Source organism: Flavobacterium piscisymbiosum (genome assembly GCF_020905295.1).
Taxonomy (GTDB): domain Bacteria; phylum Bacteroidota; class Bacteroidia; order Flavobacteriales; family Flavobacteriaceae; genus Flavobacterium; species Flavobacterium piscisymbiosum.
This window is the reverse complement of the sequence record NZ_JAJJMM010000001.1, coordinates 3,459,682-3,690,367: the sequence shown is the minus strand read 5'-3', so window position 1 is coordinate 3,690,367 and position 230,686 is coordinate 3,459,682. Positions and strand designations below refer to the sequence as shown.

Genomic DNA, 230,686 nt, shown 5'->3' with positions numbered 1-230,686 from the left:
CTAATAACTTCAGAAATATTCATTTGCGAAATTCTTTTAATCTCATTAATTTGTCTTGCTGCTAAATTTACAATAGGATCAAACGTACTCATGTAATTGTAACTATGTTGGGCTATCTCCATCTCGATAATCTCTTTCAGAATTAGTTTTTTAAGCAAGTTTCTAACAATTCCCTGTTGAGGAAGTGTTTTTAATTCCTGCCATTTTTGAGCGATTTTCAAATTCCCGGGTCCTACATAAATATAATTTCCTGACTCGTTCATAAACCTTTTCTTCAATTGTGTCATCATTCCAAAATTCTGATCTTCAGCAGAAACCGTTGTCGGAATTCCGATTAGAGAAAACACAATGTGTTTATGGCTTTCAAAATACAAAACACTATTTATAACTGATGTATTGCTTAAAACCCCGGTTTGGTTCTTTTTAAGGCTTTTTTTATCACCATTAGCACCAAAACTATGTGCTAAATTCCCGTTCTCGCAATAAGCAAAAAGTACCGGAGCAGATTCAAAAGCTTCTACACTTAAAGAAACATCTTCATTAAATACAAGGTCAAAATGCATGTGAGATATTTTATTTTCAAAACAAACACCACTAATAGTTCCTTTTGCCCATTTTGACTTAAAAGTCAGGCTGTATTCGTTATTATTGGCTATTAATTCACCGTTAAAACTATCTTTAAGATCGTTAAAAATAGCATTAAATCCTCCTGTATTTAAGTAAAGTTTTTTCATAATGACTTGATTTTAATAAACTGGTTCGTACTTATTTACGTACAAAACATAACTTTGGTTTTTTATCTTATTTTGATAATTCAAATTTCAGAAATATTGTTAATCAAAGCTTTATACAATTTCAGTCAGATATTTCATAATTATTACAAGGGCTGTTTTTTACCTCGAAGACATTTTGTTTTTTGCCACGAAGGCGCTAAGGCACAAAGTTTATTTTGAATAGGATTGTCAAAATTTCTCGCAAGTTTTTTTTGAATTTGGATTGTAAAAATCTCTCGCAAAGGCGCGAAGTCGCAAAGAAAAAAACGAAAAGAAAAATCAAAGCTTTGCGACTTCGCGCCCGGCCACTATCGCAGTTTCATTAAGTTAAGCTTTTAGAAAATAAAATTATTGCAAATCAAATCCGTTTCTATCCGCGTTTTTACGAAGTAAATCTGTTTTATCCGCGTCAAAATTAGACGCTGATTTCACTGATTCGATAAAGCGAAAACGCGGATAAAAACGGATTTTTATAATTACTTTCTTGATTAAACGGTTAAGTAATTTTATAGATTTTTCCTTAACTTAATGACATTGGCCACTATCGGGATTGCGAGATTAATTACAACGTATAGCAATTAAATTCTTTGCGCCTTAGCGCCTTAGCGGCAAGAAAAAAACTTAGATCCTTAGCCCCTCAGCAACTCAGAACCTTAAAAAAAAACAAAAGCAGCTGCCCCGGATAAATCCGGAACAACTGCTCCCCAGCAAAATAAAAAAATACTAATCTATTTTCTTTTCTTATGTAAGTTCATTGATATCGGCGTTTTTGGCATAATTTGCCTTTGGGATATCTTTAAAAAATTCGGCTTCTTCAAGGTCTGCCGTTGGGCCATAACCTATTAAATGTGTTCCTTTTATCTGATCTTTTGTCTCGATTACATACAAAATTGACATATCATCCGGATCACTCATTCCTTCGTAACGGTGATGCGCTACAATAAAAATTTCATTGGGCTGATAAGCATATTTTGTTTCGGAGTCTAACAAGGTCCCTGCATCGAATAAAAAATTAGAAGTATAACCTTCGTCCTGATATTTTTTGATATAGTCGGTTTCGTGTTTTTGCTCTTTTTTCATGACTTTATTGTATTAAGATTTTTTCAAATCTATTGTTAATTCAAATTTCATGATTGATTACAAATAAAATTAACTCAATAGATTTAAAAATTACCTCATTCAAAAAATCAAAAACAAATCAATAATTATTTTACTAATTTTAACAATTCTCTAAAAAACCAATATTAGAATTATTACATTTATTATCTATACTTTCTTGTTTTAACCAGAGACAAAAAATAACTTAATGAGTACTAAAAATCACGATTTTCTTGCCAAAGGAGGCGAAATGGGCGCGCTAACACGTGCTAAAAACTGGAGCAAATCTTCGATTGGTCCTGTTGAATCATGGCCGCAAAGTTTGCGTACTACTTTAGGAATACTTTTAAACTCAAAGTTCCCAATGTTCTTGTTTTGGGGACAGGATCATATTTGTTTTTATAATGATGCCTATCGTCCAAGTCTTGGAAACGATGGAAAACATCCTGCTATATTGGGGCAAAAAGGCGCCGAATATTGGCCGGAAATATGGGATTTTATAAAACCATTAATCGATCAGGTGCTTATCGAAGGCGAAGCAACCTGGCACGAAGACCAACTTTTGCCTATTTACAGAAACGGAAAAATGGAAGATGTTTACTGGACCTTTAGTTACAGTCCTGTAAACGATGATGAAGGAAAAATAAATGGCGTTCTGGTTATTTGCGATGAAACCACCAGCAAAGTTAACATTCGTAAAAAACTGGAAAACAGTAATGAACGTTATCGCAATAATATTTTGCAAACTCCTAATGCCATGTGCATTTTTAGTGGAAAAGATTATGTTGTAGAAATTGCAAACGAACTGATGCTCGAAATTTGGGAGCGAAAAATTGAAGAAGTCATCAACAGGCCAATTTTTGAAGCATTGCCGGAAGTGACCGGTCAGGGATTAGAAGATGTTTTACTGAACGTTTATAACACAGGAGAACGATTTACTGCTTATGAACTTCCGGTGAAACTAACCAGAAAAGGCAAGATTGTAAACACGTTTATTAATGTGGTTTATGAAGCACTAAAAGAGTCAGACGGAACTATATCAGGAATTGTTGCCATTGCAAATGATGTTACGATACAGGTAATCGCCAGAACGGCCGTTGAGGAAAGCGAAAAGCGATTTAGAAATACCGTAAAACAGCTTCCGCTTGGGATTGCCATTCTTAAAGGCGCTGATCTGATTGTCGAAATGGCTAATGCTACTTATCTTCAGATAATCGATAAAACAGAAGAAGACATTCTGGACAAACCCGTTTTCACTACTGTTCCTGAAAGTAGAGATACGGTCTATCCATTGCTTTCAAAAGTTTATGAAGACGGAATTCCTTACTATTCAGATGAACTAGAGGTTACTTTAAATCGTTATGGCAAACAGGAAGTTTGTTATTTTAATCTTGTTTTTCATCCTTTAAAAGAGGAAAATAATATTGTGGGGGTTATTATTGTGACCCACGAAGTTACTAAAGCCGTAAAAGCGCGTTATCTATTGACACAAAGCGAAAAAGCTTTTCGTAATTTAGTTATGGATTCTCCTATTGCAATGGCCATTTTTAGAGGAAAAGACCATATTATCGAAATGGCCAATAATACCATGATGAAAACCATCTGGCAGAAAAAGAAAAAAGAAACTATTGGAAAACCCATCATTGAGGTATTCCCCGAATTATTAGAACAAAAATATCCTGAATTACTGGATCAGGTTATATTAAACAAGAAAATTGTTCGCGAAAATGAAGCTGTTGCTTATGTAAATATTAAAGGAAAACTTAAGAAGTTTTATCTTGATTATCAATATACTCCGTTACTGGAAAAAGAAGGAGAAGCGTCTGGAGTTATGGTTACGGTAAATGATGTAACCTCAAAAGTTGAAGCCCGAAAAAAGGTCGAAGATGCCGAAGAACGCGCCAGATTAGCGGTTGAAATTGCCGAAATTGCAACTTGGGATGTCAATCTTGCGACTCAGGATTTAATATACTCAGAAAACCTTGGTCCTATTTTTGGGCATGATAAAACGGTAAAAATAACACGAGCAGAAATTCGAAGTCAGATTTATCCTGATGATCAGCCTATTTTAGAAGAAGCGTATAAGGTGGCTCTTAAAACCAGTATTTACAAATATGAGGCACGAGTTATTAAACCTGATGATTCTATTAGCTGGATAAAAGCTCACGGTAAGATATTTTTTGACGAAGATAATAATCCAGTAAAAATGCTGGGTACCATAATGGATATTACTGACGAAAAAAACAGCCAGGAAACTTTGATTAAAAGCGAAGAAAAATTCAGATTGCTTGCTGATTCTATGCCACAGCATATCTGGACAAGTGATGCGCTGGGAAATTTGAATTATTTTAATGAATCTGTTTATACCTATTCCGGAATTCCTGTTGATGAAATTGAAAAAAAAGGCTGGCTGCAAATTGTACATCCAGAAGATCGCGAAGCCAATGTTAATGGTTGGATGGAAGCCATAAAAACCGGAAATGACTTTTTATTAGAGCATCGTTTTCGTCGTTATGATGGCGAATACAGGTGGCAATTAAGCAGGGCGATGGCTCAGAAAGATGCTGAAGGAAAAATTCAAATGTGGGTTGGTACGAGCACGGATATTCAGGACCAAAAAGATTTTACCTCGAAACTTGAAAAAGAAGTTCAGGAACGTACAGCACAACTTGAACTTAAAAATAAGGATCTGATTAATATGAATATCGAGCTGCAGTCTTTCGCTTATATTTCGAGCCACGATTTGCAGGAACCGTTACGTAAAATTCAAACTTTTGCCAGTCGATTATCTGATTTAGACGAGCAGAATATTTCGGCGAAAGCCAAAACTTATTTAAGCCGTATTGAAGTTTCCGCCAAAAGAATGCAGACTTTAATTCAGGATTTATTAGAATATTCCAGAACCAACTCTGCCGAAAGAATCTTTGTAAAAACGAACTTAGATGATATTGCAGAGGAAATACTAAGTGATTTCTCTGACCGTATCGAGGAAAAAAACGCTCGCGTTAATTTTCATCCTTTGGGTGAAGTCACAATTATTCCGTTTCAGTTTAGGCAATTGCTGCATAATCTGGTGGGAAATGCTCTTAAATTTTCTAAGAAGAATGTTACTCCGGTAATTGAGATTAGTGCGGAAAGAATCAAAGGAAAAAGTATTAAACAGGATGTAAACTATCCTGAAAGAATTTACTATCATCTTAAAATTTCAGATAACGGAATTGGTTTTGAAGCCGAATACAAAGAACGTATTTTCGAAGTTTTTAAACGTCTGAATACAGAAACTGAATTTGCAGGAACCGGAATTGGCCTTGCAATTGTAAAAAAGATTGTAGAAAACCATAAAGGAATTATCACGGCAAGTGGCGAAAAAGGCCAAGGCGCCACTTTTGATATTTATATTCCTGAATTATAACATTTTACTAAGTTTTATAAACAAAGTTTTTATCGGTTGGATTGAATTTTTCCCAATCGATTTCCAGCGCATGTTCGATAGATTTTACAATATCTTTCATTAAAACAGGCTTTGTTATGAAGTAATTAGCCCCTAATGCACGACATCTTTCGATTATACTTGGTTCATTTGAAGTCGAGAAAATAATTACCGGAATGTCATTTTTCATTTCTGAACTTCTCAATTCAGTCAATACATCAAATCCGTTTTTACCCGGCATATTCAAATCTAAAAAAACTATATGTGGTGTTGGCGGCGGATTGTAGATAGCATTCAGTAACTTTTCGCCTCCAGAATAGGTCTGAAGTTGTATTTTTTTTGGTAATGATTCTACTGCATCGGTAAAAATGCTCAAATCATCTTCGTCATCATCAGTATAAAATATAGTAAAATCAGTCATTTGGTATTTTGGGTATTTATCTTCTTCAAAGATAACCAAATTTATAGATAAATCAATGGCTTTTAGATTATCGTCTAAAAAATTAGTAATTGAAATCTCATAATTTTTAAATCTAATTGTGTAAGCCCAAAAGCCATAAAATCAGCAACTTTACTATTATGAAGTTCTAATTTAAAACTTTATTATAGTGCTCAGGAAATGAGAACTTTAATCGAAAAACTATTTAATAAATCATAAAAAATAAAGTCATGGGAGATCATAAAGACCTTACGAACGAATTTGCTGTAGATAAAATAAAAGATCTGGCAGAAAACATTAAAACGTGTATGTTTTGCACTTATAACGAATACAGATTACAATCAAGACCAATGTCTGTTCAAAAAATTGATGATTTAGGTCAGCTTTGGTTTTTATCCGACAGAAACAGCAGTCATAACGCTGAGATTAGCCTTAATCCTCAGGTAGAGTTATTTTTCTCTGAACCACACGATAAATTTCTAACCTTACACGGAACCGCAAGTATCTCGTACGACAGGGAAACAATCAAAGAATTATACGATCCTATTGTGAAAGTTTGGATGCCGGAAGGCGAAGATGATCCGAATTTAAGTGTTATAAAAGTAGTTCCGGAAGACGGTTATTACTGGAATAACAAAAACGGAAAAATGGTCGCAATTGCTAAAATGGCCACTGCTTTTGTAACCGGAAAAACAATGGATGACGGTATTGAAGGTACCTTGAAATTGTAGTTTTTTTTAAAAGAATTTAACCGCAAAGAGCGCAATCCCGATAGCTATCGGGATACGCAAAGCCCGCTAAGATTTATTTCTTGGCGGGCTTTGTTTTTTGGCCGCAAAATTCGATAAGAATTTAAAAAAGTTAGCCACAGATAAAAATGATTATACAGATTTTAAAAATCCTTTTAATCTTTTAATCTGTGGCTAAAAAACTTTGCGAACTTTGCGTATATCCTGGCGCTCTTTGCGGTTAAACCCAAAAATCTCATTCCAACATATGTTTCAGCTCCAAAGCATTCAAGATTCCTGCTTCGCTTGCAGTATTATTAAAATACAAAAATGCTGATTTTGAAATAATTGCATCTTTTATATAAAGTAATTCTTCAGGTGAATAACTCGAGTAAAACATCTTGGGTGTTCCGTGCAGTCTGATGAAAATAAGCGGGAAATCTGTAAAAATAGTACTTGGTAATTGCGGATGACTTACGCTGCAGAACGTAATATTATGGTTGCGAAAAGCTTTCCAAACTTCTTCGTTCCACCAACTTTCGTGACGAAATTCGACTACGTTTTTGAAGCTTAAATCTAGATTATTGATTATATTTTGGAGCTTTTCGGCAGTAAAATGGTAACTCGGCGGAAATTGAAACAAAATACAGCCTAATTTCTCTTTTAAACCCGTTTCGCAGACGTTATAAAACTCTTTTATTCGGTCTTCGCAGTCTGAAAATTTCTTAAGATGAGTGATTTCTTTTGGTGCTTTTACCGAAAAAATAAAATTTTCAGGGGTTTTATTGTACCAATTTTGAAAAATTCTGACCGTAGGAAACTTGTAAAAGCTTCCATTGAACTCATACGTGTTAAAATGCTGGTAATAAAACTCAAACCACTTAGACTGTGACAAGTTGTCAGGATAGAAAACACCCTTCCAAAACCGATTATTGAAACTTGAGCAGCCAATTAAAACCTGATTTTTCATATGTGTAGTTTTTGACAGTTAGTACAAAAAAAACTTCTTCGGCTTCTCTTCCCTGTTTGCTTTTTATGAATGGGAAGATTACATCGCTTACATTCTTTTTTGGTGTAAGCGAGCCAATGCTTTTTTAATTCATTTTTTTTCTTCCAGTCCAAAAATTCAAAACTATAAATCGAACATTCGTTGATGATATTTTTTAAATCTTTTGGCGGAATTTTTCCAACCAGAGATTCCGGATGAATTCGACATCGGTACAAAACTTCGTTCTTGATAATATTCCCTACTCCTGAAAAAATGTTCTGATCGAGAATTGCATCACAAATCATTTCGTCCGGTTTTTTATCCAGACTTTGTTTTGCTTTTTTCGAATCCCATTTTTCGTTCATTACATCCTCTCTCCAATCGTAATATTGATTAATATCGCCTTCAAGGATTTTGACCGAGCAGGTATAAAAATTCAGTTCTCCGTTTGAAAAAATCATACTCAATCTTGGTTTGATTTCTTTGCGTTCGTTTATGCGATACGTTCCAAACATGAGCAAATGAATTTTTACGGTAAAATCATCAAAACAAATTAAAAAATGCTTTCCCCATGTTTTAAAATCCACAATGATTTTATCCTGGAGACGCTCAATATCAATCGCACTATTTCCGGAAACTTCAATTATTTTTTTTCCTGAAAATTGCTGCACTTCTTCTTTTAAAATCATTAGCGACGGACCTTCTGGCATAATCTTAATTTTTAAATTATAAACTAAAAAAAGTGCAACGTAAAGCTGCACTTTTTAGAATCATGATTTCTTGCCATTAATCTGCTTCTGCAGCTTCAAGGTTTACAGCATTTACCGCAACCTCTGTTAATTTTTTATCGGCTCCTTTTTCTTCGTCTAACGTCAGTTCCAGAATACCGGCTGCCTCTGTTAGACCAAGAGTCTCTGCAAATTGACGTAAAGTACCGTAAGTGGCAATTTCGTAATGCTCTATTTTTTGCGTCGCTGCGATAATACCTGCATCACGTACAACCCCAACTTCAGTTTCTTCAATAATCCCTTTTCCTTCTTCGATTAAGCCCGCCATTGCATCGCATTTTTTTGCCGAAGCTTTTTGGCCAATTAGTTTAAAAACCTGCTCTAATCGTGTTACATGTTCTTCAGTTTCGGTCAAGTGACTGTTTAAAGCCTCTATTAAGTCCGCTGACGTTGCATTTTTGGTCATGGTAGGTATTGCCTTAGTCAGCGCTTTTTCTGCCCAGTAAATGTCTTTTAATCCATCTTCAAACAATTCTGTCAATCCTGATGCTGCATCAGATTTTGCTTTTGTTACTCCCTTTTTTGCTTCCGGTTTAGAAGCTGTCTCTTTTTTACTATCTGTACTTTTCATGGTAATAATTTTTGTTAATTAATATTTGATAAAATTACCATCTTGATTATCAGACAAGTTATATCATTAATTCCTAAAGTTGCATTCTGAACACCTGCATATTATGCAATTAGATTTAAGAATTCTGTAAGATATTTTTTTGGTTTGAGAGATAGATTTGTAGTACTACAATTTTAAAAAAACTTATAATGGAAACACATATAGATCTTACGTATCAGGAAGCCGAACTTTATTTTCAACAAAAATATCAAAGAGGCCATTTAGATATTGACACTGCAATATTGATTGATAATGCTATTGATAAATTGCTTAAAAAGGATAACATCATTAGAAATGAAAATATCCCAAACGAGGAACAAGTTGTAAACGAAGACGATCACATCACTAATAATGAAGAGGAGGAATTTGAGATTATCGACGCTGATGATTTTGACGAGGAAGAGCATATCGAAGACGAAGATCATTTTGATGATGACGATTTAGAAAGAAACGATAATTAATATTTCTGAAAATCTGAAAAGCGAAATGCAAAAAAAGACTATTACCGGGTAATGGTCTTTTTTTTTGTTTTGAACTCAACCTCAACATAACCATCTGTTAATTATACAATTACCCGTTATAATTCTATAATACAATTACTTGCCTTCGTTATTAGATTTGTATATAGTAATATTAAAAACGAAACGTCATGAATACTACAGATCAAAAAAACAGCATGATAAAAGGGAATCGAGTTCCTGGAAATCAGAATCCAAATACAGCAGACAGAAATACTTTGATGAACGAAGAATTGTATGATATCGACGACATGAAAGAAAGCGATACTGATAATCGTGAAATAGCCGAACGTGGTTATACGGTTAGAAACGGTCATAATCCTGACAATCCTAATCCGGACGAACTTACAGACGATGAAGATGATCTAACGGATGATTTTCATAGCGAAGACGACCTAAACTCTAATACTGATGATTTGTATGAAGAGGAACTGGATCAAAACGGTAACAATATCGATGATGTAAACGACCAATTGGATAATCCGTCCGACGCTTCTCTGGAAAGAGAAGAAGAAGATTTTAACGAAACCGAAGATGTCCTGGAAGATATCGATGATGAAGAAGAGGAAGAGGAAACTGAATATATCGAAGATGATGTTCAGGAAGAAGAAGATGTAGAATATCCTGATAATGACCCAAGGAAATTTTAGGAGGAGAGAATATAGAAGAAAGAGTAAAGAGAAAAGACTCGAACGATTTTAATAAAGTGACAAAGGTTCAAAGAAATAAAGATTCAAAGTTTAAAAACTTTGTTGTTTTATTTCTTTGAACCTTTATTTTTACAGTATATTTTTTGCCCTATATTCTTTGTGCTATACTCTATATTCTTTCTTCTTTCTTCTTTCTTCTTTCTTCTTTCTAAACCTTAATCTCCAATAATTTCCAAAACCGGAATATCATCCATTTTTTCGAGGCGTTCTGCCAGTCCTGCCCTTGCCTCTTTCAATTCTTCTTCGGCTTTAATAAGCTCTTCAAGTAATTTATCTTTTCCTGTTGTAACTTTATCGATTTTGCGCATGATTTCGTAAATCTCGCCTTCGGCTTCCATTACTTTCAATCTTTTGTAATAGGTCAAACTTTCGGTCATGTGTGCCAATGCAATCATCGCGGTCAAAAACGGATGATTATTGGTTACATTAACATCTTTTATTTTCCCGTGTTCGAGTTCAACTTTCAAGGCAAATGCAAATTCTTCCATATTAAAAGCTTCGTATTTGCTTTTTGGATTTAAATAGGCTTTAATCGACTCAACATTGTTCATTGTAGACAAATCTACATCTGTCTCTTTTTTATCGTTTAAATCGTTAAAAACCACGTTTCCTATCGCTCTTGCTTCTGCAACTGTAGGATCATTGTCCGGATTTTCGAAATCGCGTGTCGACCAATCCCAATTTTCAGGATGTACAGGTTTTATATATTTTTCACAGAAATCTGTCACATCGTTTTTTAAGCTTACCATTTCATCTTCTCTTTTGATATAAACATCCTGATAAGCACCGCTTTTGGTTCCCATAATTCTTTTTTTTAATTTTTTTAAAAATGCAAACGACACATTTACCGAGATATATGTGTCGTTTTTTAATTGTTATTTATTTGCTGACTAAATACTTTTTCTTCCGCTAATTAGAGATATAACGAATAAGACTAAAAATATGAAGAATAAAACTTTAGCGATACTTGCTGCTCCGGCGGCAATTCCACCAAAACCAAATATTCCGGCTATGATAGCAAGAATAATAAAAATGACTGTATAACGTAACATAAGCTTGTGATTTTAGTTAATAATGATTTTGTTTGTTACTCAAATTTCATACTTTTTAAAGAGATGTATTAACTCTAAACATTATTTTGTTAGCACGATCAAACCTGATTTACAATAAGTTGACCTGATAGTTTTGTATTAATTCTGAAAAAGCAATTTCGCTGTGCGAAAAATGTTCTCTGTTGCTTCGGCATTTTTTTGCTCTTTCAAAATATTGCTCAATCGAACCATCTTCATAAGTCGAAACCAATAAAGGATGAACGTAATAATTCTTGCATACATTTCTGGTATTTCCCAAAGCTTGCGCAGTGGTATCAAAGGCGGATAAAATATTCTTTTTGATTTCTTTTTCGTCGGTTGTTGTGCCTATATCCATTAAGGTTTCAAAAAACACGATTGATGCTGCCCAGGTTCTAAAATCTTTTGCACTAAAATATTCTCCCGAAATTTCATGCAAATATTCATTTACCATATGGCTGTCCAGCACTTTTCGTTCGCCGTTTTTATCATAGTATTTAAAAACTTCCCAACCCGGAATTTCTTCACAACGACTGACCAATTTTATCAATTTTTTATTTCGGGTTGTAATCGTATGCTGTACTCCTTTTTTTCCTGTAAATTCAAATCGGAGCGAATTTTTATTAATGTTAATGTGGCGTTTTCTTAAAGTCGAAAGTCCGTATGATTTATTGTCCTTGGCATATTTTTCATTTCCAATTCTAATGTGGGTTTCCTCCATTAAACGGATTACTAATGCTACCACTTTTTCTTTCGACCATTCTTTTTTCTCTAAATCTTCATCGACTTGTTTTCGAATCGAAGGCAATTTTGTTCCAAACTCGGCTATTTTATAAAACTTAGTTTGATTTCGAATCAAATTCCATTTTGGATGATATCGATATTGTTTTCGATTTTTAATATCCAGACCCACCGCTTGTAAATGTCCGTTTGGCAAGTCTGAAATCTGAACGTTTACCCAAGCCGGCGGAAGCACCAGACTGCTAAAGCGTTTCAATTCGCTTTTTTGCTTAATGCAACGACCATTTTTTTTATAAACAAAACCATCTTCTCCTTCGCATCGTTCTATTGGCAGCCTTTGATTATTGATGTAAACTAAATCTAATTTCTCAATTACCAAATGCGGTGTTTTGATCAATTGATTCATTAGTTTTTCGGTTTTTGCAGCTGCATTCATGATCGTTTCGTGTTTATTAAGCCACTCCCGATAATTATCGGGATCAGGATTTAAAAGATTCTATTTCCGATATATTCTGTTTATCCTCTGTGGCTTTATTATTTTTCAAATACTTTTTAATTATTTCGTAATGCCTTAACGAGATTCTTTTTGTTCATATAAGAACGTCCCGGAATCCCCACTTTTATAGCCTGCTGGTACAATTCCGCTTTCGACCATTCATCATAAGGTTTTGCCCTTCCTCCTTTTTCACCTGCATCTGGCGTATTCGCAATTCGCGCTGCTTTTTCTTTGCTATAGCCTATTTCTAAAAGAGCCTGGTATTGTTTTTCGTTTTGAATTCTTGCATCTGGCATGACTAAAAAATTTTAAGGTTAATGATTTAGAAATCTTATACCAAAATTCTTCAAAAAGCAGGAATTCTCTGTTATATAATTCTTGGTTTTATTTTCATAATTAACTCTATGAGAGATTTTTTTTCAATAACCATTACATTTTTCAGGAGCTGTTTCCTGCTGTCCTTCCAAATCTTTTCCTTGCTAAAGGAGCAAGAAAAAGGATTTTCCCTCCCATCAGGGCTAGGGCATTCGTTTTCATAAGAAAGTCATTATAAAGAAGAGATTACTCTTTTACTATACAGTAAACTTTCAAAAGGACTTTGACGCCGTGAAGAAGTCTGAGACTGCTAACACATGAGTTTTTTTTATTAATTAGATAAATAGCAAAACAGCCTTGATTATAATAATCAAGGCTTTTTGTTTGTTTTTTCTTAATGATGGTGCGACGTAAATTCGGTTATTTAGATTTCTTAATTTTTGCTATTAATTGTTTTTTAATTAAATCAAATTCAAAATCTCTTTCTGATGTATATAAATACAATATTAATCTCGCATTACTGTCTACAATACTCGTAATGTCTGGAAAACTATTATTGATGAATTGCGTACTTTGAGAACTATAACCATTATAGGACCTGTCTATAAATAATTCTTTAGATTTTAAAGTCCAGTCATCAATATTAATCACGTCAATTTCATTTTGATAATCGGCTAAAGCTTTATTTATTATTTCATCAATTTTACCTTTCTCTTTTTTAAAATCTATATTAATCATTCCCGGTCATTTTGGTTATCTGTTTTTAGTCTTTATAAATATATAATATTGAACAAAACTTTTGATATAAACTTTATAAATTTATAGTCACTAGGCTTTCGCCCTTACAGGGCTAAAACAACAATTGTCTCTCATTCATAGTGCTTCGCACCATGCTATTGCTAGAGCTCTTTCAGAGCAACAGGTTTTCAACACCTATTTTTGGAAACAATGTGAATTGCAAATTTATTGTAGGACAAAGTGTAAATATGTAAAAAATTTTGGGCTGAGACAATGAGAAAATTGCTTAAAAGCTCAAAAAGGGCTGAAGGCCCAAAAGAATCAGCGTAGTGCAACGCACTACGAACTGCGTTAAGCGGGATTATCGCCCTGAAAGGGCAAAAGCAAATCTATTTTACATTTATCAAAAAACTGTTTACTTTATTACACAAATAATATAATGTAATAATGAACTTTTACTTCGCAAATAAGCTTTCGCCCTTTCAGGGCTTAAAAACAAAAATTATGTGGTCATAGTGCTTCGCACCATGCTAGTGGTAAAGCTCTTTCAGAGCAACGTTTGCAAACATTAGCTTTCTGCGCAAGCGTCCCGATCGTGCCCACAAAAATTGAGAACAAACCTATATTTTTTTTTAGTACAATCATGAAACCGAAGTGTTATCAATTTTATCAATCATCCATTTATCATTTACTTTTTTGATATAAATCCTCACGCCCATTCCGCAATGCCTGCCGCAAGAAAAACCACCGTCTAAGACTCCAAATTTTCTCTCTTTGTCAAATTGAATTCCTGTAAAATAAACTGAACCCGAAAAAACAAAATCATACTTTTTTCTCCAAAATTCATATCTGTCTTTTGGAAACTCAGACATGTCTCTAATTTCAAATTTTCCTTTAAGTGGGATATTTTTAAAATCTATAGTATAGGTAGAATCTCCTTCTATTTTTGGATCAAAAACTTCCGTAACTTTAAAGTGCTGCTCCAAATATTCTTTTAAATCTTTACTACTTCTCTTTATTTTAGGATTGAATGCTACAATTAATTTTGAAGTATCTTTTTCAATTTCTTCTACAATTATTTCTTGATTACGCTTCCAATTTACTATTTCTTGTTTTTGTTTTTCAGTTCCTTTTGTAGAATCAATACCAATATTATTACCTTCTTTATCATAAATAAATTGACCATAAATAGGAGGCGGAACAGGAACTATTCTGTAATCAATACAAATAGAATCAATCAAGTCCGGAAAAATTTCCGTCATTACAGTTTTTTCAAATTCCAAATCGCTAATTTTTTTTTGACAACTCATAAAGAGAAGTATCATAAAAAGTAAAGGCAATTGTAATGGTTTTATCATGATCCGTAATAAGTAATTGGTTCAAAAAGAGGTTTTCTTGTGCTAATATAAAACTATTTCCATTACAAAATAACCCGCTATGCGAAGTCTCCTGACTTTGCATTTTTATTTATTAGTTCTCATAAAAAACTTAAACATCTATAAGTCTCCTGACTTTTTATAAAATCGTCTTTAGAATATTAATCTTTTTCTATGCAAAACTTAATCTCTTTGCCGGTGCGAAGTCAGAGACATTCGCAGGGACTAAGATGAAGACTTCGAAGAGCGGGGACTCGCACTAACAAATACCTTCTACTTAATATTTATTTCAATTAAACTTTTAAATAGGGTTCCTTTTACATTTTCATCCAAAATAGTATTGATCGCTTTTTTTGATTTATAAATAGTCTTAATATCCCTTGTTTCAATTTCAATTACTTTTATGGAGTTTGCGGCTTCCTGAATTTCTTTTTTGGACCAATTTCCAATTCCAAAAGAAATACACCCTACTGAGTCTTTCTTTAAATCAAATACAATCGAATCACCAACTGCAATTCTTTTTAGATTATAGTTGTCTGTTTTTGGATCAAGATTAATTTTTACCTTAACAGAAGTATTCATTTTATTGATGAATAAAATATCATGCGCAGGATCGCAACTTGCAAAAAGAATAAGAAATAAAAAAGGCAAAAGTTTAATGTTAGCGTTCATTTATAATTTTTAAGGTTTTTATAATCAAGTAGAAAGTTGATATTCAAAATCAACCATAACATCCAAAATTTAAGCTTTCCATTCTTCCGTCTTTTGCTTTTCCGACTAAGATAATTGTCTTATCCTGCAAAATTTTGTTTTTACTTTTAATAAATTCTTTCAGATTTAAAGTTTTACAATCTTTCGAATAAATAAGTGTTTTGAAGTCAACCTTATAAGTTCTTATTTTTGGATTTTCATTTACAACAACTCTTTCATCAACATTTTCAAATTTTATCTGCACAAGATCAATATCAATAAATACTTCGCCGTTTACGTCATAAATTCCTTTTACTAACGCATTTATTTCGTCTTTGTCTTCTCCTAAAACAATTTGTTTTGAAGATACTAAACTCTTGTTTTTTGATGAATCTGTTTTTGTCTTATGATTTGCAGAAGCGTCTTTAACTTCTTTACTTTGACAGGAAAATAATGTAGCCGCAATAAAACAACATAGTATATTTCTTTTCATAACTTTTCTTGGGTTTATTTTACACTTAAAACTAAACTTAATCACATTTTACCTTTTTTAATTCGCCGGATTTAATGTCTAATTTAAGACAGGTTTTCTTGATTAGAACCATCTTATTGTTTACAACTTTATACTCTGCATTCATTTGACTTGTTCCTGCGCAGCATTGATTGTGTTCACTAATTCTTTTCGTTTTACTGTCGAACTCTAATGAGGTCCCGCTGAAACCACTTTCAAAATATTTTCCTGTGATGGGATTATATAAAAAATACAAGCTTGTAGTGTCGGGTCCGGCAGTACCTCCCTCAAAAACAGAAAAATCTTCAATTCCGTCAAAATTATAATCGTCGGTACTTATATTGTTTAAACCCAAAAGCTGACAATCCATATCAATTTGCTGAAGCAGCTTGTCCGTTTTTTTCTCCAGAATTTTAACTCCGGTTACTTTTGCATCAAAATCACCTCTCATTTTTGAAACAATCAACTTAAAGTATTTCCCTTTTAAAGAAACAGACTGTAAAATTTCCCTGTTTTTCCATTCAATATTATCTCCATATTCGACTTCAAATGTTTTTGATAAACTAATGTTAAGTTCTTTTTTTGTGTTTAAGTCTGTCCATTTTCCTTCTAGCTTCTTGCTTTTGGAATTAAAATATTCAAAAGTTATTTTCGCTGTATCATTGCCTGTTTTATCTTTTTCATAAAAAGTTAGTATTCCCTTTTTAAGTGTTCCGCTTATTACGATAGGAGTATCATAATTAGTATAAGCATAAATGGCATTTCCAGAACCCTCTGAATTAAGATCTGTAATAAATTCTATAGGATACTTATCTATAAATCCCACATAAGTTGCTTGAGCAGCTAGACGAATTGAAACTAAAAAAAGTAACACTATTAAAATTTTGTGTTGAATTGCAGAGTTTGCTATAGCATTCATAAAATATTTAGTTCGATTGATATATGCTTTTTTAGTTTTGCGAATATAATACTATTTGTATTACATATTATTTCTAAGAAAATTCAAATCCTGTAACATTATCAAAAAATACTGTAAGGCATTCTTCACACAGTCTTAATAATTTTACATTATAACATTTAAACTTATAAATCATGAAAAAAATACTATTAGCCGGAAAAGTAATTTTAGGAGCAGGATTATTAATCGTTTCCCTGAATTCTTGTAAAAACGAAACAAAACAAGAAGATCCAAAAGAAGTTGCTGAAGATAGTAACGAAGCCAAATTTGACTCAATTGATGATAAAAAAGATGATTCGGAATTTTTAGTAGATATAGCAGAAGTGAATCTTGCTGAAATCGAAATCGGAAAACTGGCTCAAACTAAAAGTACCAATCCTGAGGTTAAAAAATTTGGAAAAATGCTTGTTGATGAGCATACCAAATCGGCTTCTGAAGTAAGTGCTTTGGCTAAAGCTAAAAACTTCACCTTACCTACTTCGCTTACCGAAGATGGTCAGGAGGAATATAAAAAACTGAATGAAAAATCAGGTCTTGATTTTGATAAAAAGTTCGCTGATATGATGATCGACGGACACGAAAAAGCGATCGATAAGTTGCAAAAAGCAACTAAAGATGCAAAAGATGAAGATGTTAAGCTTTGGGCATCAAATAATATAGCACCGCTTACTGCTCATTTGGAGCATGCGAAATTGCTAAAACAAGACTTAGACAAAAAGAAATAAATTTAATTGGTTATTATTTATTTTCAAAAACCCCTCAAGAGTTGAATTGCTTGAGGGGTTTTCTTTTTTTTTTTAAGGTACTGAGATTCTAAGGTTCTGAGGTTCTAAGTTTTTCTTTTTAAGGTTCTAAGGTTTTGTAGAGACGCACTGCCGTGCATCTTTTTTATATGATCTAAATTATTTGACTGCACAAGATGGATTAAAAATCCATCTTGTGCAATATTTTACGTTCCTTCGGAACTGCTTATATAACTTCGTAAGAATGATTTAATCGTTGAAATATTAGAGGTTAAAAACTTAGAACCTAAGAACCTTAGAATCTTACCGACTTAGAACAGAACCTTAAGAAAGATCCCCAGCTATCTTTTTTCCTTTATAAAAAACTCCTTCTCTTTTTGGCAAACGCGCTACGGCTTCGGCGGAACAGCTTGCTTTTACTAAGATAAAATTGGCTTCGTTATCGACTGCTGGCCAAACTCTTGTTCCTGAATCGTTAAGCGGTAATATTTCATCTTTTGTTGCGATGTGTAAGGCTCTGCTTAAATTATACTCGTCTGTCCAGCCGTAAAGCTGAACACATAATTTTGCTTTTTCCATCATATCGCAAGTCCCGAAAGGCTGCCAGTGATCGACAATACTATCGGTTCCGGTCATTAGTTTTACGCCGTATTTTTTTAAAGTTGGAATTGGCATTATCGTTTTCCCAATCGGAATTCCTGACACTACTCCTATTCCCAGATTACCCATTTGCTCGGCAATTTTCTCCAGATCTTTTGGATCCATTTTCGCAAGCGCGAAACCGTGACTTATATAGGTTTTTCCTTGTAGCTGTTTGTTTTCTTCGGTTTTTTTAATCATGTATTCAATCGCAGCTTTTCCAGATGGTATCGATTCATGCAAGTGTATGTCGACACCTTTATTATTATCAATTGCAATTTGAAACATTACATCAAGCGATTTCTCCATATTGCCATCGACATTTGTTGGGTCAAGTCCGCCTATGAAATCAATTCCCATCGAAGCCGCTTCTCTTAATAAAGGTTCACATTTTGAATATAAAATTCCGTGTTGCGGAAACGCTACAATTTCAGAACCAAAATTCTCTTTATTTTTATCTAAAGCTGTCTGCAAATGTTCCAGACTTTTTAGTCCGCTTACAGGATCGATATTACATTGGCAACGCGCAAAATAACTTCCCTGACTTTGCATTAGTTTAATCGCTTCTTCGGCTTTATGCTGAGAATCCGGTAATAATTGCGGAATCAACTTTTGTTCCAGCGTAATCATATCTTTTACCGTATATCCTTTTCTGGGCGCTGCATTCCAGATTCCGCTGCCGTAGTACGTTTTATCAATATGAATGTGCATATCGCGTAATCCCGGAAGCATCAAAAGTCCTTTGGCATCAATTGTTTTCAACTTCAAAGCCGACTTTCCTGTCGTGATGCTTTTTATTTTACCATTAGCAATATGAATAGTATAAAGTGCTGTTTTGGTAGCAATTACTTCATTTTTATCGTTGTATTCAAAACCATCTTCTAATCGTACATTAATTAAAAGATATTCGTTTAAAGCTGTTTTGTTTTCTTCGGGTAAAACCTGCGCAACGACATTTCCTCCAATTCCTGAAAACAAAGCGGCTCCGGTTGCTGCGGCTCCCAATCCTAAGAATTTTTTTCGGCTTATTTTATGATCTTCCATAAATTATATTTTATCTTCTTTGAGTTTGTTATACGATTTCACAATAACACTCTAATAATCAACAGTATTATTACATTGCAAAAATCGTTATAAACTTAAAATGATAACGGTAATATTACGGAGAAAGATGGTAAAAATTATAATTTTTTAAAATCTCCCGGAGTTTTTCCTGCATATTTTTTAAAGACTTTGGTAAAATAAGTATTGTCATTAAAACCAAGTTGGTAACCAATTTCTTTAATAGACAAATCGGTACTGGTTAGCAAACGTTTAGCTTCAAGAATGGTTCTTTGTCTTATCACATCACTTGCCGGAACCTTTAAATATTTCTGCGAGAGGATGTTGAGATAATTAGAGGTAATATTTAATTTATCGGCATAAAAATTCACCGAAGGTTCTTTACTGAAATAATCATCAATTAAAATAGTAAACCCTTTTATTATTTTCTCAGGTTTGGTCGATGAATCGTGTTCAGGAAACTGATTCAAATATTCTTTTTGCAATAATTTGAGCAGTAAATGCAAACGCAGTAAAACTATTTCTTTGGTAAGTGTATCGTTATCAGACAATAGTAATTCTATTTGATGTAAATGATTTTTAAATTCCTCAAATTCTTTTTTGTTTAAAGAAAGACAAGAAGGAACACTTTGCTCAAAAAACGGAAATTTCCCTAAATTCGAAAAAATACTAATCACATCGGCAGAAAGCATCAGCTGAAACCCCGAAGTATCTACATCAAGCGACCAGTTGTGTACCTGCCCCGGCCTGATAAAATAAACCTGATAATCGTTTACTGTATATTGAGTAAAATCGACATTGTGAAACCCGGAACCATTCTCAACAAAAAATACCAGATAAAAGTCATGCTTATGTGGCTGCTCGAATTCATTTCTTCCTTTTACGCTATGGCGAAATAAGGTAATACCCAAAGTTTCTTCTCCAAGTATATTGCCAACGGATAAAACAGGAATTGATTTTTTTTGCAAGAGAAAAAGTGTTTAGTTGTTCAATTTCAAAATTAATAATTAAATAGCATAAGTTTTTAAAAGAATAAAAAAAGGTCTGACTTTATAAAAGCCAGACCTTTTAAGATATTTATTATAACCAATATTGTCTTTAAACTTTGCGTCTTAGCGCCTTTGCGAGATTATTTTTTTAAGCTTAAATTAATGAAATTGAGCAGCAAAGGCAAAAAGTTTAAACTTAGAATCTCAGAACCTTAGTTACTTAGTTACTTCAACGAAGCCATATCAATTACAAAACGGTATTTAATATCCCCTTTTAATAATCTTTCGTAAGCATCGTTTACTTCATCAACACCAATAATTTCGATGTCTGCCGTAATGTTATGTTCTGCACAGAAGTCAAGCATTTCCTGAGTTTCGGCAATTCCGCCAATGTTTGAACCTGCAAAACTTCTTCTGCCTAATAAAAGACTAAATGATGTTACCGGAAGTGGTTCCATTGGAGCACCAACTAATGTAAGAGTTCCGTCTACTTTTAGTAAATTCAAATAAGAATCTATATTATGTTCCGCCGATACGCAATCTAAAATAAAGTTAAGTGATTTTGCATGTTTCGCCATTTGTTCCGGATCTGTAGATAAAACAACTTCATCTGCACCTAAACGTTTTGCATCTTCGGTTTTAGATAATGAGGTGGTAAAAACAACGACATGAGCGCCCATTGCTTTTGCAAGTTTAATTCCCATATGTCCTAAACCACCGATCCCAACGATCCCAACTTTTTGTCCAGGGCCCACTTTCCAGTGTTTTAATGGAGAATAAGTCGTGATTCCGGCACATAATAAAGGAGCAACTCCGGCAAGATCTAATTTGTCTGAAACATGCAATACATAATTTTCATCGACTACGATGCTTTGAGAATATCCTCCAAAAGTTTGTCCGCCCAAATGAACATCAGGAGAATTGAATGTTAATGTATTTCCGGGATCACAAAATTGCTCTAATCCGTCTTTACAATGTTCACATTCTCTACATGAATCGACCATACATCCTACTCCGGCCAAATCTCCAACTTTAAAACCTTTTACGTGATCGCCCACTTTTGTTATACGACCCACAATTTCATGTCCCGGAACTATTGGGTAAATCGTTCCGTGCCACTCGTTTCTCGCCGAGTGTAAATCGGAATGGCAGATTCCGCAATATAAAATTTCGATTTCTACGTCATGCGCTAATACCGCTCTACGCTGAATGTCTAATGTTTGTAAAGGTGCTTCGGCAGCTTCTGTACCAAAGGCTTTTATGTTTTTTGTTTCCATTTTTTTTGTTTTTTATTTTTTAAGGTACTGAGATACTAAGTTGCTAAGGTTCTAAGTTTTTTTTGCTTTAGAGTTGGTATAGTTTCACGTAGGTTTAAGAGGATTTAAGCAAATTTGACTGAAATAATATCAGCTAAAAATCTTTTAAAATCTGCATGAAAAAATATTATTTCGCGCAAAGTCGCAAAATTTTCTTTTAAAATATGTTCTAAAGATTCTCCGTTTTTTACTTAGTAACTTAGAGCCTTAGCAACTCAGAAACTTAGTTTATTTTCCAAAACTAAAATATTCTTCATCGGTTACGCTTTCTAACCAGATTCCTTTTCCTTTGTCGATTTCTGTGATAATGCTAATGTGCGAAAATTTACTAAAAGGTGTTGCACCATACCAATGTTCTACGCCCGGTAAAATGGTAACTACCTCATCTTTATGAAGCAAACGAATGGCAGAACCTTTTTCCTGAAAATAGCCAATTCCGTCTGTTGCGATAAATAATTGCAAACTTGCATTAATATGCCATTTGCATCTTGATCCCGGTTCAAAAGAGATTTCTTTAATCATCGTATTATCCGGATGAATATTGCTGGTTTGTTTTTTATAAGAAACATTACCAGTCATGAAAGTATTCGGGATTTTTCCCTCTTCAATAGCGGAAGTATAAAGTGTTGACATAAAATAGATTTTTTGAGATTGATTTTATTTAAATAAGAGCTAACAAAAACCGTTAATTAATCGTTAGATCTCGCCAAACAACACTTTTACTTAATTTATTTAAAGCTATTGTATTGTTCGTCGGTTACTGGTTCAAGCCAGTCTACAATACCTTTTTCGGTATTGGTACTAATTGCGATATGGGTAAATTCACTATCCGGAGAAGCTCCGTGCCAATGTTTTAATTCGGGTTGAATGTTTACAACATCGCCTGCCTGAAGTAACTGAATTGGTTTTCCTTCTTCCTGATAATATCCTGTTCCTTGTGTTACAATTAGAATTTGCCCGCTGGGATGTGTATGCCAATTGTTTCTCGCACCTGCTTCGAAAACTACATTACCAACGGCAGTATTTAAAACCGGATCATTTGGAACCAACATTTTCACCCATGCTTTTCCTGTAAAATAATCCGCTGAAGCCAGATCTCCTTGTGGAAAAATAGTTTCATTTAATTGATTTTCTGGTTCTTTCATAATTATTTTGTTTTGTATATCAGTGCTGGAAACTAAATTAGAAAGCTAGAATGCGCTTTGTAGAAGTTATATTTAGTCAGCGAAAAACCGATAGAGGTTAATACTAATTATTTCAGGGCAAAAGTACTTTAGCAACGATAATCAGAAATAACAATATTCAAACAAAAAATTAAGAATATGAAACAATTTACGATCGCAGCGATTTTGGGATCGTTCCTGTAAGTCTTTTAAAGTAATTATTAAAATAACTCGGATATTCAAATCCTAAGGAATATCCAATGTCTGATATACTCCAATCTGTGTGTTGCAGTAATGCTTTGGCTTCGCCAATAATTCTTTCGGTAATATGTGCCGTTGTTGGTTTTCCCGTTACTTCTTTTACAGAACGATTCAGGTGATTTACGTGTACGGCTAAACTTTGTGCATAATCCTGAGGTGTTTTTAATGCCAAAGGTTCATTTTTTGTTTCTATAGGAAATTGTCTTTCTAATAATTCTAAAAATAATGAAGTAATTCTCGAAGAAGCATTTTTATGTTTAAAGAAATTTTCTGTAGGCTGCATTTTCATCGATTCATGAATAATCAGGTTGACATAGCTGCGCATTAAATCGTCTTTAAAAACATAATCGGTTTCATATTCTTTAATCATTTTCTCAAACAACGAATCGATAAACAACTTCTGTTCAGCATTTAAAGAAAAAATTGGCGTTCCTCCTATTTTAAATAAAGGAGATTCGTGAAGCGTTTCTGAACGGTCTTTTACCTTTAAAAATTCTTCTGTAAAAACGCAGGCATATCCTTCATAACCTTCAGAAATAGTTTCCCATGAATATGGAATAATCGGATTACCAAAAAACAGAATTGTTCCGTCGGTTTCTATTCCGCGGTCAGCATATTGTATAATGCTTTTACTGGTATTAATGCAAATTTTATAAAAATCCCTGCGGCTGTAGACTGGTATTTTACTTTGATCTCCATTTATCTGATATACTTTAAAACCTTTCAGCTTTAATTCTGAAGTAAAATCGCAATTCTGAGTTTCTGTCTGATTATTCATTTTGCAAAGTTATGAAAATCAAATAAAAAAAATAGTTTCAGGTTTTATTTTGTTTCTGGTTTCAGGTTTGAAATGAGAATAAAAAAAAATAACCACAGAGCTGCACAAAGTTTTTCGCAAAGTTTCGCAAAGTTTTTTTAGCCACAGATTAAAAAGATTAGCACAGATTTTCGAAATCTTTTTTAATCTGTGGCTATTCTTTTTATTCTCATTCTCTGTGAATCTTTGTGAAAAACTTTGTGTCACTCTGTGGTAAAAAATAATCTGCTTTAAGTTTCAATACAATACAGAGAAAACCTGAAACAAAATAAACAACTAAAAAATTGCAAAATTATACCAATCGGTATATATTTGCATTTAAATTTTACCAATCATGAGTAAAGCCGAAAAAACCAAGCAATTTATTATCGAGAAAACTGCACCACTTTTTAATATGAAAGGATACAGCGGTACTTCTATGAGTGATATTACCGAAGCGACCGGACTTACAAAAGGAAGTATCTACGGTAATTTCGAAAATAAAGATGAAGTCGCAATTGCTGCTTTTAAATTTAATGTAAAAAAACTTCAGGATACTTTTGCAAGGGAAATTGAAAAGCAAACTACTTATAAAGACAAATTATTGGTATACCCGAGATTGTATTCTGATTATTACGAGTTAAGAGTTACAAAAGGCGGTTGTCCTATTATTAATACCGCAACAGAAGCTGACGACACACATCCTGTTTTGAGAAAAAAAGTCGAAAACACCATTCTTGCCTGGAAAGATAAACTAGTCTACTTTATCGAACAGGGAATCCTCGCAGGAGAATTTAAAGCCAAAAATATTGATCCTGAAAAAACTGCCTTGACTATCATTGCCATTATTGAAGGGGCTGTAATGATTACCAAAATTACAGGAAATCTTTCGAATTTATCTGACATCATGCTTTCGCTAAATAAAATTATAAACGACTTAGAATAAAAGTAATAACCGAAATTACTTTTTTTTGAATAAAAATATACCGATCAGTATTAAATATAAACTAAAACCTAATGGAAAAATTAACGAGATTACAAGTATTGCAAAATCATATCGACAGAGAATTTATAGCGTCGCCATCGCCTTTTATGCTTTGGATGAAACCCATAGTGGTCGCTGCAGAGCAAGGCTCAGTTACCTTTAAATATACGGTTCGTGAAGAAATGTCGAATCCGGTGAAGAGTTTACACGGAGGCGTAACCGCTGCCATTGCCGATGATTGCATTGGCGCGACGATGTTTTCTCTTGATGAAGAAACTTTTTATACGACTATAAATCTTGTTGTAGACTACTTTGCTCCTGCTTTTGTTGGCGATACGATTCTGGCAAAAACAGCTATTATTAGAAAAGGAAAACAAATTGTAAACGCACAATGCGAAATCTGGAACAAAGATCAAACCCGATTAATTGCAAGAGCAACTTCTAATCTTCTTAAAACTAATATTGTTAAGAAAGAATTGTAAATGTTTTTTCTCTCAGATTTTTCAGATTAAGCAGTTTTTTTTTATCTTTTTAATCAGTGGCTGTAATTTTTAAACACATAAAAACATAGGATTTACAAACTTAAAAAAGGCGTTCCACTTTACATCAATTCATCCCAATACATCGGGACTATGTGAAAGAAACGTGTTTCTTTTTACCATCTTTCTATCTATAAATCCTATGTTTTTATGTGTTTAATATTTTGCGCATTGCAGACTAATATCAATAAATTGAACATTTTTTTTAATTAAAAATATACCAATCGGTATAAAATAATTTTATGACTCCATTACACCGAAAACTGCTCATTTTTACAGTCATTCTGGCTGCTATTATGGAACTGATTGATATCTCGATCGTAAACGTTGCACTTTCTCACATGAGCGGAAATCTTGGTGCAACACTCGAAGATACTTCGTGGGTTATTACAGCTTACGCCATTGCAAACGTGATTATTATACCTATTACAAGCTTTTTGAGCGCCAATTTAGGCCGACGCAATTATTATATTGGTTCTGTTATTTTGTTTACGTTTTGTTCGTTTATGTGCGGACATTCTTCTAACATTTGGATGCTGGTCTTTTTCAGGTTTTTTCAGGGAATTGGCGGAGGTGCTTTACTCTCTATTTCTCAGGTGGTGGTTTTCGAACTTTTCCCAAAAGACAAACAATCAACCGCAGGAGCTTTGTTTGGTGCAGGAATATTTATTGGACCAACAATTGGACCGACACTTGGTGGTTATATCACCGAAAATTACGATTGGCCCTGGATTTTTTTAATTAATGTTCCAATCGGAATTTTGGTTATGATTTCTTGTTATTTCCTGTTACGAGAACCTTCCGTTAAGCCCGAAATTACAAAAGTTGATTGGACAGGAATTGCTTTATTAGCCATTGGGGTTGGCGCTTTACAAACCGTTCTGGAAAGAGGTGAAGTCGAAGATTGGTTCGAAACACGATATATTATTGTCTTAACTGTTATCGCTTTCAGCACCTTACTGTTTTTTATTTATTGGGAATTATCGATAGATAAACCCGTTGTAAATCTTCGGGTATTAAAAAGTAAATCTTTGAGTATTGCTGCCATTCTGACTTTTGTAACCGGATTCGGAATGTTTATTTCTATTTATATTACGCCGGTTGTGGCGCAACGCCTTTTGAGTTTCTCTCCTTATCAAACCGGATTGCTTTTACTTCCCGGAGCATTATTTGCTTTGCTCGCCCTCAAAACTTGCGGAACATTATTGCAAAAAGGAGTTTCTCCCGTGATCATAATCGCAACAGGATTTTTGTTATTCATTTATTTTAATTGGCGAATGTCCGGAATGACCTTAAACACCAGCGCTTCTGATGTTGCCACTTCTCTTATTTTTCGTGCTTTGGGCATGGCTTTATTAACAGTTCCGCTTACAATGCTGGCCGTTTCTTCTCTGGATGATAAAGATGTTGGTCAGGGAGCGGCGCTTAATAATATGATGCGACAATTGGGTGGTTCTTTTGGGGTTTCTATTATCAATACCTATGTTGCACACCGATTTTCAGCACATCGAAATGAATTGGTATCGAATGTCAATCAATACAATATTCAGGCGATGGATCGATTAAATGCTTATACAAAATATTTTCAGAGCAAAGGTTTTGCTTATAATGAAGCAAAATTGAAAGCTCTTAAATTGATGGAAAATATTGTATTGAAACAATCTTCTTTATTAAGTTATCGGGACGCTTTTTTTCTTGTCGGATTGTTTTTTGTTGTGACATTACCGCTTCTTTTATTTGTAATGAACAAATCGAAGAAACCAAAAACGAATATGATTATTTCAGATCATTGAAATTTTTATTTAAACACATAGAAACATAGATTTTATAGTTAAAAAAAGGGAATGAAAAGAAACTCGTTTCTTCACATAGTCCCGATCCCGAAACTTTGGGCAATGTCATTAAGTTAAGCTTTTTAGAAAATAAAATTAATCTCGCAAAGGCGCTAAGACGCAAAGTTTAAACACAATATTGTCATCTCGACGCAGGAGAGATCACACTAGAAACTCGACAAAAATTGGATTTGCATTGCGGAACTACTACGGAGATTTCTCCTGCGTCGAAATTGACAGACCTTTTCTCCCGACGCCTCAGGATCACAACTCAGAAGAGAGCTTTATTTTTTTCTTCTGATTAACACTCAAAACGCCCGCCTTTAGTCCTTTGGCGAAAGCCGATAAAACAACATCATTTCCACCTTCTTCTTTCTGAATAATAATTTGCGCATAACCATTAAACAATTTACGTTTCCACGGTTCTGATGGTGTTATTACTCTAATGATTCCCGGATCAGTATTCATAACATCCCAGTCTTTTACTTTTTGCAAAGGCGAAGTTCTTATCGTGATGACATTGCTTCCTTCTTTTAAAACAGCTTTGTTAAGATGGTATTTTTGAGGATCATCTGCATTGGCATTAACTAAATTTCCGTTTATAAAAACAGATTCGTTTACACCAATTTTTTTATAAAAGAAATCAACACTATTCGATTGCAAATTATTTTTCAGCTCAAATTTTCCTCTGTAAATATATGCCGATGCCTGATTTTTATAATCTCTGTCCTTAAAAGCTTCTTTCCAGGCATTCGATTCATCCAAAGCAGATTGATTGGTATTATCAACATACGCCTGCTTTTTTTCTTCAAAATTAGTAATAGGAACAAGAGTAACATCATCAATAAACTGATCTTTTTCTAATGATGTTGGATCTCCGTTTCCTACGCCTAAGATTTTTCCACCTTTTATCGAAAATGAAATTTCGTTATTTGCTGTTGGAATGTGTAAACCATTTTTATCTGTGACTTCAACTGTAATCACAGAAACATTTGCATTTGATGGATTTTCTTTATCTACAGAAAGTTTAATGTTTTCAGCATTTCCGGTTGTTTTCTGAATTTCGGTCAATATCTTTTTGCCGTTTTTGTATCCAATGGCTTCCAGCGTTCCGGGCGTATATTTTACTTTCCATTCTAAATGGCCGTATTGTTCCATTTTCTTTTTTCCGAGGCTCTTTTTATTCAGGAAAAGTTCTACTTCATCACAATTAGAATGAACCCAGACATCAATTTCCTTTCCTTCCATTCCACTCCAGTTCCAGTGAGGCATGATATGCAAAACCGGCGCAGTTCCCCACCAAGATTTTAGATAAAAAACATTGTCTTTTGGGAAACCGCAAACATCCATCATCCCGAAATAAGACGTTACCGACGGCCAACCATAAGGAGTTGGTTCGCCGCGATAATCAAAACCGGTCCAGATAAACATTCCTGCCAGATAAGGACGCGCTGCATAAAACTTCCAGCCTTCTTCGATACTATAAAAAGTCGGGCGTGGCTTTTTGTCATACGCACTTTGATAATGTTTAGCATCATCTGTAAAATAAATTCCACGAGTTGCAAAAGTCGAACCTTCCTCTGTTCCCATTCCGGGTTGGTTTTTAAACTCATTTCTATGAGCATCAATATCTCCGTTACCCATATAATTATAGCCCATTATTTCGACTACAGACGATATTCCGCTTTTAAAACCACTGCTGATTCCAACTGTTACAGGTCTTGTCGCATCTAAACTTTTTGCAAATCCCTGCATTATATTGGTAATGCGTTCGCCCACGATTCCGCCTTCGATATTCCATTCTTCATTTCCTACCGACCAGCAAAAAATACTTGGATGATTGCGATCACGCTCGATTAAACGTTTTAAATCATTAAGATGATAATCATTTATTCCCATTAAACGGGTTTCATCAATTACCAGTATTCCTAACTTATCGCAGGCATCCAATAATTCAGGAGTTGGCGGATGGTGTGAGCATCGATACGCATTCGAACCCATTTCTTTGAGCTTTTTTATGCGGTAATATTGCAATTCATCCGGCAAAGCAGTTCCTATTCCGGCATGATCCTGATGATTGTTGGTTCCTTTTAGTTTTATAGATTTTCCGTTAAGGAAAAATCCTTTTTCAGGATCGAATTTGATTGTTCTGATTCCGAAAGTTGTTTCATAACTATCGACAATTTTCCCTTCTTGTTTTATCTGCGTAAGCAAACGATATAAGTTTGGCGTATCTATATCCCATAATAAAGGATTATTGACTTTTATTTTTGAAGTAATTTTTGCTGTTTTATAAAAATCCGGAGCTGATGCATTTTCAGTAATAGTTGCTACTTCTTTACCCGAAGCATCGATAATTGTTTGTGAAATTTCAATTTTGCCTTTAAAATTTCCCTTGTTTTCAATAGTAACTTCGGCCTTAACCTCAGCATTATCATTCTGAATTTCAGAAGTTACATAAGTTCCGTTTCGAGCAATATGAATTGGATTTGTTTTTAGCAGATAAACATGTCTGTAAATTTCTGCACCTTCATAAAACCAGCCTTCTTCCATCGAAGCATCGGCACGAACGACAATTGTATTTTCGCCACCATAATTTACATAAGCTGTAACATCATATTCAAAACCGTTGTAGCCGCTTTCTTCTGTCCCAAGGAAATGACCGTTGAAAAACACTTTCGAATTTCTAAAAACACCATCAAATTTTAAGGATATAATTTTTCCCTGATCGCTTTGCGGAATACTGATTTTTTTTCGATACCAGCCTATACTTTTTTCAGGAAAATCTTTTCCGGAAGTTTTAAAACCATGACTGTAACTTGCCTTTTCGCTAAAATCCTGCTCGACTGCCCAATCGTGCGGAAGATCAAGTTTTCGCCAGGCACGGTCGTCAAAATCTTTGGCGGCCGGACCATCTCCAAATCCAGTTTTGGTTAGGTATGAAAAATAACCTTCGGCATGACCAAAATCCTTTTGAGTATCATACAAATGACCTAAAGAAAAACGCCAGTCTTTATCGATTAAAATTAATTCCCGATCTGATTTGTTTTGAGCGAATGAACTAATCGAAATTAAAACAATAAAATACAGGAGAATTTCTTTGAAGGAAATAGTTTTCATAAAAATGTGGTTAGCTAGTAGCAATAAAAATATTGCTTTTAAGCCTGCTAAAATAATAGTATTTTATCAAAACCTGATCATATTTACTTTCGTACGTATAACTGAAAATTAGACGATAAAAAATTTAGAATGATTCTACGGGCTATACATTGTTAAATTATTCTCTTTTAATGTAATTTTATCTTGAATTTCAACTAAAAAAAGTATTATCATGAGTGTTATTAAAGACGAAAATACGCTTCTTAATACTATTAAGCGCATTGACCAAAAAATCGATAAACTAAATGATCAAAAAATAATTGCTTTTTTTGAATCACTTGGCTTAACAGAAAGAGAAGATATCCCGCCAGCAACAGATTTCCTGAAATGGGAAACAATTCTTGTTGTTGTGCCCAACAGACATATATCGCACGAATTAAAATATTATAAATATTCGATTGCAAGGCTTTCATTTGTTACTAATCCGAATGCGAAAACAATACACATTTTTGATTTTAAAGAATGGCAAAACATCACCCGAAACAAAACCCAGTTTCAGGTTAGAGAATTGTTGAAGAATAGTTTTGGTGGAGTCAGAGATCATTCTGACAGATTGAATTGATATTTTGATTCATAATATTTAATACATAATATCGATGAAATGGATTACCAGAGAACGACCTAAAATTGACAGAATAGCAAGTCCCTGGTTAATCAAAAAGTTTGTTGATCCTGAAGCCGAATTTATTTACGTTGCGTTTGATGAAGTTTTAAGTAAAGCTGCAACTTTAGATGCTATTCCATTTGATATTCCTGATGTCGAATTTACGCATTATAACGACGAATGCACTTTTGATTACATCATTAAAAAATATCAAATTAAAGATCCGGCTGTTTTAATAATGTCTAAAATTGTCCGCGGTGCCGATACAGACCAACATGATATTGCCAAAGAATCTGCGGGGCTCTGGGCCATTTCTGCCGGACTTTCGCATAATATTACAGATGATTCTGAATTATTAAAAAACGGAATGATTCTTTACGATGCACTTTATAGCTGGGCGACGCATCTTTACAAACAAAATCATTTACAAAATAGCCCTTTCGAAAGTTTACTTCATGAGGTTTATAACAAATTTTTAAACGAAAAAAAGTCAAACAAAAAAACACCTTCGTGGGTCAAAGATTTAAAAGAGATTATTCAGGATCAAATAGATGCTCAGTTTACTTTTGATTTAAAGAAAATCTCCAGCGATTTAGAACTAAACCCTTCTTATTTATCACGTGAATTTTCGAAATATTTTGAAGATTTAAATTTTGGTGAATATGTTCGAAAATTACGAATTGAAAAAGCTATAAACCTGATTCAAAATTCGACTTATACACTTACCGAAATTGCTTACATGACGGGCTTTTCAGACCAAAGTCACTTTACCAGAATTTTCAAATTGCATACCGGTAAAAATCCGTCTTCGTATCGAAAAAATGCCTTAAAAAGTAATCCAGATACAAAAGGTAAATAGCATTCTATTTATCATTATAAAGTCGTGATAGTTTTGTTTTTTATAAAACCAAACTATCATGAATTCGTTGAAACATCTTTTTATTTTACTTCTGATTGCGTCAAAATCAACTGGATTTGCTCAAACTACTTATCCAAAAATTACCGGCTATTTTGGTATTCTTCATCCTATTGTAACGATTAGTAATGAACAAACCAACCTTAATTTCAGGGATTATTACGCTGTAGGTTTCCCAACTGGAATAAACATCTGGAAAAGCTCTAAAATAGGATTTTCTTTTGAAATTGTTCCCAATATAAAAGCCGAAGACGGTCATGATAAAGTCACTAATATTTTATTTCATCCCGGAGTATTAATCGCTTTAGGAAAAGGCTACACTTTTGCAGGAAGAGCTGCTTTTGAAAGCGGCGGAAGATATGGTTTCACACCCGTTATTAATAAAACGGTTATAAAAAATGAAAATTGCAGCTATTTTGTTGCCGTTCCTTTTCCAGTTCGATTTGGAAACGATCATCCTGCGACTTTTACAGTTGGCTTTCAATTTGGAATTGCTTTTTAAACGCCACTAAGTCAACAAATTAATCATCAAAAAAAGATAAACTCCCTTCCGTAATAAAATATAATTCCTTATATTTCAAACACTTAAAACAAGACTGACAATTACTTATAATACAGGAGTAATTGCGAAGTCTGCATAGTTCTTTTGAAACATAACTAATTTTTTATTCTATGGAAACAAAGTTTGATATCATTGTTATTGGTTCCGGACCTGGTGGTTACGCATCGGCCATCAGATGTTCGCAATTGGGTTATAAAACGGCTATTGTCGAAAAGTATAAAGCCTTAGGCGGCACTTGCACCAATGTAGGATGCATACCCACAAAAGCGCTTCTTGACAGTACAGAACATTATCATGAAGCAGCCACCAAATTTGCTACTCACGGAATCATAACAGGAAAATTAAGTCTGGACTTTCCGCAATTCATCAAAAGAAAATCTGAAGTTGTCGAGCAAAATATTGCCGGACTGAACTTTTTGATGAAGAAAAATAAGATCGAGGTTTTTGAAGGATTTGCTTCTTTTTTGAATGATAAAGAAATCAGCGTAAAAGCAACAGACGGTTCTTCATCTACTATTTCTGCCACTCATTACATTATTGCAACAGGCTCTAAACCCGCTACAATTCCCGGAGTTGAAATTGATAAAAAACGAATCATAACTTCTACCGAAGCTCTTTCGCTTCCGGACAAACCCAAAACAATGGTCATTATTGGCGGTGGCGTAATTGGTGTAGAAATGGCTTCGATTTATGCCCGAATTGGCGTTGAAGTTACTATAATCGAATATTTTGACAGCCTGATCCCAACAATGGATAAAGAACTGGGAAAAGAACTCAAAAAAATATTCACCAAGCAAAATATCAAAATTTTACTAAGCCATAAAGTACAATCGGCAAAAAATAATGGCAAAAATGCAACCGTTACTTTTCTTGATACTGCAAACGCCACACAAGAAATCACTGCCGATTATTGCCTGGTTGCTGTAGGACGAAAACCATATACTGAAGGCTTAGGGTTAGAAAACACCAAAGTAGAAGTAGATTCGAAAGGCCGAATCGTAACGAATGAAAAACTGCAAACCAAATCCGAAAATATTTATGCTATTGGCGATGTGGTTGCCGGAGCCATGCTCGCTCATAAAGCTGAGGAAGAAGGAATATTTGTTGCAGAAACCATCAACGGACAAAAACCGCACATTAATTACAAATTAATTCCAGGAGTGGTTTATACCTGGCCGGAAGTTGCTTCTGTAGGCTATACCGAAGAAGAACTGAAAGAAAAAGGGATTGAATATCGTGTAGGGAAATTTCCGTTTTCGGCAAGTGCAAGAGCAAGAGCTGCATTAGAAAAAGATGGTTTCTCGAAAGTACTTTCAGATCCTAAATACGGAGAACTTTTAGGCATGCACATCATTGGCCCGCGAGCCGCAGATCTCATTGCACAAGGCGTTATAGGTATGGAATATGAAGTGACCGACGAAGATATGTTTAGAATTTCATACGCGCATCCTACCTACTCTGAAACCCTGAAGGAAGCCTATATGATTGCATCGGGACAAGGGGCTATAAATATTTAAATTACAATTTTAAAATTCCAAATTCCAATAGGATTCTCAAATGAAAATTATGATTTGAATTAGGAGCTATTTCCTGCTATCCACTTGTATCTTTTGTGGCGAACACCGCCACAAAAGGATACCGCTTCTATCAGGGCTAGGGTTCTCATTTTCAAAATAAATTTTAAGTAAAAACATTTTATATTTCACAAAACACCTCTTACGAAAAATGAAAACTTCAAATAACACTATTCTAATTACTGGCGGAGGATCAGGAATTGGATACGAAATTGCAAAACTCTTTTCTGTTGATAATAAAGTAATTATTACAGGAAGAAATGCCGAAAAACTGGAAAAAGCGGTTTTGAGTTTAAAAAATGTAACAGGAATCGTTTCTGATATTAACAATGAAGCCGATGTGAGTAAACTGACCAAACAATTATACGAAGATTTCCCGAACCTTAATATCGTGATCAACAATGCCGGTTTAGCCCATTATTTTAAGTTAACAGATGAAAATGCGAATGCATTCGAAAAAGCCAGCGAAGAAATCCTGACCAATTATCTTTCGATTGTAAGACTGACTGAAAAATTGCTGCCTTTGTTGCAAAAACAACCCGAAGCCGCTTTTGTAAACGTTTCGTCTATTGCTGCCTTTTCTCCCGGATATACACTTCCGGGTTATGCGGTAAGTAAAGCGGCGCTTCACTCCTATTCTCAGGTACTAAGAGTTTCACTTGAAAAACAGGAGAAACGACCACTTGTAAAGGTTTTTGAATTGATGCCTCCCTTAGTAAATACCGAATTTTCGAAATCGATTGGCGGCGAAAATGGTATAAGCCCGGAACAAGTCGCTTTAGACCTCAAAAAAGGATTCGAAAATGAAACCTATGAAATTCACGTTGGCGCAACAGCTGATTTTTATAAATTATATTTGTCTTCTCCGGAAGATGCCTTGCAGGCGATGAACGCGAATAGGAAATAAAAGGTTTCAGGTTTCAGGTTTTCCCAACCTTTGTCAAAGTTTTAAACTTTGACAAAGGTAACAATGTGAGAGATTGAGAATACAGGCAACTTGAAACATGGCCCTAAGAAAACCTGACAATCCAAACCTTTTACATCTTAATCTCAAAAATCCTGAGAAAATTACGCTCTAGCTTTTTCCTCTTTCTTTCTTCTTTCCATCTTGAATAAAAAATGAGAATAAGAAGAAACAAACTCACAATTGTAGTGGCTCTTCTAAGACCTCTTCCAAAAAAAAGAAAAAATACATTAATAATTATTAAAAAGACTACCGGAGAAAATCTTGTCCAGATTAACTGAAATTTACTGTTGGGCTCAACAATATAACTTACGTTAACCCTATTATTACTATTCTTGTAATTTCCTCTTATAATAAAATAAGTGGGAGAAGTTCTCGAATTTAGAGTCAATCGAAAACTTTTCTCATCAAAAAGTCCGTAAAAAGGTTTTGTACCTCCAAATCTGGGAAATATTCTAAAGAGACTTAAGTTTGCTTTTAGAGAACCAATTTCTGTATTACTTTGTAATCTTGTTCTAAATTCAGCCAGACTGAGTTTTGATTCCATTTAAGCTATTTATTTAAAAGCAACTATTCCTTTTTATAAGTTCTTTGACTCTTGCGAAAACGTAATTTGCTTTTTCATCAAAAACTACCATATCAAAATCACTGCTTCCTTCTGTAAAATGACCTTCTTTTTTGGTGTCAGAATATACTTTCTCAAAATACAGATCGCGTTTCTTTATCCAGTCTAGTTGCTCTTTTTTTAATCGTGATTGCTCTTTAGAACTTAACTTTAGTTTTAAATTCTTGTACGCAACGTTCATCAAACTATCCGATTGATTGTAATATTCAATCGCACAATTTTTCATTCCGCTACCACTATCTACACATTTTTGATAAGAAGTTTTCGCTTTATTAACGGTCTCCATTGTTTGTGCATTACACTGAAATGCAACCAAAATAAAGAATAGTAATGCTGATTTTTGAATCATGATTATATCGTCATTTATTGTTATCACTTTTTTGAAATAGCAATATACTCAAAGTTTTGATTAATTTCAGTTTTTTACTGTGGAGTCAACAAACTTTTAACCATTTCTTCCAAAGCTTTTCCGTGAATATTTTTGGCCAGAATAATTCCGTTTTTATCTATTAAAAAGTTTAAAGGCACAGATTGAAGCTTATAATCGCCAACAACAGGAGATTGCCAATATTTCAAATCACTTACTTGTGTCCATGTCAATTTTTGCCTTGCGATAGCGCCCAGCCAAAGCGGCTTTTTAGTATCCATAGAAACGCTGTAAATAGAAAACTTGCCTGCGTAGGTACTGTTCAGTTTTATTAATTGCGGCTGTTCTTTTATACAAGGTCCGCACCATGATGCCCAAAAGTCGACTAAGACTAAATCTCCTCTTAAAGACGAAAGTGCCACATTATTTCCTTTTGCATCCGGAAGATCGATTTCAGGAGCAATATCTCCAACATCGGTTCCTACTACCTGAGCTTTTGAACTGGTTATTACACAACATAAGAATCCTAAAATAAGTAAAGTTTTTTTCATAGTTTGATTAAGTTATTTATTTGGGGGCTTGTTTTTTTGAATCTCGCAAAGGCGCAGAGCCGCAAAGTTTTATTCATTATAAGCTTTTATTCTTCACGTCTTCGCGCCTTTGCGAGATTATTTTTCACAAGCAAATATAATTTTTCTTTATTAAAATCCTCCACTGTTTCATACAACTTCCTTATTCTACATCTTAATTTTTTGCTAAATAATTATCTCCTTAATTGGTATATCGGGAAAAGTCGATATATTTGCGCCATGGAACCAATAGAAATCTTTAAAGCGCTCTCTAACAAATCCAGATTGCAAATGCTGGAATGGTTAAAAGAGCCTGAAATCAATTTTCCGGATCAGCTCCAGCATGCTGGATTTGAGCACGGAGTTTGCGTTGGACAAATACAAGCCAAAGCTGGCCTGACACAATCGACTGTTTCTGAATATCTTTCTATTTTACAACGCGCCGGATTTATAGAATCTAAACGTGTTGGACAATGGACTTACTATAAACGCAACGAAGGTGCCTTTGAAGCACTCAGTAACTTAATTCAATCTAATTTGTAAATTACTATGAGTACAAACAACCTGTTTTCGCCATTTAACTTAAAAACGTTAAATCTTAAAAATAGAATCGTAATGGCGCCAATGACGCGCTCATTTTCTCCAAACGGAGTTCCAACTGATGAAGTAGCTTCTTACTACCAAAAAAGAGCTGAAGGTGAAGTTGGTTTAATATTATCTGAAGGGACTGTTATCAACAGAGCTTCATCATCTAATGATGCTAATGTCCCACATTTTCATGGGGATTTAGCTTTAAACGGATGGAAAAAAGTGATCGACGAAGTTCACGCTGCCGGAGGTGCTATGGGACCACAAATCTGGCATATGGGAATTATGGACAATCACCACTCTGGATGGGTTCCACCGGTTCCTTTTGAAGGTCCGTCGGGATTAAACCGTCCTGATTTTAGAAATGGTGTTTCTATGACCGAAAAAGATATTGAAGATACCATTCTTGCTTTTGGTCAGGCTGCCGCCGATGCTAAAAGATTAGGTTTTGATACAATCGAAATTCACGGAGCGCACGGTTATTTGATTGACCAGTTCTTTAGAGCCGAAACTAACTTACGTGAGGATATTTACGGAGGAAAAACACTTCCGGAACGTAATCGTTTTGCTATTGAAGTGGTAAAGGAAATCAGAAAACAAGTTGGTAATGATTTCGCTGTTATCATGCGTTTTTCTCAATTTAAACCTTCTGATTACAATTATAAACTGGCTAAAAATCCACAGGAATTAGAAGCATGGTTAACACCTCTTGTTGATGCAGGAGTTGATATTTTACACTGTTCTCAACGTCGTTTCTGGGAACCTGAATTCGAAGAATCTGACTTAAACTTTGCAGGCTGGGCTAAAAAAGTAACCGGAGCACCAACTATTACAGTAGGTTCTGTTGGTCTTTCAGGTGATTTCTTTGGTGCATTTGCAGGAGAAAGTTCTCAACCAACTTCATTAGAGGAATTAAACAGACGTTTCGACAGAGGCGATTTTGATTTGGTTGCAGTAGGAAGACCTCTTTTATCTGACCCGAATTGGGTAGCAAAAATTAAAGCAGGTAAAACTGATGAATTGAAAGGCTTTAGTAAAGAAGCTTTGGGAGCATTGGTTTTAGAATAATTTTTTAAAGGTACTAAGGCTCTAAGATTCTGAGGTACTAAGTTTTGTTATTGAACTAAAATATAAAAGGGATAAACTTCATTGTTTATCCCTTTTATATTTACCAATCTTTTCGGAATCTATATCCAAAATCTTTTTAATCTTAAAATCTGTGGCAAAAGAAATGTTCTAAATCTCTAAGTTTTGTTTTTCTTCTTTGTCGATATACTTTGCGTAGATGCACTGCTGTGCATCTCTACAATTATACAAATTTAAAATGATGCGTTTCTATAAATACAAAAGTTTACCAATCTTTTCGGCATCTATATCGTAGAGGCGCACTGCTGTTCGTCTACACAATGTATTTAAAATTAAATTGCCCACAGATAAAACGGATTTTACTGATTTACACGGATTCAAAATTATTTTATGCTGTGGCAAAAAAAGTACTCTGAATCTCTAAGTTTTGTTTTTTTCTTTGTCGATATACTTTGCGTAGATGCACTGCTGTGCATCTCTACAATTATGCTTATGTACAATTATACGTTCTAAATTGGCATTTTACAATTGTTTGCTTTTTTTACTTATTTATTTCTACATGAAATTATAAATACAAAAAGTATAAAGATTGAAATCACCAAATTTCCCTTTGAACCTTTATTGCTTTGAACCTTTGTCCTTTTCAGAAAAAAAACAAAGGGATGAAAACATGAAATTTCATCCCTTTTTTGAATATCTATAACTAACAAAATTAAGAAATTCAATATCTTTATTAAGATTCAAAGGCTCAGAGGTTCATAGTAGCAAAGTTTTTCCCTTTGTCCCTCTGAACCTTTGCCTCTTTGTCCCTCTCTTAAGAAATTTTTCTTTTTTGAAATTTATTCTGAAGCCAATTGCGTACAGGCTCATCGTAAAATTTCAAACATAAATAAGCTATTGTAATACTGGCCACTAAAACTCCTATTCCTATCATATAACCGTCTTTTATAGAAACTTTATTATCGATTACCCAAGCTGTGTACCAATAAATTAGCGGATAATGTATAATATAAATTGGATATGAAATATCTCCTAAAGCTTTGCATATTTTAACCGAAAGTGCATTTTTGATCTCTCCTCCTGCTCCAATAGCAACAATTAATGGGAAGAAAAGAATAATAACAACTGATTCGTATAAACCATTCATCCATAAAGTGTTTTCATCGCCAATTCTTGGAATCGAAAAAATAACTACAATTAGAATACTGCAAATCCAGAAAGCGCCTTTTAAGTGGATTAGTTTTCCTAATCTTGAAAGTAAAACTCCGGCAAAAAACGGATATAATAATCGCGTGAAACCCACATTCATTTGTTGCAGGTTTAGAGACCAACCGCCAATAACATCTCCATTTGGTCCAAAAACTGTATAATTTACGAGCATTGCTGCGAATATAAAAACAAAGATTGCTAATACTTTGTTCGAAAACTTACGAAACAATACAGCGTATAAAATATTGGCAATATATTCGAAAAATAGTGACCATGCAGGTCCATTAAGCGGATGCATTTCGCCCCAGCCTCTAATTTCTAATGATGGCGGAATTGGAAGTAATGTAAACCCTATTACCATTGTTAGAATCACTTTCCAAGCTTCCATTCCTGCAATTAAAGGAAAAAGATTGGATGCCTGAAAATAGTAAAAAATCGCTCCAATGATCATTCCCATAATAACCATGGGCTGTAAACGAATTAAGCGTCGTTTATAAAACTCCCACTGAGTCAATTTCCCCCAACGATCGTCGTACGCATAAGCTACTACAAATCCTGATAAAAGGAAAAAGAAATCAACCGCCAGATAACCGTGATTGATAATTTGGTTAAATCGGCTGCCCCCGTTATGGGCTTCCAGAATATGAAAAATCACTACTAAAATCGCAGCGACTCCTCGAAGTCCGTCCAGAATTTCATAATGTTTTTTAGGTTTAATATCAATAGAAGGTGAACTCATAAAAATATTTTTTGATGGTTAAAGGTTAGTTTTTATTTTTTGGTGTGAGCTAAAATAAGATTTTTTCTAAACAGTCATAGTTTTCTTTAAATAGATAACCGAAAAGTTCCCAAAGTTTTTCGCAGAGCAAACAAAGAAGAGTTTAACTCCACAATACATATTAAACACAATACTTAATTTCCTTACGAATAAAATTTTCAAGTACAGCAAACACAAAGCTTAATTTCCTTAATATCTTAATGGTAAATTTTTAAATGGTAAAATCATTTTAAAAGTAAAGCTGCAAATTTTTACACTTGCAGCTTTACAACCAACCAATTTAGAAATAATGAAATTATTGAAGTGAGAATCCCACTTTTGATTTTATATCTGTCGAAGATGCTCCAACGATTGCTTCAAAAGCTCCCGGTTCAGCAACCCAGTCGTGTTTTTTATCATCAAAAAAGCTTAAAGCTGTTTTATCTACTGTAAAAGTTACTGTTTTTTCTTCTCCCGCTTTAAGCGAAATTTTCTCAAATCCTTTTAATTCTTTAATCGGACGTGGTAATGAAGATTTTAAATCGCTGATATAAAGCTGAACAACCTCAGACCCTTCTCTTGATCCTGTGTTTTTTACATTAACAGAGAATGTAATTTTATCGCTGCTTGACATTTGTTTTTTATCTGCCGTTACTTTTCCGTAAGCAAAAGTTGTATAGCTTAAACCGTGACCAAAAGAGAATAATGGTTTTGCTTTTTGCTTGTCGGCCCAACGGTAACCTACAAAAATTCCTTCGTTATATTTTACCTCATCTCCACCAGGAAATTCTCCTAAAGCATGAGCTCCGTTATCAGCTAATTTTACTGGGAAAGTAAAAGATAATTTTCCTGAAGGGTTTACATCTCCAACCAAAACATTAGCCAAAGCATTTCCTGCTTCTGTACCTAAAAACCATCCTTGTACAATTCCCGGAACTTCTTTTACCCACGGCATTGCCACAGCGTTTCCTGAAATATTTACAAAAACCACATTTTTATTTACTTTAACCAATTCGGTAATTAATTTATCCTGACCGTATGGCAAGCCCAATTCTTTACGATCATGTCCTTCTGCATCCTGATTATCACTTTTGTTTAATCCTCCAATAAAAAGAACAACATCCGCATCTTTAGCAACTTTAAGAGCCTCGGCAGTCAATTCTGCAGGAGAACGTTTGTCCTCTAAACTTACTTTTGCTACTACTCCGTTATATTCACTTTTTGGATCTCCTACATAACCACGGGCATAAACGATTTCTGCCTGGTTACCAATTCTTTTCTTTAATCCTTCAAGAGGTGTAATTTCGTATCTTGCTTTAAGCGAAGAACTTCCTCCACCTACAGTCATCATTTTGATCGCATTTTCACCAATAACAACGATTTTCTTAGTTTTAGAAAGGTTGATTGGTAAAATATTATTGTTGTTTTGAAGCAATACAATTCCTTCTTCGGCAATTTTGCGGCCTGCGTCTGCGTGTTCTTGTGTTCCAAAAGATCCAAACGGACGGTTTCTATCCATTGTAGTTAAGAAAGATAAACGTAAAATACGACGTACTTTTTCGTCTAATTCTTTAGTTCCAACTTCACCTTTTCTAATCATTTCAGAATATGGTTTTGCCAGATAATAATTATCATACGCATTGCTGGTTCCCCATGAAAGTCCATTAGTCCATGAACCAAATTCCATATCAAGACCATTAAAGATAGATTGTTTTGTATCGCTAACGCCACCCCAATCTGAAACTACAACACCTTTGAAACCCCATTCTCCGCGAAGAATATCATTTAATAAAAATTCATTATGACAACATTGCTGTCCTTTGTATCTGTTGTATGAACCCATAATTGCCCAGGCATCACCTTCCTGAACTGCAGCTTTAAAAGCAGGTAAATAGATTTCGTATAAAGCACGATCATCAACGATTACGTTTACTGAGTTACGTTTTGTTTCCTGATTGTTTAAGGCAAAATGTTTTACACAGGCAGCCACTCCGTTTGCTTGTACACCTTTTATATAAGGAACAACCATCTTGGCAGCAAGAAAAGGATCTTCTCCCATATATTCGAAGTTACGACCGTTTAATGGTGTTCTGTAGATATTTACTCCAGGTCCTAACAATACATTTTTATTACGGTAGCGCGCTTCTTCCCCAATTGATTTACCATATAAAGAAGATAACTCTTTGTTCCAGGTTGCAGAAAGTGCTGTAAGAGCCGGAAATGCAATACAAGAATCATTTGTCCAGCCTGCCTGATCCCATTCGTCCCATTTTACTTCGGTACGAATTCCGTGTGGCCCGTCAGTCATCCAGTTTTCCGGAATCCCTAAACGTGGTACACCCGGTGAACTGAATTTGGATTGCGCATGAATCATGGCAATTTTTTCTGCTGTGGTCATTCTTTTAAGAGCATCTTCTACACGCTCATTAATTGGCTTTTTATCATCTAGATAAACCGGAACTTTACTCTGTGCATTTACACCGATAGAGCTCAACAAAAGTAAAACAACAATTGTTTTAACGTTTTTAAACATAACTATTAATTTATTAAAGCATTTAATGGATAATATAAAAGGCAGCAATAAGGTCATTATTACCTTTTAATAATATTGTAAAGCTAAAACGTTATAGTTCGTTTTTAATTTTTAAACGAAAAAAAGTAGTGAAACAGAAAAATAATCTACTGAATTACAAAGACTTGTACAAAAATACCCCCTAAAAAAAGTAGTGGTTTTAAAATAAATAATTACACTTTCAATGAAATTAAACCAATTTTCATGACCATTTCTTCAAAATCATTTCGCGAAACTGCGGCTTTATTTCGAGCTCGGGTGCGATAATTATAAATTGTGCTTAAAGAGTAACGAAGGAACGCTGCAATTTTTACACTGTCGGTAATTCCTAAACGGATTAAAGCAAAAATACGAAGTTCAGTATTTAGCAATTCTCCTTGTTTTAAAACTATTTGCTCTTCCTTAATCAAAAGTGCGTTGAAATCTTTCACGAAAGTGGGATATAAATTCAGGAATATAATGTCGAAATTCTTGTACAATTCCTCGAGTTCGTTATCGACCAAGGTTGTTGATTTAAGCATTTTATAAATCTCATCAAACTGTTTTGCCGTTGCTTTTTTGTTTAGAATAATGCGGTAATTTTCTAATTTATTGATGTAAGTCGAGCACAAACTAAAGAAATGTGCAATGTATTCCTCTTTAATATGATTCGATTCTGACAACTGTGCGTTACGTTCCTGCAGTTGATTGTTGGTTTCTGTAATATCTTTATTTAATTCGGCTAATTTTTGACTGGTTTCATAAAGTTCTCCGCGTATTCTGGACACTTTTTTCATTTGTTTGTAAACATAAATAACAGCTACGATCAAAAATGCCGAAAGTAAACTGATGCATAACAAATACAGCTGCAACTCTGTTTTTCTTTTGGCTTCTTTTTCTAAATAAACGGTATTGATAATCGAATAAACTTCTGACATTAAAAGCGTACGAAACTGAACATTGCAATAAAGCGCATCTTCAATAGCCGATTGTGTTAATTTGTATGCCATATCGACATCGCCTATTTCATAAAAAACCAAGGCCAGTTCCTGAAGTGATGCATTGTCTTTATTCGCATTTTTTAAATCTGAAGTAGATGATAATGCGTAGTATTTTTTTCTTGGTTCTAATTGATGTCTTGCCTCGTAAATACTGCCCAAAAGATAGGTAACCATCGCGTACTGAGAGTTATCTTCCTTGATATTATCAAATATTGCTAATAATTGCTTTTCGGCAATATCATAGTTTTTTTTTGACATCAATTGCTGAATTTTATTGATCTGATAATTTAGCGTATTAGGATCTAAAACAGCGACCAGAGAATCACGGTACTCGCGTATTTTCTGAATATATTTTATATCATAACTATTGGCCGCATAATGCTCAAAAAATTCACGATAAGCAATATAGTAGGTTTGAAGTAACGATTTTGAAAGTGTTTTTTTGTCAATGCTTTTTAAAATAGCTTCAGATTCGCGGTATTTTCCTGAGGAAGAATAAAGGGTAACCAACTGTAAATTTGCCAGATTCAGCAATTCATTATTTTGAAGTCCGGTAGCGATCTTGAGGTTCTTTTTGACATAAAAAATGGCCGAATCTGAGTTGAACTTTTGGTATTCTGTATATAAAGTTTTGTTGTAATTGTATTCTTGTTCCTGAGTTAAATCATCAGATTTGATTTTTTTAAAGTTCAGAATACGCTCTTCTTTAAGCCTGACATAGTGTGCTTTATTTTTTAAAGCATCATTGAGCTTTGCTAAAATAGTATTAGTGCTGTCTGATGAATAAACAGGACTGCCTACAAGAACGAATAAACAAAACAATAAATAATTTTTCAAAACAATTATGATATAATGAGACCTACAAATATAAGAAAGTGCAGGTACAAAAATGAATTATTTAGTAAGTCGAAAATTTTGACTTTTGTAACAGAAAATCAAGTGCAAAAGAAATTTGTTTGGTCTTTATATCATCAGGATTTTTGTAAATTTGGTTCAGGTCTAATGCTATAATCTAAAACCAACACAAATGCCTCATTTTATTATTGATTGCTCAGAAAATGTTATTCGGTTAAAATCTGCAGATGATATTATGCAGGACGTTTTTAATGCCGCATTATCAACCGGTCTTTTTGATGAGTCTGAGATTAAGGTGCGTATTAATCTGTATTCGTATTACAACAACGGAAATTCCTTAAAAGACTTTATTCACGTTTTTACCTATATTATGGAGGGCAGAAATACAGAACAAAAAGCGAATCTTTCGAAAGTAATTGTTTCTAAACTGAATAGAGTACTTCCTGAAGTTCCTGTGATTTCTATCAATATAAAAGATTTCGAAAAGGCTAGTTATTTCAATAAAACGATGTTAGAGCTATAATTTATTTTATTAATGATATAAAAATAATTATATCATTTTTCTCTTTGATTTATTTTTTTGCCACAGATTAAAAGGATTAGAAAGTTTTTTTTCTTATTTAAAAATCACATAACAGCTCTAATACAATGAGTAACCACAATCTTGTCATCCCGAGGAACGAGGGATCTCCGCAAGTAGCTCCTCTTGCAGAATCACCAATCTTTGTAGAGCTTCTTGTGGAGATCCCTCGTTAGGGATGACAAAAAAATGACTCCATAAACTTTGTCAAAGTTTAAAACTTTGACAAAGTTCCCACAAGATCTATTCTCTTTACTCTTTACTCTTTACTCTTTACTCTTTACTCTTTACTCTTTACTCTTTACTCTTTTATCGGACAGCAATTGGTGCTGCAAGACAACTCTCCGGAATATCAAAAGCATTGACCAATGAAACGGCATCCGGGCGAATATCCCAACACAATTGATTGACTATTTTACGAATTGCTTTGGTTTTTACAGCTTCCATATAACCGTCTTCAAGATACCAGCCTTTGTTTTTTTCTATTTGCGAAAGTGCGTATAACTGGTTCAGTTTTGTTAGTATTTCTTTTGTTTTAATGTCTTCTACTTCTTTTATAGCCAATTGAAATTGTTCTAAAACTACTCTTTCCAGATACGCCTGAGCGACATCGATCATTTGATGTTGCACAACATTAAAAGCATCATAAGGTTCTAAACCTCCATCGCCCAATTTTTTGATGCGTCGCGCTGCCGAAGCTAAAATTGTTTTTTCTCTGTGAATAAAAGCCTGTAAATGAAATTCAGGATCCAGTAAATGTTCATCATCTGTTCTTCTGGTAGCAATTGGATTTTTCTCTGTGAATGCCGTTTTTGCATTTTCATACACATAATTAATAATTCCCAAAGAACCCATTTCACCAAACGATTTTCTGAATTCAGACAAACGATTTTTAGCCACCAATTGCATCAAAACGGTATTATCACCTTCAAAAGTCGTGTATATTTCGGTATCATTTTTTAAGGCATCAATTCGGTTTTCAGACAAATATCCTTTTCCTCCAATAGCTTCGCGGCATTCCTGCAGAATATCTCTTGTACTCCAGGTAGAATAGGATTTCATTCCTGCTGCCAAAGCTTCGATTTCCTGCATTTCGGCTTCGGTTTTATTTAAAAAGCGATTGGTAAGATATTGCAAAGCAAAATGTACAGCATAAGTTTTCGCCAAAGGCGGAATTAATCTTCGCTGATGCATTCTGTAATTTAAAATCGGAACTTCAGATCCTCCTTCTGGTCCAAATTGTCGGCGTTGATCGCTGTAGCGAATGGCAATTGTTAATCCGGATTTGGCTGCAGCCAAAGCAGAACGCGGAATCCCGATTCGTCCTCCAACCAAAGTACCTAACATCGTAAAAAATCGTCTGTTGTCACTCGGGATTGGGCTTTCGAATTCCCCCTTATCATTTACAGAAGCAAATCGATCCAGCATATTTTCTTTCGGAATCACCACATTGTCAAAACTAATTGTTCCGTTATCTACTCCGTTTAATCCCATTTTATGTCCGCAATCGCCTATCGTAATTCCGTTTAAAGTATTTCCGTTGGTGTCTCTTAGCGGAACCACAAAAGCATTTACGCCATAATCATGACCATCGATAACTAGTTTAGCAAAAACAGTCGCCATTTGTCCGTGAACAGCTGCGTTGCCAATATATTCTTTTTGCGCATTTTTAGTGGGCGTATGAATCGTAAATGTTTGATCGTTATGATTGTAAGTGGCTGTGGTTTCCAGTCCTTTTACGTTTGATCCGTGATGAGTTTCGGTCATGGCAAAACACCCGGGAATTTTTAAAGTTCCAATATCTTTTAGGTATTTGGCATAATGTTTCTCTGTACCTAACGACTGAACGCTCATTCCCCACAATCCAAACTGAACTCCAAATTTAATTACCAGACTCAAATCGTGATAACTTAGCGTTTCCATAATCGCAAAATAATCGGCTATGTTTTCTCCTCCTCCATATTGCTTTGGATAAGCCATATTTCCGAGATTTTCATCAGCAAGGATTTTACACCAATTGTATACTGTTTGGCGGTATACATTGATATCTGTAGAAGTTTCATAAGCAAATTCAGGTCTCGAAATCACTGATTTTACTTTATTGATAATAGCCGCTTCTTTACCGTTTAAAATGTCCGTTATTTTCTGAATATCAAAATCGGCATTGGTTTGAGAATTGGCTGTAAAAGAACTTGCTTTTGTTTTAAAGTTTTGAAGCGCTTCTTCGCCCAGAATTCCGAGATCGTTCTCTAATTTTATAAAATCAGATTGCAATTTCGAAATATCTACATCTTTTTCTGAAAGCGCTACTGCAATATCAAAAATGGACTTTATATCTGATTTATTTTGGATGCTGTTTTCGATATCCAATTTCCATTGGGTGAGTTCATTTCGCGAAGGCGGATTTGAAATATCTAATCTTGATACTAATTGTTGTTTTTCTTCGGGCGAAAGCCAACTTAAGTCATTAATAAATTTCTGAATGGTGGTAAACTCTTTTTGAGTCAGTAAATCATCAGACCACACTAAATAAAATAACGGGATAAAGGCTTGGAGTTTGGTATTTTTCATATAAATAGTTGTTCAGTTTGTATCTTTTTTTTGCCACAGATTAAAGTTTTTCGCCACTCCCGATAGCTATCGGGATTCACGAATTTTTACTAATTAATTAGGCTCTTTACTGTCGATTATTACGGCGTAAAAAAGTTCACGCAGATTGAGCAGATTGAGCAGATTAAAAAAATCGCGAAAATTCGTGAAATTCGTGGCTATTTTTTTAGCACAGAAATTAATCCTTTTAATCGTATAATCTGTGGCATTCTTTTTCATACGTTTTATTACCACTCCCGATAGCTATCGGGAGTGGCGAAAAAATGTCGCATAAAAAAACAGGAATGAAAATAGTCATTCCTGTTTAAACATCCTGTTAAGATTCTGGTAATTTATATTTTAAACCAATAAAAAACACAAAAAAACCTCACGTTATTTTAGAATCTTTGGATATTGCGATAAACTTTTGCTTCATGGCAAAAATATGATGAGAATTGAAAACCAAAACAGCCAGAAAAACAATTCCGTAAGCTATAATCTGTATGAGTCCGAACTGTTCTTTATACAGAAACATAGCCAATAGAAAAGCAATCATTGGGTTAATATTTAAAAGCATCCCAACTGTTGAAGAATTTATTCCTGACAAAGCATAGAGATTAAGAAACAAAGGAAAAATCGTAAACAAAATCGCAATGGTTTCTATACAGAAATAAAACTTAAACTCCGTTGGAACCGGACCGCTGTATATAGGATAAAAAGGCAACAAGAACAACGCGGCCAAAGTAATATGAAATGTTAGAATTATAAATTTGTCGAAACCTTTATTGACTCTCTGACTTACAAGATAAGATGCATAAGTAGAACCTATAATGATGCTAAAAAACATATCCATAATATTGGCATACGATAAAAGTACACAACCGGAAATGCTCAAACCAACTGCGATCCATTGGGTTTTGCTGAGTTTTTCGTGCAAAATAAAATAAGCCAGTAAAGTGGTTAAAATTGGACAAACCAAATAAGCCAATGATGTTGCTTTTACGCTAACGTGGTTCATTACATAAATAAATGTAAACCAGTTGGCCATTAGAAACACGCTTCCGCCAATATTTAATAAAATGGTTTTGCGTTTCTCAAAAGTGGGCAACGATTTGAAGTTTTGAATTGCTTCTTTTATTCTTTTTCTTTTGAAAGTAAAAGCAATAATCAACATTAGAATACTACAGCTAAAAACGCGATAGAACAAAATATCCAGAGAAGCATAGTCGTGTATGGGTTTTAAAACCAGACTAAAAAATCCCCAGATTACAAAACAAGTAATGGCAGCTATGTAGTATTTTGTTGTTTTCACGAATGTTGTTTTTGTTTAGTTTTCTACTAAAACAAATTTCTAAAAAATAAAACAGCAATACAGATACAGTTTTTGTAAATTGCACCATAACAGTTTTTTTTTATGAAAAATCCAAATTACTTGTATCTTCAGTTTGCTGACCGAATCGAAAAACAAATAAAATCCGGTGTTTTGAATGTGGGTGACAAACTGCCATCGATACGTGAAGTCTGTGCCGAAACGGGTTACAGCATGAGCACGGTAAGTAAAGCATATTATGAAATCGAAAGCAGATCACTGATCGAGTCAAGACCGCAATCCGGTTATTATGTGAGTAATATTTCGGCCAGAACGATTCCTGAGCCTTCGCCAAGCAGTCCTATTTTAAAATGTGCCAATGTTGACCGGGAAGATTTGATCGATCAGGTGTATGGTAATATGACTGATCCTGATATCACGATGCTTTCTTTGGGTTTTCCGTCGAATGAATTGCTGCCTATTGCGAAATTAAATAAAGGAATGGTTCAGGCAATGCGACAACTTCCTAATAGCGGAACGAGTTATGAGCAAGTAAAAGGGAATCCGAATTTAAGAAGAGAAATTGCCAGATGGTCTTTTACCTGGGGAGGTTCACTGACCGAAGAGGATATTATTACAACGCCCGGCTGTACTAGCGCAATATCACATTGTTTAATGACTCTAACTCAACCCGGAGATACTATCATTACAGAAAGTCCCGCTTATTTTGGGATTCTCCAATTGGCAAAATCATTAGGATTGTACATCATGGAATTGCCAACCAACATGACAACAGGAATAGAACTGGAAGCGCTAAAAAAAGCACTTTCATCTAAAAAAGTAAAGCTTTGTTTGCTAATGAGTAATTTTAGTAATCCGTCAGGAAGTATGATGCCGGCTGAACATAAAATGGAAGTCGTTAGGTTGATGGAATTCTACAATATTCCGTTAATCGAAGATGATATTCACGGCGATTTGTACTTTGGCGCAAGCCGACCAACGAATTGTAAAACCTATGACGAAAGCGGTATTGTGCTTTGCTGCAGTTCGGTTTCTAAAACTCTGGCTCCAGGTTATCGCGTAGGCTGGGTTTCGCCGGGAAAATTTAAAAAAGAAATATTACGCAACAAAATTTACCATTCACTTTCCTCTCCTACTATTACGCATCAGGTTGTGGGAGATTTTCTAAAAAATGGCCGATACGAAAACCACCTTAGAAAAATACGTCAGATCCTAAATCATAACTGCAACAATTATATCAATACGGTTTTGGAATATTTTCCGAAAGGAACAAAAGTGAGTCAGCCGCAAGGGGGATTTTTTCTTTGGATAGAACTGGATAAAAGTGTTGATACTGCTGCTTTTTATCATTTGGCGATGCAACACAAGATTAGTATCGCGCCCGGAAGAATTTTCTCTTTTCAGGATCAATTTTCGAATTGTATGCGATTGAGTTTTGGATTGGTATGGACGAATGAATTAAGAGAATCTATACAAATTTTGGGTAGATTGCTTCATCGATGATGATAAACTCTGCGCAATCTTGCCATCCTGATGCAGGAAGGATCACACAAGAAACTCGACAATCTTTGTCATGGCACGCGGATGACACGGATTTGCTTCGCAAAAAAACGGATATTCGCGGATTTTTTGTTTGCCATCCGGAACGAAGAATCAAGAAGCGCGACAATCTTTGTCATGGCACGCGGATGACGCGGATTTGCTTTGCAAAAACACGGATCTACACAGATTTTTTGTTTGTCATCCGGAACGAAGTCCTGAAAAAAAAACATGAAAATATTTATAAAAAAAACCGGACAATGCTGTAAATAGCGTTGTCCGGCAACAAATTGAGAAACCAAAATCAATTTTAATTATAAAACAAAATAAGCGTTGTTTTCCGCTTTTTTAGGCTCAGGCTGAAGATGAAATTCATTGATAATATCAAATTCGCTTTGGTATTCATTCATCATCTGAGTGATATTTCTTTCGATAGTATTGGCAATAGTGGTTACAGGTGTATCTGTAGGCCTATTTTCAAATGGATCCTGCAAGTGAATTGCCATTCTTTCGATTAAAAAGAAAGCGGCTGCAATAGCTGTAATTAATGGAATTGCGAACCAGCTCAATACACTAATTAATCCAAAAGGCAATAGTAAAATAAACAAACACAATGTCAATCTGATGTACATACTGTAAGTCGTTGGAAAAATAGTGTTTTTAATTCTCTCACATTTACCCATTTCATCACATAATCTTGACAAAGTATTATCGATTTCTACCTGCTGATACATATTAATACGTTTGTCATTTTTAGCATTTCGAAGATCTCTCGCATGCAATAATAAAATGGCATTAGGTATGTTTTGATGATTTTTTACAAAACGTAATTCTTCGTCGCTTATCAAACCTTCAAGTGGTTTTAAGGCGTCTCTATTTCGTAAAGATTCTCCTAAACTATAACACCATGCAATTTGTCGCTTGGCAAAATTTTCTTTGAATTCATTTGCTTCTACAGAAAAATTAGGGTCTTTATAAAACGTCAGTACTTGTCTGATCAATGTTCTGGAATCATTTACAATTGCACCCCAAACGATTCGGGCTTCCCACCATCTGTCATAAGCCTGATTCGACTTAAAAGCCAATAATAGAGATATAATGGTTCCAATCATTGTTGGAATTGCAATTGGGATATCTACAGGAAGGTTGATAAAATAATTGTGAAAAACTTCAAAAACTATTGTATACGCCAGTACTAATGTAATTTCTACTTTAATTTTCCCGAGAACGTACTTCATTGGTATTCTTTTCTTTAATAACATATTTTCGGTTTTAAATTAAACTTATATTTTTTTTAGAGAGCAATTGAGTATTATGCCATTTCCTCATAAAGAGACAAAACCGGAAGTCCTAATCTCTCGTTCATATCTGCTTTTTTTGCTTTTTTGAATTTGATTTTTTCTCCTTTACGGGTTTCTACCAACAAATCGATATCGTATTTTGAAATCGCTTCGGATAAATAAGGAGCAAATTTTTCGTAGTTGTCGTCGAAATTGGCGGTCTGACTTACAATTTCAAATGAAAAGTTTTCATTCAAGAATTGCTGAACGTCCTTTACATGCATGTTTGCACGAGCGTTTTCGATATAAAGTGCTTTGTTGAAGTCTTCTTTGTATTGCTCTACTCCTAAATGCAATATTGGGCATTTTTGGTTTCCTGCTAATTGAATCAAATACTGATGAATTCGTTTTGTTTCTTGTTTATAGGACTGTGTAAGAATGACTAATTTTACAGAGAAAACATCAATAATACGTTTGAAGATTGGAGAAGAAAGACCGTACTGGTTTTGTACTTTTATTTTACAGTTTGGAGTATGCTCGATAATATAGCGACAAGTATCAAGCACTGTTTCCTGACTAGCTGTAAGTCCGGTACGCATTTCGCGCAAATAACCTGATGAAGAAAAAGTATCCGGGGCATCAGCAACCATCATTAAAATGATTTCGCAACCTGATGATTTTGCCTGACTTACTGCTGATTTTACAGCGCAAATAGTATCATCTTTTAAAGTCGTAGGTATAAGGAAATTTTTCATATGTATAATCTTTTAGTTTATACATACAAAATAACTCTCTCGAAATTAGAAGGGGCTTAATATAAAATTAGAACTTTCTAAGATTCAACATTAGAATTTTTAATGTTGTTCTTTTTGATTTTCGATTTATTAAAAACGATCGTTACAATAGTTCCTTTATTTTGTTCTGATTGTACTTGTATTTCACCATCGTGCATGCGAATGATTTTTGAGGCCAAAGGAAGCCCTAAACCATACCCTATATATTTGGTGGCAATTTTTCCTCTAAAGAATGGTTCGTACAAATGCGGAATATCTTCTGGCGGAATACCAATACCAATATCGTTGATAGCGATTTTAATCATTTCCTGATTTGCAGAAAGCGTAACAAAAACCTCATTATTATCTGAGTACTTTACACCATTGGTAACAATATTGTTTATTGCTAATTCTAAAAGTGGTTTGTTGCACGGAATTAGTAATAGATTAGAATCGTTTGGAGCAAAATTAAATTTCATACTCACACGATTATCAGGATAAATTTTATCTAAATCTGATTTTACATCCATCAACAATTCGTCGATTCTTGCAATATCCAGTACTTGTTTTTTACCGTCGTAACCCGTTTGAGTAAGTTTTAGCAGGCTTTCGGTAAGGTTTCCTAATTTTGAAGCCTGACTGTAGATATTTTCTAATGACTGAATATACTCGGGAACCTGACGTTCTTTAAGCAGCATGATTTCAGACTCGGCAATAATGGTGGTAATTGGCGTTTTTAATTCGTGCGAAGCATTGTTAATGAAATTGGCCTGAATCTCAAAAGAGGTTTCTAAACGATCCAGCATATCATTAAATGTCTCGGTAAGATCTGAGATTTCGTCTGAGTTTTTTACTTCGGGTAATCGGTTATGAAGATTAGAAGCACTAATTCTATTTACTTCTTTGGTAATTCTCGCTACGGGATTAATAACACGTTTTGCGAGAAAGCGCCCTAAGAAAAAAGCCAGAAATATAAATCCGATACCGCCAAAAAGCATGATTTTTACAATATAAATCGTCGTAGTAGGGCCTTTTTGATCCCTTGCTCCCACAATTACAATGTATCTTTGACTTCTTTCTGTAAAAACTTGTCCTAAATAGTATTTGTTATCTTTTTCGAAATAATCTTCTCCTGTTTTTAGAACATTAGTATAGAATTCATTGGGCAAATTTAAGTTCGTATTATAATCAAAACTGTTGGCGCTGTTTATTTTTAGAACAAATTCTTCTTCTTCTATAAGTTCTTCAAGTCCGTCTTTTTTGAGGTTTTTATAATACTTTATTTTTTCAGGATCGTTTTGAAAATGAATTGAAGCGACAATTTTGGCCCTGTCTTCTAATCGTTTTAAGAAATGATATCGATTATTTTCCTGAAACAAGACAAAGACAATAATACACAACAATAGTGTACTAAAGCTGGAAAGCGCTACATAAGTAAAAGTAATTTTTTTTCTTATATCCATTTTATGGTTTTATAACATAACCTAAACCTTTCATGGTATGAATAAGTTTGGTTGCAAAAGGTTTATCTATTTTTTTGCGCAGATAGGTAATATACACGTCTACAACATTTGTATTCATATCAAAATTAATATCCCAAACATTATCTAAGATTTGATCACGGGAAACAATCTGACCGCTATTTTTAGCTAAATAATAGAGTAATTTAAACTCTTTGGCCGTTAAAATGATGGATTCTCCTTCTCTTTTTACGGTTTTAGCACGGGCATTTATCTCTAAATCGCCTACTGTAATGCTGTCTATTCTTTCTGTTTCCTGATGCGCTCTTCTGTGTAATGCATTTACCCTTGCGTCAAGTTCCCCAAATTTAAAGGGCTTAACCAAATAATCATCGGCACCGGCATTAAGTCCGGTTACGATATTTTCTGAAGTTCCAAGAGCTGTTAAAAGCAAAACAGGTACAAAATTCTTGCTGGCACGCAGGCGTCTGCAAATTTCGATTCCGTTAATATCAGGTAACATTACGTCTAAGATTACAACATCAAAATTATAATTATGAAGCATTTCCAGGGCTGTTTTACCATCCATTGCTACACTAACTTCGTTGTTGTTTTCGGCAAATCCTTTACGTAAAATAGATAAAAGGTTTGGTTCGTCTTCGACTATTAATAATTTCATAAATAAGTGGTCTGAATAACAAAAATAGGGATTGAGTTTAAAAATATAAATCACAATAGTTATAAATTATGATTTAATTATGAACAATAGCTTTTAGTAACCACAAAAAAAGCATTCACCAGAAGTGAATGCTTTTATATTTTTTAAGAATGATTTACGGGGGTAAATACTAATTTTTAAAGTTAAAACTCAATACAGCGCCAAGTCCAAACTGGTAAGTAGAAACATAATCATCAACCGCAACTGGTCCGTACCAATATGTCCAATAATAACTCTCACCAACTGCTGCCGACATCGATTGTAAATAGGCATTAATATTTACAGAAACTACTGAAGCTGTTTTAATCTTTACTCCGGCTTTTAAATCCCAGGCAAAATAAGTTCCACTTCCCCCCTGAGGTGTTTCTACAATCCCAACTCCGGCTCCTGCCCCTAAATAAGGCAGTAAATTTGAGCCTGTATCAAAATAATGGGTAAAATCTGCTAAAATAAAATTAAAGGCTCCCTTGTCATTTCCAGCATTAATCTGGTTTCCTAGCGGGCCGTAAAAAGGTATTTTTAAATCTTGTCTTAAATACTTTACCTCAACTGAGTTATTTGTCGAAAAGAAATATTCAAATCCTGCACCGTATTGAAAACCATCGTCAATAGTGGCAGAATAACCATCATAATCAATCTTGTCCTGAAAATTGTAACCGCCATACAAATTAAGAGAAAAAGACCTTGCATCTTGTGCGTTCGCTCCTATCACCGACAGGAAAAGAACCAATAGTAAACCGTACTGTTTCATAATGTTTGTTTTTAGAAAGTTAATTGAATCTCAAATTTAAGTTTTTTCTTTCTAAAATTTAAATATTTTTTAAGATAAAATTCGTACATAAAAAACACAACTACCTAACAAACATTAAATTACAAATCAAAATGTTTCGCCGGCATTTAGATAAAATCCTTTAGAATTATTTCCCCAGGCATAGTCTACAATTAAATTGGTCCGTGTTTTTTTATCGATCAAAATACGCAAACCAAGACCTGCCGCGGGTTGAATGGACCTGAATAATGAAACATTATCATCGACATTGCTTGCTGTTACGAAGTTGGTAAAAACGGTACCGCTTATCATCTGGTCGCAAGTAATTGGAAATCTAAATTCTGTTGAAAGATAAACTAAACCATCTCCTCTAAATAGTCCTTGTGTATAACCTTCTCCGCTTCGGCTTCGCTGATCCCAGCCTATTGCAGGCAAATTCAGGTACGGAACTTTTCCTCTGGTTATAAATTGTCCGTAAGCCCAAAGTGCTAAAATGTATCTTTCGTTTTTGTTCGAAAGGGGTATAAAATGACGGTACTCTGCATATAAAACATTACTATATTCCTGATTATGAAACAAAACGGGATTAAAACGATAATTGATATTAGCAAACCATCCCCGAGTCGAATTTACCTGATTGTCTCTGGAATCGTATACTAAATTGAGGCTCATACCACTTAAAAAATATTCTAAATCATTAAACCCGTGTTTTTGGCTGTAATTATAATGATAGGTATATTTTCCGTTTTCTACATCAAGATCTTTGTCTTTGATACTGGAATACCAATCGAGATTTATTCCTCCGCCTACATAAAAGTTTTTACGAACTTCAAAAGAAACGGTTTGGTGAAACTTAAAATAATCATAGTCCATAGGCTGTGCAATAGAATCAATACTAAAATGGTTCTTCTTGCTGTGATGCGGAACTATATCTGTTCCTAAACCATAATTAGGCTGAGAAAAAATATACAAGCGATAATCTCCGCTCAAAAAAATCTTATTGTTATTGAGTAAGATATTATTCTTAACATTTACCAACCATTGTTTCTTTGTAGTATAGGTTATCCCCAGATTTGCAATCGAATATTTATCTGATTCAAGTTTTCCTTTGAAAGTATATTGCGCTACCGCACCAAAAAAAAATCCGGTTGCTGGCTGAGAACCTATTGCCGGAATAATAAGGAAAAAGTTATTTTTTGAAGGTTTTACCATAGCTGCAGAATCCTTCTTTTTAAAGATTTCTAAAATCGTTCTTGGAGGACATATTTCCGGATTAACATTTTCTGTTTGCGCTATTGAACTGAATGAAATAAAAAAGAGTAACCCTAAGATTTTATAATGATGAAAATAATTATTTTTTAAAAATTTTACCATCTGAAAGTTTTAATTTTTCGAAATAACATTCAATCCTCACGTAAATATACATCTTATTTTCAAGGTTTTATAATTCAACTTTAATAAAAAACAGCATTTTAGAACATAAAAAAAGCCGTCAATATAATTTGACGGCTCTATAAACTTATAAGTATTTTTTCTTATTTCGTGATAAATTTTGGATTGATCAGATTATCTAATGAGTAAATTTCATCCCATTTTTCCTGAGTGATTAGTTTTCTTTCGACCACCACAATGTCATGAACACTTTTGTTCATTTTTAAAGCTTCACCAGCGATACTGGCACTTACTTCGTAACCTAAAATTGGGTTTAATTGCGTTACAATCCCAATGCTGTTCATTACCATATTATAGCAATGATCTACATTTGCCGTAATCCCAATAATACATTTATCGATCAAAGTCTGAATGGCGTTTGATAAGTAATCTAAAGATGTAAACATAGCGAAAGCAATTACTGGCTCCATTACATTCAATTGCAATTGTCCTGCTTCAGCCGCCATGGTAACCGTTAAATCCTGACCAATTACATAAAAACAAGTCTGGTTTACTACTTCCGGAATTACCGGATTTACTTTTCCTGGCATAATAGAAGATCCTGGCTGACGTGCCGGTAAATTGATTTCGTTGAAACCAGTTCTTGGTCCTGAACTCAATAATCTTAAATCATTACAAATTTTAGAAATTTTAACCGCTGTTCTTTTTAATGTTCCCATAATCTGAACATAAGCGCCTGTATCAACAGTAGCTTCAATTAAATCCGGAGAAAGCGTTAAAGGAATTCCAACTTCTTTGGCCAAATAATTTACACAAATTTCAGGATATCCTTCTGGTGCGTTTACTCTTGTGCCAATTGCGGTTGCTCCCATATTGATTTCTAAAACCAAACTCTGAGCTTCTTTTAATCTGCGAACATCTTCGCCTATTGTAGTGGCATAGGATTTAAATTCTTGTCCTAAAGTCATCGGAACCGCATCTTGCAATTGGGTTCTTCCCATTTTAAGAACACTTTTAAATTCTTCTCCTTTTGCAGCAAAAGCAACTTCTAAGCCTTCTAATGTTTTAATAAAGCTTTCCATTTTCATGTAAAGCGCTATTCTAAATGCCGATGGATAAGCATCGTTTGTAGATTGAGAACAATTGACATGATTATTTGGATGCAGGAAGTTGTAATCTCCTTTTTTATGTCCCAGATATTCCAAACCAATATTGGCAATTACCTCATTTGCATTCATATTTACCGAAGTTCCTGCTCCTCCCTGAATCAAATCGCTTACAAATTCCTGATCGAATTTACCGGCAATAACCTGATCACTTCCGTAACAAATAGCTTCGGCAATTTTAGGATCAAGTGCTCCGCAATCTTTATTGGCTAAAGCTGCTGCTTTTTTTACATAACCTAAAGCTTTAATAAATAAAGGTTCTTTTGAAATTGGAATTCCTGTAATATTAAAATTCTCTACAGCCCTGAAAGTTTGGATACCATAATACAAATGATTCGGAATATCTAATTCTCCTAAAAAATCATGTTCTTTTCTTGTTGATCCCATATAATATAAGTGTTACGTTTTAACTTAAAAAATCACTGTAAAGCTACTGCGAAATACTATTATAATAAAATATTTAAAATTAAAAATTAATAATATTTTACAAAAATAAAGCCTCAAAATTAAACACTTATCATTTTAAGGCTTTAAAAATATCATATTCATAAAAAATGATTCAAATAAAAGATCTTAATTTCAATTAAAAACAATCCTAATCCGTTTATTTTCCTGAGAAAAATCACACTTTAAAACTAAAAAATTAATACCATTTTATACATAATTAATGCAACGTAATTATTATCTTTTCACTCTTAAATAATCATTAAAAATTACCTTGAAAAAAGAGTCTGAATATTTCCTTGATAAAGAATACGATACCATTACTTATGGTAGAGATGATGTAAATTTTAAGGATTTTGAATGTTGTGTTTTCAATAATTGTAATTTTTCGGCCTGTACTTTTCTAGCCGTTACTTTTATCGATTGTGTTTTTAACGATTGTATTTTTAGTGAAGCCAAAATCAATTATGTAGCTTTTAGAACGGCTACTTTTAACCGATGCGAAATCAAGGAAGTGAATTTTGCCATGTGCGACAAACTCATTTTTGAAGTTCATTTTTATGATTGTATTCTGGACTTTTCGAAGTTTTATACCTTAAAGATTAAAGGAACAACGTTTAACAATTGTAGTTTAATTGCCGTCGATTTTATGGCAACAGATCTTACCAGCGTTCTTTTTGATAATTGCGACTTATATCGTTCAGAATTTGACAAAGCCATCGCCAACAAAGCCGATTTTAAAACAAGTTATAACTATACTATTGATCCATCAAAAACCAAACTGAAGAAAGCTGTTTTTTCTTTGAAAGAAGTGAAAGGATTGCTGTTTAAGCATGATGTGATTGTGAGTTAAAACAATAATTCAACACTAATTTACTTCGTCTGTTCGCTATCGCTCGGGTCACTAATTACCACGAATTTTAACTCTGAGTTTAGTTTGTGGAATTATTTCACAAACTAATTCGTGGTAATTAGTGAAATTAGTGTTTTAAATCTTTTTCTCCATTACATAATCTTCCATCAAATAACCATTTCCGATTTCAATATTCACTTCTTCTTTAACTTCAAAACCTATTTTTTTGTAGAATCCCAAAGCTGTATTAAATCGGTTTACGTTTAATAATAAAGCAGTTGAATTATTTTCTGAAGCCAATTTTCCAATTTCGTCAATCACTTTTTTACCAATTCCTTTTCCCTGGGTTTCCGGCAAAAGATAGATTTTATGAATTTTGGTCAGGGCTTTTTCGTTGTAATGATGTTCGATTCCGATAAAACCTATATTAGTTTCATCTTCATCAATCATATAAAATAACTGTACTTTTTTATCGTATTGTTCGGTTAGAGCTTCAGTAGAATAAAAAAGCCCCAACATATACTCCAGTTGTTCTTTTGATAGAATTTCACCGTAGGTAATGGGCCAAGTAATATTTACTATATTCTGAATTTGCTTAATATCGTTTATTGTTGCTGCTGTAATCGTAATCATAATGCTATTTAAAATACTTTTATTATTTAGTAAAAACTTGATTTTCCTGTTCGCTTACGCGGATGAAAGTTGTGCGTTTTGTCAATTCTTTTAATCTCGATGCGCCTACATAGGTACAAGTACTTCGTAAACCGCCCAAAATATCCAAAACTGTATTGATGGCTTGTCCTTTATAAGGAACCTGAACTGTTTTTCCTTCGCTGGCTCTGTATTCTGCAACTCCGCCAACATATTTATCCATTGCTGTTGTAGAACTCATTCCGTAAAATTGTTTGAATTTTTCGCCGTTTATTTCGATTAGCTCTCCTCCGCTTTCAGCATGTCCTGCGAGCATTCCGCCCAACATAACAAAATCTGATCCTGCGCCAAAAGCTTTGGCTACATCTCCCGGAGTTTTACAACCGCCATCGCTTATAATGTGTCCGCCTAAACCATGCGCAGCATCGGCACATTCTATAATGGCTGAAAGTTGTGGATATCCAACGCCGGTTTTTACACGTGTAGTACAAACAGATCCAGGGCCAATTCCGACTTTTACGATATCGGCTCCAGCTAATAATAGTTCTTCAACCATTTCGCCTGTTACAACATTTCCGGCAATAATAACTTTATCAGGATATTGTTTTCGGGTTTGTTTTAAAAACTGAACAAAATGTTCTGAATAACCGTTTGCGACATCAATACAAATGAATTTCAGTAAAGGATTTGCAGTAATTATTTGACCAATTTTAGCAAAATCTTCCTTTCCGGTTCCGGTGCTAATAGCGATATAATCATAGAAATCCGGTGTAACATTTTTCAGGAAATCATTCCATTCTTCTAATGAATAATGTTTATGAATTGCTGTAAAAAGTTTTTCTTTCGCCAAAACCTGAGCCATTTCAAAAGTTCCTACCGTATCCATATTTGCCGCCATAATTGGAACTCCTGTCCAGTTTGTGGTGGAATGCAAAAATTTAAAATTTCGTTCTAAAGAAACTTCCGATCTGCTTTTTAGCGTTGATCTCTTTGGGCGAATCATTACATCCTTAAATCCTAATTTCAGATCGGTTTCTATTCTCATGAGTTTGAAGTTTTGGTTACTTTCAAATATAGGAATTTTAGATTTTAGATTGTTGATTTTAGACTTTAGATTATTGAAAACTTTATGGTTAATTTGGAACGAGGATGGCACACGGATGACGCGGATTCGCTAAAGCGAAGACGCGGATTAAAACGGATTTTTCATCTCCTTTATTTTTTTATTTCGCAGAGATTCACAAAATTTGCACAAAGATTCACAAAGTTTGCACACTAGTATTTTGGAATTTGGAATTTATAAAATTGGAATTTTAATAAATTTATCCATGAATCGTTTCGCCTTTTCCGTAATTAGAAATTATAGATTCTTCGTAGGCCAGCCATTCTCTCCAGCGTTTTTCAACGTCGATTCCAACTCCGTATTTACGGGCGTAGGTAATGAAAGTAGTGTAATGACCTGCTTCGCTTTCCATTAATTCTCTGTAGAAAACAGCCAATTCTTCGTCCTGAATATTTTCGGATAAAACTTTGAAACGTTCGCAGCTTCTGGCTTCGATCATGGCGGAGAATAATAATCTTTCTACAAGACCAGAAACACGGCTTCCGTCGCCGCTTTTCTTCATATATAAATACAATTCATTTACATAATCATCTTTGCGTTCGCGTCCTAGTTTTAATCCTCTTTTGATGATGATATTGTGAACCTGCTCAAAATGATCGATTTCTTCTTTGGCTAAAGCCAATAAATCTTTTACCAAATCCTGATGTTCAGAGTTATTGGTAATAATCGTTATCGCATTTGTTGCTGCTTTTTGCTCGCACCAAGCGTGATCTGTCAAGATTTCTTCAATATTTTTTTCTACAATATTTACCCATCTTGGATCTGTTGGTAATTGTAATCTTAGTACGCCCATTTCTAAAGTTATCAGTTAAAAGTTATGAGTTATAAAAGCAAAAATCGAAAGTCAAAATAAGACTTTTGACTTTCGATTTTAAAACTTTAAGACTTATCTTAAATTAATATACGAAAATTGGTCTTTCGCTCATCATTTCGTTTACTTCGTTTGCTACTTCTTCGATAACTGCTTCGTTTGTATGATCAGCTAATACTTTATCGATAAGTGCTACGATAGTTTCCATGTCTTCTTCAACTAAACCACGAGTTGTGATTGCAGCTGTTCCTACACGAATTCCTGAAGTTACAAATGGTGATTTATCATCAAATGGAACCATATTTTTATTTACAGTGATTTCTGCTTTTACTAATGCATTTTCAGCATCTTTACCAGAAATGTTTTTATTTCTTAAGTCAATAAGCATCATGTGGTTATCAGTTCCGCCAGAAATAATTTTATATCCTCTTTTTACAAAAGCATCAGCCATAGCATTTGCATTTTTTTGCAATTGCATAGCATAAGTAAAGAACTCATCTTTTAATGCTTCACCAAAAGCAACCGCTTTAGCAGCAATAATATGCATTAAAGGTCCACCTTGATTTCCTGGGAAAACAGCAAGATCTAATAATGAAGACATCATTCTGATTTCTCCTTTTGGAGTTTTCAATCCTTGTGGATTTTCAAAATCTTTGCCCATCAAGATCAAACCTCCACGTGGTCCACGTAAAGTTTTGTGAGTTGTTGTAGAAACAATATGACAATGAGGAATTGGGTCATTCATCAATCCTTTTGCAATAAGTCCTGCAGGGTGAGAAATATCAGCGAATAAGATTGCTCCTACGCTATCTGCAATTACTCTAAAACGCTCAAAATCCATATCACGAGAATAAGCAGAAGCTCCTGCAATGATTAATTTTGGTTGTTCTTTAGTTGCAATTTCCTGAATTTTATCATAATCTAAACGACCTGTTTCAGCATCTACACCGTAAAAAACCGGACGGTATAAACGTCCTGAAAAGTTTACCGGAGAACCGTGAGTCAAGTGACCACCGTGAGATAAGTCGAAACCTAAGATAGTATCACCAGGATTTAAACATGCATGGTAAACTGATGTATTCGCCTGAGATCCTGAGTGAGGCTGAACGTTTGCATATTCAGCACCAAACAATTCTTTAGCTCTGTCTATTGCAATTTGCTCAATAACGTCAACTACTTCACAACCTCCGTAGTATCTTTTGCCAGGATATCCTTCGGCATATTTGTTAGTTAAAACAGAACCAGCTGCTTCCATTACTTCATCACTTACAAAATTCTCTGAAGCGATAAGTTCTAATCCGTGAATTTGTCTGTCTTGTTCCTCTAGTATAAGGTCAAAAATTTGTTCGTCGCGTTGCATTTTTTCGTTTTTCGTTAATTTCCTGCAAAAATACAAAAAAACGTTTGTCAAACTGCTAGATTATGATATATTTGACATAGAATTTTTCAACAAATAATTAACATTCACATGCCAATAACCGCTAACGATACCAAAAGAAAATCATGGTTAGAAGTGCCAGAAAATAGCGACTTCCCTATTCAAAATATTCCTTTCGGTGTATTTCTTACCAAAGAAAATGTCGTTACAGTAGGAACACGAATTGGCGACTACGCTATAGATTTAGGGGCTCTACAACAATTAAACTATTTTTCAGGAATAGATTTAACTGATGATATGTTCATGCAGGATACGCTTAATGATTTTATTTCTGACGGAAAAAAGACATGGCGTTTAGTTCGAAATCGCATTGCCGATATTTTCGACGAAACCAATCAACAGCTAAGAGATTCAACAAAAGATCGCGATATTGTTATTTTTAAAATCGATGATGTCGAGATGCAACTACCTGTGTTAATAGGTGATTATACGGATTTTTACTCTAGTAAAGAGCACGCTACGAACGTTGGAAAAATGTTCCGCGATCCTGAAAATGCTTTATTACCAAACTGGTTGCATATACCGGTAGGATATCATGGTAGAAGTTCTACTATTGTTCCGTCTGGAATTCCAGTTCACAGACCAATGGGGCAAACTTTACCGGCTGGCGAGAAATATCCTGTTTTTGGACCGTCTCGTTTGGTAGATTTTGAATTGGAAACTGCCTTTATTACGACTGACGTAAATATAATGGGAGAAAATATCCCAACATATGAAGCCGAAGATTATATTTTCGGGATGGTTTTATTAAATGACTGGAGCGCGCGTGATATCCAAAAATGGGAATATGTACCACTAGGGCCTTTCTTAGCTAAAAACTTTGCAACATCAATTTCTCCGTGGATTGTAACTATGGATGCTTTGGAGCCTTTTAGAACTAAAGGACCTAAACAAGATCCGTCTCCGCTTCCTTATTTACAAACTAAAGGAAAAAAAGCTTTTGATATTCATCTGGAAGTTTCGATACAACCTGAAAATCAAGAAGAAACACTAGTTTCTCAATCAAATTTCAAATATTTATACTGGTCAATGGCACAGCAATTAGCACATCATACTTCTAATGGTTGTCGTGTAAATTCTGGCGATATGATGGGTTCAGGAACTATTTCTGGTCCAACTCCGGATAGTTTTGGTTCGATGCTGGAATTGACTTGGGGAGGAAAAAACCCTTTGAAATTAAAAGATGGCAGTGAACGTAAATTTATCGAAGATAACGATACTGTAATTATTAGAGGTTTCTGCGAAAATGCTGAAGTGAGACTTGGTTTTGGAGAAGTTGCCAGCCAATTGTTACCGCCTTTTATCAGACCATGAAGAGCAGATAAATTATCTGAAGAGATATAAAAATACAAAACCTTGGTTCTCACCAAGGTTTTTTTTATGCTTTAATTTTGAGCAAATACTTTTATGTTTGAATCTCGCAATCCCGATAGTTATCGGGAGCAAAGTCTCAAAATTTTATTAAAAAAAATAAGATTAATAGCGTCCAGCTTTAGCTGGATGGAAATATTTAACGCAAACAAAAAGGCTTTAGCCAAACTAGATTAGTTTGGCTAAAGCCTTTTTTATATTCAAATCGTTTTCCCCTAGCTGAAGCTAGGGGCTATGCAAAAAAAACTTTGCGACTTCGCTCCCGATAACTATCGGGATTGCGAGATTAAATATTACACAAAACACAAAAAAACTTAGTGACTTTGTGCCTTCGCGGCTAAAATTAAGCAGGAATCTGTTGACTCAAACAATGCAAAGTTCCAAATCCCCAGATAAAATCGATACAGCTTATTCCGATTACTTCTCTGTCAGGGAAACATTCTGACAAAATATTCAAAGCTACACGATCATTACTATCATTAAAAGTAGGAACCAAAACACAATTATTCAGGATTAAGAAATTAGCATAACTTGCCGGTAATCTTAAATCTTCAAAATCTACACGTTTTGGCATTGGCAATACTACAATTGTTGGAGATTTTCCGTCTTCTAATTTTGCGTTTTGTAATCGTTTCAGATTATCTTGTAATGGTTTGTAATTAGCATCATTTTTATCTGTTTCAACAATTGTTACAATCGTATCTTCATTTACAAATCGGCATAAATCGTCGATGTGTCCGTGTGTGTCGTCGCCTTCTATTCCGTCTCCAAGCCAGATTACGTTGGTAACTCCAAGATATTCCTTAAAAACGGCTTCGTAATCTTCTTTGGTAAAGTTTTTATTTCGAACCTGAATTGATGGATGCATCAAACATTCTTCAGAAGTCAATAAAGTTCCTCTTCCGTTTACATCAATCGCACCGCCTTCTACAATTACCGGTTTTCCTTTATAGATAACCTGAGTTAAAGGAACATCGATAAAATCAGCTATTTTAGAAGGAACAAATTTATCTAGTTGATAATTTTTGTATTTTGCCCAACCATTAAAATTGAAATTCAGCGCTTCTCTTTTCGAACCATTTTTTACTACAATTGGTCCGGAATCACGCATCCAGCTTCTGTTTGTTTTATGAATAATGAAAGATACATTGGCAATATTTACGCGCGCTCTTTCTAACATTTCCGCTACTTTTTCTTTTAGTTTTTCATCGGCTACGACCAAAAAAACAGTTTCAAAAGTGGCTACTTTTTTAATAAATTCTACAAAAGCCCATTGAACAGCTTCGTATTTTCCTGGCCAGTCGTTACCATTATGTGGAAAACACAATACGATTCCCTGTTGTTTTTCCCATTCTGCTGGAAATCTTCTATTATTTGTTGACATAAAGAGGTTCTAATTTTGAAAGTGTACAAAGATAAGCATTCAGAAGGATTATAAAATAGCAGAGGCAAAATGATATTGGTTTTAGATAAATTATCTGATAAAAATTAAGTTAAAGATTAAATAATACAGCCTTAATATACGAGCAAAATCTGCTAATTACATTTGGCAAAACTAAAAAACACAAAAATGAAGAAACTAAGTATTACGTTATTAGCCGCTTTATCTATAATGGTAAGCTGTAATAATGATGATGAAAATTCAAGCAAACCAGAACCTGAAGTTGTTGTAAGCGAAAACCCGGGAACCTTTAAAGAAATAGGTTCTATCACTATTGGCGGCGAAGGTGCTGCTGAGATCACGGCCTACGATGAAAAAACAAAAAGACTTTTTACTGTAAATAATAGCGGAACAAACCAAATAGATGTAATTGATTTATCTGATCCAACAAAACCAACTAAAATTGCTAAAATAGACTTGACTCCTTACGAAGGCGCTTCTAATAGTGTTGCTGTATTTGACGGCAAACTAGCCGTTGCCTTAGAATCTACAGTAAACAAACAAGGAAACGGAAAAGTTGTTGTTTTTAATACTACTGATTATAGCTTAATCAAACAAATTACGGTTGGTGCATTGCCGGATATGATTACTTTTTCGCCTGACGGAAAATATATTATGACTGCTAATGAAGGGGAACCAAGCACAGATTATTTGCAAGATCCTAACGGAACTATCTCTATTATCGAAGTTGCTAATAATTATGCGGTTACTACTTTAGATTTCGCTTCTTTCGCCAGCCAGTCTGCTGCTTTGCAAAAAGAAGGCTTTAGAGTTTCTAAATTCGCTAAAAGCTTCGCTCAGGATATCGAACCTGAATATGTAACTATTTCTGATGATTCTAAAACTGCCTGGGTAACATTGCAGGAAAACAATGGTGTTGCAAAAGTAGATTTAACTTCTAAAACCATTACAGCTATTTATCCTTTAGGTTTTAAAGACTTTAATACTGCCGAAAATGCTATTGCTGTAAGTGATAAAACTGAAACAGCTGTTTTTAGTCCATGGAAAGTGAAAGGTATGTTTATGCCAGACGCAATTAGTCATTTTTCTGCCAATAATGTTCCTTATTTTGTTACAGCAAACGAAGGTGATGCCAGAGAATATGCTGCGTATAGCGATATTAAAAGAATGAAAGATATGAAGCTTGATGCAACTGTTTTTCCTGATGCTGCAACTTTAAAACTAGAAACCAATTTAGGAAGATTAAATCTAATTACTGATATGGGCGATACTGATGGTGATGGCGATCTTGATGAAATGGTCGCTTTTGGAGCGCGATCTTTCTCGATCTGGAACGGAAATACCGGAAAAATTGTTTACGATAGTAAAAATGACCTTGATAAAAAATCAAATGATTTTGGATCTTATGACAACAAACGCAGTGATGATAAAGGCTCAGAACCTGAAGCTGTAGTAGCAGTTAAGATGGGAAGTCAGAATATTCTGTTTGTTGGACTGGAAAGATCAGATGTTTTTATGACTTATGATGTAACAAATCCAACTTCACCTCAATATTTGCAAACTGTAAAAACCGGAGACGCTCCAGAAGGGATATTATTTATTCCGGCTTCTAAAAGTCCAACAAAAAGAAGTTTGTTAGTCGTTAGTAGTGAGGGAGATGGCACTGTAAAAATATACCAACCAGATTTAAAATAACTTTCACATTTACAATTTAAAAGAGGAGCTAAATATAAATTTAGCTCCTCTTTTTGTTCCAAAATTCTGATTCTTTTAACTTATTTACATAAATAAAACCCAAAAGGTGGGAATTATGTAAGACCAAATAGAACACATTCTGAAGTTCCTGATATAATTTTGTCCAGGAGTTTAAAACGAAAAACTCTTAATAATCACAATTAAATTAAAATTTGGATATCATGAAAAAGAAATTAGCTTCAGTATCACTTTTACTATTAACAATTGCTGCGGGTGCACAAAATATGGCAACGACATCAGCTCAACCTACAATTGAAAAACCTGCTTACAATAAATGGTCTTTAGAATTAAATGGTGGTTTAAACAAACCTCTTAGAGCAATAACTCCAGGTTATTCTACAGAAACTGTTAGTCCGTTTCACGCAGATTTAGGTGTAAGATATATGTTTAATCCTAAATTTGGTTTGAAACTGGATGTTGGATATGATCAGTTTCAGGAACGCGATGACACGCCTGAATTCGACAGCAAGTATTACAGAGCAAGTTTACAAGGGGTAATTAACCTTGGTAGAGCTTTGAACTTTGAAACCTGGACAAACACTTTTGGTTTATTAGCACATGGTGGTTTTGGTGTTTCTCAATTAAGTAATGATGATGGTTTTGACGGAAAAGATTACATGGCTCATGGAATCATGGGATTAACAGGACAAGTTAGATTAAGTAACAGAGTCGCTTTGACAGGAGATCTTACAGGTATCGTTAACGGAAGACAAAATCACAACTTTGATGGTCACGGAGTTCCAACTACAGGTTCATTAGATGGTGTATTATTAAATGCTTCTATTGGTTTGACTTTTTACCTAGGTAAAAACGAGAAACATGCTGACTGGTATTCTGAAGAAAATGAAAGATTAAACCAATTAGAAAACAGAGTTACAACTATCGAAACTGGTCTTATTGACACTGATAAAGATGGTGTTGCTGATTTATACGATTTAGAACCTAATACTGTTTCTGGAGTTGCTGTAAATACTAAAGGACAATCTATTGATACCAACCAAAATGGTGTTCCGGATGAATTAGAAAGTTACCTAGACAAAACTTATGTTAGACAAGGTAGTCAAACTGCAACAAACAATACTGTTGAAGAATTGATCAACGGAGGTTATGTTAATGTATACTTTGACTTTAACTCATCTAAACCAACAAATGCTTCTTTATCTGGTGTTGACTTCTTAGTGAAATACTTGAAAAACAATCCAGGAAAATCTGCTGATATCGTAGGATATGCTGACGAAATTGGAAGTTCAAGCTACAACACTGAATTATCAAGAAAAAGAGCTGAAGCTGTGAAAAAAGTAGCTGAAAATGCTGGAATTGATGCTTCAAGATTAAATGTAATTGCTAATGGTGAAGATACTTCTGTGAATAAAAATTCTAAAGAAGCTCGTCAAATCGTAAGAAGAGTTACTTTTAAAGTAAAATAATCTTATTATATATTTCTAAAAATCCGCTTCGGAATATTCTGAAGCGGATTTTTTTTGTTTTTATAAGAATAAAAAAAAGGACGAAATCTACATTTCGTCCTTTTTGTTTTATTTTAATTAACTGAATTAGTCAATTGCTCTTTTTGTGATATCGCCAAAAGCATCGATTCTTCTGTCTCTAAAAAATGGCCAGTTCTGACGTACATTTTCCTGAAGATCCAAATCAACCTCAGCAATTAGAATTTCTTCCTGATCGTGAGAAGCCTGAGCTAAAATCTCGCCTTGTGGTCCTGCAATAAATGATGCTCCCCAAAACTGAATTCCTTCTGTTCCTTCGATATATTTTTCTAATCCAATTCTGTTTGCAGCAGCAACAAAAACTCCGTTTGCTACAGCGTGACCTTTCATTACGTTCATCCAGGCCCCGTATTGGTTTTCTCCATATTGCTCTTTTTCTTTAGGATGCCATCCAATTGCAGTTGGATAAAACAATACCTCTGCTCCTTTTAAAGCTGTAATACGTGCTGCTTCCGGATACCATTGATCCCAACAAATAAGGGTCCCAATTTTTCCTTTTTTAGTTTCAATTGCCTGAAAACCTAAATCTCCCGGTGTAAAATAGAATTTCTCGTAGAAATGTGGATCATCCGGAATGTGCATTTTACGGTATAATCCAGCTTCTGTTCCGTCAGTATCAATGATGTAAGCGCTATTATGATAAATTCCAGCCATTCTTTTTTCGAAGAAAGGAACAATAATTACTACGCCCAATTCTTTTGCCAATTCGCTAAAAGCAATAAATGAAGTACTGTAAAGTGGTTCTGCTAATGCAAAATTGTCTACATCTTCGCTTTGGCAAAAATAATGACTGCTATATAATTCAGGTAACAAGATTACTTCTGCCCCTTTATTGGCAGCATCTTTTACCCAGCTGATACATTTTTTAAGATTATTTTCGGCAACGTCGTTCAGATTTAACTGGATAACGGCTATTTTATATTTTCTTTTCGGCATGACATAAAATTTAGAGTGCAAAAATAGTAATTTTTAAAGGAATGGCAAAGGGTTGTTATTAACCGAAAAGTTAGCCAAATAATGAGTCTTGATGTTTGCTTCCTAAGTCATAAAACACAAAATTTATTTCTTTTTAATTTCACCGGATTTATATTCTCAATCATAACGAGACTTTCATAAAAAAGAAAACCATTCTACAAATATTTGTAAAATGGTTTTCTCACCAAAATTTTATCTAAGTAACCTAATTATTCAATAACCACTTTTTGCTATTTTCGCTGTTTTAATTTAGATCACTACACTAAGATATTTTTATTTAAGTATTACCTTTTTATTGATTATCGAATTATCGTCCATTATGATTTTAATGTAATATACACCTGTAGATTTTCCTGAAAGATCAATATTTTGAAGATCTCCTGTTTTTACGCTATTTCCATAATTAATTATCCTTCCTAATTCGTCATTAACTAAAATTGAATTAACATTTTTATTCTCAGGTACAATAAAATTTATAAGCCCATTAGTGGGATTAGGATATAGAGAAATGCTCTTATTAAAATCTGGAGTATTAATTCCTAAAGACTTAGTAGTAAAAGATGATATATCTGAATACAATGGATTATTATTCTGATCCAGACCTTTAAGGCGATAATAATATGTTACACCTTTTAAAGGATTATTTAAAACTGCGTTTAATGAAAATGTACCATTTCCGTAAGTATCACTAATATTACTGCTAATGGTTGACCCAAAATCTGGTGTTAGTCCATATTCAAAATCAATATCTGTTATAGCACTTCCTCCTGTAGTATTTAAATATCCTGTTAACTTAATGGAGTTATCATTTTCAAATACATCCCCTACTTTAAAAAGTGGTTGTTTAGAAGTATTAAAAATCGCACTCATGCTATAAATAACATTTGATCCATTTAGTGCTTTTATGCGATAAAAATATACTTTATCAGGATCTAAGTTCGTTAATTGTACTTTTACAAATTTGGCGGATCCAGCTAAAAATTGCTCATTGATAGCTATACTATTATCATAGTTTAAAATTCCATATTCATATACTATATTGCTTATAGTATTACTTTTAGAAATAATGTAAGCAGATAGCGATACATCATTATCTACTATATCGGGAAAATATAGGTTTATCTCATATTCTGATTGAGTTACAAAAGAATTAATTTCACTGTAAACTTCTTTTCCTTCATATTTCGCTCTAAGTCTCACATAGTAACGAGTTTTAGGCTTTAAATCTGTCAAAATGCCATTTATATCTTCAGTAGTATTTCCTTTAATAATAATATTACTCTTGAGAATGCTGTATTTTGAAAAATTTTCTTCGGTACTATATTGAAATTCTATTCCATCAATATCATATTGGTTAGATGTTATGCTTCCATTAATTATTGCTTTGGTTGAGGAAATATTACTAATGGTATTTAATTTTATCAAATAATCTTCACTTGTAGTAAAAGATTTTAGTTCACTTAAATAGAGCTGATTATCGCGCGTAGCAACAATTCTATAATAGTACGTTGAATTAGGATCAAGATTAATTAAAGAAAATGAAAAAACTAATGAAGAGTTAGTATTTATTGAATTTGATAAAGTTGCAGTATTTAGTTTAGATCCTGACTTAAAATATTCAATCTCAACCTTATCTAAAACACCTTCATTAACAGTTACGTTACCAGATAGAACAGCACTTTGGCTAAGAATATTTTGCGCTGGATTTAATTGCATAGTAAATGATTTAAAATCAATACTACTTTTTAAAATTTGTCCACCTTCACCTGCTAAATAGATATCTTTTCCGGAAATTGAAATACTGTTACTAGGTAAAGCTGAAGGTAAATTAAATATATTAATCCAACTACTTCCTCCATTTTCAGTTTTATACAACAAATCGTATTCACTAAAAACATATCCTACATTTTTAGAATAAAATTTAACAGAGCTATAATTTTCATAGGGACATTTAAGCCTTATCCAATCTACTCCGCCATTATTTGTTTTAAGAATTAAACCATTATAGCCTATCAGATAGCCATTGTCTTTATCTACAAAATCTATAGAATTTATATATTCCTGAGCGGTAAACATCAATTGCCATGTAATTCCTCCATCAATTGTTTTATAAAACCTTTTATAAGAGTCATGTGCATAACCAACCATTTCATCTAAAAATTGCATTTTGGAAAAATTATAATTCGAAATATTAATCCAAGTATTCCCCCCATCTACAGTTTTTAATGTTTTTGGCGTATTATATCCACCCGAAATCACAACTGTATTTTCATTAAGAACTGATATTGAGTTAATTCCTTCAGAAAGAAGTGCAAACCCGTTATTTAGTGCATTCCATGTAACGCCTCCATCTATTGTTTTTAAGACATGACCACTTTCGGAACTTGCATAACCAAGGTTTTCATTAAAAAAATAAAAAGATTTCATTAAGGAATATTTATAATCATCTACTGAACCAATTATATTCCAGCTTGCACCTGAATCTGTTGTTTTAAAAAATGAATTACCCGCCAGAGCAAAACCTATTTCATTTGTTTTAAATTGTATTTTTTTTATATTATTGTAAGTAGGAGAATTTCCAGTCCATGTTTTACCTCCATCAATTGTTTTTATAATTCTGCCTGAGGCACCGGTTGCAAATCCTCTGTTATTATCTAAGAAATGTATGCCATAAATATCAGTATAAAGAACACGTCCGACTTGAAAACCAGCGGAATTCCAAGTAAGACCACCGTTTATCGTTTTAAGAATTACTCCGTTCTCTCCTGATGCATAGCCAATATTTTCATTTAAAAATGAAAAAGCAAATAGAGAATCAGAAATATTTGGAATTTCTGTCCAGGTTTCTCCCCCATCAATTGTTTTATAGAGTTCACTATGTTGGCGAGATGCAAAACCAATATTCTCATTTATAAAGTAAATCGTAAAAAAATCAGACGGTATGACATTTGAAGTCATTGTAGCATACCAATTAACTCCTCCATCAATTGTTTTTAACATTTTCCCGTTTTTACAAGCTGCATGTCCAATTAAAGGTGTTGTGAAAAAAGATTTATTCACAATAGCATTAGGCACGTTTAAACTTAGCCAAGTATTTCCTCCATCTAATGATTTGATGATTGTATTTGAGCTTGAAATAACTACTGTTGTTTCATTTACTATAGTTACAGAATTAAAGTTGGATACAAAACCTGCATTTACTTGCGTCCATGAAGTACCGGAATCAATAGATTTTAATATGTAGCCTGAATTACCAACTATGTAACCTATATTATTAAAGAATTTTAAATCATTTCCACTATTAATATTTTGCTTTTTTTTCCAGGTTACTCCTGAATCAATAGTCTCTAATATTTCATTCTTGTTTATAATATAACCAGTACTTTCAGAAACAAATTTAATTTCTTTGCCTAAATTAGGAGTAGGTGCAGGATTCAATAATTGCCAATTATTTTGGGAAATCACATTTGGTATTAAACAAAAAAAAGAAAAAAATGCAATTAAGCAGAGGCGTAAAGTTTTTATCATAAAATAGAATATGGTTTAAGAGACAAGCAATTAATAATGTTAAAGTCGCGTCAAATTAACTACTATTTCTCACAAAAAACAATATTTAAATCAATTTTAAAATTTATTTTTTTACTATATAACCTAGTTTAAAAAAAAAAAAACCATTCTACAAATATTTCAAACATTTGCAAAATGGTTTCTGACCAAAAATTTATCTATAAATAACCTAATTATTCAATAACTACTTTTTTCGTTATGAATTCCTTATCTGACTTTTTGAATTTGAATTCAAAAGTTCCTTTTACTGCTGATTTAAATTTGTAAACTGTTTTCTTAGGATCAGGAACTTGTAGTGTACAAACTTCTGATGGGTATTTTACTTCAACTTGTAAACCTCTTACATCCTCAATGATTATTTCACTAAATTGACTGAATTCTGCACAAGCGTTGTCTCCTACAAAACTAATATCATAACTCAATTCTTCATTTACTTTTCCTGTTGCTGGACCATCTATTGCTGTTACAGATGCTATTCTTACAGCTGGATTCGGTCCTGGTTTATCATCATCATTACTGCAAGAAATTAATGCTGTTGCTAAAAATAATACTACAAGAACGGATTTAAATTTAAAATTTTTCATATAAAATAATAATTAATTGTTAATTACTATGAAGATGCAAAAGAGTTGCATTGGTTGCTTTATTAATTTGTTAAATAATCGCCTAAAAACATTAAACAAATGAAAATCAAAAACTTAAACAAATAAAAAAACTCACCAAACAACAGTTATTTCTTATGAAAATTAAAATTTCTGGTTTAGCCCCGATAGGAACGGTATCCTTTTTAGCCGTTTTTTAACGGGTAAAAAGATATAGTGGATAGCGGGACAATTGGTCTATTGAAAATGATGGCTTTGCTCCAAAAAAAAACACCAGCCTTTCGACCAGTGTTTTGATATTTATATATGTAGTAGTTGTTATGCTATTTCTTTCTTTTTAAATATTTTTTTGAATAAGTTTACAAATCCTAAAACTACAATTCCTAATGCCAAACCAATTACAAATTCCTTTAGAATTGTTGGAAGGTTAATTGTAGGTACAATATGATGAAAAAACGGAATGTAATGTACAAAGATTCCGCCTGCTACCAGAATTAAAGCTATTGTACCAATTACGGTTAAACTCTTAATTACTAATGGAAGGGCTTTTACTAGTATATTACCAATAAATTTTGAAATACTTTTTTCGTTTTTACTAAACTTAATAAGTTTATAACCTGCTTCATCCATTCTTACAATCAATGCAACAATACCATAAACACCAACAGTTGCAACTAATGCAATTATTGAAGTTACAATGATTTGCTGCGCAAGAGGCTCATCGATTACTGTACCCAAAGCGATGATTACGATTTCGACAGATAAAATAAAATCGGTTATGATGGCTGACTTTACTTTACCTTTTTCGGCTTCGAGAATTTCCTCTTCTGTTAAAGTTTCGGCTGTTATACCTGCTGATTCTTCGTGACTGTGTGGAAATATAAATTCATAGATTTTTTCAGCACCTTCGTATGCCAAAAATAATCCTCCAAGTACAAGAATAACAATGATTGCAACTGGCAAAAAGGCACTTAATAAAAAAGCTATTGGTAAAATAATTATTTTATTAAGGAGCGAACCTTTACTGATTGCCCACAATACCGGAAGCTCTCGTGATGACGCAAAGCCTGAAGCTTTCTCTGCATTTACTGCCAAATCATCGCCTAAAATTCCGGCTGTTTTTTTTGCTGCAATTTTACTCATTACTGCAACATCATCCATAATTGCTGCAATATCATCTAATAGTACGAAAAAACCTGATGCCATTATATTTTATTTGGTTTTAAAAACTGTGTAATTCACTGGCATTGAGTATCCAATTTAATGCACATGTTTGATTATTTATGTGCGCTAATCTAAGACTTTTTTTGTTTATTTTTTAGTCTAAAATTAACTACATTGTCCTAAAAGTACCCAAAGAACGATAAAAACAATAATAGTTCCAAAACATCCTCCGCCTAATTTTTTTGCTCCGTAACCTGCCAATAACCCTCTAAAAATATTGTTCATAGTGTTTGTTTTTATGATTTGTTAAATAAATTTACTAAAGTAAAGTTCATAATTTAATCCCTGAATCTATTTATATGACTTTAAAAAAAAGTTTCATGATTTACGGATTTAGTTTGTATAAAAAAACACCAACTTTTTTTTAAGGTGGTGTTTTTATATTTCAGTAAAACTAATTTTAAATTAATCAGTAGTAACAGAGTAGTTTCTACTTATTAAAGTTGCTTTATCAATAATTCCCTGACCCGTTGGAGGAGCAAGTGGATTTTGACCTGATAGATCAATATAATTTTTTTCACTCGTAAGATTTAACAATCTGCTTAAAATCAAATTAATTTGAGAACTTGGAAGTGCATTAGCTCTCAAAAGCGTTGTCCCACTAACAGACTTCAGCGATGGTAAATTAATAGAAGCCAGACTATGATTTTCTCTAAAAAAAAGTCCACTTGCCTGAGTTAACAAAGGGAAAGAAATAGATGTTAAAGATGGATTGTTTTGAATACTTGTATCAGCTCCTAATACTTTTTTCAAAACCGGAAATACTAATGTACTTAACTTTTGGTTATCAGAGGCATCAAAATCACTGTAAACTTCTTGTAGATTAGCGAAATTTATACTAACCAGATTTGAATTATCGATTATAGATAGTTCAACTAATTTGTTTACGACAGATAAATCTATAGTTGTTAAATTTGTTGTACCATTTACATAAATATTTTCTGTGTAAGGTCCAAATTCAGACTGTATTTGCGCTGCTGCCTGTGCATCGGTAATGTCACCTGTTATTACTATACTTGTTTTTCCTTTATTTTGGCTACTTCCGGCGTATAATGCGTAGGGTACACTCAAAAGTTGGCTTGTTCCGCTGATTGTGTAATTACTTCCTCCTGTTGGGTCAATTTCTGTTTTTATAAAATGTGATCCCGCCCCCCAATTGATAGCTGCAAAAGTTCCGGTAACTGCTGTTCCGCCTCCTATTTCTATTGTTGCTAATCCGTTATTGTTTGTTGTTGTCGTTTGTGTTTCTATATAAGTTGCTGTACCAGTTGCTGATCCTAATAAGATACTAATTTTTATACTTACTAAAGTGCTCGCAACCAATGTACCATCTGTTTTACGAATTACCGACTGGTAGCTCATTTTTTGTGGAGCTTGTGCGAATAAAATAGTAAAAGAACTTAATAATAGTAATGCCAGAGTAATTTTTTTCATATGTTTTTCAGCTGTTTAGAATATTATTTTTTTATGATTTTAAAAGTTTTGATTGTTTTGTTGCTATTATTTACTGATAGAAAATAAATTCCCTGATTTAATCCTTGCATAGATATACTTGTTTCCGGACTTGCAATTTTTAATTTTTTAGATACCGTTTTCCCGCTAATATCAGATAATGTACAAGACAAATCTTGCCATTTATCATTGACAATAACTAAATTAAGGATGTCGATTGCAGGGTTAGGAAATGCAGTAATTAAAAGGTTGATTTCAGTAAATTCATCAGTGCCCAAAGTAATGATTTCATAGGGTTGCTGAACACCTTGTAAAATATAGGCATCAGATCCAGGTACACCTGTATAAGCTATTTGCCCTATTGAATAATTTGATGTTCCTCCGGATCCTGTTGCAGCTCCTCCTGAAACTACTATGCTTTCTTGTGAATAACTATTGGTAATAAATAAAATACTGGTAATAAATAAAAGTAAAAAGTTGGGTTGGTTTCTCTTCATATAATAAATTTATCGGTTAGTTATTTTTCAAAATTATTCTTATTTATCCATCAAATATATATCAATACTTACAAAAAAATATTATTCTCTTGGAAAAACTTATAAAAAAGCATAAAAAAAAGCACCAGCCTTTCGACCGGTGCTTATCTCAAAAAAATATTAAAACCAAAAAATTATTTTTCGATGTGGGTTTGGTTTCTAAATACCAATTGCCCATCGAAAGCATCTATTAAAATGATGCTGTCTGTTGTAATGTTTCCTGCCAAAATTTCTTTCGACAACTGATTCAGCACTTCTCTCTGTACGACACGTTTTACAGGTCTTGCGCCAAACTGAGGATCATAACCTTTATCAGACAAATACTTGATCGCTTCCGGTGTTGCATCCATTGCAATGCCTTGTAAAGCCAGCATTTTTGTAACACTCTTAAGCTGTAAACTCACGATTTTAGAAATGTTTTCTACCGTTAGCGGTGTAAACATTACGATTTCGTCGATACGGTTTATAAATTCCGGACGAACTGTTTGTTTCAATAATCCCAGAACTTCAACTTTTGCAGCTTCCGTAGCAGCTTCAACACCACCTTTTAAATTTTCGAATTTGTCTTGTATAATCTGACTTCCCATGTTGGATGTCATGATGATGATTGTATTCTTAAAATCAGCCAAACGTCCTTTGTTATCTGTCAAACGACCTTCATCCAGAACCTGCAATAAAATATTGAAAGTATCGGCATGCGCTTTTTCGATCTCGTCTAACAAAATTACAGAATACGGCTTTCTACGTACGGCTTCAGTCAACTGACCACCTTCGTCATAACCAACATATCCCGGAGGCGCACCTACTAAACGACTCACACTGTGACGTTCCTGATACTCACTCATGTCGATACGTGTCATAGCATTTTCGTCATCAAAAAGATATTCAGCCAGGGCTTTTGCCAACTCAGTTTTACCCACTCCGGTTGTTCCTAAAAATAAGAAGGTACCAACTGGTTTTTTCATGTCTTGTAATCCCGCACGACTTCTACGAACAGCATCACTCACGGCTTCAATCGCTTCTTCCTGCCCTACTACACGTTTGTGTAATTCATCTTCTAGATGCAATAGTTTCTCGCGCTCCGTCTGAAGCATTTTCATAACAGGAATTCCTGTCCATTTTGCTACGACTTCTGCGATATCTTCGCGGGTTACTTCTTCCTTAATCAAAGAATTACCAGACTGATATTCCTGCAATTGTTTTTGTAAAACATCAAGACGTTCCTGTGCTTCTTTAATTTTTCCGTAACGAATTTCAGCTACTTTTCCGTAATCTCCATCACGTTCTGCACGTTCTGCTTCGTATTTAAAATCTTCAATTTCTTGTTTTACGGCTTGAATTCCGTCAACAACATCTTTTTCTGATTTCCATTTTGCATAGATTTCGTTGCGTTCTTCTTTTAAGTTCGCCAAATCCATGCGCAGGATTTTCAGTTTACTTTCTTCTTTTTCACGTTTAATGGCTTCGATCTCGATTTCCAACTGCATAATTTTACGATCCAGAACATCTAATTCTTCTGGTTTCGAATTGATTTCCATACGCAGTTTAGAAGCGGCTTCATCCATCAAATCGATCGCTTTGTCCGGTAAAAAACGGTTGGTAATATATCGTTGTGAAAGTTCAACTGCTGCAATAATAGCCTCATCCTTAATCTGAACTTTATGATGCGTTTCGTACTTTTCTTTGATTCCACGTAAAATAGATATCGCACTTTCAGTATCCGGTTCATCGATTAAGATTTTTTGAAAACGACGCTCTAACGCTTTATCTTTCTCAAAATATTTTTGATATTCATCTAAAGTCGTTGCACCAATTGCTCTCAATTCTCCACGAGCCAAAGCTGGTTTTAGGATGTTTGCCGCATCCATTGCGCCTTCTCCTCCACCTGCACCTACAAGGGTATGAATTTCATCAATAAATAAAACGATATCACCTTCGGCAGCTGTAACCTCTTTTACAACAGCTTTTAAACGTTCTTCAAATTCTCCTTTAAATTTAGCACCGGCAATCAGTGCTCCCATATCTAGTGAGAAAACGATTTTATCTTTTAAGTTTTCCGGCACATCACCATCAACAATTCTATGTGCAAGTCCTTCAGCAATAGCAGTTTTACCAACTCCCGGCTCTCCTATTAGCATTGGGTTATTTTTTGTTCTACGCGTCAAAATCTGTAACACACGACGAATTTCTTCATCACGGCCAATAACAGGATCTAGTTTTCCGTTTCGCGCTAATTCGTTTAAGTTTTTAGCGTATTTGTTTAATGAATTATAGTTTTCTTCAGCCGAAGCAGATGTTACTCTTTCTCCTTTACGAAGTTCTTCAATGGCTGCTTTTAGGCCTTTTCCTGTAACTCCCTGATCTTTTAAAATCTGAGAAACTTTACTTTTTGAATCGAAGATTGCTAAAATCAAATGTTCGATAGAAACATATTCATCGTTCATCTTCTGAGCAATAATCTCAGCTTCATTCAGCGCTTTATTAGCATCTCTGGAAAGTAAAATATCACCTCCGGAAACTTTAGGAAAGCTTTGAATGGTACTGTCTAATATTTGTAAAAACAACGGAACATTTACATTTAGTTTTTTCAAAATAAACGGCGCTACATTTTCATCTACTTCAAAAATAGCTTTAAAAATGTGTTCGTTTTCTATTTGCTGCTGTCCGTTGCGTTGGGCCAACTGTTGCGATAACTGTATGGCTTCCTGCGACTTAATTGTAAATTTATTTATGTTCATATGTGTATGTTTTAGGTTTGATTTTTAGTTTTAAAGTTCGATACCATTAAAATTACAATTTATTGGATTACATTTTTAACTTTAAATGATATAACTTTGCTTTAGATCATTCAAAAGATATTCCACATTAAAAATACAGACAAAATGACATTTAAAACGTGATTTTTATCATTTTTTAACGTCAAAAAGTCATAAAACACGTCAAATATGAGTTTTTTAAATTCAATCTTCGGAAGTTCAGATAATACAGACTCTCCAAAAAGTAATGTAAACTGGACAGAATTAACCGATGTAGCACAATTATTAGAAGTTACCACGATCTCGAACGAGAAGCCGGTTGTTATTTTTAAGCATAGTACAAGATGCAGCATTAGCCGTATGGCTTTGAAACAGTTTGAACGTGAATACGATTTAAACGAAACTGTCGATGCTTATTTTTTAGATTTAATCGCCCATCGTGATATCTCTAACGAAATTGCCAGCAGATTTAATGTATATCATGAATCTCCGCAATTAATCTTAATCAAAAACGGACAAGCTGTTTATGATGTTTCTCACAGCGATATTGATGCTGTGGCTTTGAAAGAAAAAATTCAACACTAAAGTTAAAATATTTCACCATTAAGATATTAAGAAAAATTAAGCTTAACCCTTAATGAAACTTAATATCTTAATGGTGAAAAAACAAAAATGCAATGGTAAAAAAGGACTAAAAAGTTCCCTCTGAACCTCCACCGCTAAAACCTCCTCCTCCAAAATCCATGGGAGAATCCGGTACTTTTGCTTCTGGTTTCATTCCAAAAGTTGAGGCTACTATTAAAGCTTCGGCATTTAAAATCGCATTTGAATTATTGATCCTATCCGGTTTAAATGTCAAACCAACTTCATTATCTTTTAGTTTTCTAATCGAAAAATAAGCTATTGCAAATAAAACTAATCCCCCAAGCGTTAGGGCTACTTCTATTGGTAAAACCGAATAGTAGAATCTTATAGTATAGATTGAAAATCCGATAGCCAAAAAGCTTATCCAAAGCATGATTCTGTCTTTTGTTTTTAAGGACTGAACCAAATAAACAGCAGGAACAATAAAAGTAAAAGCATAAAAGAAAATAGCAAACGGAATATCTTGTCCCGGCAGTACTTCGTTACCTAAAAGCTCTGCCGAAAGCTCTCTAACTACTAAATAATTGCAAGAAAGGTAAAACAAAACCAAGCAAAAACTATTGGCCAATAAAAGACCATTGTAGTAATAATTTACGGTGAGTTTATGAAGCATTCTTTTTGTAAAAAAGTAAAATGCGGCTGATGCTAACATGGCTATAAATGGCAAAATCGTTTTTCCTGTATCGCCAAATTCAAACATTCCGAAAAATAAAACTCCTGCAGCTGCAATACAAAAGACCAATAAAGACAATAGATGCAAATATCTTCTGTACATAAAAAACGAAGCTACAGCAACAAAAAGTGCAACTTGTATTTCATAGCCTTCGGTTGTTATGGCAATAGCAAATCCTACATTTAAAAGTGCTCCTAAAATAAAAGCATCGTCTAATCCGTGTCCGTAATATTTTTGATTTGCCAAAAACTCTGCACCCGCAAAACCAATTGCGGCAAAAATATAACAGCAAATATTAAAAAAATTATGTTCAGAAGTAGAACCTGTCAATCCTATTAATGCGATTACCCCACATATAGATAAGTACAAAAATGCTCCTAATAAAAAGAATCCCAAACGTACCAGCATATTACTTTGCCTCTTGAAAGCAGGTAATTCTTTTTTAATTAAATTCTTTTGCTCTTTACTAATAAATCCAGCTGATTCTAAAGAATTAGCTTCTTCGACTAAAGCTAAATTGTCTAATAAGTTTTTATCGTATACTATCATGCTGCGATTTCTTTATTGAATTTTTTAATCAACTTTATAAACATTAAAATAGAGCCTATAAAATATACAGGAAGGATCATAATGAACAATACCCAAATATCTGAAAAACTAAAGTTTTCGAAAATTCTAATCAGGAATATATTAAGTCCTATATAAGCGTAGACAATCATAAAAACATACAAAGAAATTGCCTTAAGTTCATGGCTAATTTTGTAAAAATAAAAAGACGAAGCTGCCAATACAATCAGAAAAAGAAACCAAATTCCGTATTCAAAATAATCGAGCAAGCTGCTAATAGTGGCAATACTAATAATATGCAAAGCAAAAGTGAGATAGATAATATTAAAATGCGTTTTTAACTGAATTCTTGAACTATAAATCGTCCATAGAATTAGCAACACTCCCAATATTATAGCCGAATAACTTAACGTCTGATCGTTGTAAAAATTACTATTGTTTAGCAAATCCTGAGGTGTTACTGAAAGTCCAACGTATGCCGCCAAACCTGTAATACCAATAGTGAGAATACTTTTATTATCGAAATAATAAGCACAAAAGAAGCTGACAATGGTTGGGATTAAAGTAGCGAATCTGTAATTTGTTCCAAATGGCTGATACTGAAATTGCAAATATCCTATGAAAATACAAGTCAAAATACTACCAGCTAAGGCCAGATATTCTACAACCGGATGTTCAAAAGTAGTTTCCTGTTTTTGAAATCCTTTTGAATTTTTAAAACAATAATAAAAACAAACTCCTATCACAATTAACAACAATGAGAGGATTGCAATATGACCAATGCTGTCGATATTATTGTAAATTAAAATCCCAATTCCTGAAGTAAACAATAAAACAGATAAATAGAGGAACAATTTTAGTTCTGCATTTAGCGAGAAAATATTCAAATTGCGATACACACTAATTTCCTGATATTGATTCTCAGTTATTAGATTTTTATCCAAAAGCGATTTCGAAGCCTGGTCATCAAACTTATTCATAATTTACTTTTATACATACAAATCAAAAATAGTCTTTTTTGTTCGAATATCTTGTTAGTAAAAAAATACTTATAAAATATAAAAGATGTAAATCGTTAATATTTTCAGTAAAACGACTGATTGTAAACTTTAATAATTAAATTTGTGTAATCGATTACATTTAATTGATAGATTATAGAAAACCACAAAAAACTAACTTATAAAAATGAAACAAAATCTGCTATTACTCTTTTTCTTATTGAGTATGTCTTCTATTTTTGCGCAAAATTACTATATGGAATCTCCGGAAGGATTTGGTGCAGCCACTACTGGAGGAGGCAACTCTACTCCTGTTATAGTAACAACTTATGCTGAATTGTTATCAAAAATTAAATTAAAATCGCCTGCTGTAGTTTTAGTATCAGGAATAATTACTATTTCAAGTGGCGAACCTATTCATGAAGTAGTTACCAATAAAACTATTTTAGGATTGCCAGGCGCGAAATTAGTGAACGAAACACAATCGAATCCCGGGGCAGGTATTTTAAGTTTAAAACCAGGATCTAATAATGTAATTATCAGAAATCTTGTTTTCGTTGGCCCAGGCGCTTATGATATTGATGGTCAGGATAATTTAACCGCTGATTGCACGAATCTTTGGGTTGATCATTGTGAGTTTCAGGATGGTCAGGACGGAAATTATGATAATAAAGGAAAAACAGATAATGTAACCATTTCATGGTGTAAATTTACTTATCTAAAACCACCAAAATCAGGCGGTTCAGGTGGTGCAGACGATCATAGGTTTAGTGATCTTATTGGTTCCAACAAAAATGATTTTCCTGCTGACGGACATTACAGCATTACTTTTAAGAATTGTTATTGGGCAGAAGGTTGTAAACAGCGTATGCCTCGTGGCAGAAATTTAGAAATTCATATTCTGAATTGTTATTATAATACGTCAGAATCTGGTTCTTTGGCCATTGGTTTAGGCGGTGGTGTTAAAAATTCGACTTGTTATGTTGAAGGGACTGATTTTGCAAAAGTAGAAAAGGTTTTTAAAGACTACATAAGTACAGACGGCGGAACGGTAGGAATTGTATTTGATCGTTGTCGCAAAGGCCCAATGGATTTTGGCACTAAAGTAAATAAACCATCTTATCCTTACACCACAATCCCTGTTGGAAAAGTGGAACAATATGTAACTAATACATCGTGTGGTGCAGGTGCAACACTTCAGGTAAGTTCTGTTGGTGTAATCTCTACAAGCTGCGCAAACAAAAGTTGATCATCATTATAATTTTCATAAAAAAGCCGATTTGTATCACTTACAAATCGGCTTTTTTATTGGCTGAAACGCTTTTAAAGCGCTGCTTTCATTTTGTCTTTGATAGCATCTAAACATAAGTTATTGATGCTGCCTTCATGCGTATGTTTTGTTTCTTTTGGAGATTGATATGTTCCTGCTTCCAACTGTTCTGCAACGGCTTTGTATGCATCTCTAAAAGGTATTCCGGCAACCACCATTTCGTTTAAAGTATCGACTGTAAACAAATAATCGTATTTTTTATCTTTTAAGATGTTGTCTTTTACTGTAATATCTTTTACAGAGAAAATCGCAATATCCAGACATGCTTTTAAGTTTTGAAGCGCTGGAAACAATCCTTCTTTTAAAAGCTGTAAATCTCTGTGATAACCGCTTGGTAGATTATTAGTAATTAAAGTGATTTCGTATGGAAGCGCCTGAATCTTGTTGCATTTTCCTCTGATTAATTCGAAAACATCTGGGTTTTTCTTGTGAGGCATAATGCTCGATCCTGTTGTAAGATGTGCCGGCAAACCAATAAAATCAAAGTTTTGACTCATGTACAAACAAACATCCATTGCAAATTTTGATAACGTTCCGGCAACACTTGCCATTGCAAATGCAACGGTTTTCTCTGCTTTTCCGCGGCTCATTTGTGCTGCAACAGCGTTGAATTTTAGAGTTTCGAAACCTAATTCCTGAGTTGTAAATGTTCTGTTGATAGGAAACGAACTTCCGTAACCTGCTGCAGAACCCAACGGGTTTTGATCTACAATTTTTAAAGCTGCGTTTAACATCGTAACATCATCAATGAAACTTTCGGCGTAAGCCGAAAACCACATCCCGAATGATGATGGCATCGCGATTTGCAAGTGCGTATATCCTGGCAATAAAACATTTTGGTGTTTCTCTGCCGATTCCATTAGCAAATCAAACAATGTTTTTACTTGTTCTTTTAAGGCTTTTAGTTCGTCTTTTAAGTATAAATGAACATCTACCAGAACCTGATCGTTACGAGAACGTGCCGTATGGATTTTCTTTCCGGCATCGCCCAATTTTACGGTCAATAAATATTCTATTTTAGAATGTACGTCTTCGAAACTATCTTCGATTTCGAAATTACCTATTACAACATCTGCAATGATTTCGTTTAATGCATCAACTAAAGAAGTGGTTTCTTCTTGCGTTAATAAACCAATTTGATCGAGCATTTTGGCGTGTGCGATTGAACCTAAAGCATCGTATTTTGCAAGAACTAAATCCAATTCACGATCGTTTCCTACTGTGAAATGTTCGATTTGCTTATCTGTTGGTATTCCTTTTTCCCAAAGTTTCATAACTTAGTTTTTTAGATTTTTTAGAAACAAATGTTTCTCTTAAATTACTGTTTTTTTGAAGATGTTATTGTAATGAAACTCTAAGTACTTTAAATTACCTTCTTTTAATTTGATTTTCATCTTTTCATTAATACCAATTTTTTCAATGTCTTCTAATTCTTTTGAAATCTTAATAAATCCACTTTTATCAAAAGTGATAAATCCTAAATCAAATAATTTATCATAAGTCGGCAAAAGTAAAAGTCCATTAAATTTATCTACTTTTTCGTCATTGTTGGATACTTTCCATGGCTTTATGTGTGATGCTATTAAAAACCTAACATCTTTATAACCTGACAATGAACAGCCTTTCCAAATTTTTATTAAATCATTTCTATATTTTCCTTGTCCAATTCTGCTTAAAATAATTGCTTCCTTTTCTAACTCTCTTAAATTAGGATCATTTTCAATTTTTTCAATTTCCAGCAAAATTCCTTCATCTTCTAGAAATTCAATATATAAATCTAATGAACGACTATACATTCTATTTCCTCTTTTATTTTTTGAAAGAAATTCAGTGTAACTAAAATATTCCTCTTTAAGCTTAAGAATTTCTTCAGACTTTATAATTTTATATAAATCAATATTTCTTTCCAAAGATTTTTTAAAATGATTTGAAATTGTAGTTATAGTTTTTGAATACTTCTCAGATTTAGAAATAGACTTTTTATTTACTTGTATCCACTTATCAAATTTTTCTCTCATAATAAAGATCTTAATCCTAAAAAAACAAAATTATAATTTAAAAAAATCGGTTAGTATTTTGATATACAAGTCGACTCCTTCTTCGATTTCGTTGATGAAAATAAATTCGTCTGCTGAATGTGAACGTAATGTTTCTCCTGGTCCTAGTTTTAATGACTGACAGCTTAAAACAGATTGATCTGAAAGCGTTGGTGAGCCATAAGTTGTTCTTCCTAAAGCGATTCCGGCTTGTACTAAACCGTGAGTAACTGGAATAGATGACGCATTTAAATGCATAGATCTAGGCGTTACTTCGGCGTTTACATTTGCTTTTACTACTTCAAGAATCTCGGCATTTGTATAACGATCTGTTACGCGAATATCGACAACCAAATCGCATTCTGATGGTACAACATTATGTTGTTTTCCTGCGCTGATTTGCGTTACGGTCATTTTTACAGGACCTAAAACATCTGAGATTTTATCGAATTTATAGTTTTTAAACCATTCCATTACGGGAATTGATTTGTATAATGAATTATCGTCGTTTTGATGTGCAGCGTGACTTGCAGTTCCTTTTACTTTTACATCCAAAACCAATAAACCTTTCTCAGCCACAGCCAATTGCATTAAAGTTGGTTCACCTACAATTGCGCAATCTAACTCCGGTAAATGTTTTAAAACGCTGTTTAAACCATTTTTTCCGCTGCTTTCTTCTTCTGCCGAAGCTACAATTACGAGGTTATGAGATAAATTTTGATTCTCGTAAAAATGAACGAAAGTTGCTAATAATGAAACTAAGCATCCTCCGGCATCATTGCTTCCTAACCCGAATAATTTACCGTCTTTTTCGATCGCTTTAAACGGATCGTTTGTATAGGCTTGATTTGGTTTTACGGTATCGTGGTGTGAATTTAGTAAAAGTGTTGGTTTATTTTCGTCGAAATATTTATTGAAAGCCCACACATTATTATTTTCTCTATTGAAAGGAATCTCGTTTTGATTGAACCAATTTTCTATCAAAAGTGCTGTTTGATCTTCTTCACTTGAAAATGAAGGGGTTTCGATCAGGCTTTTTAATAAACTAATTGCTTCCTGGGTAAGCGTTGCAATATTTTTCATAGTTATGGTTTCTTTACCGTGATCCCGATAGCTATCGGGACGAAGTCACAAAGTTTTTAATTAAATCTGTGACGATTTTAATTTGCGCAAATTTCTTAAATTAATATTTAAAATGCCTTGTGCAATGCTCTTTTTTTGCCACAGATTAAAAGATTTTCACAGATTTTAATCCTTTCAATCCGCTAATCTGTGGCTATATTTTTTATAACGTAATGGTGGTGTGCAGAACATCAGGATTTTGAAGCATTTTATGATGCCCGATTTTGATTTTCTGAACGCCTCTTGATAAACTATTGAAGCAATTATCCAGTTTAGGAATCATTCCGGAATGAATAACTTTTTCTGCCTTTAGTTTGTTGTATAATTCTTCGTTGATTTCTGTTATTACAGATGAATCATCCTCTGAATCTTGCAAAACGCCTTGTTTTTCGAAACAATATGTTAGCGTAACATCAAAAACCTCAGACAATGCAATTGATAATTCGCTTGCAATGGTATCTGCATTTGTGTTTAACAATTGTCCGTTTTTATCGTGTGTAATAGCACAGAAAACAGGAACGATTCCTGCTTCAAGTAAAGTTGCCAATAACTTTGTATTGACTTTTTTTACATCGCCTACAAATCCGTAATCTATCGTTGGATGATTTCGTTTTGTTGACTGAATCAAATTCCCGTCAGCTCCTGAAAATCCCATTGCGTTGTTGTCTTTAGCTTGTAATTGCGCCACAACATCTTTATTGATTTGTCCGGCGTAAATCATTACAACTACATCAAGCATTGCGGCATCGGTAATTCGGCGGCCTTCAATCATTTGAGGAACCAAACCAATACTTTGCGCCATTTTTGTAGCCGATTTTCCACCACCGTGAACTAAAACTTTATAGCCTTCGATTTTAGAAAAGTCGGTTAAGAATTGTTCTAACTCTTTTGGATTGTCGATGATGTTTCCACCTATTTTTATTACGGTAACTCTCATAAGATGCTAAGGTACTAAGATTCTAAGTTGCTAAGATTTATTCTAAAATTCTAAAAATACTTAGCAGCTTAGTACCTTAGAAACTTAGTAGCTTTAAACTACATTTTCTTCAAAATCTTCTGTAAAACTAATTGCGCTGAATAGGTTCTGTTATTTGCTTGCTGAATTACGATTGAATTCTCGCTATCAATAACTTCATCGGTTACAATTACGTTACGACGAACAGGAAGACAGTGCATGAATTTTCCGTTGTTAGTTAATGCCATTTTTTCTGCAGTAACAGTCCAGTTTGGATCTATGTTGGTTACTTTTCCGTAATCGTTGAAGTTGCTCCAGTTTTTAACGTAAACGAAATCGGCATTTTCGAACGCTTTGTTTTGGTCGTATTCGATTTTGCAGTCTTTTGTTATTTCCGGACTTAGTTCGTAACCTTCTGGATGTGTGATTACAAAATCCATGTCTTTTTGCATTTGCATCATTTCTACAAATGAATTTGCAACAGCTTGTGGCAACGCTTTTGGATGCGGAGCCCAAGATAAAACTACTTTTGGTTTATGCTTCGTTTTGTATTCCTCCATCGTAATAGCGTCTGCCAAAGATTGCATTGGATGACGAACGGCACTTTCCATATTCACGATTGGCACTGTTGCGTGTTTCAGGAATCCTGAAATTACCGTTTCAGCATAATCTTTTTCTTTGTCTACCAAACCTGCAAAAGCACGAATGGCGATAATATCGCAATATTGAGAAACTACTTCGGCAGCTTCTTTAATATGCTCTGAAGCTCCTGAATTCATAATAGCTCCATCTTCGAACTCTAATGTCCAGCCTTCATTGGTGAAGTTCATCACCATAACGTTCATCCCTAAGTTTATAGCTGCTTTTTGAGTACTCAAACGCGTTCTTAAACTCGGGTTAAAGAATAACATTCCTAAGGTTTTGTTTTTCCCTAAGTCTTGATTTTTAAGTGGGTTCTTTTTGATTTTTAACGCACTTTTTACCCATTTTGATAATGAGTCGATATCTTGTATTGAAATATAGTTCATGTCTTTTTCTTGTTTAATCGTTAATTTGTTTAACTGTTTATTTGCCCGATCGATTAACCGAATTAACGATTAAACAAATAAACATTTCTACACAATTTTCGTAAAAGGAATTTCTCCTTCTAATGCTTTTAAAATAAAATTATCATTTAATCCGTTTACGATCCAGGTTTCTATGTTGGCCGCTTTTGCGATTCCGGCTGCTTCGATTTTGGACTGCATTCCACCTGTTCCGTGTGATGATTTTGATTCTCCGATTTCCTTTTCTAATACTTTTAGATCGTTTACCAATTTTATCGTTTCAGGATTTTCATCGTGAATAGAATCTTTCGTGTAAATTCCGTTTGTATTGGTCGCAATAATCAGAATATCAACATTTAAAAGAACTGCCGTTAGTGCCGCTAATTTATCATTATCTCCAAACCGAATCTCATCTGTAGCAACGGTATCATTTTCATTAATAATCGGAATGTAATTGTTCTCGACCAAAACATTTATGGTATTGACAATATTTACTTTCGATTGCTCTTTTTCAAAATCAGAATAAGACAATAAACATTGTGATGTCAATAATCCTAAATCGCTGAAATTCTCATGAAAAATCCGCATTAAATGAGGTTGTCCAATTGAAGCTAAGGCTTGTTTTAATGCAATTTCCTTGCCTTTACTTTCGAGTTTTACAAATTGTTTGGCGGCTGCAATGGCTCCTGAACTTACGATTACAAATTCGTAATCTTTGTTAAGAGCGGCAATTTGCATACCAATATCTTCAATCTTTCCCCGCGAAATATGATTCGTTTCTTTGGTTAAAGTATTACTTCCTATTTTTAATAAAATCCTCTTTTTAGTCATTTTTTTTTAGTGGCTAAGGTTCTGAGTTGCTATCCCGAAGCCTCGGGACTAAGTTTTTATATTGTAAACGTTTTTTTACCGCAAAGTGCGCAAGGTTTTTTTTTATATTCTTTGTGTTTTACAAACGGTAAGTTCGCAAAGCTTTGTCTATAATTACATTCCAATAATTTGAAATCAAAAAATCGTTGCTCATCAATCTAAAATCTAAAATTAGAAATCTAAAATTATTATCGTATTTGTCCTTCTCCGTACACGTACCATTTGTTTGTCACGAGATGTTGAAGTCCAATTGGTCCTCTTTGATGTAATTTATCGGTGCTTATCGCTAATTCTCCACCCAAGCCAAATTGTCCTCCGTCGGTAAAACGGGTGGATGCATTTTGATAAACAGCAGCGGTATCAACGGCATCCATAAATTCTTGTGCTGCTTTGTCATCTTTCGTAATAATTACTGCCGAATGTCCTCCGCAATATTTATTGATTTTATCAATTGCATTTTCCTCGGAATCAATGGTTCCGATTACAATTTTATAATCTAAAAATTCTTCATACCACATATCTTCATTCTGAAGTGTTTCTGTGTCTTCAAAACTTTTTAAAGATTCGTCAACAATCACTTCTACATTAGATTCTTTTAATGTTTCTATTAAAATAGCTGCAAAACCTTCAAAATTGGGTAATTTAGAATCTATTAAAACCTTATCTACCGCATTACAAGCAGAGATTTTTGAGATTTTAGCATTCAAAATTATTTTTAAAGCCAAATCAGTATCTGCATCTTTATGAACGTATACAAAATTATTTCCGCGTCCGCTTACTATCACCGGGCACGTTGCGTGCGCTTTTACAAACTCAATTAATTTTTCTCCTCCTCTTGGAACGATTAAATCTACTTTTTGAGTTGGTTTTTCTAAAAAAGCCTGAGTTTCTGCGCGGTTATAATTCAAATACTCGACCCAATCTTTCGAAACTCTATTTTCTTCTAAAGCCTGATGCCATAAATCAACAATTTTCAAATTCGATTTTAAAGCTTCTTTTCCTCCTTTTAATAAAATCTTATTTCCGGATTTAAATGCGATTCCTCCCGCTTCGATTGTAACATCCGGGCGAGATTCGTAAATGATTAAAATCGTTCCAAAAGCTGCTGTTTTATTAATGACTTTTATTCCATTATCATGAGTAAAATGAAAACGCTCTACTCCAACAGGATCTTCCTGCGAAGCCAATTGGTTCAACGATAAAATCATCTCGTCGACTTTTTTATCATCTACTTTCAAGCGTTCTTCCATTGCTAAATCTGAACCGTCATAAGCGAGTAAATCTTCTTGATTGGTTAAGATAATCTGACTCCGTTCCTTCTCGACGAGTTTTGCCATCGAGTGCAAAACCAGATTGCGTTTTTCAATTGATAATGGATTCATAATTTCTAGTTGGTTGGTTGTTTTTTGGTTGTTTCTAAAATCTAAATTGCGATGAAATATATAGGTCGGCAAGTAAGACTCCGTAATACAGAAAAATATTGACTACTAACCATATACTTCTTTTTATATTATTATCTAACGAAAAATAAACTCTTAAAATTTGTTTTATTAATACTACAACAGAAGATAATACAACAGCAAAATATATAAAAAAAAGAACTTGATTTATCAGTTCTGTATATTTGAATATAACAAACATACTTTGTACATTTCTAATTAAAATAGCCCAAAAAATAATAAACAAATAAGCTATAGACTGGTATTTGAGAAATGAATCTGAAATTAAAAAGCTTTTATTCATCATTATTTAATTTTAAATCCTAAAACTACTTTTTGCATTTCATTTTCCTTCAACTCATATTTAAATATCAAAGAATCATAACAGTTGCATTCTAATTGTTTCTCAATTAATGGGGCATACTTCTTAATTTTTTCTTTAACAAAAGCATCATTTTTGACTTCAGAAAATTGAATTTCAAAATTTTCTAAAGAGTCCAGTCTTTTATTTTGGCAATCTCTTAAATACCATAAATTAGCCGTATTATTATAAGTATCAACATCTACTTGTTCGTATGTATTGATCTCTTTTTTCATTGCTTCCAAAACTTTTTCAAGTTCTTTTGAAGGAACATATTCAGGTGCTCTTCTCATTCCCCATGCAAATGGATTCAGAAAAAGTAACATTGGAAATAAAACACCAATGATCAAAAGAGCACCTAAAATATTTTTTAATGGCTTCATTAATTTTGAAGCTCTTCTAAACTTTCTTTTAAAGCTACAATAAAGGTATCAATATCTGATTTTTTTACTGTCAAAGGCGGCAAAATTCTTAACAGATTTTTATTGTTGGCACTTCCTGTAAAAATGTGTTTTTCAATAATTAGTTTTTTTCTTAAAGCTGCTACATCAAAATCAAATTCAACGCCAAGCATTAAACCTTTTCCTTTTACTTGCTTAATTCCGGGAACTTGTTTGATTTGTTCTAAGAAATATTCATAAACTTCGTTTACGTTTTTCTGTAAATCTAGTTTTTCAATTACGTCAAGAACTGCAATTCCTGCAGCACAAGATAAATGGCTTCCGCCGAAAGTAGTTCCTAATAATCCGAAACTTGCTTCAAATTTTGGAGAGATTAAAATGGCTCCAACCGGAAATCCATTCCCCATTCCTTTTGCAACTGAAATAATATCAGCGTTGATTCCGTGATGTTGGAAAGCGAAGAATTTTCCGCTTCTTCCGTATCCTGATTGTACTTCGTCTAAAATCAAAACTACATCGTGTTTTTTACATGCTTTTTCTAAAGCTTGAAAAAATTCTGTCGTTCCCTGATCTAAACCTCCAACTCCCTGAATTCCTTCGATAATTACTGCTGTAACATCTCCTTTAGCCAATTCAGCTTCAACTAGTTCGATTTGGTTTAAAGGTAAAAAAGTAACTACTTGCTGTGCATTTATTGGCGCTACGATTTTCTTGTTATCTGTAACCGCAACGGCTGCAGAAGTTCTTCCATGGAAAGAATTATCAAAAGCGACAACTCTTGATTTTCCATTATGGAAAGAAGCTAATTTTAACGCATTTTCGTTTGCTTCAGCACCAGAACTGCATAAAAACAATTCGTAATCTTCTAATCCTGAAAGCTTTCCTAATTTCTGAGCTAATTCTACCTGCAAAGGATTCTGAATAGCATTCGAATAAAATCCTAAATGATCTAATTGATTTTTTAATTTGGCTACATAATCAGGTTGCGTATGGCCAATTGAAATCACACCATGTCCGCTATATAAGTCTAAATATTCTACTCCGTTATTGTCTGTAATTGTGCAATCTACTGCTTTTACAGGAGTGATATCATAAAGTGGGTATACGTTGAATAAATTCATGTCTTGAAAAGTTATATGTTATTTGTTATGAGTTAGAAGTTTTAAATAAAGACGTTAAAAAACGTTTAACTTTTAACCCATAACTTTTTCCTAAAATCCGCTTGGTTTCAAATGTAAACCGGTGGTTTCTTCTAATCCGAACATTAAATTCATATTTTGAATCGCTTGTCCTGAAGCACCTTTGGTTAAGTTATCAATGATTGACGTTATTAAAACCCGGTTTCCTTTTTTCAATAAACTAATGATACATTTGTTGGTTTGAACAACTTGTTTCATATTGATGTTTGTCGTTGTTACGGTTACAAAAGGCTCATTTTTATAGAAATCCTGATATTTCGCCACTAAATCTTCTAAACTTTCTTCAGAATCAGTATATAAAGTCGCAAAAATTCCTCTTGTAAAGTCTCCTCTATTCGGAACAAAAATCAATTCATCTGAATAATCTGCCTGCAATTGATTCACGCTTTGGTTGATTTCGCCTAAATGCTGGTGTTCAAAAGCCTTATAATGAGACATATTATTATTTCTCCAACTAAAATGAGAAGTTTCGGCAAGACTTACGCCCGCACCTGTGCTTCCGGTTGTGGCATTAATATGAACGTCATTTTTAAGCAAATTATTTTTAGCCAAAGGCAAAAGAGCCAATTGAATTGCTGTTGCAAAACAACCCGGATTTGCAATGAAATTTGCTTTTTTGATTTCCGCTTTATTCAATTCAGGCAATCCGTAAACAAATTCTTTTCCTTCGAAAACAGCATCTTTTGTCAATCTGAAATCATTTCCTAAATCAATGATTTTGGTGTGACTTGCAAACTTATTTTCCTCAAGAAACGAAATAGATTTTCCGTGACCCAAACATAAAAAAACAACATTCACATTCGGATTCACCACATCAGTAAAATTCATTTCAATATCTCCCATCAAATCGTGGTGCGCCACAGAAAGCGGTTTCCCTGCATTTGTCGTACTGTAAACAAAATCAATGTTTACATTGGGATGATACATTAATATTCTGATCAATTCTCCGGCCGTGTAGCCCGAACCACCAATTATTCCGATATTAATCATAATTTTTATTTTTTTAGATATATTGTTAAATCGAATTCGATTTATAATATCTTTTGTGTTTTTAGATTAAACAATCTTAAAAAGTTGTCTAATCTCCTAGTTTTTTTAATCAATAGCAAAAACAAATTCTGCGGATATAAACTTTATGTAATATGTCTTTATCTGCTCAGGACTTAATGATTGTGTGTCATGTACAGATTCAACATTATAAACTTCGGTATAATTAGAATTTGCACCAATTTCAATATATGGAGGAACTCTTTTAATAGGAGTTAATATCAATCCGTTATAATTGGCAGTTACGCTTGATGTTCCTTTTACAGCAACATCATTAGGATTAGTATATTTTATTTCATAATGTAATCGAGATGAATTATTACCTGTGTCAGCTGTAAATTCAAATAATAAAACTTCATAAGTAACCGGTTTTAAAGTTTCCTTTTCCGGCGTATCGTTATCACTTGAACAACCAAGAAATAGCAGAAACATTGGAAGTAAAAAAAAATACTTTTGTTTTCATAAAAATTAAGTTTTATTTTTTTTTAATAAATCATCAGAAATTAATCATGATCTAAATGATTTACAGATGAAAATATGTTTTGTGCATTTCCTAAAATCTTAATAAATCCTTTTGCATCGTCAGAAGTCCATGCATTGTTCATTTCTCCGTATTGACCAAAACCAGTATTCATTAAATCATTATCTGATTCAATTCCGTCAAGCGAAAAATGATATGGTTTTAGAGAAACGATTACAACTCCATTTACTGTTTTTTGTGTGTCTTGCAAGAATGTCTCAATATTTCTCATTACAGGATCTAAAAACTGACCTTCGTGAAATAACATTCCGTACCAGTTTCCTAATTGTTCTTTCCAGTATTGTTGCCATTTACCAAGTGTGTGTTTCTCTAATAAATGGTGCGCTTTGATGATAATTAATGGTGCAGCAGCCTCAAAACCAACTCTTCCTTTAATACCTATAATAGTATCACCTACGTGAATATCTCTACCAATTGCAAAGGCATTTGCCAGTTTTTCAAGAGCTACAATATTATTTGATGGTTTGTCTAATTGACCGTTTATTCCAACTAATTCTCCTTGCTCAAAATGCAATCTTACTTTTTCTTCTCCTTCTTTTTTCAATTGCGACGGATAAGCGTCACCAGGCAATGGCTGGCTTGAAGTAAGAGTTTCTTTTCCTCCTACACTTGTTCCCCAAAGTCCTTTATTAATCGAATATTGTGCTTTTTCCCAAGAATAGTGAACTCCGTTTTTAGACAAATAATCAACTTCTTCTTGTCTTGATAATTTTAAATCTCTAATTGGAGTGATGATTTCAATTTCCGGAGCGATGGTTTGGAAAATCAAATCAAAACGAATCTGGTCATTTCCAGCACCTGTACTTCCATGTGCGATGGCGCTTGCTCCTACTTTTTTAGCATATTTAATGGCTTCAATTGCCTGAAAAACACGCTCTGCACTTACTGATAATGGATAAGTATTGTTTTTTAATACGTTTCCAAAAATCAAATATTTTATTGCTTTATCATAATATTTGTCTACGATAGTTAGGTTGGCGTGTTGCGCGCTTCCTAATTCGTAAGCTCTTTTTTCGATTGCTGATAATTCTTCAGCATCAAATCCTCCTGTATCTACAAGTACGGTGTGAACTTCGTAACCTTTCTCATTTTTTAAATATTTCAAACAATACGAGGTATCTAATCCTCCACTATAAGCTAATACAACTTTTTTCATTTTTTATAATTTAGGCTAATACTTTCGTATGTAGCAAGTTTGAGATTTCTTTTTTAATTTTATTCTTAAGATAAAAAACCGAAAGACAGTATTTTATTTAAGAATAAAGCTTGTTTTATTTTTTTTAATCTGCTTAAAACAGCCTCATTAAAAGGATGTCTTGGCGGATCTTTCTGCTTTTCTTTTGGATCATACAGCATTCCGGTACAAAGACACATTTTGTTTTCTTTGCTTTTTAGAATTTCGTAATTGGTACAGGTTTTACATCCTGACCAAAAACTTGGATCTGTTGTAAGTTCAGAGAAAGGCACTGGTTTGTATCCTAAATCAGAGTTTATTTTCATTACAGCCAAACCTGTTGTAATACCAAATATCTTAGCGTCCGGGTATCTTTTTAGAGAATAATCAAATACTTTTGATTTGATTTTTTTCGCCAAACCTAAACTTCTGTAATCCGGATGAACAATTAAGCCGGAATGGGCCACGAATTTTCCGTGTTGCCAACTTTCGATATAACAAAAACCTGCAAATTTTCCATCTGCCAAAGCAATCATCGCATCGCCGTTCGACATTTTTTTCTGAATGTATTCAGGAGTTCTTTTAGCAATCCCTGTACCTCTTAACAAGGCAGATGATTCTATTGTATCGCAAATTTCCTGTGCGAATTTGAAGTGTTCTTCCTGAGTAACAACAATAGAGATTTTCATTTCAATAGTTGAAGTTAGAGTTAAAAATTAAAACGTATTGTTTAGTTTGAAATCCGGAAATCAGTCCGACAAAAATAGACATAATAGAAGTAACATTCTCAAAATCAAAAACTTGATTAAGAAAAATCGAAAAACTATATATACTTTTAGGATATGTTTGTCCAATGGACAAATGTTGTGATTTCAAAATGAAAAATGAATATAAATAAATACGCGGCGAAAAACTCTGTGAATACTATAGAGATAGTATCCGTACTTCGGGAGAAGTTACAGGTGTGTTTGTCCGTGACAAAGAAGTTATATGTAAACTTATTTTATTCATCGGTGCAAAAGTACACTATTTTTTTATTTCCAAAACAAAAAATTAAAATTCTAACATTTTTTTAATGTTATGTTGTTTTTTTTTTAAAGGTGCTAAGATTCTAAGTTACTAAGATTCTAAGGCTTTACCGATACCAAAACTAAAAAACTTGAAACCTGAAACCTTAAACTTCAAATTAAAAGAAAACCCGATAGTTGTTACTAACTATCGGGTTTTAAAAACTTTATATTTTATGAACTTACTTTTTTGTAAACGGAATCGTTTCTCCGTTACCTAAAATAATCATATCGAAACCTGTTTTAGCTTCATTAAATTTAAATTTTAATCCGGCACTTGTAGATTGAAATGTATCTTTTTCGTTTTCTACAGGAGCGACAGTAAACTTAGGAAAGTTTGTAATTTCAACATTTAATGTGCCGTTCTTTTCAGTAAAATCAATTTTCAAAGGCGCTCTGGTAGTTGAATAGGTTCCTAAATAACCATCTAAAATTACATCCTTCTCTATTTTACCGTTTCCCGACGTCCACACATTATTAGATTCGTTATTATCCGGGAAAACATGATCAGGATCAAGGGTAATACTTTCGATTTCTTCTGTCGAATTATGTTTAAAAGACCATACATTGTTACGCTGCCAGATCTCTACAGGCAATTTAACTCTTGTCACTTTTCCGCTCTTTGTTTTCACGTCTAAAATAACCGGCATTGGCATTTTATCAAAATTTTCTACTGTAATAACCACTCCTTTTGAAGGATCATTTTTTACATATTTAATCGAATTAATTCCCTGATCAAAACGCCAGTTGTTTACGAACCAACTTCTCCAGAACCAACTTAAATCTTCTCCGGCTACATTTTCCATAGATCTGAAAAAGTCATCCGGTTGAGGATGTTTGTAAGCCCAACGCTCAATATAAGTACGGAAAGCAGTATCAAAACGCTCTTTTCCTAATATTTGTTCTCTCAATATTACCAATCCTGAGCTTGGTTTAAAGTAGCACAACATACCAATATTAGCTTCTTTCATATTATCAGGCGAACTCATAATCGTTTCTAAAGCAGGTCTGGTAAATGATTCTGCTGATTTATGCAAATCTGTAGGTTCTTCTACATATTCTCCTTTATTAAAATCGGCAGTACTTAGCGAATTAATAAAAGTATTAAAACCTTCATCCATCCAACCAAATAATCTTTCGTTTGAACCTACAATCATAGGAAACCAGATATGCCCAAATTCATGATCTGTAACTCCCCATAAATCCTGACCTTTTGATTCCCAGCTGCAAAAAACAATTCCAGGATATTCCATTCCGCCTTCATTCCCTGCCACATTTGTCGCTGCCGGATAAGGATATTCAAACCATGTTTTAGAGTAATGTTCTATCGCTGCTTTTACATACTCAGTAGAACGTCCGTAAGCTCCTTGACCTGCACTTTCTACAGGATAAGCAGATAGAGCCAATGATTTTTTACCACTTGGCAAATTGATTTTTGCTCCGTCTAAAACAAAAGCGGGAGATGATGCCCAAGAGAAATCACGAGCATTTTTAATTTGATAATGCCATGTTTTTTCACCCGTAGCATTTGCTGTTGCTGTTGCAGCAACTTCTTCGGCAGAACGAATCGTAACTGTTTTATCACTTTGACCAGCTTCTTTATAACGTTTAAATACTTCTGCCGGCAATACTTCTGCCCCATTTATCAATTCTCCTGAACCTACAACATAATGATTGGCAGGTACCGTAAGTTTTACATCAAAATTACCATATTCTAAGTAAAACTCAGATGCTCCCAAATACGGATGTGTGTTCCAGCCTCTTACATCATCATACACACACATACGTGGATACCATTGTGCAATGGTGAAAATTTTACCATTTTTAGTTTCTAAAACTCCCATTCTGTCTGATCCTTCAAAAGGAGCTGTGAATGCAAATTCGATTTTAACTTTTACAGTACCTCCTTTTGATGCTAATTCTTCTGGAAGAAATATTTGCATTCTGGTATCTGTAACTACATATTTTGCTTCAACATCAGTTTTTTTCTTTCCAACAGAAATTACTCTAACTGATTTGATTTTATTTCCTCCTTCAAAAACCTGACCCTGAGCACCGTTACGGCTTCCTGTTAAAGGCACAACTGCATTTCCTCTTGAATCTTCTTTGAATAAATTTTGGTCTAAATTCAACCATAAAAATCCTAATTTATCAGGGCTATTATTGGTATATGTAATTTCATCTGTACCAATAATTTCATTTGTAGTGGCATTTAGTTTTGCCGTAATTTGATAATCGGCTCTGTTTTGCCAGTACTCAACTCCCGGCTGACCACTTGCAGAACGAGTTGAAGTCCCGTTTTTTGTGTAAAAATGGGGTCCAAACGCATCATGATAACTATAATTATTAACTGGAGTTACTGCTGTTGTTGCAGGCTTTTGTTGTGCCCAAACAGAAGAAATCCCAACAAACAAAGCCATGGTTAATAAGGCTCTTGAAGATTGTATTTTCATATTTTTTAGCTGTTTATGTAGCAAATTAATGAAAAAAAAAGCTATTTACAGAGAAAACACGAAGCTTAAATTGAATTTTAGCAAAATTTTATTAAAAAAATAATTTGAGGCATTTTCCTAAAAAACTAAAATTTATAAAATATATTTACATCACTATAAAATTCATTCATTTCAATACTATATACTTTGAATACAACTATTTCAAATTCAACACTAACTGTATCCATAAAACATGCCGGAGCCGAATTATTTTCGATAAACAACAACAATAAAGAGTACATCTGGGAAGGCAATCCTGATTTTTGGGGGAAGCACTCTCCTATTCTTTTCCCAATTGTGGGAACTTTAAAAAACAATACTTATACCATTGACGGAAAAGAATATCAATTACCAAGACACGGTTTTGCGCGTGATATGGAGTTTCAATTGATTCATAAATCAGAAAACAGTGCTACTTTTTCGTTAGCATCGACAACAGAAACACTTAAGAAATATCCTTTCGAATTTGAATTGCAGCTTATTTACACAATTAAAGATGCTTCGTTAGACATAGAATATAAGGTAATTAATAAAAGTGATAAAAAAATGCCTTTCTCTATTGGAGCTCATCCTGCAATAGCGCTACCTGAAAATTTCGAAAACTATGCTTTTGAATTTGAAAAAGAAGAAACTTTAAAATATTATCTTTTAGAGAATGATTTAATTTCTAATAAAACTAAAGTCTTGGAAACTACTCATAATACCGTTCCTTTAAATTATAGTTTATTCGAGAACGATGCTTTGATTTTTAAAACATTAGAATCAAAATCATTAACGATTCTTGAAAACTCAAAACCGTATTTAAAAGTTGATTTTGAAGATTTCCCAAGTTTAGGACTTTGGACCAAAGAACAAGCTCCTTTTATTTGTATTGAACCTTGGTTGGGTTATTCAGATACTGCTGAAAATTCAGGAGATTTATTCGAAAAAGAAGGAATTTTAGTTTTGGATGCCAATGAAACTTTCCATTCAAAATTTAGTATTACAATATTATAATTCAAGAAAAATGTTAGAATTTAATTTCAATCCATTTCCTGTTATAGAAACAGAACGTTTGCTTTTAAGAAGAATAACAAACGATGATGTAAATGAAGTTTTCGAATTACGTTCGAATCCCGAAACCATGAAATATATTCCGCGTCCATTGGTAAAAAACAATGAAGATGCTTTGGAACATATTGCCATGATCGAAGAAAAAATAGTAACAAATGTAGGCATCAATTGGGGAATTACATTAAAAGGTAATTCAAAACTGCTGGGGATTATAGGCTACTACAGAATGCAGCCCCAAAATTATCGCGCTGAAATTGGATATATTTTACTACCTGAATTTCATGGAAAAGGAATTATTCCCGAAGCTGTAAACAGATTAATTACTTATGGATTTGAGGATCTAAAATTACATTCAATAGAAGCCGTAATTGATCCTGAGAATTATGCGTCTGAAAAAGTCTTACAAAAATGTGGTTTTGTTAAAGAAGCGCATCTAAAAGAAAGCGAATTTTATGAAGGTCGTTTTCTTGACAATGTAATATACTCATTACTAGAACCTAAGTGATTTAGCCTAGATATTATAAAAAAATATTCCTGTTAAATTATAATAGTCATTAATGGTTTACGTTATATTTGCACGCAAAATAAGCAATAAAGGCTTATTATAATACCACGAAAACCCATTTTATGAAAAAAATCTTAATCCTAATTGTTCTTTTCTTTTCGATTCAGTCTCAAAGTCAAACTTTTATTAAATTCAATGCTGCAACGGCTATAGTTGCAATACCTAATGTGGGTATTGAGACCAGTATAGGAGAAAAAATGACTTTTAGTGTTGATGTAATGGCTTCATTCTGGGAATCTTTTAATGGGCACAGTCCAATGAAATTTTACACATTAACTCCTGAAGTTCGTTACCATTTTAAAGAAAAGTATAACGGATTTTATGTAGGTGCTCATGCCGGACCGGATGTTTACGAACTACAAAAGTGGAATTACTGGGATACTAATAAATACGAACATGGTTTTGGATACCGCTTAGGTGTTACCGTAGGATATAATCTAAAACTAAGCGATAAATTTCTTTTAGATATTTTTGCAGGAGCCGGATGGCATCAAGGTTTTTATCACGGATATTATAATGATGGAACTCCCGGAAGATATGAACATGCTCCAAACTGGAATAAAAGCGGCGAATGGTTACCATACCGCGGTGGTGTTATGATTTCTTATAAATTGTAATTACTTTGCAAATTTAGGCAGAGATTTTACATATAAATCTTCTACTTTCTTTCTGGCCCAGTCGGTTTTTCTTAAAAAAGTCAAACTAGATTTTACACTCGGATTTGAAGTAAAACATTTTATCGGAATTATTTCTGCCAAAGTATCAAAACCATAATGATCTACCAAAGCTTCTACTATTTTTTGAAGCGTGATTCCGTGTAACGGATCTTTTGATTGTTGTTTTTCCATGATGCAAATTTATATCATTTATGCAAAAACAATTGCTGTTTCATTTATTTGTTACTAAATTTGTCATCCTATGTTAAAAACAGTCAATATACTTAATAAAAGAGCTCGATTTGATTATGAGATAATCGATACCTATACTGCTGGAATTGTTTTATCTGGAACTGAAATCAAATCGATACGATTAGGAAAAGCAAATATTACCGAAAGTTTTTGTGAATTTAGTAATCTGGAACTTTTTGCAATCAATACTTATATCGAAGAATATACATTCGGAAATCAGTTTAACCATAAAGCAAGAAGCGAAAGAAAATTACTTTTGAACAAGAAAGAATTAAAAAGTCTTCATAAAAGCGTTCAGGCAAAAGGTCTTACCATTGTTCCTTTAAAATTATTTACCAACGAAAAGGGACTTGCAAAATTACAAATTGGTCTTTGCAAAGGAAAGAAAAACTACGATAAGCGCGAATCGCTAAAAGAACAAGATACCAAACGCGACTTAGACCGAATAAAAAAAGCTTATAATTAAAATATATTTTTAATTGTAAGAAGGGTTTGCTTTTATTTTATACGTATTTTTACTACAATCATTATAAAAAATTGTAATATGAAAAAATACTTATTTTTAGTAATCGCTGTTCTTGCTCTTTCAGGTTGTGGCAGTAACACTTCTATTGTAAATAGCTGGAGAGATCCAAAAATAACAGTCGCTCAGGAAAATTTCAAAAAAGTTCTGGTTGTAGCTTTATTAAAAGACGAAGCTTCAAGAAGAGTTACTGAAAACAGAATTGCTGCCAGTAATGAAATTTTCAAAACTTCTTATCAGTACTTAAACGAAACAACCAAAAATCTTACTCAGGAGCAAAAATTAAAAATATTGCAGGATGAGAATTTTGATGGCGTTATTACATTGCGTTTAGTAAGCAAAGAAAAAGAAACAACTTATGTTCCCGGAACTTACACAGGCATGTACTACGGCGGCTTCGACGGAATGTATACCGGAATGTATGGTTACGGTTTTGGAAACTGGTACGGAATGTACTCTCCTAACTTTTATGACCCGGGATACTATCAGGAAACGACATCATATATGGTAGAAACCAATGTTTTTTCATTAAAAGAAAATAAATTAATCTGGACAGGAACGACAAAATCAGATTACGTTACTGATTTAGGTCAAACGGTTGATGCTATTATGCAGACTGTAGTTCAGGAAATGAGAAAAGACGGATCTCTTCCTCCAAAAAGTAAAATATAATTTTAGAAAAGCAATATATTTAATATTGCTTTTTTTTATCATTAATAAAATGACTAATTCTGTCAAGACAATTTAAAACATTTTTACAAATATGAAAACACTTCTTAAAAATGCAAGAGAACTAAAAGGATTAAAGACTAGAGAAGTGGCGCAAATCCTGGGTATTGATCAGGCATTAATAAGTAAATTTGAATCAGGAACAAGAAAACCAACCAGAGAACAAATTTCAAAACTTTCTCAGCTTTTAGAAATTGACTTTGAAACCTTAATGATTGCCTGGCTCAAGGAAAAAATTCTATATGAAATTGGAGATGATGAATTTGCCTTAAAAGCATTAATGGTAGCGGAACAGGAAATTAAATACAATAAAACTGTTTCAAAATTAAAAATCTCCAAAACTTTAGAAAATCTTTTAAAGGAGATTGATCTATTAAAAGCAAAATTAGACAGTTATCGCCAATATGACAGCTTTAGAATTACTCAGGCATTAGAATTAGAATATACTTTTGAAAGTAATAGAATTGAAGGAAACACAATGACACTTCGTGAAACTGACATGGTCATTAATGAAGGTCTTACAATTTCCGGAAAAAGTATGCGTGAGCATATGGAGGCCATTAATCATCAGGAAGCGATTGGTTTTATCAAAGATTTAATGCAAAGAAGTGTTTCATTAAACGAACGCGATCTTTTATCAATCCATAATTTAATTCTGCGCGGGATAATTCCAGAAGACGCAGGTCGTTACCGTAAAGTACAAGTTATGATAAAAGGAAGCACACATATGCCACCACAACCATTTATGGTTGCCAAAGAAATGGAAGATTATTTTATTTGGTATGAAACCAATAAAAATAAACTGCATCCCGTTATTTTGGCGGCCGAAATGCATGAAAGATTAATCACAATTCATCCTTTTATTGATGGAAACGGAAGAACTTCTCGTCTGGTCATGAATTTAATTTTATTACAAAAAGGATATATAATTGCTAATATCAAAGGAGATTATGATAACCGTATGCAATATTATCAGACTTTAGAAACTGCGCAGACAAAAAATAATAAAGAAGACTTTTTACTTTTTGTAGCTAAAACTGAAAAAGAAAACTTAGAACGATATATTGGTATTATTGCGCAATAAAACAAAACACGAATTTCACTAATTTGCACAAATTAAATAATCAATTGCGTTTGTGAATTTAATTTCAAAAAACAATTAGTGCTAATTTGTGAAATTCGTGTTTAAAATTTATAGTTATTTTTAATTTTTATCTTCTAATAAAGGTACAAATCTAAATTCTCCAAACTCATGTTTTTCGAATTGAGTTTCATTCTTTCGAATCAATAAAGTCATAATCTGAACGTCTTCTCCTAGCGGAATTACAAGCCTTCCTCCTATTTTTAATTGTGCCATTAAAGGCTGAGGAATAAATGGAGCGCCCGCCGTAACAATAATACTATCAAACGGTGCGTAACTTGGTAAGCCTTTGTAACCATCACCAAAAGATAAATGTTTAGGGCGAATATTTAATTTTGGAAATAAATTTGAAGTTGTTTTAAACAATTCATTTTGTCTTTCAACACTAAAAACTTTAGCTCCTAGCATACATAAAACAGCAGTTTGATAACCGGAACCGGTACCAATTTCAAGAATTTTATGTTCTTTTTTAACTTCTAATAATTGCGATTGAAACGCAACGGTGTACGGCTGCGAAATAGTTTGCCCGGCTCCTATAGGAAAAGCCTTATCCTGATAAGCGTAATCTTCAAAACTTGAATTCAAAAAAAGGTGTCTTGGGATTTTTTTTATCGCATCCAAAACTGCTCTATCGGTAATTCCTTTTTGTTCTAAAGTGCTTACTAATTGATTACGAAGTCCTTGATGTTTGGCAGTGTCTTTCAAAATAGGTAGGTTTAATTTTTGCAAAAATAAGAAAGTAAATAGGAAATCAAATATTGATTTTTAATTATTAAATCGCTAAATCTTTATTGCATTCACTTTTACTTTCAACAAATAAATTATATTTTTGTTTAAAATACATTCTCATGTTAAAAGTAGGAGTTTTAGGTGCTGGTCATCTTGGTAAAATACATTTACGCTTATTACAACAATCTGACAAATACGAATTAGTTGGATTTTACGATGAAAATCAAGAAAATGCCGAACGAATATCAAAAGAATTTGGCTATAAAAACTTCAGTACTATTGCAAAATTAATCCACGCTGTGGATGTCATTGATATTGTAACCCCAACACTTTCTCATTATAAATGTGCTAAGGTAGCCATTAAATCAGGAAAACACATCTTTATAGAAAAACCAATTGCCAATACCGTTGCAGAAGCCGAAGAAATTATCGCTTTAGCCAAAGAATACAACGTAAAAGGTCAGGTGGGTCATGTTGAGCGCTTTAATCCAGCGTTTATCGCTACAAAAAACATGATCGAAAATCCAATGTTTATAGAAACGCACCGTTTGGCAGAATTTAATCCGCGTGGTACAGATGTTCCTGTAGTTCTGGATTTAATGATTCATGATATTGATGCGATCTTAAGCGTAGTAAACTCAAAAGTAAAAGACATTCATGCAAGTGGCGTTTCGGTTATCAGTGATACACCTGATATTGCCAATGCCAGAATAGAATTCGAAAACGGATGTGTAGCGAATTTAACAGCAAGCAGAATTTCGTTGAAAAACATGCGTAAGACACGTTTCTTTCAGAAAGATGCCTATATTTCAGTTGATTTTCTGGAAAAAAAATGCGAAGTAGTCCGTATGAAAGATGCACCGGAAATTCCAGGAGATTTTGATATGATTCTGCAAAATGCCGAAGGCGTAAAAAAACAAATCTATTTTACTAATCCTGATGTCGAGCAAAACAATGCCATTCTTGACGAATTAGAATCTTTTGCAAACGCTATAAAAACAGATACTACTCCGGTTGTGACGCTTGAACAAGCAACTGATGCTTTGAGAGTAGCGTATCAAATAATTGATTGTTTCGATAAATAATTGAAAGTTTAAAAAATAAAATTAGCCACGAATTCACGAACCATTTGGTGAATTCGTGGCTAAATCATAAATATAATATCTAAGATAAAATGAAAACTATAGCTGTAATTGGTGCAGGAACAATGGGTAACGGAATTGCTCATACATTTGCACAAAGTGGTTTTACTGTAAAACTAATTGACGTTTCTGAGAAATCATTAGACAAAGGAATGGCAACTATTGCCGCAAACTTAGACCGAATGTTGTCTAAAGGAACCATAACTCAGGAAGATGTTGCTAAAACTATCACTAATATTATTACGTATACTGATATTAAGGATGGTGTTGTTGGCGTTGATTTAGTAGTCGAAGCTGCTACAGAAAATGTAGAGTTAAAACTAAACATCTTTAAGCAATTAAACGAAGCTTGTTCTCATAACACTATTTTAGCAACCAATACTTCTTCGATTTCAATAACACAAATTGGAGCCGTAGTTGCACATCCTGAACGCGTTATTGGAATGCATTTTATGAATCCGGTGCCAATTATGAAATTAGTCGAAATTATTCGTGGTTACAACACCAGCGATGAAGTCACTAAAATTATCATGGATTTATCTGAAAAATTAGGAAAAACTCCTGTTGAAGTAAACGATTATCCAGGTTTTGTGGCCAACAGAATTTTAATGCCTATGCTAAACGAAGCAATCGAAACGTTATACAATAAAGTTGCCGGTGTTTACGAAATTGATACCGTAATGAAATTAGGAATGGGACACCCAATGGGACCACTTCAATTAGCTGATTTTATTGGTCTTGACGTTTGCCTTGCGATATTAAACGTTATGTACGAAGGTTTCAAAAACCCTAAATACGCTCCTTGCCCACTATTAGTTAATATGGTTAGAGCCGGAAAATTAGGAGTAAAATCCGGCGAAGGTTTTTACGATTACAGTGAAAGTAAAAAAGCAGAGAAAATTTCTAAGCAGTTTATTTAACACATAAGTTTCATGAAAAAATTTTTATTGTTTTTTATAATGATTCAATCTATTTCAATAATAGCCAAAACAGAAATTGATACAATCACAAATTGGCAACTTTATAAGGACAATAAAATATTATTTAAAAGTAATGAACTTGAAAAAAATTTAAAAATTGGAGTAATTAATTTTAAAGAAGGCACTAAAGTTTTAAATTTTAATATTTCGTATGACTTTTTTAGAGAAAAAACATTTAAAAAAATCGAATTTATTGTTAATAATAAAGTGATTCAGTACGTTGAAGATGAAGACTATTCTTCTTCAGTTTTTAAAATAAAAAAAGAACAAATAATTCAATTATTCGAAAAATATAAAAACATACCAGTCCTTTTAAAATATTATGACAAAATAAATCCTAAAGGCGTTACAATTGGACGGATATTAATAAAATAAATTTACAATGTCGATACAATCGAATTTAAATACAATCAAAGCAAGTTTACCTGAAAATGTAACATTAGTTGCTGTTTCAAAAACCAAACCTGTTCCTGATTTAATGGAAGCTTACGAAGCCGGTCAGCGCATTTTTGGAGAAAACAAAATCCAGGAAATGGCCGATAAGTACGAAGAAATGCCAAAAGACATTCAATGGCACATGATTGGTCATGTTCAGTCGAATAAAGTTAAATTTATGGCACCATTTGTGAGTTTGGTTCACGGTGTTGATAGTTTAAAATTATTACAGGAAATCAACAAACACGCTTTAAAAAACAATAGAACTATCGATTGTTTGCTTCAAATATACATTGCCGAAGAAGAATCTAAATTTGGTTTAGACGAAAACGAATTAAACGAATTATTATCTTCATCAGAATTCAAAGAGATGAAAAATATTCGTATCTTAGGATTAATGGGAATGGCAACATTTACAGAAGACCAAAAACAGATTAAAAAAGAATTTACACATTTAAAATCGATTTTTGATTCCATAAAATCATTGAAATCTGAAAACTGCAATCTCAATACCATTTCAATGGGAATGTCTGGAGATTATAAACTAGCCATAGAATGCGGAAGCACAATGGTTAGAATTGGAAGCAGCATTTTTGGAGGACGTTGATTTTTCAATATCAATTGCAATTGCAAAAATCAATATCAAATTTTAAAAGTATAAATCAATAATATTAATGGAAAAAATATTCAATTTTGAAGATCGACTGGTTCGTTTTGCTGGAGAATGTATTTTCTTTACAAGGCAATTAGAAAGATTATTTGAAAATGAATATTATAAAAATCAACTAATTAGATCATCCGGAAGTGCATCTTTGAATTTTGGAGAAGCGCAAGGAACAATTACTGATAAAGATTTTATTTTCAAGGTTTCATTAGTTGTAAAAGAGTTAAAAGAATCAAGAAACTCATTAAAAATTCTAGATTATATTAAAGAAGGTGATAGCGATAAAAGAAGTAAACTTTTAATTGAAGTAGAGCAACTTATTGCAATTTCATCAAAAATGATAATAAATAAAAAATAATTCAATTACAATGACAATGGCAATTACAATAACAATTTTCAAAAATTGAAATTGATTTTTAAAATTGATATTGCCATTGATTTTTGAAATTGACATTGAAAATGTACGCAATACTAGACATAGAAACCACTGGAGGCCAGTTTAACGAAGAAGGAATTACCGAAATCGCCATTTATAAATTTGATGGCCATGAAGTAGTCGACCAGTTCATTAGCCTTGTTAATCCTGAAATTCCGATTCAGCCTTTTGTGGTGAAATTAACCGGGATCAATAATGCTATGTTGCGTTCTGCTCCTAAGTTTTTTGAAGTTGCCAAAAGAATCATCGAAATTACCTCAGATTGTATTATTGTTGCTCACAACGCCTCTTTCGATTATAGAATCCTACGAACCGAATTCAGACGTTTAGGTTATGATTTCGAAGCCAGAACACTTTGTACGGTTGAATTGGCTAAAAAATTAATCCCCGAACAACCTTCTTATAGTTTAGGAAAACTCGTTCGTGCACTCGGAATCCCAATGGCAGACAGACATCGCGCCAGCGGAGACGCCATGGCAACAACAAAGCTTTTCAAAATGCTTCTTGAAAAAGATCTTGAAAAAACGATCGTAAAAGATTTCATAAAACTCGAAGTCGAAAAAGGAATTTCACCTAAATTGATGGATTTAGTTGGGCAAATGCCAACAAAAACCGGTATTTATTATATTTATAATGAAGGCGGTACATTAATTTACATTGGCAAAAGCCAAAATATTCGAAAAAGAGTCAATCAGCATTTTACCGGAATCACAACCAAAAGCAAAAAGATTCAGACAGAAGTTTTTACCATTACATATGATGAAACCGGAAGCGAATTAATCGCATTGCTTAAAGAAAGTGAAGAAATAAAAGTAAACCGACCAAGACATAACCGTTCGCAGAAAAAAACTTTTTTCCCATTTGCCTTATATGCCGAAAAAGATTCTAACGGATATCTGAACTTAAAACTTCAAAAAGCAGACGGCCGTAAAAAAGAAATTACATCGTTTATTTCTTTGCAGGAAGGCAAAAACATGCTCTTCAAATTCACAGCAAAATATCATTTGTGTCAAAAAATGACAGGTTTATATCAAAGTAAAAAAGAATGTTTTCAATATAAAATAAAAGAGTGTGACGGTGCTTGTATTGGCGAAGTTAGTGTAGAAGAATATAATTCTCGCGTTCAGCAATTTATATCAGAAAATAGTTTCGAAAATAAAAGCATGATTATTATCGACAGAGGCCGAAACATAAACGAACGCAGCGCTGTATTAATCGAAAATGGTCAATATAAAGGGTATGCCTTTTATGATTTGAACTATCAAATTATGAATATCGACATCTTAAAAAATATTCTAATACCGATGCAAAACAACCGCGATGTAAAGAATATCATCCAACAGTATATCCGTAAAAGTAAATCAGTCAAGATTCTTCATTTTTAACAATACAAAACTTTCATTATCTTCGCTGATATGAAAAAAATAAAATCAAAATACGAGCTTTTTAGACAAAAGACCCAAATAATCCTTTACGGCACCAACACCTTTTTAGGGCGTTTGTTCGATCTCGTGCTTTTAGGTCTTATTCTGTTAAGCGTACTTCTTGTTATGATGGATACAGTCGAAGGTATCAATCATAAATACCATTCCTATCTTATTATCTGCGAATGGATTATCACCGTTTTCTTTACCATCGAATACATCCTGCGCATTATTTCGATACAAAAACCCGTAAAATATGTTTTCAGCTTTTACGGAATTATCGATTTAATGGCCATATTACCCATGTATTTGTCCATTTTTTTTCCTGCTACAAACGTTTTAACGATCGTTAGAATCTTGCGTTTCTTCCGATTGTTTAAAATTTTACATATTCCACAAATCTCTCAACAATCTTTGCAGTTGCGGGAAGCCATGCAAGCCAGTAAAGAAAAAATTCTAGTATTTATCTATTTCGTTCTTATCAGCGCTGTAATTATTGGCTCATTAATGTACGTTGTCGAAGGCAAAGAAAGCGGTTTTACCAGCATTCCGGTAGGAATCTATTGGGCCATTGTAACCCTGACCACCGTTGGTTATGGCGACATTTCACCCGCATCTCCATTAGGTCAGTTTTTAGCTTCACTGGTTATGATTATGGGATACGGAATCATTGCTGTACCAACAGGGATCGTTACTGCAGAATTTGCCAAAAGCAGTTTACGCAATAACGCTGTCAGCACAAAAAAAATGTGTCAAAATTGCAACGCACAACTGCATTTTGATAGTGCAAAATATTGTCATGAATGCGGAACCGAATTACTTAATAATTAATTTTAAGGAGCTATTCCAGCTGTACATTACAACTCCTCCTTATATTTGTTGTTTTTTTAAGGCATAAAAGGAGCTTCTAAAGTCGCTCTTTTATACCAAAAAAAACTAACAAATATAAGTCCGGGGTTTTCACTTCCATCTGGGCTAAAAAATATGAAACACTTAATAACCATCGTAGGACCAACCGCTATAGGCAAAACAGCCTTAAGTATAGCTTTGGCACAACATTTCAAATGCGAGATAATATCTTGCGACAGCCGTCAGTTTTTTAAAGAAATGACCATTGGTACCGCAGTTCCAAATCAGGAAGAATTACAAGCAGCAACACATCATTTCATTCAAAATAAATCGATTTTCGAAAATTATACCGTTGGCGATTACGAAAAAGAAGCTCTTTTAAAAATAGAGGAATTATTTCAAAATAATGATTTTGTCATTCTTATTGGCGGTTCAGGTTTATACGTTGACGCAATCTTAAAAGGTTTTGACGAATTTCCTGAAATTAATCCAGAAGTACGCTCCAAGGTAAATTCAAACTACGAAAAACTCGGAATCGAATATCTGCAAGAACAATTAAAAAACCTGGATCCGGATTACTATCAAAAAATAACCGTCGAAAATCCACAAACACTTCAAAACCCACAACGAATGATGCGTTTTGTAGAAGTTTGCATCGGAACTCAAAAACCATATTCTTCTTTTTTAAATCAAAAGAAAAACAACCGAAACTTCACTCCTATTTTAATAGGTTTAGATGCCGAAAGACAAATCATTTACAATCGAATCAATCAGCGTGTCGATATTATGATGAACGAAGGATTATTAGAAGAAGCAAAAAAATTGTATTCTAACAAAGAGTTAAATGCGCTTCAAACCGTCGGATATAGAGAATTATTTAGTTATTTTAACGGAGATTTCTCACTAGCTTTTGCTATCGAAGAAATCAAGAAAAATACCCGTCGTTTCTCGAAAAGACAACTTACATGGTTCAAACGAAATGAAGCTACAAAATGGTTTGATTATGCGACAGATAGAAAAGAAATTATAAAATATCTTGAAAAATTGTTAGAATAAATCGTGATTTAAAATTGATTAGTTCTCTAACTTTAAATGTTTTTTGCAGTAAATAAAAATATGGATAATGCACTTTGGAATAAGATTTTGCAATTTGATTTTGATGATCCGCCAGGTGAATTTGGCTTTTCAATAAGACTCGCAAAAGAAAAATTTTGGACAAAAAACTTTACAGAAAAAGCCATTTTAGAATATAAAAAATTCATGTATTTGGCTTCAATTTCTGAATCAATGGTTTCTCCATCTGAAACAGTAGACGAAGTATGGCATTTACATTTAATTTTCACTCAATCTTATGAGAAATTTTGCCAATTACTTGGCAAACAAATTCAACACATTCCATCGACCCACAACAAAGCAGATTTTCAAAAATTTAAAAAAGCTAAAGAACAAACTAATACATTATACGAATCAATCTTTGGTGCTCAACCTAAAGATATTTGGGAATTTGACGGAATGTACGAAAGTCTGAATTTAGATAAAGCAAAAATAAATTTAAGATCATTTATCAGTAAATCTTTGATAGTGTTTTTAATTTTAACATTCCCATTCTATTACATTTTAAAACCAATTTACATTACGATAAACAATCCTTATTTCCTTATAGGTTATGTTATTTTATGTGCTGTTACATTTAAAATACTGGATTTATACAACAAAATTAAACTTCGTCAAATTACCCGTAAATTTGATAGCACTTCTTTTGTCTTCGATCTTCAACCTTATGAACTAATTTATCTTAAGACACAAAAAACTTCCAGAGTCATTGACGGTGTTGTAAATGAATTAATCGATAATAAAACAGTTGAAATACAACCTTACAGCATAATCAATCTCATTGAGAATAAATCCGATTTAACTACTGAACAAATTCAGGTAACGACATCATTAAAAGAATTTGGAAAAAGCGTTTATTCAACATTGATGAAACGAATGCAAAGAAAACCTCTTTTTATAAACATATCAAATTGCATGAACGCATTTGAAAAATATTTTATCAAATCTAAAAAATTCAATAATTTATTTTATTTAAATTTTGTCGTTTTTGAAATCCTTGCCATGATAGGATACATTAGAATAATGACAGGTTTTAACAGAAATAAACCCGTAGGACTTCTCGTATTTACTCTTATTGTTTTTGTTCTTGTTGCAATTTTTTTTCTATACAAATTAACCAGACTTCTTTTTATCGCTATAATACCAAATTTATACAAAAAAGAAATTTTACCCGTCAGGCAAATAGAAAATAACTGGCAATGGAATTATTTTCTATTTAGTACAGCTGTTATCACTCCAGCTTTTATACCACTTATAGAAGAATCAAACAAATATAGTCCTGACACATCTTCAGGAAATTCGTCTGGGGGTTCTTGTGGAACCTCTTCTGACTCTTCTTCAAGTAGTTCTTGTGGAAGCTCCTGTGGAAGTTCATGCGGAGGCTGTGGGGGCGGAGACTAAAAAAATCAAAATATTTATTATTTCTTTTTTAGATCAGAAATATATAAATTAGTTAATAATTATTTATCATAAAAAATGCCAATATCACCTAATTTCACATCAGTTTATAGTAAAGACTGGGAAATCAATTTTACACAATGCACCCCGGCTGGTTTTTTAAAATATACAGATTTATGTAATATTCTACAATTAACCGCAGGATCTCACGCCGAAGTTGGAGGTATCAGTTTTCACGACATGCAGGAATTTCACCAGGCATGGGTTTTAAGCCGAATGCGTGTAGAAGTGCATGCATTGCCTCAATGGCAGGACATTGTAACGGTAAAAACCTGGATCAATAGTCTTGAAAATTCACGTTCCGTTCGTGCTCTTGAAATGTATGTTAATGGAAAGAAAATTGTAGGTTGCGAAACGTATTGGGCTGTTTTTAATACCCAATCACGTCGTCCGGAACCTTTGGCAATTCCGTATGAACATTTCGAGTTATTCCCTGAAAAAAGGGCTACAGATGAAGGTTTTTCTAAAATAAACATCAACCATGAAAAAGAAGCTGTCTTTGAAAAAACAGTTTATTTATCTGATTTAGATATTGTAAATCACGTAAATAATGTAAAATATCTGGAATGGTGCCTGGATCATGTTGAGCCAAAAAGAATTTTGAAACAAGAAGTAAAAAACTTTGAAATGAATTTCATGAAAGAACTCTCATTAAAAGATCAAGTCGTAATTCATGAAAGTGAAGATGGCCAAAGTACAGCAAGATTTAGCATTACAAAAGGAGAAAAAACTTGTTTTGCTTTAGAACTGCATTGGAAATAATTTTAGGCCCAAAGATTTAAACGGATTGAACTGGTTTCCCCGATTTTAGTTACTTTTAGTTCTGACTAAAAAAAAACGATGCAAAATGGCATCGTTTTTTGTTTGATATCAAAATCATTTTGATTTCTTTTTCGAATCTTTTTTAGAATTCTTTTTATTTTTCAACAAATCAATTTTGCTTTTTATTCTTTTTTCAACTTCCGTGATATCAGATTCAAAAGCAAATTGCAGCGTGTAAAGTTTTGCGTTTTTAATGGCTGTCAACGCGTCTTTAAATCGAAGTTGCGCTTCAAACAGAATCGCTTTCTTTACATAGATTTCAGATTTGTTTATCCCTTTTATAGTCAAAGCAAAATCAATGAGTTTTTGCGCCTCTTCATAATCTTCATTCAATATTAAAGTCTGAATGTAATACGGATATACTTCAAGAGCATGAATGTTTATGGCCAAAGCTTCTTGAAAATAAGATTTTGCCTCTTCATAATTCCATAATTGCTCCACCTGAATTCTTCCGTACAAACACAAAACCATCGTATTTTTTGCATCATAAGAAAAAGCATAATCCAAGGATTCTATAGTTTCTTCAAGCGAATACGGATAATTATCCAAAGCCTGAAATAGGTATTTATCAATTGCTTTCATTTCGTAAATCTGTTTTTAATTGCTGACGAGTTCCTTTGTAACTTTTTTCGACTTTATTCTTTTTAAAGTCCGATCCGCTAAAAACCCTCACAGGATTCCCACGCTGAATATTCAACTGGTTTTCCCATTGTTTCCCTACATGGTTTTTAAGTTGCTGCAAAGTTTCGCCTTCTAGTTTTTTTAATAATCTTTCTGTAGCCAGTTTTTTGTTTTGGTGCTGCGAGCGGCTGTCCATCGAAACAACTGCAATTCCCGTAGGAATATGTGTTGCCCGAATTGCCGAACTCACCTTATTAACATGTTGTCCGCCCGCACCGGAACTACGCATCGCCTGATATTGTATATCATTTTCTGAAATCGAAGCATTCTTTTGTGCTTCAATCTCAAAAATGCCAATAAACCAGTTTTTACGTTTGTGCATTTTCCTAAACTGACTCTGTCCAATCCATTGAATCGTTCCTATCCAGGAATTCGCAAATTTTTCAGCATTGGTTCCTTTTACGGAGATTGTTGCTGTTTCAACCGTTCCGTTTTCCTGACCAACTTCTCTTTGAAGCAAAGTAGCTTCTAAACCCTGCTCCTGTGCTTCGTCTAAAACTTTTTTAAGCACTTGAGCAACCACCCAAGTGCATTCTGCAGGTCCGCGACCCGCTGTTATCTGAATTATTTTTTCCATTTTTCTAATATTTTAAGAAGCTTTTCTCTGTTTTTTGCTTCTTTTACAAACTTTGGAAGCCTTGAAATCATAGTTCCGTTAGTACTTCCATTATTGTTTCTTTCTCTTAAATCTGCTTTAATATATCTTTCCAGATAATTTATGTGCTCCAGATTATAAGCCCAAAAAAATGTTTTATCAAACCCTTTTTGATACCATAATTCAGCATTAAAAAAACCTTCTCTTACTGCTGCAGTATCTGAATTTAGAATAAAAGAAACTTCTTCAATTTTAGGCTTATATTCTTTAATCTCCTTACAAACCGGACATTTTAATTTTATTTTATCCGGTTTTTCATTTAGCAATTGAGACTCGAACTTTATCTTATCTTCATTATTACAACAATAAGTATCCACAAAGGCTTTGTATTTTACTGCAACCTCTTTTAGTGAATAAAAACAATTTTTACATTCTAAAATTCTCTTATCATTATAATACCATTGAGACTCAAAAGTTCTCTTTATAACTGCTTGAGAAGCACATTGAGGACATTTTACATCTATAATATCCCCAAAACTTCCTAACCATTTATTTTCATCTTGAAATCTTTCCATAATCTTTACTTTTTTATCGGTCCATTCTAACAATTTTGGGTGTAAAAGTTCCCAGAACTTCAACCAACTCTGTCTGATTTCCCATCACTTTTGTAATCTCTTTGTACGCCATTGGCGCTTCGTCAATATTTCCGCCAATTAAGGTTACATCATTTGCTTTCAAAACCTTTTTGATTTCACTTTGGGTAAAAGTAGCTTTGCATTTCGCTCTTGAAAATAAACGTCCTGCTCCATGCGAAGCCGAGTTTAAACTCTCTGCATTTCCTCTGCCTTTCACAATATAACCTGGCGCCGTCATCGAACCGGGAATAATACCTAATTGACCTTCAGCAGCTGGAGTTGCCCCTTTTCTGTGCACAATACATTCTTGTCCGTTTACCATTTCTTTCCACGCAAAGTTGTGATGATTTTCGATTGTTACCACTACTCTTTTCCCTATTGTTTTGGCAATTCTTCTATGAATATCATCGTGACACGCTTTTGCGTACTCTCCGGCCAGATTCATTGCCAACCAATATTCCTGTCCATCGTGCGTGTTTAGATCTAACCACGCCAAATGCTGCACATTTTTAGGCAACGGACATTGTTTCGTCGCCAAGTAGGTATAATGTTTGGCAATATTGGCACCCAAACCTCGAGAACCACTATGCGATAAAACAGCAAAATACTCTCCTACGCCCAGTTTCCACTCGTTCTCCGGATTGTCAATTTTTGCGATACCAAATTCTACAAAGTGATTTCCTCCGCCGGAACTTCCTAATTGTTTGTAGGCTTTTGGTAAAAGATTCTTTAGCAACGGAATATCCTGAAATTCGCTTTTGTAAAAAACTTCATGATCTGCTTTTACAGCATGTGTTTCGTTCATTCCAAATTTAGTATTGTCTTTTAAAATCGCCTGTAATTGATGCTCCTTTCCTTTGAAATGCGAAGCTGGTAAATCGAAAATCGACAAACTCATTCGGCAGCCAATATCAACGCCAACTCCATACGGAATCACAGCATTATCTGTGGCTAAAACACCGCCAATTGGTAATCCATAACCTGAATGTGCATCCGGCATTAAAGCTCCGGCAACTGAAATTGGTAATTTTAATGAATCATACAATTGAAATTTCGCTTGCTGATCAATTTCATTTTCACCAAAAATGGTAAACGGAGCGCGTGTTGTTTTAAGCTGATGCATTCTTACCTGAACCGGTTTTATCAGACCTTCTGCTACTTTACCCCAGGTTCCGTGTCCTTCAAACTTTTCAGGATAAAGTAAAACCTCTTTGGCTTCTGTTAGAATAGATTCTTTTTTCTCTCTTTTTCTATATCTGTTTATTTGCCCTAAAGCAATATTTATTGAATTGTTTTTTGGAAAACCTAACTTTATAAGGTCTTTTCCTGATAATTTATTTCCCATGATTTATATCATTTCGTCTACATATTGTTGGTACAATACATGTAAACTTTTATTTTTAATTGGGCTTATCTCTCTTGGATTTTCATTTTGATAATATCTCCAACGATAAGAAAAACCATTTACTAATTTGTTTATTTTATATCTTAAATTAAGATTAGTAATGTAATTGTCGAGAATCTGAATTTCACTTTCTAAATCTGCATCAACCATTTTGGTATGCGTTATCATGTATGGTTTAATGCGAAACACATAACGCCATGGCTCATTAAATACATAATGAATTTTATAGCGTTTACAATTAGGACACCATCGTTCCCTTTTATAAAAATGCATTTTCTCTTTTTCTGTCAATGATAATTTTGGACTTCTCCATTCTGATTCAGAAAACTCTTTTACTGTTTGAAGCTTTTCGACATATACATGTTTTCTTTTCCTTTTTTTCTTTTTCTTAAAAGATTTTTCAGGAGAATGTTGCCATGTATTTATCTTTTCCAACAATGTCCTGTAAAAGGAAGCTTCATTAGATCTTACTATATCTTCTCTTAGTACAAAACTGCGTTCCCAACCTTTTTGATAAGGTATTGCTAAAGGAACCAATGGCAAATTTTGTCTTTTTTTCCAAAGTTCTACTTCAAGTTTTCTGATTTGAATTAATTGTTTTTCAAAATCATCTTTTACTAATCTTTTCTTTGTTCTTTTATTTTTAAAGCGAGAGCACAAAGCATACTCTTCTGCTGTATAATTTTCCATAAAAAATTATAGTGCATTAAATTAATAGCCAAAACAGGCTATAACATTTTATCCATGAGGATAAATAATAAAATCGATTATTCGGGAAAATTTGAAGTGTCTAGAATAAAAAAAGCCCGAAACTAAATGTCTTCGGGCTTTTATATATATCTAAAAAATGATTTTCTAAGATTGAAAAAGACCACGAAGAAGCGCTGCACCAAATCCGTTTGGTGTGAAGCTCTGAGATGATAATGTAAATACAGACATTTTTCTTCGTTATTAAAGGGTTATTACTTTTTTCGTGTGCAAATATTGTGAATTGTTTTTTGATTTTCCAAATTTATTTTAAAGAAAATTCATGTAAAAAATAATTGCTATATTTTTTGAATCGTATAAAAACACATTATCTGTTTGAAAACTAAAGCCCTAGCCCTGATGGAAGCGGCATCCTTTTTCTTGCTTCTTTAGCAAGAAAAAGATATAGCGGACAGCAGGAAATAGCTCCTTAACATTAAAAATTACAATCTTTTAAATTCCAAATTCCAATTTTACGTGATGTTTCATTTCGAAGGAGGAGAAATGACAAGATTGAGTATAACTGTAATTTTCAAAAAGTATAGCCACAAAAAAAGCCCTGATTACTCAGGGCTCTATGCTTTTGTTTTTGTGAATTTTGTTTTTTATTCTGCAACTTTGCTTTTAACAACTAGTCTGAAACCTTCACCGTGAATGTTAAGAATTTCAACATCTTCGTCTGCTTTTAGGTATTTTCTAAGTTTAGCGATGTAAACGTCCATACTTCTTGAAGTAAAGTAGTTGTCATCTCTCCAGATTTTTGTCAACGCTAATTCTCTTGGCATTAGGTCATTTTCATGAAGAATTAACATTTTAAGCAATTCGTTCTCTTTTGGAGATAATTTTATAGGTTCGTCGTTTTCGAACGTTAAAAATCTAAGTTTCGAATTCAGGTGGAATTTACCAATGTTAAATTCAAACTGAACTTGTTCTGCTTTTGTATCTGCAGATTTTCTTTGAATAATCGCTTTGATTTTCATTAATAAAACTTCTGAATCAAAAGGCTTATTCAAATAATCATCAGCACCCGCTTTATAACCTTTTAGAACATCTTCTTTCATCGATTTTGCCGTTAAGAAGATAATTGGCACTTCGCTGTTCTTTTCTCTAATTTCTTTGGCTAAAGTATAACCATCTTTATAAGGCATCATTACGTCAAGAATACATAAATCATATACATCTTTCTTGAACTTCTCGAAACCTTCCATACCGTTTTTAGCTAAAGTAACTTCAAAGTCATTTAACATTAGATAATCTTTAAGAACTGCCCCAAAATTAAGGTCATCTTCTACTAAAAGTATTCTTTTGTTATTATTTTCCATATTTTAATTTATTAATGGTATTTTTATTATAAAGGTGCTACCTTTTCCTTTTTCGCTTTCAACATATACTTGACCATTGTGATCCTCTACTATTCTTTTTACATAAGCAAGGCCTAAACCATGTCCTTTTACATTATGTAAATCTCCGGTATGCTCTCTGTAAAATTTCTCAAAAACTCTCTTTTGCGCTATCTTACTCATACCAAGACCATTATCTTTTACTTTTATCAGAATCATATCTTTAATATTTTCTGTAAAAATTTCTATTTCAGGAACATCAGGCGAATATTTTATGGCATTTTCTAAAATATTAACCAACACATTTGTAAAATGCACTTCATTGATTAAACTGGTTGTTCTTGCAGCATTATAATGCTTTACAACAGTTCCTTTTCTATCTTCTAAAATTAAATTTACGTGCTCAATTGCATCATCGATTATATCGTGAATTGCCGTTGGTTCTTTTGTAATATCTAATTCTCTTTTTTCTAATTTAGAAATACGAAGAACGTTTTCTACCTGAGCATGCATTCTTTTATTCTCATCCCGGATCATTTGCAGATATCGAAAAACTTTTTCTTTATCTTCAATAATTTTAGGATTCTTAATAGCGTCAAGAGCTAAATTTATGGTTGCAATTGGCGTTTTAAATTCATGCGTCATATTATTTATAAAATCTGTTTTGATTTCAGAAATATGTTTTTGACGTAATAATTGATTCAATGCACTTGTATACGCTACTATTATAATTAATGTAAAAATTATAGACAATATTGTAATACTCAGCAATTCAGACAATAAAAATTTCTTTTTATGAGGGAAAGTGATAAATAGTTCATACTTACTATTTCCTTCGTTATCTGTATAAATTGGTACATGATAGCTTGCGTCTTTATCGTAATGAAATCCATCTGATTTTACCTTTGTTGCAAGACCACTGTTAAGAACTCCGTATTCAAATTTGGTTTTTACACCATATTCCTCTAACTCTTTCTTTAAAAGCTTTTGAAGTTTATCTTTTGTAATTCTACCTTCTATAGGGGTCAACGACGCAATATCTTTATATTGAATTTGCTGTTGTACTTTATTTAAGATATCTAAACTACCTGATTTTTCAATTTTAAGATCCGGAATAATACTTTGTCCTAAACTATTATTATCGATTCCGTTATTGTTGTTGTAAACTTCAGTTACCCTTTTTGAACTAAAATTTTTAAATCTTTCACTACTAAATTTTTTATTGAATAGTGAACCATTTATGTCATAATCCTCAGATGTAAGCGTATTAGAATATACTATCGTTTTATTTGTTTTAGTATTTCTTTGAACATAAAAAACTTGCAGTAAATCTTCTTTTTTAGGAGTTTTTCCTGTACTATCTTTTATACGATTGTACTTATCATAAAAACTGTACTCTTCTTGCTGCTCTAATTTGTCAGCAACGTTTCCGATTACTTGTGTAACGTGGTATTTAAACTGTTCATCGTTGTTTTTGAACGAAGAATTAAACCAATATACCTGTACCAGAATAATCCCTATTAAGGACAAACTCATCAGTAAAACAAGTATTCTAAAAAATAATTTATTCATCGAAACAAAATTAATATTTTAACAATATACTAAATAATACATTAACCAAATATTAACATTTAAGACTGATTTTGTTTTATATTTAAAATTTTAAGAATTTTAACAACTTCTTCTTTAGCAATTTTAAGATTACTGTTATTAATTACAAAATTGCTTAAAGAAATTCTTTTTTCGTCATTCCATTGCATTTTCATTCTGCTTAAAACTTGTTCGCGTTTGGTATTATCGCGCTTCACGACTCTTTCGATTCTAACTTCTTCCGGTGCGGTAACGGTTATAATTACATCACATTCTTTATAACGACCACTTTCGAACAAAATTGCGGCTTCATAAATTACATAATCGTGTTTTTTATTTTCTAATAGCCATGATTCAAAATCGCTTTTTACGGCGGGATGAACAATAGCATTTAATTGTGCTAATTTATCGGCATTATTAAAAACAATTTCAGCAAGCTTTGCTCTGTTTAAAATTTCATTTTCAAAAATAGAATCCCCAAATGTTGTTTTTATTTGTTGTATTATATTTTGAGATTGCATTACTTTTTTGGCTGCATCATCAGCGATATAAACAGGAACGCCCATTGTTGCAAAATAATTTGCAATTGTTGTTTTACCACTTCCTATTCCGCCTGTTAAACCAATAACTTTAGTCATACTATACTTTAAAAAACATACGAGGAAATGCTTCTTGTGGTTTTTTCTTTAAAACAATAATTTTTATAAACGACTTTAAAAATCCTGTTCCGTAACCATAAAACTGCTTCCAAACTGCAATTACAGATAAGTATCCAATTTTAATGCTTTTATTTTGAATACTTGATGTAAGAAAAATAATAACGAAATATACAAAATATAATTGTAATAATATATCGAAATTGAATATTAATAGTAAAAAAGCTAATAATAAACCTAGTATAAAGACAGAAGGAAAGAAGAATGTTAACTTATTATGTTCTGGATACCAACTATTTAATATAGGTCTTGCGATTCCAAATTTATTTACCTGAATCGAAAATTTTCCCCAATCTATTCTGCGTTTATGGTAAACATAAGCCTCTGGAAACAATCTGGTTTCGAAACCAAGGTTCCATAAACGAATCGAAAGGTCCGGATCTTCGCCGGGATGGATGTTTCCAAAGCCTTTTGATGCTTCAAATGCCTTTTTTGAAATTCCCATATTGAAACTTCTTGGCTGAAATTTATTAATTTTTTCAGATCCGCCACGAATTCCTCCTGTTGTAAGAAACGAAGTCATAGCAAAATTAATTGCTTTCTGAATATCCGAAAAACTATCTAATGCTTTATCCGGCCCTCCAAAACAATCTACATAATCCGCATCTAATGCTTTTCGAACTTCTGTAAGATAATTGGGCGGGATAATACAATCCGAATCAAAAATGATAAAATAATCTCCACGCGCCTTTTGCATCCCGAAATTTCTTGAATCTCCAGGTCCTGAATTTGGCTTGAAATAATACGAAATGTTCAATTTTCCCTGATAAGTCATCACCACATCTTTGCATGGTATTAATGATCCGTCTTCTACAAGAACAATTTCAAAAGCTTCATTATAATCAGATTTAGACAGACTTTCTAAAAGTTCATCAACTTCATCTGGACGATTATACACGGGTATAATTAAAGAAAAAATCATAATGGGATGTGCGGTATTAAAGTGGCAATTTTTTAAACTTCAAAATTTTAACAAAGATAGGCTATATTCATAAAAAAACCATCAACTTTAGGTTGATGGTTTTTTCAATTATGCTATTTTTTTATCTACTTGATACTTTCGATTTCAACAACTTCATTTGTATCTGCTTTGTAATCTACTCCAGCAAATTCAAACCCAAAAAGATTTAAGAAATCATTTCTATATCCGGCTAAATCTCCAATTGCAGGTAATGTTTCAGTCGTAGCTTCTAACCAAAGTTTAGCCACTTTTGCCTGAACATCTTCACGCATTTCCCAATCGTCGATTCTGATTCTTCCTTTCTCGTCTACAGGAACTTCAGATCCATTGTATAATCTGTCCTGAAACAAACGTTGGATTTGCTCGATACAACCTTCATGAATCCCTTCTTCTTTCATAATTTTATACAAAAGAGAAATATATAACGGGATTACCGGAATTGCAGAACTTGCCTGAGTTACTAATGCTTTGTTTACAGAAACATAAGCTTTTCCTCCTATTGATTTTAAACTATCTGTAATAGAAAATGCTGTAGCTTCTAAATTATCTTTTGCACGGCCAATTGTTCCTTTACGGTAAACTGCCTCTGTCAATGATGGTCCAATGTATGAATAAGCAACTGTTGTAGCTCCATCTGCTAATAAATTTTCAGCTTTTAAGGCATCAATCCACATAGTCCAGTCTTCGCCACCCATTACTGCTACAGTATTCTCAATATCTTCTTCATTTGCAGGAGCAATAGAAACTTCTGTTACATTTCCTGTATGAAAATCTACTGTTTTATTCGTAAAAGTTTGTCCGATTGGTTTTAAAACTGAACGGTGCAACACTCCTGTAACCGGATGTTGACGAACAGGTGATGCTAAACTATAGATGATAAGATCAACTTGACCTAAATCGGCTTTGATTAAATCTAAAGTTTGTCTTTTTATTTCGTTTGAAAAAGCATCTCCATTGATACTTTTTGCATATAAACCTGCTTTGTGAGCTTCTGTTTCAAATGCAGCAGAATTATACCATCCTGGTGAAGCTGTTTTTCCTTCAACTGGTGGTTTTTCAAAAAACACTCCAATAGTTGCAGCATCAGATCCAAAAGCACTTGTGATTCTTGAAGCTAATCCAAAACCTGTTGAAGCACCAATAACTAATACTTTTTTCGCACCAGCAATTTTACCTTTTGATTTTATATATTCTATTTGATTTTTAACATTTTGCTCGCTGCCCTTTGGGTGTGCAGTCAAGCAAATAAATCCTCTCATTCTAGGTTCTATAATCATATTTTTGTATTTATTCGTTGATTGGGTTAATCTTATCATTAAGATAAATGAGTAACTTATTTACGTTTGTTTAATTAGCTTTGAGTTGACAAATATAAATTATTTCTTTAGTTCAACAAGGCTTTAGCATGATTTAAAGCCGAATCAGAGACAACTGCTCCTGATAACATTTGTGCAATCTCTATAACTCTTTCGTCCTGAGACAATAGCTTCAATTCTGATTGCGTATCGTCGTCTACCGTAGATTTGAATACTTTGAAGTGAGAATCTCCTTTTGCTGCTATTTGAGGCAAGTGCGTAATGGCAAAAATTTGCATTGTAGTGCTCATTTCTTTCATAATCTCCCCCATTCTAATCGCGATTTCTCCAGAAACTCCGGTGTCGATCTCATCAAAAATTAAAGTAGGTAATTTTGAATATTGTGCCAAAATTGCTTTAACAGCCAACATAATACGGGACATCTCCCCTCCTGATGCTACTTTTTTCAATAAACCAAAATCAGTTCCTTTATTGGCAGAGAACAAAAATTGAAGCTCGTCTTTTCCATTTTGAAAATAGGTTTGCGATGGCAAAAGTTCCATATTAAAACGAACGTTTGGCATTCCTAAAGTTTCTAAAATCGAGATTAATTTTTGAGACAAAACAGGAATTGCATTTTGTCTGTTTTTGTGAATTGTTGCCGAAAAAGCATCTAATTCAATTGCTTTTTGATCTATTGATTTAGATAATAGAGCAATTTCTTCTTCGATATTATCAAGCTCCAATAAGGTGTTTCCTAAATTTGCCTGAATTTCGATCAATTCATCAACAGAAGTTACCTGATGTTTCTTTTGTAAATTATAAATTAATTGCAATTTTTGACTTACAAATTCTAATTGCACCGGATCATTCAATAATTTTTCGGAAGCATTTTGCAATTCTTTAGAAACATCATCAAATTCAATTGCCAAACTTGTTATTCTCTCGAATATATTTTGATACTCAGGAGAAAAAAGTGCAATTTTTTGTAATGCTGTTTTGATTTCATTCAGATTATGAAAAATCCCAAATTGCTCTTCATTAGCAATCACAAGAGATTTATCTATTGCTTCTTTTATAATCTCAACGTTATTTAATTTCTCAAAATCAGTTTCTAATTCTTCTTGTTCTCCTGATTTTAATTTAGCCGAAACTAATTCATTCAATAAAAAAGTATTGTACTCCTGCTCTTTTCCTGAATCACTTTGTTTTTTCAATAAAGCATTCAATTTCAATTTATCTGCTTTATATGATTTTAATGCTGTTTGATACGATTGAATAGTGTCAAAATTATTCGCAATTGCATCAATTATTTTAAACTGAACTCCTTCATCTGAAAGTTCCTGAGTTTGTTGTTGTGAGTGAATATCAATCAAAAACAAACTTAGATCTTGCAATTCCTGGAGGTTTACGGGACTATCATTAATAAAAGCACGAGATTTTCCTGAAGGTAAAATTTCTCTTCTTATTATAGTATCCTCTTCATAATCGAGATCGTTTGCTTCAAAAAAGTCTTTTAGATTGTATTTGGATATTTCAAAATGCGCTTCGATTACACATTTTTCTTCTTTATTTTTTAATGATGTCAAATCAGCTCTTTTTCCTAAAACCAATCCTATTGCGCCTAATATAATAGATTTACCAGCACCCGTTTCACCTGTAATTATAGAAAAACCTCTTGAAAAATCGATGGTGAGTTTTTCAATCAGAGCATAGTTTTTAATTGACAAGGACGTTATCATAAGGAAATTGTATAAATATAAAGTTAGTTAAGATAGTAAAATTGAGAATCAATTAAAATTTAATCTGAGACCATTTAGTAGAATTCAAAGGCGATACTTTATTCAGTACATCTGTTAAATCCCCAATAGGAATACTAGGTCCTCCTGAAAATATAGAAACGATTTCATCTGATTTTGCATCAAAAAATACTCTTGTCAAAAAGGCATTTGGTTTAACCGAATTCAATTTACCAATGAGCATTATTGCATTCTTAATTTTTTCTTTTGATGCCTTCAAATCCAGACTCATTCCGTCTAAACCAGTGTGATACGCATACATTGTCTGACGTAAATCACTATACATTGGCGAAGCAAGATCATTTATTAAATAGTAACGGTTTTGAAGTCCATCAGACTGGCTCCAGCCTTTAGATCCGCCTTGTTGTGCAACACTCGCAATATTCTGAGCAGTTTCAAGATATTGATTTCCCGCTCCCATTTGAAAAGTATCCGCATCCATAGCCAAAATCACATAACTGTAAAAAGAAACTACAGATACTAAATTTGACTCAAATGTACTAGGATTAAACAATAACGGTTCGTACTCTGTATATTGAAAATTAAAGTCTTTATCATTGTAATTTAAAACAGGCGACGAATAAGTAGAATTAAAAATCAATCGTGAAGATTGCACCTGAATCGTACCTGTAAATTGATTCGAACCTCCTGATGACAATGTAATATACATTGAGCAATTGATTCTTTCGTTTTGTTTTAAAACCGATCCCGTCCAATCTGTTTTATTTACAAATTCAGACAAAGAGGTTTGAAGTGTTTTAAAAACTTGCTGATTGGCATTGGGCAGCCTTTCTGTATTAATAGTTACAGTACAATTTAGCTGTTGTGCTTGTGTAAAGCCAAAAATAAAAAATACAAAAAGAGCAACTATTTTATTCATGCGAAAGATAATATTTGGTTTTAGCTACAATAGATTTACTATTCCTGCCATTCGTTTTTATTATAAATCATTATGACTTCGAAAAATGCAAAATCACTTTGTTTAAAATATCAACTGCAACAGATTCTTTTGATTTTAATTCCATTGGTTCGATTTCAAAATTATGATCAATAAAAGTTACTTTATTGGTTTCTTTTTTAAAACCTGCCCCTTCATCCTGTAAGGAATTTAAAACAATCAAATCTAAGTTTTTTTTCTGAATTTTCAACTTAGCATTTTCAATTTCATTTTCTGTCTCCAAAGCAAACCCAATTAAAAACTGATCTTTTTTGATCGCACCCAGCGAGGCCAAAATATCTTTTGTCTTCTCGAGTTCTATCGAAAAATTATCTGCCGCTTTTTTAATCTTTTGTAAAGCTACAACTTTAGGCCTGTAATCTGCAACAGCTGCCGCCGCAATAGCAACATCTACATCATTAAAATACAAATGACACGCATCGTACATATCCTGAGCCGAAATTACATCTACCACTGTTATTAAGCTATTTTTAACCTTATAATGTGTTGGACCTGAAACCAGAATAACCTGTGCTCCAAGACTAGCTGCTTCATGAGCAATATCAAAACCCATTTTTCCTGAAGAATGATTTCCTATAAAACGTACGGGATCTATCGCTTCGTATGTTGGACCGGCAGTAATTAATATTTTTTTCCCTTTTAGAGGTAACTTGCTATCTAAATCAGCTTCAAGAAAAGCTACAATATTCTCAGGTTCAGCCATTCTGCCTTCACCGGATAATCCACTTGCTAATTCTCCATTTTCAGCAGGAATCATTATATTCCCAAACTGTTTCAAGGCAGCAAAACTAGATAAAGTTGAAGGATGCTTATACATATCCAAATCCATTGCCGGAGCAAAATAAACAGGACATTTAGCCGATAAATAACATGCAATTAAAAGATTATCGCAATTTCCTGTAGCCATTTTAGACAAAGTATTCGCGGTTGCAGGAGCTATTATCATCAAATCAGCCCAAAGGCCTAATTCAACATGATTTGTCCAGACAGCATCTTCATCATCCTGACTAAAGAAATTAGAATGTACCGGATTTTTTGATAACGTAGATAACGTAAGTGGAGTTACAAAATCCTTAGAAGCAGGTGTCATTATCACTTGGACATGTGCACCTGCTTTTATAAAAAGTCGTACTAATGAGGCTGTTTTATAGGCTGCAATTCCACCAGAAACACCCAGTAAAATTTTCTTCCCGTTTAAAACTGACATTATACTATATATTATTTATTTGAATTTCTGTGGTAAGTTTTACCGTCTAACCATTCCTGAACTGCTAAAGCGTGTGGTTTAGGCAATTTTTCGTAAAATTTAGAAACTTCGATTTGCTCTTTATTTTCAAAAACTTCTTCAAGACTGTCATTGTAAGTCGCAAACTCTTCTAATTTCTCAGTTAATTCTTTTTTAATTTCAGAATTAATTTGATTTGCTCTTTTAGCCATAATGGTAATTGCTTCATACACATTTCCTGTTGGCTCTTCAATAACTGTTTTATTGTATGTTATTGTATTTACAGGAGCATTCGTCTTTTTTAAATCCATGACTTTATTTTATTTAGTAAATTTTTGTAAATCTGTTTCAACTCTGGCATTCATTTCATCTGCCTGTACTTTATATTTAGTAGCACTATTAAACTTAATTAAGTTATTATAAGCTACTTTGGCAACATTTAAACGCTCTTCCATTTTTGCAGGAATACTGTTTATTGCTAATTTATATGCCGAATCGTATTTGTAAAAAAGGGCATCTTCTTTAAAAGGTGTTCCAGGATAATCAGCAATAAAATTATCAAAAGCAATTAATGCTGATTTATAATCTGAAATTGTATTGTATCCTTTTGCGTTTTCGTATGCTTTTTTCTCCAGTTTACCATTTAAAACCTTTACAGCTTCATTGGCCTGAGCGATATATTCTGAATTTGGATAATTATCTATAAAAGCTTGTAATTTCTCTAATGCTTTTTGAGTATCTGTTTGATCTAAACTATAAACAGGAGCTAATTTTGAATAACTGTAAGCGCCTAAAAATGCAGCTTCCTGAACTTTTTCGCTTCGCGGATAACCTGATGCAAAACTTTCAAACTGATAACCTGCTAAGTAGTACTGTTTTGATTTATAATAAGATTGCGAAAACATATAAAAAAGTTTCTCTGCCTGAGGTTTTCCTCTATAAGAAGGAGCTAGTTGTTCAAAAAGACGAATGGCTTTTGAATATTTCCCAGCCTCATACATTTTTGTCGCCACTTCAAACTTAGCTGCAACATCTTCATTTTTTAATGCTTTTTGGTATTCACTACAAGAACAAAAAAGGACAACAACAATTAATAGAGATACTATTTTTTTCATTTTCTTACTTTTATTATGATTTCTTAGACAATTATGCCAAAGCAAAATCACACCGAAGTTCCGGTGGCAAATTTAGTTATTAATTTAGCTACTACAAAATATTTTTTGGTATATTAAAATACCGGCAATTTCACTCTTATTTTATGCTGTTTTTTACAAATTCATTCAATCTGTTTGCCAAAGAATCATCAACCGTTACCAATGGCAAACGCACTGTGTTCTCAGCAATACCAAGGGCTTGAAAGACTTGTTTTATTCCGGCAGGGTTTCCCTGTTCGAAAATCATATCAATACAATCTGATAAAAAATATTGGGTTTTAAACGCTTCACTTACCTTTTTATTGAGTCCTAAACGAATCATTTCTGAAAATTCTTTTGGAAAACCTTGCCCGATAACCGAAATTACACCTGCTCCACCAGCCAAAACAATTGGTAAAGCAATCATATCATCTCCTGAAATTACAAGAAAGTCTTTTGGTGCATTTTTTATCAATTGCATTGCCTGAACAACATCACCAGCTGCTTCTTTTATAGCAACAACATTTTCGAAATCATTCGCTAAACGTATTACAGTAGACGGCAACATATTGCTTGAGGTTCTTCCTGGAACATTATATAAAATTACCGGAAGAGGAGAAGCTTCTGCAATGGCTTTAAAATGCTGGTAAATTCCTTCTTGCGTTGGCTTATTATAATAAGGAGAAACTGAAAGTATGGCTTCAAAAGCAGAAAAATCTCCTGTTTTTAACTCCTCAACTATTTGCATAGTATTATTACCGCCAACTCCAAGAACAAGAGGCAATCTTCCTTTGTTTGTATTGATTACAGTAGTAATAACCAATTCTTTTTCGGCTTGTGTTAAGGTAGCGTTTTCTGCCGTTGTTCCCATAACCACAAGATATTCAACTCCTCCATCTATCGAAAAATTAACGATACGCTGTAAAGCTTCGATATCTACTGAAAAGTCTTTTTTAAATGGAGTTACAAGGGCAACACCAGTTCCTATTAATGATTGCATATTCTAATTTATAATTTTATTTTATACTTTTTAAATATTTAAACAATTCGAAAACGAAAAGTTTGTAATTCTGCATAGCGGTATCAATCATCCATCGATTTAAATTTTTATCTACAGATGCAAATCCCACTTTAAATTTTGCTTTTGATTTATTGGTTATTATCATCAAAATTGCAGTTTCGACTTCATAATAACTAATCAAAAGATCAAATTCTGTTGCAATAAATTCATTCAAAAAAACTTCGGTAATTTCTCCGTTCCAACTGATATGTTTTTTACCAAATGTAGGGATCAAATATGTTTCTTTGTCTTTAAATTTACTTCTATACGCCACAACTTTTATGTTCTGAGGAGCGATGCCCTGCAGAATAAGCTCATTTACTAATTCTTTTGAATGACAAAAATCACTTTCATCGATCAGTAAACCAATTGTTTGTATATTACTGGTAAAGACTTCATTTTTGAAATTATTCAAGTTTTTATTTAATGTTTTTTTTACAAAAAATTCCTTTATATAATTTAAAAACATAGTACTTTTGCCAGATTACAAAATTAATTATTTAAGTCGCATTTAAGATGGTAAAACTAAAAAAGTATAACGGATTTTTGAAACTTTTTGTTATATTCTTAACACTTTTTTTTATAACTTCTTGCAGTCAGAAAAATTACAATCTGACGAAGATAGAAGGAAAGCAAATTCCTGTTACTGAAAAACAAGCTGAAACTCCAGCAATTGAAAATTTTATTAAACCTTATCGCGATCATATAAATAAGGATTTAGACAACGTTTTGGCTTACTGTCCTGAAACTCTTGATAAAAGTACAGGGAAATGGCAAACGAGTATTGGCAGCCTATTAGCAGATGTTTGTGTAGAAAGAGGAAATATTGTTTTTAAGGCACGTGAGAAAAAAAGCATTGATTTATGTCTTTTAAATCATGGCGGAATCCGAGCTATTTTACCAAAAGGAAATGTAACTACAAGAACCGCTTTTGAAATTATGCCATTTGAAAACAATTTGGTTGTTATCGCTTTAAAAGGAGACCAGATTCTTGAAATTGCTGCTTATATTATTAAGGAGAAAAAACCTCAGCCTTTATCAGGAATGACATTTACAATTACAAAAGACAATAAAGCCAAGAACATTTTAATTCAGGGGAAACCTCTTGATGTAAATAAGGTTTATTATGTGGCTACAAATGATTATTTGGCGAATGGCGGCGATAGCATGACTTTTTTCGCTAAGGGTGTTGAAAAATTCGATCTGAATTATAAACTTAGAGATGTATTGATTGACTATTTTAAACAAGTTGATACGATTCCGGTATCAAAAGATATCAGAATTACTGAAGAATAAAAAGACCAAGCGCATATTTAGAATAAAAAACAAATCATTTTTATGCGCGTAAAAAGTTTTAGCTACAGATTAAAGGATTAAAAAGATTAAAAATCTATGTAAATCTTTTAATCTGTGGCAAAAAAAATAACAAAATAAAATATCGTTTCCGCAAAAAATATATAAAATGAAAAGAAGAGAATTTATCGAAAAAACAGCTGCAAGTACTGCCTTATTAAGTTTAGGTTTGTCGTTAAGCAGTTTTGAAACCAACGATATTAAGCACTTAACTATTCTACATACTAATGACGTTCACAGTCACATCGATCCTTTTCCGGCTGATGATCCTCGTAACCCGAACAAAGGTGGTGTATCCCGAAGAGCTGCTCTTATAGAAACTATTCGTAGGGAAAACCCAAATGTACTTTTGCTTGATGCTGGAGATATTTTTCAGGGAACTCCATATTTTAATTATTATGGCGGTGAATTGGAATTTAAGTTGATGAGTATGATGAAATACGACGCATCGACTATTGGAAATCATGATTTTGATAATGGTCTTGATGGCTTATATGCACAAATGCCTCATGCAACTTTTGAATTTATTAATTCTAATTATGACTTTAAAAACACGGTCATGAACGGACTTGTAAAACCGTATAAGATTTTTAATAAAAACGGAATTAAAGTAGGTGTTTTTGGTGTAGGAATTGAACTTGCAGGTTTGGTAGACAAACAAATGTACAAGGAAACTGTTTACAACAATCCTGTTGAAGTTGCTCAGGATATGACGCAATTGTTAAAGAAAGAAGAGAAATGTGATTTGGTTATTTGCCTTTCGCATTTAGGTTATAAATACAAAGACGACGAATCTAAAATTTCTGATTTAAAATTTGCTGCACAAACACAAGATATTGATTTAATTATTGGCGGACACACTCATACCTTTTTAGATAAACCAACTATCGTAAAAAATAAAGCGGGACAAGATGTATTGGTTAATCAGGTTGGTTGCTACGGAATTAACTTAGGGCGTATCGATTTTTATTTTGATAAAGATAAAGCGCATACTAACCAAGGAAGATCAATTATTGTATAATACCTTTTTATGAATTTTGGCTTTTTCAAGAAAGTACTCTGCCATAAAGAAATAAGCCAAAATTTGAGTTATGTCGCGAATTAAGACCAGGACAACTGAGTATGAAAAGTATTCGTTGAAAATGTAGAATATATCCGAAAAGATGTAACTAATTGCCATTAGCGACATCAATAACGCGATATGTGTTCCTTTTGTTATATAACTTACAAACGCAAAATAGCTTAAAACACTGAGCACAACTCCATAAAAAGCATACATAAAATTAAACTTTTTGAGATTATCGAATTGTAAACTCAAAACAGAAACGAGGAGATAAACAATAAAAATAATAACTATAGATACGGGCAAAATATCTTTTTTGGTTAGCTTTATTTTTTCATGTTCTTGTATAAAAATTTTCACCAGTAATAGATATACAACCAAAAAACATATTACTCCGCCAATTTCTGAAACTTCAATATCCATTAAATCAAAAACCTGACCTATAAAACAAAATAGAAAAATCAGGATTTCAGTTTTCCCTATCTTAAACTCACTGCTTATTAAAAAATAAATAAAAATGGCAGGGAGCACAATGGCCTTGGCATATAGCGCAAAAAAATCCTGCTCCGTCCAATCAAAAATGATCGTACAAAGCAGGGCTAAAAAGAATAAAATCAAAGACGGTTTATTCGCTTTCATTTAATTTGTTTATAAAATCTTCTTCAGACAAGATAGGGATATTTAATTTATTCGCCTTTTCTAATTTTGCAGGCCCCATATTATCTCCGGCTACGACAAAATCTGTTTTGGCAGAAATTGAACTTCCTACTTTACCTCCATTATCTTCGATGGCTTTTTTTAGTTCATCTCTTGAAAATTGAGTAAAAACACCAGAAACTACAAATGTTTTTCCGATGAATTTTTCAGTAGCATTTGGGTTTATTTTTTCGACAATTTGAAACTGAATGCCGTAACTTTTTAAGCGTTCAATAATTTTTTGGTTTTCTTCATTTTCGAAGAACTCAATTACACTTCTGGCAATTCTTTCGCCAATTTCGTCTACCAGAATCAAATCCATTAAAGTGGCCTGGCGAAGTGCGTCGATATTTTTGTAATGTTTGGCTAATTTTTTAGCAACGGTTTCTCCAACAAAGCGGATCCCAAGGGCAAATAATACGCTTTCGAAAGGAATTTCTTTTGATTTCTCGACACCATTTACCAGATTTTCTGCAGATTTTTTTGCCATTCTTTCTAAGTGCAAAATATCTTCTACTTTTAATTCGTATAAATCGGCATAATTATGTACCAATCCATTCTTAAAAAGCAAAGCTACTGTTTCGCCTCCCAAACCTTCAATATCCATTGCTTTTCTTGAAATATAATGCTGGATTCTGCCTATAATCTGCGGAGGACATCCGTAAAAATTAGGACAGTAATGATTGGCTTCTCCGGCGTTTCTGACTAATTCGGTCTCACATTCCGGACAATGCGTGATATAATGTGTAACTTCTGAATTTTCAGGACGTTTTGATAGATCTACGGCAATAATTTTAGGAATGATTTCGCCTCCTTTTTCAACAAAAACGGTGTCATTTATTCTAATATCTAATTTTTCAATCTGATCTGCATTGTGTAATGAGGCTCTTTTTACAATTGTTCCTGCCAATTGTACAGGCGCTAAATTTGCTACAGGCGTTATCGCTCCCGTGCGGCCTACCTGATAGGTAATAGAATTTAATTGGGTCGAAACTTGTTCTGATTTGAATTTATAAGCGATGGCCCAACGCGGTGATTTTGCTGTATATCCTAATTCTTCCTGGTATTGAATGCTGTTTACTTTTACAACAACTCCATCAGTTTCATAAGGTAAATTATGGCGGTGAACATCCCAATAATCGATGAAGTCAAAAACTTCCTGCATATTGTTGACTAATTTTGCTTCGCTTGGCACTTTAAAACCCCATTTTCTGGCTGATTCTAAGCCTTCATATTGAGACGAAAAAGGTAAATTATTACCTGTTACAAAATACAATAAACATTCTAACGGACGTTTTGCAACCTCAGCACTATCTTGCAATTTTAAACTTCCTGATGCTGTATTTCTTGGGTTCGAATAGGGTGTTTCTCCTATTTCAATTAATTCCTGATTCATTTTTTCGAAACCGGCAAATGGCAGAATAATTTCGCCACGAATATCGAATCTTTCCGGATAATTTCCTTTTAATTGTAACGGAATTGATCGTATTGTTTTGATGTTGTTAGTAACCTCATCACCCTGAAAACCATCACCACGAGTTAAGGCTTGTACTAATTTTCCGTTTTCGTAAGTAATACTTATCGATGCTCCGTCGTATTTTAATTCGCAGGTATATTGCAAATTCACGTTTCCGAGAACTTTTTGAATTCGGTTTTCCCAATCCAGCAAATCTTCTTTCGAATAAGAATTATCCAAAGAATACATACGATATTGATGTGCTATAGTTTTGAAGTTCTTGGTAACCATTCCTCCTACTCGCTGCGTTGGAGAATGTTCGTCAAAAAATTCCGGATGTTTATTTTCTAAATCCTGAAGTTCTTTTAGTTTTATATCAAAATCGTAATCAGAAATTGTGGAATTATCTAACACATAATAATTGTAATTGTGCTGATTAAGTTCGTCTCTTAAAGTCTGAATGGTGTCTTGAATATTCATATAATATTAAAATACTGTAGGTTGTGATTTAGAATAACTGAACATCAAAATTAGGATTATTTTTGTTCTAAAACAGTAAAAAATAAAACTTTTATAAAATCAAAAATCAAGTTGCAAAACGATGCAACTTGATTTTCTTCTTGCCCATTATTCTTAAAAAGAATTAAACAAAACCAACTTCCAAATGGTTTCTTCGTTTTATGTTTTTTATTCTAATAATCCCCAAATTAGAAGAATATAAACCTAAAACTATTTCTGAATAATGATAAAGTCTGATCTTCTGTTTAATAAATGCTCTTCTTCAGTACATTTTACTCCATTTTTACATTTATTAATTAATCGGCTTTCGCCATAACCAATTGCGCTTTCTATTCTCGAAGCGTCAATACCCTGTGCTACAATATAATCACGTGTCGATTTGGCTCTGTTGTCTGAAAGTTTCAGGTTATAAGCATCTTTTCCTCGAGAATCTGTATGAGACTCAATTTTGATACGGATATTAGGAAACTTTCGCATAATAAAAACTACTTTGGCCAATTCGTCAACAGCTAAAGGTGTTATATCAAATTTGTTATAGTCAAAATAAATGGGATTAACATCTACTTTTTCTACTCCTTTCTTTTTAACTACAAGATCATCGTAATTACTTAGTTCGAAATTAACATCGGTAATTTCTGCTTCATTTTCCTTTGTAGTTTCTACTGTTTTTTCATCGTTGCTATAATTTGTTTTTGTAGCCACTAATCGAACTGTTTTATTACAAGGCACAGTTACAGCATATTTTCCGTCGTAGTTTGTTTTTGTCTCTGCCAAAATCTCATTGTACGAATTGTAAGCCACAACGGTAACGTCTGTTATTGGTAATTTTGATTTGTGATCGATTGCTTTACCTGAAATATTCTGGTTGCAAACCGGTTCTCCTTTTACAAAAGAATAAATATCATCATCGCCTTTACCGCCTGCTCTGTTAGAAGACACATAACCATAGGTACCGGTTTTATCAATAACAAAAGTAAAATCGTCTTTGTTACTGTTTATTGGAGCACCTAAATTTTGTGGTGAAGAGAAACTTCCGTCTGCTAAGAAAGTGCTTTGATACACATCAAGATCTCCTAAACCATAATGTCCGTCTGAAGAAAAATAAAGTATTCCGTTACGAAAAAATGGAAAAAGATCATTACCCATTGTATTGATTTTTGGTCCCAAATTTTGAGGCGAACTCATCGTTCCGTCATCTGCAATTTTCACTACATACAAATCGGTTTCACCATAACCTCCCGGCATATCTGACGCAAAGAAAAGCCATTGTCCGTCATCACTTAAACTAGGATGTCCTACAGAATAGTCATTATTATCAAAGAATACTTTTTGCGGATTTTCTACTTTTCCGTTTACTATTGAACCTTTAAGGATTTGAAAATTGTTAACACTATTTCCATCAATAACTAATTTGTTTTTTTTGATAATATTCGAGGAGTAATAAATTGTTTTTCCGCTGGCATCAAAACTTGCTGTTGCTTCATGATATTTGGTCATTATATTGGGTATAAACAACGCATCATTAAACAAACTTCCGTCAGCAGGATTTCTCTCTGCAACATATAAGTTTAAAAACGGCTGATTGTTCCAATTATACAATTTATCAGCAAATCTTGTTGTATCTCTGGCAGATGTAAATACGATTCGATCCTGATAGAAAGTAGCTCCAAAATCTGATTTACTGGTATTGATATCTAAATTTTTAATCGAATAAAGAGATTTCGCTTTCGCCAGACTATCGAGCTGTTTTTTTTGAGCCACGTATCTGTTGATTTCTTTTTGATCTCCTTTTTTGTTTAGATATTCTTTCGTGATTTTATCTGCATCATCATAATCCATAACGGCTTTCATTGACTGGATATAACGCAGGTAATAGATGTCTGTTAAATTATTGCCTTGCACTTCGTACAATTTTTTATACCATTTTAGAGCATTCCTGGCATCAGAAATAAAGTAATACGAGTCTGCAGCATTTTTTAACGTTTGAGCCGATGGATTTTCGATGTTTTGCAAACATTCTTCGTAAGCTTTAGAAGCATCAACATAAGAATAGTTTTTAAACAATGCATCGGCCTTTTTTAAATTAGTCTTTTGAGCAAAACCAAATGTAATGCTCAAGACTAAACTAAGGATATATAGTTTTTTCATAAGATTTCTAATTTAGAAGAATCGAGGGGATTTAATTTTACTTTGGTTCTTAGTAAATTGATAACGCAAGATGATTTCGTGCGTTCCGTCATTGTATTTGTTCAAATCACTAACCGTGTAATCAAAAGCATATCCGACATAAAAACTTCTGGATATTTGAAAACCCGCCAATATGCTCACAGAATCATCTGTTCGATAAGATCCTCCAATTACAAATTTCTCTGCAATCATAAAGTTTGCCGATATATCAGCTGTAAGTGGCGCTCCGCTTACTGCTTTTACTAAAAATGCCGGTTTAAACTTTAAATTCGGATTCAAATCAAAAACATAACCTCCCATTAAATAATAATGCAAACGATCGTAATCTATAGATTCCTGAACATCGTCGTAATAATTATTTTGAATAAAGCTTGGAATTGAGAAACCTACATACCATTTATCTGTATAATAGTAAACTCCGGCTCCAACAGCTAATTTCATTTGATTATCAATGTTTTGATTTAACAAAACATCATTATTATTATAATATCTTCCCTTAGACCAATCTACATTTAACATTCTCATACCTGCTTTAAGACCAAACGCTAATCTTTTATCATATCCTAAAGGAATTGAATACGCAAAGTTTCCGTCCAGATACAATTCGTTTGATGGACCAATTTTGTCATTTACGACACTTAGTCCTAAACCAATATTCTCGTTTCTAAGCGGTGAGTGTATAGAAAATGATTGTGTTTCTGGTGCTCCGTCTATTCCTACCCATTGAGAACGTCCCAAAAGTGTTGCTTCTAATGTTCCGGTAGATCCTGCATAAGCAGGATTTACCGACATTGTGTTGTACATATATTGTGTGTACTCCGGATCTTGTTGTGCACTGGCACAAAATGTGATAAAAGAACATATTAAAATAAAATACGTTTCTAATGATTTTATATATAGTTTCATAACGATACTTATTAAGTTTAATTAATTAGATGATTAATACGGTGATTATCTCATGATAGATAACCATCCTTTTTTAACCGTTCCGTCTCCAATGGTTATCACATAAAAATAAGTACCTGTTGGCAGCATATCTCCTCTATTGATAACTCCGGACACATTGGCCGTTCCGTCCCAATCATTTTCATAATGTTGTTTACTATATACTAATGAACCGTATCTGTTATATACTTTCAACTCGTTGTTTGGATATGATTCGATACAATCAATTTTGAAAAGATCATTCGCTCCGTCATTATTTGGAGTAAATTCATTGTATACTGTCAAACAAACCGGTACAACAGTAACTGAAGCCGAGTTATTTGATGCATCAACATCTAAAGGAGTCGAAATTTCGACAGTTGCAACGTTTGTATAATTACCACTTGGTAATACTTCTGCAACAATTGTAAGTACTACGCTTTGTCCGGCATTTAAAGCTGGAATTGTCCAAAGCTGTGTACCTAAATCGTATGTTCCTGCAGTTGTACTAGCGCTTATCAGATCAAATCCGCTTGGTAATAATTCGCTTACTATGGTATTTATAAAGTTACCTTCACCAACATTATTTACTGTTACAGTAAATGTTATTTGCTCACCAAAATTAGGTGTAGGATTACTAACCGTATTGGTGATCGTAAGATCTGAACAAGTGGCTACATTTACATTTAATGATTTAATTGTTCTTTCATTACATGTATTGATGTAAGCAACACTCACCTTTCCAGGTCCGATGTCAGACCATGATATCGTTACAGTTCCGTCAGCATTTCCTCCTCCGGAAGTAATAGTACCATTTTCAACTGTCCATAGATAATCTGATTTTCCGTTGGCAATAGAATATGTAATTCCCTGGAAGACACATGGCGTATCATCTGTAGTAGTGATTGGAACCAGTGCATCATTTTCAAAAGAAATTGCTACTCCTAATCTTGAAACTCCCTCACAACCATTAGTTGTATTGCTAAGTGCTGCAGCATAATATGTTGTTGCTGTAAGTGGTGTATTTGCTGCCAGTGGTGTTCCGCCATTTGCAGAAGTATACCATACTATATTTGTTTCATTTACAACAATGCTTTCTATTGTTGGAGCTGCTGATAAACAGAATGTCTGAGTTGTTCTTGGTGTAGTAACCAGAAGTGGTGTATTTATAACTACAACAACTGCTAATCTTTGCGGATTTTCGCAACCTGAACCACTTGCAATAACACCATAATAAGTACCACTTACTAAATTTGTTGTTGCAGGAATCGCAGTTCCTCCTGTTGGAGTGCTATACCAAATTACGTTAGATTCATTTACCTGAATATTCGAAACTTTTGGTGCATTTACTGAACAGAAGTTTTGAGTCAATGAATTCGTTGTTGGTGTTGCCATTGGATTAACAATAGTAATCGTAACCATTAAACGAGTTGCACTTTTACATCCTGTAACCGGTTCTGTAATTTCTCCATAATAAGTACCAGAAGTTAAAGCTGTAGCTAAAGGAATTGCTGTTCCTCCGGTATCAGCAGTAAACCAGGACACATTATTTTCGTTTACCTGAATACTCGCAAATGTTGGATTACTTGTAGAACAGAAATTTTGTGCAGTATTATTTGTTGTTGGATTATTTGAGTTTCCAACAGTAACTGTCACTTTAAGTCTGATACTACTTTCACAACCCGTTGTTGCATCTTTTAACGCTGCGAAATAGTCTCCGCTTACTAAAGCTGTTGTCGAAGCAATTGGTGCTCCTCCATTCACTGCGTTATACCAAACTACATTTGTTTCGTTTACCTGAATACTGGCAACAGTTGGATTATTTCCAGAACAGAAAGTTTGTGCAACAGCAGTAGTTGTTGGTGTAGCAGGATCTGTTACGTTAACTGCTACGGCTAATCTTGTTTTACTTTCACATCCAGATGCATCTTTTATAGCTGCATAATATGTACCGCTTGTCAACGCTGTAGTCGATGCAATCGCTGTTCCTCCTGTTAAGGCTGTGTACCAAACAATGTTTGGTTGATTAAACTGAATGCTTGCAAAAGTTGGAGCATTTACCAAACAGAAATTTTGAGTTCCAGCTGTTATTAAAGTTGGTGTTCCAGGATCTGATACAGTAACATTTACTGCTAATCTAACATTGCTTTCACAACCTGATACTGGATCTTTTATTGCTGCATAGTAAATTCCAGTTGCTAATGCTGTAGCTGATGCAACTAAATTTCCTCCGCTTAATGCATCGTACCAAACTATGTTTGCAGCAACAGCAGGGCTAACATTGATAGTCGCTACTGTTGGAGCATCAACTAAACAGAATTTTTGATCTGTATTGGCTATTGATGGTGTTCCAGGATCTGAAACTGTAATATTAATAGCTAATCTTATATTGCTTTCGCAACCTGTTGTTGGATCTTTTATCGCTGCATAGTAAACTCCTGTTGCTAATGCTGTAGCTGATGCAACTGAATTTCCTCCGCTTAAAGCGTCGTACCAAACTATATTAGCAGCAATAGCAGGACTAACATTGATACTTGCTACTGTTGGAGCATCAATTAAACAGAATTTTTGATCTGTATTGGCTATTGATGGTGTTCCAGGATCTGAAACGGTAACGTTTACCGCTAATCTTATATTGCTTTCGCAACCTGTTGTTGGATCTTTTATCGCTGCATAGTAAATTCCTGTAGCCAATGCTGTAGCTGATGCAACTGAATTACCTCCGCTTAATGCATCGTACCAAACTATATTGGCAGCAACAGCAGGACTAACATTGATGCTTGCTACTGTTGGAGCATCAACAAAACAGAAGTTTTGATCTGTATTGGCTATCGATGGTGTTCCTGGATCGCTTACTGTTACGGCAACTTCTAATCTTACATTGCTTTCGCAAGTTGTTGTAGCATTTAAAATAGCAGCAAAGTAGGAAGTATTAGTTAATGGTGTAGTACTCGCAAGCGGTGTTCCACCTGATGAAGCACTGTACCAAACTATTGTTCCAACTGTTGGCGTATCAACCTGAATATTGGCAATTGTTGGAGTATTTACCAAACAAAAGTCTTGTGTAGTATCTGTTGTAGTTGGTGTTCCTGGATCGCTTACTGTTACGGCAACTTCTAATCTTACAGCACTTTCACAAGTAGTTGTAGCATTTAAAATAGCAGCAAAGTAGGAAGAATTAGTTAATGGTGTAGTACTCGCAAGTGGTGTTCCGCCTGATGAAGCACTGTACCAAACTATTGTTCCAACTGTTGGCGTATCAACCTGAATATTGGCAATTGTTGGAGTATTTACTAAACAAAAGTCTTGTGTAGTATCTGTTGTAGTTGGTGTTCCTGGATCGCTTACTGTTACGGCAACTTCTAATCTTACAGCACTTTCGCAAGTAGTTGTAGCATTTAAAATAGCAGCAAAGTATGAAGTATTGGTTAACGGTGTAGTACTCGCAAGTGGTGTTCCGCCTGATGAAGCACTGTACCAAACTATTGTTCCAACTGTTGGCGTATCAACCTGAATACTAGCAATTGTTGGAGCATTTACCAAACAGAAATCTTGTGTAGTATCTGTTGTAGTTGGTGTTCCAGGATCGCTTACTGTTACGGCAACTTCTAATCTTACAGCACTTTCGCAAGTTGTTGTAGCATTTAAAATAGCAGCAAAGTATGAAGTATTGGTTAACGGTGTAGTACTCGCAAGTGGTGTTCCGCCTGATGAAGCACTATACCAAACTATTGTTCCAACTGTTGGCGTATCAACTTGAATACTAGCAATTGTTGGAGCATTTACCAAACAGAAGTCTTGTGTAGTATCTGTTGTAGTTGGTGTTCCCGGATCGCTTACTGTTACGGCAACTTCTAATCTTACAGCACTTTCACAAGTAGTTGTAGCATTTAAAATAGCAGCAAAGTAGGAAGAATTAGTTAATGGTGTAGTACTCGCAAGTGGTGTTCCGCCTGATGAAGCACTGTACCAAACTATTGTTCCAACTGTTGGCGTATCAACCTGAATATTGGCAATTGTTGGAGTATTTACTAAACAGAAGTCTTGTGTAGTATCTGTTGTAGTTGGTGTTCCTGGATCGCTTACTGTTACGGCAACTTCTAATCTTACAGCACTTTCACAAGTAGTTGTAGCATTTAAAATAGCAGCAAAGTATGAAGTATTAGTTAACGGTGTAGTACTCGCAAGTGGTGTTCCGCCTGATGAAGCGCTGTACCAAACTATTGTTCCAACTGTTGGCGTATCAACCTGAATACTGGCAATTGTTGGAGTATTTACCAAACAGAAATCTTGTGTAGTATCTGTTGTTGTTGGTGTACCAGGGTCTGTAACCGTAACAGTCACAGCTAATCTAACACTGCTTTCACATCCTGTCACCGCATCTGTAACTGCACCATAATAAATGCCATTTGCTAAAGCTGCAGTTGGCAATAAAGCCGTAACTCCTGTATCAGTACTATACCAAACTACATTAGATTCGTTTACTTGAATATTAGCAACCGTTGGCTGTGTAACTAAACAGAAATCCTGAGTATCATCTGTAGTCGTTGGTGTATTTGGATCACTAACCATGATTACTGCATCTTGTAAAGTTCCTGCAAGATTTTCACAGGTATTTGTACTTGCAACAGCAACATAATAAGTTATCGGACTCATTGCTTTTGTTAAACCTGTCGCGGTTAAAACACCAGCTGCGTCAATTGCATAAGTAACTCCGGCTATAACTGCGCCATTTGTTATTGGCTGTGTTCTAGCAGCATCTAAATACCAGGTAAATACCGGGCTTGTTAATGTTGGTGCTGTTGGAGTCAACGACGCAGGTACATCATGACAAACTGTTACGTCATCAACTAAAATATCATTTACAGTTGAAGGAGGCAGGATTGTAAACGTAATTTGTTTTCTATCTGCTTCAGAAGTTTCACAAAATTGATCTGAACTTACTCCTACAGAATAAGTATAAGTTCCTGGAGCTAATCCGTTTACGATTAATTGAGAAGTTGTTTCTCCCAGAATTAACTGGCTTGTTGCTCCACTACTATTATACCAATAATAAACAGGGGTAGTTACAACTGGCGTTCCGCTTAAACTTGTTGCTAAAGTTACAGTTCCTGAAGGAGAACAAATCGATGTAGTTGTTCCTCCGTTTAAAGTAATATCTGTTAAAGCATTTACAGGAGCCGAAGCTCTTACCTCAACTGTTACTTCTCCTCTTGTGAAAGACTCACAACCATAACGTACCGGTTGTATATAGTATTTATAAATTCCTGCTGGCAAATTAGCCGGGATAGTATAAGTAAGTCCTGTGGCAACCGAGGTTCCGCCTGTTGGCGAATCATACCAAATATAGGTAGAACAAGCTTGTTCAGGAACTTGCAATGTAACAGCTGTTCCCGGGCAGACCGTAACTTTATTTTGAGGGTCAGCTCCTACCACGCTCGTATTTGCAACTCTTTCTACTGTGTGAACTCTTAAGAAGTCTAATACTCCTGCAACTCCTCCAAAACGAATTCTTACTCTATCGTATGATTCTGTTGGTGAAGAAACCAAAACCATTGCCATAGAATTTCCTGGCAATAATCTCAAGCTCAGCAATGTATTATTACTTTGAATCGGAACTCCAACCGCTACACTTCCTAAATAACGCTGAATAGTAAATCCAGTTAATAAATTGACATCTAAAAGTGCTCCTGGTTTTGAGATTACAATTCTTAAAGTATCAGTTACAACTGATGGTGTTTTAAATTCTACAGTTAAATCTGCTGCCGCTGCAACTCCAATTGCACTATACATTGTTGCAAAAGTTGTAATATCGTTATCAGCTATATTCCATGGGTCACTTACACCCACTGCTGCAGTTACTGCACCAATAGGAAGTCCCACATCTGTTGAACCATAAAATATATCTCGTATGTCTCCCGGAGTACAAGCAACGCTTGAAACTGATCTGTTATAATGAGCATCAAATACTTTTGTATTTTGAGCAAGACTTAAAATAGAAGCTGATTGAATACGGATTCCATCATAATTCTGAGGACCGGAAGCATCTGAAGGAACAAAAGTAAATTCATAAGTATTATCTCCCGAAATTAAATTTAATAATGATCCGGATACTGATTGCATTGTTCCAATGTCAACACCGCCTAGAGTTCCTATTACTGATAAATTTTGACCTACAGCTAATAAACTGTATTCTGATCCAAGTTTAATCGTTACCGGTGTACCTTTAGTAATAACACTTGGCCAGGTTAAATTCTGCCAGGTTGTACCTATTCCTAAAAGTCCTAAACCTGTTGTAATGGTAGAGAATGTCTGTGGATTTCCGTCAACAGCATTTGCTCCGTCAGTAACTGTTCCTGTAATTATCCTATCAAATGTTTGTGCAGTTGCATAAACTCTTTCTGTTAATGACTGACAACTGCTAAGATTAATTACATTAATTACTTTTGTTGCAGTACTGGTACAAATTCCGTCATTAGCCACTGCTGTATAAGTATAAACTCCAGGAGTGTTTAAAGGTCCTGTAGTAAATGTTGGTCCTGTTAACGGATTTCCCTGTGGATCAAACCAAGTGATCGCGGCTGTAGAAACTGCTGTTAAAGTCACGCTTGTTCCTACATTCACAGATTCTTGCGGATTAGTTATGACTAAACTTGGCAATGCATTAATAGTAACTGTTACAGATTGTCTTACAGAAGGACAAGTATCACTGTTAAGCTGTGCTTCAACAGAATATACACCGCTCGCCGTAATATTTGAAGCTGCGTCTGCAGTTATTTGATTATTCGATGCATCATAGAAAGTATAAGTCGTATTTCCTGATGAATCAAAATTAGTAATCGCACTTCTTAAATTAGCACTTCCACAACCTGTAAGCGTTGCATTTAAAGCTAAAGTAGTTGTTGAAGGGAAATTAACCGTAACTTGTTTTAATGTGCCGTTTACATTTTCACAAGTGCCTCCATTTAAAATAGAAACAAAATAATTGTAAGGTGTTCCGGCAGCATTTAATCCTGTTAAACTAAGTACTCCTGTTCCGGCATCTTTAGCAAATGTTACACCTCCAATTACACTTCCATTTATAATTTCTGTAGTTTTATTTTGATCTGTATAATATCTAAATTGAGCTCCCGGAATAGTTGATGCAGGAGCTATAACTGCAGCTCCGGCACAAGTACCCTGAACAGGAGTTGTAATCAGTACATCAGCATCTGTTGGAATTGGCAATACAGTAACTGTAACCGCCTGACGTAAACTATTAAAACAATCGTTATTATTATTATCATCACGTGTACTTTGTAAATAATAAGTAGTTGAAGTTGTTAAAGGCGCAGTTGGACTTACATTCACAATGTTTCCTAATGTAGGAGCATCATACCAGGTAAAAGTTTCTGTTCCTGTAGAACTTGCTGCCAGAGTAGCTTGCTGTCCAGCACAAATTGGATCTACAGCTCCTGTTATACTAGCATTTGGAAACCTGTATGCAGCCTGATAAATATATAAGTTACTTAAGGCGGTAGCAACACCTCCTAATCGTACTTCTATTCTATCAAATGGTGCTGCTGCCGTAAAGCTGGCTTTAAATTTATTTCCAGATAACAATTGAATATTCAGCAAATTATTATTAACTGCAATTCTGTCATTATTATAAGCTCCTCCGTTATAAGTTGCTAAACTAATATTAGATAAAAGACTTATATCAAGAAGTCCAACAGGAACTTCTAAGTCCACATCAATAATATCTCCTGTCTGACCAGGATTTGCAAAAATTAATTCCTGCTGAATGTAGCCTGCTACGCCAAGCGGTACAGAAAGCTGTGAATAAGTATTAATATTACCATCGACAGCATCATTTGCAGCAGCAACTGAACATAAAACACATACACCACCAGTTGATGTTGTCGCTGTGCCTGCCTGCAAGCAAGTACTTGCATTAGCTATTACAATAACATTGATTACTCCTCTGGTTGGACTAGCGCAATCTGTTGCTATGTTTACGGCTTCAACATAATACGTTTTATTAGCATTTAAAACAGGCGTTGTATACGATGTTGCATTCAAAGCTACTGAAGCACCTGCTATTGCAGCATCATACCAATTGTATCGAACTCCTGCCACAGGATTTAAAACTGATAATGTAATAGTCTGCCCTGATTGTATAAGGACATCTGATCCGGCAAAAGTTGGTACTGCTGGTCGAGGATTTACATTTACAGGTACAGGAGTACGTGTTGGATTTACACAACTTCCAATAGCTGCTTCAACATGATAAGTTACGCTTGCATTTAAAGCTGGCGTTACAAATGATGTTCCCGTAAATAATAAATTTCCGCCTGATGCCGCATCATACCAATTATAAATCGTTCCTGCCACCGGCGATTGAACTGTAAGTGTAGTGGTCTCACCCGAGCAAAGATTCACAGGAACAGCATTAACAACCGGCGCAATCGGATTATCAATTAATATCTGAACAGGATTTCTCTCACTATTTATACAGCCATTTCTAGTTACTTGAACATAATAAGTTGTAGGTACTGATATAGCCGGTGTTGTATATGCAGCTGTAGATGCTAGTGAAGCTCCACCACTGGCTGTACTATACCAATTTACAGTTTCACCAACTGCAAGAGCTGCAGTTAATGTTGTTGATGTACCACTGCAAATAGTTGTATCACCTGTAATAACAGGAGCTTTATATCTATAAGTCGCCTGATAAATATCTAAACTGGTCAATAACGTTGCCAAACCTCCTAATCGAATTTCTACACGATCAAAATTAGCTCCGGCAACGACACTGGCTCTAAAACGGTTTCCTGTTAGTAATTGTAAAGTAATTAACGGATTAGTAATTGCAACCCTGTCATTATTATAAGTTGCTCCATTATAAGTTGCTAATGTAACAGCTCCTAATAAATTTACATCTGCCAAACCGCCTGGTAATTCTAACTCTACATCAACAATATCACCCGCTTTTCCCGGATTATTAAATTGTAATGTTTGCTGCATTGTTCCTGTAAGTACTCCTGCCGGAATAGTTAAACGGGCTGATGTTGCAGGATTACCATCTACAGAATTATTAGGATTTGTAGAACCGCATAATAAACATATACCAGTTTGGGCGGTTACCTGGCTGCTGGCTTCAAGACAACCGCCTAATGCCGCTGGCTGAACCGTTACAGTAACAGGAACTCTGGATGCACTGGCACAAATTCCATTTGGACTTTGCGCTTCAACGTGATATGTTTTTGTAGCTGTTAAAATTGGTGTTGTAAAAGAGGTTGTATTTGTTGCAACCGCTGTTCCGCCTGTTGCAGCCTCATACCAATTTACTTGTACCCCCGGCTCTGAGACTGAGGCATTCAAAGTGGCATTTTGACCGGACTGAATGGTAACACTTTGCGTTAAAACAGTAGGTAAAGCTGGAACAGCCGTAGAAATTACATTAACCGGAGTACGAGTTGGACTCACACAACTGCCAACTGAGGCTCCTACATAAAAAGGTGTAGTTCCCAAAGGAACAGTAGGAGAATATGTTGTACCTGTAGCAAGAGCTGCTCCACCGCTTGAGGCAGAATACCAGGAATAAACTGTTCCCGGAACAGGATTCAAAAGCGAGAGTGTTGTCTGCTGTGTTGGTCCTGTTGCACATATAGAAAGGCCTGTATTATTAACTGCAGGAGCAACAGGATTTGAAACATTTAAAACTACCGGCACCCGAACATTTCCTTCGCAGCCTGCAGCTCTCGAAATTCCAATATAATAAGTTGTTGCAGTACTTAGCGCAGGAGTAGTATAAGTATCTCCCGTCGCTAAAGCTGTTGTAGACGATGCTGAACTATACCATGCAAGTGTAGTTCCTGCAGCTGGTGTTGCTGTAAGCGTTGTTGTAGAACCTGCACACACAGTTTGTGTTAAACCGCCAGTTACGATAGGCTGAGCAAATTCTAAACGTACATCATAAATTCTCAAACTCACTAAGAGACTTAAAAGCCCTCCAACCTGAATTTGTACCTGATTAGTATCACCTGTTAAGGTATACTTAGCAACTGCGACCGTATTACCATTTAATAAGTTCAGGTTCAATAGCGGACTATTTAAAGCCACTCTTGTTCCTACATCGGCACCTGAAAGTTTGGTTTGAAGAGATGCATTGGATAATAATCCAACATCCAGCAAACCATTTCCTGTACCAAAATAAATAGCGATTTGGTCTCCTGCTTTTGCCGTTTGGTTCAAGGTAAGTGTTTCTTCAACGAAACAACCTATTCCAACAGCATTTGTCAGGGTTGCAAAAGTCGTTAAACCCGCGCTGTCATAAGCGTTGGCTGGACTATCAACATTTAATCCTAGACACAATAATCCACCTTGGCTATTTGTTTGAGACGTTGGTCTGCAAATAGTCTGCGAAGATGCATTAGTGCATAATAAGAATAAAAATAATAGTCCGAATAATCTCTTCTGAAAGTTGAGATCATAAAAAGTAGAATTTTTTTTCATAATTTGGAAGATTAGAAAATGGACAATAAAATACCTGTTGCGATAAGCACGTATGCTTAGGCAATTCTTAAAAAAACTAAAAATCAACTAGTTAAAATGAAATTTAAATTCGTAGCATACTAAGAATGTAAACTGCATTTCAGTAAAAAAATCATGTTGCATTACGTATACCGAAGTATACCAAAGAGCAGTTTTTATTCCTGTAGAATAAAAAATGTCCGGAAAACTTTAGGAAATATTGATCTGAATCAATCTTCCAGGAGGAGTGATTTGTTGCAGGATTAATTTTCATAAAAGAAAATTTAAGTTGAGTAGAACTGGGGGGATTCTTAATATATAGTATGATTCAATATCTATAGAAAGTTGATTAGGCAATCTGTAAATTTTGTTGATTTAGAATTAAATTCTAAAAATTGAATCATTGTGTCTAATATGAATCTTTTTTGAATTTAAACGTATTTAAACACAAAAATGCTTTTCATTAACCAAGCCGCCGATCGGGCTTCGAAAATAAAAAACAGATATAAGTAAAAAATTGATTTTGAAAATTTGCATTTATATGATAAACTGATTTGAAAATGAACTTAAGCATTCTCAAACAGATAAAAAACAAAACTAAAATGATAGGAAATATTAATGCAAACTTGATAAAGAAAGTAGATGTCAATTCCATAAGCAATATAATTAAGTTATTATTTAAATCTTTACTGTTATAATATCAATAAATACAAAAACCATAATTCGGTTCAATAAAAGAAACTGCAATTAAATTGTTTTTGATCAAGCCTTTCTAAAAGTTCAAAAATCACTTTGTTTAACTTTCATATTCTAAAATTATAAAAAACAAAAATTTAAAACAAGTATAAAATTCTTATTTTTTTAATTTCAAACGAAAATTATTTTTCAAAAAACACCTAAAATATCAGAAAAACCTACATTTTTAAAGAAAAATTAACTGTTATAATTGTCACAAAAAAAATATAAATTTTATGTTAAATATTTAAAAAGTAAGTTAATTATTACTTTTAAGTACTGTGAATGGCTAAATTAGAGTACCATAAAGACGAAATGAAAAGTAAAACTTACATTTCGATATTAAAAAAAGATTTATTTGCATTATTCTAAATAAACAGGTATAAATACGGGGTAAAAAAAGTAAAAAAGTTTAAACGAAAGTTAAAAAAATAAAAAAAAGGTAAACAATTTAATATCAATCATTTACCTTTTTAAAAAATATTTTGAGAAAATTACGATTCGATAATCGTATTAATTTGCGTGAACAATTGTCCGTCACTTAAAAAAGCTCCCTGCTGGATCAATTCAAAAATAGAAGCATTCCTGTCTTCTGTAAATACTTTTTTTCCAACTTTCATTTCTATGTTTTCTGTAAACATATTATCACTTAACCATTGCAGGCCATCTTTAGTTAGAAAATCAGTCTCAGGAACCAACGATTTTAAAACGATAGATTGTACATCTTTTTCAAAACACTTAAACAAGAAAATATGATTTCTGGAAAAATGCTCTAAATACTCTGCTCTTGACAAAACACCTTCCCAAATTAAATCAGAGAAAACATCCAATTCCTGCTCAGCCACTTCCGGCTTATTTATTTTGATAGAATCCCACTCAGCTTTATCAATAGTTTGTGTAGCTAAAAAATTAGCGAATTCTGCATGCAATTCATCAAATTGCTCTTTTGTTAGTCTTGCGTATTTCATTTTCTTTTTTAGGCTTTATGCCTTACGCTATTAGCTTTAAGCAAGATGCTTTACGCAAATAACTCTAAGTCTGATTAATTATTATTTCTTTTAAACAAAAAAATCCCGATTCGCATCGGGATTTTTGTATAGTATAAAAAACGATTACTTTTCAGCAACAATTTCGTATGGTAATTCAACGATTACATCTCTGTGTAAACGCACATTTGCAGTGTATTTACCAGTACGTTTAACGATACCGCTAGTGATGAATTTTCTATCGATTACTTGTCCACCTTTAGCCAAAGCTTCAGCGATATCAATATTCGTGATTGAACCGAATAATTTTTCACCACCTGCTTTTGCAAAAAGTTTAATTTCGATAGCTTTTAAAGTTTCAGCTAATGCTTTTGCATCAGCAACAACTTTAGCTTCTTTGTGAGCTCTTTGTTTTAGGTTTTCAGCCAATACTTTTTTAGCCGAAGGAGTTGCTAAAGCAGCAAAACCCTGAGGAATTAAAAAGTTACGTCCGTAACCAGCTTTTACAGTAACTACATCATCTTTAAATCCTAGATTCTGTACGTCTTGTTTTAAAATAAGTTCCATGTTGTTGTCCTTTATTTGAGAAGTTAGGTTCCATCTTACCGGAAACCAACAACTATTCTTTTAATATTATTTTAATAAATCGGCCACGTATGGCATTAAAGCTAAGTGACGAGCTCTTTTTACAGCTACAGAAACTTTTCTTTGGTATTTCAATGAAGTTCCAGTTAAACGACGAGGAAGAATTTTTCCTTGCTCATTAACGAATTTCAATAAGAAATCAGCATCTTTATAATCGATATATTTGATTCCTGATTTTTTGAAACGACAGTACTTTTTAGTTTTGTTAGTTTCAATGTTTAAAGGCGTTAAATATCTGATATCTCCGTCTTTTTTTCCTTTTGCAGATTGCTCTATTGTAGACATAATAATTAAGCTTTAGTAGATTTTAATTTGGCTCTTCTTCTTTCAGCCCATGAAATAGCATGTTTGTCTAAACTTACAGTTAAGAAACGCATAACTCTTTCGTCACGTCTAAATTCAGTTTCAAAAGCAATTAGAACTTCTCCAGCTACTTTGAATTCGAATAGGTGGTAAAAACCACTTTTTTTGTTTTGGATTTCGTAAGCCATTTTTTTCAGACCCCAATCCTCTTTCGATACCATTTCAGCTCCTCTACTAGTAAGAAATTCTTCAAATTTCGTTACTGTTTCCTTCACCTGAACCTCAGATAAAACGGGATTTAAAATGAAAACAGTTTCATAATGATTCATAAATACAATATTTATTTGTTAAAATTGGGTGCAAAAGTAACCATTTAATTTATATATACAACACTTTTTTACTTTTATTCGTTGTAATGTAAAAAATGCAGGCTGTTTTTAGTTTTTTTTACAAAAAAATAATACATTTACTACTGCTATCCTGAATTTATTCTAAATCTTAATGTTATGAAACTAAACTGTGTTGTTGTAGATGATAGTTCTATACAAAGGACCATTATTGCAAAATTAGTTAATAATCACCCAGGTTTGCACTTAATCGGGGATTTTTCTAATGCAATAGAAGCAAAAAGCTGTATTTCTCTAAATAATATAGACTTAATCTTTCTTGATATAGAAATGCCTGTTATTAATGGATTTGATTTTCTGGACGGTTTAAAAACTAAACCGCAAATTATATTTATTACTTCTAAAGCAGAGTACGCTTTAAAAGCTTTCGATTATGATGCTACTGATTATTTGCAAAAACCTATTGCGGTAGATCGCTTTAATGCCTCCGTAAAGAGAGCAATAGACATGCATTTGCTTAAAAAAGACGTAAAAGAAGAAGAAGGCGAACATATATTCATCAAGAGTAACCTTAAAAAACTTAAAATTTTCACAGCAAAAATCAAATGGATTGAAGCTTTTGGGGATTATGTAAGAGTGGTTACAGAAGATGATAGTAATTTGGTATTGTCTACAATGAAATCTTTTGAAAATGATTTATCAAAAGACAAATTTATTCGTGTACACAAATCTTACATTATCAACATTGATAAGGTAGAACGCTTTAACAGTAAATTTGCTGAAATTGGTATTACCAAAATTCCGCTTAGCCGAAACAAAAAAGAAGATTTAGTAAAAGCATTGTCAACGTCATCATAATTTAATAAAAATCGACATTGGCAATAACCTTTATAGCTCTGTACTGAGCTACAGCTTCAAAACTATTCAACATTTTCTGAATAGTTTTTTTTGTGCCTGCTAAAGGCATATTATTCGGAATCTTAATCAGGATCGTTCTGATATATTCATTCCTGATTCTACTAATCGCCGGCTCCTCAGGTCCTAAAACCGGAATACCCAGATTTTGACTCAAAACCTGATACAACCACATCGAACCTTCTTTAAGCTTTTCAAACTCACGGTGTTTCAATGTTAGCTTAATAATTCTGAAATAAGGCGGATATTTATAAATCTGACGATCATACAATTGTTCCTTATACATACCCATATAATTATGGTTTGTAACCTGCTGAATTGTATTATGATTAGGATTATAAGTCTGAATTACCACTTTCCCCTGTTTCTCTGATCTTCCCGCTCTTCCGGCCACCTGTGTCATCATTTGAAAACTTCGCTCGAAAGCTCTGAAATCAGGATGATGCAGCATATTATCGGCATTCATAATCCCAACCAGACTTACATTATCAAAATCCAGACCTTTGGCCAGCATTTGAGTTCCTACCAAAATATCAACTTCGCGATTTTTAAACGAATCGATTATTTTTTCGAAGCCAAACTTTCCGCGAGTCGTATCCTGATCCATTCTGCCTGTTTTGGCCTTCGGAAAAAGTGACACTAACTCTTGTTCGATTTGTTCTGTTCCAAATCCTTTTGTTGTTAAATCGATACTTGAACAACTATGGCAATGCGTTGGTTTTGCAATAGAATAACCGCAATAATGACAACGCAATTGATTTTTATGTTTATGAAAAGCCAGACTCACATCACATTGCTGACAATGTGGTACGTGCCCGCAAGTCATACATTCTATTATGGGCGAATATCCACGTCTGTTTTGAAACAAAATCACTTGCTCGCCTAAAGACAAAGCTTCTGCAATTTCTTCAATTAAAAGATCACTAAAATGCCCCGTCATTCGTTTTCTAAAATGCTTGTCTTTTAAATCGACCAAAAGCACTTCTGGCATTCGAACATCATTATAACGTTCTGTAAGCGTAACCAAACCGTATTTATCTGTTTGCGTATTAAAATACGTTTCGATACTTGGCGTAGCTGATCCCAGTAAAACTTTTGCATTATGAAAACTCGCCAAAACAATAGCCGAATCCCTGGCGTGATATCTTGGCGCAGGATCCGTTTGTTTAAACGTCTGCTCGTGTTCTTCATCAACAATTAGCAAACCTAAGTTCTCAAACGGAAGAAACAAGGCCGACCTTGCTCCTATTACAATTTGGGCTTTTGTTGAATTTTCGAGTGTTTGTTTCCAAACCTCAACTCTTTCATTATTACTGTATTTAGAATGAAAAACTGCTACTTTATCGCCAAAATGAAGTCGTAAACGCGATACCAATTGCGTAGTAAGCGCAATTTCAGGCAACAAATACAAAACTTGTTTTCCTGTCAATAAATATTCTTCAATTAGCTTGATATAAATTTCTGTTTTTCCGCTTGATGTAACACCGTGAAGCAAACAAACTTCTTTATCTAAAAAACTATTTTTAATCGATTCAAAAGCAGTATTCTGAGCTTCACTTAACAATAATTGCTTCTCAGTTGCTTGTCCGGAAAATGAAACACGATCTTGCTGCAAAAGATATTCTTCGAAAATTTCTTTATCAATTAAAGCTTTTACTGTAGTTGAAGTTGAATTCGAAACCTCAACCAGTTTTTTGACAGTTATGGGTTTCTTTTCAGAAGCCATTAGTTGAAAGTAAGCCAAAACAATTTCCTTTTGTTTATTAGCACTTTTTAAAACTTCCAGCAATTCTCCCAAACCATTATCTGATTCGTATTTTGCATGCAGTTTTACATACCGAACCAATTTTGGCTTATAACTTTCTTTTATTTCTTCTTCTAAAACAATAATATCTTTTGCAATTAGTTTTTGAAGAATCGGAAAAATATTCTTTTTGTTCAAAATAGAAACAATTTCCCCAACCTTAAGCGAACTTTGATGATGCAAGGCTTCGTAAATCAAGAATTCGTCATCAGAAAGTTCAGAATCATTTACCAGCGTATCCGTCTTATGCGAAACTACAGTTTCACTTTCCAGCAATAATCCGCTGGGAAAAGCGCCACGATATACATCGCCAATGCCACACATATAATAGTTTGCCACCCAAAGCCAGTGTTTGATCTGGATTTCGGTCGCAATAGGTTTTTCGTCTAATATTTGATGAATTTCTTTGGCATCATATAAGCTTGGTTCATTTTGATGAATATCAATAACCAACGCTGTATATATTTTACTTTTACCAAAAGGCACCGCAACTCGCATTCCTTTTTTAATAAAATGGAATTCGGCCTCAGAAATACGATAAGTAAAGGTTTTGGCTAAAGAAAGCGGTAGAACAACTTCGACAAAAAACATGTAGATATTTTATAGGATTTAGAAAACTATCTGAAAAAAAATCAATAAGAAAAACTTAAGCTCTTTCAAACCAATTCTCCATTTGAATTCCGTTTAAAAGTTTAAAATCTTTAGTATTATCAGTAACCAAGATTAATTGATTTTCAATTGCAGTGACACCTATCAAAAGATCAAATTCATCATTTATTGGCTTTCCAATTTTTCTAAGCCGTACTTTTTCGATTGCATATCTTTTAATCGAGCCAAAAATTGGAATAATAGCTAAACCTTTTAAAAAAATATCCACGGCTTTATTCGATTTTATTGGATCATCACTATTTTCAGCACCAAATCGAAGTTCTGCAACTGTAATTTCAGAAATATAACAGTTATCCAATCCAACTTCTTTTACTATTTTATCAAGATTCAATCTTCCTCCTAAAAAGAAAACACAAATGCTTGTATCAAGTAAATATCTCATTAAAATTTAATTTCGGTGTTTTTAAATTTTCTATTGGATTTAATTTCAGAAACAATTTCTTCTGCAGACTTTTCAGAAGAAAATGCCCCAAAAGACTTATAAAAATTATTCTCTTTAGATTTAGCAACTTTTAAAGATTTTGTAAGCCTTTCGATAAGTTCTAGTTTATTCGAAAAACTTAGTCCCTCAAATAAATCTGAGTAGCTTTCAAGTATATTTTTATCAGTTATTGTCATTTTAAATCTAATTAAATTAGTTTTCAAATATAAGCAAAATTAAGCTATTTTATATAATACAAATTAAAGAAACATTCACAATAATCAGTACTGGGCTGCATTATATTCCTTCACTAATTTTAATGTATGATTTAAAGAATTTAGATCTTTCCAGCCGTCATGACCGGTAATAATATATTTAGGATTTTTAAATTTTACCTGTACTTTTTTAATCGACTTTTCCCAATCTTTTACATCGGCATCGCCTAAATAACCTAAATCTTTTGCTTCTGTACTTTTGATAAAACAACCTCCGTAAAGTACTTTTTCTTTATTAAACCAAACTACAACATTATCCTGAGCATGGCCTTTACCTGGATAATAAACCTCAAACGTATGTTGTCCTACTGTAAAAGTCGTATCATTTGGGATTATAAATTGCGCTCTTTTTTCGTTGTTTTTCTTCAGAATCTCGTCTGTTAATTTTATAGTATAGGTTTTAATTCCTTTTTGTCTGTAAAAACCCAAACCTCCTGCCCTGTCTTCATGAGAGTGCGTTGCAAAATGCATCACAACCTCTTTATGATGTTTTGCTTTTATACTGTCTAATAATGGCTGAAACTGCGTTTTGTCCCAAGGCGCATCAAACAACACAACACCTTTATTGGTAACAAGATACAGTGCATTGGCAGAAATCAGTGTTCCTTTATAATCATGAAAGGTTTTATAAACATAAAAGTCACCTGTAAGATGACTTATTTGTAATGGCGAATTCTTAGATTGTCCGAAACTATTGGATAGTATTCCTAAGAATAAAAGTATTGATGCTAACTTTCGCATTATATTTTAATAAAATTAATTCTTCACTCTCGTCCAGTATTGTGTTCTTCCCATGATAGAAATTCCAACATAACCGCGTAATTTAAGTTTATCAGCAGACTCAAGTGTGATATAACATTTGTATTTTTTACCGCTTGTAGGATCAAAAATAGTTCCTCCGCTATATTCATCACCATCTTTTTTAAGTCCGTTAATAATATTTAAACCTAAAATTGGTTTGTTTTTATCTGCTCCTTCACATTTTGTACAAACATCTTTTTTATGATCGGCACGAAGTATCTCTACTACTTTACCATACACTTTTCCTGATTTTTCATAAATCTCTACAACAGACTTTGCTTCTCCTGTTTCATCGTCAATTGTTTTCCATTTTCCAATAACACTTTGAGCCTGAATGCTCAATGCAAAGAAAAAGACACCAATAGTTAACATCCAATTTTTCATAATATTATTTGTTTTTTTGTTTTAATTTTCTGATAGAAGCATTCAATTCGAACCCTAAAAGCAGAATCATACAGTTTATCCAAATATAAAACATTAGAATCAATAATGTACCAATTGAGCCGTAAAGTTCGTTGTATTTTGAGAATTTTATAACCCAAATTCCAAAAAAGAACGAAGATATAACAATTAATATGGTTGTAAAAACAGATCCGATGCTTATAAAAGGTACTTTATTATATTGCTTTGTACCATAACGCAATAATATTGAAGTTGTTATCAAAATCATTAAAACAACAAACAAATATCGACCCAAAATAATCAGCGGAATACGATCGCTCAGCACATCCTGAATAATTGTTTTTTGAATAAATACCTCAAAAACAACAATTGTTGCCACCGTTACAAACAATATAATGGTCATGACAAGTGATATTGCAAGCGCCACTAAATACTGACTAAACCAGCCTCGTTTATCAAAAACATGTTTCGAAGATTCAAAACCACTAAGGATTCCGTTGATACCATTGGCCATCAAAAAAATAGAAAGTAAAAAACCTGATGACAGCAAACCCGAATGACTATTATTTAAAATATCACTGATAATTTTATTAATCGCATCGTACGTATTGGGCGGAACACTTTGCTGCACAAACAGCAAAAAATCTCCCTGAAAATTATCTATCGGAATAAACGGAATCAAGTTTAGAATAAATAATGTAAAAGGAAATAAGGCCATGAAAAAACTAAAAGATACCGCACTCGCATGATAAGAAAATGCTCCTTCAAGAATTCCTAAAGTATACATTTCGAGCAAATCATATAGCGAAAAACCTTCGAGCCAAGGCATTTTGATTCTCTTTAACAATCGGACAAGAGAACGCACTACAGGAATCTTTTCAATCCGATCTTCTATCTCTTGAGACATAATATTATTTTAGATTTTAGATTATTGAGTTTAGAGTTTTATTGTTTAAAATTCATAACTCAAAATTCATAATTCACAACTTCCTTAAAAAGCCTTCAAACTCAAATCCATATTGTAAACTGAATGTGTCAAAGCGCCTGATGAAATATAATTTACACCACACAAGCCATATTCACGAATCGTTTTTTCGTTGATATTTCCCGAAGATTCTGTCTGGCATTTTGAACCAATTAACTGAACAGCCGTTTTGGTATCTTCATAATTAAAGTTGTCAATCAGGATTCTGTGAACTCCGTCACTCAAAAGGATTTCACGAATTTCATCCAGATTTCTGGCTTCAACAATAATTTTAAGATCTAAGTTATTGGCTTTCAAATATTCCTTTGTTTTCTTTATCGCCAAAGTTATTCCGCCTGCAAAATCAATATGATTGTCTTTTAACATCACCATATCATACAATGCAAAACGGTGGTTTTCTCCGCCTCCTATTTTTACAGCCCACTTTTCTGCAACTCTGAAATTTGGAGTTGTTTTACGCGTATCTAATATTTTAGCGCCTGTACCTTCCAGAAGCTGCATAAGATAATCTGTTTTTGTAGCAATTGCCGACATACGTTGCATCGTATTCAAAACTACCCTTTCTGATTTAAGAATAGACTGAGAACTTCCTGAAACCTCAAAAACCACATCGCCATATTCTACATGAGTTCCGTCTTCTATATAAGTCTTGATTTTTAGTTTTGGATCTACATATTCAAATATCATTTTTGCAAGCGCAACTCCCGCAATAATTCCCTGATCTTTTACCAATAATTTGGCTTGCCCGTGCGCCGTTTCCGGAATACACGCCAATGAACTATAATCGCCTGTGCCTACATCTTCGCGAATTGCATTGCTAATTAATAGTTGTAATTCGGTTTGAAATTGTACTTCGCTAATCATTTTTCTTAAATTTTATGAGATGCTAAAGTAGGACATATTTTGTGGATTTGAAAACTACACTAAAGTGAATTTATTTTTTAACAACAAAATACGTCTTTTTTTTACCATTAAGATATTACGAAAATTAAGCTACTGTTCTTAATCAACTTAATATCTTAATGGTTCAAAAAACAAAAAACTTAATAGTTCAAAACAAAAAAACATTAAATATCTTTGAGGTTCATTCAAACAAAATCATGGGCTTAATTAAAGATATTTACTCGGTTACTTTTTACGAAAAATTTGGTCAGGCTGTGGCCGAAGTACATCCTGCTTTCGATAAACAAAAATTTATTGATACGATTTACGAAGGCGATTTTGCTCAAAAAGAATGGAAAGAACGCATGAAACACACCACGGTTGTGCTGCATCAATTTATGCCGCAAAATTTTCCTGAAGCTGTTGTTTTAATTGATAAAATCATCGAAAGCCTGAAGAAAAATAATTTTACAGATGGTAATCTGGCTTTTATTTTCTTTGCTGATTATATCGAAATGTATGGCCTAGACGATTTTAAAACTTCGGCGAAAGCCTTTGTTTCGATCACTCAATTTATCAGTTGCGAGTTTGCGGTTCGCCCTTTTATTTTAAAGTATAAAGAACAAATGATTGATGAAATGACAAAATGGTCTTTGCATGAAAATCATCACGTACGCAGATTATCAAGCGAAGGAAGCCGACCAAGATTACCCTGGGCAATGGCGATTCCGTTCCTAAAAAAAGATCCAACTTCTATCCTGCCAATTCTGGAAAACCTGAAAAATGATCCATCAGAATATGTTCGCAGAAGCGTTGCCAATAACCTGAATGATATTGCAAAAGATAATCCGCAGATTGTATTAGAAATTGCCAATAAATGGAAAAATCACAGTAAAGAAACAGACGGAATCATCAAACATGGTGCTCGTACTTTACTAAAACAAGGACATCCTGAAATACTAAGTCATTATGGTTTAGAAAGCGCCAATATTAAACTTTCTGATTTTGAAATTAAAACTCCTGTTGTAAAGATTGGAGATTATTTGCAGTTTCAATTTCATTTAAATAATAAAAACAACGAAGCTAAAACTGTTCGTTTAGAATATGCCGTTCATTACAAAAAATCAAAAGGACATTTGGCAAAAAAAGTCTTTAAAATCAGTGAGAAAACCTATCAGCCTAATCAATTAATTAAGGTTGATAGAAATCAATCATTCAAAATTATTACTACTCGTGTTTTTCATACCGGAATGCATCAATTATCTATTATCATTAATGGAAATGAAAGTGAAGCACTGGAATTTGAACTTACGGATTAAAATTTTAAACACAAATTTCACTAATTATCACTAATTGATTTTCTAGTTTTTTGTCAATCTGAGAAACGAATAATCTTTAACCGCATTGTCAGACTGAGCGAAGTTGCAGTACAGCAAAGTGATTCAGCATATGGGACTTCGACTTCGCTCAGTCTGACAAAAAAACACATAATTCATATTATATTTCACCACTTAATCTGTGTTAATTCGTGAAATTCGTGTTATATTTTTAATCTAATGAAATCCTTATAATTCTATTTCTTACTTTTATAAATAATACCAGAAACAAATTTTCTTAATCTAAATTAAGTTACAGATGGTGACTACCACTGTAATTTTGCTTCAACTAAAACGAATACCATGTCAAATATCAGTTTAATTATCGAAGAACGTGCTGCCAATATTGGCAACTTTATGGTAGGCAGATTATTGCCTTTCCGTGAAAAAAGAGCTGTTGGACCATTTGTCTTTATCGATCATATGGGACCTGCACATTTAAGTGATCATGAAAATATGGATGTTCCGCCACATCCCCATATCGGACTTTCGACTCTTACTTTTTTGTTCGAAGGAAGCATTATGCACCGCGATAGTTTAGGAACCGAACTAGAAATAAAACCCGGCGCCGTAAACTGGATGACGGCCGGAAAAGGAATCGTACATTCTGAAAGAACGCCTGAATATTTAAGACATTCTGACAAAATGCTTCACGGATTGCAAATTTGGGTGGCTTTACCAAAAGAATTAGAGCAAATGGAGCCGAATTTCACACATGTTGAAGCAGATGATATTCCGGCTTGGGAAGAAGATGGTGTTTCATACAAATTGATTGCCGGAGAAGCGTTTGGAAAAAAATCCCCTGTTCCTGTTTATAGTCCGTTATATTTTATTGAGATTAAAAGTACTCAGGCTAAAAAAATAAATATCGGAAATCATTTATTTGGCGAAAGCGGTTTATATATTCTGGAAGGAAGCATCAAAAGTGGCGAACATATTTATGATCCTAAACAAATTCTTATTACAAACGACAGCACTTTATGCGAGTTTGAATTAGCCGAAAACTCTACGGTATACATTTTTGGAGGAACTCCGTTTCCTGAAGAACATTTTATCTTTTGGAATTTCGTTTCATCAGACAAAAACTTACTCGAAAAAGCTAAAAAAGACTGGACCGAACAAACTTTCCCAAAAGTTCCAGGAGAAACCGAATTTGTGCCTTTACCTGAACCAAGAATCAAATAAATTATGGATACAATTAAAGCAACTATTGATACACGAAAATATCGCACCGAAATAACATCTAAAACGGGTAACATTCTTATTTCAGATGAACCACAGGAAATGGGCGGAAAAAATTTAGGTTTTAGTCCCTTTGAACTTCTGGCTTCGTCTCTGGCTTCCTGTACTTTAATTACATTACGAATGTATATTGATCGCAAAGGCTGGGATGTTTCAGAACTTAGTATTTGGGTAGATTTTGAAAAAAATGAAGAGCATACCGTTTCTTTGTTTACAACTAAAATCCTAATTACAGGAGACGTAGACGATGCACAAAAACAACGAATCTTGAAAATTGCAAACAGCTGTCCTGTTCATAAAACCCTTGTAAATACAATTAAAATAGAAACCTCATTAGTATAAATAATCATGGAAATCAAACAAATAAACGACACAAGAAGAGGCTATTTTGAAGCCATAGAAGAAGGAAATGAAGCCGGAAAAATGACCTACACCTGGGCTGGAGATTCTAAATTTATTATAGATCATACTGAAGTAAGTCCTGATTTTAACGGAAAAGGCGTTGGTAAAAAACTGGTTATGGCCGCTGTAGAATATGCCAGAACTAATAATCTAAAAATTATTCCGCTTTGTCCTTTTGCTAAGAGCGTTTTTGATAAAGTAGAAGAAATTCATGATGTGCTTTTTTCTTGAAGGTACTAAGGTTCTGAGATACTAAAATTCTAAGTTTTTTTTTAACCGCAAAGTTCTCAATGAATTACGCAAAGTTCGCAAAGTTTTTAGGTAAAGCTTTGCGAACTTTGCGTTTGTATTAAATCTTGCAGATAAAAAACCTTGCGTTCTTTGCGGTAAAATTCTCATCCCGAAAATCATAATGTACTTTTTTCTTAAAGGTACTAAGATTCTGAGGTGCTAAGGTTCTAAGTTTTTTTTAACCGCAAAGTTTTTAGGTAAAGCTTTGCGAACTTTGCATTTGTATTAAGTCTTGCAGATAAAAAACCTTGCGTTCTTTGCGGTTAAATCTCGACATCGAAAAATCAAATTTTAAAATCTCCTCAAAAACCATTATATTTGCATGTAATTTAAACTTAGAGTATGTCAAGGATAATTACACTTTTCTGTTTTTTCATAGCACAAATCGGCTTTTCTCAAACGGCTGAAAATTATTTAAGTAAAATCAGAAATAACGAAGCTCTCTTAACAGCTTTCTTTCAGCAAATGCCAAAAGGCGGCGATTTACACCATCATTTTTCAGGATCAGTTTATGCAGAACCTCTTTTAGAAAGAGCGATTGCAAAAAATTTTTATTTGAATTTAGAAACTCTGGCAGTTTCTGAAACCAAACCTGAAAAAGGAAACTGGATAAATTTCGATAGTATAAAAAAACTCGAAAAACTGGATTATTACGAACAGCAAATCATGCAAACCTGGTCGGTTAAAGATTATAATGGTTCTGTTCCTTCTGACGATCAGTTTTTTGATTCTTTTCAAAAATTTGAACCTACTATTCAAGGACATTTTGCAGAAGGAATGCTGGAATTAAAAAAACGTGCCATTGCTGAAAATGTAAGTTATATCGAAACACAATTATCAACGATTCCGTGTGACATGAATGTTTCAGATTTAAGCGATTTTAATTCGAAATTACGTCAGGCAGCAAGTCAACGAGATGAAAAAGCGGTTTTGAAACTTTTAGACGAATTGTATAAATCGATTCAAAAGAAAGATGCTAAAAAATACGCTTCAGATTTCAATACTAATTTCATTGCAAAACTTCATAAAGACTTAAAAATTGACGACGACAAATTTACTATGCGTTATCAAAATTTTGTGCTTCGTTTTATGAATCCGGTCGATTTATTCAAGAATCTTACCATTGCATTTATCTCTGCAAACGACAGTAAACTGGTTGCTGGTGTAAACATCGTTTCTCCGGAACATGGCGAAAATTCTATGAAAGATTATTGGTTGCATATGTTAATGTTCAAATATTGTCATTCTAAATATCCAGAGGTAAAATATACGCTTCATGCAGGTGAACTGACTTTAGGATTGGTTCAACCCGAAGATCTAACCTGGCATATAAACGATGCGATTTACGTTGCCGGAGCAAACAGAATTGGTCACGGAGTTGATATCGCGTACGAAGCAAATTCATACGATTTATTGCGTTATATGGCAAAAAACAACATTCCGATTGAGATTAACTTAACGAGTAACGAATTCATTTTGAAAGTAAAAGAAAACAGACATCCGTTTACACTTTACAAAGAATTTAATGTGCCAATCGTAATCAGTACAGATGACGCCGGAATTTTAAGAACTAATATGACAGAACAATATGTTTTGCTTGCCAAAAGATATCCAGATGTTTCGTATGCTACGATAAAACAATACGTTTACAACAGCATTAATTATAGTTTTATTCAGGATTCAGCGGTAAAAAAACAATTAGTGAAAGATTTGGATGCAAGATTTAAAACTTTTGAAGATAAATTTTCTAAGAACTAAAAACTTTTCTGTGAGTAAAGATGGCACACGGATTTAAACAGGTTAAAACGGATTCACGCAGATTCTTTATTTCGAAATATCAAAAAAAATCCGCCAAATCTGCTAAATCTGCGGGAGTTAATTTTTTCTCGCAGATTTAGCAGATCGAGCAGATAAAAAATATAATTATTATGATTTTAGAAGCCGCAATCCTTTTTGTTAAACCGGAATTAACCTCTCAATTTGAGGCTGATTTTGCAAAAGCAAGTCAATACATTTCATCAATTGATGGTTATTTAGGTCATCGTTTAGAAAAGTGCCTTGAAGTCGAAAATAAATATCTTTTATTGGTCGATTGGAATACGCTTGAAGATCATACAGTAGGTTTTAGAAACTCTGAAGCTTATCTGGAATGGAAAAAGATGCTGCATCATTATTACGAACCGTTTCCTGTTGTAGAACATTTCGAAACCGTTTTTGAGAATAAAAAATAGTTCGCAAAATTGCCCACGGATTTTACGGATTAAACAGATTAACGCAGATTATTATTTAAAAAATTCGTGTGCATTCGTGCAATTAGTGGCAGAAAAAAAAATATTAAAATGAATATCAAACTTATCGCCATAGGCAAAACAGATAACAAATCACTTCAAACTTTGATTGATGATTATACTAAACGTTTGTCGTTTTACATCAAATTTGATTTGGAAATTATTCCCGATATCAAAAACGTAAAAAACTTATCTGAAAGTCAGCAAAAGGAAAAAGAAGGCGAATTGATTCTTTCGAAATTAACCCCAACAGATCAATTAATTTTATTGGATGAAAACGGAAAAAACTTCTCCAGCGTTGGTTTCTCTGAAGAATTGCAGAAAAAAATGAACTCCGGAATAAAAACGCTTGTTTTTGTAATTGGCGGACCTTACGGATTTTCAGATACCGTTTATAGCAAAGCGCAAGGAAAAATTTCGCTTTCGTTAATGACATTTTCACACCAAATGGTTCGATTATTTTTTATCGAACAATTGTATCGCGGATTTACGATTTTAAGGAATGAACCTTATCATCATCAATAGAAGAGTTTTCAGTCGCTCCCGATAGCTATCGGGATTAGTTTTCAGTTTTAGAAGATGAATTCTTCAGGAAGTTCATCAACATTATAGCCTTTAAATTTTCCAATTAAGATTTTGTTTTGAATATATTCCTCGTAACTCATGTTTTTATCAAATAAAAAGACAACGTTTGGTGTTACTTCATATTTCTTAGCATAAAATTCTTTTATAAATTCAATTTTCTTTATTTGCAAACCATTTGAAGAAACTAAATCACTTCCTTTTCTGAATGAAATTATGTCAAATTTACTTTCTGGTTTTCCAATTTTATAATACACTTTCGTGAAAGGTAAAAAAGCTAAATTCTTCCCGATAGAATCTGCGTAGGAATAGTAGTTTTCGGCATTTTCGTTTTTGTGTGCACTATCAGCTCGTTTTTTCTCCTGAAGTTTTATTACTTCCGGAATAACCAGTTTTAATGGCAAACGTTTATCGATATTGAAAAGCCAATTGGTCGAAATGATACTGTTTTTACGGTTTACATCGGCAATTGTATCTTTTCCTTCTATTTTAAAAAAGATATAAATTGGTGAATGATCTTGTACGTCTTTCACAATTGTTACGTTTGATTTGGGAAGCAGGATGTCTTCTTTTTTTTCACAGGAGAAAAGAAAACAAATGAAAATTAAACTAAGGTATTTCATATTTATTTTTTTTATAACAATATCATTCTTCTATTTTGTAATCGTCCTTTTTCAAGAATGGCAGCCAATGTGTCAAATTTGAAAAACGCATTATATGATAACAATCATAACCACCTAAAAGTATTTTTTCTTTCGTGAGAATCAACGTTACTTTTGTTGGATAACATCCAAATTTAGCTTCATAAATAGATATTCCTTCAAAAAAATTATTTAAAAGATAAGGAGTTTTGCGGCTTCCATCGCCATATTTGAATACTGAATTGATAATTTTTACCATCATTAAAAAATGAAGATTCCATAAATTCTCATTTCCTAAATGCTTATAGGCATAAGCAATCTCTTTATGCCCACTTATATTGTTTGGACTTTGACGAAGAATTTCTTTACCTACAGCAATTGCTTCATCGTATTTTTTATCTTCATTTAGTTTGTATGCTTTTCTGGACAAACTATCTAAATAAGCTGGATTTATTGTATTTGAATGTGCTTTATACTTCGTATAACTTATTATTTGCTCCGCAGATACAAGAGTATCTAATTTAAGTAATAAATTTTCAACATTTTTATAATAATAAATCGATTTTGAATCTGTTGACTCATAAATAGATATTTTGAATTCTGGAATAGCATTTTTAGTTAAACCATCATTAGAATTATCTTCAGCAAGTTCTACAACTTCAGTTTTATTATTTTTAGTTTTAGTTTTCTCTTTCTTGTCTTTATTTTGCGAATAATCTCCGTATATCTTATCTGATTTATTTACTTTTTTTGATGGCGGAGGCGGTGGTGGCGGAGGAACCTGTCCAAAACTAAAATTGACCAAAAAATATAGGATCGCCAGTAAATAGTATCTTTTTTTCATTTTTATAATTTAATTAGACAAACCTATTTTATTCATCAAAGTAACACATTCCACAGCTTCTTTTACATCATGAACACGCAGAATTTTTGCCCCTTTTGTCAATGCAATTGTATTAATAACAGTTGTTCCGTTTAAGGCTTCTTGCGCTGTATTACCAAGTGTTTTATAAATCATAGATTTTCTCGAAACTCCTGCTAAAACAGGTAACTCTAAAAGATTAAAAAGTTCCATTTTTTGTAAAACTTCATAATTCTGATCGGTTGTTTTTGCAAATCCGAAACCGGGATCTAAGATCAAATCATTGATTCCGAGGCTTCTTGCTTTTTTTACTTTTTCAGAAAAGTAGAACAACATTTCTTTTACAATATCCTCATATTGAGTCATACTTTGCATGGTTTGCGGGTTTCCTCGCATGTGCATCATAATATACGGAACATTATAATCAGCAATAACATCAAACATTTTATCGTCTAATTCTCCTGCTGCTATGTCGTTTATAATCGCTGCACCACTTTCTATACTTGCCTTTGCAACGGCAGCCCTAAAAGTATCAATCGATAATAACGTTTCAGGAAAATGTTTTAAAATCAATTCTATGGCAGGAACGATTCGGTCTATTTCTTGTTGTTCAGTAACAAATTCTGCGCTTGGTTTGCTTGAATAGGCACCAATATCTATAAATGTTGCGCCTTCGGATAACATTTTCTCTACTTGCGAGATAATCTCGCCTTCATTTTTATATTTTCCTCCATCAAAAAAGGAGTTTGGCGTAACATTCAAAATTCCCATTACTTTAGGAACTGACAAATCAATAAGTTTTCCTTTGCAGTTAATAAACATTTTGTTTCAAGTTTTATTTGTTTGAAGTTTCAGGTTAATCTCGATTGCACAAGCCTGAACTTGAAACAAAGAAAACCTGAAACCTGAAACTTTTTACATTATTTTTAGTTTCAAGTTACCGCCGTTAACACTTTGTTTAGAAAAAACTTGAAACAAAGAAAACCTGAAACTTGAAACTCTTTAATTTAATCCTTATTTTTGAAGAAATTTTAGCAAATATACAGCAATAAATGAAGAATACTTCCCTTGAATTTGATAATGTAATTACGGTTTGCCGTACTTTATTCATCAATAAAATGAAAGATTATGGTAGTGCATGGCGCATTTTAAGATTGCCATCGCTTACGGATCAGATATTCATAAAAGCACAAAGAATTAGAAGTTTACAAGAAAACGACGTGCGTAAAGTTGATGAAGATGAAAAAGGAGAATTCATCGGGATTATCAATTATTCGATTATGGCTTTGATTCAGTTAGAATTAGGTGTTGTAGATCAGCCTGATTTAAGTGTAGAACAAGCAACTGATTTATATGATGCTAAAGTAAAATTAACCAAAGAGTTAATGGAAGCCAAAAATCACGATTATGGCGAAGCCTGGCGTGATATGCGTGTAAGTTCATTGACCGATTTGATTCTGCAAAAACTACTTCGCGTAAAGCAAATTGAAGATAATAAAGGTAAAACTTTAGTTTCTGAAGGTATTGATGCCAATTATCAGGATATGATTAATTATTCTGTTTTTGCATTGATCCTTGAACCAATAAAATAAAAATCAAATTCCAAAAAATAAATTCCAAATTCCAAACCTAAAATTAGAATTTTGGACTTTAAATTTAAACAATATGAAAAACATCATTACCCAATTGTCAAGATTATTTGTCGGAGTATTATTTATTATTTCCGGATTAATTAAACTGAATGATCCTGTTGGATTCTCTTATAAATTAGCAGAATACTTTAGCGAACCGGTTTTTAATATGCCATTTTTAGAGCCATTGGCTTTAGGATTAGCCATCTTTTTAGTAATTCTTGAAGTTGTTTTGGGCGTTATGTTATTGGTGGGTTACAAATCAAAACTAACGATTTGGGCTTTATTGCTATTAATCGTTTTCTTTACATTCCTTACCTTCTACTCTGCTTATTTTGATGTCGTAAAAGATTGCGGATGTTTTGGAGACGCGTTGCATTTAACCCCTTGGCAATCGTTTACAAAAGATATTGTTTTACTATTCTTTATTCTGATTTTATTCATCAATAAAAAATTAGTAAAACCTTTATTCTCAAGTCCTGTAACAAATATTATTACTTACGCAAGTGTTGTATTGTGTATTTTCATGGCCGTTTGGGTTTTAAATCATAATCCGATAAAAGATTTCCGTCCTTATAAAGTGGGAACGAATATCGAAAAAGGAATGGAAATTCCTGAAGGCGCGCCAAAATCTGTAGTTGAAATGATTTTTATCTACAAAGTAAATGGTGTTGATAAAGAATTTACCGAAAAAGATCTGGCCAATATTCCTGAGGGAGCAACTTTTGTGGACAGAAAAGACAAAGTAATTACTGAAGGTTATATCCCGCCAATTCACGATTTTACAATGGTAAAAGAGGATTCTGACTACAAAGAAGAATTATTAAAAGAACCGAAATTACTTGTTTTTGTAACGTATGATTTGGCTTTGTCTAATCCTGACGGAATGAAAAAATTAGAAGGTTTAACCAAAGATGCAAAAACAAAAGGATACAAGGTAATTGCAATGACCGCATCAGGAGCTGATGAAATTGCAAAAGCGAAAAAACAATATGGCTTAGATGTTAATTTTTATTTCTGTGATGCTACAGCTTTAAAAACGGTAGAAAGAGCAAACCCTAGCATTGTCGTAATACAAAACGGAACTATAATCCAAAAAGTTCATTATAATGATATTCAGGATTTGAAGTTATAAGACATTAAAACTAAAAATTCAGAAACACCAATTCTTCTATGGTTGAATTGGTGTTTTTTTTTATCTAAAAACAAATAGAATTTGAATATTAACCTAACACTTATAGATGAATTATACACAGCAAAAGCAATCAAATGCAATCATAATTTAAACTAAAAAATACGTTAAAATAATATTCTCTGCCAAAAAATATAAATTATAAGCCGTACCTTTTGGTAATCTTAGAAATTGTTAATTTAAATCAATAACTATGAAACAATTGTCGAGCCTCGTATTTATTTTTTTATTTATAGGATGTAATAGTGAAGCTGATATCACTGATAACCTTACTTCGCCGGAAACATTTGCTTTTCAGATTTTAGATCATAACGGAGAAAATGTATTCTCGAACAACACATTGGATCCGGAAAAAATCACTGTAAAAAATCTGGATTCTAACGATTTGGTCAAACATCATTTTATATCTGATAACAATTTAAACATAATCGTTCTTGAAAATGTGGGAAGAGAAAATGATAATATCAATTATTCTGTAAATGTGGGCGACAAAAGTATTTTTGAACTGCATATAGACGCCATTTTGGTAAAAAAAGGTTTAGATTTTGAATATAAAAATATAGCCATTACCAATGCATTATTTAAACGAGATCTTACTTCCGGGGTTTATAACATTCTCGCCTCTCTTAATTAAATTTAAAAAATAAAGTCACGACACTATTTCCTTTAAAAAAAACGCAATGAATTTCTTCTCTAAAAAAGACTTTTTCCAGCCGTTTTTTTCCTTTAAAATGAAACTATTTTAAAATAAAATAAACTTTTATTGTGATCTATTTTTTAATTAAATCAAAAAATACATCAAAATTCGTATTTCATTAGTCTACTATTACGATTTCACTCTCGTTTTTTTAACCTAAACTTTATCTTTTGTTATAAAATAAGGGACTGTTCAATTTTTGTTAATCTCCATTTCTCATTCAATTTGTTTGTTTAACTTTGTTGATGATCTTTTATTACCTGAAATCATTAGGTTTTTAAAATATAATGATTAATAAAAAAAAGATCTGAAATTAGAATTTTAAAAAAAACAAATAGTATCTACGTATGAAACAATTAGCCCTTGTTGTAATCGCCTTTATTACATTTTCATGCTCACAAGCTCAGAAAACAAGTTTTTCTAAAGAAGCTTTGTCTGAAAAATTATTAGCAACTGATGAAAGTCAGGTTACTTTCAAAAATATTTTAAAAAAATACAAAGGTAAAACTTTGGTTATCGAAGTTTGGGCTTCATGGTGTGGTGACTGTGTAAAAGCGATGCCGCAATTAAAAGAATTACAAGCCAACAATCCTGATGTTTCGTACTTGTTTATCTCTGCTGATAAAACAGCTGATAAATGGAAAGCAGGAATTGAAAAACACGAATTAAAAGGTGATCATTTTATGATGAATGATGGAATGAAAGGCCTTTTTGGAAAAGCAATTGATCTGGATTGGATTCCGAGATATATTATTGTAGACAAAACAGGAAAAATTGTATTGTATCGTGCTATTGAAAAGGATTTTGATAAAATCAATGAAACTTTGAAAAGCCTAAAGTAAAAAAATAATAACAATGGCAATTGCAAAATTCAATGTCAATGTTATATAACGCAGAACAAAAAATAAAAAAATAAAATAAAAACTACCAAAATGAGAAAAAAGATTGTTGCAGGAAACTGGAAAATGCATAAAAACGCGGCACAAACTGAAGAATTATTAAGCGAATTAATTACTAAAATACCAGCTCAAACTACTGCTCAGGTAATTGTAGCTCCAACATTTGTAAACTTACAGGCAGCTGTTGCCAAAGTTAAAAATACAACTATTGGTGTTGCAGCTCAAAACGTTCACCAGGCTGAAGGTGGAGCTTTTACAGGAGAAATTTCTGCTGATATGTTAACTAGTATTGGTGTAAACACCGTAATTCTTGGTCACTCTGAGCGTCGCGCAATTTTTCACGAAACTGATGCTTTAATCGCTAATAAAGTAGACACTGCATTGAAACATGACTTAACAGTAATTTTCTGTTTTGGAGAAGAATTAAAAGACCGTCAATCTGACAATCACTTTAATATTGTTGAAAATCAATTACGTGACGGATTATTCCAGATCTCAAAAGAATCATGGTCTAAAGTTGTTTTAGCTTATGAGCCAGTTTGGGCTATTGGAACTGGAGAAACTGCTTCACCTGAACAAGCTCAGGAAATGCACGAATTCATCAGAGAAGTGGTACGTAAAGCTTACGGAGCTGAAATCGCTGACGAAGTTTCTATTCTATACGGTGGTTCTGTAAAACCAGATAACGCTAAAGAAATCTTTGGTAAACCAGACGTAGACGGTGGTTTAATTGGTGGTGCTGCTTTAAAAGCTGATGACTTCTTAGCTATTGTAACGGCTATCTAATTTTAGATTTTAGATTTTAGATTTTAGATTTTAGATTTTAGATTTTAGATTTTAGATTTTAGATTTTAGATTTTAGATTTTAGATTTTAGATTTTACTATAAAAAAAGTGTTCGTGTAGCGAACACTTTTTTTATGCTTTTATTTTTATCAGAATCAAACTTAAATTTTCTAATATCACTTATATGGTTTAAAATTTTAATTTATAAAGGAATGCAATAAAGGGCAATTGTATTTTTTGAACGTTGGTGTGGTTTTGTAAATCGAATATAAATTAACCAACTCCTTCCCTGCTTTAAACGGATTTTTTGCTTCTTCTTCGGCTGAAACCATATTGGCGTAATGACCGTAATAACTACATTCAAAAATCATTAAACTGGCCATTGCTTTTTCGTTATTGTTTTTAGATAATTTCAGTGCTTTTTCATAATACATTTTAGCCATTGTTAAACTGTAGTAATTGCCTTTTTGATAGGTTTTCTCCAACTCAGTATTATCGCCATATACATAATCGATATACGATTCACCAGATGTCCAGTCGTAGGCGACCATCATCCAGGAATTTCCTAAATACGAAACATTAAAATAAGCATGTGCCAATTGCAAATTGCTCGAAGCTGTGTTTTGTTTCTTTAACTGAATGAGTTTGGCAATAAAATCTGCTTTGTTAAAGTTGTAATCAAATTTGCGTTCTTTGTCTTTTTGCAGGATTTTGGGCATAAAAGGATTTTCATTCAAATAATCTTTAAATGCATAATTTTTATCCCAGAAATCTTTTGGCATAGACGAAAAGGTTTCATAAGCCAATTCCAGATTGTTGTTTCTAAAAGCGATTGTACCTTTTAAATCTTTATAGTAATCAATATTTGATGTTACAGTTCCGGAGCAAATGTATTTCTCAAAAGGCGTTTTATTTTCCTTTTGCTGCAAAGCAATCAATTTATCAACATCTTCTGTTGTCGCAGTTCTGTCAAAATAACCTATGTAGCTGTAAAAGTAGGCATTATCGTAAGAGGAATATATCCCTTCACTTTTAATATCTGATTTCATCATTAATAATCCCGCAGTAACACGATCGCCTTGTTTAGCAAAATCGGCACTGGCAATTCGGTACAAACTATAAAGATTTTTAAATAAGCCGTAATCTGTTTCTACAAGACTTTCTACAGAATCAAAGTATTTAAAAAGTTGGTTTTGCACTTTTTCACTTTTCAGATCATCTTGTTTTAATGCTACTAAAGCCAACTGAATATTTTTCTGCATTTGTATGGATGCATTGGCTTTGCCGGAAATCATATCAGTATATTTTTTCCCTGATGCAATATCATCGTCCATAAAACAAAGCTGTGCAATTGCAGCGGTAATATACTCTTTTTGCTCTCCTGAAGTTTGTTCACGAATAGCAATTAAGAAATATTCTAATGCTCTTAAATGCAGGATATCTTTGTTTAAATTTTCTTCTTTTGCTTTAGCATAATCTTCGTACCAATCTGTACCTTCAAATGTAACCGAAGGAGCTCCGTTGTTGGTATATTGCGGCGTAAAAATCCAGTCTTCAAGTTTATTAACTTCTCTTCCTATCAAAAAACTCAAATTGACGCTATTAGGGCTTAGTCTGTAAACTTCTTCGATTGTTTTTAAATCCGGCGCGGGATTGCGAAAACTTTCTATAGACAAAATAACACTTCGTTCTTCGTCGTTTTGGGCCAAAGCCAAAGTTTCCTGGGTTAATTTCCAGTTATAATGCTGCAAAACAGCAAATGATTTTTCTTCGCAAGTAGCAAAAACTTTACTCAATAAATAATTTTGTAAAGCAAGGTTATCAATACATAAAGCTTTATAATACAAAGCCCACGGTTCTAAAATCGTATTTTTATTTTCGGTAAAATAGGTATCGTATAAACGAATCACTTCGTTTTTGTCCTGTGCGTAAAAACTATATCTTAAGATTAAAAAGGCGTATCGTTGTTTTAAAAAAGCATCTTTGGTTGTTTTTATTTTCTTTTCGAAATCGCCTACATCAGCCAATTTATGATCTTTGCTGTTGTATCCTATCTGATTCCAGGATTCCCATTTTACATCGGTATTACTATTGTATTCTAACTTTTTGGCAAACAAAATATACTGTAAGAATGCTTTATTTTTTGATAGTAACAAAGCATCGATAAAAGTATTTTTTTCGAATGCCTTTTTTAAAGTTTTGTTTTCAAATAATTCTCCATCTGTTTCGTACAAAATGGTATGCACATCTTTAGGATCAATTGTGTTGCCTAATTTTTTCTTCCATTCCAGACAATTCAATTCCTGATCGACGCCGGAAACAGTGTTCGTAGAATAGTAATAATCTGCTGAATAATAAAACGGTGTCAGTTTAAAAAAACCTTCTCGTTGTGCTTTAAACAACGCCAATCTGCTGGTTTCGGGCGAAACGCTCCATCCACAGGCAAAAGAAACCTGAAAACATAAAACTAAAAGTAAACTACTAAAAACTCTCATAATAGCCGGATATATTTTGGGTTCCATAATCGTTGATGTATTTTTTATCGAAAGAGAAAAACGTTACTTTGGTTTGATTGTCTATTTTGATTTTACGGGTAATAATCGAAATCATTTTTTCAAGTTCAGCTTCAGAGATTTTTTCAATTCTGATTTCATCGCCGTTTCTCAAATAAGTTTGTCCTATTAAAACATCGTCTTGTAAAATGTATTTCGTATCTGATGTTTTCTTTAGTTTGATACTATCATTTCTTAACTGATCATAATCGGATAAAATCCCTTTAAACTGATTCCCTCTAAAAACAACAGCCCAACTGTACAACGGCAAAGCAATATCCAACTTTAATTTGTACTTATCATGTGTAATATATTGCGCTAATTCTTCGCTAGTGGCTATCGAATTTTTAGTATTAATATCGTCTGGCTTTGCCAAATTATAACACATTAATAAACCTTTATCTACTGGCGGAGTTCCTGCTTTTTCGGCGTATTTATACTGCCAAAGTCTAATTGTTGCCGAGATTTTTGATGTTGGAAAACCGCTCTTGATTTGCTTTAACAAATAAAAATAATTCTCTTTCGATTTTTCTGTCCAGTCACAATCGATCAGGATTTCTTTAAAATCCACTTTTAATTTCGCTAATTCGATCGATTTTACCGAGTCATAATTGATGCGTTTATAGTTTTCCTGCTTGTAATAATCTTTTGGATATACAATTTTATTTGCGATTTTATCTGCTTTGGTTTCATTCAGTCTCACCCCAATTTGCTGCACTCGTTTCGCAATTCTTGCAGCCAGACTATCCAATTGTTTTTTATTGGCTTGTAAAACAACTTCATTCGTAATAAAAATACTTGGCGTAATTTCAGGATTGCTGTCATTTAATCTAAAATCGTTTATTGTCGCCACCGGCAGAGGTTCTTTGGCATACGGATTCCAATCGATATCAAAAAAACGAATATACATATGCTGTATTTTCAAATCTTTTATCAAAGAATCTTCTTCTTTCTGAAAATACAAACTGGTTTTCCAATAACAAAACGATCTTACTACATTATGTTCTTTCTCACAAGTTGCTCCGTTAAGTAACACAAAAAGCAAAATAAAAACGATATTCCTCATATTTTAATAATCCTTACAATTCAAATCAAAATTAACATTAATATAGGTAAGGATGTCGATTATTTATGAACAACTTCTGCTTTGGATTCTTACCTTTGCAAAAAATTTATTTATGTCGAATATATATTTAGGATACCATTTTACAATTGAACCAAAAGAACCGGGTTCAGAAATTTTAATTGCTGAATTAGGCGAAAAAGCGTTTGAGACTTTTACAGAAACTGAAACTGGAATTTCGGCTTATGTAAAAAAAGATTTATGGGATGAGAATATCTTGGATGACATTTATATTTTAGAATCTGAAGAATTTAAAATTGAATATACGGTTGAAGAAATCGATCAGGTAAACTGGAACGAGGAATGGGAAAAGAATTTTGAAGCGATTGATGTAGACGGAAAATGCCATGTTCGCGCTCCTTTTCATGAAAAAACCGATGCTGAATTTGATATCGTAATCGAACCAAAAATGAGTTTTGGTACCGGTCATCACGAAACTACTCACATGATGATTCAGCATTTACTGGAGATGGATGTCAGAGGTCTTAAAACGCTTGATATGGGTTGCGGAACTGCAATTTTAGCTATTCTTGCCGAAATGAAAGGTGCTCAGCCAATTGATGCAATCGATATTGACAACTGGTGTTATTTGAATTCTATCGAAAATGCAGAACGCAATAATTGCAAACATATTACCGTTTACGAAGGCGATGCCGCTTTATTAGCCGGTAAAAGTTACGACCTGATCATTGCAAACATCAATCGTAATATTTTGTTGAATGATATGCAGGCTTATGTGGATTGTTTGAATAAAGGCGGTATTATATTGTTTAGCGGTTTTTATGAAGAAGACATTCCGTTTATTGATGCTTCATGCACAGAAAAAGGATTAACATATGTTAAAAAGTTTCAAAGAAACAACTGGGTTTCATTAAAATACGTAAATTAGATAGTTCATTTCCAATCTATAAACAGCTCAGCAATTAAATAATTAGAGAATTCACGAAATCTGTACAAGTCTTATTTTAAAGAAATAAAGCCACAGACTAAGGCATTAAAAAGATTTTGTTTCACGCAGCTTTGATTCGATTCATTAAAATAATTTGCGTTAATCTGCTTTGATCTTTTTAAATCTGCGTAAATTTTATATTCTTTGAGAATCTTTTTTAATCTTTGATAAACAAAAAATAATAATTACAAAAGTACAAAAACCTAAAAACATGAGTACTAAAGAAAAAGTAAGAGAAAGAGTTCGCGAAAAGGAAGCGACGGTTTTCAATAACGAAATCATTGTTTATAACGACGATGTAAACACTTTTGATCACGTAATTGATACTTTAATGCGTGTTTGCAGTCACACGCCTGAACAAGCAGAACAATGTTCCTTAATTGTACATTACAACGGAAAATGCACTGTAAAAACAGGGCCAATGGATAAACTAAAACCTCAATGTACACAACTTTTGGAAGCTGGACTAAGCGCCGAAATTGTTTAAATTGCCAATAATTTAAAAACGCATTCTATTTTGTTTTACACTAAAACTGAATAGAATGCGTTTTCATTTCAAACCATCTGAAATAAATGAGAATTATCGCATTTTTTATATTGCTTTTATTGCCTTTTATTTCAAAAGGCCAATCAAAATTTGAAGCTCTTCGAAAAAAACTAGTCGAAAATAAGACTTATGAATATGTTTATAATTTCGAAAACAATTATGCTGCATTTAGAACTTTCAATAACAAAATGGGGTTGATTGACAGCATAGGAAATGTAATCATTAAACCTACTTATCAATACATTGACAATAAAAAAGATCTTAAAAACCTATTTGAAGCCGTAATCATTGTAAATAAAAAATACAAAAGAGGATTTATCGACTTGCAAAACAAGGTTAAAATTCCGTTTGATTATGATGATGTTTTTTATTTAGGAAATGGTCTGATCAGAGTATCAAAAAATAACAAAACCGGTGTTGTAGATACTGAAAACAAAACGATTCTGCCTTTAAAATATGATTATATAATGAACGATAACGGTATTTTATTTGTTCAGGTTAATAATACAATCGATTTATTTGATGCTAACGGAAAGCAGTTTACTAATTTTAAAGCAGCGGACATTGACTATTTTAAAAGCAAAAGATCGATTGTAACACTTATAGACAAAAACACTTTGATAATTGATGATCAAGGAAATATAATTTTAAACTCTATTAAAAATCATCAATTTGAAAGAATATTTGAATCAGATTCTTATCTTATCAAAAATACGATCAGTAAGAAAAAAGGTGTCATAAATTCTTTCGGACAATATAAAATTGAATGCAAATACGATGATATTTCACCTTCTAATTCAATTTATATTGTACAAAATAATGAAAAAGACGGTCTTATTACTAAAAATGATTCTGTTTTGAAACCATTAATTTACGATTATATTTCTTCTGCTTTTTATAAAGATAGTATTCAATTTCAAAATCAATATTTTGCTCGTAAAGGAGATTTACAAGGTGTAATAAATCCATTTTTAGAAAAAGAAATAATCCCTGTTTCTTATAAACATATAGAACAGCTTTCTAAATATTATATTACAGCTAATTTGGAAAATAAAAACGGAATGTTTTCATCAAAAGGGGAAATTATAATTCCGGAAGATTATGATTTCTATAATGTGTCCAAAAGTAAAATTTTCGCTGTAAAAAGCTCAAAAAAATACCTTCTTACCATTGGAGACAACAATTATTCTGAAACAGAAGTTTTTGCTGGTGAGTTTGTTAAGCATAAATTTAACTTCGGCGGGTTTTCGAAAAGTAATTATCAAATTTTCAAAAACGAAAATAAAATTGGTGTAATCAGTAATAAAAATACAATTGCAATTCCGTCAGAGTTTGATTTCATTACCGAAATTTATTCTACGGGAGAATTCATTGTTCAAAAAAACAAAAAATACGGAATTATAAGCGGCAATAATCAAATCCTTTTAGAGTTAAAATATGATTCTTATAAAATAATTAAGGAGGTTGTTAAATTTGGAATTAAGAATCAAAAAACACCAAAATTCTATCCTGTCGATTTTTCAAAAGAAAAATAAATAATTGTTTTCCTGCAAATTTAAAGTTCAGCATTCTACCAAAATTTAAACTTAGATTCTATTTGATTGTTTAATTGTAAATAATTTAAAAAACATTCTATTTTATTCTATATTTGAATAAAATAGAATGTTTTTTTATGGAAGAATATGGAAAGATATTGATTGTCGCTACGCCTATTTTTTTAGTATTAATTATAATCGAAAAAATATACGGCATTTACAAAAAGGACGACACTGCTCCTTTGATCGATAGCGTATCGAGTATTAGTTCCGGAATTACCAATTCTGTAAAAGATGTTCTTGGATTAAGCCTGACTTTTATCTCTTATGAATGGATGGTTTCTAAAATTGCCATTTATCATTTAGAAGCCAACGTTCTCTCCTATTGTATTGCCTTTTTTGTCATCGATTTTTACGGTTACTGGAGCCATCGATGGGCACATCAAATTAATCTTTTCTGGAATAAACATGCAATTCATCATAGCAGTGAAGAATTTAACCTTGCCTGCGCTTTGCGCCAGCCTATTGCGAGTCTGGTTAATTTGTTTACTTTTTTATTGATTCCTGCTGCGTTATTGGGCGTTCCTGCTACAGTAATTGCGATCACTTTGCCACTGCACTTGTTTTTGCAGTTTTGGTATCATACAAAGCATATTAAGAAAATGGGGGTTCTGGAATACATTCTGGTTACTCCTTCGCATCATCGTGTACATCATGCTATAAACCCCGAATATTTAGATAAAAACCATTCACAGATTTTTATTTTTTGGGATAAGCTTTTTGGTACTTTTCAGGCTGAATTAGAAGATGTTCCGCCTGTATTTGGCATTACAAGACCTGCCAATACCTGGAACCCGATCCGGATTAATTTTCAGCATTTGAGTCTATTAATAAAAGATGCCTGGAGAGCCGAAAACTGGAAAGACAAACTCACCATCTGGTTTAAACCAACGGGCTGGCGACCTGAAAATTTTGACACAAAATATCCTGTAAATAAAATTGATAACGTTTTTGATTTTGAAAAATACGGCACACAAAACTCACAAAAATTAATTTACTGGTCTGTAGCACAGGTTTTAATTACGCTTTTGTTTGTGACTTATTTATTTGATAATATCGCTAAAATTGGTTTACCCAATATTTTTATCTACGGTTTATTTATTCTGATTACTATCTATAGCTACACAGAGTTGATGGACAAAAGCAAATATGCCATTTTTTGGGAAGGTTTACGTTTGATAATTGCGATTGCAATTGTAGCGTATTATGGAGATTGGTTTGGCTTAAATCATAGTTTTTCTATGAGTAATTACATTATTTTAGGTTACCTGAGTTTGTCGTTTTTAATTTCGATTTACTTTGTAACCATTGATTTCAGAAACCAAACAAACCAAATAATAAATTCATAAACTACTTATGAGAAACGCTACCTTTTTTAAAATTTATGTCGTTTTTAGTATTTTATATCTGATTATCCTGTTTACAGGGCACGAAAATTTAGATTTATACTTTAAACCGGCATTAATCCCTTTATTGGGATTTGGAGTTTATTTTCATCGCAAATTTCCTTCCAGAAAGATACTCTTAACCGCTCTTCTTTTTTCCTGGATTGGAGATGTCGTTTTACTTTTTGCGGATATAGCCGAAATCTATTTTATATTGGGATTGGTTTCTTTTTTGATTGCGCATATTGCTTATTGTGTTCTTTTTAACAAACAAATCATAGGAGAAATTCAGATCAACAAGGTTCTTTTTGGAATTGGAAGTATTGTAATTGCTTTGTATTTAACGGGTATGATTTTAGTTTTAATGCCAAAGCTGGGCGACTTAAAAATTCCTGTTATTGTTTATGCAGCTGTTATTTCGACTATGTTGTTATTTGCTTTTAATGGGTATTTAATATGGAAAAAACCCGGGGCTTTATATATTTTTCTGGGAGCTGTATCTTTTGTGATTTCAGATACTATTTTGGCTTTTGACAAATTTTATGCACCAATCGAAAAAAGTTCTTTTTTTATTATGCTAACGTATCTTGTGGCACAATATCTGATTGTAGTGGGGATTATAAGACTGAATGCACAAAAATTAGATTAAAAATTAGCCCACGGATTTTAACGGATAAAACTGATTTACGCTGATTTTTTTAATTTGTGGATCTTGATAATTTGTGGCAAAAAAATGTTTCGCAGATCAAATGATTATTTTTTTTCTCGCAGATCTTGCAGATTTAGCAGATTTTTTTTTAATCTTTTAATACATGTGAAAAATAAAAATTCGTGAAATTCGGAACAAAAAGAAAAAACACTTTTACATTTGTACTACCAATACCTTAAACCATGAAAAAAATAGCTCTTTATATCATTTTAATAATTACTGCAACTTCTTGTGTAAGTACGAGATCGACTTTGAAAAATGTTGATGATAATGCTCCCGATTTGGTTTTGAAGAAAAACAATACGTTCGAAATAAAGCTTTTTAGTACTGATAAAAAATACGGTTTCGATCCTGATTATCCGGTTAATATTTTCTTTAGAAACACAAAAGATGAAGCTACAAACGAAACTCGTTTTTTAAATGCTCTGGCTGGACCAAACGGGGAAAAAATTACTTATATCCGTTTAGAAACCTGTTGTCCTTTCCCTACTAAAAGAAGTGATATGGGCGCAGGATTTTTGAATGTTTATGAATTAAAATGGGAAGGACAAAAAAAACCTATTAAGTTATATTTGAATATTTATGAAAAAGGAATTTTGATGGTTCCGATGGGATTGAGTTTGAAGAAGGAGTAATTTTACTATTATAAAATGGTCAGGAAAATAATTCTACGTGTTCTGCTCTTCTTTTTATGCCTTTTTGTATTTATGGCCTGGACATTGTATTTAGTTGAAATTGAAGATCATTATGGTGATTTACAGGAAATCTATTTCGATTCAAAAACTGGCGATATCATTATCAATAAGCAAACGGAAGAATTTGGTATTATTTCGAAAAATTGGAAACGCGCTGATGTAATTACAAAGAAAAATGATACTTTGGATTTATATGATATAATTTATGTAAATCAAAAAGAAAATAAATATGAAGTTTTTAGAAGTAAAAAAGAGCTAAAAATAGAGGAATTAAGTTTCGAAAAAATAGTAACATTAAAAAAGGATAATTCGTTACGAACTATCATAAAGAATTAAAAACAATCATTAAATCATGTACGGAACAGCTCCATTAATTTTAATTATTCTTCCATTATTATTTCAAATTATAGCTGGCAGAAAAGCAATTGGAGAAACTATATCTTTAAAATTCGGAACGGTTTGTTTGATTAGTTTTTTTTCGCAAATAGTGTTATCGATAATAGCTTTTTACGTTTCCTCTTATAATTTTAATAAATTTTTAGAACAAAATCCAAATTCCTTTAGATGTGGTATGGGGTTTCTTGGTCTCATTATGTTGTCTCTTCTCTTAACTTTTATTCTTATAGTTGTCATAATTATTCAGTACTTCATCAAAAAATCTTATGAAGATTAATTGTTTTTTTAAGCTTATAACCACTATTGATTATCACTCTCATGCATAATTGAGGAGATATTCCTCCTTCGCTAGCGCGAGCGTCCCGCTCGTGCCCGCATGATTTAAATTGATTTTGATTATCGGCACGAGCGGGATGCTCGCGCTAGCAACAGAGAAATAAATTTGATATGAAATTACTATGATTAAAACCAAAACAGCTTTTATAATTTTTATAGCTTTAACTCTCATAATATTTCCTTATTATATTTTAATTCTGAGTATTGATTCTGATTTTTTAAATTCAATAATTCCAGGTTGGCATACTACTATTATTCCGATAAGTATAATTTCAAATCTGTTTAAATTCTTAGTTCTTATTATCGTTTCATTTTATTATTGGCGATTATCTACAGTTGTAAATGAAATAGATTTAAAAAAATTTATAATTCATTTTTTACTGACGATTCCAGCAGTTTTAATTGCAAAATTGAATGTCTACGATTTTGTTAGAACAGATTTATACAGTGCTAAAAGTTTTCTATCAGTAATTCAAACAGTTGTTTTTATTAATATTTTCTTCAATATTCTATTTTTTACCGGACAGGTTTTCTTTGGGATTTTTTATAAGAGAACCAATCGCTCACATCGGTGAAAATTAAGTTAAATTATATCTTTACTCCCACAAATGCCATAATTTTGATTGTATTGATAAAACGAAAAAAAAATAAAATGGAACAATTAAAAAACAATTATAAAATTGAAGCTCCGGGTTTCGATTTACAGCAATATTTAAAGAGAATTAAGTTTGAGGGAGAAATTCAATTGAATTTAGAAGGCATAAAAAAATTGATGCAAAGCCAGATATTTAGTGTGCCTTTTGAAAACATTGATGTGCAGGCAGGTAAAGCTATTTCCTTAATTGGTGATGATATTGTAAACCAAATTGTGACTAAAAATCGTGGCGGATATTGCTATCAAATCAATGGTATTTTTTCGTTAATGCTTCAGGAAATTGGTCTTCCGCATTATTATATTGCGGTTCGCCCTTTGGTTAATCCTGATCCGAATGCGAAAACTCATTTGGCAATAATTGCTACCATCGAAAACGAAGAATATCTAATTGATTTGGGGTTTGGCGGAAACAGTATCAGAGAGCCTTTAAAACTGAGTAAAATTGGAACTGAGATTCAGCATGATTGGGATACTTTTTCTTTGGTTAAAACAGATGAAAATGAGTTTTTATTGCAAATTCTGATCGGAAAAGAATGGACTAATTTATATTCGTTTGATTTGACTCCACAAAGATGGATCGATTTTAAACCTGCCAATTATTACAATTACTCGAATCCGGATTCTGTATTTACCCAAAAATTAATTGTGGTTTTGCAAAATCCGTCAGGCAAAAAAATATTATCAAAAAATTCGTTAAAATCAGTAACCAACGGGATTGCCGAAATCATCTCTTTTGAGGACAATCAACTGGATACTGTTTTGGAAACAGAATTTAATTTGAAGGTATAATTTGAAGTCTTTTGAGGAGATATTCCTCATCAAATCCCGTAATTCCACTACGAGTTTAGCCGTGATAGCAGCGAAAATCATTTTTTGAGAAAGCCTATTTTTTCTGGTTTTTGCAGAGCGACCGGAGGAAGCTCCTGCAAAGACCAAGAAAAAAAGGGTTTAGAGAAAAATATTGTAGCGGATAGCGGGATTGGCTTCTTAAAATAATCTTAAATCTTCATCTCGTATTCATAAATCATGACTACCTTTGCACTGTCAAAAAATCATATTATGAACATACAACATATTCCACAAATTAAGCATACTGAAAGCGGAAACTTCTTTTTATTGGCGGGACCTTGCGCTATTGAAGGTGAAGAAATGGCTTTGAGAATTGCTGAAAAATTAGTTGGTATTACCGACAAACTTCAGATTCCTTATGTATTTAAGGGATCGTTTAAAAAAGCCAATCGTTCGAGAATTGATAGTTTCTCTGGAATTGGTGATGAAAAAGCATTGAAAATTTTAAGAAAAGTTTCTGAAACTTTTCACGTTCCTACTGTAACAGATATTCATACTAATGAAGATGCTGATATGGCGGCGCAATACGTTGATGTATTGCAAATTCCTGCGTTCTTAGTTCGTCAGACTGATCTTGTTGTGGCTGCGGCTAATACAGGAAAAGTGGTGAACCTGAAAAAAGGACAATTTATGAGTCCTGAAAGCATGAAACACGCTGTACAAAAGGTACTAGATTGCCAAAACGAAAACGTTATGGTTACAGATCGTGGTACTATGTTTGGTTATCAGGACATGATTGTTGATTTTAGAGGAATTCCTACTATGCAACAATATGCGTCTACGGTACTTGATGTTACGCACTCGTTGCAACAACCTAACCAAACTGCCGGTGTTACAGGCGGAAGACCTGATATGATTGAAACTGTTGCCAAAGCGGGTATTGCTGTTGGGGTTGACGGTATTTTTATCGAAACTCATTTTGACCCTGCTAATGCAAAAAGCGATGGTGCTAATATGCTTCATTTAGACTATTTTGAAGGTTTAATGACGAAATTGGTTGCCATTAGAAAAACAGTTAATTCATTTTAATTTTTAATACAAGTTCATTGAAAACAAAAATTTTATTTTTCTTCATGATGTGTGTTTCTTTAAACACTTTTGCTCAGGAAGAAATTGCAGTACAAAGATATACGGCTCACAATAAAGGAAAATTTTTCGTTTCGTGGGGAGGTAACAGAGACAGTTACACGAAATCTGATGTAAATTTTAGAGGGAAAGATTACAACTTTACGGTTAATGATATGAAGGCTCATGATAAGCCAAAAGGATGGCATGTTGATTATGTGAATCCTGCTAACATGACGATTCCGCAAACTAACTTTAGAATGGGGTATTTCTTTAGCGATCACTATAGTGTTTCGATTGGCTGGGATCACATGAAATATGTGATGACTCAGAATCAGATAGCTAATGTTACTGGTAATATTAATTTACCTGCTGATCAGGCTGGATCTTTTTACAATGGCGATTATAATAATACGCCTGTAAATATGGCTCTAAATGGTGCTCAGGAAGGTGGTATTGCGGGTGGTACTCAGGGAAATCCTCCAGCTTTTTTAATGTATGAACATACAGATGGTTTGAACTATATTAACACTGAGGTTTCGAGACATGATGATATTTCGAAATTGTTTGGTATCACTAATACTGATAAGGTTCAGATCAACTTAACTGAAGGTTTAGGTGCAGGACTTTTATATCCTAAAACAAATACAACTCTTTTAGGAAAAGAACGCCATGATGATTTTCACGTTTCCGGATATGGTTTATCTGCAAAAGCGGGAATTAACTTTACTTTCTTCAAGTATTTCTACTTGCAAGGGGAGCTAAAAGGTGGTTACATTAACATGCAGGATATTAAAACTACAAGAAGTAATGATGATAGCGCTTCGCAGGACTTTTTCTTTTTTCAAAGAATTATTGCTGTAGGCGGAATCTTTAGAATCTAATATTTCTCTTCAAATTATATTTAAAAATAGTTATCATTTTGGTAACTATTTTTTTTTGCCTTTTATTTGTTGAGTAAGAAAAAAATCTCGCAAAGTCGCGGAGTCGCAAAGTTTTTTTTTTTCACGCAGATTTAGCAAATTATAGCAGATATAATTTAAAAATTTGCTATTTATAATTATCTGCTCGCATCTGCTTGAATCTTTTAAAATCTGCGTGAAATATAATTTTACGACTAAAATACCTTAAAACTAAAACATGAAAAAATCAAAATATTTATTTATTGGCATTACATTTTTATTGAGTTTTGGCTGTGCTTTGTTTGTTGCCATGAAGGTTTTTCCGAACAATCCTTTTTCTTCTCAGGCTAAGAATAAAGGAGAAACTTCTGTGTTGAATAAAATTCAGGATGGTGATATTATTTTTCAAACTTCGGAATCAAATCAGTGCGAAGCGGTTCGAATTGCAACTAATTCGAAATTTTCGCACTGCGGATTAATCTATAATATAAACGGAAACTGGTTTGTTTTTGAAGCTGTACAGCCTGTAAAACTAACCCGATTTGAAGATTGGATCAACCACGGAAAAGATCATAAGTATGTGGTGAAAAGACTAAAAAATGCTGATGCAATATTAACTCCAGCGATTTTGCAAAAAATGAAAGATTACAGCCAGAAGTTTATGGGTAAAGAATACGATGCTTATTTTGATTGGTCTGATACGAGAATCTATTGTTCTGAATTGGTTTGGAAAATTTATAAAAATGGTGCTAATATCGAATTATCTAAATTAAAGCAGTTGAAGGATTTTAATTTAACAGATCCGAGGGTGCAAAAAATTGTGAAGGAAAGATATGGAAATGATATTCCGCTTGAAGAAAAAGTAGTTGCTCCTGTTGATTTAGTAGACTCTGATTTATTGAAAACTGTCATAGATACTTATTAATGCCTTCATGAAAATAAACAGAGGCAAAAACATTTATAAGATTTTACTTCTGCATTGTTTAAGCTAAAATTGTTGTTCAACGAATTAAAGTGTTTTTAAACGAAAATCTCCACTAAGCTGTTAAATTTCTACCATTAATGTAAAATTTTAATATTATTTTAGTAATGTAATTTCAAAATTAGGTTTAACCTATGACTAGTAGCGCACCTAACATTACCAAAAATACGATTGACTTTTTCAATCAGTTTGAAGAGTTTTTTGATTCTTCGCCAGATTTATTGTGCGTAGCAGGATTTGATGGATATTTTAAAAGAATAAATCCATCTGTATCTAAATTATTAGAATATAGCGAGGAAGAATTATTCTCGAAACCTATAAATGATTTCATTTTTGAGGCAGACAGAATAAGTACAACGAATGCCCGAAAAAATCTTACCCAAAAAATTGGATTGTATAATTTTGAAAATCGCTATGTAACAAAAAGCGGTAACGTAATTTGGTTATTATGGACTTCTTTTCCAATACAAAAAGACAAACTTGTTTTTGCAATTGCGAAAAATATCACCTTTAAAAAAGAGCTTGAACAAGAACGAAATGCACACTTAACTGAACTTACTAAAATAAATAACGAACTTAAACAGCTTACTTATACTACCGCCCATGATTTGAGATCTCCGGTAAATAATTTATTGGCAGTTTTTGATCTTCTGGACACATCGACCATATCAGATCCTGAAACACTTGAACTGATTTCGATAATTGAAATCGCTACGCAAAGCCTTAAAAAAACACTAATTGACCATGTTGCAATCCTGGATAAAAAAAATGAGGAAGACAATCAATTGGAAATATTGAATTTTGATATTGTATTAAAGGAAGTTTTGCTTTCTATAAATTCGCTGATTCATAACTCAAAAGCAAAAATTACGATTGATTTTTCTGAAGCAGAAACTGTTCTTTTTAATAAAACCTCCTTAAAAAGTATTTTTCTAAATCTAATTACCAATGCTATCAAATACGCTAAACCCGGTTCTTTGCCTGTTATTAATTTTAACTCGCATCGTTTTAACGGAAGTACGCAACTGACCATTACAGACAACGGAATTGGTTTTGATATGGAAAAGATAAAGGACAAGATTTTTGGGCTTCATCAAAAATTTAACTCACGAAAAGACAGTAACGGTATTGGATTGTATTTGGTTTACAATCATGTCAATAATCTTGGCGGACATATTTGCCTGGACAGTAAACTAGATGAAGGTGCCAAATTTACTATTACTTTTAAGGATTAAATTTTAAAACATAAAAAAAGCTATGAACAAAAATCCATAGCTTTTTTATGTTTTATTTTTGGGAACTTAATTTGCTGTCGGAAGAACAATTCCGTATTGGTCAATTAAATAAACCAGTGATGTCATAGTGGCCGCACCAAGTTCTAATTCTCTTTTATTAATAGCATCAAACTTATCGTTTGCAGCGTGGTGATAATCGAAGTAACGTTGAGAATCTGGCATTAAACCTGCTTTTACAATCGTTTTAGAGGTTAAATGCTCGATATCTGAGCCACTGTGCCCTTTTATAAAACTATTAACGAAATACGGCTCAAAAAGATCCTTGAATCCTTGAATCTTTTTTAGATTAGCATCGTCTGCTTCTATAGAAAAACCTCTTGGTGTAAATCCGCCTGAATCACTTTCAAGGGCAAAAATATGATTTTCGTTCTTTTGTTTTGAAACCTCTTCATACTTAGCTCCGCCTTTTCCACCGTTTTCTTCGTTCATAAACAATACTACACGAATCGTATTTTTAGGTTTGTAGTTTAAGTTTTTAAGTATACGAACGACTTCCATACTTTGTACTACTCCCGCTCCATCGTCATGAGAACCATCAGCAAGATCCCAGGAATCTAAATGTCCGCCCACTACCATTATATTTTCGGGAGTTACAGTTCCTGTTAATTCGCCAATTACGTTATGTGACACTACGTCTGGCAAAGTCTCACAAGATTGTTTAAAATAAAACTTTAACGCCGGATTTGCTTTTAACAATTTACTGAGTAATTCAGCCCCATTTGTACTAATTGCAGCAGCCGGGATATATTTGTCTTTTGGTAAATCGCCATAACTTTGATTTCCTGCATGGGGAAAATCATCTAAACGTAAATTTAATGAACGAACGATTGCTCCTACTGCACCAAACTTAGCTGCTTCTTTTGCACCAATACGTCTTTGATCTCCAGCTGCTGAATAAGCATCAAAAGTTCCGACATTTTCCGGGTTCATTGGTCTGTTAAAAAATACAATTTTACCTTTTACTTTATCTCCTAAAGCCCTTAATTCATCTATACTTTGTACCTCAACAATTTCTGCTGTAATTCCTGTTTTTGGAGTTGCAACTGAAGCTCCCAATGCACAAATTGCTACGTTTGTTTTTGTTTTTCCGTCTAAAATATAAGCAGTTTCTTTTTCGCCACGAACCCAATGTGGCACCATAACTTCCTGCAGATACACTTTATCAAGTCCTAAACTTTCTAATTGTCTTTTAGTATACTCTACAGCCTCTGCAGCGCCTTTTGATCCAGATAGCCGGCTTCCAATATCATTTGATAAATATTCTAGCCACGAATAACATTTTGCTTCCGTTAAAGCTTTTTTATAAAACAATTTAATGTTTTTTTCATCATTCGATTGCGCAAACAATGTCAATCCGTTTAAGACCAGAGCAGCTAAAAGAATCTTTTTTTTCATAGGTTTATTGCATTTTGGGTTTATATTCTACGTGGTATTTTACAAAGGAACAAAATTCCGGAGAATTGCCGGAAAATCTCATCAACTATTGCTATAAAAAAAACTCTAATTACAAACCTTTAAGTTTATAATTAGAGTTTTTATCATTTTAGAAAAAATCAAACTATTTTATTTCTATAATCTTATTTTTTGTTCCAATTCCGTTCTCATTAAAAGCTTCGATCGTAAAGTAATACTTTGTTCCTTTGTCTAAACCTCTAAAATCATATAAATTATCGCCGTACACCATTATACTGTTGTATAGTTTATCAGGCGAAATTCCGTAATAGATATTGTAACCAATTGCATCCGTTTGCTTTTTCCATGAGATCATAGCATTTCTTGAATCAGTTTTATTTCGATCGACTTTAAGCGAATTAACCGCTTTTGGTTTTTCTAATAATCCATTCCCGAATACTCTGAAATCTGAGATCGCAAACAATCCTGATGCATTATGAATGTTTTCCATTTTAATGTAACGTGCTTTTATTGATTTTGTTAGCTCTACATAATCGTGAGGAACATCTTTATCATTTTTGGATTTATCAACTACCAAAGTCCAGTTTTTAGCATCATCTGACATGTATATTTTATATTGATAATAAATATCCATTGCTTTATTAAACTGAGTGGCTTTATGGTCTGCATAATTAATCTGCAATGCCTTAATTTCCATTGGTCTTCCTAAATCCATTTGAAGCCATTCTCCCGGATCAGCTGTTTTGGCAGACCAATAACTTTGAATATTTTCATCGGTTAAGTTTTCGGCACCGTAACAAAATTTCTCGTATACTTTTTTACCACCATTATCTACTCTATGAGTTTCTACTTCCATACATTCTTCAGAAGAAGAAACAGTTACCGGTTTTTTATACGAAAGTAACATCCATCCCGTTGAAGCGCCTTTCGTCTGATCGCGTTGCTGTGTTGGCAATACAATTGGGAAATCGCCGTAAGAAGTGATAGAATACATGACATCATCTTTGTCAAAACCTGCCGGGAACATATCGATACGACGCTCAAAACGATCTTTTATCGAAATTTTACAAGTTCCGGTGTTCCAGTAATTACCGTAATTATCAGCAAAAGTATTTCCGTGTCCTGCTCCAATTACAAATCCGCCCGGTTTATACGACATCGGATTGTGTTTTTGATATTCGAAAGGCCCTAACGGACTATTACCAACATGAACTCCATTTGCATATCCTTTAAATTCTGTTGCCGGAGCGCCGTATTGCATATAGTATTTTCCGTTGTGTTTGGTCATCCAGGCACCTTCTATAAAATCACCCCAAGGTGCAGGTTCCATATCATTATTAGGTCCAAAACGTTCCCAGCCATGATTTTTAGGATCAAGACCCACGACTTCTTTTATTTGTCCGTATGGACGTTGAATGTCTTCTACTTCGGTTGCAGCGTACAATTGTGCATAATCTGCTTGATTTCCTACTGGCAACCAAGTTTTATAATCTACTTCGGTACCTACAAGAGGCAATTTTCCACTTGAACCGTAATACATATACACTTTTTTGTCATCATCCTGAAAAATAGCAGGATCCCAGGTCGGCAACATTGCTTTATCTACATGTCGTAACCATCTTCCTGATTTAGGATCGGCAGTTTTCCAGATTGGATGATCTTTTTTCCAGGTTGAACCTACATAAAATAAAGTATCATTTACAACCCAGGCAGCTGGTGCACACTGATCATCATCACCTGGCTCTCTTTGAAAACTTCCGTAAACGAAATTCCAGTCTGACATATCTTTACTCCAAAAGAAACCAGCCTGATTGGTCGCAAATAAGTAATATTCATTTTTATAGGTAATAATTACGGGATCTGCGCTTGAACGACGGGATTCCGGGATTCTATTATGATTATAAGTGGTGTAGTTGTACCCAATATTAATTGGATTACAATAGGTTGACGCAGGTTTATTAGGATCAAACCATTCTGTTTTACCAGGGATACTGGATTTTTGTGCCGAGATATTGATATTAAATCCTATCAAAAGCATCAAAAGCGATATAGACGATAGTTTATACATTTCTTTTATTTTTTGTTTTTAAAGTCAGGTGATGAGAGTTTAAAAGCTATTCTTTATTCTTTATTCTTTATTCTTTATTCTTTCTCTCAATAATTCAGGTTCATTGGTGGTGATATAATCAAACTTGTTTTCGATAATCCAATCCATATCAGCAGCCTCATTAACTGTCCAGGCGTTTAAAATGATCTTATTCTCTTTTGCTTCTTTAATCCATTCGGGATGTTTTTTAAAGAATGAATAATGATAATCTACACCATTGATATTGTCTGCTTTTACTTCTTTTGGAGACTTATTTCCTTCTAAATATTGCAAAACTGCTTTTTGATCTACTTTTCTAATTTCTTTTAGGATTTCGTAATCAAAACTAATGTAACAGGTGTTTTTATCTGCCTTTAGTTTTTTGATCGTTGCAACCGTTTTTAGCGCCGTTTCTTTTCCTCTTTCTTTGCTTATTTCCGAAGGTTTTATTTCGCATACCAAAAGAGTATGTTTATTATTCTTTTTACCTTCAACAATATATTCGTGCAGAGTTGGAAGCTTTTCTCCGTTAGAAAGTTTAAACTTGATTAAGTCAGCATAATTTGTTTCTTCGATAAGCAATTTATTATAATGCGCATCGTGATTAATTATTAATGAATCATCTGCAGTTCTCCAAACGTCAAATTCTGAACCCGGAAGTTTTAAATCGATCGCATGCCTTAGGGACGCAATAGAATTTTCAGGTAAGTTATTTTTTTTCCATGCTCCGCGATGTGCTACGATAGCATTTTTCTGTGCATTACAAGAAGAGAAACCAACTATGATCAGCATTATAAGAAATGCGTAAAATGTTTTATTTGTATTCATTGTATAGAAATTAAGATTTGTATTTTTTAATTTTAGCTATTGAATTTACTTACAAAATAGAGTTTGAAAGCTAAAAAAAAGCCCTCCGAACTAACAACGAAGGGCCAATCAATAATAAATAAACCAACTATTTAGTTAACTCAAAACTAACTTTCTTATCGGCATTTGAATTTCCACCAACGAAAACATCAAACTGCCCAGGTTCTGCTACAAATTGTAAATCAGAATTATAAAATTTTAAATCTTCAACTGTGATATCAAAAGTCACGGTTTGTTTTTCACCCTTTTTAAGTGTAATTTTTTGGAAATTTTTCAGTTCTCTAACTGGTCTTGTTACTGAACCAACTAAATCTCTGATATACAACTGAACTGTTTCTTTTCCATCATATTTTCCAGTATTTGCAACATCTACAGTTACTTTCAATTTTCCTGCAGCGTTCATTTTATCAGCTGAAATTTTCAGGTTTGAATACTCAAAAGAGGTATAGCTTAAACCAAAACCAAATGGAAATAATGGCTCGTTTCTTTCGTCGATATAATTAGATCTGAATTTTTCGAATTTACCTTCTGTGTTAGAAAGTGGTCTTCCTGTATTTTTGTGTGCATAATAAATTGGCAATTGACCAACGCTTCTAGGGAAAGTTGATGTAAGTTTTCCAGAAGGATTTACATCTCCAAACAATACATCAGCAATAGCATAACCTGCTTCACTACCAGCAAACCAAACATTTAAAATTGCAGGAACAGTTTCGTTTTCTTCTTTAATCACTAATGGACGTCCGTCGAATAAAACTAGAACAACTGGTTTTCCTGTTTTTAATAATGCATTTAATAAATCTTTTTGAGCTTGTGGAATTTCTAAATTCGTACGGCTGCTAGATTCTCCACTTAATTCTGCTGATTCTCCAAGAGCTGCAACAATCACATCAGATTGATTTGCTACTTTTAAAGCTTCTGCTAATAACTCTTCTTTCGAGCGACCATCACGGTGTAAGGTTTTACCAAACATTGTTGCGTTAGTTTCAAAAGTTTCATCGTAATCTAAGTTACTTCCTTTAGCATATAATACTTTTGTTGAAGGTCCTGCTACTTCTTTGATTCCTGCTAATAATGAAATAGCATTTTCCATTTTTGTAGCCACACTCCATGTTCCCGGCATATTTTCTTTTGCATCTGCCAATGGCCCGATCAAAGCGATAGTTCCAGATTTTTTAAGAGGTAATACCTGGCCTTGATTTTTTAGTAAAACCAATGATTGTGCAGAAATTGATCTTGCTTCTTTTCTACTGCTTGCAGTAAAGATTTCAGTTTTTGCTCTTTTTTCATCACAATATTTATAAGGATCACTAAATAATCCTAAATCGTATTTCGCTTCCAAAATAAGTTTAACAGCATTATCGATTGTTTCGATCGTTACTTTTTTCTCGTCTAATGACTTTTTCAAAGTTCCTAAGAAACCTTCTCCAACCATATCCATTTCAACACCTGCATTTAAAGACTGAGCAGATACTGCTTGTAAATCTCCCATACCGTGTTCGATCATTTCAGGGATTCCAGTAAAATCAGTTACTACGAAACCTTTAAAACCCCATTGTTTTCTTAAAACATCAGTCATTAACCATTTGTTTCCTGTTGCAGGAATTCCGTCAACTTCGTTAAAAGAAGCCATAACAGATCCTACTCCGGCATCAACAGCTGCTTTGTAAGGAGGAAAATAATCATTGAACATTCTGATATGACTCATATCAACTGTGTTATAATCACGACCACCTTCCGGAGCACCATATAAAGCGAAGTGTTTTACACAGGCCATAATGGAATTATTTTTTGAAAGATCATGTTGTTGGTATCCGTTTACCATTGCAGTTGCAATTCGGCTTCCTAAGTACGGGTCTTCACCAGAACCTTCAGAAACTCTTCCCCAACGCGGATCACGAGAAACGTCAACCATAGGAGAGAATGTCCAGTTGATACCGTCAGCACTTGCTTCCTGAGCTGCAATCTGAGCACTTCTTTCGATCAATCCCATATCCCATGTACAAGATAATCCTAACGGAATTGGGAATGTTGTTTCGTAACCGTGAATAACATCCATTCCAAAAATCAACGGAATTTTCAAACGGCTTTTTTCTACAGCGATTTTTTGTACTTCTCTAATCTTTTGAACAGATTTAATATTGAATAAACCTCCAACTTTACCTTCAGCAATTTTTGTCGCCACATCAGAACTGTTTGCTTGTCCTGTAGTAATATCTCCAGAAGTTGGTAAATTAAGCTGCCCTAATTTTTCATCTAATGTCATTTTCGACATTAATTCAGCTACAAACTCCGACCTTGGTTTAATTTTTACTGTACTTTTAGTATTCTTTTTCTGGGCATAACCCAAAACAGCACATCCTAAAAATAGTAAGACTAATTTGTTTTTCATGTGTATTTAATATTTGTTTTTTAATGGAACATGGAATCGCTTTTCTTCGTTCTATTTGGAATTTGGAATCAAACCGATTTCATTCTATTATATTTATTTGTTCGTATTCATTTTCATTTGTTTAAACATCCAGTCATAAATTTCAGGATTGTCATACACTCTCGACCAGCTATCGTGGCCTGCATCATCAAAAATTGTTAATTGTACATCTTTGGCATTGCACTTTTTTAATTCTTTGTAAATGGTGATCGCATAATCTACCTTTACTACATCATCTAATAGTCCGTGAAAAATTCTGGTTGGAATATTTGCAATTTTACACGCACTTTCTAATTCAATCAAATCAACAAAACCTGAAATAGGTACAATTGCTGCAAACTTATCCGGATATGATAATGCTAAATTCCATGCTGCCCAACCTCCGGAACTTAAACCGGTAACATATATTCTGTCAGGATCTATTTTGTTCTCTTTTTGAATTTTTAAAATCAATTCATCAATAGATTCAATATTCCAATTTTCATCTTCTTTGCATTGAGGAGCTAAAACGTAAGCATCTAATTGATGCGTTTTCAGATATTTTAAAGGTCCATTAATTTTTACTTTTTCAATGTCTGTTCCTTTTTCTCCATCACCCGAAATAAAAACTATTAATGGTTTTTTATCTTTTGTATTGGCCGGTTTGTGTAATGCGTAACCCAATTCATATTTGGTTACTTGTACTGTTTTTATTTTTCCGGTTGTTTCGCTTTGCGCAAAACCCATTACAGAAAATAATATCGCTATTAACGCTATTTTAAATTTCATTCGAAATGCTATTGAATTCCGTATTTCCCGGATTTGAAACCAAGTTTAACTAAGCCTTGTTTTACTTCTGGTGCATTCATGAATAATTTCCATAATAAACCTGTTCTGTAATTTTCAATCATTACTACTTCTGGTCCCTGATCAATTGCTAAATAACGTTTTGCAACCCAATTATCATTTTGTAAACTCAAAGCATCATAAAAACCAGCTTCTCCCCAAGTTTTATCTTTATGATTGTCATAAAGATTTCTTATAAGTGCCATAGATTCTTTTGGCGTATATACAATTGAGCTTATTGCCGCTGTTGGTGATATAACTCCTACATCATTTGTTGGGAAATGTGCATTATACCCGATTGATCCGTCAGGATTTCTTGAATAAGATGCTGATAATCCCCAATAGTCCGGTCCGTAACCTTCAAATTTCTTTGGATTTTCAACACAATATTCATAATCTATTTTTGTTTGGTTCACATTCAAATCCCAATAATTTGCATATTTATCAGTCAATTGATTTGGATCTAAACCAACATAAGAATAATGTGCCCAGAATAAAGGCCCGCCATATTCTTCAGCTCCATTATGTTTTAAGATTAATGGAAGATTATATTTTGTTTTAGAAGAAACAATTCCGCCACTTCTCGCCCATCCTTCATGATATGCTTTTGCATCAATTGAATGTGTTGGCGAAGATGCTGCCAAAACATAAGTTATCAAACATTCGTTATATCCTTCTAAAGGAAAATTCATTTGCCACGCATAAGAAGGCGACCAGTGCCAGTATAATACATTTTTATTATTGGTGTACCATTGCCAGTCAACACCTTTCCAAAGTGCGTCATATTTTTGAGCAACTGCTTTTTCGTTCTCAGAACCATCTTTAAGATATTCACGAACTGTAATCATTCCCGCAACCAAAAATGAAGTTTCGACTAAATCTCCACCATTATCCTTGGTTCCAAAAGGCTTTACTTTTCCTGTATTTCCGTCAATCCAGTGTGACCATGCTCCATGAAAACGATCTGCTTTGCCTAAAAAGTCAGCAATTTTGTTTAGTCGTTCAACTCCTTGCTCTTTGGTAATATAACCTTGAGACATACCTGAAACTAAAGCCATTAATCCGAACCCTGAACCTCCTGTTGTTACGATGTTAGCATCATTTTCAGGATAAACTCCGTCTGGATGATAACGTTCTCTTGCTAATCCGGAATTTGGCTCCGCGTAATCCCAAAAATATTTAAACGTTTGTTTTTGAACTGTTGATAGAAGTTCTTCATCTGTTAATTTTACAGCAACTGCATTCTCTTTTTCATTTTCCTTTGATTTATCAGAATTGGATCCGCAACCAAAAAGACTAAAAACTAATAATAAAACTGAAATTCTAACCATTATAAAAAATTATGTAATTTATAAATAATCACTTCCTTCAATTTATGAAGGAAGTGATTTAAAATTTAATTAGTAACCACCTGGATTTTGTTGAGAAAGTCCACCCGCTTCTCTTAAGAAGGTAGTTGGTATAGGCCATAACTCATGTTTTCCAACAATAAAAGTTTTTCCATCTGCAGCCATAGCTGCCTGAGCTTGTCCTGTTCTCACAAGATCAAACCATCTGTCATGCTCAAAAGCAAATTCTAATCTTCTTTCTTTGTAGATTGCTTTTCTAATATCGTCTTGAGAAGTAAATGGAGTATTTCCTAATCCTGCTCTTTTACGAATTATATTCAACAAAGGAATAGCTTCTGAAGTTTGTCCTAATTCATTCAAAGCTTCAGCTTTCATTAAGATTACTTCTGCATATCTTAAATATCTAAGATTTGTATCTGTAAATTCCTGATTGTAAAATTTTGATGAATATGCTTTATAATTATACATTGCATTAGCTACTGTTGAAGGTACAGGTGTACCGTCGTATAAAACTGAACCTCTGAAAATAATAGTTGCATCTCTTCTAACATCTCCAGGCTCATAAGCATCTGCTAAACCTTTAGTTGGTGTGTTAAATCCCCAACCCCAACCTCCAGCTCCACGAGGAGCCTGAGAAACAGTATAATTTCCAATTCCAAAACCTGGAGTAGAGGTTCCTCCAATTCCATCAATCTCAAAAATAGATTCATTACCAAATTCGCCTTCTTTTTTATATTGATCAGCGTAATCAGCTACTAAAGAATATCCTGTAACTTTATCACAATTGTCAATTACTTTTTGCCAATTTTTTTGATATAAATTTACTTTTGCTAACAAAGCATACGCTGAACCTTTAGAAACTCGCTTTTTATCATTTCCTACGTAAGCAGATTTTTCTGGCAACATATCTATAGCATCTGCTAGATCTTTTTCTATAAAAGCATAAACTTCTGCTGCTGATTTGCGAGTTAACTGCATTTGTTTATCAGCATCTGATATTGGTACACCAGACAAATGATCTACGATAGGAACTCCACCATATCCTTTTACTAAAGTAAAATACATGAAAGCTCTCATAAATTTAGCTTCTCCCTCTAGCCTTACTTTTAAAGCGGGTGTAACTTTATCCAATTTAGGAAAAATATCTAAAGCTTGATTACATCTATTTATTCCTGCATAATTAGCATTCCAGGTAGATTCAAAAGAAGCTGTTGAAGCATTGTAAGTTAAAGCATCAATAATATCTTTGTCCCCACCGGCATCTCCAGGATCCGAACCTTTATCAGCATCATCTGTTATAATACTTGACACTGCATTCCAACCAAAAGAAGACATTTCCCATCCTAAAAACTGATTATATATTGCTGTTACATAACTATTTGCTCCATCATCAGTATTTACCAACTCCGTTTCAACCGGAATTGATTCTGTAGGACTTACATCCAAGAAGTCATCTGCGCATCCTGCAAAGAGCAATCCGGAAAGCACAAACATTGATATATATATTCTTTTCATAATATTAAAATTTTAAATTAGCACCAATAACAAATGATCTCAATGATGGATAAGCATCTAACTCAACTCCTTGAGTACCTTCAACCAATTTACCATCTCCAGTAACATCAGGTGAAAACCCTGAGAATTTTTGAGTGATAAACGGATTTATTGCATTTACATATATTCTGCAAGAACTAATAAATTGGTCTTCTTTAAGTGGAAGTTTATAGCCTAAAGTAATGTTATTGATTCTAAAGAAATCTGCTGACTCCAAGAAAAAAGTAGAAGCGTAAGGTGTTACATTAGAAGGTGCAGGATTAGAAGAAGTCGTATTATTTTGTGACCAGACATCACGTGCTACCGAAGCTTCAATATTTTCTCCTCCAAAACGCTGTGCTTTTTTACCGTTATATACTTTTGCTCCTCCTGTTCCATATCCATCAATAGAAAAATCGATGTTCTTATAATTTAATCCTAAAGTTACTCCGTAAGTAGAAGATGGTAAAAGTGTTCCTACATATTTTTTATCAGTTCTCTCATTTAATGCTGTCTGCACTACTTTATCCCCGTTTGCAGTGTAGTATAACATATTGCCATTTGTTTGATCGATTCCAGCAAATTCATACATATAATAACTACCTAAAGGCTGTCCTACTGAAGTATTATCAAGTATTTTAGTGTTTTGACCATTTCCTAAACTTCCACCAATAATAGGAGATAACTGAACATTTTTAAGATTAGTAAGTTCATTTTTATTGTGAGAAAAATTTCCTCCAACCCAATAACTTAAATTATCATTTATTTTATCATCCCAACGCAATGCAATTTCATAACCTTTGTTAGAAACTTCTCCAATATGTGAAGGCGTAGCTACAGTAATTCCTGAAGTTGAATAAGGTTTAACATTTAAAATTGTGTTTGTTGTATTTTTGTCATATACATCAAAAGAACCTTTCAATCTATTAGTAAACAACTCAAAATCAAAACCTGCAGAAAGTTCTTCTACAATCTCCCATGATAAATTAGGATCTACCTGCGAATTAATTGATGTTCCTGATCCAAGGCTAGGATAATCTAATCCAGAAGTAAAAGTTTGAGTATTCAATGGTACATTCTGATTTCCTAATTTACCCCAAGAACCTCTTAATTTTAATAAATTAAGTACTTCTACTTTACTTAAGAAGCTTTCTTTAGATACAACCCATCCTAAACCTACTGATGGGAATGTTCCCCAACGTTTGTCATCGGCAAATTGTGAAGATCCGTCACGTCTTACTGTACCTGTAAGCAGATACTTATCCATCAATTTATATTGAAAACGTGCAAAATAAGATTGTAATCTTCTTTGATTTAATGCCTCATCTTTATAACCTGTTACTGAACTTGCAACATTGATATCTTTTAAAGACCAATAGTCAGCATTAGCATTTACATTCTTTCTGTCAATAGTTAATTTCTCTCTTGTACCTTGAACATTCGCCTCAATACCTGCGGTAACTTCAACATCATGAATTTCTGCAAAAACTTTATTATACGTTAAGTAGTTAGACAAATTCCAATTAAAATACTCATCTCTAGTTCTTGTCAAAGTGTTTATATTCAAATCTCCAGGATACTTTGATTGTACACGAGTAGGATCTGCTGATAGCCAAAGTGCTACATTATCAACATAATTATATTGTTTGTAAGTATAATATTCTCCATTAAATTGTGAAGTGAATTTTAATGATTTGATAATATCATAATCCAATTTCAAGCCTCCTTGCAAAGTAACACTTTGTTGTTTCTCATTTGTATAATCTAATTGAGCTACAGGATTTCCAACATTATTAAATGAATCACCAGTTTCACCTACAACTCCATTTGAAATAAATGGCACACCATATTTTCCATCTGCATAACGCACAGGAACTAGTGGAGATTGTCTGTAAGCATTTGTAAATGCACTTAATGGCATTGGATTATTTTTTACTGTACTTACACTCATATTTTGAGTTATCTTAACTTTTTCTGACAGTTTAAACTCATTATTATTTCTAATAGTAGTACGTCCGTAATCAGATCCGTTCAAAATTCCTTTTTCTTCGTAATTTCCAACACTAAAAAAGTATTTTACATTTTCTGAAGACCCAGAAATGGCAATATTGTTTTGAGTAAAAGATCCTGTTCTTGTAATTTTATCAAACCAATTAGTGTTATAAGGTTGATTTGCAGAGAATCTGCCATTTGGAAAATCTCCTATGTAAGCAGCATTGCTGTAACGTACATATTCATCAGCATTTGCCATTTTTACATTTTTTAGAGGAGTTCTAAAACCTGCAAAACTTTCAACTTCAACATTCATTTTTCCTTTTCCTGCTTTAGTTGTAATCATAATTACACCATTTGCACCTCTGGTTCCATAAATAGCTAATGAAGATGCATCTTTCAAAATTTCGTAAGATGTAATGTCATTAGTATTAATGTTGTTGATATTCTCAGTTGGCATACCATCTACAACATATAAAGGATTTCTACCTCCCAATGCTGTTCCAGCCCCTCTAATTACAACTGATGGTGTACTTCCAGGAGCATCAGAACTAGATACCTGAACCCCTGCAGCTTTACCTTGAATAGCTTGCGAAGCATTCATTACTTTCATTTTGGTAATTTCTTCAGATTTAATTGAACTTACCGCTGAAGTATTATCAATTTTCTTTCTGGTTCCATAACCAATAACAACAACTTCTTTTAAGGCTGTATCTTCAGCTTCTTTTAATGTAATTGTCATTGGTGCGGCAGTTGCCGGTACAGAAACTGCATCAAAACCCAACATTGAGACTTTTAATATATCTCCTGGTTTTGCATTGATAGTAAAGTTTCCGTCAAAATCTGCGTCAGTTGTAGCTTTAGCATCAGAGGAAGCAATAACTGCTCCTGGAACTCCCATTCCGCTACTGTCTACGACTTTTCCTTTAATTGCTTGTCCAGACATATAAGCCGGAAGCAGCAAGAGTGCTAAAAAGCTAAAAATAAAATTTTTCATACAGTTCGTAATCATTTAAGTTAGTAGAGCCAAATTAAACAATTACAACGTTGTAGTACATCATATACCACTACTACATAGCTACATCATTATGTTAAAACATTATCATATACTAATGATTACCAATGCTTTAAATGTTAAATTAATTTCATTAACATAACGTTATGATGTAGTAATGATGTATTGGAATTATATAAAAAATGATACTTAAAAATATAAAATCCTTAAATTTTAAATGCGAATCTTACAGACTTAATAAAAATTTTGACAGGTTTTCTTCCTGAGAGAGATTTAATTTCTTTCTTAAGCGATATCGGTGTAGTTCTACGCCCCTAAAAGAGATATTCATCATAGGTGCAATCTCTTTAGAGGAGAGATTCATTTTAAGGTAAACACACAATTTTATATCTTTTGGAGTAAGATTTGGAAATTTTTTTGAGAGATTTATAATAAACTCATTATGAATTTGATTCAGATTTGTTTCAAAAATTTCCCATTCGTGTTTATTTACCTCGTTTATTTTAATTGCTTTTCTAATTTCACTTTTCAGCTTATTAAAATCTTTTTCTGAATCCAGAATGCTTTGGATATTTTCAATCATTTCACTTTGCTTAGCTATAGACAAAGATTTTCCCGCAACTTCAGATGATTTTGTTTGCAATTCGAGTTCTAAAATATGTTTTTCGTATTCCTGAATATTGATTTCATTCTCGGCTTTCAATTCCATTTCAAGAATTTCCCTTTGATGTTTTAATTCTTCTGCCTGCAATCTTAATTTCTGCATATAGCGAAGCTTATTCCATTTATAATAGAAAAACAATACCACCCCTATTATAAGTATATACAACATCACCATCCATATTGAGAAATACCATGGTTTAGCCACATTAAATTCAAAATCAGAAACTTTTTCATAACTGGCACCGTTATGCTTGTAAACTATAATTGAATGATTGCCACTGCTCAAATTATTCAGTACAATTAATCCATTAGAAATTTGAACAAAATCTTTATTGTCGTTGAGCTTGTAAAATAAATTAGGTTTACTGGCACCATAAATACCTGATATCACGTTTATCTTCAGTTCTGTATTGTATGTAATCGTAGATTCATCTGTGACTAAATTATTATCATTAAATGCTTCGATTTTAACATCTGAATTTTGTTTGTTTTCATATTTCAACTGAAGAGAAATGAATCCATCATCCAGATTCAACAGATAATGATTATTCGTTTTAAAAATTCTCAGATTATCATTTATCAATTTTCCTTTATAATATTTCTCCTGAATAATATTCCAGACAAATTTATTTCCTGTGGCCTGGATATGATATAAAATTCCGTTTTGAAGCACCATAAAATGATCTTCATCGATAGCAACAACATCTGTTATATCTTTGAAGTTAATATTAAACAATTCATTTTCCTCCAGTTTATTGGTTATAGAATTGTAAGTATACCAGGAATTATTAATTAGAAAAAGAATTTCATTTCTGAACTCGAAAATCTTGACACCAAAGTCATTATTTATTTTGCTTTGCTGGGTAATATTTTCAACTTTTTTTGTCTTGTAATTATCATCATATAAAACGCGATATAATCCTCGATAATTATCCGCAGCCCAGATTTCATTCTTTTTATTTTGGGCTACATATTTTATGGGCTTCGACAGATCTTCAATCTTTTTCGTCTCAGTTAATTTTGAGATATCATCATAGACTAAAACCCCGCTGTAAGTTGACTGAAAATAGGTATTACTAATGATGCTTTTTGATAAATTCCATCCACCGCTAACATTATTGGTTTTTACTAATGTTCCATTATTATAACAAAACGTACCATCATTATGACCAATAATATACTTATCATCAATTTTAGTAATATTCCAGGCTTGTCCTTGTGTATTAGGCATCATATGAAATTTACCTGAATCAAACTCAAAAACGCCATGATTGGAGGCGATCAAATATCCTTTATGGGTTGTCGCTACAGAATAAACAGAACCCAAAAGACCTGAATTATCATAAAAAAACGAGATCGGAGAATTTACTTCTACATGGGCAATTCCGTTATCTAAGCCAAGCCATAAATCATTTTCTTTATCAAAACCAATGCTTAAAATAGAGTTATTCATTAAAACATTATTTCGATCTATATTTTTATAGGTATTGGTTGCAAAATCATAAATAAAAAGACCTCTGTTTCCTGTTCCGATAACCAATTTATTGCCTCTGATAAATTTAGCAACATTTATGGTAGCTGCTTTTAAAATTTCATTTAAAGGATTATTCCAGGGTTTTAAACCGTCTTTTTCTACGATAAATATTCCTTTCTTCTGCGTGAAAATGTATGTCTTGTTTTGATATTTTTCGATGGCGTGCACTACAGTCTTTTTTAATACATTCCAGCCTTTAGGATTTGTAATTTCTGGGCCGTTCATTTTAAAAAGACCTTTTTCTACCGAGGCTACATAAACATCGTTATCAACTACGAAACAGTACGATATTAAAAAAGGAAATTTAATTTTTTCGATGTGCTTTCCATCATAAATAAAAACATCATTAAACGACTGAAAATAAATAGATCCCTTAAATCTGAAAATTTTCCAGATTTCTTCATTGTCTTTTTCATCAAACAAACGAAGATTTTTGGTAATCGAAACATAATGCATTTTACCTTCTTTCCTGTACCAATAACCAAATTCCTTATAAGAGCCGGAATAAATTTTATCCCCTTCGATCATAATCGAGCGGATAATGGTTTTATTAGGCAAAGTGTATTTTTCCCACATCACGCCATCATAGCGCAATAAATAATGATTGTTAGCAAAATACATGGCATTATCCTTTCCCTGAGCGACATTCCATATTTGATTGTCGCCTTGGTAGTCTGATTTATTATAATTTTCTACAAAAGGAAGTAATTCTTGTGCTTGTATTTGCGAAGCAATGAAAAAGAAGAAAAGAAGTTTTAAAAGTATCGATTTCAAAATATTCGGATTTATCTTCAAAGATACTGACAAATATTTAAAAACATAAAAAAGCTCCCCGATTGAGGAGCTTTTTTTATAGCTGTAATAAACTAAATATCTAATTAGAAAGTACTAAAGTTAATGTTAGTAATACTATTACCAAACAAAGAGGAGTGTAATACTTTGTATCATTTATAGCAAATTCAGAGCTTTTATGTTTTTTGAAAAGGCCAATGAAGTTAAAATCTCCTATGCCTCTTAAAATAAATATAGAAATTATGATTAAAAATCCATATTTATTAAGCCATTCTGGCAAGTTCGTCGTTATTAATCCATATTTTACCAGATAAAACATTCCAAAACCCAACAAACCAATAGCAATAATTAATGTTGAAATTGTTCTGGGAATAAAAAGCGGCACTCCTTCATCATTGGTTGGTATGACTGCGTTACTCCCCCATTTACCTCCAAAACCCCAATAAAAATGAAGTGCTGAAATCGTTACAAAAACTAAGAAAAGAATTAGTGTAATAATCATCTGAACTAATTTATTTATTTTTTAAAAATCAACTAATTCTGCAGCAATTGGTATACCTGATTAGCAATTTCATATTCTTCATCGGTTGGAATCACCAAAACTTTTGTTTTAGAATTTGAAGTATTAATTTCCCTAATTTCTTTAGAACGAATTTGATTTTTTTCGTTGTCTAATTCAATTCCAAAATAATCCATATCACTACACACCAATTGACGCATATGTGCTGAATTTTCGCCAATTCCTGCTGTAAAAATAATAGCATCCAAACCATTTAAAGCTGCAGCATATGCTCCAATAAATTTCTTAATGCGATAAGCATTCATTAATAAAGCAAGCTGACAATCTTTATTTCCATTGGCTGCTTCTGTCTGAATATCACGTAAATCACTATATCCTGTAAGCCCTAACATTCCACTTTGCTTCAATAAAATTGAATTTACATCTTCTGCCGAATATCCGAGATTTTTGATCATATAAAATATCACCGATTGATCGATATCTCCGGCACGAGTTCCCATTATTAAACCATTTGCAGGCGAGAATCCCATAGTATGATCGATACTTTTACCATCTTTGATTGCTGTCATACTACAACCATTTCCTAAATGGATGGTAATTATTTTTGCACTTTTTTCTAAAAAATCAATTGCTTTTTCAGAAACATATTTATGACTTGTTCCGTGAAAACCATAAACCCTGACTTTATTCTCTGTTAAAAGATAATTAGGAATAGCATATTTATGTGCTTCAACTGGAATTGTTTGATGAAAAGCTGTATCAAAAACAGCTACTTGTTTTGCTGTTGCAAAAATTTCTTCTGCAACATTTATTCCAACTAAATGCGCAGGATTATGCAATGGAGCCAATTCTGAAAGCTCCTTTATTTTTTCTTTAACCTCTTCTGTAATAATTGTCGTGTCTGAGAAATAACTTCCTCCATGCACTACACGATGTCCAACCGCCCCAATTTCTGAAGTAGATTTTATAACTCCTTTTTCAGGATCCAAAAGCATATTGGCTACTTTCTGCAAACCCACTTTATGGTTCGGAATTGGAAGCAATTCTTCTATTGAATCTGATGAAGTTTTAAACGTTACATTTGAAGTTTCTAATCCAATTCTATCAATCATACCCGTACAAATTACTTCGTTTGTTGGCATAACCATTAATTGGTATTTTATTGATGAACTTCCTGAATTGATAATTAATATTTTCATTTTTTTCTAAGGTTCTAAGTTGCTAAGGTTCTAAGTTTTTCACTTAAGAGTCATAGCGTTTTATTTTTTTTTAAAGAGTGTGAATTTAAACGCGGATATAAACGGATTTTTTTTATTGAATTGTGAGTTCATAACTTATAACTCAAAACTCATAACTTACAATTACAATCCTTGCGCCTGAATCGCTGTAATCACTACTGTATTTATAATATCATCTACGGTACAACCACGGCTTAAATCGTTTACGGGCTTGTTTAAACCCTGTAACATTGGACCAATAGCCAATGCTCCGGTTTCTCTTTGTACTGCTTTATAAGTATTGTTTCCAGTATTTAAATCAGGGAAAATAAGTACGCTCGCCTGCCCTGCCACTTCAGAATCCGGCATTTTGCTTTTTCCTACTGCACGGTCTACCGCGGCATCGTACTGAATTGGACCTTCAATTTTAAGATCTGGTCGTTTTTGTTTTACAATTTCAGTTGCAGTTCTCACTTTATCTACTTCATCTCCTTTTCCTGATGAACCAGATGAATAAGAAAGCATGGCAATTTTAGGTTCTATTCCAAAAGCTGAGCTTGACTCTGCAGATGAAATCGCAATCTCTGCCAATTGCTCAGCTGTTGGGTTTGGATTAATAGCACAATCGCCAAAAACAGAAACCCTGTCTTCTAAACACATGAAAAATACAGATGAAACTACAGATGAATTTGGTTTTGTTTTAATGAATTGTAAGGCTGGTAAAATGGTGTGTTGTGTTGTGTGTGCAGCACCGGAAACCATTCCGTCAGCATGGCCTTTATATACCATCATGGTACCAAAATAAGATACATCTTCCATTAAATCCCTTGCCATAGTAATACTTACATTCTTTGCTTTTCTAAGCTCATAATAAGTATTAGCATAATCTTCATAAAGCTCAGATTCTTTTGGGTTGATGATGTTTACTTTCGAAAAATCAAATGGAATTCCTAACTCGGCAACCTTATTTTCGATATGTTTTTTATCTCCAATAATGGAAATATCTACTACATCCATATCTAGTAATCTGGAAGCGGCGATGATAATTCGGTCATCATATCCTTCAGGCAAAACAATATGTTTACGATGTTGTTTGGCTCTTTTTACCATATTATACTGGAACATTTTCGGTGTCATTCCTTCCGGTATAAAAGTGATTAACCTTTCGGACAAAGTTTCAACTTCAACATACTTTTCAAAAGTAGTTATCGAAGTCTCAATTTTATGTGTATTGTTGGCATAAATCTCTGATCTAATTGCCCCAATTTTATTTGTAATGTGATAAGTACCACCATCAACTGCAATAATAGGAACAATGGCAGAAAGTCCTTCAATAAGCTTTAAAATACTTTCTTCAGGAACAATATTTCCTGTTAGAATAATTCCTGAAATAGTTGGGTAGTTAGCGGATTCATTGGCTTGCAAAGCACCAAGAATAATATCTGAACGGTCTCCTGGCGTAATTACCAGGGCATTATCATGCAAGTGAACCAAGTAATTATGCAATTGCATGGCACCAACGCTAAAGTGCCCAATTTCGTTGTTTAAATAAGCACTTCCAAACAATACTTTTGCATCTAACTGATTGACAATTTCCTGCATTGTTGGATTATTCAAACTTGAAATCAACGGAATTGTATTGATTAAAACGTTTCCTGGTAAGCTTTTCTGTAATCCCTGTGTAACCAGTTCTATATTCTCGAATTGTACTTTATTTGCAATTACAGATAAAACCTCAACTTCTTTAACTTTAAAAGAATCATAAACCAAATAAAGGCTGTCGACTAATTCTTCTAATGTCTTTCCAACTCCGGATCCTATAATAATACTTGGGATTCCAAGGTTTTTGGCAATTAGAACATTCAAGTCTAATTCTATTGAAGTTCCTTCACCTGTAAAGCTTGTACCTTCTACCAAAACGAAGTCAAAGCGCTCTTCAAGTTTCTTATACTTTTCAATAATTAAATCGAGAACTTCGCCTATTTTTCCTTTATTTTTCTTCTTGATTAGTTTGCTTTTGGTTATTGCATAAGCATCTTCAAACTTTATATCAAGATTAAAATATGATAAAACTGTCTCAATATGATTGTCCAGTTCTCCATCTACAAAATCCTCGACAATTGGCCTAAAATAACCCACTTTTGCCGTTTTACCAATTAAAATACTCATCAAACCGAGCGTGATAATCGACTTTCCACTATTGTGGTCACTTGTGGCTATATATACTGCTTTACTCATAATTCATATTTTGAAACTTAACAAATTTTTTAATTATATATAATAAACGCTAAAACCAGCGTCTTTTTTTGAAATAGATAATCAGGGCTATTACCAATAAAACCATCGCCCCCAGCACAATAAAATAGCCGTTTTTTGCTTTCAGTTCCGGCATGTATTCAAAGTTCATACCGTAGACTCCAACAATAAAAGTAAGCGGGATAAATACGGCCGAAATAATGGTAAGTGTCTTCATAATTTCATTCATCTTTCGGCTTTGTTCCGAAAAATAAAAATTAGAAGCACTCTCTAATGAACTCATATCCGAATCAATTTGTTCTAAAAGCTCTAAACTTTTTTGATGCAAACGGATGAAAAAACTAAAAGTCTCTTTTTCAATTCCGTTGTATGTATCATCGTCTTTAATTGTCTTTAGATAATACAAAGAATCCCTTAGCGGAATAATCGAACGTTTCAAAAAATTAAAATTATCACGGTGATTTTCAATCTTTTCCAGAATCACAGGATCAGCTCCTTTTTTGGTCAAATTGATTAATTCTTCAATCTTATCCTCTTCGTCTTCAATCGTAATGTAAAAATTCTCCATTACGGCATCTAATAACAAATACAGTAAATAATCAACCTTTTTGGTTCTTACAATCCCTGCATGTGTACGAAGACGTTCCCTGATATGGGTAAAAAAATCGCTTCGCTTTTCCTGAAACGAAATCAAAATTCCATCTTTTAAAATAAAACTTATCTGCTCTACACTTATATTATCTGAATATTCAGATGGCAAGAGTGACTTTATATTAAAAAATAAAATATCTTTTTGTTCTTCAAGCTTTGTTCTTTTGGTGGTATTTAAAATATCTGCTAATAAAAAATCATCGAGCTTAAAATGAGCACCAATTGTTTTAAGTAAATTAATGTCGTTTAATCCGTGGATGTTGAGCCAGTTATTTTTTGTATAATCAATACAGGTATTTAATGCTAAAACGGTAAACTTCTCGTATTCAACCACATCTTCATCATCATAGACAAAAAGCTGCATCTCAGTTTCATGCTCTTTTTGTGTTCCTGTATACTCTAAAGTGATATGTTGAAGCTTCCGTCCTTTCTTGTATTTGATCTTTCTCATGCAAAAATATTTACATAGTAATATTACGAAAAAGAATTCGAACAGTAAATGACATTTATCATTTTGGTAAAAAAATCGCGTAATGTAATTATTTATTTTGTAATATTTGTATTACTTTAAATTAAACCCAACAGGTTTTTAAAACCTGTCGGGTTTGTCAACGAATAAATTAATTTATGCAAATAATTGAACCACTCGAGTTTGGAAATTATTATCACATCTACAATAGAGGAATTAATAGTGAAAATATTTTTAAGGAAAACAGAAATCATGAATATTTCTTAAATTTATATGGCAAACATATCAATCCGATTGCTGAAACATTGGCTTGGTGCTTACTAAAAAATCATTTTCATTTATTAGTACGAATTAAAACTTTGGAAGAAATTCAAGAAAATAAAAATGAGTTCAAAAAAATCATTCTTCACCAATCATTTGGCAACTTATTTAATGCCTACACAAAAGCAATAAATAAAGGCTACAATCGTCATGGAGCTTTATTTGAAAGGCCTTTCAAAAGAAAACTAATCCACAATGATACTTATTTAAAATCAGTTATAAAATACATTCATTATAACCCTGTAAATCATGGCTTCTGCGAACACCCAATAGAATATCCATGGAGCTCTTACTTAACTTGCATTTCAGAAAAACCAACAAAATTAAAACGTAAAAAAGTCATTTCGTTATTTAACAATATTGAAGATTTAAAAACTTTTCACAGTAAAAAAGAAAACTTCGATTCTTTAGAAAATTTTCTGAGTTTATGATAAATATTAAAAAACACGATTCGCATCTGGTAAAGCAAACCCGACAGGTTTTTAAAACCTGTCGGGTTTAACACGTAAAGATAAGACATAAAAAAAACCGAGTCATTTCTGACTCGGCTTTTCATTATTGTTAAAGAAGAATTATTTTACTTCTTCGAATTCAACGTCTTCAACATTGTCTCCAGATTGCTCTTGTTGTGGAGCAGCTTGTTGACCTTGTTCACCTTGAGCATACATAGCTTCTGTAGCTGTTTTCCAAGCTGCATTAATGTTGTCAAGAGCAGTTTGAATAGCTGGAATGTCTTGAGATTGGTGAGCCATTCTCAATTCAGTTAAAGCGTACTCTACAGCAACTTTGTGATCGTCAGCAAGTTTGCTTCCTAACTCTTTCAATTGACTTTCTGTTTGGAAAATCATGCTGTCAGCTTCGTTTAATTTCTCAGCTCTTTCTTTAGCTATTTTGTCAGCGTCAGCGTTAGCTTCAGCATCTTTTTTCATTTTTTCGATTTCTTCAGCTGTTAATCCAGAAGAAGCTTCGATACGGATATCGTGAGATTTTCCTGTTCCTTTATCAGTTGCAGAAACTTTGATGATACCATTTGCATCAATATCAAAAGTAACCTCGATTTGAGGAACTCCTCTTGGTGCTGGTGGAATACCATCTAAGTGGAAACGACCGATAGTTTTGTTATCAGCAGCCATAGCTCTTTCACCTTGCAATACGTGGATTTCAACAGATGGTTGAGAATCAGCAGCAGTAGAGAATACTTGAGATTTTTTAGTTGGAATAGTTGTGTTAGACTCAATTAATTTAGTCAATACACCACCCATAGTTTCGATACCTAAAGAAAGAGGAGTTACGTCAAGTAACAATACATCTTTTACATCTCCAGATAAAACTCCACCTTGAATAGCAGCTCCAATAGCAACAACCTCATCAGGGTTAACACCTTTAGATGCTTTTTTACCAAAGAATTTCTCAACTTCGTCAGCAATTCTTGGCATACGAGTAGAACCTCCAACAAGGATTACTTCGTCGATATCAGATGTAGATAAACCTGCATCTTTTAATGCTTTAGCAACTGGCTCCATAGAACGTTTTACTAAAGTATCAGATAATTTTTCGAACTGTGCTCTAGATAATTTTTTCACTAAGTGTTTTGGTCCAGAAGCAGTAGCAGTTACGTAAGGTAAGTTGATTTCAGTTTCAGCAGAAGATGATAATTCAATCTTAGCTTTCTCTGCAGCCTCTTTCAAACGTTGTAATGACATTGGATCTAAACGTAAATCAATACCTTCTTCAGATTTGAAATCGTCAGCTAACCAGTCAATAATAACCTGGTCAAAATCATCTCCACCTAAGTGAGTATCACCATTTGTAGACAATACTTCGAATACACCGTCTCCTAATTCAAGAACAGAGATATCAAAAGTACCTCCACCTAAATCGTAAACAGCAATTTTTTGATCAGTTCCTTTTTTATCTAATCCGTAAGCAAGTGCAGCTGCAGTTGGCTCGTTGATGATACGCATAACTTTAAGACCAGCAATTTCACCAGCTTCTTTAGTAGCTTGACGTTGTGCATCGTTAAAGTAAGCAGGAACAGTAATAACCGCTTCAGTTACAGTTTGACCTAAATAGTCTTCAGCAGTTTTTTTCATTTTTTGAAGTGTCATTGCTGACAATTCCTGAGCAGTGTATAAACGACCGTCAATATCCACACGTGGAGTATTGTTGTCACCTTTTACAACACTGTAAGGAACTCTTTTTGCCTCTTCCTGAGTTTCAGCAAAAGTGTGTCCCATAAAACGTTTAATAGAAGCAATCGTTTTTGTAGGATTCGTTACCGCTTGTCTTTTTGCAGGATCACCCACTTTAATTTCTCCACCTTCAACAAAAGCGATGATAGATGGCGTTGTTCTTTTTCCTTCTGCGTTAGGAATAACAACTGCTTCGTTACCTTCCATTACAGAAACACAAGAGTTCGTCGTACCTAAGTCAATTCCGATTATTTTACCCATTTTTTATATATTTAATTTTGATATACTAATTTATAACTCAGGTGGCATAAGTCAATCTTTGTGCCAATATAAAAAACCAAAGTAAATTGTCAGTTTTACTGTCGGCACATTAAAAACAATCTGACAACATGACATTTTAAAAACCTGACATTCGTGGCATATCAGTACTTTACGTGTCATTATCAGGAGCTGTTTCCCGCTATCCGCTATATCTTTTATGTCCGCTGCTGCGCACATAAAAGGATGCCGCTTCTATCGGGGCTAGGGCAATTGCATTCAAAAGAAGTTTTTATTCAAAAAAGTCATTGTTAGCCCAAACCCTCTAAATTTATCATAAAAATACTATATATTTGAAAAACTCAAAACCGCTTTCAATGAAACTGTTTTTTCGACTTCTTTTACTGTTACTTATTATTCCTGCTTACTCAACTGGCCAGATAAAAAAAGAAACTATAAAAATTATTGGGAAAATCACAGGAAAAGTCCCTGATATAATCGAATATACTTTACCCATAAACGGAATAGATTACTTTGGTTTTACAGACTCCGTTCAGCCGGATACTGCGGGCAATTTTCAGATTAGTATTCCTTTAGACAAAACCTCTTTCATTGATTTATCAAACAAATACAAATCGTTTGGGACTTTAATTGCAGAACCAGGAATGAGCTATAAAGTCTACATTGACACTGAAACACAGGAAAACAAATTTCGGGTAGAATCTCAAAACCAAAAAGGACAATTATTATACAATCAAATTCCTAACCGAAGCATGATTGTTGGCGGACATTTTGAAATCGAAACAAAAAAATATATAAAAGACAGTATTCCGTCAGAAATAAAACAAAAATTAGAAAAAAGCGAAGAAACCGAATTAGAAGGATTTAAAAAATTATTAAAAGATAAAACCATTTCTAAAGATTTTTACAATTTGGTTAAAACAGATCGAAATTATTTTTACAAAGGCATACAAGGAAGCCTTGGTTTTATAAATTACTTAATGACTTCCAGCAAACAGAATACATTAACAAAACTTCAGTATACAGAACTCTGGGCATCCATTTTTAAAACAAATCCTGTCACAAATCCAGAACTTCTGCGTTCTCCCTGGTTTTATTTTTATACCGAAAATTATTTACGATATCAGGATTTAATCATCAAAGAAACAAGTGAAGCTACACTGGTAGAAATTGGTAAACAAGGACTTACACATACTCATAATATTACTAATGCAAAAAAATATTTATCAGGCCAACAACTGGAATATTACATTGCAGCTTATATCTATTATGAAGCCATCAATAAAAATTATGAGAAAGAACTAATCACACTTTTTGAGCAATTTAAAAAAAACTATCCGTCAAGTGCTTACGCACATTTTCTGGAACCGGTCATCATACCAATTTTGGCATTTCATAAAAAACAAGAAGAGCCATTAAACGAAAAAATTAAATTCATCGATAATTCCGCAAACATCAATTCCGTAAAAGAACTGATAAAAGGATTAAGAGGAAAGCAATTTTATGTCGACATCTGGGCAACCTGGTGCGGTCCGTGCAAAGCAGAGTTTAAAGACAATGCCAAATTGTACCAATTACTAAAATCAAAAAACATAACCATGGTTTATATTTCTATAGATAAAGAAAACAGAGAAAACCAATGGCGAGAAATGACTCATTTTTACAATCTCGAAGGAAATCATATTAGAGCAAATGAAAAATTAGATGCTGATTTACGAGTTTTATACAACAATCAATCTATGGGAATTCCTTGGCACTTTCTAACAGACGAAAACGGAACTATTATTAAAAAAAATCTAAGTGGCCCTTCTGAAATTGAAAATTTAGAAAAACAACTTAGTAAAAATTAATCTATAATTTCAGGCTTAGGTTGGGAAATAAAAAAATATTTAGGCAGAAAGGTTTGAATTCCTACAATCCTATTAAGATCTAAATACCAAACACTTGATTTAAAAAAAATGAAACGTGTAAAAGTTTAAGTCAATTAAAGTTGATTTCAATAATTAAAATAAATTAAAGTTAACAAGGATTTTACAACTATACCAAATGAAAATAGTAAAACAGAACCTTTATATCTTAATATTAATGCTGTCTGTAAACTTTAGTTTTAGCCAGACATTAAAAATTTCTGACTTTAGAAAAGCATTTAATTATTACAACCCTACTGAACATAAACAATTATCATCAAAAGGTTTTAAGTTATTGAGCGATACAATTTCAACAAACAAAAAGAAATTTGAGTTTTATAAACAAAATACAAATGAAATAATTGAGATGACTTTTAATGAAGATGGAGAAGGCGGGGAATATTTAAGCATAGTGTATTTTTTGCCAAATGAACTTACTTATAAAAATTTTATCTCAACATTAAAGACATATAAATTCAAGTATAGCAAAAGAAACACACGTTATCAATTACCTACAAGCTCATATTCTGGCGAAAATATCTACGTTAATGGTTTAGCACATATTAATAATAAAAAATATTATTCTATAAAATATGATAGTTATAAAGATAAAGCATTGTCTGGATTAAGACCTGAAATCAGAAGCAATAAAATTCAGACAGATGACAGCATAATAAAGATAAGATAACGGTAGTTTCTATTTTTAATAAGAACAAAAATCATCAAATCACACGAAAACGCAAAATCAGATCTAAAATGAAAAAGACATTCTTACTATTTTTTGTTCTCATTCAAATTAACATTTACGCACAGGCACTAAAAGCAAAAGATAATTTTAATGTAGTAATCAGGACCGAAGAAGGCGATCTAAATAAGGATGGCTTAATTGATAAAGTTTTGCTGAAAATGGATACCATAAATGAAATACAACCATTAAAATTAGAAATCTATTTTTTACAAAAAAACGGAAAGTATAAACTGAACGTATCTACAGAAAAGCTAATGAAACCTCAATATCCAAATGGAAAATACGGTGGCGATCAAATTCCTGATGTTATTATCGAAGAAGGTTATTTACTCATTGGATCTGAAATTGGTAAAAATCATTTTTGGCATAAATTCAAATTCAACAATGGATATTTTGAATTACAAGAAATAACTAATGTCGTTTGGGATGGCCAAAATTTAACTACCGAAACTGATTTTAATCTATTAACAGGACAAAGAACCGAAATAACAAAAGCACTGGGTTCTGAAAAAATCCTGAAAGAGACAACTAAAAAAATCATCGTAAAACCACTGCCAAAAATCAATGATTTCAGGGCTTTTGACAGTAAGTTGAATTAAAATAACCTAAAAGCACCTAAAATTCCTGATTGAAATTTTATAAATGAAAAAACGAATCACCATTAACTTATTGATCCTGATCACTATTGCGGTTCAATCGTGTACTACTAAAAAGAAAACAGACGCTGACAGCACTACCAAAAATGTTGAAATTACAGATAGTCTTCCCAGTCGTGATTTTGAAGAAGTAAGCGACGAACCAGATCAAAGCATTGCTTATGAACCTGATGCAACTTATCCGAGAACAGGAAATAAAATTGTGGACTTTCTTCCAAAAACCGGCATTTATGAAGTTCAATATGAAACGGAAGGAGATCTGAACAATGACGGCTTAACTGACATTGCAGTTGTCTTGAAATACAAGGGAAATAATATTTCTCAAAGACCAATGCTGATTCTTTTACAAAACGAAGACAAATCATATCGCTTAGACAAAGTTTCAAATATAACGATGCCAGTTGAATACAACGAAGCTGATTATAAGTTATATGACACAGAAGATATTACTATTGAAAATGGAGAATTGAATATCAACCTCTACAGTATTGGCCCTAGTGGTAACATTTTTGGTTCATTCAAGTATGTCGGAAAAGATTTTATTCTTGACATGATCGAAGCAGAGTATCGAGGCGCCGGCGGTCATTCAGGACTTTTTTACAATTATGAAGGTGGAGACATAACAATAAATCAAACCAACACAATGGAAGAAGATCAGCCTGTAACATCTAAAACTACTAAGGCAAAAGTCAAACATTACCTTTTTGAAAACACTTCGATTACTGATTTTTTCAATGAATACTAAACAAAGACGGAATTGTACAACAGGATTTTAAAATGAATAAGTGTGGCAGTTTTTTTTACAAATTTAAAACATCATTTTTCATAACTTCGTTTTCAGTCCCATAATCATTTGCTCATACCAAATCTATATCAATTAAACACACATTTTGCTAAATCAAAATAATGGAAAATTACAGCATTATTATTTTTATCCTCGCCATTGTAATTGGCCTTTCGGCTTTTGCGCACAAAATAAAATTACCTTACCCAATATTACTTGTTATTGCAGGAATTGCAATTGGTTTTATTCCGTCGATGGGCGAAATCGAAATCAATCCTGAAATTATATTTCTGCTATTTCTGCCGCCATTGTTGTATGATGCTTCTTTTAATATTTCGACTAAAGACTTTAAAACTAATATTAATACCATTAGTACTTTAGCTATATCATTAGTTTTCCTTACCACAATAGGCATTGCAGTTGTAGCCCGTTATATGATTCCCGGAATGACCTGGCCATTGGCATTTGTGTTAGGTTCTATACTTTCTGCCACAGATGCTGTCGCAGCAATAAGCATTACAAAAGGATTAAATTTATCCCATAAAACCTTAACGATTCTGGAAGGCGAAAGTCTCATCAACGATGCATCGGCATTGGTTGCCTATCGTTTTGCAGTAGCAGCCGTCATGGGATCTGCGTTTATTATCTGGAAAGCTGCTTTGCACTTTGTATTACTGCTTGGAGGCGGTTTTCTGGTAGGTTTTGTAATGGCAAAAATTCTCGCCTTTATATTAAGTAAAGTACACAAAAAAAATATCGAGGTTACGATAAGCTTTATGCTTTTAATGCCTTTTGTAACTTATCTTATTGCAGAACATTTAGAAGTTTCCGGCGTAATTGCAGTTGTTATTTTAGGATTAACCATTGCCCGATTTAGTAAAAAAATATTTCCGGAAAGTTTAAAAAACCAATCGCGTAGTCTTTGGGATATTATTATTTTTTTACTCAACGGACTCATCTTTATCTTAATCGGACTTAACTTTCGCTATATCTTAAAAGGTATAGACAACGATATGATTTTACCTTATATTGGCTACGCAGCCATTATTACTATCGTTGCTTTGCTAATTAGAATGGTAAGGATTTTTCTGCAGAAAATCAATCTTCAAAAAGCTTTTCAGAACACTAAAAGAACCAGAAAAGTTAGCGAACATGCCCTTTTAGACTTTAACAACAGTATTATTATAAGTTGGTCAGGAATGCGCGGAATTGTTTCTCTGGCTATTGCTATTGGTATTCCTAAAACGCTCGAAGACGGAACTCCTTTTCCGGAACGCACCACTATTATATTTATCTCTGTAGCCGTTGTTTTATTAACGCTTATTGGGCAGGGATTGACTTTGCCTTTTATTGTAAAAAAACTAGAAGGCAACAAACAGGAAGAATTGCCATCTTAATTTTCTGTTTTCAGAAACAAAAAAGTGATACGTAAGCTTTTTTCTATATTTTTACCTGAATAAAATTAACAACCAACCAAAATACAACCTTAATGAATGACAATCTAAAATACACTGCAAAACTATTGAGCAGCGCCACATTTAGCTTTTTTAAAATAAACATCCTCGGACAATTTTTATATGCCCTTATAGGTGTATTTACCCTATGCACTATTGTTTACCAATCAGGTCATGGAATGGGGCACGTAACAGGATCAGCTGCAGTAATGCTTTTATTCGCCTTACGACCAATTGGTTTTAGCTTGGCTATGCTTACTATGTTAGTTGGCCCGTTTTTACTGTTTGCTTTGGGAAATAAATACATAATGTCAAAAACAATTCACAAATTATTATCAGAAAAAGGAGAAGTATTATTATTCCCGATTATTGATAAAGTGCTTAATAAAGTAAAATCTAAGCAACCTGATTTATTAAAAAAAGGAACAGATAAAACGAAATTACAATTAAAATTAATTCAGGAAATCAGAGATTCAAACGAGAACAAGTGGTTAAAGAAAATTATCATCTACGGCTTTAAAAAAATAAGTCTGGACGATGTTGATTTTACAAATGAAAATGTAAGTTTTACAGATATTATAAAAGATAAAATTATTACAGGTTTAAAAAACATCTCAGAACCAAGCAGAAATTTTTTCTGGATCATTCTTGGAGTACAAATCGTTATCTTAATACTGATCCTTACCCGATTAATATAATTAGATTTTAAATAAAACCGCCAAAAACCGATACAATGAATCAGGAATTAGAAAGCCATTTTGATGAATTTGATAAAGCGCCCGTAATTAGAAGAAAACTTTTACCGTGGTGGATTAAGATTTTTTGTTGGTTTTTTATGATTCTCACAGTTTGTGCTGTTGGCGCTCTAATAATGAACATTTTTATACCAACTGTCAACATAGCAATTTACGGTTTTTCAAGTAATACTGCATTTTCCGGAACCGGGATGTTTATTATTGCTATTATGTTACTTAAAGGTTTTGCAGCTTATTCTCTTTGGTTCGAAAAACCCAATGCAATCTCAATTGGTAAAATTGATGCCATTTGCGGAGTAGTTATCTGTATCGCTGCAATGTTTGCATTGCCTTTTATGAATAGTAATAATTTTATGTTTCGTTTAGAAATTCTGCTACTTATTCCGTACTACATGAGATTAAACAAAATCGAATACGAGTGGGATAATTTAGAAATCTTGTAAGGTAACTTAATTTAAAAAAAATGAAATCGTCAATCCTACTATTACTGCTTATTTTTAGTTTTAATGTGAGTTTTTCACAGCAAAAAACAATAGTTGAAAAGCACGATACTTTTAACAAAAAAATCAATATCGGAAACGAAAAATTAAAGTCATTTATTCCTAAGGATTACGAGGCAATTGCACAAAAAAAAGGCGACCTAAACCTCGATAGAACCGAAGATTGTATCATGGTTTTACGCAAGGTAACCGAAGAAACGACCTCAAATATGAATGAAGGCAAACCAGACAAAAGAATCGTATTGCTTTTATTAGGCCAAAAAGACGGAAGTTATAAATTGGCTTATAAAAACCAAAATGCCGCTTATTGCATTGATTGCGGTGGTGTTTTTGGAGATCCTTTTAGCGGAATTTCTATCAAAAACGGTTACTTTTCTATTGAGCACAAAATCGCTGGCGGTCATCATTGGGAACAAATTATTACTTTCAAATTCAATAAAGCCAAAAACAATTGGTTTTTATACAAAGATCATTTTATCAATTACATTCTCAATACAAGTAACGATCCTAATGCAGATGCTCTCATTGCAGATGTTGACAAACTAAAAACAGTTAAAGATTTTGGAGAGATTTCATTTCAAAACTTCAATATTTATTCTAAAAAAGGATATTAATTTTATGCACTTAATTAAATAGTACTTTATATATTTCTAACAAACAGTTTCCTTTTTTATTTGTAATTTCGATTTTCATTAAAATACAAATACAAAATGGCTTCATTTATTAAAGAAATATCTTTTCGCTGGTCTGATCTTGACCCAAATTTTCACGTTCGTCATAGTGCTTATTACGATTTTGGAGCACAACATCGTATCGAAATTCTTGAAGAACTGGGTCTAACGCTAAAAGTGATGCAAACACAAGGTTTTGGACCTGTTTTATTTAGAGAAGAATGTGTTTTTAGAAAAGAATTAAAACTTTCTGATAAAATATTCCTTCACACCAAAACATCAAAAATGAAAGCCGATGCTTCTCGTTGGTCTATCGTTCACGAATTCAGAAGAGAAGATGATACACTTTGCGCCGTGATTACGGTTGATGGAGCCTGGATGGATACCAAACTTCGCAAGCTAGCTTCTCCAACACCAAAAATTGCAATTGAAGCTTTGAGTATTTTTCCAAAAAGTGACGACTTCGTAGGCTTATAAAACAAACTTCATTTTTCTTAACTTTATGAAATCCAAAAAGCTGTATTTTTAAATATATGTTTTTTGGATTTTTTAAAATTCAAAACGCATGATCGACTACGCAAAAGACTTCCGAATAATTATCATTATCGCTATAATTGGACTTGTCACAATTGTTTTGGGCGCCGTTACAGACAAAGTACTTCGTTATTTTTTGTATCGAAAATTAACCGATAAAGAATACGACGCAACTGGCTTTAGGTTTTTAAAACACCTAATCATAACCGTAATCTATATATTGGGGTTCGCCTTTGCTTTAATACAAATTCCGGAATTCAAAATTATTGGGCATTCGTTTTTAGCCGGTGCAGGAGTGATTTCATTAGTGGCTGGTTTGGCTTCTCAACAAGCCTTGAGCAATATTGTAAGCGGAATTTTTCTGGTAATTTTTAAGCCTTTTCGAATTAATGATAAAATCACAATCAACAATTTTGTAGGTACAGTTGAAGATATTAATTTGAGACAAGTTGTATTGAAAGATGCTGAAAACAATAGAATCATCATTCCTAATTCTGTTATTAGCAATCAGATTATTGTGAATACCAATATGCACGACACCAAATCCTGCCAAATAATCGAAATAGGTGTTGGTTACGAATCTGATATCGAAAAAGCACTGGAAATCATGAAAGAAGAAGTGGCCAAACATCCCCTATTTATAGACAACAGAACAGCTGAAGATAAAAAACAAAAAAAGCCATTGGTTACAGCTCGTGTTGTGGCACTGGCAGATTCAAGCGTAACATTAAAAGCCTGGGCTTGGGCAAAAAATTCTACAGATGCTTTTATCATGTATTGCGATTTACTGCAAAGTATCAAGAAACGTTTTGATGAAACAAATATTGATATTCCATATCCGCAACAAGTGGTAAGTTTTAAGAACAACAAAAATCAAGAGTAATCCCTCCCTCTTTAATTTCTGATAATTTTAAGATTTTAATTTTTGATTTTAAAATCGTTAACTTTAATTTTATAAATACTCGTAACGAAAATCCATCAAAAAATGAAAACTATAAAACTCATCATATTATTACTCCCTCTTTTTTGCTTTTCGCAAGAAGAAAAAATAAAGCAATTAGACATCAATTTAACCAATTACGACTATCCATTTCTTGTACAATTTTTAGAACTAAGCAATCAGCGTCAGTATCTTAAAATGGCATATATGGATATTAAGCCGGATAATTATAACAAAAAAACTATTGTTTTACTGCATGGTAAAAATTTTAATGGGGCGTATTGGGAAACCACTATAAAAGCCTTAACGAAAGAAGGATTCAGAGTAATTGTTCCCGACCAGATTGGTTTTGGAAAATCGTCTAAACCGGATAATTTTCAATACACTTTTCAGCAATTGGCCGAGAATACCAAAAAATTACTGGATCATTTGGGAATCGAAAAAACAACGATTTTAGGTCATTCTATGGGCGGAATGTTAGCAACAAGATTTGCCATAATGTATCCTGAGACTACTGAAAAACTGGTTCTCGAAAACCCAATTGGTTTAGAAGACTGGAAACTGGTTGTGCCGTACAAACCTGTAGATTGGTGGTACGAATCAGAATTAAAACAAAACTATCAGAATATAAAAAGCTATCAAATGGCGAATTATTATGATGGAAAATGGAATGCTGATTTCCAGAAATGGGCTGAACTTGGCGCCGGCTGGACCACAGCTCCTGATTATGCAAGAGTAGCCTGGAATTCGGCTTTGATGTATGATATGATTTTTACCCAACCTGTTTTATACGAATTTAAAAACATCAAAAGTCCAACACTTTTAATTATCGGAACAAGAGACAAAACAGCCATAGGAAAACCTTTAGTATCTGAAGAAGTCAGAAAAACAATGGGAAATTATGCCGAATTGGGTAAAAAAACACAAAAAGCAATCCCAAATGCAAAACTAGTCGAAGTACCCAACACAGGACATTTACCGCATATTGAATCTTTCGATCAATTTATAAAACCATTAATCGTATTTTTGAAACAATAATTTTTTTCGCCACGAATTACACTAATTTTTATCTGCAGATTCTACAATTTAATTCGTGGAAATTAGTGTAATTCGCGGCAAACCTTTTAATAATCTAAATCAAATATTATGTTTACAATCGAGCAAATAAAAGAAGCACATGCCAAAGTACAAAGCGGTGCAGATTTTCCAAATTATATACAAGACCTGATTATTTTGGGCGTAAAAGGATACGACACCTTTGTCAATAACGGAAATGTAGAATATTACGGCGTAAATAATTACAAAGTTTCGGCTGACGATAAATACCCTGAAATTCAGGTCGCTCCTGTGGCCAACAAAGAACGTTTTATCGAATTTCTGGTAATGCATCAGGACGGTCAGACTGATTATTTAACGTTCTGCAATCACGCCGCTCAATCCGGAATTGCAAAATGGCGTGTCGATATTATCGAAATGACATGTACCTATTTTGATAAAGCTGATAACGAAATATTGATCGAAAAAATCCCTGGTTAATCAAAATCTAAATACAACTTCATGTACAAAAAAATTATTCTGATTGCGCTGTTGTCTATTTGCTTTATAGGTTTTGCCCAGCATAAAAAATCAAATCCTAAATTTAAAGTAATTGCTTTTTATACCGCCAAAAATGATCAGGCACATATAAGTTTTGTACATGAAGCCAATAAATGGTTTCCCAAAGTAGCCGAACAAAATCATTTCGAATACGATTCGACCAGCAATTGGGACAATTTAAACGCCCAATTTTTATCGAAATATCAGGTGGTTTTGTTTTTAGACACAAGACCCGAAACACAAAGTCAGCGTGAAGCATTTCAGAAATATATGGAAAATGGCGGAGGTTTTATCGGGTTCCACTTTTCGGCATTTGCGCTAAATGATTCTACTTATCCTCAAAACTGGAATTGGTATCACAACACTTTTCTAGGATCAGGAGAATATGGCAGTAATACATGGCGGCCAACATCGGCAGTTTTACGAATCGAAAATCAGCATCCTGTAACCAAAAATATTCCTAAAACATTCAAATCGGCACCAAACGAATGGTACAGATGGAGCAATGATTTAAGAAAAAATCCGGATATTAAAATCCTTGTAGCGATCGACGAAAGCAGCTTTCCATTAGGAACCGGCCCAAAACAAAACGAAATCTGGCATGAAGGTTACTATCCGGTAGTCTGGACGAATAAAAACTACAAAATGCTCTACGTAAATATGGGACATAATGATATCGATTACGAACACGAAACCAATAAAACGCTTTCGTATACTTTTGAAAATGAACCACAAAGCCAATTAATCCTAAATGGATTACTTTGGTTGGGCAATTCTAAAAAAATAAAATAAAAATGTCAAAACTTTCTCCCATAGTAAATCCAGAAGAACTTTTAAAACTAAAAGAAACTTCTAACGTTGTTTTAATTGATGCCAGAGCAGGAATCAATGCCAAAGAAAATTATCAAAACGAACATCTAAAAGGCGCACGTTATGTCGATTTAAATCAAGATCTGGCAACCGTTGAAGATCCTGCAAACGGAGGAAGACATCCCTTACCTTCTTTAGAAAAATTTTCTCAGGTACTTTCAAAACTTGGCATTTCACCTTCGAGCCATGTGATTATTTACGATGATAAAAACGGATCTAATGCTGCAGCAAGATTTTGGTGGATGTTACGCGGAATTCACCATGAAAAAGTTCAGGTATTAAACGGAGGTTTACAAGCAGCAATAAAAGTAGATTTTCCCGTAAGTTCAGCATTAAAAACTGTTGAACCAACTGAAAACTATCCAATTTCAAATTGGAATTTGGCTCAAGCCGATATTGAAGAAGTCGAAAAAGCCCGAAAGGACAAAGAAAATATTGTAATTGATGTAAGAGATAAAAACCGTTTTGATGGCTTAACAGAACCGCTGGATTTAATCGCAGGACATATTCCGGGCGCGATCAATGTTCCGTTTAGTGAAAATTTAGATCAAGAAGGCTTTTATAAATCGGTTGAAGATTTAGCAAAAAAATATACTGAAATTATAGGCGACAAAAACCCTGAAAATGTAATTGTACATTGCGGTTCAGGAGTTACCGCCTGCCATACTTTATTAGCAATGGATTATGCCGGAATTCCAATTCCTAAATTATACGTAGGTTCCTGGAGCGAATGGTCCAGAAACGATCGTGAATTGGCGACCAAAGAAACAAATAACTCATTTGGATACAATAAAAATTAAACACATAGAAACATAGATTTCAAATGTGTAAAAAAGAATACAAAAAAGAAACATATTTCTCACACATAGCTATGTGTATTTTAAATAAGTGAAACGCCTATTTTTAAATTTACAAAAGCTATGTTTCTATGTGTTAAGAATAGAGACAACAGTTTAAATACAATACAAAATGCAACATTGGGATATACTTTTATCGAATCAGGTAAATAAAAAAGCCTTTATAGATACTTTGCTTTCTGGCGAAGCCAAAGGAGAATTAGCCGTTTTTAACCACCAAAAGGGAATTCTGTTTTCAGACATTGCCATAGAGAAATTCATCGAAAAAGAATACCAATACGACATCGTAGAAGCTTCTCCCGAATCGCACAGACAATTGAGAACCTTTTCGTCAGGCGAGCGCAAGAAAGAGTTTCTTAAATACTGCATCAATCAAAAACCAGATTTCATTATTTTCGATAATCCGTTTGATCATTTAGATCAAGCTTCGCGTGTGGTTTTGGCAGACTCATTAAAAGATCTAACGCAAGATATTGCGATCATTCAAATCGTAAATCGTGTAGTCGACGTATTATCCTTTGTTCCCAACAAAGCCCAGATTAAAGACAATACATTTGAATTACATCCTCTTTCACAAACTTTAAATCATTATAAAACCCTAAATACATCAGCAATTCCAAAAGCGATCGAACCACATTCCTTCCACGAAAGTGTATTAATCAAAATGGAAAATGTTTCGGTAAGTTATGACGACAGAAAAATTGTAGACAACATTTCATGGACGATAAAACAAGGCGAATTCTGGCAATTAATTGGGCCAAACGGTTCTGGAAAAAGTACCATCTTATCATTAATTACAGGAGATAACCCAAAAGGTTTTGGGCAGGATTTACATTTATTTGGAAGAAAAAAAGGAAGCGGTGAAAGCGTTTGGGACATCAAAAAACAAATCGGAATCTTCACCACTTCTATGACTGATTTATTTCAAAAAGGACACACTTTAGAAGAAATGATTCTTTCCGGATTCTTTGATTCTATCGGACTTTATATTGAGCCAACCACACATCAAAAACAAATTGTTTCGCAATGGCTTGAAGTAATAGAAATGACACATTTAAGAAAAAAACGTTTCATCGATCTTTCCATTGGTCAGCAAAGAGTCGCGTTGATTGTTCGTGCCGTTTTAAAACATCCACCGTTATTAATTCTGGATGAACCAGTAGAAGGTCTTGACGACGAAAATGTCGATTTGGTCATTCAGCTTATCAATACCATCAAACAAGAAACAAACGTGAGTATTTTATACGTATCGCATCGTATCGAAACTGGCCTCGCTCCTACTTCGGTTTTTGAACTTTTACCATCTCCAACAGGATCAATTGGTAAAATAAAATACCATTCTGAGCTCAACTAAAAACAAAAAAATGAAAATTAGACATATCTTATTATTAGCATTTCCACTAATAATCGCTTCATGTTGCGGTACTATTTCAACAGCAAAAAAAGCATACACCATTACCGAAACAAAACCATTAAAATCCAATTGGAAATTTAATTCAAAAGAATGGTTGCTGCAAAAAGACACCTTAATAGGAAAAGGAGGTCCGATGCATTGGGGCGTAATAGAATCTAAAAAACAACTCCCTGAAAATTATGAGATCGATTTTAAAGTAAATATGACCAAAGAATCACTCTTTGAAATCATGCTCAACATCGATAAAGAAAATTACATCAGAACCTATCTCTACCAAATCGACCAGAACATCGTAATAGGAAGAGGTGTTTATAATAAAAATAGTGATGAATATGGGAAACGCGGAGGAATAACGTTGTTTAAAAAACCAATAAAATTAGAAAACAACAAATGGTATTCAGTAAAAATAAAAGTCTTCAATAATCAATTATTCTTTTCAGTCGATAATGAAACTTTCCTGGAATGTTCACTTGAAAAAAGCAAACTAAGCCAACAAGGCAAACTAGGTTTCTTAACCAACGGCGAATCCAAAATCATAGACTTAACCATTACAAACATTGAATAGATTTTTTATTATTTAACCATTAAGATATTAAGAAAAATTTAGCTAAACCCTTAACTAACTTAATATCTTAATGGTAAAAAACAAAACCTTAAATAGTAAAAACAAAAAAAGCTCCAAATTGGAGCTTTTTTTATACGAGAAAATCTTTTCTCTATTTTCTTTATTCTAAAATCTAATCCCGAAGCCTCGGGACTAAAATCTAAAATTTTACTCCTCCTCTTCCATATTATGCGTCTTCCCGTAGTTACGCCATTTCTCGATACAATCCTGAAAATCCTGAGGAAGTTCAGTATCAAAACGCATCATTTCGCCAGTCGTAGGATGCACAAAACCAAGAGTTTTAGCATGCAAAGCCTGACGTGGTAAAGCTTTAAAACAATTATCAATAAACTGTTTGTATTTCGTAAAAGTCGTTCCTTTCAAAATCAAATGACCGCCGTAACGTTCATCATTAAAAAGCGGATGTCCGATATGTTTCATATGCGCACGAATCTGGTGCGTTCTGCCCGTTTCTAATTTACAGGAAATCAAAGTCACATAACCAAAACGTTCCAAAACCTTATAATGCGTAATTGCAGGTTTTCCAATTTCAGGGTCAGCAAAAACAGCCATTTGCATGCGGTCTTTCAAGTGTCTGGCAAGATTTCCTTCGATTGTTCCGGCTTCTTCGGTAACATTCCCCCAAACAAGGGCAATATACTCACGTTCAGAAGTTTTAGCCTCAAATTGTTTCGCCAAATGCGTCATCGCCGCTTCTGTTTTAGCCACCACCAAAAGTCCGGACGTATCCTTATCAATTCGGTGAACCAAACCAGGGCGCTCGCTGCTGTTCATTGGTAAATTATCAAAATGATGTGCCAAAGCATTCACCAAAGTCCCGGTATAATTTCCGTGACCCGGATGTACCACCATTCCCGGTTCTTTGTTAATCAACAACAAAGCATCATCTTCATACATAATATTCAACGGAAGATCTTCCGGAAGAATATGGTTTTCAAAAGGAGGATGTGTTAACATAACCGTCACAACATCAAACGGTTTTACCTTATAATTTGATTTTACCGGAATATCATTTACAAAAATATTACCTTCAGTTGCGGCATTCTGAATTTTATTTCGTGTCGCATTCTGAATCAAATTCATTAAATATTTGTCAATACGCAAAAACGCCTGACCTTTAGGGACTTCAAATCTAAAATGTTCGAATAATTCGTCTTCCAGATCTAAATTTTCATTATTATTGTTCATCTTTTGGGGTTTCAGTAGTTGGCGCAGCTGTACTGTCTGCGGCCTGACTTTCATCTACATAACTTGCTTTTCCATCACCTAAAACCAAGTCGATTTTAGACGCTTTCAGCACTCGGTCTCCTACTTTTAAGTTTCTACCTTTATAACGCATCTCCAGCACCATATCTTTTCCAAGATTCGGAATATAAGTAATCGTTCCCTGCTCAAGCCCTAAAGCCTTTAAAGTCGGAACCGCCTCACGATACGTTTTCTCGATCAAATCAGGAATTCTAACAGAAGAAAATCCCGATGCATTAATTTTAATATATATTTTTCTTCCCACTTTTACCTTCGTTCCCGGCAGCGGATCTTGCTCAACAACACTGTATTTAGGAAATTCACTTCTGTAATCAACACTATCCAAAAGCACATAATCAAGGTCTAATTCGTCCAATTTTGCCTCAACTTGTTCCTCCGTTAATTTAGCCAAATTCGGAACCGCAATTTCATGACCATGATCAGTTGTAAAAGTCAGCCAATGCATAAACAAATAACCCAAAACGGCAATAATAGCCGCCGCAGCTAATAATTGCAAAAAAAATACACGGCTAGTTAAATACTTACGTAAACTCATAAATTTATTTTTAGTTGTCGCAAAGATAAAGCTATTTCGTTTCAAAAAAAATGATAATTTTGTTTTAAGCAAGAAAGTAGCAAATTGCCTTTCATATTAAAATCTAAGAGCATTTGGAATTTCAATTTTAGAATTTCATATGTCACTCTGAGCGGAGTCGAAGAGTTAGGAGCTATTTCCTGCTGTCCGCTGTATCTTTTATGGTGTCCCGAGGCTTCGGGACCACCATAAAAGGATGCCGGGATTTAGGATTCATAAGAAGATTTCAGTACTATTTGTCAGGCTGAGCGATCCCGATGCTTCGGGAGAAGCCCCGCAAGAAACTCACACAAAGTTTATCTTGCATGTCGAGCTACTAGCGGAGATTCTCGTTCCTAGGGACGACAAAGCAAACAAAATGGCACGCAGATCTAATAGATTTAGACAGATAAACACAGATTTTTTTAAATTTAATTCGTGAATTCGTGACAAAAAACCTGAAACCTGACCCAAGGCTGAAAGTCGAATTGGCGAAGCAAACAATTAAACAAATAAACGATTAA

Annotated in this window: 205 protein-coding genes (1 of these 205 cut by a window edge); 84 read left to right on the top strand and 121 right to left on the bottom strand. The window is 33.3% G+C overall.

Features of this window, described 5'->3' with window-relative positions:
- Together LNP81_RS16120 and LNP81_RS16115 are read right to left on the bottom strand one after the other, a co-directional pair.
- Window positions 1–734 carry the 5' portion of a hypothetical protein gene (locus LNP81_RS16120; protein ID WP_230037548.1) on the bottom strand. The gene continues 97 nt to the left of window position 1, outside the view, so 734 of the gene's 831 nt are visible here — the first part of the coding sequence; it begins with the start codon at window positions 732–734; its stop codon lies beyond the left edge, outside the window.
- A 780-nt stretch (window positions 735–1,514) separates the two neighbouring features.
- A complete protein-coding gene (locus LNP81_RS16115; RefSeq protein WP_230037546.1) occupies window positions 1,515–1,853 on the bottom strand; it encodes a hypothetical protein in 339 nt (112 codons plus the stop codon).
- 226 nt (window positions 1,854–2,079) lie between these two features.
- Between LNP81_RS16115 and LNP81_RS16110 the strand changes: the two genes are divergently transcribed.
- Complete coding sequence (locus LNP81_RS16110) at window positions 2,080–5,283, top strand: PAS domain S-box protein (protein ID WP_230037544.1); 3,204 nt, start codon at window positions 2,080–2,082, stop codon at window positions 5,281–5,283.
- Between the two features lie 7 nt (window positions 5,284–5,290).
- On the opposite strand, the gene LNP81_RS16105 is transcribed toward LNP81_RS16110, so the two are convergent.
- The gene (locus tag LNP81_RS16105; RefSeq protein WP_230037542.1) at window positions 5,291–5,722 is read right to left on the bottom strand and encodes a response regulator; all 432 of its coding nucleotides are present in this window, start codon (window positions 5,720–5,722) and stop codon (window positions 5,291–5,293) included.
- 248 nt (window positions 5,723–5,970) lie between these two features.
- Here LNP81_RS16105 and LNP81_RS16100 point away from each other — a divergent pair, with 248 nt between their 5' ends.
- Complete coding sequence (locus LNP81_RS16100; RefSeq protein WP_230037540.1) at window positions 5,971–6,471, top strand: pyridoxamine 5'-phosphate oxidase family protein; 501 nt, start codon at window positions 5,971–5,973, stop codon at window positions 6,469–6,471.
- A gap of 253 nt (window positions 6,472–6,724) precedes the next feature.
- Here the strand turns inward: LNP81_RS16100 and LNP81_RS16095 are convergent, their stop codons facing one another.
- From LNP81_RS16095 to LNP81_RS16085, 3 genes are all read right to left on the bottom strand, one after another.
- Window positions 6,725–7,438, bottom strand: coding sequence for a DUF72 domain-containing protein (locus LNP81_RS16095; RefSeq protein WP_230037538.1), 714 nt, complete (start codon window positions 7,436–7,438; stop codon window positions 6,725–6,727).
- The gene (locus LNP81_RS16090; RefSeq protein WP_230037536.1) at window positions 7,435–8,166 is read right to left on the bottom strand and encodes a DNA-formamidopyrimidine glycosylase family protein; all 732 of its coding nucleotides are present in this window, start codon (window positions 8,164–8,166) and stop codon (window positions 7,435–7,437) included. Before LNP81_RS16090 ends, LNP81_RS16095 begins: the two co-directional genes overlap by 4 nt.
- 76 nt (window positions 8,167–8,242) lie before the next feature.
- Entirely contained in the window at window positions 8,243–8,815 is a 573-nt protein-coding gene (locus LNP81_RS16085; RefSeq protein WP_230037535.1) for a YciE/YciF ferroxidase family protein, read from the bottom strand.
- 188 nt (window positions 8,816–9,003) lie between these two features.
- Between LNP81_RS16085 and LNP81_RS16080 the strand changes: the two genes are divergently transcribed.
- Complete coding sequence (locus tag LNP81_RS16080; protein WP_230037532.1) at window positions 9,004–9,315, top strand: hypothetical protein; 312 nt, start codon at window positions 9,004–9,006, stop codon at window positions 9,313–9,315.
- A 188-nt stretch (window positions 9,316–9,503) separates the two neighbouring features.
- Complete coding sequence (locus tag LNP81_RS16075) at window positions 9,504–10,022, top strand: hypothetical protein (RefSeq protein WP_230037530.1); 519 nt, start codon at window positions 9,504–9,506, stop codon at window positions 10,020–10,022.
- Window positions 10,023–10,237: 215 nt separating this feature from the next.
- Here LNP81_RS16075 and LNP81_RS16070 read toward each other — a convergent pair whose 3' ends face one another.
- From LNP81_RS16070 to LNP81_RS16030, 9 genes are all read right to left on the bottom strand, one after another.
- Window positions 10,238–10,885, bottom strand: coding sequence for a DUF5661 family protein (locus tag LNP81_RS16070; RefSeq protein WP_230037529.1), 648 nt, complete (start codon window positions 10,883–10,885; stop codon window positions 10,238–10,240).
- Window positions 10,886–10,972: 87 nt separating this feature from the next.
- Window positions 10,973–11,134 carry a DUF1328 family protein gene (locus LNP81_RS16065; protein WP_083691381.1) on the bottom strand — a complete coding sequence of 54 codons (162 nt, stop codon included), beginning with the start codon at window positions 11,132–11,134 and terminating at the stop codon, window positions 10,973–10,975.
- A gap of 109 nt (window positions 11,135–11,243) precedes the next feature.
- Window positions 11,244–12,329, bottom strand: a complete 1,086-nt coding sequence (locus LNP81_RS16060; RefSeq protein ID WP_230037528.1) for a DNA topoisomerase IB — start codon at window positions 12,327–12,329, stop codon at window positions 11,244–11,246.
- 116 nt (window positions 12,330–12,445) lie between these two features.
- The gene (locus LNP81_RS16055; RefSeq protein WP_208686923.1) at window positions 12,446–12,685 is read right to left on the bottom strand and encodes a DUF7218 family protein; all 240 of its coding nucleotides are present in this window, start codon (window positions 12,683–12,685) and stop codon (window positions 12,446–12,448) included.
- Window positions 12,686–13,124: 439 nt separating this feature from the next.
- On the bottom strand, window positions 13,125–13,442 hold the full coding sequence (locus LNP81_RS16050) for a hypothetical protein (protein WP_230037527.1): 318 nt from the start codon (window positions 13,440–13,442) through the stop codon (window positions 13,125–13,127).
- Between the two features lie 641 nt (window positions 13,443–14,083).
- Window positions 14,084–14,704 carry a hypothetical protein gene (locus LNP81_RS16045; protein ID WP_230037526.1) on the bottom strand — a complete coding sequence of 207 codons (621 nt, stop codon included), beginning with the start codon at window positions 14,702–14,704 and terminating at the stop codon, window positions 14,084–14,086.
- 387 nt (window positions 14,705–15,091) lie between these two features.
- Window positions 15,092–15,490, bottom strand: coding sequence for a hypothetical protein (locus LNP81_RS16040; protein WP_230037525.1), 399 nt, complete (start codon window positions 15,488–15,490; stop codon window positions 15,092–15,094).
- Window positions 15,491–15,539: 49 nt separating this feature from the next.
- Entirely contained in the window at window positions 15,540–16,001 is a 462-nt protein-coding gene (locus LNP81_RS16035; RefSeq protein WP_230037524.1) for a hypothetical protein, read from the bottom strand.
- A gap of 37 nt (window positions 16,002–16,038) precedes the next feature.
- The gene (locus LNP81_RS16030) at window positions 16,039–16,938 is read right to left on the bottom strand and encodes an XAC2610-related protein (RefSeq protein ID WP_230037523.1); all 900 of its coding nucleotides are present in this window, start codon (window positions 16,936–16,938) and stop codon (window positions 16,039–16,041) included.
- Window positions 16,939–17,111: 173 nt separating this feature from the next.
- On the opposite strand from LNP81_RS16030, the gene LNP81_RS16025 reads away from it, so the two are divergent.
- Window positions 17,112–17,702 carry a DUF4142 domain-containing protein gene (locus LNP81_RS16025; RefSeq protein ID WP_230037522.1) on the top strand — a complete coding sequence of 197 codons (591 nt, stop codon included), beginning with the start codon at window positions 17,112–17,114 and terminating at the stop codon, window positions 17,700–17,702.
- A gap of 342 nt (window positions 17,703–18,044) precedes the next feature.
- Here the strand turns inward: LNP81_RS16025 and LNP81_RS16020 are convergent, their stop codons facing one another.
- The 6 genes from LNP81_RS16020 to LNP81_RS15995 all read right to left on the bottom strand — a co-directional run bounded on the left by LNP81_RS16020 (window position 18,045) and on the right by LNP81_RS15995 (window position 23,928).
- Complete coding sequence (locus LNP81_RS16020; protein WP_230037521.1) at window positions 18,045–19,403, bottom strand: amidohydrolase; 1,359 nt, start codon at window positions 19,401–19,403, stop codon at window positions 18,045–18,047.
- A 137-nt stretch (window positions 19,404–19,540) separates the two neighbouring features.
- Window positions 19,541–20,389: an AraC family transcriptional regulator gene (locus tag LNP81_RS16015; protein ID WP_230037520.1), complete on the bottom strand. Its 849-nt coding sequence runs from the start codon at window positions 20,387–20,389 to the stop codon at window positions 19,541–19,543.
- Window positions 20,390–20,634: 245 nt separating this feature from the next.
- Window positions 20,635–21,687 (bottom strand): NAD(P)-dependent alcohol dehydrogenase, encoded by a 1,053-nt coding sequence (locus LNP81_RS16010; protein ID WP_230037519.1) that lies wholly within the window; start codon window positions 21,685–21,687, stop codon window positions 20,635–20,637.
- A 267-nt stretch (window positions 21,688–21,954) separates the two neighbouring features.
- Window positions 21,955–22,359, bottom strand: coding sequence for a cupin domain-containing protein (locus tag LNP81_RS16005; protein ID WP_230037518.1), 405 nt, complete (start codon window positions 22,357–22,359; stop codon window positions 21,955–21,957).
- Window positions 22,360–22,454: 95 nt separating this feature from the next.
- Entirely contained in the window at window positions 22,455–22,871 is a 417-nt protein-coding gene (locus tag LNP81_RS16000) for a (R)-mandelonitrile lyase (RefSeq protein WP_230037517.1), read from the bottom strand.
- A gap of 187 nt (window positions 22,872–23,058) precedes the next feature.
- On the bottom strand, window positions 23,059–23,928 hold the full coding sequence (locus LNP81_RS15995; RefSeq protein ID WP_072964073.1) for a helix-turn-helix domain-containing protein: 870 nt from the start codon (window positions 23,926–23,928) through the stop codon (window positions 23,059–23,061).
- Between the two features lie 373 nt (window positions 23,929–24,301).
- On the opposite strand from LNP81_RS15995, the gene LNP81_RS15990 reads away from it, so the two are divergent.
- The 3 genes from LNP81_RS15990 (at window position 24,302) to LNP81_RS15980 (ending at window position 27,263) form a co-directional block, all read left to right on the top strand.
- A complete protein-coding gene (locus LNP81_RS15990) occupies window positions 24,302–24,892 on the top strand; it encodes a TetR/AcrR family transcriptional regulator (RefSeq protein ID WP_230037516.1) in 591 nt (196 codons plus the stop codon).
- A gap of 71 nt (window positions 24,893–24,963) precedes the next feature.
- Window positions 24,964–25,413: a PaaI family thioesterase gene (locus LNP81_RS15985; protein ID WP_230037504.1), complete on the top strand. Its 450-nt coding sequence runs from the start codon at window positions 24,964–24,966 to the stop codon at window positions 25,411–25,413.
- Between the two features lie 299 nt (window positions 25,414–25,712).
- Window positions 25,713–27,263, top strand: a complete 1,551-nt coding sequence (locus LNP81_RS15980; RefSeq protein WP_230037502.1) for a DHA2 family efflux MFS transporter permease subunit — start codon at window positions 25,713–25,715, stop codon at window positions 27,261–27,263.
- 303 nt (window positions 27,264–27,566) lie between these two features.
- On the opposite strand, the gene galA is transcribed toward LNP81_RS15980, so the two are convergent.
- Window positions 27,567–30,422 (bottom strand): beta-galactosidase GalA, encoded by a 2,856-nt coding sequence (gene galA, locus LNP81_RS15975; RefSeq protein WP_230037500.1) that lies wholly within the window; start codon window positions 30,420–30,422, stop codon window positions 27,567–27,569.
- Between the two features lie 211 nt (window positions 30,423–30,633).
- On the opposite strand from galA, the gene LNP81_RS15970 reads away from it, so the two are divergent.
- From LNP81_RS15970 to LNP81_RS15950, 5 genes are all read left to right on the top strand, one after another.
- Entirely contained in the window at window positions 30,634–31,023 is a 390-nt protein-coding gene (locus LNP81_RS15970) for a hypothetical protein (RefSeq protein WP_230037498.1), read from the top strand.
- Window positions 31,024–31,057: 34 nt separating this feature from the next.
- Window positions 31,058–31,924 (top strand): chromate resistance protein ChrB domain-containing protein, encoded by an 867-nt coding sequence (locus LNP81_RS15965; RefSeq protein WP_230037496.1) that lies wholly within the window; start codon window positions 31,058–31,060, stop codon window positions 31,922–31,924.
- A gap of 58 nt (window positions 31,925–31,982) precedes the next feature.
- Window positions 31,983–32,483 (top strand): hypothetical protein, encoded by a 501-nt coding sequence (locus LNP81_RS15960; protein ID WP_230037494.1) that lies wholly within the window; start codon window positions 31,983–31,985, stop codon window positions 32,481–32,483.
- A 170-nt stretch (window positions 32,484–32,653) separates the two neighbouring features.
- On the top strand, window positions 32,654–34,060 hold the full coding sequence (gene lpdA / locus LNP81_RS15955; protein WP_230037491.1) for a dihydrolipoyl dehydrogenase: 1,407 nt from the start codon (window positions 32,654–32,656) through the stop codon (window positions 34,058–34,060).
- 208 nt (window positions 34,061–34,268) lie between these two features.
- Complete coding sequence (locus LNP81_RS15950; protein ID WP_230037489.1) at window positions 34,269–35,024, top strand: SDR family oxidoreductase; 756 nt, start codon at window positions 34,269–34,271, stop codon at window positions 35,022–35,024.
- A gap of 130 nt (window positions 35,025–35,154) precedes the next feature.
- Here the strand turns inward: LNP81_RS15950 and LNP81_RS15945 are convergent, their stop codons facing one another.
- Genes LNP81_RS15945 through LNP81_RS15935 form a run of 3 tightly spaced genes read right to left on the bottom strand, consistent with a single transcriptional unit; the run spans window position 35,155 to window position 36,624 of the window.
- Window positions 35,155–35,628 (bottom strand): hypothetical protein, encoded by a 474-nt coding sequence (locus LNP81_RS15945; RefSeq protein WP_230037487.1) that lies wholly within the window; start codon window positions 35,626–35,628, stop codon window positions 35,155–35,157.
- A 13-nt stretch (window positions 35,629–35,641) separates the two neighbouring features.
- Window positions 35,642–36,082 carry a lysozyme inhibitor LprI family protein gene (locus LNP81_RS15940; RefSeq protein WP_230037485.1) on the bottom strand — a complete coding sequence of 147 codons (441 nt, stop codon included), beginning with the start codon at window positions 36,080–36,082 and terminating at the stop codon, window positions 35,642–35,644.
- A gap of 47 nt (window positions 36,083–36,129) precedes the next feature.
- The gene (locus LNP81_RS15935) at window positions 36,130–36,624 is read right to left on the bottom strand and encodes a TlpA family protein disulfide reductase (protein ID WP_230037483.1); all 495 of its coding nucleotides are present in this window, start codon (window positions 36,622–36,624) and stop codon (window positions 36,130–36,132) included.
- Window positions 36,625–36,882: 258 nt separating this feature from the next.
- Between LNP81_RS15935 and LNP81_RS15930 the strand changes: the two genes are divergently transcribed.
- Complete coding sequence (locus LNP81_RS15930; RefSeq protein ID WP_055097872.1) at window positions 36,883–37,185, top strand: ArsR/SmtB family transcription factor; 303 nt, start codon at window positions 36,883–36,885, stop codon at window positions 37,183–37,185.
- A gap of 6 nt (window positions 37,186–37,191) precedes the next feature.
- Window positions 37,192–38,298 (top strand): NADH:flavin oxidoreductase, encoded by a 1,107-nt coding sequence (locus tag LNP81_RS15925; RefSeq protein ID WP_230037481.1) that lies wholly within the window; start codon window positions 37,192–37,194, stop codon window positions 38,296–38,298.
- Window positions 38,299–39,130: 832 nt separating this feature from the next.
- Here the strand turns inward: LNP81_RS15925 and LNP81_RS15920 are convergent.
- The 3 genes from LNP81_RS15920 to susR form a co-directional block, all read right to left on the bottom strand.
- The gene (locus tag LNP81_RS15920; protein ID WP_230037478.1) at window positions 39,131–40,264 is read right to left on the bottom strand and encodes an acyltransferase family protein; all 1,134 of its coding nucleotides are present in this window, start codon (window positions 40,262–40,264) and stop codon (window positions 39,131–39,133) included.
- 334 nt (window positions 40,265–40,598) lie between these two features.
- On the bottom strand, window positions 40,599–42,815 hold the full coding sequence (locus tag LNP81_RS15915) for a glycoside hydrolase family 3 C-terminal domain-containing protein (RefSeq protein WP_230037475.1): 2,217 nt from the start codon (window positions 42,813–42,815) through the stop codon (window positions 40,599–40,601).
- Window positions 42,816–43,027: 212 nt separating this feature from the next.
- Entirely contained in the window at window positions 43,028–44,671 is a 1,644-nt protein-coding gene (gene susR / locus LNP81_RS15910) for a SusR family glycan utilization regulator (RefSeq protein ID WP_230037473.1), read from the bottom strand.
- 190 nt (window positions 44,672–44,861) lie between these two features.
- On the opposite strand from susR, the gene LNP81_RS15905 reads away from it, so the two are divergent.
- A complete protein-coding gene (locus tag LNP81_RS15905; protein ID WP_230037471.1) occupies window positions 44,862–45,212 on the top strand; it encodes a 5-carboxymethyl-2-hydroxymuconate Delta-isomerase in 351 nt (116 codons plus the stop codon).
- 366 nt (window positions 45,213–45,578) lie between these two features.
- On the opposite strand, the gene LNP81_RS15900 is transcribed toward LNP81_RS15905, so the two are convergent.
- Entirely contained in the window at window positions 45,579–47,840 is a 2,262-nt protein-coding gene (locus tag LNP81_RS15900) for an acyl-CoA dehydrogenase family protein (protein WP_230037469.1), read from the bottom strand.
- Between the two features lie 406 nt (window positions 47,841–48,246).
- A complete protein-coding gene (locus LNP81_RS15895) occupies window positions 48,247–49,170 on the bottom strand; it encodes an EamA family transporter (RefSeq protein WP_230037467.1) in 924 nt (307 codons plus the stop codon).
- Window positions 49,171–49,272: 102 nt separating this feature from the next.
- Here LNP81_RS15895 and LNP81_RS15890 point away from each other — a divergent pair, with 102 nt between their 5' ends.
- Window positions 49,273–50,691: an aminotransferase-like domain-containing protein gene (locus LNP81_RS15890; RefSeq protein WP_230037465.1), complete on the top strand. Its 1,419-nt coding sequence runs from the start codon at window positions 49,273–49,275 to the stop codon at window positions 50,689–50,691.
- 350 nt (window positions 50,692–51,041) lie between these two features.
- Here LNP81_RS15890 and LNP81_RS15885 read toward each other — a convergent pair whose 3' ends face one another.
- The 7 genes from LNP81_RS15885 to aspA all read right to left on the bottom strand — a co-directional run bounded on the left by LNP81_RS15885 (window position 51,042) and on the right by aspA (window position 58,672).
- Window positions 51,042–51,989: a bestrophin family protein gene (locus LNP81_RS15885; protein WP_230037463.1), complete on the bottom strand. Its 948-nt coding sequence runs from the start codon at window positions 51,987–51,989 to the stop codon at window positions 51,042–51,044.
- A gap of 50 nt (window positions 51,990–52,039) precedes the next feature.
- Window positions 52,040–52,762, bottom strand: coding sequence for an adenine nucleotide alpha hydrolase family protein (locus tag LNP81_RS15880; RefSeq protein WP_230037461.1), 723 nt, complete (start codon window positions 52,760–52,762; stop codon window positions 52,040–52,042).
- 77 nt (window positions 52,763–52,839) lie between these two features.
- Window positions 52,840–54,243, bottom strand: a complete 1,404-nt coding sequence (locus tag LNP81_RS15875) for a sensor histidine kinase (RefSeq protein ID WP_230037459.1) — start codon at window positions 54,241–54,243, stop codon at window positions 52,840–52,842.
- A gap of 1 nt (window position 54,244) precedes the next feature.
- Window positions 54,245–54,919, bottom strand: a complete 675-nt coding sequence (locus LNP81_RS15870; RefSeq protein WP_065449644.1) for a response regulator transcription factor — start codon at window positions 54,917–54,919, stop codon at window positions 54,245–54,247.
- Between the two features lie 169 nt (window positions 54,920–55,088).
- Entirely contained in the window at window positions 55,089–55,709 is a 621-nt protein-coding gene (locus LNP81_RS15865) for an outer membrane beta-barrel protein (protein ID WP_230037457.1), read from the bottom strand.
- Window positions 55,710–55,835: 126 nt separating this feature from the next.
- The gene (locus LNP81_RS15860) at window positions 55,836–57,101 is read right to left on the bottom strand and encodes a BamA/TamA family outer membrane protein (RefSeq protein ID WP_230037455.1); all 1,266 of its coding nucleotides are present in this window, start codon (window positions 57,099–57,101) and stop codon (window positions 55,836–55,838) included.
- 161 nt (window positions 57,102–57,262) lie between these two features.
- Window positions 57,263–58,672 (bottom strand): aspartate ammonia-lyase, encoded by a 1,410-nt coding sequence (gene aspA, locus LNP81_RS15855; protein ID WP_230037453.1) that lies wholly within the window; start codon window positions 58,670–58,672, stop codon window positions 57,263–57,265.
- Between the two features lie 331 nt (window positions 58,673–59,003).
- Between aspA and LNP81_RS15850 the strand changes: the two genes are divergently transcribed.
- Complete coding sequence (locus LNP81_RS15850; RefSeq protein WP_230037451.1) at window positions 59,004–59,582, top strand: pentapeptide repeat-containing protein; 579 nt, start codon at window positions 59,004–59,006, stop codon at window positions 59,580–59,582.
- Window positions 59,583–59,717: 135 nt separating this feature from the next.
- Here the strand turns inward: LNP81_RS15850 and LNP81_RS15845 are convergent, their stop codons facing one another.
- From LNP81_RS15845 to glyA, 4 genes are all read right to left on the bottom strand, one after another.
- Complete coding sequence (locus LNP81_RS15845) at window positions 59,718–60,215, bottom strand: GNAT family N-acetyltransferase (protein ID WP_230037448.1); 498 nt, start codon at window positions 60,213–60,215, stop codon at window positions 59,718–59,720.
- A 22-nt stretch (window positions 60,216–60,237) separates the two neighbouring features.
- Complete coding sequence (locus tag LNP81_RS15840; protein WP_230037446.1) at window positions 60,238–61,278, bottom strand: GMP reductase; 1,041 nt, start codon at window positions 61,276–61,278, stop codon at window positions 60,238–60,240.
- Window positions 61,279–61,555: 277 nt separating this feature from the next.
- On the bottom strand, window positions 61,556–62,149 hold the full coding sequence (locus tag LNP81_RS15835; RefSeq protein WP_007810758.1) for a MiaE family protein: 594 nt from the start codon (window positions 62,147–62,149) through the stop codon (window positions 61,556–61,558).
- 103 nt (window positions 62,150–62,252) lie between these two features.
- Window positions 62,253–63,527, bottom strand: coding sequence for a serine hydroxymethyltransferase (gene glyA, locus LNP81_RS15830; protein ID WP_230037444.1), 1,275 nt, complete (start codon window positions 63,525–63,527; stop codon window positions 62,253–62,255).
- Window positions 63,528–63,635: 108 nt separating this feature from the next.
- Here glyA and fahA point away from each other — a divergent pair, with 108 nt between their 5' ends.
- Window positions 63,636–64,919, top strand: a complete 1,284-nt coding sequence (gene fahA / locus LNP81_RS15825) for a fumarylacetoacetase (protein ID WP_230037442.1) — start codon at window positions 63,636–63,638, stop codon at window positions 64,917–64,919.
- Between the two features lie 400 nt (window positions 64,920–65,319).
- On the opposite strand, the gene LNP81_RS15820 is transcribed toward fahA, so the two are convergent.
- Window positions 65,320–66,360, bottom strand: coding sequence for an agmatine deiminase family protein (locus LNP81_RS15820; RefSeq protein ID WP_230037440.1), 1,041 nt, complete (start codon window positions 66,358–66,360; stop codon window positions 65,320–65,322).
- A gap of 186 nt (window positions 66,361–66,546) precedes the next feature.
- Here LNP81_RS15820 and LNP81_RS15815 point away from each other — a divergent pair, with 186 nt between their 5' ends.
- Both LNP81_RS15815 and LNP81_RS15810 read left to right on the top strand, forming a co-directional pair.
- The gene (locus LNP81_RS15815) at window positions 66,547–68,073 is read left to right on the top strand and encodes a choice-of-anchor I family protein (RefSeq protein ID WP_230037438.1); all 1,527 of its coding nucleotides are present in this window, start codon (window positions 66,547–66,549) and stop codon (window positions 68,071–68,073) included.
- 221 nt (window positions 68,074–68,294) lie between these two features.
- Entirely contained in the window at window positions 68,295–69,560 is a 1,266-nt protein-coding gene (locus tag LNP81_RS15810) for an OmpA family protein (RefSeq protein ID WP_230037436.1), read from the top strand.
- Window positions 69,561–69,686: 126 nt separating this feature from the next.
- Here the strand turns inward: LNP81_RS15810 and LNP81_RS15805 are convergent, their stop codons facing one another.
- The 7 genes from LNP81_RS15805 to clpB all read right to left on the bottom strand — a co-directional run bounded on the left by LNP81_RS15805 (window position 69,687) and on the right by clpB (window position 80,732).
- Window positions 69,687–70,574 (bottom strand): carbon-nitrogen hydrolase, encoded by an 888-nt coding sequence (locus tag LNP81_RS15805; RefSeq protein ID WP_056251458.1) that lies wholly within the window; start codon window positions 70,572–70,574, stop codon window positions 69,687–69,689.
- A gap of 312 nt (window positions 70,575–70,886) precedes the next feature.
- Window positions 70,887–74,141: a YCF48-related protein gene (locus LNP81_RS15800; protein ID WP_230037434.1), complete on the bottom strand. Its 3,255-nt coding sequence runs from the start codon at window positions 74,139–74,141 to the stop codon at window positions 70,887–70,889.
- Window positions 74,142–74,353: 212 nt separating this feature from the next.
- A complete protein-coding gene (locus tag LNP81_RS15795) occupies window positions 74,354–74,764 on the bottom strand; it encodes a hypothetical protein (protein ID WP_230037432.1) in 411 nt (136 codons plus the stop codon).
- A 336-nt stretch (window positions 74,765–75,100) separates the two neighbouring features.
- A complete protein-coding gene (locus LNP81_RS15790; RefSeq protein WP_230037430.1) occupies window positions 75,101–75,988 on the bottom strand; it encodes a DUF808 domain-containing protein in 888 nt (295 codons plus the stop codon).
- A gap of 423 nt (window positions 75,989–76,411) precedes the next feature.
- Window positions 76,412–77,440: a receptor L domain-containing protein gene (locus LNP81_RS15785; protein WP_230037428.1), complete on the bottom strand. Its 1,029-nt coding sequence runs from the start codon at window positions 77,438–77,440 to the stop codon at window positions 76,412–76,414.
- A gap of 23 nt (window positions 77,441–77,463) precedes the next feature.
- Complete coding sequence (locus LNP81_RS15780; RefSeq protein ID WP_230037426.1) at window positions 77,464–77,955, bottom strand: T9SS type A sorting domain-containing protein; 492 nt, start codon at window positions 77,953–77,955, stop codon at window positions 77,464–77,466.
- Window positions 77,956–78,128: 173 nt separating this feature from the next.
- Complete coding sequence (clpB, locus tag LNP81_RS15775) at window positions 78,129–80,732, bottom strand: ATP-dependent chaperone ClpB (protein WP_230037424.1); 2,604 nt, start codon at window positions 80,730–80,732, stop codon at window positions 78,129–78,131.
- Window positions 80,733–80,939: 207 nt separating this feature from the next.
- On the opposite strand from clpB, the gene ytxJ reads away from it, so the two are divergent.
- Window positions 80,940–81,335 (top strand): bacillithiol system redox-active protein YtxJ, encoded by a 396-nt coding sequence (ytxJ, locus tag LNP81_RS15770; RefSeq protein WP_230037422.1) that lies wholly within the window; start codon window positions 80,940–80,942, stop codon window positions 81,333–81,335.
- Between the two features lie 106 nt (window positions 81,336–81,441).
- On the opposite strand, the gene LNP81_RS15765 is transcribed toward ytxJ, so the two are convergent.
- Together LNP81_RS15765 and LNP81_RS15760 are read right to left on the bottom strand one after the other, a co-directional pair.
- Window positions 81,442–82,617 (bottom strand): hypothetical protein, encoded by a 1,176-nt coding sequence (locus LNP81_RS15765; protein ID WP_230037420.1) that lies wholly within the window; start codon window positions 82,615–82,617, stop codon window positions 81,442–81,444.
- On the bottom strand, window positions 82,614–83,615 hold the full coding sequence (locus LNP81_RS15760; RefSeq protein WP_230037419.1) for a DUF2157 domain-containing protein: 1,002 nt from the start codon (window positions 83,613–83,615) through the stop codon (window positions 82,614–82,616). The genes LNP81_RS15765 and LNP81_RS15760 overlap by 4 nt, the downstream gene beginning before the upstream one ends.
- 205 nt (window positions 83,616–83,820) lie before the next feature.
- Here LNP81_RS15760 and LNP81_RS15755 point away from each other — a divergent pair, with 205 nt between their 5' ends.
- Window positions 83,821–84,882 (top strand): pectate lyase family protein, encoded by a 1,062-nt coding sequence (locus LNP81_RS15755; RefSeq protein ID WP_230037417.1) that lies wholly within the window; start codon window positions 83,821–83,823, stop codon window positions 84,880–84,882.
- Between the two features lie 74 nt (window positions 84,883–84,956).
- Here LNP81_RS15755 and argH read toward each other — a convergent pair whose 3' ends face one another.
- The 14 genes from argH to LNP81_RS15685 form a co-directional block, all read right to left on the bottom strand.
- Window positions 84,957–86,237 (bottom strand): argininosuccinate lyase, encoded by a 1,281-nt coding sequence (gene argH, locus LNP81_RS15750; protein ID WP_230037415.1) that lies wholly within the window; start codon window positions 86,235–86,237, stop codon window positions 84,957–84,959.
- Window positions 86,238–86,276: 39 nt separating this feature from the next.
- Window positions 86,277–86,981, bottom strand: coding sequence for an HNH endonuclease (locus LNP81_RS15745; RefSeq protein WP_230037413.1), 705 nt, complete (start codon window positions 86,979–86,981; stop codon window positions 86,277–86,279).
- A gap of 30 nt (window positions 86,982–87,011) precedes the next feature.
- Window positions 87,012–88,082: a M20 family metallo-hydrolase gene (locus LNP81_RS15740; protein ID WP_230037411.1), complete on the bottom strand. Its 1,071-nt coding sequence runs from the start codon at window positions 88,080–88,082 to the stop codon at window positions 87,012–87,014.
- A gap of 202 nt (window positions 88,083–88,284) precedes the next feature.
- Window positions 88,285–89,058 (bottom strand): acetylglutamate kinase, encoded by a 774-nt coding sequence (gene argB / locus LNP81_RS15735; RefSeq protein WP_230037409.1) that lies wholly within the window; start codon window positions 89,056–89,058, stop codon window positions 88,285–88,287.
- A gap of 98 nt (window positions 89,059–89,156) precedes the next feature.
- Entirely contained in the window at window positions 89,157–90,104 is a 948-nt protein-coding gene (locus tag LNP81_RS15730) for an N-acetylornithine carbamoyltransferase (protein ID WP_230037407.1), read from the bottom strand.
- An 87-nt stretch (window positions 90,105–90,191) separates the two neighbouring features.
- Window positions 90,192–90,953 carry a glutamate 5-kinase gene (gene proB, locus LNP81_RS15725; protein WP_230037405.1) on the bottom strand — a complete coding sequence of 254 codons (762 nt, stop codon included), beginning with the start codon at window positions 90,951–90,953 and terminating at the stop codon, window positions 90,192–90,194.
- 227 nt (window positions 90,954–91,180) lie between these two features.
- Entirely contained in the window at window positions 91,181–92,434 is a 1,254-nt protein-coding gene (locus tag LNP81_RS15720; RefSeq protein WP_346432757.1) for a glutamate-5-semialdehyde dehydrogenase, read from the bottom strand.
- A gap of 303 nt (window positions 92,435–92,737) precedes the next feature.
- Window positions 92,738–93,175, bottom strand: a complete 438-nt coding sequence (locus tag LNP81_RS15715; protein WP_230037401.1) for a hypothetical protein — start codon at window positions 93,173–93,175, stop codon at window positions 92,738–92,740.
- The gene (locus LNP81_RS15710) at window positions 93,175–94,314 is read right to left on the bottom strand and encodes an aspartate aminotransferase family protein (RefSeq protein WP_230037399.1); all 1,140 of its coding nucleotides are present in this window, start codon (window positions 94,312–94,314) and stop codon (window positions 93,175–93,177) included. Before LNP81_RS15710 ends, LNP81_RS15715 begins: the two co-directional genes overlap by 1 nt.
- Before the next feature lie 90 nt (window positions 94,315–94,404).
- Window positions 94,405–95,382: an N-acetyl-gamma-glutamyl-phosphate reductase gene (gene argC, locus LNP81_RS15705; RefSeq protein WP_230037397.1), complete on the bottom strand. Its 978-nt coding sequence runs from the start codon at window positions 95,380–95,382 to the stop codon at window positions 94,405–94,407.
- A gap of 105 nt (window positions 95,383–95,487) precedes the next feature.
- A complete protein-coding gene (locus LNP81_RS15700; RefSeq protein ID WP_230037394.1) occupies window positions 95,488–95,871 on the bottom strand; it encodes a hypothetical protein in 384 nt (127 codons plus the stop codon).
- Window positions 95,872–95,942: 71 nt separating this feature from the next.
- On the bottom strand, window positions 95,943–97,136 hold the full coding sequence (locus tag LNP81_RS15695; RefSeq protein ID WP_230037392.1) for an argininosuccinate synthase: 1,194 nt from the start codon (window positions 97,134–97,136) through the stop codon (window positions 95,943–95,945).
- Window positions 97,137–97,201: 65 nt separating this feature from the next.
- Entirely contained in the window at window positions 97,202–97,843 is a 642-nt protein-coding gene (locus tag LNP81_RS15690) for a GNAT family N-acetyltransferase (RefSeq protein ID WP_065449613.1), read from the bottom strand.
- Between the two features lie 560 nt (window positions 97,844–98,403).
- On the bottom strand, window positions 98,404–100,674 hold the full coding sequence (locus LNP81_RS15685; RefSeq protein ID WP_230037390.1) for a M1 family metallopeptidase: 2,271 nt from the start codon (window positions 100,672–100,674) through the stop codon (window positions 98,404–98,406).
- A 186-nt stretch (window positions 100,675–100,860) separates the two neighbouring features.
- Between LNP81_RS15685 and LNP81_RS15680 the strand changes: the two genes are divergently transcribed.
- The 3 genes from LNP81_RS15680 to LNP81_RS15670 all read left to right on the top strand — a co-directional run bounded on the left by LNP81_RS15680 (window position 100,861) and on the right by LNP81_RS15670 (window position 102,948).
- Window positions 100,861–101,709: an aldose 1-epimerase family protein gene (locus tag LNP81_RS15680; protein WP_230037388.1), complete on the top strand. Its 849-nt coding sequence runs from the start codon at window positions 100,861–100,863 to the stop codon at window positions 101,707–101,709.
- 10 nt (window positions 101,710–101,719) lie between these two features.
- A complete protein-coding gene (locus tag LNP81_RS15675; protein WP_230037386.1) occupies window positions 101,720–102,271 on the top strand; it encodes a GNAT family N-acetyltransferase in 552 nt (183 codons plus the stop codon).
- Between the two features lie 122 nt (window positions 102,272–102,393).
- Entirely contained in the window at window positions 102,394–102,948 is a 555-nt protein-coding gene (locus LNP81_RS15670) for a DUF3575 domain-containing protein (protein WP_230037384.1), read from the top strand.
- Here the strand turns inward: LNP81_RS15670 and LNP81_RS15665 are convergent, their stop codons facing one another.
- Window positions 102,949–103,179 carry a VF530 family protein gene (locus LNP81_RS15665; protein ID WP_230037382.1) on the bottom strand — a complete coding sequence of 77 codons (231 nt, stop codon included), beginning with the start codon at window positions 103,177–103,179 and terminating at the stop codon, window positions 102,949–102,951.
- 70 nt (window positions 103,180–103,249) lie between these two features.
- Here LNP81_RS15665 and smpB point away from each other — a divergent pair, with 70 nt between their 5' ends.
- From smpB to LNP81_RS15650, 3 genes are all read left to right on the top strand, one after another.
- Window positions 103,250–103,705: an SsrA-binding protein SmpB gene (smpB, locus tag LNP81_RS15660; protein WP_056251381.1), complete on the top strand. Its 456-nt coding sequence runs from the start codon at window positions 103,250–103,252 to the stop codon at window positions 103,703–103,705.
- Between the two features lie 78 nt (window positions 103,706–103,783).
- Complete coding sequence (locus LNP81_RS15655) at window positions 103,784–104,434, top strand: membrane lipoprotein lipid attachment site-containing protein (protein WP_230037380.1); 651 nt, start codon at window positions 103,784–103,786, stop codon at window positions 104,432–104,434.
- Window positions 104,435–104,525: 91 nt separating this feature from the next.
- Window positions 104,526–105,575: a Fic family protein gene (locus LNP81_RS15650; protein ID WP_230037378.1), complete on the top strand. Its 1,050-nt coding sequence runs from the start codon at window positions 104,526–104,528 to the stop codon at window positions 105,573–105,575.
- A gap of 120 nt (window positions 105,576–105,695) precedes the next feature.
- On the opposite strand, the gene LNP81_RS15645 is transcribed toward LNP81_RS15650, so the two are convergent.
- The gene (locus LNP81_RS15645) at window positions 105,696–106,337 is read right to left on the bottom strand and encodes a protein-L-isoaspartate(D-aspartate) O-methyltransferase (RefSeq protein ID WP_041518722.1); all 642 of its coding nucleotides are present in this window, start codon (window positions 106,335–106,337) and stop codon (window positions 105,696–105,698) included.
- 143 nt (window positions 106,338–106,480) lie between these two features.
- Between LNP81_RS15645 and LNP81_RS15640 the strand changes: the two genes are divergently transcribed.
- The 10 genes from LNP81_RS15640 to LNP81_RS15595 all read left to right on the top strand — a co-directional run bounded on the left by LNP81_RS15640 (window position 106,481) and on the right by LNP81_RS15595 (window position 115,624).
- Window positions 106,481–107,446, top strand: coding sequence for a Gfo/Idh/MocA family protein (locus LNP81_RS15640; RefSeq protein WP_230037376.1), 966 nt, complete (start codon window positions 106,481–106,483; stop codon window positions 107,444–107,446).
- An 89-nt stretch (window positions 107,447–107,535) separates the two neighbouring features.
- Entirely contained in the window at window positions 107,536–108,423 is an 888-nt protein-coding gene (locus LNP81_RS15635) for a 3-hydroxyacyl-CoA dehydrogenase family protein (RefSeq protein ID WP_154781791.1), read from the top strand.
- 12 nt (window positions 108,424–108,435) lie between these two features.
- Complete coding sequence (locus LNP81_RS15630) at window positions 108,436–108,858, top strand: hypothetical protein (RefSeq protein ID WP_230037374.1); 423 nt, start codon at window positions 108,436–108,438, stop codon at window positions 108,856–108,858.
- A gap of 7 nt (window positions 108,859–108,865) precedes the next feature.
- Window positions 108,866–109,525: a YggS family pyridoxal phosphate-dependent enzyme gene (locus tag LNP81_RS15625; protein ID WP_230037372.1), complete on the top strand. Its 660-nt coding sequence runs from the start codon at window positions 108,866–108,868 to the stop codon at window positions 109,523–109,525.
- Window positions 109,526–109,592: 67 nt separating this feature from the next.
- Window positions 109,593–109,940 (top strand): four helix bundle protein, encoded by a 348-nt coding sequence (locus LNP81_RS15620; protein ID WP_089350975.1) that lies wholly within the window; start codon window positions 109,593–109,595, stop codon window positions 109,938–109,940.
- Window positions 109,941–110,041: 101 nt separating this feature from the next.
- The gene (locus LNP81_RS15615) at window positions 110,042–111,403 is read left to right on the top strand and encodes an exonuclease domain-containing protein (RefSeq protein WP_230037370.1); all 1,362 of its coding nucleotides are present in this window, start codon (window positions 110,042–110,044) and stop codon (window positions 111,401–111,403) included.
- A gap of 30 nt (window positions 111,404–111,433) precedes the next feature.
- Window positions 111,434–112,273, top strand: a complete 840-nt coding sequence (locus LNP81_RS15610; RefSeq protein WP_230037368.1) for an ion transporter — start codon at window positions 111,434–111,436, stop codon at window positions 112,271–112,273.
- 153 nt (window positions 112,274–112,426) lie between these two features.
- On the top strand, window positions 112,427–113,347 hold the full coding sequence (gene miaA, locus LNP81_RS15605; RefSeq protein ID WP_230037366.1) for a tRNA (adenosine(37)-N6)-dimethylallyltransferase MiaA: 921 nt from the start codon (window positions 112,427–112,429) through the stop codon (window positions 113,345–113,347).
- 60 nt (window positions 113,348–113,407) lie between these two features.
- A complete protein-coding gene (locus tag LNP81_RS15600) occupies window positions 113,408–114,805 on the top strand; it encodes a glycine-rich domain-containing protein (protein WP_230037364.1) in 1,398 nt (465 codons plus the stop codon).
- A gap of 75 nt (window positions 114,806–114,880) precedes the next feature.
- Window positions 114,881–115,624: an acyl-[acyl-carrier-protein] thioesterase gene (locus tag LNP81_RS15595; RefSeq protein ID WP_230037362.1), complete on the top strand. Its 744-nt coding sequence runs from the start codon at window positions 114,881–114,883 to the stop codon at window positions 115,622–115,624.
- Window positions 115,625–115,738: 114 nt separating this feature from the next.
- On the opposite strand, the gene LNP81_RS15590 is transcribed toward LNP81_RS15595, so the two are convergent.
- The 17 genes from LNP81_RS15590 to LNP81_RS15510 form a co-directional block, all read right to left on the bottom strand.
- Window positions 115,739–116,266 carry a hypothetical protein gene (locus LNP81_RS15590; RefSeq protein WP_230037360.1) on the bottom strand — a complete coding sequence of 176 codons (528 nt, stop codon included), beginning with the start codon at window positions 116,264–116,266 and terminating at the stop codon, window positions 115,739–115,741.
- On the bottom strand, window positions 116,253–116,942 hold the full coding sequence (gene prfH, locus LNP81_RS15585) for a peptide chain release factor H (protein WP_230037358.1): 690 nt from the start codon (window positions 116,940–116,942) through the stop codon (window positions 116,253–116,255). Before prfH ends, LNP81_RS15590 begins: the two co-directional genes overlap by 14 nt.
- Window positions 116,930–117,535 carry a hypothetical protein gene (locus LNP81_RS15580; RefSeq protein WP_230037357.1) on the bottom strand — a complete coding sequence of 202 codons (606 nt, stop codon included), beginning with the start codon at window positions 117,533–117,535 and terminating at the stop codon, window positions 116,930–116,932. The genes prfH and LNP81_RS15580 overlap by 13 nt, the downstream gene beginning before the upstream one ends.
- Before the next feature lie 13 nt (window positions 117,536–117,548).
- Window positions 117,549–118,940, bottom strand: coding sequence for an RtcB family protein (locus tag LNP81_RS15575; protein WP_230037354.1), 1,392 nt, complete (start codon window positions 118,938–118,940; stop codon window positions 117,549–117,551).
- A gap of 3 nt (window positions 118,941–118,943) precedes the next feature.
- Entirely contained in the window at window positions 118,944–119,690 is a 747-nt protein-coding gene (locus tag LNP81_RS15570; RefSeq protein WP_230037353.1) for a hypothetical protein, read from the bottom strand.
- A gap of 662 nt (window positions 119,691–120,352) precedes the next feature.
- The gene (locus LNP81_RS15565) at window positions 120,353–121,069 is read right to left on the bottom strand and encodes a response regulator transcription factor (RefSeq protein WP_072963937.1); all 717 of its coding nucleotides are present in this window, start codon (window positions 121,067–121,069) and stop codon (window positions 120,353–120,355) included.
- 3 nt (window positions 121,070–121,072) lie between these two features.
- Window positions 121,073–122,659: a sensor histidine kinase gene (locus LNP81_RS15560; protein ID WP_230037351.1), complete on the bottom strand. Its 1,587-nt coding sequence runs from the start codon at window positions 122,657–122,659 to the stop codon at window positions 121,073–121,075.
- A 59-nt stretch (window positions 122,660–122,718) separates the two neighbouring features.
- Window positions 122,719–123,315 carry a dephospho-CoA kinase gene (gene coaE / locus LNP81_RS15555; protein ID WP_230037349.1) on the bottom strand — a complete coding sequence of 199 codons (597 nt, stop codon included), beginning with the start codon at window positions 123,313–123,315 and terminating at the stop codon, window positions 122,719–122,721.
- A gap of 1 nt (window position 123,316) precedes the next feature.
- Complete coding sequence (locus LNP81_RS15550) at window positions 123,317–124,315, bottom strand: glycosyltransferase family 2 protein (protein ID WP_230037347.1); 999 nt, start codon at window positions 124,313–124,315, stop codon at window positions 123,317–123,319.
- A gap of 125 nt (window positions 124,316–124,440) precedes the next feature.
- Window positions 124,441–125,631 carry an enoyl-ACP reductase FabV gene (gene fabV / locus LNP81_RS15545; RefSeq protein ID WP_230037345.1) on the bottom strand — a complete coding sequence of 397 codons (1,191 nt, stop codon included), beginning with the start codon at window positions 125,629–125,631 and terminating at the stop codon, window positions 124,441–124,443.
- Window positions 125,632–125,738: 107 nt separating this feature from the next.
- The gene (recN, locus tag LNP81_RS15540) at window positions 125,739–127,391 is read right to left on the bottom strand and encodes a DNA repair protein RecN (protein WP_230037343.1); all 1,653 of its coding nucleotides are present in this window, start codon (window positions 127,389–127,391) and stop codon (window positions 125,739–125,741) included.
- Between the two features lie 52 nt (window positions 127,392–127,443).
- The gene (gene porD / locus LNP81_RS15535) at window positions 127,444–128,328 is read right to left on the bottom strand and encodes a type IX secretion system protein PorD (RefSeq protein WP_230037341.1); all 885 of its coding nucleotides are present in this window, start codon (window positions 128,326–128,328) and stop codon (window positions 127,444–127,446) included.
- A gap of 70 nt (window positions 128,329–128,398) precedes the next feature.
- Window positions 128,399–129,613, bottom strand: coding sequence for a bifunctional phosphopantothenoylcysteine decarboxylase/phosphopantothenate--cysteine ligase CoaBC (coaBC, locus tag LNP81_RS15530; RefSeq protein WP_230037339.1), 1,215 nt, complete (start codon window positions 129,611–129,613; stop codon window positions 128,399–128,401).
- Between the two features lie 11 nt (window positions 129,614–129,624).
- Window positions 129,625–129,942, bottom strand: coding sequence for a DNA-directed RNA polymerase subunit omega (locus LNP81_RS15525; RefSeq protein ID WP_012025451.1), 318 nt, complete (start codon window positions 129,940–129,942; stop codon window positions 129,625–129,627).
- Between the two features lie 9 nt (window positions 129,943–129,951).
- A complete protein-coding gene (locus LNP81_RS15520) occupies window positions 129,952–130,746 on the bottom strand; it encodes an outer membrane protein assembly factor BamD (protein WP_230037337.1) in 795 nt (264 codons plus the stop codon).
- Window positions 130,747–130,882: 136 nt separating this feature from the next.
- On the bottom strand, window positions 130,883–131,764 hold the full coding sequence (gene dapA / locus LNP81_RS15515; protein ID WP_230037335.1) for a 4-hydroxy-tetrahydrodipicolinate synthase: 882 nt from the start codon (window positions 131,762–131,764) through the stop codon (window positions 130,883–130,885).
- 16 nt (window positions 131,765–131,780) lie between these two features.
- Window positions 131,781–132,293, bottom strand: a complete 513-nt coding sequence (locus LNP81_RS15510; RefSeq protein ID WP_428979519.1) for a DUF6913 domain-containing protein — start codon at window positions 132,291–132,293, stop codon at window positions 131,781–131,783.
- 47 nt (window positions 132,294–132,340) lie between these two features.
- Here LNP81_RS15510 and LNP81_RS15505 point away from each other — a divergent pair, with 47 nt between their 5' ends.
- Together LNP81_RS15505 and LNP81_RS15500 are read left to right on the top strand one after the other, a co-directional pair.
- Window positions 132,341–133,120, top strand: a complete 780-nt coding sequence (locus tag LNP81_RS15505) for a 5'-nucleotidase C-terminal domain-containing protein (protein WP_230037332.1) — start codon at window positions 132,341–132,343, stop codon at window positions 133,118–133,120.
- 166 nt (window positions 133,121–133,286) lie between these two features.
- The gene (locus LNP81_RS15500; RefSeq protein WP_230037330.1) at window positions 133,287–134,198 is read left to right on the top strand and encodes a bifunctional metallophosphatase/5'-nucleotidase; all 912 of its coding nucleotides are present in this window, start codon (window positions 133,287–133,289) and stop codon (window positions 134,196–134,198) included.
- Here the strand turns inward: LNP81_RS15500 and LNP81_RS15495 are convergent.
- The 9 genes from LNP81_RS15495 to rpsF form a co-directional block, all read right to left on the bottom strand.
- The gene (locus LNP81_RS15495) at window positions 134,184–134,879 is read right to left on the bottom strand and encodes a lysoplasmalogenase family protein (RefSeq protein WP_230037328.1); all 696 of its coding nucleotides are present in this window, start codon (window positions 134,877–134,879) and stop codon (window positions 134,184–134,186) included. The genes LNP81_RS15500 and LNP81_RS15495 overlap by 15 nt on opposite strands.
- On the bottom strand, window positions 134,866–136,872 hold the full coding sequence (gene ligA, locus LNP81_RS15490) for an NAD-dependent DNA ligase LigA (protein ID WP_230037326.1): 2,007 nt from the start codon (window positions 136,870–136,872) through the stop codon (window positions 134,866–134,868). Before ligA ends, LNP81_RS15495 begins: the two co-directional genes overlap by 14 nt.
- A gap of 249 nt (window positions 136,873–137,121) precedes the next feature.
- Window positions 137,122–139,059: an OmpA family protein gene (locus tag LNP81_RS15485; RefSeq protein WP_230037324.1), complete on the bottom strand. Its 1,938-nt coding sequence runs from the start codon at window positions 139,057–139,059 to the stop codon at window positions 137,122–137,124.
- Between the two features lie 12 nt (window positions 139,060–139,071).
- On the bottom strand, window positions 139,072–140,004 hold the full coding sequence (locus tag LNP81_RS15480; protein ID WP_230037322.1) for a PorP/SprF family type IX secretion system membrane protein: 933 nt from the start codon (window positions 140,002–140,004) through the stop codon (window positions 139,072–139,074).
- 45 nt (window positions 140,005–140,049) lie between these two features.
- Window positions 140,050–150,519 (bottom strand): Ig-like domain-containing protein, encoded by a 10,470-nt coding sequence (locus tag LNP81_RS15475; RefSeq protein ID WP_230037320.1) that lies wholly within the window; start codon window positions 150,517–150,519, stop codon window positions 140,050–140,052.
- Window positions 150,520–151,766: 1,247 nt separating this feature from the next.
- On the bottom strand, window positions 151,767–152,240 hold the full coding sequence (locus LNP81_RS15470; protein ID WP_065449577.1) for a DUF6495 family protein: 474 nt from the start codon (window positions 152,238–152,240) through the stop codon (window positions 151,767–151,769).
- A gap of 144 nt (window positions 152,241–152,384) precedes the next feature.
- Window positions 152,385–152,825, bottom strand: coding sequence for a 50S ribosomal protein L9 (rplI, locus tag LNP81_RS15465; protein ID WP_065449576.1), 441 nt, complete (start codon window positions 152,823–152,825; stop codon window positions 152,385–152,387).
- A gap of 66 nt (window positions 152,826–152,891) precedes the next feature.
- Window positions 152,892–153,188, bottom strand: a complete 297-nt coding sequence (rpsR, locus tag LNP81_RS15460) for a 30S ribosomal protein S18 (RefSeq protein WP_002987043.1) — start codon at window positions 153,186–153,188, stop codon at window positions 152,892–152,894.
- Window positions 153,189–153,193: 5 nt separating this feature from the next.
- Window positions 153,194–153,535 carry a 30S ribosomal protein S6 gene (rpsF, locus tag LNP81_RS15455; protein WP_007810575.1) on the bottom strand — a complete coding sequence of 114 codons (342 nt, stop codon included), beginning with the start codon at window positions 153,533–153,535 and terminating at the stop codon, window positions 153,194–153,196.
- Window positions 153,536–153,712: 177 nt separating this feature from the next.
- Here rpsF and LNP81_RS15450 point away from each other — a divergent pair, with 177 nt between their 5' ends.
- Window positions 153,713–154,411, top strand: a complete 699-nt coding sequence (locus LNP81_RS15450; RefSeq protein WP_041518796.1) for a LytR/AlgR family response regulator transcription factor — start codon at window positions 153,713–153,715, stop codon at window positions 154,409–154,411.
- A gap of 1 nt (window position 154,412) precedes the next feature.
- Here LNP81_RS15450 and priA read toward each other — a convergent pair whose 3' ends face one another.
- The 7 genes from priA to nadC form a co-directional block, all read right to left on the bottom strand.
- Window positions 154,413–156,863: a replication restart helicase PriA gene (priA, locus tag LNP81_RS15445; RefSeq protein ID WP_230037318.1), complete on the bottom strand. Its 2,451-nt coding sequence runs from the start codon at window positions 156,861–156,863 to the stop codon at window positions 154,413–154,415.
- A gap of 55 nt (window positions 156,864–156,918) precedes the next feature.
- Complete coding sequence (locus LNP81_RS15440; RefSeq protein ID WP_230037316.1) at window positions 156,919–157,323, bottom strand: PIN domain-containing protein; 405 nt, start codon at window positions 157,321–157,323, stop codon at window positions 156,919–156,921.
- Window positions 157,323–157,559: a hypothetical protein gene (locus tag LNP81_RS15435; RefSeq protein ID WP_065449572.1), complete on the bottom strand. Its 237-nt coding sequence runs from the start codon at window positions 157,557–157,559 to the stop codon at window positions 157,323–157,325. The genes LNP81_RS15440 and LNP81_RS15435 overlap by 1 nt, the downstream gene beginning before the upstream one ends.
- Before the next feature lie 84 nt (window positions 157,560–157,643).
- Complete coding sequence (gene bla-B1-FLAV, locus LNP81_RS15430) at window positions 157,644–158,378, bottom strand: subclass B1 metallo-beta-lactamase (RefSeq protein ID WP_230037314.1); 735 nt, start codon at window positions 158,376–158,378, stop codon at window positions 157,644–157,646.
- 15 nt (window positions 158,379–158,393) lie between these two features.
- Window positions 158,394–158,822: a DUF2147 domain-containing protein gene (locus LNP81_RS15425; RefSeq protein WP_065449570.1), complete on the bottom strand. Its 429-nt coding sequence runs from the start codon at window positions 158,820–158,822 to the stop codon at window positions 158,394–158,396.
- Between the two features lie 4 nt (window positions 158,823–158,826).
- Complete coding sequence (locus tag LNP81_RS15420; protein ID WP_230037312.1) at window positions 158,827–159,747, bottom strand: YihY/virulence factor BrkB family protein; 921 nt, start codon at window positions 159,745–159,747, stop codon at window positions 158,827–158,829.
- 84 nt (window positions 159,748–159,831) lie between these two features.
- Complete coding sequence (nadC, locus tag LNP81_RS15415; protein ID WP_230037311.1) at window positions 159,832–160,689, bottom strand: carboxylating nicotinate-nucleotide diphosphorylase; 858 nt, start codon at window positions 160,687–160,689, stop codon at window positions 159,832–159,834.
- A 236-nt stretch (window positions 160,690–160,925) separates the two neighbouring features.
- Here nadC and LNP81_RS15410 point away from each other — a divergent pair, with 236 nt between their 5' ends.
- From LNP81_RS15410 to rlmH, 7 genes are all read left to right on the top strand, one after another.
- Window positions 160,926–162,026: a DNA alkylation repair protein gene (locus tag LNP81_RS15410; protein WP_230037310.1), complete on the top strand. Its 1,101-nt coding sequence runs from the start codon at window positions 160,926–160,928 to the stop codon at window positions 162,024–162,026.
- Window positions 162,027–162,386: 360 nt separating this feature from the next.
- Window positions 162,387–163,268 carry a pirin family protein gene (locus LNP81_RS15405; protein WP_230037309.1) on the top strand — a complete coding sequence of 294 codons (882 nt, stop codon included), beginning with the start codon at window positions 162,387–162,389 and terminating at the stop codon, window positions 163,266–163,268.
- 3 nt (window positions 163,269–163,271) lie between these two features.
- Window positions 163,272–163,667 (top strand): OsmC family protein, encoded by a 396-nt coding sequence (locus tag LNP81_RS15400; RefSeq protein WP_230037307.1) that lies wholly within the window; start codon window positions 163,272–163,274, stop codon window positions 163,665–163,667.
- Between the two features lie 6 nt (window positions 163,668–163,673).
- A complete protein-coding gene (locus LNP81_RS15395) occupies window positions 163,674–163,958 on the top strand; it encodes a GNAT family N-acetyltransferase (RefSeq protein WP_230037305.1) in 285 nt (94 codons plus the stop codon).
- A gap of 402 nt (window positions 163,959–164,360) precedes the next feature.
- On the top strand, window positions 164,361–165,776 hold the full coding sequence (locus LNP81_RS15390; protein ID WP_230037303.1) for an adenosine deaminase: 1,416 nt from the start codon (window positions 164,361–164,363) through the stop codon (window positions 165,774–165,776).
- 170 nt (window positions 165,777–165,946) lie between these two features.
- Window positions 165,947–166,249, top strand: coding sequence for an antibiotic biosynthesis monooxygenase family protein (locus LNP81_RS15385; protein WP_230037301.1), 303 nt, complete (start codon window positions 165,947–165,949; stop codon window positions 166,247–166,249).
- 108 nt (window positions 166,250–166,357) lie between these two features.
- Window positions 166,358–166,831 carry a 23S rRNA (pseudouridine(1915)-N(3))-methyltransferase RlmH gene (gene rlmH / locus LNP81_RS15380; RefSeq protein WP_029269532.1) on the top strand — a complete coding sequence of 158 codons (474 nt, stop codon included), beginning with the start codon at window positions 166,358–166,360 and terminating at the stop codon, window positions 166,829–166,831.
- Window positions 166,832–166,878: 47 nt separating this feature from the next.
- On the opposite strand, the gene LNP81_RS15375 is transcribed toward rlmH, so the two are convergent.
- From LNP81_RS15375 to folP, 3 genes are read right to left on the bottom strand one after another with little or no spacing between them, the layout of a single operon-like run.
- The gene (locus LNP81_RS15375; protein ID WP_230037299.1) at window positions 166,879–167,511 is read right to left on the bottom strand and encodes a hypothetical protein; all 633 of its coding nucleotides are present in this window, start codon (window positions 167,509–167,511) and stop codon (window positions 166,879–166,881) included.
- A 22-nt stretch (window positions 167,512–167,533) separates the two neighbouring features.
- Window positions 167,534–168,373 carry a DUF4919 domain-containing protein gene (locus tag LNP81_RS15370; protein WP_230037297.1) on the bottom strand — a complete coding sequence of 280 codons (840 nt, stop codon included), beginning with the start codon at window positions 168,371–168,373 and terminating at the stop codon, window positions 167,534–167,536.
- 9 nt (window positions 168,374–168,382) lie between these two features.
- On the bottom strand, window positions 168,383–169,213 hold the full coding sequence (gene folP / locus LNP81_RS15365) for a dihydropteroate synthase (RefSeq protein WP_230037295.1): 831 nt from the start codon (window positions 169,211–169,213) through the stop codon (window positions 168,383–168,385).
- Window positions 169,214–169,443: 230 nt separating this feature from the next.
- Here folP and LNP81_RS15360 point away from each other — a divergent pair, with 230 nt between their 5' ends.
- The 5 genes from LNP81_RS15360 (at window position 169,444) to tpiA (ending at window position 173,596) form a co-directional block, all read left to right on the top strand.
- Complete coding sequence (locus LNP81_RS15360) at window positions 169,444–169,983, top strand: DUF1599 domain-containing protein (RefSeq protein ID WP_230037293.1); 540 nt, start codon at window positions 169,444–169,446, stop codon at window positions 169,981–169,983.
- 73 nt (window positions 169,984–170,056) lie between these two features.
- Window positions 170,057–171,157 (top strand): BT_3928 family protein, encoded by a 1,101-nt coding sequence (locus LNP81_RS15355; protein ID WP_230037290.1) that lies wholly within the window; start codon window positions 170,057–170,059, stop codon window positions 171,155–171,157.
- Between the two features lie 250 nt (window positions 171,158–171,407).
- Window positions 171,408–171,848, top strand: a complete 441-nt coding sequence (locus tag LNP81_RS15350) for a hypothetical protein (protein WP_230037288.1) — start codon at window positions 171,408–171,410, stop codon at window positions 171,846–171,848.
- 410 nt (window positions 171,849–172,258) lie between these two features.
- Window positions 172,259–172,753, top strand: coding sequence for a TlpA family protein disulfide reductase (locus LNP81_RS15345; RefSeq protein ID WP_173972903.1), 495 nt, complete (start codon window positions 172,259–172,261; stop codon window positions 172,751–172,753).
- 90 nt (window positions 172,754–172,843) lie between these two features.
- Window positions 172,844–173,596: a triose-phosphate isomerase gene (tpiA, locus tag LNP81_RS15340; protein WP_230037287.1), complete on the top strand. Its 753-nt coding sequence runs from the start codon at window positions 172,844–172,846 to the stop codon at window positions 173,594–173,596.
- Window positions 173,597–173,792: 196 nt separating this feature from the next.
- Here tpiA and LNP81_RS15335 read toward each other — a convergent pair whose 3' ends face one another.
- The gene (locus LNP81_RS15335) at window positions 173,793–176,117 is read right to left on the bottom strand and encodes a hypothetical protein (RefSeq protein ID WP_230037285.1); all 2,325 of its coding nucleotides are present in this window, start codon (window positions 176,115–176,117) and stop codon (window positions 173,793–173,795) included.
- Window positions 176,077–177,213 (bottom strand): hypothetical protein, encoded by a 1,137-nt coding sequence (locus LNP81_RS15330; protein WP_230037283.1) that lies wholly within the window; start codon window positions 177,211–177,213, stop codon window positions 176,077–176,079. The genes LNP81_RS15335 and LNP81_RS15330 overlap by 41 nt, the downstream gene beginning before the upstream one ends.
- Window positions 177,214–177,325: 112 nt before the next feature.
- Here LNP81_RS15330 and prmA point away from each other — a divergent pair, with 112 nt between their 5' ends.
- The 13 genes from prmA (at window position 177,326) to LNP81_RS15265 (ending at window position 189,570) form a co-directional block, all read left to right on the top strand.
- On the top strand, window positions 177,326–178,159 hold the full coding sequence (prmA, locus tag LNP81_RS15325; protein WP_230037281.1) for a 50S ribosomal protein L11 methyltransferase: 834 nt from the start codon (window positions 177,326–177,328) through the stop codon (window positions 178,157–178,159).
- A gap of 271 nt (window positions 178,160–178,430) precedes the next feature.
- Window positions 178,431–178,706, top strand: coding sequence for an ATP-dependent Clp protease adaptor ClpS (locus LNP81_RS15320; RefSeq protein WP_230037279.1), 276 nt, complete (start codon window positions 178,431–178,433; stop codon window positions 178,704–178,706).
- Between the two features lie 86 nt (window positions 178,707–178,792).
- Complete coding sequence (locus LNP81_RS15315) at window positions 178,793–180,301, top strand: WG repeat-containing protein (RefSeq protein ID WP_230037277.1); 1,509 nt, start codon at window positions 178,793–178,795, stop codon at window positions 180,299–180,301.
- Between the two features lie 137 nt (window positions 180,302–180,438).
- Window positions 180,439–181,710, top strand: coding sequence for a sterol desaturase family protein (locus tag LNP81_RS15310; RefSeq protein WP_230037275.1), 1,272 nt, complete (start codon window positions 180,439–180,441; stop codon window positions 181,708–181,710).
- 7 nt (window positions 181,711–181,717) lie between these two features.
- Entirely contained in the window at window positions 181,718–182,395 is a 678-nt protein-coding gene (locus LNP81_RS15305) for a lysoplasmalogenase (protein WP_230037273.1), read from the top strand.
- A 242-nt stretch (window positions 182,396–182,637) separates the two neighbouring features.
- Window positions 182,638–183,090, top strand: coding sequence for a 2-dehydro-3-deoxyphosphooctonate aldolase (locus tag LNP81_RS15300; RefSeq protein ID WP_230037272.1), 453 nt, complete (start codon window positions 182,638–182,640; stop codon window positions 183,088–183,090).
- Window positions 183,091–183,105: 15 nt separating this feature from the next.
- On the top strand, window positions 183,106–183,486 hold the full coding sequence (locus LNP81_RS15295; protein WP_230037270.1) for a hypothetical protein: 381 nt from the start codon (window positions 183,106–183,108) through the stop codon (window positions 183,484–183,486).
- Between the two features lie 16 nt (window positions 183,487–183,502).
- Window positions 183,503–183,823, top strand: coding sequence for a hypothetical protein (locus LNP81_RS15290; protein ID WP_230037268.1), 321 nt, complete (start codon window positions 183,503–183,505; stop codon window positions 183,821–183,823).
- A gap of 711 nt (window positions 183,824–184,534) precedes the next feature.
- A complete protein-coding gene (locus LNP81_RS15285) occupies window positions 184,535–185,326 on the top strand; it encodes an arylamine N-acetyltransferase family protein (RefSeq protein WP_230037266.1) in 792 nt (263 codons plus the stop codon).
- Between the two features lie 270 nt (window positions 185,327–185,596).
- Complete coding sequence (gene kdsA, locus LNP81_RS15280) at window positions 185,597–186,415, top strand: 3-deoxy-8-phosphooctulonate synthase (protein ID WP_055097995.1); 819 nt, start codon at window positions 185,597–185,599, stop codon at window positions 186,413–186,415.
- A gap of 17 nt (window positions 186,416–186,432) precedes the next feature.
- On the top strand, window positions 186,433–187,335 hold the full coding sequence (locus tag LNP81_RS15275) for a hypothetical protein (RefSeq protein WP_230037264.1): 903 nt from the start codon (window positions 186,433–186,435) through the stop codon (window positions 187,333–187,335).
- A 256-nt stretch (window positions 187,336–187,591) separates the two neighbouring features.
- Window positions 187,592–188,278 (top strand): YiiX family permuted papain-like enzyme, encoded by a 687-nt coding sequence (locus LNP81_RS15270; protein WP_230037262.1) that lies wholly within the window; start codon window positions 187,592–187,594, stop codon window positions 188,276–188,278.
- Window positions 188,279–188,469: 191 nt separating this feature from the next.
- On the top strand, window positions 188,470–189,570 hold the full coding sequence (locus tag LNP81_RS15265) for a PAS domain-containing sensor histidine kinase (RefSeq protein ID WP_230037260.1): 1,101 nt from the start codon (window positions 188,470–188,472) through the stop codon (window positions 189,568–189,570).
- Window positions 189,571–189,636: 66 nt separating this feature from the next.
- Here the strand turns inward: LNP81_RS15265 and LNP81_RS15260 are convergent, their stop codons facing one another.
- The 13 genes from LNP81_RS15260 to corA form a co-directional block, all read right to left on the bottom strand.
- Window positions 189,637–191,025, bottom strand: coding sequence for a M20/M25/M40 family metallo-hydrolase (locus LNP81_RS15260; RefSeq protein WP_230037258.1), 1,389 nt, complete (start codon window positions 191,023–191,025; stop codon window positions 189,637–189,639).
- 163 nt (window positions 191,026–191,188) lie between these two features.
- Window positions 191,189–193,111, bottom strand: a complete 1,923-nt coding sequence (locus tag LNP81_RS15255) for a discoidin domain-containing protein (RefSeq protein ID WP_230037256.1) — start codon at window positions 193,109–193,111, stop codon at window positions 191,189–191,191.
- A gap of 60 nt (window positions 193,112–193,171) precedes the next feature.
- Window positions 193,172–193,957, bottom strand: a complete 786-nt coding sequence (locus LNP81_RS15250) for a glycerophosphodiester phosphodiesterase family protein (protein WP_230037254.1) — start codon at window positions 193,955–193,957, stop codon at window positions 193,172–193,174.
- A 127-nt stretch (window positions 193,958–194,084) separates the two neighbouring features.
- Window positions 194,085–196,385, bottom strand: coding sequence for a beta-glucosidase BglX (gene bglX / locus LNP81_RS15245; protein WP_230037252.1), 2,301 nt, complete (start codon window positions 196,383–196,385; stop codon window positions 194,085–194,087).
- Window positions 196,386–196,478: 93 nt separating this feature from the next.
- The gene (locus LNP81_RS15240; protein ID WP_230037250.1) at window positions 196,479–197,192 is read right to left on the bottom strand and encodes a carboxylesterase family protein; all 714 of its coding nucleotides are present in this window, start codon (window positions 197,190–197,192) and stop codon (window positions 196,479–196,481) included.
- Window positions 197,193–197,200: 8 nt separating this feature from the next.
- Window positions 197,201–198,580 (bottom strand): glucoamylase family protein, encoded by a 1,380-nt coding sequence (locus tag LNP81_RS15235; protein ID WP_230037247.1) that lies wholly within the window; start codon window positions 198,578–198,580, stop codon window positions 197,201–197,203.
- 69 nt (window positions 198,581–198,649) lie between these two features.
- Window positions 198,650–200,113, bottom strand: coding sequence for a RagB/SusD family nutrient uptake outer membrane protein (locus LNP81_RS15230; protein WP_230037245.1), 1,464 nt, complete (start codon window positions 200,111–200,113; stop codon window positions 198,650–198,652).
- A 4-nt stretch (window positions 200,114–200,117) separates the two neighbouring features.
- Window positions 200,118–203,120 (bottom strand): SusC/RagA family TonB-linked outer membrane protein, encoded by a 3,003-nt coding sequence (locus LNP81_RS15225; RefSeq protein ID WP_230037243.1) that lies wholly within the window; start codon window positions 203,118–203,120, stop codon window positions 200,118–200,120.
- Between the two features lie 244 nt (window positions 203,121–203,364).
- Window positions 203,365–206,109 carry a helix-turn-helix and ligand-binding sensor domain-containing protein gene (locus tag LNP81_RS15220; RefSeq protein WP_230037241.1) on the bottom strand — a complete coding sequence of 915 codons (2,745 nt, stop codon included), beginning with the start codon at window positions 206,107–206,109 and terminating at the stop codon, window positions 203,365–203,367.
- Window positions 206,110–206,209: 100 nt separating this feature from the next.
- Window positions 206,210–206,629 (bottom strand): DUF3995 domain-containing protein, encoded by a 420-nt coding sequence (locus tag LNP81_RS15215; protein ID WP_230037239.1) that lies wholly within the window; start codon window positions 206,627–206,629, stop codon window positions 206,210–206,212.
- Window positions 206,630–206,661: 32 nt separating this feature from the next.
- Window positions 206,662–207,846, bottom strand: a complete 1,185-nt coding sequence (locus LNP81_RS15210) for an acetate/propionate family kinase (protein WP_230037237.1) — start codon at window positions 207,844–207,846, stop codon at window positions 206,662–206,664.
- Window positions 207,847–208,008: 162 nt separating this feature from the next.
- On the bottom strand, window positions 208,009–210,102 hold the full coding sequence (gene pta / locus LNP81_RS15205; protein ID WP_230037235.1) for a phosphate acetyltransferase: 2,094 nt from the start codon (window positions 210,100–210,102) through the stop codon (window positions 208,009–208,011).
- A gap of 49 nt (window positions 210,103–210,151) precedes the next feature.
- Entirely contained in the window at window positions 210,152–211,222 is a 1,071-nt protein-coding gene (gene corA, locus LNP81_RS15200; protein ID WP_230037233.1) for a magnesium/cobalt transporter CorA, read from the bottom strand.
- A gap of 176 nt (window positions 211,223–211,398) precedes the next feature.
- On the opposite strand from corA, the gene LNP81_RS15195 reads away from it, so the two are divergent.
- A complete protein-coding gene (locus tag LNP81_RS15195) occupies window positions 211,399–211,992 on the top strand; it encodes a transposase (RefSeq protein WP_230037231.1) in 594 nt (197 codons plus the stop codon).
- A gap of 141 nt (window positions 211,993–212,133) precedes the next feature.
- Here the strand turns inward: LNP81_RS15195 and dnaK are convergent, their stop codons facing one another.
- On the bottom strand, window positions 212,134–214,014 hold the full coding sequence (gene dnaK, locus LNP81_RS15190) for a molecular chaperone DnaK (RefSeq protein WP_173972930.1): 1,881 nt from the start codon (window positions 214,012–214,014) through the stop codon (window positions 212,134–212,136).
- A 374-nt stretch (window positions 214,015–214,388) separates the two neighbouring features.
- On the opposite strand from dnaK, the gene LNP81_RS15185 reads away from it, so the two are divergent.
- From LNP81_RS15185 to LNP81_RS15110, 16 genes are all read left to right on the top strand, one after another.
- On the top strand, window positions 214,389–215,882 hold the full coding sequence (locus LNP81_RS15185) for a TlpA family protein disulfide reductase (RefSeq protein ID WP_230037229.1): 1,494 nt from the start codon (window positions 214,389–214,391) through the stop codon (window positions 215,880–215,882).
- A gap of 196 nt (window positions 215,883–216,078) precedes the next feature.
- Window positions 216,079–216,627, top strand: a complete 549-nt coding sequence (locus LNP81_RS15180) for a hypothetical protein (protein ID WP_230037227.1) — start codon at window positions 216,079–216,081, stop codon at window positions 216,625–216,627.
- A gap of 68 nt (window positions 216,628–216,695) precedes the next feature.
- Window positions 216,696–217,286 carry a hypothetical protein gene (locus tag LNP81_RS15175; protein ID WP_230037225.1) on the top strand — a complete coding sequence of 197 codons (591 nt, stop codon included), beginning with the start codon at window positions 216,696–216,698 and terminating at the stop codon, window positions 217,284–217,286.
- Between the two features lie 43 nt (window positions 217,287–217,329).
- Window positions 217,330–218,088 carry a hypothetical protein gene (locus LNP81_RS15170; RefSeq protein WP_230037224.1) on the top strand — a complete coding sequence of 253 codons (759 nt, stop codon included), beginning with the start codon at window positions 217,330–217,332 and terminating at the stop codon, window positions 218,086–218,088.
- A 161-nt stretch (window positions 218,089–218,249) separates the two neighbouring features.
- A complete protein-coding gene (locus LNP81_RS15165) occupies window positions 218,250–219,524 on the top strand; it encodes a Na+/H+ antiporter (RefSeq protein WP_230037222.1) in 1,275 nt (424 codons plus the stop codon).
- A gap of 92 nt (window positions 219,525–219,616) precedes the next feature.
- Window positions 219,617–220,279, top strand: coding sequence for a hypothetical protein (locus LNP81_RS15160; protein ID WP_230037220.1), 663 nt, complete (start codon window positions 219,617–219,619; stop codon window positions 220,277–220,279).
- Between the two features lie 35 nt (window positions 220,280–220,314).
- On the top strand, window positions 220,315–220,779 hold the full coding sequence (locus LNP81_RS15155; RefSeq protein ID WP_230037218.1) for a hypothetical protein: 465 nt from the start codon (window positions 220,315–220,317) through the stop codon (window positions 220,777–220,779).
- Window positions 220,780–220,799: 20 nt separating this feature from the next.
- Window positions 220,800–221,450, top strand: a complete 651-nt coding sequence (locus LNP81_RS15150; RefSeq protein WP_230037216.1) for a hypothetical protein — start codon at window positions 220,800–220,802, stop codon at window positions 221,448–221,450.
- 96 nt (window positions 221,451–221,546) lie between these two features.
- Window positions 221,547–221,984, top strand: a complete 438-nt coding sequence (locus tag LNP81_RS15145; protein ID WP_230037214.1) for an acyl-CoA thioesterase — start codon at window positions 221,547–221,549, stop codon at window positions 221,982–221,984.
- An 88-nt stretch (window positions 221,985–222,072) separates the two neighbouring features.
- Complete coding sequence (locus LNP81_RS15140; RefSeq protein ID WP_230037212.1) at window positions 222,073–222,924, top strand: mechanosensitive ion channel family protein; 852 nt, start codon at window positions 222,073–222,075, stop codon at window positions 222,922–222,924.
- 102 nt (window positions 222,925–223,026) lie between these two features.
- Window positions 223,027–224,019, top strand: a complete 993-nt coding sequence (locus LNP81_RS15135) for an alpha/beta fold hydrolase (RefSeq protein ID WP_230037210.1) — start codon at window positions 223,027–223,029, stop codon at window positions 224,017–224,019.
- Between the two features lie 108 nt (window positions 224,020–224,127).
- The gene (locus LNP81_RS15130) at window positions 224,128–224,517 is read left to right on the top strand and encodes a DUF1398 domain-containing protein (RefSeq protein ID WP_230037208.1); all 390 of its coding nucleotides are present in this window, start codon (window positions 224,128–224,130) and stop codon (window positions 224,515–224,517) included.
- Between the two features lie 21 nt (window positions 224,518–224,538).
- The gene (locus LNP81_RS15125; protein ID WP_230037206.1) at window positions 224,539–225,369 is read left to right on the top strand and encodes a ThuA domain-containing protein; all 831 of its coding nucleotides are present in this window, start codon (window positions 224,539–224,541) and stop codon (window positions 225,367–225,369) included.
- A 2-nt stretch (window positions 225,370–225,371) separates the two neighbouring features.
- Window positions 225,372–226,247, top strand: coding sequence for a sulfurtransferase (locus LNP81_RS15120; protein WP_230037204.1), 876 nt, complete (start codon window positions 225,372–225,374; stop codon window positions 226,245–226,247).
- 169 nt (window positions 226,248–226,416) lie between these two features.
- Window positions 226,417–227,658: an ATP-binding cassette domain-containing protein gene (locus tag LNP81_RS15115; protein WP_230037202.1), complete on the top strand. Its 1,242-nt coding sequence runs from the start codon at window positions 226,417–226,419 to the stop codon at window positions 227,656–227,658.
- A 10-nt stretch (window positions 227,659–227,668) separates the two neighbouring features.
- On the top strand, window positions 227,669–228,283 hold the full coding sequence (locus LNP81_RS15110) for a hypothetical protein (RefSeq protein ID WP_230037200.1): 615 nt from the start codon (window positions 227,669–227,671) through the stop codon (window positions 228,281–228,283).
- Window positions 228,284–228,490: 207 nt separating this feature from the next.
- Here the strand turns inward: LNP81_RS15110 and LNP81_RS15105 are convergent, their stop codons facing one another.
- Together LNP81_RS15105 and LNP81_RS15100 are read right to left on the bottom strand one after the other, a co-directional pair.
- Window positions 228,491–229,531: an RluA family pseudouridine synthase gene (locus tag LNP81_RS15105; protein ID WP_230037198.1), complete on the bottom strand. Its 1,041-nt coding sequence runs from the start codon at window positions 229,529–229,531 to the stop codon at window positions 228,491–228,493.
- Entirely contained in the window at window positions 229,521–230,144 is a 624-nt protein-coding gene (locus LNP81_RS15100; RefSeq protein WP_230037196.1) for a PASTA domain-containing protein, read from the bottom strand. The genes LNP81_RS15105 and LNP81_RS15100 overlap by 11 nt, the downstream gene beginning before the upstream one ends.
- Window positions 230,145–230,686 lie beyond the last annotated feature (542 nt).

Bases quoted from the DNA above. Each gene is read 5' to 3' on its own strand.
- LNP81_RS15870 (WP_065449644.1), bottom strand. From the start codon at position 54,919: ATGAAATTATTAATAGTCGAAGACGAACCAAACCTTTTATCTATTTTA.
- LNP81_RS15835 (WP_007810758.1), bottom strand. From the start codon at position 62,149: ATGGGCGTACTAAGATTACAATTACCAACAGATCCAAGATGGGTAAAT.
- LNP81_RS15755 (WP_230037417.1), top strand. From the start codon at position 83,821: ATGAAACAAAATCTGCTATTACTCTTTTTCTTATTGAGTATGTCTTCT.
- LNP81_RS16000 (WP_230037517.1), bottom strand. From the start codon at position 22,871: ATGAAAGAACCAGAAAATCAATTAAATGAAACTATTTTTCCACAAGGA.
- LNP81_RS16060 (WP_230037528.1), bottom strand. From the start codon at position 12,329: ATGAATGCAGCTGCAAAAACCGAAAAACTAATGAATCAATTGATCAAA.
- kdsA (WP_055097995.1), top strand. From the start codon at position 185,597: ATGAACATACAACATATTCCACAAATTAAGCATACTGAAAGCGGAAAC.
- LNP81_RS15905 (WP_230037471.1), top strand. From the start codon at position 44,862: ATGCCTCATTTTATTATTGATTGCTCAGAAAATGTTATTCGGTTAAAA.
- LNP81_RS15315 (WP_230037277.1), top strand. From the start codon at position 178,793: ATGAGAATTATCGCATTTTTTATATTGCTTTTATTGCCTTTTATTTCA.
- LNP81_RS15565 (WP_072963937.1), bottom strand. From the start codon at position 121,069: ATGGAAAATAATAACAAAAGAATACTTTTAGTAGAAGATGACCTTAAT.
- LNP81_RS15890 (WP_230037465.1), top strand. From the start codon at position 49,273: ATGAAAAATCCAAATTACTTGTATCTTCAGTTTGCTGACCGAATCGAA.
- coaBC (WP_230037339.1), bottom strand. From the start codon at position 129,613: ATGTCAGTTTTAAACGGGAAGAAAATTTTACTGGGTGTTTCTGGTGGA.
- LNP81_RS15305 (WP_230037273.1), top strand. From the start codon at position 181,718: ATGAGAAACGCTACCTTTTTTAAAATTTATGTCGTTTTTAGTATTTTA.
- LNP81_RS15595 (WP_230037362.1), top strand. From the start codon at position 114,881: ATGCCAATATCACCTAATTTCACATCAGTTTATAGTAAAGACTGGGAA.
- LNP81_RS15225 (WP_230037243.1), bottom strand. From the start codon at position 203,120: ATGAAAAATTTTATTTTTAGCTTTTTAGCACTCTTGCTGCTTCCGGCT.
- LNP81_RS15250 (WP_230037254.1), bottom strand. From the start codon at position 193,957: ATGAATACAAATAAAACATTTTACGCATTTCTTATAATGCTGATCATA.
- LNP81_RS15470 (WP_065449577.1), bottom strand. From the start codon at position 152,240: ATGAAATACGCAAGACTAACAAAAGAGCAATTTGATGAATTGCATGCA.
- LNP81_RS15405 (WP_230037309.1), top strand. From the start codon at position 162,387: ATGTCAAATATCAGTTTAATTATCGAAGAACGTGCTGCCAATATTGGC.
- prfH (WP_230037358.1), bottom strand. From the start codon at position 116,942: ATGGAAAAAATAATTCAGATAACAGCGGGTCGCGGACCTGCAGAATGC.
- LNP81_RS15265 (WP_230037260.1), top strand. From the start codon at position 188,470: ATGACTAGTAGCGCACCTAACATTACCAAAAATACGATTGACTTTTTC.
- LNP81_RS16040 (WP_230037525.1), bottom strand. From the start codon at position 15,490: ATGAACGCTAACATTAAACTTTTGCCTTTTTTATTTCTTATTCTTTTT.
- LNP81_RS15885 (WP_230037463.1), bottom strand. From the start codon at position 51,989: ATGTTATTAAAGAAAAGAATACCAATGAAGTACGTTCTCGGGAAAATT.
- LNP81_RS16045 (WP_230037526.1), bottom strand. From the start codon at position 14,704: ATGACGGAAATTTTTCCGGACTTGATTGATTCTATTTGTATTGATTAC.
- LNP81_RS15600 (WP_230037364.1), top strand. From the start codon at position 113,408: ATGGATAATGCACTTTGGAATAAGATTTTGCAATTTGATTTTGATGAT.
- LNP81_RS15980 (WP_230037502.1), top strand. From the start codon at position 25,713: ATGACTCCATTACACCGAAAACTGCTCATTTTTACAGTCATTCTGGCT.
- LNP81_RS16065 (WP_083691381.1), bottom strand. From the start codon at position 11,134: ATGTTACGTTATACAGTCATTTTTATTATTCTTGCTATCATAGCCGGA.
- LNP81_RS15440 (WP_230037316.1), bottom strand. From the start codon at position 157,323: ATGAGATATTTACTTGATACAAGCATTTGTGTTTTCTTTTTAGGAGGA.
- LNP81_RS15655 (WP_230037380.1), top strand. From the start codon at position 103,784: ATGAAAAAATACTTATTTTTAGTAATCGCTGTTCTTGCTCTTTCAGGT.
- LNP81_RS15480 (WP_230037322.1), bottom strand. From the start codon at position 140,004: ATGAAACTATATATAAAATCATTAGAAACGTATTTTATTTTAATATGT.
- smpB (WP_056251381.1), top strand. From the start codon at position 103,250: ATGTTAAAAACAGTCAATATACTTAATAAAAGAGCTCGATTTGATTAT.
- LNP81_RS15840 (WP_230037446.1), bottom strand. From the start codon at position 61,278: ATGAGAATAGAAACCGATCTGAAATTAGGATTTAAGGATGTAATGATT.
- LNP81_RS15560 (WP_230037351.1), bottom strand. From the start codon at position 122,659: ATGAATAAATTATTTTTTAGAATACTTGTTTTACTGATGAGTTTGTCC.
- LNP81_RS15820 (WP_230037440.1), bottom strand. From the start codon at position 66,360: ATGTCAACAAATAATAGAAGATTTCCAGCAGAATGGGAAAAACAACAG.
- LNP81_RS16030 (WP_230037523.1), bottom strand. From the start codon at position 16,938: ATGAATGCTATAGCAAACTCTGCAATTCAACACAAAATTTTAATAGTG.
- LNP81_RS15960 (WP_230037494.1), top strand. From the start codon at position 31,983: ATGAATTCGTTGAAACATCTTTTTATTTTACTTCTGATTGCGTCAAAA.
- LNP81_RS15215 (WP_230037239.1), bottom strand. From the start codon at position 206,629: ATGATTATTACACTAATTCTTTTCTTAGTTTTTGTAACGATTTCAGCA.
- LNP81_RS15900 (WP_230037469.1), bottom strand. From the start codon at position 47,840: ATGAAAAATACCAAACTCCAAGCCTTTATCCCGTTATTTTATTTAGTG.
- LNP81_RS15195 (WP_230037231.1), top strand. From the start codon at position 211,399: ATGCAAATAATTGAACCACTCGAGTTTGGAAATTATTATCACATCTAC.
- LNP81_RS15815 (WP_230037438.1), top strand. From the start codon at position 66,547: ATGAAGAAACTAAGTATTACGTTATTAGCCGCTTTATCTATAATGGTA.
- LNP81_RS15795 (WP_230037432.1), bottom strand. From the start codon at position 74,764: ATGAAAAATTTTAAATTTAAATCCGTTCTTGTAGTATTATTTTTAGCA.
- LNP81_RS15765 (WP_230037420.1), bottom strand. From the start codon at position 82,617: ATGATAGTATACGATAAAAACTTATTAGACAATTTAGCTTTAGTCGAA.
- LNP81_RS15845 (WP_230037448.1), bottom strand. From the start codon at position 60,215: ATGATTACGATTACAGCAGCAACAATAAACGATATTAAGCAAATTCAG.
- fabV (WP_230037345.1), bottom strand. From the start codon at position 125,631: ATGATTATAGAACCTAGAATGAGAGGATTTATTTGCTTGACTGCACAC.
- LNP81_RS15450 (WP_041518796.1), top strand. From the start codon at position 153,713: ATGAAACTAAACTGTGTTGTTGTAGATGATAGTTCTATACAAAGGACC.
- LNP81_RS15690 (WP_065449613.1), bottom strand. From the start codon at position 97,843: ATGAAAATCTCTATTGTTGTTACTCAGGAAGAACACTTCAAATTCGCA.
- LNP81_RS15180 (WP_230037227.1), top strand. From the start codon at position 216,079: ATGAAAATAGTAAAACAGAACCTTTATATCTTAATATTAATGCTGTCT.
- LNP81_RS15620 (WP_089350975.1), top strand. From the start codon at position 109,593: ATGGAAAAAATATTCAATTTTGAAGATCGACTGGTTCGTTTTGCTGGA.
- LNP81_RS16100 (WP_230037540.1), top strand. From the start codon at position 5,971: ATGGGAGATCATAAAGACCTTACGAACGAATTTGCTGTAGATAAAATA.
- LNP81_RS15395 (WP_230037305.1), top strand. From the start codon at position 163,674: ATGGAAATCAAACAAATAAACGACACAAGAAGAGGCTATTTTGAAGCC.
- LNP81_RS15360 (WP_230037293.1), top strand. From the start codon at position 169,444: ATGAAGAATACTTCCCTTGAATTTGATAATGTAATTACGGTTTGCCGT.
- prmA (WP_230037281.1), top strand. From the start codon at position 177,326: ATGTCGAATATATATTTAGGATACCATTTTACAATTGAACCAAAAGAA.
- LNP81_RS15115 (WP_230037202.1), top strand. From the start codon at position 226,417: ATGCAACATTGGGATATACTTTTATCGAATCAGGTAAATAAAAAAGCC.
- nadC (WP_230037311.1), bottom strand. From the start codon at position 160,689: ATGATTAGCGAAGTACAATTTCAAACCGAATTACAACTATTAATTAGC.
- LNP81_RS15740 (WP_230037411.1), bottom strand. From the start codon at position 88,082: ATGAAAAATATTGCAACGCTTACCCAGGAAGCAATTAGTTTATTAAAA.
- LNP81_RS15310 (WP_230037275.1), top strand. From the start codon at position 180,439: ATGGAAGAATATGGAAAGATATTGATTGTCGCTACGCCTATTTTTTTA.
- LNP81_RS15805 (WP_056251458.1), bottom strand. From the start codon at position 70,574: ATGCCGAAAAGAAAATATAAAATAGCCGTTATCCAGTTAAATCTGAAC.
- LNP81_RS16020 (WP_230037521.1), bottom strand. From the start codon at position 19,403: ATGGAAGATCATAAAATAAGCCGAAAAAAATTCTTAGGATTGGGAGCC.
- LNP81_RS15625 (WP_230037372.1), top strand. From the start codon at position 108,866: ATGTCGATACAATCGAATTTAAATACAATCAAAGCAAGTTTACCTGAA.
- LNP81_RS15875 (WP_230037459.1), bottom strand. From the start codon at position 54,243: ATGGATATAAGAAAAAAAATTACTTTTACTTATGTAGCGCTTTCCAGC.
- pta (WP_230037235.1), bottom strand. From the start codon at position 210,102: ATGAGTAAAGCAGTATATATAGCCACAAGTGACCACAATAGTGGAAAG.
- dapA (WP_230037335.1), bottom strand. From the start codon at position 131,764: ATGCAATCATTAATAGGAACTGGTGTTGCCCTTGTAACTCCATTTAAA.
- LNP81_RS15270 (WP_230037262.1), top strand. From the start codon at position 187,592: ATGAAAAAATCAAAATATTTATTTATTGGCATTACATTTTTATTGAGT.
- LNP81_RS15570 (WP_230037353.1), bottom strand. From the start codon at position 119,690: ATGGAAAATTATACAGCAGAAGAGTATGCTTTGTGCTCTCGCTTTAAA.
- glyA (WP_230037444.1), bottom strand. From the start codon at position 63,527: ATGCAACGCGACGAACAAATTTTTGACCTTATACTAGAGGAACAAGAC.
- LNP81_RS15525 (WP_012025451.1), bottom strand. From the start codon at position 129,942: ATGGATTTAAAAAAGACGAATGCTCCTGTAAATACAATAACATACAAT.
- LNP81_RS15110 (WP_230037200.1), top strand. From the start codon at position 227,669: ATGAAAATTAGACATATCTTATTATTAGCATTTCCACTAATAATCGCT.
- LNP81_RS15580 (WP_230037357.1), bottom strand. From the start codon at position 117,535: ATGGAAAGATTTCAAGATGAAAATAAATGGTTAGGAAGTTTTGGGGAT.
- LNP81_RS15615 (WP_230037370.1), top strand. From the start codon at position 110,042: ATGTACGCAATACTAGACATAGAAACCACTGGAGGCCAGTTTAACGAA.
- LNP81_RS15550 (WP_230037347.1), bottom strand. From the start codon at position 124,315: ATGATTTTTTCTTTAATTATACCCGTGTATAATCGTCCAGATGAAGTT.
- bla-B1-FLAV (WP_230037314.1), bottom strand. From the start codon at position 158,378: ATGCGAAAGTTAGCATCAATACTTTTATTCTTAGGAATACTATCCAAT.
- LNP81_RS15475 (WP_230037320.1), bottom strand. From the start codon at position 150,519: ATGAAAAAAAATTCTACTTTTTATGATCTCAACTTTCAGAAGAGATTA.
- LNP81_RS15410 (WP_230037310.1), top strand. From the start codon at position 160,926: ATGGGCTTAATTAAAGATATTTACTCGGTTACTTTTTACGAAAAATTT.
- LNP81_RS16035 (WP_230037524.1), bottom strand. From the start codon at position 16,001: ATGAAAAGAAATATACTATGTTGTTTTATTGCGGCTACATTATTTTCC.
- LNP81_RS16025 (WP_230037522.1), top strand. From the start codon at position 17,112: ATGAAAAAAATACTATTAGCCGGAAAAGTAATTTTAGGAGCAGGATTA.
- LNP81_RS15790 (WP_230037430.1), bottom strand. From the start codon at position 75,988: ATGGCATCAGGTTTTTTCGTACTATTAGATGATATTGCAGCAATTATG.
- LNP81_RS15160 (WP_230037220.1), top strand. From the start codon at position 219,617: ATGAATGACAATCTAAAATACACTGCAAAACTATTGAGCAGCGCCACA.
- rplI (WP_065449576.1), bottom strand. From the start codon at position 152,825: ATGGAACTTATTTTAAAACAAGACGTACAGAATCTAGGATTTAAAGAT.
- LNP81_RS15260 (WP_230037258.1), bottom strand. From the start codon at position 191,025: ATGAAAAAAAAGATTCTTTTAGCTGCTCTGGTCTTAAACGGATTGACA.
- LNP81_RS15135 (WP_230037210.1), top strand. From the start codon at position 223,027: ATGAAAACTATAAAACTCATCATATTATTACTCCCTCTTTTTTGCTTT.
- LNP81_RS15355 (WP_230037290.1), top strand. From the start codon at position 170,057: ATGAAAAACATCATTACCCAATTGTCAAGATTATTTGTCGGAGTATTA.
- LNP81_RS15370 (WP_230037297.1), bottom strand. From the start codon at position 168,373: ATGAAAAAAAGATACTATTTACTGGCGATCCTATATTTTTTGGTCAAT.
- LNP81_RS15730 (WP_230037407.1), bottom strand. From the start codon at position 90,104: ATGAACTATATTTCAATACAAGATATCGACTCATTATCAAAATGGGTA.
- tpiA (WP_230037287.1), top strand. From the start codon at position 172,844: ATGAGAAAAAAGATTGTTGCAGGAAACTGGAAAATGCATAAAAACGCG.
- LNP81_RS15140 (WP_230037212.1), top strand. From the start codon at position 222,073: ATGATCGACTACGCAAAAGACTTCCGAATAATTATCATTATCGCTATA.
- LNP81_RS15485 (WP_230037324.1), bottom strand. From the start codon at position 139,059: ATGAAAAAACTATATATCCTTAGTTTAGTCTTGAGCATTACATTTGGT.
- LNP81_RS15915 (WP_230037475.1), bottom strand. From the start codon at position 42,815: ATGTTTAAAAACGTTAAAACAATTGTTGTTTTACTTTTGTTGAGCTCT.
- LNP81_RS15760 (WP_230037419.1), bottom strand. From the start codon at position 83,615: ATGAATAAGTTTGATGACCAGGCTTCGAAATCGCTTTTGGATAAAAAT.
- rpsR (WP_002987043.1), bottom strand. From the start codon at position 153,188: ATGTCTACAATAGAGCAATCTGCAAAAGGAAAAAAAGACGGAGATATC.
- fahA (WP_230037442.1), top strand. From the start codon at position 63,636: ATGCCAATAACCGCTAACGATACCAAAAGAAAATCATGGTTAGAAGTG.
- proB (WP_230037405.1), bottom strand. From the start codon at position 90,953: ATGACTAAAAAGAGGATTTTATTAAAAATAGGAAGTAATACTTTAACC.
- corA (WP_230037233.1), bottom strand. From the start codon at position 211,222: ATGAGAAAGATCAAATACAAGAAAGGACGGAAGCTTCAACATATCACT.
- LNP81_RS15505 (WP_230037332.1), top strand. From the start codon at position 132,341: ATGGTAAAACTAAAAAAGTATAACGGATTTTTGAAACTTTTTGTTATA.
- LNP81_RS16055 (WP_208686923.1), bottom strand. From the start codon at position 12,685: ATGCCAGATGCAAGAATTCAAAACGAAAAACAATACCAGGCTCTTTTA.
- rpsF (WP_007810575.1), bottom strand. From the start codon at position 153,535: ATGAATCATTATGAAACTGTTTTCATTTTAAATCCCGTTTTATCTGAG.
- LNP81_RS15780 (WP_230037426.1), bottom strand. From the start codon at position 77,955: ATGAAGAGAAACCAACCCAACTTTTTACTTTTATTTATTACCAGTATT.
- LNP81_RS16085 (WP_230037535.1), bottom strand. From the start codon at position 8,815: ATGAAAAGTACAGATAGTAAAAAAGAGACAGCTTCTAAACCGGAAGCA.
- LNP81_RS15170 (WP_230037224.1), top strand. From the start codon at position 217,330: ATGAAAAAACGAATCACCATTAACTTATTGATCCTGATCACTATTGCG.
- LNP81_RS15350 (WP_230037288.1), top strand. From the start codon at position 171,408: ATGAAACAATTGTCGAGCCTCGTATTTATTTTTTTATTTATAGGATGT.
- LNP81_RS15880 (WP_230037461.1), bottom strand. From the start codon at position 52,762: ATGAAAAATTTCCTTATACCTACGACTTTAAAAGATGATACTATTTGC.
- LNP81_RS15210 (WP_230037237.1), bottom strand. From the start codon at position 207,846: ATGAAAATATTAATTATCAATTCAGGAAGTTCATCAATAAAATACCAA.
- LNP81_RS15995 (WP_072964073.1), bottom strand. From the start codon at position 23,928: ATGAATAATCAGACAGAAACTCAGAATTGCGATTTTACTTCAGAATTA.
- argB (WP_230037409.1), bottom strand. From the start codon at position 89,058: ATGAGAGTTACCGTAATAAAAATAGGTGGAAACATCATCGACAATCCA.
- LNP81_RS15670 (WP_230037384.1), top strand. From the start codon at position 102,394: ATGAAAAAAATCTTAATCCTAATTGTTCTTTTCTTTTCGATTCAGTCT.
- LNP81_RS15390 (WP_230037303.1), top strand. From the start codon at position 164,361: ATGTCAAGGATAATTACACTTTTCTGTTTTTTCATAGCACAAATCGGC.
- LNP81_RS16095 (WP_230037538.1), bottom strand. From the start codon at position 7,438: ATGAAAAATCAGGTTTTAATTGGCTGCTCAAGTTTCAATAATCGGTTT.
- LNP81_RS15330 (WP_230037283.1), bottom strand. From the start codon at position 177,213: ATGAGGAATATCGTTTTTATTTTGCTTTTTGTGTTACTTAACGGAGCA.
- LNP81_RS15175 (WP_230037225.1), top strand. From the start codon at position 216,696: ATGAAAAAGACATTCTTACTATTTTTTGTTCTCATTCAAATTAACATT.
- LNP81_RS15295 (WP_230037270.1), top strand. From the start codon at position 183,106: ATGGTCAGGAAAATAATTCTACGTGTTCTGCTCTTCTTTTTATGCCTT.
- LNP81_RS15230 (WP_230037245.1), bottom strand. From the start codon at position 200,113: ATGAAAAGAATATATATATCAATGTTTGTGCTTTCCGGATTGCTCTTT.
- LNP81_RS16075 (WP_230037530.1), top strand. From the start codon at position 9,504: ATGAATACTACAGATCAAAAAAACAGCATGATAAAAGGGAATCGAGTT.
- LNP81_RS16010 (WP_230037519.1), bottom strand. From the start codon at position 21,687: ATGGAAACAAAAAACATAAAAGCCTTTGGTACAGAAGCTGCCGAAGCA.
- LNP81_RS15635 (WP_154781791.1), top strand. From the start codon at position 107,536: ATGAAAACTATAGCTGTAATTGGTGCAGGAACAATGGGTAACGGAATT.
- LNP81_RS15800 (WP_230037434.1), bottom strand. From the start codon at position 74,141: ATGATAAAAACTTTACGCCTCTGCTTAATTGCATTTTTTTCTTTTTTT.
- LNP81_RS16105 (WP_230037542.1), bottom strand. From the start codon at position 5,722: ATGACTGATTTTACTATATTTTATACTGATGATGACGAAGATGATTTG.
- LNP81_RS15500 (WP_230037330.1), top strand. From the start codon at position 133,287: ATGAAAAGAAGAGAATTTATCGAAAAAACAGCTGCAAGTACTGCCTTA.
- LNP81_RS15920 (WP_230037478.1), bottom strand. From the start codon at position 40,264: ATGAGTTCACCTTCTATTGATATTAAACCTAAAAAACATTATGAAATT.
- LNP81_RS15125 (WP_230037206.1), top strand. From the start codon at position 224,539: ATGTACAAAAAAATTATTCTGATTGCGCTGTTGTCTATTTGCTTTATA.
- LNP81_RS15970 (WP_230037498.1), top strand. From the start codon at position 30,634: ATGAGTGTTATTAAAGACGAAAATACGCTTCTTAATACTATTAAGCGC.
- LNP81_RS16050 (WP_230037527.1), bottom strand. From the start codon at position 13,442: ATGATTAATATAGATTTTAAAAAAGAGAAAGGTAAAATTGATGAAATA.
- clpB (WP_230037424.1), bottom strand. From the start codon at position 80,732: ATGAACATAAATAAATTTACAATTAAGTCGCAGGAAGCCATACAGTTA.
- LNP81_RS16110 (WP_230037544.1), top strand. From the start codon at position 2,080: ATGAGTACTAAAAATCACGATTTTCTTGCCAAAGGAGGCGAAATGGGC.
- LNP81_RS15335 (WP_230037285.1), bottom strand. From the start codon at position 176,117: ATGGAACCCAAAATATATCCGGCTATTATGAGAGTTTTTAGTAGTTTA.
- LNP81_RS15155 (WP_230037218.1), top strand. From the start codon at position 220,315: ATGAATCAGGAATTAGAAAGCCATTTTGATGAATTTGATAAAGCGCCC.
- LNP81_RS15385 (WP_230037301.1), top strand. From the start codon at position 165,947: ATGATTTTAGAAGCCGCAATCCTTTTTGTTAAACCGGAATTAACCTCT.
- LNP81_RS15860 (WP_230037455.1), bottom strand. From the start codon at position 57,101: ATGGTAAAATTTTTAAAAAATAATTATTTTCATCATTATAAAATCTTA.
- LNP81_RS15400 (WP_230037307.1), top strand. From the start codon at position 163,272: ATGGATACAATTAAAGCAACTATTGATACACGAAAATATCGCACCGAA.
- bglX (WP_230037252.1), bottom strand. From the start codon at position 196,385: ATGAAAAACAAATTAGTCTTACTATTTTTAGGATGTGCTGTTTTGGGT.
- LNP81_RS15495 (WP_230037328.1), bottom strand. From the start codon at position 134,879: ATGAAAGCGAATAAACCGTCTTTGATTTTATTCTTTTTAGCCCTGCTT.
- LNP81_RS15685 (WP_230037390.1), bottom strand. From the start codon at position 100,674: ATGAAAATACAATCTTCAAGAGCCTTATTAACCATGGCTTTGTTTGTT.
- LNP81_RS16090 (WP_230037536.1), bottom strand. From the start codon at position 8,166: ATGCCAGAAGGTCCGTCGCTAATGATTTTAAAAGAAGAAGTGCAGCAA.
- LNP81_RS15630 (WP_230037374.1), top strand. From the start codon at position 108,436: ATGAAAAAATTTTTATTGTTTTTTATAATGATTCAATCTATTTCAATA.
- LNP81_RS15290 (WP_230037268.1), top strand. From the start codon at position 183,503: ATGTACGGAACAGCTCCATTAATTTTAATTATTCTTCCATTATTATTT.
- LNP81_RS15435 (WP_065449572.1), bottom strand. From the start codon at position 157,559: ATGACAATAACTGATAAAAATATACTTGAAAGCTACTCAGATTTATTT.
- LNP81_RS15520 (WP_230037337.1), bottom strand. From the start codon at position 130,746: ATGAAAAAAATAGTATCTCTATTAATTGTTGTTGTCCTTTTTTGTTCT.
- rlmH (WP_029269532.1), top strand. From the start codon at position 166,358: ATGAATATCAAACTTATCGCCATAGGCAAAACAGATAACAAATCACTT.
- LNP81_RS15810 (WP_230037436.1), top strand. From the start codon at position 68,295: ATGAAAAAGAAATTAGCTTCAGTATCACTTTTACTATTAACAATTGCT.
- LNP81_RS15235 (WP_230037247.1), bottom strand. From the start codon at position 198,580: ATGGTTAGAATTTCAGTTTTATTATTAGTTTTTAGTCTTTTTGGTTGC.
- LNP81_RS15990 (WP_230037516.1), top strand. From the start codon at position 24,302: ATGAGTAAAGCCGAAAAAACCAAGCAATTTATTATCGAGAAAACTGCA.
- LNP81_RS15165 (WP_230037222.1), top strand. From the start codon at position 218,250: ATGGAAAATTACAGCATTATTATTTTTATCCTCGCCATTGTAATTGGC.
- LNP81_RS16005 (WP_230037518.1), bottom strand. From the start codon at position 22,359: ATGTCAACACTTTATACTTCCGCTATTGAAGAGGGAAAAATCCCGAAT.
- LNP81_RS15945 (WP_230037487.1), bottom strand. From the start codon at position 35,628: ATGGAATCAAAACTCAGTCTGGCTGAATTTAGAACAAGATTACAAAGT.
- LNP81_RS15345 (WP_173972903.1), top strand. From the start codon at position 172,259: ATGAAACAATTAGCCCTTGTTGTAATCGCCTTTATTACATTTTCATGC.
- LNP81_RS15300 (WP_230037272.1), top strand. From the start codon at position 182,638: ATGAAAAAAATAGCTCTTTATATCATTTTAATAATTACTGCAACTTCT.
- LNP81_RS16070 (WP_230037529.1), bottom strand. From the start codon at position 10,885: ATGGGAACCAAAAGCGGTGCTTATCAGGATGTTTATATCAAAAGAGAA.
- LNP81_RS15950 (WP_230037489.1), top strand. From the start codon at position 34,269: ATGAAAACTTCAAATAACACTATTCTAATTACTGGCGGAGGATCAGGA.
- LNP81_RS15925 (WP_230037481.1), top strand. From the start codon at position 37,192: ATGAGTACAAACAACCTGTTTTCGCCATTTAACTTAAAAACGTTAAAT.
- LNP81_RS15640 (WP_230037376.1), top strand. From the start codon at position 106,481: ATGTTAAAAGTAGGAGTTTTAGGTGCTGGTCATCTTGGTAAAATACAT.
- LNP81_RS15965 (WP_230037496.1), top strand. From the start codon at position 31,058: ATGAAATGGATTACCAGAGAACGACCTAAAATTGACAGAATAGCAAGT.
- recN (WP_230037343.1), bottom strand. From the start codon at position 127,391: ATGATAACGTCCTTGTCAATTAAAAACTATGCTCTGATTGAAAAACTC.
- LNP81_RS15105 (WP_230037198.1), bottom strand. From the start codon at position 229,531: ATGAACAATAATAATGAAAATTTAGATCTGGAAGACGAATTATTCGAA.
- LNP81_RS15425 (WP_065449570.1), bottom strand. From the start codon at position 158,822: ATGAAAAATTGGATGTTAACTATTGGTGTCTTTTTCTTTGCATTGAGC.
- argC (WP_230037397.1), bottom strand. From the start codon at position 95,382: ATGATTAATATCGGAATAATTGGTGGTTCGGGCTACACGGCCGGAGAA.
- LNP81_RS15240 (WP_230037250.1), bottom strand. From the start codon at position 197,192: ATGAAATTTAAAATAGCGTTAATAGCGATATTATTTTCTGTAATGGGT.
- LNP81_RS15650 (WP_230037378.1), top strand. From the start codon at position 104,526: ATGAAAACACTTCTTAAAAATGCAAGAGAACTAAAAGGATTAAAGACT.
- LNP81_RS15865 (WP_230037457.1), bottom strand. From the start codon at position 55,709: ATGAAACAGTACGGTTTACTATTGGTTCTTTTCCTGTCGGTGATAGGA.
- LNP81_RS15285 (WP_230037266.1), top strand. From the start codon at position 184,535: ATGGAACAATTAAAAAACAATTATAAAATTGAAGCTCCGGGTTTCGAT.
- LNP81_RS15590 (WP_230037360.1), bottom strand. From the start codon at position 116,266: ATGAAAGCAATTGATAAATACCTATTTCAGGCTTTGGATAATTATCCG.
- LNP81_RS15185 (WP_230037229.1), top strand. From the start codon at position 214,389: ATGAAACTGTTTTTTCGACTTCTTTTACTGTTACTTATTATTCCTGCT.
- argH (WP_230037415.1), bottom strand. From the start codon at position 86,237: ATGAAACTTTGGGAAAAAGGAATACCAACAGATAAGCAAATCGAACAT.
- LNP81_RS15120 (WP_230037204.1), top strand. From the start codon at position 225,372: ATGTCAAAACTTTCTCCCATAGTAAATCCAGAAGAACTTTTAAAACTA.
- LNP81_RS15745 (WP_230037413.1), bottom strand. From the start codon at position 86,981: ATGAGAGAAAAATTTGATAAGTGGATACAAGTAAATAAAAAGTCTATT.
- LNP81_RS15575 (WP_230037354.1), bottom strand. From the start codon at position 118,940: ATGGGAAATAAATTATCAGGAAAAGACCTTATAAAGTTAGGTTTTCCA.
- LNP81_RS15665 (WP_230037382.1), bottom strand. From the start codon at position 103,179: ATGGAAAAACAACAATCAAAAGATCCGTTACACGGAATCACGCTTCAA.
- LNP81_RS15935 (WP_230037483.1), bottom strand. From the start codon at position 36,624: ATGAAAAAAACTTTACTTATTTTAGGATTCTTATGTTGTGTAATAACC.
- dnaK (WP_173972930.1), bottom strand. From the start codon at position 214,014: ATGGGTAAAATAATCGGAATTGACTTAGGTACGACGAACTCTTGTGTT.
- lpdA (WP_230037491.1), top strand. From the start codon at position 32,654: ATGGAAACAAAGTTTGATATCATTGTTATTGGTTCCGGACCTGGTGGT.
- LNP81_RS15930 (WP_055097872.1), top strand. From the start codon at position 36,883: ATGGAACCAATAGAAATCTTTAAAGCGCTCTCTAACAAATCCAGATTG.
- LNP81_RS15420 (WP_230037312.1), bottom strand. From the start codon at position 159,747: ATGTCTCAAGAGATAGAAGATCGGATTGAAAAGATTCCTGTAGTGCGT.
- miaA (WP_230037366.1), top strand. From the start codon at position 112,427: ATGAAACACTTAATAACCATCGTAGGACCAACCGCTATAGGCAAAACA.
- coaE (WP_230037349.1), bottom strand. From the start codon at position 123,315: ATGACTAAAGTTATTGGTTTAACAGGCGGAATAGGAAGTGGTAAAACA.
- LNP81_RS15985 (WP_230037504.1), top strand. From the start codon at position 24,964: ATGGAAAAATTAACGAGATTACAAGTATTGCAAAATCATATCGACAGA.
- LNP81_RS15610 (WP_230037368.1), top strand. From the start codon at position 111,434: ATGAAAAAAATAAAATCAAAATACGAGCTTTTTAGACAAAAGACCCAA.
- aspA (WP_230037453.1), bottom strand. From the start codon at position 58,672: ATGGGATCAACAAGAAAAGAACATGATTTTTTAGGAGAATTAGATATT.
- LNP81_RS15700 (WP_230037394.1), bottom strand. From the start codon at position 95,871: ATGTTTCTGCTATTTCTTGGTTGTTCAAGTGATAACGATACGCCGGAA.
- porD (WP_230037341.1), bottom strand. From the start codon at position 128,328: ATGAATAAAATAGTTGCTCTTTTTGTATTTTTTATTTTTGGCTTTACA.
- LNP81_RS15785 (WP_230037428.1), bottom strand. From the start codon at position 77,440: ATGAAAAAAATTACTCTGGCATTACTATTATTAAGTTCTTTTACTATT.
- LNP81_RS15255 (WP_230037256.1), bottom strand. From the start codon at position 193,111: ATGTATAAACTATCGTCTATATCGCTTTTGATGCTTTTGATAGGATTT.
- ligA (WP_230037326.1), bottom strand. From the start codon at position 136,872: ATGAATATTCAAGACACCATTCAGACTTTAAGAGACGAACTTAATCAG.
- LNP81_RS15510 (WP_428979519.1), bottom strand. From the start codon at position 132,293: ATGTTTTTAAATTATATAAAGGAATTTTTTGTAAAAAAAACATTAAAT.
- LNP81_RS15710 (WP_230037399.1), bottom strand. From the start codon at position 94,314: ATGAATTTATTCAACGTATACCCACTTTATGATATCACTCCTGTAAAA.
- LNP81_RS15675 (WP_230037386.1), top strand. From the start codon at position 101,720: ATGTTAGAATTTAATTTCAATCCATTTCCTGTTATAGAAACAGAACGT.
- LNP81_RS15150 (WP_230037216.1), top strand. From the start codon at position 220,800: ATGAAATCGTCAATCCTACTATTACTGCTTATTTTTAGTTTTAATGTG.
- LNP81_RS15100 (WP_230037196.1), bottom strand. From the start codon at position 230,144: ATGAGTTTACGTAAGTATTTAACTAGCCGTGTATTTTTTTTGCAATTA.
- LNP81_RS15375 (WP_230037299.1), bottom strand. From the start codon at position 167,511: ATGAAATACCTTAGTTTAATTTTCATTTGTTTTCTTTTCTCCTGTGAA.
- LNP81_RS16115 (WP_230037546.1), bottom strand. From the start codon at position 1,853: ATGAAAAAAGAGCAAAAACACGAAACCGACTATATCAAAAAATATCAG.
- LNP81_RS16080 (WP_230037532.1), top strand. From the start codon at position 9,004: ATGGAAACACATATAGATCTTACGTATCAGGAAGCCGAACTTTATTTT.
- priA (WP_230037318.1), bottom strand. From the start codon at position 156,863: ATGTTTTTTGTCGAAGTTGTTCTACCGCTTTCTTTAGCCAAAACCTTT.
- LNP81_RS15130 (WP_230037208.1), top strand. From the start codon at position 224,128: ATGTTTACAATCGAGCAAATAAAAGAAGCACATGCCAAAGTACAAAGC.
- LNP81_RS15715 (WP_230037401.1), bottom strand. From the start codon at position 93,175: ATGAAGCCATTAAAAAATATTTTAGGTGCTCTTTTGATCATTGGTGTT.
- galA (WP_230037500.1), bottom strand. From the start codon at position 30,422: ATGAAAACTATTTCCTTCAAAGAAATTCTCCTGTATTTTATTGTTTTA.
- LNP81_RS15145 (WP_230037214.1), top strand. From the start codon at position 221,547: ATGGCTTCATTTATTAAAGAAATATCTTTTCGCTGGTCTGATCTTGAC.
- LNP81_RS15695 (WP_230037392.1), bottom strand. From the start codon at position 97,136: ATGAAAAAAGTTGTATTAGCTTATAGTGGAGGATTAGATACCTCGTAT.
- ytxJ (WP_230037422.1), top strand. From the start codon at position 80,940: ATGAGTTTTTTAAATTCAATCTTCGGAAGTTCAGATAATACAGACTCT.
- LNP81_RS15320 (WP_230037279.1), top strand. From the start codon at position 178,431: ATGAGTACTAAAGAAAAAGTAAGAGAAAGAGTTCGCGAAAAGGAAGCG.
- folP (WP_230037295.1), bottom strand. From the start codon at position 169,213: ATGTTTATTAACTGCAAAGGAAAACTTATTGATTTGTCAGTTCCTAAA.